The organism is Shewanella morhuae (assembly GCF_003028295.1).
Taxonomy (GTDB): Bacteria; Pseudomonadota; Gammaproteobacteria; order Enterobacterales; family Shewanellaceae; genus Shewanella; species Shewanella morhuae.
Genome location: NZ_PYSG01000002.1, coordinates 2,364,531 through 2,595,216, shown reverse-complemented (window position 1 = coordinate 2,595,216; position 230,686 = coordinate 2,364,531). Strand labels below are relative to the sequence as shown.

General features: G+C 44.2%; 190 protein-coding genes, 10 tRNA genes and 1 pseudogene (2 of these 201 only partly in view). 125 read left to right on the top strand and 76 right to left on the bottom strand.

Going from position 1 to position 230,686, the window contains the following annotated elements; translation table 11 throughout:
* From lysS to C9I43_RS11885, 4 genes are all read left to right on the top strand, one after another.
* A protein-coding gene (gene lysS, locus C9I43_RS11900; RefSeq protein ID WP_107883587.1) for a lysine--tRNA ligase crosses the window boundary here: on the top strand, window positions 1–1,262 show its 3' portion. The gene continues 241 nt to the left of window position 1, outside the view; the window shows 1,262 of its 1,503 coding nt (coding positions 242–1,503); the start codon falls outside the window, past its left edge; it ends in the stop codon at window positions 1,260–1,262.
* Window positions 1,263–1,700: 438 nt separating this feature from the next.
* Window positions 1,701–3,173 (top strand): carbon starvation CstA family protein, encoded by a 1,473-nt coding sequence (locus C9I43_RS11895; protein WP_076496714.1) that lies wholly within the window; start codon window positions 1,701–1,703, stop codon window positions 3,171–3,173.
* A gap of 466 nt (window positions 3,174–3,639) precedes the next feature.
* On the top strand, window positions 3,640–5,325 hold the full coding sequence (locus C9I43_RS11890; RefSeq protein WP_181317879.1) for an OpgD/OpgG family glucan biosynthesis protein: 1,686 nt from the start codon (window positions 3,640–3,642) through the stop codon (window positions 5,323–5,325).
* Between the two features lie 226 nt (window positions 5,326–5,551).
* Window positions 5,552–7,021 carry an inorganic phosphate transporter gene (locus tag C9I43_RS11885; protein WP_107883586.1) on the top strand — a complete coding sequence of 490 codons (1,470 nt, stop codon included), beginning with the start codon at window positions 5,552–5,554 and terminating at the stop codon, window positions 7,019–7,021.
* An 81-nt stretch (window positions 7,022–7,102) separates the two neighbouring features.
* Here C9I43_RS11885 and C9I43_RS11880 read toward each other — a convergent pair whose 3' ends face one another.
* Window positions 7,103–8,056 (bottom strand): DUF72 domain-containing protein, encoded by a 954-nt coding sequence (locus C9I43_RS11880; RefSeq protein ID WP_507028874.1) that lies wholly within the window; start codon window positions 8,054–8,056, stop codon window positions 7,103–7,105.
* 271 nt (window positions 8,057–8,327) lie between these two features.
* On the opposite strand from C9I43_RS11880, the gene C9I43_RS11875 reads away from it, so the two are divergent.
* Window positions 8,328–9,764, top strand: coding sequence for a sensor domain-containing protein (locus C9I43_RS11875; protein WP_107883585.1), 1,437 nt, complete (start codon window positions 8,328–8,330; stop codon window positions 9,762–9,764).
* A gap of 150 nt (window positions 9,765–9,914) precedes the next feature.
* On the opposite strand, the gene C9I43_RS11870 is transcribed toward C9I43_RS11875, so the two are convergent.
* Complete coding sequence (locus C9I43_RS11870; RefSeq protein WP_107883584.1) at window positions 9,915–11,807, bottom strand: methyl-accepting chemotaxis protein; 1,893 nt, start codon at window positions 11,805–11,807, stop codon at window positions 9,915–9,917.
* 312 nt (window positions 11,808–12,119) lie between these two features.
* Between C9I43_RS11870 and C9I43_RS11865 the strand changes: the two genes are divergently transcribed.
* Window positions 12,120–13,640: an EAL domain-containing protein gene (locus C9I43_RS11865; RefSeq protein ID WP_107883583.1), complete on the top strand. Its 1,521-nt coding sequence runs from the start codon at window positions 12,120–12,122 to the stop codon at window positions 13,638–13,640.
* Between the two features lie 46 nt (window positions 13,641–13,686).
* Here the strand turns inward: C9I43_RS11865 and pepN are convergent, their stop codons facing one another.
* The 6 genes from pepN to C9I43_RS11835 form a co-directional block, all read right to left on the bottom strand.
* Window positions 13,687–16,320, bottom strand: coding sequence for an aminopeptidase N (pepN, locus tag C9I43_RS11860; RefSeq protein WP_107883582.1), 2,634 nt, complete (start codon window positions 16,318–16,320; stop codon window positions 13,687–13,689).
* Window positions 16,321–16,570: 250 nt separating this feature from the next.
* Window positions 16,571–17,164, bottom strand: a complete 594-nt coding sequence (gene lpoB / locus C9I43_RS11855) for a penicillin-binding protein activator LpoB (RefSeq protein WP_181317878.1) — start codon at window positions 17,162–17,164, stop codon at window positions 16,571–16,573.
* Window positions 17,165–17,233: 69 nt separating this feature from the next.
* Window positions 17,234–18,637 (bottom strand): COG3014 family protein, encoded by a 1,404-nt coding sequence (locus C9I43_RS11850; protein ID WP_107883581.1) that lies wholly within the window; start codon window positions 18,635–18,637, stop codon window positions 17,234–17,236.
* Complete coding sequence (gene def, locus C9I43_RS11845) at window positions 18,637–19,194, bottom strand: peptide deformylase (RefSeq protein WP_107883580.1); 558 nt, start codon at window positions 19,192–19,194, stop codon at window positions 18,637–18,639. Before def ends, C9I43_RS11850 begins: the two co-directional genes overlap by 1 nt.
* 63 nt (window positions 19,195–19,257) lie before the next feature.
* On the bottom strand, window positions 19,258–19,470 hold the full coding sequence (locus tag C9I43_RS11840) for a SlyX family protein (protein ID WP_076496214.1): 213 nt from the start codon (window positions 19,468–19,470) through the stop codon (window positions 19,258–19,260).
* Between the two features lie 9 nt (window positions 19,471–19,479).
* Entirely contained in the window at window positions 19,480–20,430 is a 951-nt protein-coding gene (locus tag C9I43_RS11835) for a WD40 repeat domain-containing protein (protein ID WP_107883579.1), read from the bottom strand.
* A 154-nt stretch (window positions 20,431–20,584) separates the two neighbouring features.
* Between C9I43_RS11835 and fkpA the strand changes: the two genes are divergently transcribed.
* From fkpA to katB, 5 genes are all read left to right on the top strand, one after another.
* Complete coding sequence (fkpA, locus tag C9I43_RS11830; protein ID WP_076496217.1) at window positions 20,585–21,355, top strand: FKBP-type peptidyl-prolyl cis-trans isomerase; 771 nt, start codon at window positions 20,585–20,587, stop codon at window positions 21,353–21,355.
* 582 nt (window positions 21,356–21,937) lie between these two features.
* Complete coding sequence (gene exeM / locus C9I43_RS11825; RefSeq protein WP_107883578.1) at window positions 21,938–24,550, top strand: extracellular exonuclease ExeM; 2,613 nt, start codon at window positions 21,938–21,940, stop codon at window positions 24,548–24,550.
* Between the two features lie 345 nt (window positions 24,551–24,895).
* The gene (locus C9I43_RS11820) at window positions 24,896–25,333 is read left to right on the top strand and encodes a PaaI family thioesterase (protein ID WP_076496223.1); all 438 of its coding nucleotides are present in this window, start codon (window positions 24,896–24,898) and stop codon (window positions 25,331–25,333) included.
* Between the two features lie 82 nt (window positions 25,334–25,415).
* Entirely contained in the window at window positions 25,416–25,658 is a 243-nt protein-coding gene (locus C9I43_RS11815) for a YgjV family protein (protein ID WP_107883577.1), read from the top strand.
* A gap of 296 nt (window positions 25,659–25,954) precedes the next feature.
* The gene (gene katB / locus C9I43_RS11810) at window positions 25,955–27,430 is read left to right on the top strand and encodes a catalase KatB (protein ID WP_107883576.1); all 1,476 of its coding nucleotides are present in this window, start codon (window positions 25,955–25,957) and stop codon (window positions 27,428–27,430) included.
* Window positions 27,431–27,593: 163 nt separating this feature from the next.
* On the opposite strand, the gene norW is transcribed toward katB, so the two are convergent.
* Together norW and norV are read right to left on the bottom strand one after the other, a co-directional pair.
* A complete protein-coding gene (norW, locus tag C9I43_RS11805; RefSeq protein ID WP_107883575.1) occupies window positions 27,594–28,760 on the bottom strand; it encodes an NADH:flavorubredoxin reductase NorW in 1,167 nt (388 codons plus the stop codon).
* A complete protein-coding gene (gene norV / locus C9I43_RS11800) occupies window positions 28,753–30,261 on the bottom strand; it encodes an anaerobic nitric oxide reductase flavorubredoxin (protein ID WP_107883574.1) in 1,509 nt (502 codons plus the stop codon). Before norV ends, norW begins: the two co-directional genes overlap by 8 nt.
* Before the next feature lie 181 nt (window positions 30,262–30,442).
* On the opposite strand from norV, the gene norR reads away from it, so the two are divergent.
* The gene (gene norR, locus C9I43_RS11795) at window positions 30,443–32,092 is read left to right on the top strand and encodes a nitric oxide reductase transcriptional regulator NorR (RefSeq protein ID WP_258191894.1); all 1,650 of its coding nucleotides are present in this window, start codon (window positions 30,443–30,445) and stop codon (window positions 32,090–32,092) included.
* Window positions 32,093–32,141: 49 nt separating this feature from the next.
* On the opposite strand, the gene C9I43_RS11790 is transcribed toward norR, so the two are convergent.
* Window positions 32,142–32,696: a TMEM165/GDT1 family protein gene (locus tag C9I43_RS11790; RefSeq protein WP_107883573.1), complete on the bottom strand. Its 555-nt coding sequence runs from the start codon at window positions 32,694–32,696 to the stop codon at window positions 32,142–32,144.
* Between the two features lie 153 nt (window positions 32,697–32,849).
* Between C9I43_RS11790 and C9I43_RS18840 the strand changes: the two genes are divergently transcribed.
* The 3 genes from C9I43_RS18840 to C9I43_RS11780 all read left to right on the top strand — a co-directional run bounded on the left by C9I43_RS18840 (window position 32,850) and on the right by C9I43_RS11780 (window position 36,986).
* On the top strand, window positions 32,850–33,155 hold the full coding sequence (locus C9I43_RS18840) for a hypothetical protein (RefSeq protein ID WP_146157136.1): 306 nt from the start codon (window positions 32,850–32,852) through the stop codon (window positions 33,153–33,155).
* Window positions 33,156–33,370: 215 nt separating this feature from the next.
* A complete protein-coding gene (locus C9I43_RS11785) occupies window positions 33,371–34,546 on the top strand; it encodes an aromatic amino acid transport family protein (RefSeq protein WP_181317917.1) in 1,176 nt (391 codons plus the stop codon).
* A 283-nt stretch (window positions 34,547–34,829) separates the two neighbouring features.
* A complete protein-coding gene (locus C9I43_RS11780; RefSeq protein ID WP_107883571.1) occupies window positions 34,830–36,986 on the top strand; it encodes a S46 family peptidase in 2,157 nt (718 codons plus the stop codon).
* 438 nt (window positions 36,987–37,424) lie between these two features.
* Here the strand turns inward: C9I43_RS11780 and C9I43_RS11775 are convergent, their stop codons facing one another.
* The 5 genes from C9I43_RS11775 to C9I43_RS11755 all read right to left on the bottom strand — a co-directional run bounded on the left by C9I43_RS11775 (window position 37,425) and on the right by C9I43_RS11755 (window position 44,088).
* Window positions 37,425–38,039, bottom strand: coding sequence for an FMN-binding negative transcriptional regulator (locus tag C9I43_RS11775; protein ID WP_076496242.1), 615 nt, complete (start codon window positions 38,037–38,039; stop codon window positions 37,425–37,427).
* Window positions 38,040–38,660: 621 nt separating this feature from the next.
* A complete protein-coding gene (locus C9I43_RS11770) occupies window positions 38,661–39,389 on the bottom strand; it encodes a 23S rRNA pseudouridine(2604) synthase RluF (protein WP_107883570.1) in 729 nt (242 codons plus the stop codon).
* Between the two features lie 129 nt (window positions 39,390–39,518).
* The gene (locus C9I43_RS11765) at window positions 39,519–40,856 is read right to left on the bottom strand and encodes a Na+/H+ antiporter NhaC family protein (protein ID WP_107883569.1); all 1,338 of its coding nucleotides are present in this window, start codon (window positions 40,854–40,856) and stop codon (window positions 39,519–39,521) included.
* A 557-nt stretch (window positions 40,857–41,413) separates the two neighbouring features.
* Window positions 41,414–43,045 (bottom strand): methyl-accepting chemotaxis protein, encoded by a 1,632-nt coding sequence (locus tag C9I43_RS11760; protein ID WP_107883568.1) that lies wholly within the window; start codon window positions 43,043–43,045, stop codon window positions 41,414–41,416.
* Between the two features lie 152 nt (window positions 43,046–43,197).
* A complete protein-coding gene (locus C9I43_RS11755; RefSeq protein ID WP_107883567.1) occupies window positions 43,198–44,088 on the bottom strand; it encodes a DMT family transporter in 891 nt (296 codons plus the stop codon).
* A 502-nt stretch (window positions 44,089–44,590) separates the two neighbouring features.
* Between C9I43_RS11755 and C9I43_RS11750 the strand changes: the two genes are divergently transcribed.
* Window positions 44,591–45,376, top strand: a complete 786-nt coding sequence (locus C9I43_RS11750; protein ID WP_107883566.1) for an AraC family transcriptional regulator — start codon at window positions 44,591–44,593, stop codon at window positions 45,374–45,376.
* 741 nt (window positions 45,377–46,117) lie between these two features.
* On the opposite strand, the gene C9I43_RS11745 is transcribed toward C9I43_RS11750, so the two are convergent.
* Window positions 46,118–46,504 (bottom strand): GreA/GreB family elongation factor, encoded by a 387-nt coding sequence (locus C9I43_RS11745; RefSeq protein ID WP_076496258.1) that lies wholly within the window; start codon window positions 46,502–46,504, stop codon window positions 46,118–46,120.
* Window positions 46,505–47,456: 952 nt separating this feature from the next.
* Here C9I43_RS11745 and C9I43_RS11740 point away from each other — a divergent pair.
* Window positions 47,457–48,749, top strand: a complete 1,293-nt coding sequence (locus tag C9I43_RS11740) for an O-acetylhomoserine aminocarboxypropyltransferase/cysteine synthase family protein (RefSeq protein WP_107883565.1) — start codon at window positions 47,457–47,459, stop codon at window positions 48,747–48,749.
* Window positions 48,750–48,919: 170 nt separating this feature from the next.
* Here the strand turns inward: C9I43_RS11740 and C9I43_RS11735 are convergent, their stop codons facing one another.
* A complete protein-coding gene (locus C9I43_RS11735; RefSeq protein ID WP_107883564.1) occupies window positions 48,920–50,056 on the bottom strand; it encodes a methyltransferase in 1,137 nt (378 codons plus the stop codon).
* Between the two features lie 114 nt (window positions 50,057–50,170).
* Here C9I43_RS11735 and C9I43_RS11730 point away from each other — a divergent pair, with 114 nt between their 5' ends.
* The 15 genes from C9I43_RS11730 to dinB all read left to right on the top strand — a co-directional run bounded on the left by C9I43_RS11730 (window position 50,171) and on the right by dinB (window position 64,532).
* On the top strand, window positions 50,171–50,794 hold the full coding sequence (locus tag C9I43_RS11730; RefSeq protein WP_107883563.1) for an alpha-ketoglutarate-dependent dioxygenase AlkB family protein: 624 nt from the start codon (window positions 50,171–50,173) through the stop codon (window positions 50,792–50,794).
* A gap of 215 nt (window positions 50,795–51,009) precedes the next feature.
* Complete coding sequence (locus C9I43_RS11725; RefSeq protein WP_076496264.1) at window positions 51,010–51,330, top strand: BolA family protein; 321 nt, start codon at window positions 51,010–51,012, stop codon at window positions 51,328–51,330.
* Between the two features lie 223 nt (window positions 51,331–51,553).
* The gene (gene luxS, locus C9I43_RS11720) at window positions 51,554–52,063 is read left to right on the top strand and encodes an S-ribosylhomocysteine lyase (RefSeq protein WP_107883562.1); all 510 of its coding nucleotides are present in this window, start codon (window positions 51,554–51,556) and stop codon (window positions 52,061–52,063) included.
* 173 nt (window positions 52,064–52,236) lie between these two features.
* Window positions 52,237–54,285 carry a TonB-dependent receptor domain-containing protein gene (locus C9I43_RS11715; RefSeq protein WP_107883561.1) on the top strand — a complete coding sequence of 683 codons (2,049 nt, stop codon included), beginning with the start codon at window positions 52,237–52,239 and terminating at the stop codon, window positions 54,283–54,285.
* Between the two features lie 389 nt (window positions 54,286–54,674).
* Entirely contained in the window at window positions 54,675–56,009 is a 1,335-nt protein-coding gene (locus tag C9I43_RS11710) for a Na(+)-translocating NADH-quinone reductase subunit A (RefSeq protein ID WP_107884134.1), read from the top strand.
* A complete protein-coding gene (locus tag C9I43_RS11705) occupies window positions 56,009–57,208 on the top strand; it encodes an NADH:ubiquinone reductase (Na(+)-transporting) subunit B (protein ID WP_107883560.1) in 1,200 nt (399 codons plus the stop codon). The genes C9I43_RS11710 and C9I43_RS11705 overlap by 1 nt, the downstream gene beginning before the upstream one ends.
* Entirely contained in the window at window positions 57,201–57,989 is a 789-nt protein-coding gene (locus C9I43_RS11700; protein ID WP_076496274.1) for a Na(+)-translocating NADH-quinone reductase subunit C, read from the top strand. Before C9I43_RS11705 ends, C9I43_RS11700 begins: the two co-directional genes overlap by 8 nt.
* Complete coding sequence (locus C9I43_RS11695; protein ID WP_076496277.1) at window positions 57,989–58,621, top strand: NADH:ubiquinone reductase (Na(+)-transporting) subunit D; 633 nt, start codon at window positions 57,989–57,991, stop codon at window positions 58,619–58,621. Before C9I43_RS11700 ends, C9I43_RS11695 begins: the two co-directional genes overlap by 1 nt.
* A 5-nt stretch (window positions 58,622–58,626) precedes the next feature.
* Entirely contained in the window at window positions 58,627–59,235 is a 609-nt protein-coding gene (nqrE, locus tag C9I43_RS11690) for an NADH:ubiquinone reductase (Na(+)-transporting) subunit E (RefSeq protein WP_011071351.1), read from the top strand.
* A gap of 46 nt (window positions 59,236–59,281) precedes the next feature.
* Window positions 59,282–60,538 carry an NADH:ubiquinone reductase (Na(+)-transporting) subunit F gene (nqrF, locus tag C9I43_RS11685; protein ID WP_076496279.1) on the top strand — a complete coding sequence of 419 codons (1,257 nt, stop codon included), beginning with the start codon at window positions 59,282–59,284 and terminating at the stop codon, window positions 60,536–60,538.
* A gap of 98 nt (window positions 60,539–60,636) precedes the next feature.
* Window positions 60,637–61,683 carry an FAD:protein FMN transferase gene (locus tag C9I43_RS11680; RefSeq protein WP_107883559.1) on the top strand — a complete coding sequence of 349 codons (1,047 nt, stop codon included), beginning with the start codon at window positions 60,637–60,639 and terminating at the stop codon, window positions 61,681–61,683.
* A 15-nt stretch (window positions 61,684–61,698) separates the two neighbouring features.
* A complete protein-coding gene (gene nqrM, locus C9I43_RS11675; protein ID WP_006080474.1) occupies window positions 61,699–61,923 on the top strand; it encodes a (Na+)-NQR maturation NqrM in 225 nt (74 codons plus the stop codon).
* A 292-nt stretch (window positions 61,924–62,215) separates the two neighbouring features.
* Window positions 62,216–62,689, top strand: coding sequence for a bacterioferritin (gene bfr / locus C9I43_RS11670; protein ID WP_107883558.1), 474 nt, complete (start codon window positions 62,216–62,218; stop codon window positions 62,687–62,689).
* Between the two features lie 9 nt (window positions 62,690–62,698).
* Window positions 62,699–63,166 carry a bacterioferritin gene (gene bfr / locus C9I43_RS11665; RefSeq protein ID WP_076496286.1) on the top strand — a complete coding sequence of 156 codons (468 nt, stop codon included), beginning with the start codon at window positions 62,699–62,701 and terminating at the stop codon, window positions 63,164–63,166.
* Between the two features lie 289 nt (window positions 63,167–63,455).
* On the top strand, window positions 63,456–64,532 hold the full coding sequence (gene dinB / locus C9I43_RS11660) for a DNA polymerase IV (protein ID WP_107883557.1): 1,077 nt from the start codon (window positions 63,456–63,458) through the stop codon (window positions 64,530–64,532).
* Window positions 64,533–64,660: 128 nt separating this feature from the next.
* Here dinB and C9I43_RS11655 read toward each other — a convergent pair whose 3' ends face one another.
* On the bottom strand, window positions 64,661–66,121 hold the full coding sequence (locus C9I43_RS11655) for an aminoacyl-histidine dipeptidase (RefSeq protein ID WP_107883556.1): 1,461 nt from the start codon (window positions 66,119–66,121) through the stop codon (window positions 64,661–64,663).
* A 219-nt stretch (window positions 66,122–66,340) separates the two neighbouring features.
* Here C9I43_RS11655 and C9I43_RS11650 point away from each other — a divergent pair, with 219 nt between their 5' ends.
* From C9I43_RS11650 to C9I43_RS11630, 4 genes are all read left to right on the top strand, one after another.
* Window positions 66,341–67,879 carry a M17 family metallopeptidase gene (locus tag C9I43_RS11650; protein ID WP_107883555.1) on the top strand — a complete coding sequence of 513 codons (1,539 nt, stop codon included), beginning with the start codon at window positions 66,341–66,343 and terminating at the stop codon, window positions 67,877–67,879.
* Between the two features lie 1,236 nt (window positions 67,880–69,115).
* Window positions 69,116–70,405 carry an NCS2 family permease gene (locus tag C9I43_RS11640; protein ID WP_076496297.1) on the top strand — a complete coding sequence of 430 codons (1,290 nt, stop codon included), beginning with the start codon at window positions 69,116–69,118 and terminating at the stop codon, window positions 70,403–70,405.
* 246 nt (window positions 70,406–70,651) lie between these two features.
* Window positions 70,652–71,770: a glutamate 5-kinase gene (gene proB / locus C9I43_RS11635; RefSeq protein ID WP_076496299.1), complete on the top strand. Its 1,119-nt coding sequence runs from the start codon at window positions 70,652–70,654 to the stop codon at window positions 71,768–71,770.
* 12 nt (window positions 71,771–71,782) lie between these two features.
* Window positions 71,783–73,060 carry a glutamate-5-semialdehyde dehydrogenase gene (locus tag C9I43_RS11630; RefSeq protein ID WP_107883553.1) on the top strand — a complete coding sequence of 426 codons (1,278 nt, stop codon included), beginning with the start codon at window positions 71,783–71,785 and terminating at the stop codon, window positions 73,058–73,060.
* A 203-nt stretch (window positions 73,061–73,263) separates the two neighbouring features.
* On the opposite strand, the gene C9I43_RS11625 is transcribed toward C9I43_RS11630, so the two are convergent.
* The 3 genes from C9I43_RS11625 to C9I43_RS11615 all read right to left on the bottom strand — a co-directional run bounded on the left by C9I43_RS11625 (window position 73,264) and on the right by C9I43_RS11615 (window position 75,128).
* Complete coding sequence (locus C9I43_RS11625) at window positions 73,264–73,566, bottom strand: hypothetical protein (RefSeq protein ID WP_076496303.1); 303 nt, start codon at window positions 73,564–73,566, stop codon at window positions 73,264–73,266.
* Between the two features lie 138 nt (window positions 73,567–73,704).
* Window positions 73,705–74,181, bottom strand: coding sequence for a Cys-tRNA(Pro) deacylase (gene ybaK / locus C9I43_RS11620; protein WP_107883552.1), 477 nt, complete (start codon window positions 74,179–74,181; stop codon window positions 73,705–73,707).
* A gap of 26 nt (window positions 74,182–74,207) precedes the next feature.
* Complete coding sequence (locus tag C9I43_RS11615) at window positions 74,208–75,128, bottom strand: DMT family transporter (RefSeq protein WP_107883551.1); 921 nt, start codon at window positions 75,126–75,128, stop codon at window positions 74,208–74,210.
* Between the two features lie 289 nt (window positions 75,129–75,417).
* Between C9I43_RS11615 and dnaK the strand changes: the two genes are divergently transcribed.
* From dnaK to C9I43_RS11600, 3 genes are all read left to right on the top strand, one after another.
* Entirely contained in the window at window positions 75,418–77,337 is a 1,920-nt protein-coding gene (gene dnaK / locus C9I43_RS11610; RefSeq protein ID WP_076496311.1) for a molecular chaperone DnaK, read from the top strand.
* Window positions 77,338–77,446: 109 nt separating this feature from the next.
* On the top strand, window positions 77,447–78,583 hold the full coding sequence (gene dnaJ / locus C9I43_RS11605; RefSeq protein ID WP_076496313.1) for a molecular chaperone DnaJ: 1,137 nt from the start codon (window positions 77,447–77,449) through the stop codon (window positions 78,581–78,583).
* Window positions 78,584–79,083: 500 nt separating this feature from the next.
* Window positions 79,084–80,103 carry a hypothetical protein gene (locus tag C9I43_RS11600; protein WP_107883550.1) on the top strand — a complete coding sequence of 340 codons (1,020 nt, stop codon included), beginning with the start codon at window positions 79,084–79,086 and terminating at the stop codon, window positions 80,101–80,103.
* A 489-nt stretch (window positions 80,104–80,592) separates the two neighbouring features.
* Here C9I43_RS11600 and C9I43_RS11595 read toward each other — a convergent pair whose 3' ends face one another.
* On the bottom strand, window positions 80,593–80,871 hold the full coding sequence (locus C9I43_RS11595; protein ID WP_107883549.1) for a DNA polymerase III subunit epsilon: 279 nt from the start codon (window positions 80,869–80,871) through the stop codon (window positions 80,593–80,595).
* Between the two features lie 207 nt (window positions 80,872–81,078).
* Between C9I43_RS11595 and C9I43_RS11590 the strand changes: the two genes are divergently transcribed.
* The 8 genes from C9I43_RS11590 to C9I43_RS11555 all read left to right on the top strand — a co-directional run bounded on the left by C9I43_RS11590 (window position 81,079) and on the right by C9I43_RS11555 (window position 91,281).
* Window positions 81,079–82,479 carry a DEAD/DEAH box helicase gene (locus C9I43_RS11590; protein ID WP_107883548.1) on the top strand — a complete coding sequence of 467 codons (1,401 nt, stop codon included), beginning with the start codon at window positions 81,079–81,081 and terminating at the stop codon, window positions 82,477–82,479.
* A 27-nt stretch (window positions 82,480–82,506) separates the two neighbouring features.
* Complete coding sequence (locus C9I43_RS11585) at window positions 82,507–83,088, top strand: GNAT family N-acetyltransferase (protein WP_107883547.1); 582 nt, start codon at window positions 82,507–82,509, stop codon at window positions 83,086–83,088.
* 159 nt (window positions 83,089–83,247) lie between these two features.
* Window positions 83,248–84,057, top strand: a complete 810-nt coding sequence (locus C9I43_RS11580; protein ID WP_107883546.1) for a M48 family metallopeptidase — start codon at window positions 83,248–83,250, stop codon at window positions 84,055–84,057.
* Between the two features lie 216 nt (window positions 84,058–84,273).
* Entirely contained in the window at window positions 84,274–84,891 is a 618-nt protein-coding gene (gene bamJ, locus C9I43_RS11575; RefSeq protein ID WP_076496330.1) for a BamJ family beta-barrel-assembly machinery protein, read from the top strand.
* A gap of 69 nt (window positions 84,892–84,960) precedes the next feature.
* Window positions 84,961–85,773 (top strand): 4-hydroxy-tetrahydrodipicolinate reductase, encoded by an 813-nt coding sequence (gene dapB, locus C9I43_RS11570; protein WP_076496331.1) that lies wholly within the window; start codon window positions 84,961–84,963, stop codon window positions 85,771–85,773.
* Between the two features lie 172 nt (window positions 85,774–85,945).
* Complete coding sequence (carA, locus tag C9I43_RS11565) at window positions 85,946–87,106, top strand: glutamine-hydrolyzing carbamoyl-phosphate synthase small subunit (protein ID WP_107883545.1); 1,161 nt, start codon at window positions 85,946–85,948, stop codon at window positions 87,104–87,106.
* Window positions 87,107–87,128: 22 nt separating this feature from the next.
* Window positions 87,129–90,353 carry a carbamoyl-phosphate synthase large subunit gene (carB, locus tag C9I43_RS11560; protein WP_076496334.1) on the top strand — a complete coding sequence of 1,075 codons (3,225 nt, stop codon included), beginning with the start codon at window positions 87,129–87,131 and terminating at the stop codon, window positions 90,351–90,353.
* A 190-nt stretch (window positions 90,354–90,543) separates the two neighbouring features.
* Window positions 90,544–91,281 (top strand): RluA family pseudouridine synthase, encoded by a 738-nt coding sequence (locus tag C9I43_RS11555; protein ID WP_107883544.1) that lies wholly within the window; start codon window positions 90,544–90,546, stop codon window positions 91,279–91,281.
* Here the strand turns inward: C9I43_RS11555 and C9I43_RS19065 are convergent.
* On the bottom strand, window positions 91,219–91,404 hold the full coding sequence (locus tag C9I43_RS19065; RefSeq protein WP_258192000.1) for a hypothetical protein: 186 nt from the start codon (window positions 91,402–91,404) through the stop codon (window positions 91,219–91,221). The two genes, C9I43_RS11555 and C9I43_RS19065, sit on opposite strands and share 63 nt — an antisense overlap.
* Before the next feature lie 300 nt (window positions 91,405–91,704).
* Between C9I43_RS19065 and C9I43_RS11550 the strand changes: the two genes are divergently transcribed.
* Both C9I43_RS11550 and C9I43_RS11545 read left to right on the top strand, forming a co-directional pair.
* On the top strand, window positions 91,705–92,871 hold the full coding sequence (locus C9I43_RS11550) for an endonuclease/exonuclease/phosphatase family protein (RefSeq protein WP_107884132.1): 1,167 nt from the start codon (window positions 91,705–91,707) through the stop codon (window positions 92,869–92,871).
* Window positions 92,872–93,088: 217 nt separating this feature from the next.
* Complete coding sequence (locus tag C9I43_RS11545) at window positions 93,089–94,279, top strand: class I SAM-dependent rRNA methyltransferase (RefSeq protein ID WP_076496339.1); 1,191 nt, start codon at window positions 93,089–93,091, stop codon at window positions 94,277–94,279.
* Window positions 94,280–94,403: 124 nt separating this feature from the next.
* Here C9I43_RS11545 and rpiA read toward each other — a convergent pair whose 3' ends face one another.
* Entirely contained in the window at window positions 94,404–95,066 is a 663-nt protein-coding gene (gene rpiA, locus C9I43_RS11540; RefSeq protein WP_076496341.1) for a ribose-5-phosphate isomerase RpiA, read from the bottom strand.
* A 251-nt stretch (window positions 95,067–95,317) separates the two neighbouring features.
* Here rpiA and C9I43_RS11535 point away from each other — a divergent pair, with 251 nt between their 5' ends.
* The 3 genes from C9I43_RS11535 to C9I43_RS11525 all read left to right on the top strand — a co-directional run bounded on the left by C9I43_RS11535 (window position 95,318) and on the right by C9I43_RS11525 (window position 98,287).
* Complete coding sequence (locus C9I43_RS11535; RefSeq protein ID WP_107883543.1) at window positions 95,318–96,253, top strand: DUF808 domain-containing protein; 936 nt, start codon at window positions 95,318–95,320, stop codon at window positions 96,251–96,253.
* Window positions 96,254–96,301: 48 nt separating this feature from the next.
* Entirely contained in the window at window positions 96,302–97,246 is a 945-nt protein-coding gene (locus C9I43_RS11530) for a 3'-5' exonuclease (protein ID WP_107883542.1), read from the top strand.
* A 126-nt stretch (window positions 97,247–97,372) separates the two neighbouring features.
* Window positions 97,373–98,287, top strand: coding sequence for a hypothetical protein (locus C9I43_RS11525; RefSeq protein WP_107883541.1), 915 nt, complete (start codon window positions 97,373–97,375; stop codon window positions 98,285–98,287).
* A gap of 109 nt (window positions 98,288–98,396) precedes the next feature.
* On the opposite strand, the gene C9I43_RS11520 is transcribed toward C9I43_RS11525, so the two are convergent.
* Window positions 98,397–98,735 carry a PBPRA1643 family SWIM/SEC-C metal-binding motif protein gene (locus C9I43_RS11520; protein WP_107883540.1) on the bottom strand — a complete coding sequence of 113 codons (339 nt, stop codon included), beginning with the start codon at window positions 98,733–98,735 and terminating at the stop codon, window positions 98,397–98,399.
* Between the two features lie 337 nt (window positions 98,736–99,072).
* On the opposite strand from C9I43_RS11520, the gene C9I43_RS11515 reads away from it, so the two are divergent.
* From C9I43_RS11515 to C9I43_RS11500, 4 genes are all read left to right on the top strand, one after another.
* Window positions 99,073–99,149, top strand: a tRNA-Trp gene (locus C9I43_RS11515).
* A gap of 224 nt (window positions 99,150–99,373) precedes the next feature.
* Entirely contained in the window at window positions 99,374–99,664 is a 291-nt protein-coding gene (locus C9I43_RS11510) for a DUF2946 domain-containing protein (RefSeq protein ID WP_107883539.1), read from the top strand.
* A gap of 85 nt (window positions 99,665–99,749) precedes the next feature.
* A complete protein-coding gene (locus C9I43_RS11505; RefSeq protein ID WP_107884130.1) occupies window positions 99,750–101,909 on the top strand; it encodes a TonB-dependent siderophore receptor in 2,160 nt (719 codons plus the stop codon).
* Complete coding sequence (locus C9I43_RS11500) at window positions 101,899–103,170, top strand: acetyltransferase domain-containing protein (protein WP_107883538.1); 1,272 nt, start codon at window positions 101,899–101,901, stop codon at window positions 103,168–103,170. Before C9I43_RS11505 ends, C9I43_RS11500 begins: the two co-directional genes overlap by 11 nt.
* A gap of 87 nt (window positions 103,171–103,257) precedes the next feature.
* On the opposite strand, the gene dpsA is transcribed toward C9I43_RS11500, so the two are convergent.
* On the bottom strand, window positions 103,258–103,725 hold the full coding sequence (dpsA, locus tag C9I43_RS11495) for a DNA starvation/stationary phase protection protein DpsA (protein WP_076496359.1): 468 nt from the start codon (window positions 103,723–103,725) through the stop codon (window positions 103,258–103,260).
* Between the two features lie 253 nt (window positions 103,726–103,978).
* Here dpsA and C9I43_RS11490 point away from each other — a divergent pair, with 253 nt between their 5' ends.
* Together C9I43_RS11490 and rimI are read left to right on the top strand one after the other, a co-directional pair.
* A complete protein-coding gene (locus tag C9I43_RS11490) occupies window positions 103,979–104,344 on the top strand; it encodes a DNA polymerase III subunit psi (RefSeq protein WP_107883537.1) in 366 nt (121 codons plus the stop codon).
* Between the two features lie 112 nt (window positions 104,345–104,456).
* Window positions 104,457–104,945 carry a ribosomal protein S18-alanine N-acetyltransferase gene (gene rimI, locus C9I43_RS11485; RefSeq protein WP_107884128.1) on the top strand — a complete coding sequence of 163 codons (489 nt, stop codon included), beginning with the start codon at window positions 104,457–104,459 and terminating at the stop codon, window positions 104,943–104,945.
* 133 nt (window positions 104,946–105,078) lie between these two features.
* Here the strand turns inward: rimI and lipA are convergent, their stop codons facing one another.
* From lipA to leuS, 14 genes are all read right to left on the bottom strand, one after another.
* A complete protein-coding gene (gene lipA, locus C9I43_RS11480; RefSeq protein ID WP_076496365.1) occupies window positions 105,079–106,044 on the bottom strand; it encodes a lipoyl synthase in 966 nt (321 codons plus the stop codon).
* Entirely contained in the window at window positions 106,041–106,694 is a 654-nt protein-coding gene (lipB, locus tag C9I43_RS11475; protein WP_107884126.1) for a lipoyl(octanoyl) transferase LipB, read from the bottom strand. The genes lipA and lipB overlap by 4 nt, the downstream gene beginning before the upstream one ends.
* Before the next feature lie 93 nt (window positions 106,695–106,787).
* Window positions 106,788–107,054 (bottom strand): DUF493 family protein YbeD, encoded by a 267-nt coding sequence (gene ybeD / locus C9I43_RS11470; RefSeq protein ID WP_076496367.1) that lies wholly within the window; start codon window positions 107,052–107,054, stop codon window positions 106,788–106,790.
* 119 nt (window positions 107,055–107,173) lie between these two features.
* A complete protein-coding gene (locus C9I43_RS11465) occupies window positions 107,174–108,349 on the bottom strand; it encodes a serine hydrolase (protein ID WP_076496369.1) in 1,176 nt (391 codons plus the stop codon).
* Window positions 108,350–108,489: 140 nt separating this feature from the next.
* Window positions 108,490–109,350 (bottom strand): septal ring lytic transglycosylase RlpA family protein, encoded by an 861-nt coding sequence (locus tag C9I43_RS11460; RefSeq protein ID WP_107883536.1) that lies wholly within the window; start codon window positions 109,348–109,350, stop codon window positions 108,490–108,492.
* Entirely contained in the window at window positions 109,334–110,410 is a 1,077-nt protein-coding gene (gene mltB, locus C9I43_RS11455) for a lytic murein transglycosylase B (RefSeq protein ID WP_107883535.1), read from the bottom strand. The genes C9I43_RS11460 and mltB overlap by 17 nt, the downstream gene beginning before the upstream one ends.
* A 16-nt stretch (window positions 110,411–110,426) precedes the next feature.
* Complete coding sequence (rodA, locus tag C9I43_RS11450; RefSeq protein ID WP_107883534.1) at window positions 110,427–111,533, bottom strand: rod shape-determining protein RodA; 1,107 nt, start codon at window positions 111,531–111,533, stop codon at window positions 110,427–110,429.
* Window positions 111,530–113,386: a penicillin-binding protein 2 gene (gene mrdA / locus C9I43_RS11445; RefSeq protein WP_107883533.1), complete on the bottom strand. Its 1,857-nt coding sequence runs from the start codon at window positions 113,384–113,386 to the stop codon at window positions 111,530–111,532. The genes rodA and mrdA overlap by 4 nt, the downstream gene beginning before the upstream one ends.
* Before the next feature lie 61 nt (window positions 113,387–113,447).
* Window positions 113,448–113,918, bottom strand: coding sequence for a 23S rRNA (pseudouridine(1915)-N(3))-methyltransferase RlmH (gene rlmH, locus C9I43_RS11440; protein ID WP_076496382.1), 471 nt, complete (start codon window positions 113,916–113,918; stop codon window positions 113,448–113,450).
* Window positions 113,918–114,247, bottom strand: a complete 330-nt coding sequence (gene rsfS, locus C9I43_RS11435; RefSeq protein ID WP_076496385.1) for a ribosome silencing factor — start codon at window positions 114,245–114,247, stop codon at window positions 113,918–113,920. Before rsfS ends, rlmH begins: the two co-directional genes overlap by 1 nt.
* 107 nt (window positions 114,248–114,354) lie before the next feature.
* Window positions 114,355–114,996, bottom strand: a complete 642-nt coding sequence (gene nadD / locus C9I43_RS11430; protein ID WP_107883532.1) for a nicotinate-nucleotide adenylyltransferase — start codon at window positions 114,994–114,996, stop codon at window positions 114,355–114,357.
* 24 nt (window positions 114,997–115,020) lie between these two features.
* Entirely contained in the window at window positions 115,021–116,052 is a 1,032-nt protein-coding gene (holA, locus tag C9I43_RS11425; RefSeq protein WP_107883531.1) for a DNA polymerase III subunit delta, read from the bottom strand.
* 35 nt (window positions 116,053–116,087) lie between these two features.
* On the bottom strand, window positions 116,088–116,582 hold the full coding sequence (locus tag C9I43_RS11420) for an LPS-assembly lipoprotein LptE (protein WP_107883530.1): 495 nt from the start codon (window positions 116,580–116,582) through the stop codon (window positions 116,088–116,090).
* 19 nt (window positions 116,583–116,601) lie between these two features.
* Complete coding sequence (gene leuS, locus C9I43_RS11415; RefSeq protein WP_107883529.1) at window positions 116,602–119,196, bottom strand: leucine--tRNA ligase; 2,595 nt, start codon at window positions 119,194–119,196, stop codon at window positions 116,602–116,604.
* A gap of 121 nt (window positions 119,197–119,317) precedes the next feature.
* Between leuS and C9I43_RS11410 the strand changes: the two genes are divergently transcribed.
* A complete protein-coding gene (locus C9I43_RS11410) occupies window positions 119,318–119,818 on the top strand; it encodes a zinc ribbon-containing protein (RefSeq protein ID WP_076496391.1) in 501 nt (166 codons plus the stop codon).
* Between the two features lie 378 nt (window positions 119,819–120,196).
* Here the strand turns inward: C9I43_RS11410 and lnt are convergent, their stop codons facing one another.
* The 5 genes from lnt to miaB form a co-directional block, all read right to left on the bottom strand.
* Window positions 120,197–121,780, bottom strand: a complete 1,584-nt coding sequence (gene lnt / locus C9I43_RS11405) for an apolipoprotein N-acyltransferase (protein WP_107883528.1) — start codon at window positions 121,778–121,780, stop codon at window positions 120,197–120,199.
* A 6-nt stretch (window positions 121,781–121,786) separates the two neighbouring features.
* On the bottom strand, window positions 121,787–122,662 hold the full coding sequence (corC, locus tag C9I43_RS11400) for a CNNM family magnesium/cobalt transport protein CorC (RefSeq protein WP_076496393.1): 876 nt from the start codon (window positions 122,660–122,662) through the stop codon (window positions 121,787–121,789).
* Between the two features lie 39 nt (window positions 122,663–122,701).
* Window positions 122,702–123,163 (bottom strand): rRNA maturation RNase YbeY, encoded by a 462-nt coding sequence (ybeY, locus tag C9I43_RS11395; protein ID WP_076496394.1) that lies wholly within the window; start codon window positions 123,161–123,163, stop codon window positions 122,702–122,704.
* Window positions 123,153–124,202: a PhoH family protein gene (locus tag C9I43_RS11390; protein WP_076496395.1), complete on the bottom strand. Its 1,050-nt coding sequence runs from the start codon at window positions 124,200–124,202 to the stop codon at window positions 123,153–123,155. Before C9I43_RS11390 ends, ybeY begins: the two co-directional genes overlap by 11 nt.
* 254 nt (window positions 124,203–124,456) lie before the next feature.
* Window positions 124,457–125,881: a tRNA (N6-isopentenyl adenosine(37)-C2)-methylthiotransferase MiaB gene (gene miaB / locus C9I43_RS11385; protein WP_076496396.1), complete on the bottom strand. Its 1,425-nt coding sequence runs from the start codon at window positions 125,879–125,881 to the stop codon at window positions 124,457–124,459.
* 366 nt (window positions 125,882–126,247) lie between these two features.
* On the opposite strand from miaB, the gene C9I43_RS11380 reads away from it, so the two are divergent.
* The 10 genes from C9I43_RS11380 (at window position 126,248) to C9I43_RS11335 (ending at window position 130,488) form a co-directional block, all read left to right on the top strand.
* Window positions 126,248–127,480, top strand: a complete 1,233-nt coding sequence (locus tag C9I43_RS11380) for an FAD-dependent monooxygenase (protein WP_107883527.1) — start codon at window positions 126,248–126,250, stop codon at window positions 127,478–127,480.
* A 152-nt stretch (window positions 127,481–127,632) separates the two neighbouring features.
* On the top strand, window positions 127,633–128,220 hold the full coding sequence (gene pth / locus C9I43_RS11375) for an aminoacyl-tRNA hydrolase (protein ID WP_076496398.1): 588 nt from the start codon (window positions 127,633–127,635) through the stop codon (window positions 128,218–128,220).
* Window positions 128,221–128,348: 128 nt separating this feature from the next.
* Window positions 128,349–129,440 carry a redox-regulated ATPase YchF gene (ychF, locus tag C9I43_RS11370; protein ID WP_076496399.1) on the top strand — a complete coding sequence of 364 codons (1,092 nt, stop codon included), beginning with the start codon at window positions 128,349–128,351 and terminating at the stop codon, window positions 129,438–129,440.
* Between the two features lie 208 nt (window positions 129,441–129,648).
* Window positions 129,649–129,725: transfer RNA gene (locus C9I43_RS11365), tRNA-Met, on the top strand.
* Window positions 129,726–129,814: 89 nt separating this feature from the next.
* Window positions 129,815–129,899, top strand: a tRNA-Leu gene (locus C9I43_RS11360).
* A gap of 55 nt (window positions 129,900–129,954) precedes the next feature.
* A tRNA-Gln gene (locus tag C9I43_RS11355) sits at window positions 129,955–130,029 on the top strand.
* A gap of 30 nt (window positions 130,030–130,059) precedes the next feature.
* Window positions 130,060–130,134, top strand: a tRNA-Gln gene (locus C9I43_RS11350).
* A 2-nt stretch (window positions 130,135–130,136) separates the two neighbouring features.
* Window positions 130,137–130,213, top strand: a tRNA-Met gene (locus C9I43_RS11345).
* A gap of 75 nt (window positions 130,214–130,288) precedes the next feature.
* Window positions 130,289–130,373 (top strand) — tRNA-Leu (locus tag C9I43_RS11340).
* 40 nt (window positions 130,374–130,413) lie between these two features.
* Window positions 130,414–130,488 (top strand) — tRNA-Gln (locus C9I43_RS11335).
* 360 nt (window positions 130,489–130,848) lie between these two features.
* Here C9I43_RS11335 and C9I43_RS18955 read toward each other — a convergent pair.
* Window positions 130,849–131,655 carry a hypothetical protein gene (locus tag C9I43_RS18955; RefSeq protein WP_146157135.1) on the bottom strand — a complete coding sequence of 269 codons (807 nt, stop codon included), beginning with the start codon at window positions 131,653–131,655 and terminating at the stop codon, window positions 130,849–130,851.
* Window positions 131,656–132,087: 432 nt separating this feature from the next.
* Here C9I43_RS18955 and C9I43_RS11320 point away from each other — a divergent pair, with 432 nt between their 5' ends.
* From C9I43_RS11320 to secF, 7 genes are all read left to right on the top strand, one after another.
* Complete coding sequence (locus tag C9I43_RS11320; RefSeq protein ID WP_107884124.1) at window positions 132,088–132,684, top strand: PepSY-associated TM helix domain-containing protein; 597 nt, start codon at window positions 132,088–132,090, stop codon at window positions 132,682–132,684.
* Between the two features lie 16 nt (window positions 132,685–132,700).
* On the top strand, window positions 132,701–133,213 hold the full coding sequence (locus C9I43_RS11315) for a DUF2271 domain-containing protein (RefSeq protein WP_107883526.1): 513 nt from the start codon (window positions 132,701–132,703) through the stop codon (window positions 133,211–133,213).
* A gap of 45 nt (window positions 133,214–133,258) precedes the next feature.
* Window positions 133,259–134,077, top strand: coding sequence for a DUF4198 domain-containing protein (locus C9I43_RS11310; RefSeq protein WP_107883525.1), 819 nt, complete (start codon window positions 133,259–133,261; stop codon window positions 134,075–134,077).
* A gap of 320 nt (window positions 134,078–134,397) precedes the next feature.
* Window positions 134,398–134,874, top strand: a complete 477-nt coding sequence (greA, locus tag C9I43_RS11305) for a transcription elongation factor GreA (RefSeq protein WP_076496403.1) — start codon at window positions 134,398–134,400, stop codon at window positions 134,872–134,874.
* 377 nt (window positions 134,875–135,251) lie between these two features.
* On the top strand, window positions 135,252–135,833 hold the full coding sequence (locus C9I43_RS11300) for a hypothetical protein (RefSeq protein WP_373455342.1): 582 nt from the start codon (window positions 135,252–135,254) through the stop codon (window positions 135,831–135,833).
* A gap of 223 nt (window positions 135,834–136,056) precedes the next feature.
* A complete protein-coding gene (gene secD, locus C9I43_RS11295) occupies window positions 136,057–137,871 on the top strand; it encodes a protein translocase subunit SecD (RefSeq protein ID WP_107883523.1) in 1,815 nt (604 codons plus the stop codon).
* 2 nt (window positions 137,872–137,873) lie between these two features.
* A complete protein-coding gene (gene secF, locus C9I43_RS11290; RefSeq protein ID WP_107883522.1) occupies window positions 137,874–138,803 on the top strand; it encodes a protein translocase subunit SecF in 930 nt (309 codons plus the stop codon).
* Between the two features lie 103 nt (window positions 138,804–138,906).
* On the opposite strand, the gene yhbY is transcribed toward secF, so the two are convergent.
* Window positions 138,907–139,206 (bottom strand): ribosome assembly RNA-binding protein YhbY, encoded by a 300-nt coding sequence (yhbY, locus tag C9I43_RS11285; protein ID WP_076496407.1) that lies wholly within the window; start codon window positions 139,204–139,206, stop codon window positions 138,907–138,909.
* A 90-nt stretch (window positions 139,207–139,296) separates the two neighbouring features.
* Between yhbY and rlmE the strand changes: the two genes are divergently transcribed.
* From rlmE to rpsO, 14 genes are all read left to right on the top strand, one after another.
* Window positions 139,297–139,926, top strand: a complete 630-nt coding sequence (gene rlmE / locus C9I43_RS11280; RefSeq protein ID WP_076496408.1) for a 23S rRNA (uridine(2552)-2'-O)-methyltransferase RlmE — start codon at window positions 139,297–139,299, stop codon at window positions 139,924–139,926.
* Between the two features lie 29 nt (window positions 139,927–139,955).
* Complete coding sequence (gene ftsH, locus C9I43_RS11275; protein WP_181317877.1) at window positions 139,956–141,929, top strand: ATP-dependent zinc metalloprotease FtsH; 1,974 nt, start codon at window positions 139,956–139,958, stop codon at window positions 141,927–141,929.
* A gap of 193 nt (window positions 141,930–142,122) precedes the next feature.
* The gene (folP, locus tag C9I43_RS11270; RefSeq protein ID WP_107883520.1) at window positions 142,123–142,956 is read left to right on the top strand and encodes a dihydropteroate synthase; all 834 of its coding nucleotides are present in this window, start codon (window positions 142,123–142,125) and stop codon (window positions 142,954–142,956) included.
* Window positions 142,957–143,036: 80 nt separating this feature from the next.
* Window positions 143,037–144,374 carry a phosphoglucosamine mutase gene (gene glmM / locus C9I43_RS11265; RefSeq protein ID WP_107883519.1) on the top strand — a complete coding sequence of 446 codons (1,338 nt, stop codon included), beginning with the start codon at window positions 143,037–143,039 and terminating at the stop codon, window positions 144,372–144,374.
* Window positions 144,375–144,568: 194 nt separating this feature from the next.
* Window positions 144,569–145,351, top strand: coding sequence for a triose-phosphate isomerase (gene tpiA, locus C9I43_RS11260; protein WP_076496412.1), 783 nt, complete (start codon window positions 144,569–144,571; stop codon window positions 145,349–145,351).
* Between the two features lies 1 nt (window position 145,352).
* On the top strand, window positions 145,353–145,688 hold the full coding sequence (gene secG / locus C9I43_RS11255; RefSeq protein WP_076496413.1) for a preprotein translocase subunit SecG: 336 nt from the start codon (window positions 145,353–145,355) through the stop codon (window positions 145,686–145,688).
* 11 nt (window positions 145,689–145,699) lie between these two features.
* Window positions 145,700–145,786, top strand: a tRNA-Leu gene (locus C9I43_RS11250).
* A gap of 82 nt (window positions 145,787–145,868) precedes the next feature.
* Window positions 145,869–145,945: transfer RNA gene (locus tag C9I43_RS11245), tRNA-Met, on the top strand.
* A gap of 172 nt (window positions 145,946–146,117) precedes the next feature.
* A complete protein-coding gene (rimP, locus tag C9I43_RS11240) occupies window positions 146,118–146,573 on the top strand; it encodes a ribosome maturation factor RimP (RefSeq protein ID WP_076496414.1) in 456 nt (151 codons plus the stop codon).
* Window positions 146,574–146,597: 24 nt separating this feature from the next.
* Window positions 146,598–148,097 (top strand): transcription termination factor NusA, encoded by a 1,500-nt coding sequence (nusA, locus tag C9I43_RS11235; protein ID WP_076496415.1) that lies wholly within the window; start codon window positions 146,598–146,600, stop codon window positions 148,095–148,097.
* A gap of 27 nt (window positions 148,098–148,124) precedes the next feature.
* Window positions 148,125–150,767 carry a translation initiation factor IF-2 gene (gene infB, locus C9I43_RS11230; RefSeq protein WP_076496416.1) on the top strand — a complete coding sequence of 881 codons (2,643 nt, stop codon included), beginning with the start codon at window positions 148,125–148,127 and terminating at the stop codon, window positions 150,765–150,767.
* A 57-nt stretch (window positions 150,768–150,824) separates the two neighbouring features.
* Complete coding sequence (gene rbfA / locus C9I43_RS11225) at window positions 150,825–151,283, top strand: 30S ribosome-binding factor RbfA (protein ID WP_107883518.1); 459 nt, start codon at window positions 150,825–150,827, stop codon at window positions 151,281–151,283.
* On the top strand, window positions 151,283–152,248 hold the full coding sequence (gene truB / locus C9I43_RS11220; RefSeq protein WP_107883517.1) for a tRNA pseudouridine(55) synthase TruB: 966 nt from the start codon (window positions 151,283–151,285) through the stop codon (window positions 152,246–152,248). The genes rbfA and truB overlap by 1 nt, the downstream gene beginning before the upstream one ends.
* A gap of 144 nt (window positions 152,249–152,392) precedes the next feature.
* Window positions 152,393–152,662: a 30S ribosomal protein S15 gene (gene rpsO, locus C9I43_RS11215; protein WP_006082713.1), complete on the top strand. Its 270-nt coding sequence runs from the start codon at window positions 152,393–152,395 to the stop codon at window positions 152,660–152,662.
* Window positions 152,663–152,847: 185 nt separating this feature from the next.
* On the opposite strand, the gene C9I43_RS11210 is transcribed toward rpsO, so the two are convergent.
* Window positions 152,848–154,893 (bottom strand): putative bifunctional diguanylate cyclase/phosphodiesterase, encoded by a 2,046-nt coding sequence (locus tag C9I43_RS11210; protein WP_107883516.1) that lies wholly within the window; start codon window positions 154,891–154,893, stop codon window positions 152,848–152,850.
* 196 nt (window positions 154,894–155,089) lie between these two features.
* On the opposite strand from C9I43_RS11210, the gene pnp reads away from it, so the two are divergent.
* The 11 genes from pnp to deoD all read left to right on the top strand — a co-directional run bounded on the left by pnp (window position 155,090) and on the right by deoD (window position 168,410).
* The gene (pnp, locus tag C9I43_RS11205; RefSeq protein WP_076496420.1) at window positions 155,090–157,186 is read left to right on the top strand and encodes a polyribonucleotide nucleotidyltransferase; all 2,097 of its coding nucleotides are present in this window, start codon (window positions 155,090–155,092) and stop codon (window positions 157,184–157,186) included.
* Between the two features lie 192 nt (window positions 157,187–157,378).
* Window positions 157,379–158,281: a lipoprotein NlpI gene (gene nlpI / locus C9I43_RS11200; protein ID WP_107883515.1), complete on the top strand. Its 903-nt coding sequence runs from the start codon at window positions 157,379–157,381 to the stop codon at window positions 158,279–158,281.
* Between the two features lie 99 nt (window positions 158,282–158,380).
* Entirely contained in the window at window positions 158,381–159,961 is a 1,581-nt protein-coding gene (prfC, locus tag C9I43_RS11195) for a peptide chain release factor 3 (RefSeq protein WP_107883514.1), read from the top strand.
* Between the two features lie 81 nt (window positions 159,962–160,042).
* Entirely contained in the window at window positions 160,043–160,243 is a 201-nt protein-coding gene (locus C9I43_RS11190; RefSeq protein WP_107883513.1) for a DUF5363 family protein, read from the top strand.
* A 9-nt stretch (window positions 160,244–160,252) separates the two neighbouring features.
* Window positions 160,253–161,017, top strand: a complete 765-nt coding sequence (locus C9I43_RS11185) for a TatD family hydrolase (protein ID WP_107883512.1) — start codon at window positions 160,253–160,255, stop codon at window positions 161,015–161,017.
* 176 nt (window positions 161,018–161,193) lie between these two features.
* Window positions 161,194–162,492, top strand: a complete 1,299-nt coding sequence (locus C9I43_RS11180) for a NupC/NupG family nucleoside CNT transporter (RefSeq protein ID WP_107883511.1) — start codon at window positions 161,194–161,196, stop codon at window positions 162,490–162,492.
* Window positions 162,493–162,839: 347 nt separating this feature from the next.
* On the top strand, window positions 162,840–163,679 hold the full coding sequence (locus C9I43_RS11175) for a nucleoside-specific channel-forming Tsx family protein (RefSeq protein WP_107883510.1): 840 nt from the start codon (window positions 162,840–162,842) through the stop codon (window positions 163,677–163,679).
* Between the two features lie 417 nt (window positions 163,680–164,096).
* Complete coding sequence (deoC, locus tag C9I43_RS11170) at window positions 164,097–164,867, top strand: deoxyribose-phosphate aldolase (protein WP_076496426.1); 771 nt, start codon at window positions 164,097–164,099, stop codon at window positions 164,865–164,867.
* A 184-nt stretch (window positions 164,868–165,051) separates the two neighbouring features.
* Window positions 165,052–166,383, top strand: a complete 1,332-nt coding sequence (gene deoA / locus C9I43_RS11165; RefSeq protein WP_107883509.1) for a thymidine phosphorylase — start codon at window positions 165,052–165,054, stop codon at window positions 166,381–166,383.
* Window positions 166,384–166,392: 9 nt separating this feature from the next.
* A complete protein-coding gene (locus tag C9I43_RS11160) occupies window positions 166,393–167,607 on the top strand; it encodes a phosphopentomutase (protein ID WP_107883508.1) in 1,215 nt (404 codons plus the stop codon).
* Window positions 167,608–167,699: 92 nt separating this feature from the next.
* The gene (gene deoD, locus C9I43_RS11155; RefSeq protein ID WP_076496429.1) at window positions 167,700–168,410 is read left to right on the top strand and encodes a purine-nucleoside phosphorylase; all 711 of its coding nucleotides are present in this window, start codon (window positions 167,700–167,702) and stop codon (window positions 168,408–168,410) included.
* A 128-nt stretch (window positions 168,411–168,538) separates the two neighbouring features.
* Here deoD and C9I43_RS11150 read toward each other — a convergent pair whose 3' ends face one another.
* Window positions 168,539–169,537 carry an AhpA/YtjB family protein gene (locus C9I43_RS11150; RefSeq protein WP_107883507.1) on the bottom strand — a complete coding sequence of 333 codons (999 nt, stop codon included), beginning with the start codon at window positions 169,535–169,537 and terminating at the stop codon, window positions 168,539–168,541.
* Window positions 169,538–169,580: 43 nt separating this feature from the next.
* Between C9I43_RS11150 and serB the strand changes: the two genes are divergently transcribed.
* Both serB and C9I43_RS11140 read left to right on the top strand, forming a co-directional pair.
* On the top strand, window positions 169,581–170,564 hold the full coding sequence (gene serB, locus C9I43_RS11145; RefSeq protein WP_107883506.1) for a phosphoserine phosphatase SerB: 984 nt from the start codon (window positions 169,581–169,583) through the stop codon (window positions 170,562–170,564).
* 153 nt (window positions 170,565–170,717) lie between these two features.
* Window positions 170,718–171,713: an alpha/beta fold hydrolase gene (locus tag C9I43_RS11140; protein WP_107883505.1), complete on the top strand. Its 996-nt coding sequence runs from the start codon at window positions 170,718–170,720 to the stop codon at window positions 171,711–171,713.
* A 5-nt stretch (window positions 171,714–171,718) separates the two neighbouring features.
* Here the strand turns inward: C9I43_RS11140 and C9I43_RS11135 are convergent, their stop codons facing one another.
* Window positions 171,719–174,088, bottom strand: a complete 2,370-nt coding sequence (locus C9I43_RS11135; protein ID WP_107883504.1) for a PilZ domain-containing protein — start codon at window positions 174,086–174,088, stop codon at window positions 171,719–171,721.
* Between the two features lie 100 nt (window positions 174,089–174,188).
* Here C9I43_RS11135 and radA point away from each other — a divergent pair, with 100 nt between their 5' ends.
* Window positions 174,189–175,553 (top strand): DNA repair protein RadA, encoded by a 1,365-nt coding sequence (gene radA, locus C9I43_RS11130; protein WP_107883503.1) that lies wholly within the window; start codon window positions 174,189–174,191, stop codon window positions 175,551–175,553.
* A gap of 75 nt (window positions 175,554–175,628) precedes the next feature.
* Here the strand turns inward: radA and C9I43_RS11125 are convergent, their stop codons facing one another.
* Window positions 175,629–176,000, bottom strand: coding sequence for a PilZ domain-containing protein (locus C9I43_RS11125; RefSeq protein ID WP_076496435.1), 372 nt, complete (start codon window positions 175,998–176,000; stop codon window positions 175,629–175,631).
* 198 nt (window positions 176,001–176,198) lie between these two features.
* Here C9I43_RS11125 and torR point away from each other — a divergent pair, with 198 nt between their 5' ends.
* A complete protein-coding gene (gene torR, locus C9I43_RS11120) occupies window positions 176,199–176,909 on the top strand; it encodes a two-component system response regulator TorR (protein ID WP_076496436.1) in 711 nt (236 codons plus the stop codon).
* On the opposite strand, the gene torT is transcribed toward torR, so the two are convergent.
* Entirely contained in the window at window positions 176,906–177,997 is a 1,092-nt protein-coding gene (torT, locus tag C9I43_RS11115; RefSeq protein ID WP_373455341.1) for a TMAO reductase system periplasmic protein TorT, read from the bottom strand. The two genes, torR and torT, sit on opposite strands and share 4 nt — an antisense overlap.
* 58 nt (window positions 177,998–178,055) lie before the next feature.
* Between torT and torS the strand changes: the two genes are divergently transcribed.
* Complete coding sequence (torS, locus tag C9I43_RS11110; protein WP_107883502.1) at window positions 178,056–181,124, top strand: TMAO reductase system sensor histidine kinase/response regulator TorS; 3,069 nt, start codon at window positions 178,056–178,058, stop codon at window positions 181,122–181,124.
* A gap of 144 nt (window positions 181,125–181,268) precedes the next feature.
* On the opposite strand, the gene torD is transcribed toward torS, so the two are convergent.
* From torD to torE, 4 genes are all read right to left on the bottom strand, one after another.
* A complete protein-coding gene (gene torD / locus C9I43_RS11105; protein ID WP_107883501.1) occupies window positions 181,269–181,889 on the bottom strand; it encodes a molecular chaperone TorD in 621 nt (206 codons plus the stop codon).
* 122 nt (window positions 181,890–182,011) lie between these two features.
* On the bottom strand, window positions 182,012–184,501 hold the full coding sequence (gene torA / locus C9I43_RS11100; RefSeq protein ID WP_107883500.1) for a trimethylamine-N-oxide reductase TorA: 2,490 nt from the start codon (window positions 184,499–184,501) through the stop codon (window positions 182,012–182,014).
* 15 nt (window positions 184,502–184,516) lie between these two features.
* On the bottom strand, window positions 184,517–185,695 hold the full coding sequence (gene torC / locus C9I43_RS11095; protein WP_076496441.1) for a pentaheme c-type cytochrome TorC: 1,179 nt from the start codon (window positions 185,693–185,695) through the stop codon (window positions 184,517–184,519).
* 45 nt (window positions 185,696–185,740) lie between these two features.
* Window positions 185,741–185,917 (bottom strand): trimethylamine N-oxide reductase system protein TorE, encoded by a 177-nt coding sequence (gene torE / locus C9I43_RS11090; RefSeq protein ID WP_107883499.1) that lies wholly within the window; start codon window positions 185,915–185,917, stop codon window positions 185,741–185,743.
* Window positions 185,918–186,398: 481 nt separating this feature from the next.
* Here torE and C9I43_RS11085 point away from each other — a divergent pair, with 481 nt between their 5' ends.
* Window positions 186,399–187,751, top strand: coding sequence for an NCS2 family permease (locus C9I43_RS11085; RefSeq protein ID WP_076496443.1), 1,353 nt, complete (start codon window positions 186,399–186,401; stop codon window positions 187,749–187,751).
* Between the two features lie 39 nt (window positions 187,752–187,790).
* On the opposite strand, the gene C9I43_RS11080 is transcribed toward C9I43_RS11085, so the two are convergent.
* Both C9I43_RS11080 and C9I43_RS11075 read right to left on the bottom strand, forming a co-directional pair.
* Window positions 187,791–188,222, bottom strand: a complete 432-nt coding sequence (locus C9I43_RS11080) for a CBS domain-containing protein (RefSeq protein ID WP_107883498.1) — start codon at window positions 188,220–188,222, stop codon at window positions 187,791–187,793.
* A 412-nt stretch (window positions 188,223–188,634) separates the two neighbouring features.
* Entirely contained in the window at window positions 188,635–189,993 is a 1,359-nt protein-coding gene (locus C9I43_RS11075) for a YjiH family protein (RefSeq protein ID WP_076496445.1), read from the bottom strand.
* Between the two features lie 702 nt (window positions 189,994–190,695).
* Here C9I43_RS11075 and C9I43_RS11070 point away from each other — a divergent pair.
* Window positions 190,696–191,397: a DUF998 domain-containing protein gene (locus C9I43_RS11070; protein WP_107883497.1), complete on the top strand. Its 702-nt coding sequence runs from the start codon at window positions 190,696–190,698 to the stop codon at window positions 191,395–191,397.
* A 125-nt stretch (window positions 191,398–191,522) separates the two neighbouring features.
* Here C9I43_RS11070 and C9I43_RS11065 read toward each other — a convergent pair whose 3' ends face one another.
* Both C9I43_RS11065 and ubiU read right to left on the bottom strand, forming a co-directional pair.
* The gene (locus C9I43_RS11065; RefSeq protein ID WP_107883496.1) at window positions 191,523–192,404 is read right to left on the bottom strand and encodes a U32 family peptidase; all 882 of its coding nucleotides are present in this window, start codon (window positions 192,402–192,404) and stop codon (window positions 191,523–191,525) included.
* 24 nt (window positions 192,405–192,428) lie between these two features.
* Complete coding sequence (gene ubiU, locus C9I43_RS11060; protein ID WP_107883495.1) at window positions 192,429–193,430, bottom strand: ubiquinone anaerobic biosynthesis protein UbiU; 1,002 nt, start codon at window positions 193,428–193,430, stop codon at window positions 192,429–192,431.
* 137 nt (window positions 193,431–193,567) lie between these two features.
* On the opposite strand from ubiU, the gene ubiT reads away from it, so the two are divergent.
* A complete protein-coding gene (gene ubiT, locus C9I43_RS11055) occupies window positions 193,568–194,101 on the top strand; it encodes a ubiquinone anaerobic biosynthesis accessory factor UbiT (protein ID WP_107883494.1) in 534 nt (177 codons plus the stop codon).
* 71 nt (window positions 194,102–194,172) lie between these two features.
* Here ubiT and C9I43_RS11050 read toward each other — a convergent pair whose 3' ends face one another.
* Both C9I43_RS11050 and trhP read right to left on the bottom strand, forming a co-directional pair.
* Window positions 194,173–194,427, bottom strand: a complete 255-nt coding sequence (locus tag C9I43_RS11050; RefSeq protein WP_076496450.1) for a YfhL family 4Fe-4S dicluster ferredoxin — start codon at window positions 194,425–194,427, stop codon at window positions 194,173–194,175.
* Between the two features lie 4 nt (window positions 194,428–194,431).
* The gene (gene trhP, locus C9I43_RS11045) at window positions 194,432–195,799 is read right to left on the bottom strand and encodes a prephenate-dependent tRNA uridine(34) hydroxylase TrhP (RefSeq protein WP_107883493.1); all 1,368 of its coding nucleotides are present in this window, start codon (window positions 195,797–195,799) and stop codon (window positions 194,432–194,434) included.
* Between the two features lie 299 nt (window positions 195,800–196,098).
* Here trhP and C9I43_RS11040 point away from each other — a divergent pair, with 299 nt between their 5' ends.
* Both C9I43_RS11040 and C9I43_RS11035 read left to right on the top strand, forming a co-directional pair.
* Entirely contained in the window at window positions 196,099–196,941 is an 843-nt protein-coding gene (locus tag C9I43_RS11040; protein ID WP_107883492.1) for an HDOD domain-containing protein, read from the top strand.
* Between the two features lie 88 nt (window positions 196,942–197,029).
* Window positions 197,030–198,523 carry a putative bifunctional diguanylate cyclase/phosphodiesterase gene (locus C9I43_RS11035; protein ID WP_107883491.1) on the top strand — a complete coding sequence of 498 codons (1,494 nt, stop codon included), beginning with the start codon at window positions 197,030–197,032 and terminating at the stop codon, window positions 198,521–198,523.
* A gap of 91 nt (window positions 198,524–198,614) precedes the next feature.
* Here the strand turns inward: C9I43_RS11035 and C9I43_RS11030 are convergent, their stop codons facing one another.
* Window positions 198,615–199,046 (bottom strand): thioesterase family protein, encoded by a 432-nt coding sequence (locus C9I43_RS11030; protein WP_107883490.1) that lies wholly within the window; start codon window positions 199,044–199,046, stop codon window positions 198,615–198,617.
* Between the two features lie 180 nt (window positions 199,047–199,226).
* Between C9I43_RS11030 and C9I43_RS11025 the strand changes: the two are divergent.
* A pseudogene (locus C9I43_RS11025) lies at window positions 199,227–199,538 on the top strand (chemotaxis protein CheW); the annotation flags it as partial.
* A 181-nt stretch (window positions 199,539–199,719) separates the two neighbouring features.
* On the opposite strand, the gene C9I43_RS11020 reads toward C9I43_RS11025, so the two are convergent.
* The gene (locus tag C9I43_RS11020) at window positions 199,720–200,976 is read right to left on the bottom strand and encodes an adenylosuccinate synthase (RefSeq protein ID WP_107883489.1); all 1,257 of its coding nucleotides are present in this window, start codon (window positions 200,974–200,976) and stop codon (window positions 199,720–199,722) included.
* A 140-nt stretch (window positions 200,977–201,116) separates the two neighbouring features.
* Between C9I43_RS11020 and C9I43_RS11015 the strand changes: the two genes are divergently transcribed.
* Entirely contained in the window at window positions 201,117–202,007 is an 891-nt protein-coding gene (locus tag C9I43_RS11015; RefSeq protein WP_107883488.1) for a LysR family transcriptional regulator, read from the top strand.
* 3 nt (window positions 202,008–202,010) lie between these two features.
* Here the strand turns inward: C9I43_RS11015 and C9I43_RS11010 are convergent, their stop codons facing one another.
* Window positions 202,011–202,829, bottom strand: a complete 819-nt coding sequence (locus tag C9I43_RS11010; RefSeq protein WP_076496457.1) for a substrate-binding periplasmic protein — start codon at window positions 202,827–202,829, stop codon at window positions 202,011–202,013.
* Window positions 202,830–203,034: 205 nt separating this feature from the next.
* On the opposite strand from C9I43_RS11010, the gene C9I43_RS11005 reads away from it, so the two are divergent.
* Complete coding sequence (locus C9I43_RS11005; RefSeq protein WP_076496458.1) at window positions 203,035–203,463, top strand: OsmC family protein; 429 nt, start codon at window positions 203,035–203,037, stop codon at window positions 203,461–203,463.
* A gap of 112 nt (window positions 203,464–203,575) precedes the next feature.
* Here C9I43_RS11005 and C9I43_RS11000 read toward each other — a convergent pair whose 3' ends face one another.
* Window positions 203,576–204,202, bottom strand: a complete 627-nt coding sequence (locus C9I43_RS11000; RefSeq protein ID WP_076496459.1) for a TetR/AcrR family transcriptional regulator — start codon at window positions 204,200–204,202, stop codon at window positions 203,576–203,578.
* 393 nt (window positions 204,203–204,595) lie between these two features.
* Between C9I43_RS11000 and C9I43_RS10995 the strand changes: the two genes are divergently transcribed.
* The 6 genes from C9I43_RS10995 (at window position 204,596) to C9I43_RS10970 (ending at window position 213,724) form a co-directional block, all read left to right on the top strand.
* On the top strand, window positions 204,596–205,834 hold the full coding sequence (locus C9I43_RS10995) for an efflux RND transporter periplasmic adaptor subunit (RefSeq protein ID WP_107883487.1): 1,239 nt from the start codon (window positions 204,596–204,598) through the stop codon (window positions 205,832–205,834).
* A gap of 13 nt (window positions 205,835–205,847) precedes the next feature.
* The gene (locus C9I43_RS10990; protein ID WP_107883486.1) at window positions 205,848–209,006 is read left to right on the top strand and encodes an efflux RND transporter permease subunit; all 3,159 of its coding nucleotides are present in this window, start codon (window positions 205,848–205,850) and stop codon (window positions 209,004–209,006) included.
* Window positions 209,007–209,342: 336 nt separating this feature from the next.
* The gene (locus tag C9I43_RS10985; RefSeq protein ID WP_107883485.1) at window positions 209,343–210,020 is read left to right on the top strand and encodes a cupredoxin domain-containing protein; all 678 of its coding nucleotides are present in this window, start codon (window positions 209,343–209,345) and stop codon (window positions 210,018–210,020) included.
* Complete coding sequence (locus C9I43_RS10980; protein ID WP_107883484.1) at window positions 210,010–212,316, top strand: bifunctional diguanylate cyclase/phosphodiesterase; 2,307 nt, start codon at window positions 210,010–210,012, stop codon at window positions 212,314–212,316. Before C9I43_RS10985 ends, C9I43_RS10980 begins: the two co-directional genes overlap by 11 nt.
* An 89-nt stretch (window positions 212,317–212,405) precedes the next feature.
* Window positions 212,406–213,272, top strand: a complete 867-nt coding sequence (locus tag C9I43_RS10975; RefSeq protein WP_107883483.1) for a DUF3034 family protein — start codon at window positions 212,406–212,408, stop codon at window positions 213,270–213,272.
* Window positions 213,269–213,724 (top strand): group I truncated hemoglobin, encoded by a 456-nt coding sequence (locus tag C9I43_RS10970; protein ID WP_107883482.1) that lies wholly within the window; start codon window positions 213,269–213,271, stop codon window positions 213,722–213,724. The genes C9I43_RS10975 and C9I43_RS10970 overlap by 4 nt, the downstream gene beginning before the upstream one ends.
* 88 nt (window positions 213,725–213,812) lie before the next feature.
* On the opposite strand, the gene C9I43_RS10965 is transcribed toward C9I43_RS10970, so the two are convergent.
* The 8 genes from C9I43_RS10965 to C9I43_RS10930 form a co-directional block, all read right to left on the bottom strand.
* Window positions 213,813–214,286: a LabA-like NYN domain-containing protein gene (locus C9I43_RS10965; protein WP_107883481.1), complete on the bottom strand. Its 474-nt coding sequence runs from the start codon at window positions 214,284–214,286 to the stop codon at window positions 213,813–213,815.
* Window positions 214,287–214,500: 214 nt separating this feature from the next.
* Window positions 214,501–217,641, bottom strand: a complete 3,141-nt coding sequence (locus C9I43_RS10960) for a multidrug efflux RND transporter permease subunit (RefSeq protein WP_076496467.1) — start codon at window positions 217,639–217,641, stop codon at window positions 214,501–214,503.
* A complete protein-coding gene (locus C9I43_RS10955) occupies window positions 217,641–218,768 on the bottom strand; it encodes an efflux RND transporter periplasmic adaptor subunit (RefSeq protein WP_076496468.1) in 1,128 nt (375 codons plus the stop codon). Before C9I43_RS10955 ends, C9I43_RS10960 begins: the two co-directional genes overlap by 1 nt.
* 221 nt (window positions 218,769–218,989) lie before the next feature.
* Window positions 218,990–219,784, bottom strand: a complete 795-nt coding sequence (locus C9I43_RS10950; RefSeq protein ID WP_107883480.1) for a substrate-binding periplasmic protein — start codon at window positions 219,782–219,784, stop codon at window positions 218,990–218,992.
* 254 nt (window positions 219,785–220,038) lie between these two features.
* A complete protein-coding gene (locus tag C9I43_RS10945; protein WP_181317876.1) occupies window positions 220,039–221,241 on the bottom strand; it encodes a metallophosphoesterase in 1,203 nt (400 codons plus the stop codon).
* A gap of 302 nt (window positions 221,242–221,543) precedes the next feature.
* Window positions 221,544–222,035 carry a nuclear transport factor 2 family protein gene (locus C9I43_RS10940; RefSeq protein WP_107883479.1) on the bottom strand — a complete coding sequence of 164 codons (492 nt, stop codon included), beginning with the start codon at window positions 222,033–222,035 and terminating at the stop codon, window positions 221,544–221,546.
* A 2-nt stretch (window positions 222,036–222,037) separates the two neighbouring features.
* Window positions 222,038–222,730, bottom strand: coding sequence for a DsbA family protein (locus tag C9I43_RS10935; RefSeq protein WP_107883478.1), 693 nt, complete (start codon window positions 222,728–222,730; stop codon window positions 222,038–222,040).
* 217 nt (window positions 222,731–222,947) lie between these two features.
* On the bottom strand, window positions 222,948–223,871 hold the full coding sequence (locus tag C9I43_RS10930) for an MBL fold metallo-hydrolase (RefSeq protein WP_107883477.1): 924 nt from the start codon (window positions 223,869–223,871) through the stop codon (window positions 222,948–222,950).
* Between the two features lie 274 nt (window positions 223,872–224,145).
* Here C9I43_RS10930 and C9I43_RS10925 point away from each other — a divergent pair, with 274 nt between their 5' ends.
* Window positions 224,146–225,087: a LysR family transcriptional regulator gene (locus C9I43_RS10925; RefSeq protein ID WP_107883476.1), complete on the top strand. Its 942-nt coding sequence runs from the start codon at window positions 224,146–224,148 to the stop codon at window positions 225,085–225,087.
* 140 nt (window positions 225,088–225,227) lie between these two features.
* Here C9I43_RS10925 and ettA read toward each other — a convergent pair whose 3' ends face one another.
* Window positions 225,228–226,895, bottom strand: coding sequence for an energy-dependent translational throttle protein EttA (ettA, locus tag C9I43_RS10920; RefSeq protein ID WP_107883475.1), 1,668 nt, complete (start codon window positions 226,893–226,895; stop codon window positions 225,228–225,230).
* 189 nt (window positions 226,896–227,084) lie between these two features.
* On the opposite strand from ettA, the gene glyA reads away from it, so the two are divergent.
* From glyA to C9I43_RS10900, 4 genes are all read left to right on the top strand, one after another.
* On the top strand, window positions 227,085–228,338 hold the full coding sequence (glyA, locus tag C9I43_RS10915) for a serine hydroxymethyltransferase (RefSeq protein WP_107883474.1): 1,254 nt from the start codon (window positions 227,085–227,087) through the stop codon (window positions 228,336–228,338).
* 269 nt (window positions 228,339–228,607) lie between these two features.
* Window positions 228,608–229,057 (top strand): transcriptional regulator NrdR, encoded by a 450-nt coding sequence (nrdR, locus tag C9I43_RS10910; protein WP_076496475.1) that lies wholly within the window; start codon window positions 228,608–228,610, stop codon window positions 229,055–229,057.
* A 132-nt stretch (window positions 229,058–229,189) separates the two neighbouring features.
* On the top strand, window positions 229,190–230,344 hold the full coding sequence (ribD, locus tag C9I43_RS10905) for a bifunctional diaminohydroxyphosphoribosylaminopyrimidine deaminase/5-amino-6-(5-phosphoribosylamino)uracil reductase RibD (protein ID WP_181317875.1): 1,155 nt from the start codon (window positions 229,190–229,192) through the stop codon (window positions 230,342–230,344).
* A gap of 11 nt (window positions 230,345–230,355) precedes the next feature.
* Window positions 230,356–230,686, top strand: the 5' portion of a protein-coding gene (locus C9I43_RS10900; protein ID WP_107883473.1) for a riboflavin synthase. Its footprint extends 326 nt past the window's final position; only the first 331 of its 657 coding nucleotides appear in the window; its start codon is at window positions 230,356–230,358; its stop codon lies off the right edge, out of view.

Below are 230,686 nucleotides of genomic sequence, written 5' to 3'. Positions count from 1 at the left end.
ACGTATCTGGCCGTATTCAAGCTTATGCTGAAAAGAGTGTACAGGGCGATTTGAAAGAGCGTTACCAAGGTCTAGATATCGGCGATATTATCGGCGTGACGGGTCAGTTGCATTTATCTGGTAAAGGCGATTTATACGTCAACATGGAACAGTACGAGCTACTGACCAAGGCACTGCGTCCATTGCCTGCAGATTATTATGGTCTTGCCGATCAAGAAATGCGTTACCGTCAGCGTTACGTTGATTTGATTGTTAACGAAGATTCGCGCAATGCCTTTATTATGCGTTCTAAAGTGGTTTCTGCAATCCGTAACTTCATGATCAAAAAAGAGTTCATGGAAGTTGAAACCCCTATGATGCACGTGATCCCAGGTGGTGCTTCGGCCCGTCCTTTTGTCACTCATCATAATGCTTTAGATATGCCAATGTATTTGCGTATCGCGCCAGAATTGTATTTAAAGCGTTTAGTCGTTGGTGGTTTTGAGCGAGTGTTCGAAATCAATCGTAACTTCCGTAACGAAGGTCTATCGCCACGCCATAATCCTGAATTCACTATGATGGAATTCTATATGGCTTACGCTGATTACAATGATTTAATGGACTTAACCGAAGAAATGCTCAGCTCAATTGCGATTGAATTGCTCGGCAGTGCGCAAATGCCATATGGTGAGCACACGGTTGATTTTGGCGGTCCATACGCGCGTTTAAGCATGTTAGAAGCGATTCAGAAATACAATCCTGATAACGCTACTATCCAAGCTATGACCTATGAACAAGTTAAAGATGTTGAGTTCATGCGCGATTTGGCAAAAAGCTTAGGCATGAAAATTGAAAAATTCTGGACTTGTGGTCAGTTGCTTGAAGAAATCTTCGGTGAAACAGCTGAAGGGCAATTAATGCAGCCTACCTTTATCACTGGCTACCCAGCAGATATTTCACCACTGGCACGTCGTAACGATGACAACCATTTCATCACCGACCGTTTTGAGTTTTTCATCGGTGGCCGCGAAGTGGCTAACGGCTTTAGCGAGCTGAACGATGCTGAAGATCAAGATAAACGCTTTAAAGCGCAGGTTGATGCGAAAGATGCTGGCGACGATGAAGCTATGTTCTACGATGCAGATTACATCACTGCACTGGAACACGGTTTGCCACCAACGGCAGGTCAAGGTATTGGTATCGACCGTTTAGTGATGTTGTTCACTAACACTCATACTATCCGTGACGTGATCCTATTCCCTGCTATGCGCCCACAGGCGTAATACTGTCAATAGCCCATGATAGCGCTCGCTGTGTGGGTTTATTTACACTATAACGAATGGATTATTGCTCTCCACTATTACAGATATGAATACGATAAAAACCAGCCAACGGCTGGTTTTTGTTTTTTACACATTAATGCTGAGTGACCTCGGTGAGTATGGCGGAAGATATGTCACGATAAAGTATTGCGATTTAGCTACACCGATTAAAAATCGTTTGCGCCAATGCAGAATACTAACAGTTGAAGAGTTCACAATAATAGAAAATACCTAGATACAGTTCGATACATTTTTAAATATTTTTTAGAAAAATAGTACTGCTGTGGCGGTTTTAAATAATCTACTCGACCTTAGTCTAGTGCTCAGTCGCTTGACCTAGATAGCTAACTCAATGAAACTCTACGTCATATGACCTTCTAAAACATGGATAATAAAAAAATGTTGATTTTCTTTATTTGTATTGCACTTCTCGTGCTTGCATACAAGTTTTATAGCCCCTTTGTCGAGCGACAAGCGGGTATAGACCCTAAAGCTAAAACCCCACAAGAAAAATTTCAGGACGGCGTCGATTACGTGCCAGTTCATCCTGCAAAAGCGTTTTTAATCCAGTTTCTTAATATCGCGGGTATAGGTCCCATTTTTGGCCCTATTTTGGGAGCACTATATGGCCCCATCGCTTTAGTGTGGATTGTACTGGGTAATATTATCGGCGGTGCAGTACACGATTACTTTTCTGGTGTGCTGAGTATTAAAGAAGATGGTAAAAGCTTGCCTGAAATTGCAGGCCATTATTTTAATATCTACTTTAAAGGCGTAATGTTGTTATTCACCGCTATGCTGTTGTTTTTTGTGGGCGTTGTTTTCATCATGAGCCCAGCAGGATTACTCAGTAATCTCGACTTTTTTAAAGATACTATTTTTAGCAATAATACCTTTTGGGTGTTAGTCATTTTAGCTTATTACTTTTTTGCTACTATGCTGCCAATTGATAAAATTATCACTAAATTGTATCCCGCGTTCGGTTTACTGATGATCGTTATGACCACATCAATTGCGGTCGCATTATTAATGAATGCACCTCAGTTGCCAGAAATTGGCGATATATTTGCTTATTTTGATCACAGCCATTACAACAACGATTTACTCGCACCAAACCCTGATGGTCTGCCAGTATGGCCGCTACTATTTGTAACCATTACGTGTGGTGCAATTAGTGGTTTCCACTCAACTCAAGCGCCTATTATGGCCCGTTGTTTAACCAACGAGAAGTATGTTCGCCCTGTGTATTATGGCGCTATGGTCGCTGAAGGTGTGGTGGCGTGTGTATGGGCGATTGCTGGTATTGCTGCATTCCCTGGTGGCTACATTGAACTTAAAGCCGTACTTGCACAAGGTGGTCCAGGATTAGTCGTTAATCAGGTTGCAACCTCATACCTTGGCGTGTTTGGTGGTGTGATGGCAATTCTTGCGGTGGCAGTATTCCCTATAACTTCGGGTGATACCGCATTTAGATCGCTACGATTAACCATCATTGATGCGTTCCACATTCCACAGAGTATGCGAAATCGCTTATTCGTAGCAGTACCAATTCTGGTAATTGCGTACTTTATGACTAAAATCGATTTCACATTGATTTGGCGTTACTTTGCCTTCTCAAATATGTTGTTGTCGACCAGTGTGTTGTGGTTAGCGACTAAATATTTATTTGATCGCGGTACTTTCCATTGGATTGTTAGTTTACCAGCGATTGGTGGCACCAGTGTGACAGTGTCTTATATTATGACGGCAGGTATTGGCTTAGGTTTACCACAATCTTGGAGTCAGCCAGTTGGTATTATTGTTGGCGTTGTCTGTTTAGTCGCATTAATTATTGCGCACAATAAGCGTAAACCTGTCGCAGAGGCTAAGTAGGCCTCAAGCGAATAGGTGAATGAGCTTATTTAATAATTGAGCTAAGTATAAATAAAGGCTGCATTTTGCAGCCTTTATTTTTTCCCATTGCTAGACCCAACAGCTTTTTAGTGCACCAGTTTGGATTGGCTTATCGTCATGTTGCAGATTTCAGCTAAAGAAAAGTAATAGGCCTACTCTGGCTGTGACAAGCTTTTAATGACGAGTGATGATCTTTGCGTATGGTAAGTTTTTGTGCTGAAAAAACGTTAAGTTTGTTAATTCTCTTTTCATAAATAAGTATCAATATTGAAAATAGCTAACATCACATATTCCATTCAATAGAAAGTATGTTAGATTCTGGCGAATTGCTGCCGATAGCTGTATTGTTACTGCTGTCATCAACAGTTCTCCATAGGGCTATCGCTGCAAATTAGTTAAACTTGCAGAGAAGTGTCAGGAAGTTACACCAATTCAGAGTCTGCTTATGCAACCCAACTTATTTCTCGAACAAAAAAATGTTTATCCGCAATCGATGATGACAGCATCGTCGATTGAAGCTCAATCCTCTAGTCGTCGCGGCCGTTTGCAGCGTATGGTTGGCAGCGTATTGTTAACCTGTAGTGTATTACTAAGTCTTTCAGCTTGCGCTGCGGGCAAACAAGCATCGCCAGAAGGTGAAGAGTTTAGTTATGCTTGGCTTAAAGGTTATGCCCGAACTATGGCATCACAACCCTATGAGAGCCATAAAGGCGAATTGCCTAAAAGCCTGCAAGGCATGAGCTGGGATGATTACCAACAATTTCATTTCAAGAAAAAAGCCGCCTTATGGCGTGATCAAGAATCTCAGTTTCGTGCTGAGCTATTTCACCTTGGGCTGTATTTTGACACGCCAATTCATATTTATGAGTTAAATGAAGGCAAGGCGAAACCCATCGACTATTCGCCTTCGATGTTTGATTACGGTAAGTCAAAGGTCAAAGGCAGTCAGTTACCTAAAGATCTTGGATTTGCGGGTTTCCGTATGCAATTCAATACCGATTGGGAGCGTGATGTTGTGGCTTTCCTCGGTGCTAGTTATTTCCGCGCTGTGGGCCAAGAGATGCAATATGGTCTATCTGCTCGAGGTTTAGCGGTAGATACGGCGATGCCTAAGCCAGAAGAGTTCCCCATGTTCACTGACTTTTGGTTAGAAAAACCTAAACCAGGGTCGAATATTACTACAGTATATGCCTTGTTAGATTCGCCGAGTGTTACAGGAGCTTATCGCTTTGATATCGAGCCAGGCGAACGTTTAAAAATGAAAGTTGATGTTGCTGTGTATCCACGCAAAGCCATCGAACGTTTAGGTGTGGCGCCACTGACCAGTATGTTTATGGTGGGTGAGAATGATCGCCGCACTGGCTATGATTGGCGTCCAGAAATTCATGATACTGATGGCTTAGCGATGCACACAGGTAACGGTGAATGGATTTGGCGTCCGTTAGGTAATCCAGAAAATCTGCGATTTAATGCATACAGTGATGAAAACCCAAAAGGTTTTGGTTTACTACAACGTGATCGTAACTTTGATCACTACCAAGACGACGGTGTTTTTTATGATAAACGCCCCAGTTTATGGATTGAGCCGACCAGTAGTTGGGGTAAAGGTTCTGTGCAGTTAGTTGAAATCCCTACGCTGGATGAAACCTTCGATAACATAGTGGCTTTCTGGAATCCGGCAGAGCCGATTTTACCAGGACAAGAACTGCTGTATAGCTACAACATGTATTGGGGCGGCATTCCACCAGTACAATCGCCCCGCGCTCGTGTTGTCGATACTTTCACTGGCATTGGTGGTGTTGTTGGTCAGAAACGAAAATACTACAGTAAACGTTTTGTGGTAGATTTTGCCGGTGGTACTTTACCTATGATAGGTAAAGACACCCAAGTTAAAGCTATGATTAGTACCTCTGCTGGCAAAGTAGAAATTGAATCAGCGCGCCCGCTGGCGTCTATCAATGGTTACCGCGCGATGTTTGACATAGTGCCGCCAGATGACAGCGTTGAGCCGATCAATTTACGAGTGTATTTAGAAGTTGATGGTCAGCCGTTGTCTGAGACATGGATGTATCAATGGAGTCCACCTGCTCAAAATGACCGTGAACTACATAACGCAGGTCATCTGCAATAAATAATAGATAAGTGAATAACCTAAAACGTCAGCTAACTTAGCTGACGTTTTTATTTTAATAATACACTTGGTGTTTAACGGTGCAAAGAGACGCTGTTTTGTTGCAAGTTTAGCGCTGAATTATTGAGGGCTAATTCACTTTTTGACTATTTAAATCATTTTTCACTGTAACAGAAGCCAAACTTGGGCGTAATCTGTAGCCGTTACCATTTAGGGTCAGTATTTTATGTTTGAGATGTTCGCTACACTCGGTTTTGGCTGGTCAGTGGGATTAGTGCTTGCGGTCCTTTTTGTATTGGCATACGAATTTATTAATGGTTTTCACGACACAGCCAATGCCGTGGCAACGGTTATTTATACCAAAGCTATGCCTGCAAACCTCGCTGTTGTTTCCTCTGCATTATGTAACTTTGCTGGTGTGTTGTTAGGCGGCTTAGGCGTTGCTTATGCGATAGTGCATTTACTGCCGGTAGACTCTTTGCTGGGTATGGATTCTAGCCAAGGTTTATTGATGGTGTTTTCGTTGTTATTTTCGGCCATTATCTGGAACTTAGGTACTTGGTATTTTGGTATTCCGGCATCGAGCTCTCATACCTTGATTGGCTCGATTATGGGTGTGGGTGGGGCATTTGCATGGATGAACCATCTACCTATTCTACAAGGTATTAATCTTTCTAAAGCATCACAAATCATGTTGTCCTTAATCATTTCTCCTACGTTAGGGTTTGTGATGGCCGCAATATTTCTACTTGTGATGAAATTGATTTGGAAGAAACATAAAATTCATCGCACCCCAGATGAACAGATACAAATCAATGGCAAGAAACATCCGCCGTTTTGGGCAAGGGTAAGTTTGATTGTCTCTGCTATGGGCGTAAGTTTTGCCCATGGTTCTAACGATGGGCAGAAAGGCATTGGCTTAGTGATGCTGGTGCTTATTTGTGTTGCACCAGCTTATTTCGCTTTGGATATGGGTAGCCAAGCCTACGATTTGGAAAAAACGCAAGATGCGAATAGACGCATTATGGCGATTTACGATCGCAATCAAGCGGTTATCGCTGAGATGATTGATTTTAATGCTACTTTAAATGCCCCCGACAATATGTTAGCCCATTGCTCTTCAGCCAATGTTTTGCCTGCGATGTCACGACTCGACCATCACTTAACCAAAGTCTCGACTTATAAAGACATGAGCATAGAAGAACGACGAGAAGTGCGACGGTTATTACTCTGTATTGATGATACTGCTCGCCAAGTCGCAAAATTAGATCTGCCCGCTAAAGATTTACGTTCGTTAGCTAAGTGGCGTCAAGACCTTACTAAAACCACTGAATATGCGCCTCTTTGGGTCATTATTGCCATTGCGACAGCGCTGGGTTGTGGCACCTTAGTAGGCTGGCGACGCATCGTTTATACCGTTGGAGAAAAAATTGGCTCATCGAGTATGACTTATAGCCAAGGTATTGCTGCGCAGGTGACCGCAGCGGCCTCGATTGGCATTGCAAGCTTAACGGGGATGCCTGTATCGACAACGCATATTTTGTCCTCTGCTGTGGCAGGCACTATGGTTGCAAATCGTTCGGGTTTACAGAGTCAAACGATTAAGCAAATCATGCTCGCTTGGATACTCACGTTACCTATTACTATGCTGCTGGCTGCTGGAGTGTTTATTCTCGCCAATACACTTTTTGGCTAGTTCATTTATCCAGTCATCTCGTTCGATACTAAGTGCTAACACTATTTTCTGCGTTAGCGCTTAGCGTTTTGATTTAGAGGTTTACCAAGAGAGTCCCATCTGTGCGCTAGTCACTTCAGGTTTTTTCTCAAGCAGGTTTATCTCGGCGAGTTGAATTTGTGCTGCAATTTGGTTTCGCAGTTTTTGATATAAACGAATCGCGAGTTCGGGCGCGTGGTGATTATCGGGCGTATGGATAAATAGATAGGGCTCTCGTCCTTCTTTAAGCCACTGCGGCAGTTGGGCTAGCCAATTATCGAAAAAGACATCGTTATCTTTGGGTAAAGCACTAACACCTTGCTGTGATAGTTGCGCTACGGCATCGTCAGGTTGCCCAATAAAACGTACTACAGGATGATTAGCGGTCGCGATAGCATGCACCGGGACTCGCGGTTTTTTCTTATGGGCATCGATAATAGCTACGTTACTCGGTGATAAGGCGAAGAGTGGGCGGCTGTCCATGATGATACGATTGACCTTCTTTTTTATTAATAATCGATTCAGTTCTCGCTCTGCATCACCTTTGGCGAAAAAAGCTGGGTGCCGCACCTCAACACCATAGGTCAATCCCTGTGGGACTTGCTCTAAAAATTGGTTCAGCACAGAGAGTAACTCTGGGCCAAAATGTGCTGGAAGTTGAATTTTCCACATGCCGGTTTTGTCGATTAATGGCGCCATAATTTGAAAGAAGTCTTTTAATTCTTGGGCGCAATATTGTAATCGTTTTTGATGCGTAATCGTTTGCGGCAGCTTAAAGGTAAAGCGAAAATCATCGGGCGTGGCACTGTTCCAATTCAGCACGGTTTTCTGTGCTGGCGTAGCATAAAAACTGGTATTACCTTCTACAGTATTAAAAATAGTTGCATAGCGTGCGAGCCTTTCAGCCTGCTTAACCCCTTGGCCATAAATACTCTCTTGCCAATGAGGGTGTGACCACATAGCAAGTCCAAGGCGTAAATTTGTGGGATTATGTGAGGAAGAAAAGCGTTGTTCCAAAAATAAATTCCTTCAGTCTAACTAGCGTTTGTGGAATGTTGAGATTTAACCTAGTTGTTATCATCTGGTTTTATGCTGCTAACGTTATTTCATTTAAGCTTAAGTGGGCAGCTACACATTATCCGTCAGTACATTTGTTCAGATTATTGTGAATTTAGTTTAAGTTAAGCTGAACTATCATGGAATGATTTAAATAATTAACCTACTCTAATAGTATGATTTACGTTTATTATTAGACTTAGCTGGTTATCGATATTTATTGGAGCCTTGTGTGAATAATGATGGCTACACTTCCTTAAGTAATTTTATAGACCTTCTTTTAGATGCTATCTGTGTTGTTGATAAAACGGGACGATTTGAGTTTGTTAGTGCTGGAGCCGAGCGTATCTTTGGTTATACTCCTGACGAAATGGTCGGTATGCAAATGCTTGAGCTTGTCTTACCTGAGGATAGAGAGCGCACCCTTGCAACGGCTAATGAAATTATGGCAGGTCGATTTAAAGTCGATTTTGAAAACCGTTATGTGCGTAAAGATGGTGTTGTTATTGATATTCTATGGTCTGCCCGTTGGTCTGAGACTTACCAACAGCGGGTAGCCGTTGCCAGAGATGTCACTAAAAACAGAAATGCAGAGCGCAGACAAGCCGCCTTATACCAGATTTCTGAAGCCGTGCATGTTGCAGAAGATCTCCTTGCGCTATATCGCAGAATTCACGAAATTATTGCTAAACTCCTACCGGCTACAAATTTTGCTATCGCATTGTATGATCAAGATTTAAACGATCTCAGTTTCCCCTATAAAGTGACGGCCCAAGAGAATACACATCTTGATATTAGTCGTTTTTGTGTATTCACAGAGCAAGTTATCCACAGTGCAGAATCATTATTACTGTGTCCATCATGTTTAGCTGGCTATCCCGAGATGATGCAGGAGGAGCTCGATAGTCACAATTTAAGCTGGCTAGGCGTGCCGTTAAAACTACAAAAAGGCGTTATTGGTGCTTTGATGATGCATAGTGAGCCTGATTCTGCTTCTTATACCCATCAAGACCGTGAACTATTGGAATTTGTATCGACACAAATTGCCTTTGCTATTGAGCGCCGCCAGATGCTTGCCCGGCTAGAGCATATTGCACTTTATGATCAACTGACACAGTTACCCAATAGAGAGCTCTTCTATGATAGGTTTCAAAAGGCGTTATATCGCGCTCATAGAGAATCAAGTTACTTCTCCTTGCTTTACTTGGACTTAGATAAATTTAAATGGATTAATGACACCTTTGGACACAGCGTGGGGGATTTATTACTGCAAGAAACAGCCCAGCGGATAGTGAGTTGTGTGAGGGGCACTGATACGGTTGCACGTTTTGGCGGGGATGAGTTTGTTATTTTACTCGAACGTGTTGACTCTGCTCAGAATACTTTGATTGCTGCTCAAAAAATATTACAAGCATTGAATCAACCTTTTGAACTTGCTGAACAACAGCAATTCATACTGCCAAGTATTGGCATTGCCTTGTATCCAGAGCATGGCTTGGATGAAAAGCAGTTACTTTCCTGTGCAGATGCAGCTATGTATAAAGCAAAAAAGAATGGCGGAAATCGAATTGAAATGGGCTATCAAGGATTAAGAACCGTACATGTGATGTCTCAATCAGTTCGTTCTGACTTTGATGCTCCCGATGAAGTCGCGGCTAAAATGAATTAAGCCCAATTTATTTAGATGATTTATTGGGTTAGAACCATTTTATCGTTTAACAACTAAGAGTTAAAAAGCATAACGTCACTAATTAAATACCCGCGAATATCAGTGACATTCGCGGGTATTATTATACTAGCGGTCAGGTAGCGTCTTGCTTTAAAGCTTAAAGCTATTCACTTCCTGCTGTAGTGACGCAGCTAAATGTGCTAGTTCTTGAGCTTGGACCATAGAGGTTTGTGCTTCAATCGAAAGGTTTTCCGATACCTCACGAATCGACTCAGTATTGCGATTAATTTCGCTAGTGACCGAAGTTTGTTCTTCCGCTGCTGTTGCTATCTGGCTAGCCATATCTGAAATATCATTAATCGCTTTGCTGATGAGTATTAAACTTTCGCTGGCTGAATTGGCATCATTCACGCTAGTTTCTGCCATTTCATGGCTCTGAGTCATAGACTTAACGGCTTTGGCTGCAGTTTGTTGTAAGGTTTCGATCATCGCCTGAATTTCTTGTGTCGATGAATGAGTGCGCTGTGACAGTACACGAACCTCATCTGCAACTACTGCAAAGCCACGACCTTGTTCACCTGCTCGTGCGGCTTCAATGGCTGCATTAAGTGCGAGTAAGTTGGTTTGCTCGGCGATACCACTGATAGTCAGCAAGATACTGTTAATTTTTTGTGAGTGCTCATTCAGCTCACCAATAATACGCCCAGCAGTTTCAACTTCACTGGCTAAATTACGGATGGATAGTTGGCTTTGGGCGACTTGTTTATGACCATTATTTGACAGCCCAACCGCATTTTGTGCTGTCTGCGCTGTATGCTCTGCATTGCTGGCAATTTCTTCGGTTGCGCTGGCCATTTCGGTCACGGCGGTGGCTACCATTGTCACTTCATCCTGTTGTACTTCAATACGCTGGCTGTTATCGGTTGCCGATGCACTGCTGCCTTTGGCTTGATACTCGAGTTGACCTGCAATCTTATGCATGCGAGAGATCATGCCGTGAAGGCGTTCGACAAAGCGGTTAAAGCCCGATGCTAACATACCAATTTCATCGTGCTTGTTTGCTGTATGAATACGCACGGTCAAATCACCTTCACCTTCGGCTATGTCATTGAGGGCTTGAGCAACGCGTTCGAGGTCTTTAAATTGTACTTTGAATATAGCGAATAAAATTAAACCAAATAGTATTAAAAGAGCGATACCCACGGCAGACATCCACCAAGCTAATGTCGTGGCGTTTGTCATTATTTCTTTTTTATCCATCACGAATACTAGCGCCCAATCCGTTGATGGAATTGCTGCTACATAGACTAATTTAGTCGCCCCATCGAGGGTACGTTCTTCCATAGTATTGGCATTGGTACGCAGTGCTAACCAGCTGTTACTAAAATTATCATCAATTTTAGTCAGTTGTTGAGTATTTAGCTGACTATTAGGGTGGCTGATGATAAGTCCTTTATTATCAACCATCAATGCATAACCTTTACCTGGTACTTCTAAGCGTTGTACTGCATCTGTTAACTGATCTATGGTTAAGTTAGCCGCTGCAACACCTATTAGTTTCCCCGCAGTCATCACTGGCTCAGCAATAGTGACAACTTGTTTTTTTAATGTTGCGCTGATATATGGGGCAGTCATGATTGTCGCATTAGCAGCCTTTGCATCTGTGTACCAGCTCCGAACTCTAGGGTCATAATTTGCTACATATAGCGCTGGATCTTGGCGGTACATATTACCTTGCTCGTCACCATAGTAGGTGAGGGCAAAGCCCATAGCATTATGGGCTTGTAGTAAAAATGGTGTAACGTCAGTATTAGGATTTGCTTCGATAGTTTTCTTCAAGCTCGTTATGGCTGTCTTTCTATCTTGTACCCATAAACCAATCCCTTGCGCAAAAGTATTGGCTAATTGATCAATCTCGTTTTGAGTATTTATCAATGCATTATTTCTAATGAAATAACTGGATATGCTGACTAGCACTGCAATCGTGAGCAGTACTGCAAAAAGGCTGCTTAACAGCAGTCTTGCTTTGAGTGTTGTTTGCATAATTTATTACCTTTAACATTTAGTTATCATTTTGGCTTTGTTCTAGTATAGCGACTGTAATCGCAAAAACATTAGACATGAATGAGATAGTCCAGTACGAATAACCTTGATTTAACGATGTCGAATCTTCAGTACTTGTATACTGATAACCTGGATTAGAGAGGCAGAGATTAAGCCGACAGTAAAGCCAGTTATTTCCTCAAATACAATATAGTCTTAAATAACGTAAATGTTATGGAGAATGACACAGCACTGAAGGCTGTATTTCTATCATTCATCAAACATCAATTTATATTGAGTGGGTGTTGCAGTATGAAATGGATTTTACCGAGCTGGTGTTTAAATCGTTGGCTGCATACAGCCTTGTTATTTCTCTCTCCGCTGCTAATCGCAGCCTTAGTGCACTCTTGGTTAACTGCTGTAGTAATGGAAAGGAGAGTGATACGAGATCTTGATGAAATTCATCATACTTTTGCAAAAGGTTTACAAGCTTTTGAGCGGATTAATATAAAATCGCCCTTTGCTACGCTATCTTTTACCTGTTCAGAAGATGATGTTAGCCAACTCAATAGTCATTTATTAAGCCCTGTTACGGTGAGGTTTATTCAGCTTGAATTGGACAATGGAGTAAAGTGCTCCAATATTGGTCCAGCCCTGAACTATCAAATTGATCAACGTCGTACGCTGCAAGTCGCTGAACAGTCGATTATGATTGCGACGATAATCGCGGCCGATGATCGTGCTCGTAGTTTGATATTTATATTTCCTTTAGGCCCGCATCAATTAGTCGTATTAACCAACGGTTCTGTGACTAACAATCTACTATCAACGCTGTGCCATGATTGTTATCAGCTGCAAATTAATTATCGTGGTCTTAAATCGCTTGAGCGCGGTGTGGATGTCTTAAGTCAACGGCGAATATTAATAGAAAAATCATACTATGATGAAGTGCTTGATGCGAATTTTATCTTAAGGGCGGGTGATAAGCAGTACCAAAAAATTGGGCTAACAATAGCAATGTTTCTGTTGATTATGGCGTTACTGCTGTCCAGCATCGCGGTGATCTTTTATTGGAATTGGTTTTCTGCTCGAGTCTCGACAGATACTCTGATTCAAAATGGCTTGAAACGTAAAGAGTTCGTCCCATATTATCAAGTCGTTATTGATTGCCGCACTGGGCAAGTTGTCGGTCAAGAGATGTTAGTGCGTTGGCGTAGACTGGATGGGGTGTTAGTTCATCCCAATCAGTTTATTCCCTATGCCGAAGACTCAGGTTTGATTTTACCGATAACTGAACACTTACTTGAGCAGGTTTATCTGGATTTACCGCAACTTAAGGGGTGGGTAAGCGTCAATATTATTGCGCAACATTTAGAGGCTGGTCTACTCAGTAAATGGCTTTTATCCCATCAAGATGTGCGAGTAAAGCGGATTTCATTTGAGTTAACAGAGCGTAAACCGATCACCGAATTTGAGTTAGCATTAGCTGAAATTAGCGCTGCTTCCCCCTTATGCCATGGCTTTAAGCTTGACGATTTCGGTACGGGTTTTGGCGGTTTTAGTTATTTACATCAGCTGGGTATTAACAGTATTAAAATCGATAAGATGTTTATCGATACCATTGGCACCGAAGATTTAAAAGGCGCGGTATTGGATGCCATTATTGCTTTTGGCCACGAATCAAATATGGATATGGTGGCAGAAGGCGTTGAAACTCAAGTGCAAGTTGATTATCTCGCCGCTAAAGGTGTATACCTTCATCAAGGTTATTTTTACGCGGAGCCATTACCGTTAGATAAATTAATCCATTTTTATAATAATTCTCCCCATTAATAAAGAAGAGGCTCAGTAACGCCTCTTCTTTAGGGTATGGCTTAGTTTAGTGAGCCATAGTATTTTTTATGAGTACACAACGCTGCTCTTTTTGGCGGGTCTCGAGTAAAGTGCGGCGAGCGAGATTCGATAATCCAGTTTGACTATCGAGGACGTTATTTAATGCTGCAATACTTGTGTAATTACAATCTGTAGGGATCAGGTTGTAACCGTAGTTGCGCATAAATACCGGCCCTTTTTTGTCCATATCGTTTAAGCTCGACAGGCGTTCTTCAGCGGTTGCTGCACTTAATAGCTTTTGCTCTGCAGGATAAAGGTTGGCCATGACAATCCGTTGTTTAGCAAAGGGCAAGCTGTCTTGGTGGACTTTACTTAACCAACGACGTTTTGCGCTAGCCTCTGGGCGAATAACCTCTGCAGCAAGTGCCGCTTTTTCGCCTGCATCAGAATTATCTTTTGCAGCTTCAGTGTTTAAACGCTGCAATGCATTGGGGAAATCATAACGATTCAGTTGAATAATGATTGCCCAACGTAAATCTTGATCTAAGGTTAATCCTTTAATTTTGGTATCGCCGTCCAGTAGCTGCGCTAAATGACGCAGTGAATCCCTATCGCTCGCTAAACTGACATAGGCATTAAACCAGCGGCGCTGAAAGTCATTATCGTCTTTACTTTCCATCGTCTTTCTCAGGCTCATTTGGCTTAAGCCTTTGATGGCATTTTCAGCGTAATTTTGTTGAATCGGTGCAATTTGCGCTAAATATTCCTTTGAGCGCAACATGCTATCAATAATCTGACCGACGATAGTGTAATCAGACTCTGCTGGCGCGTTCACAAAAACAGTACTGAGATATTGTTCTAGGCTTAATTTCCCCTCGCGAACACTGTCCCACAGGCTTTGCCATAGCATAGAACGCAGCAGTGGATCTGATACATTACTCAGTTGTTGCTGAGCAGTTTTAAAGGATTTTTTATCGAGCTCTACTTTGACAAAACCCCAATCATCAAAGTTTGGATACACTAAATCAGGGCAGCGTTCGCCAACCAGTTGGCTGACTTCAGTACGGCTGCCCTTGTAAGTCACAGGCACGGTAATGTCATTTCTCAAGCCAGAACGTGATTGAGTAAACAGGGCCACTTGAACTTTTTGTTCGCGCAAGGTGGGCAGTTCAGCACTTGCTGGCAGCTGCACCAGACTAAACGCGCTAATGCGGTTACCATTACAACGGTATTCCGCTTTAATCGTATTGACACCAGCGCTATAGAGCCATTCTTGAGTCCACGCGGTTAAATCACGGCCTGCGGCTTTACTGAGGCTATTGATAAAATCGTCTAATTCAGCATTTTGATAGCTGTATTGCTTTAAATAATTACTTACGCCACGGCGAAACACCATATCGCCTAGCAAGTGGCGCAGTTGTTTTAGTGTTGATGCGCCTTTTTGATAAGTAATCGCATCGATATTATCAAAGGCATTTTGGGTTGTCGCGACAGGCACTTCAATGGGGTGAGTGGTGACTAGGCTATCTTGCTCGTAGGCTTTTTGTTTACCGGTGGCATAAAAATTACGCCACGCATTAGTAAACTCAGTTGCTTCTTGAGTCGCGAGTGTGCCCATGAAAGAAGCAAAGCTTTCATTAAGCCATAGACCATTCCACCATTTCATGGTGACGAGATCGCCAAACCATTGATGTGCCATTTCGTGCATGATAACGCCAGCAAGACTTTGCTTTTGATCGGCTGTCATCGCCGCTTTATGCAGGAAAATATCTTCAGAAAAAGTCACTGCGGCTGCGTTTTCCATGGCGCCATAGAGAAAGTCTGGCACTAGAATTTGATCGTATTTCTTAAACGGGTAAGCAATGCCAAAGTAGTTATCAAAGAAAGTTAACCCTTGTTTAGTGTAGGTAAACCAATCTTGTGGTGTCACTTGATTTGCCACTGATTCACGGGCAAATAAACGCATTGGATAACGACCTGAATTATCTTGCCACACATGGTAGGGGCCAGCGTGCATCGAGAAGTTATACGGACTCAGTTTAGGCGTGTCAGGAAAGCTCCAGCGGTTATAAGCACCTGCTGGAGTGACTTGTGTTTCACGCATTGAGCTAATCACTTGCCAGTCTTTAGGGGCGGTGACAGTAATTTGATAGTTAGCTTTGATATCGGGTTGATCAAACACCGCAAACATCTGTTGAGCTGCAGCGGGTTCAAAATGAGAATAAAGATAAACTTTGCCATCTACCGGATCTTGGAAACGATGTAAACCTTCACCGTTGGTACTGTGAGCGCGGGTAAATTGCACCTCAACAGTGTTTTCTCCCGAGGTTAGTAGACGCGTATTTAAACTGATGTAGGCGCCATTATAGTTGGGGTATATCGCTGTGCCATTGATTAAAAATCGTTTTATCTGTGCTTTATTTAAGTCTAGGCTTAACTGTTTTGGGACTTCACTTAACCTAAATGTGACCTTTGACGTGGCAGAAAACTCAGCCTCACCCGTGAGTTTAAAATCCAGTTCATAACGAACATCTGAAATGACCTGTGAGCGAAGTGCCGCCTGATATTGACTGATATAAGCACTGGTATCGCGCGGTGCGGTATTCAGCGTGCTATGGGTTGCGCACGACATTAATACACTACAGGTAAGGGCAACCAAACTGGCTTTAAACAAGTTCACAACTTAAATCCTTCAAAAATTGATTTTTAAGCTGCAGAGTGAGCGGTCGCTATCACACAAGCTTGCATGGCTAAGGTGAGCCCTTAGCTGGCAGCAGGGGTAATTTATAGCATCATCATTGCAGGGTATTTTGGCCGAGTACACTACCTTATTTACCTAGGATAACCAATGTTAAATATGTAAAAAAAGCCAGCATTTAAGCTGGCTTTGTGAAAACTCGATACGTGCAGTATTGAGTTCGATAAGATAATTATAAGCCCAAGAAAGACTTAGACTTTGTTTTACGGATTTCTTTTTCATCAGACCATTCAATTAAGCCTGTTTCTAAATCCATTAAACGCATTGTCATCTTGTAGTACACGTCTTTAGTGCTACCGTCTTGCTTAACGATGCTGGATAAATTGCCGTATAACATGTATTGAGCGCCGATTTGACGACCAAACTTAATAGCAGTTGAGGGATCAACCATGCCAGTGTTGTTTTGGTAATCTAGCTGCTTACGAACGGCATCTACTTTGGTCATATCGATAAAACGGAACTTACCTGAACGTAATAGTTTGTTACTGATAGTATCGGTCACTGATTCGGTATCGATATGCTCAGAGGTTTTATTTTTGATGCTATCGACGAACAGAATCGGGCGATTGTTGGCTGTCATTGCCACAATCGGTGGGAATGTCATCATGCTATCGACCATTTTGGCCGCAATAGCTTGAAGATCGGTTGAGCCAAAGTTTTCGTTGACGGTTTCAACTTCGGTGGCATCGCCATACTCAACTTTAGATTGACATGCAGCCAGCCCGATCACCGCAGCCAGCACAAAAATCAGTTTAAATTGTTTCATAGTCAGTTCCATTTTGTGATTGTATAAACCCAATAACACGCGTCTTATCCAAATTCATCTTGCGCTAGACTAGATGATTATTGAATAAATACGGGTGTAATTACCAGTATCAATTGCCCAGACTAGAGTGGTTTTGCCTGCTGCAACATCAATTTTTGCCGGTGGCGCTTTATCTATCTGCAAAGTGTATTCACCTGCGTTTAGATAACGCCGCCCGATTTGTGCTTGTTTTGGAAGCGTTAACCAACTACGGCGGTCAGCTTGCTCTGTTACTACGTTAAAAATCTGCATGGCAATACTTCCGATATTCGCGGCATTATTACCAGGGCTGCCACTTTTTTCAACTTGATAGGCCATTTCCGACTTAGCGTACACCCGAGCCACTTGGCGCACTAACGTGGCGGGCAGTTCTTCTTTCAGTGCAGTGATAGCTAACGCATCTATATTAGCAATTGGTTCTGTTTTCAGCACTGTACCTAAGCCTTGTACTTGCGTCTCTGGTACAAAAGTATTGTTTGGCATATAAGTCGCTAACGACACGGTCTGCCAGTTGCCGTGGATGGTAAAGGGTACTGTGAGAGATTGTTTTGCGGGCACAAAGCCACGCTCGACCATCAAAATAACTTGGCCATCCTGTGGATTAGGTAGCTTAGCATCACCCCAACGGCGTTTAAACTCATCATATTGTGGCATAGCAAGTTGCTTAGCTAGGCGCACAAGATCTTGTTGTAAATAAGTATTATCGGGAGTGATTTGTGCGGCTTTACGATAATCGATATAAGCATCATTAGGCTCGCCCAACACTTCATGCAGCAGACCAGTAGTGTAATAACTGTAGGCGTTTAAGAAGGAGCTGGTCACTGTCCCTGCCGCCTGACCTAGCTTGTTCACTTCGGCATCGATAGTGCCGTTTGCCATGGCTTGTACTGACTGTTGTGATTTTTGATAGCGCTCTTGCTCGCTACTTTGCAGCTCGTTACTGCGACGAACCTCAACTAAAGCGCCTTGATAATCGCCACTAAACAAATAGTTAAGTGCCTGATATTGATGCAACATAATACGTTCATATCCAGGCCCTCGATAGGGGATTGCATTATCGTTTAACACTAAACTACTTGCGGTGGCGCCAATGCCGCTAGCACTAATTTTGGCTTTATCATCAAAGGCGATATAGGCATCGACCGCTTGTTGGTAATATTGTTTACTGCGCGCAAAGTCACCTGCTACTTGGGTTATACGGCCAGCTTCTTGGGCGTAGAGTAGGGCATCTTTACCTGTGATATTACTTGTTAGTTTATCAATATCCGCCAAGGGAGTTGCACTATTAAGTTGCTGTTTAATCGGCTCAATTTGTGCAGGATAATTAATAAAAATACTGTTGTAAGCGCATCCTGATAAGCCTAATACTAAACCTAGCGTTAATACTGGCACTGTAAAAGGTCGGCATAAAGGGGTAACGAAGGACAGTTTCATTATTGTGCTTCACCTTTTACGGTAGTAGGTTGGGTTGACAAAGTGTGTGTTTGTTCTGGCATCCGCGAACGCTCAAGCAAGGTGATCCCTTGAAGGTGATCGAATTCATGTTGAAAAATACGTGCAATAAAGTCAGTTAATTTTGCCTGTTGCCACTCGCCTTGTAAATTCTGATAACGGACTTCAATGGTTTTATGTCTTTGTATGCTAAATCTTTGTCCAGGCACAGACAGGCAACCCTCTTCCCCGCCGACTAAGTCACTCGAAGCATAAACAATGCGCGGATTAACCACCACCACAGGCGCCATGTTCGGTGCATCGGGATAACGTTCGTTGGGGCGTGAAGCCATAATAAATAGGGCTAAAGGGCTGTGTACTTGCGGGGCTGCAATGCCAACACCTTGGGCCGCGGTCATACTGGCAGACATTTGCTCGGCAAACTCAGTAAGCGCCGCGTCAAAGTGTTGCACCGTGATGGCCCGTTGCGTGAGAATGTCTTCACCCACTAACGCTATGGGTAATAAAACGGGAGGTGTGGGTCTTAAAAATGTCAACATCGCATTCCCTGGATATTTTGCGTTGCCCGCCAGTTAATCAAAGTCTTCACTAACAGTATTAGGTTAATAATGTGGTGGCGGCGTTTCTTCAGCCTGAGTGGCCATATTACTCGGCTCCATGTCTTGCAACTTACCAATTAACATATGAATTTGGTGCTGCTGATGGGAGACGAGTCGATTTAACTTGATCACTTCTTGGTTTAATTCTTCGACGGTGAGCTCCTGAAAAGCCAATTTAGTTTCTAGCTCTTCAATCTGTGTTTGTACGCCTTGCATGACTAACCTCTATTGCTGCCAAGTTTCAACTAAGCCTTGGCTACTGATACTAACGATTTTATTGGTATCTCTAATTGCTACTGAGTATACAACGGCTCCTCGACTTTGGCTGTTTTTAGTAAGTGAAATCTGCCATTTGCCGATTTCCTTACCGGTATCTCGTTGCCAGAGTATCACTTCTCTGGCGGGGGTTCCTGTGAGTATTTGGCTATCTTGATTGACAAACCTTACCGCCGAAAAGTTCATTTGCCGGCGCTGAATATCCAGTTTATTTAATAAATTACCACTAGCGCTATCCCAAATTTTTGCTTCATTGGTACTGCCATTGGTAAAGCTTAAACTGCCACTATCGTTAAGTGCCACTTTGGTTATACGGCTGTCTAAGGTCCAGGTATGTAACGGTTGTCCGGTTTGTGCTTGCCAAAGGATTGCTTGCATATCATTTGAGCCCGTTAATGCTATACGGCCATCTGCGGAGAGTGCCACGCTATTAACGCGATCTTTATGACCAAGAAATTGGATTAAAGCACTTTGGGCTGCATTGAGCGACATCACCGAACCATCGCTTAAACCAATAAGCAGCGCACCATTGTCTGCTATTGCGACGCTTTCACCGGATGAAGGTAAAGACCACCAACCTAAAGATTTACCATCGGCAATTTTCCACATAGCGACAGAATCTCGGCTTAGGGACGCGGCAAATATCCCATTGGGAGAAATTGCTGTGCCAGTGACTCCGGTATTGATATTGCCATGTATCCATTGGTATTTAAGTGTATGAGTATTGAGATCCCAACATTGCACTCCGCTACTTTGGGTTGCAACTAGGGCAAATTGCCCATTACTTGACAAGCTAGCGCTATAGCTTGGTTCTGTGGTGAGCACGCTAATATCTTCTGCTTTGGGGTGACAAGCAGCAAGAAGAACCGTACAAATTACCAGCAGTAGGTTTTTCTTCATGAACTTGCTCCCTAAGTTGCTGTCTTTATAGTTGATCAAGTGAGATTAATCACTGTTAACCCGTAAAGAATCTAGTTGGTATAACCGAGATAATTAGGATAAAGTTGTCGCGCTTAGGTTATTGTAACCGCTTGAGGATGCTGAGGAAGCTTTAATGAAATCGATTTATAAATTATCGTTAGTAGCATTGGCCATTATTGGGCTATCTGCTTGTAATAAAGAAGAAAAAACAGAAAGTGCTGGTGCTAATGTTGAGTTAACGACAGAAGCGCAAAAAGAAGCTTACAGTGTCGGCGCTTCAATCGGTCGCTACATGTCAGGTCACATTAAAGAGCAAGAAGAGTTAGGTCTACCAGTAGATCGCACTTTAATTGTCACTGGTTTCACTAATGGCTTGAATGACCAGTTGAAATTAACTGAAGAAGATATGCAAACCATTCTTCAGAGTTTAGATAAAAAACTAAACGATAAGCGTCAGGAACAAGCTACTGCCATTTCTGCAAAAAATATTGAAGATGGTAAAAAATACCTAGAAGAAAATAAAGCGAAGCCTGGTGTTGTTACCACTGAGTCGGGCTTGCAATATGAAGTATTAACGCCAGCAACGGGCGAAAAGCCAGCAGCTGAAGACACTGTAGAAGTGGATTATGTGGGTACTTTACTCGATGGCACTGAGTTTGATAGCTCTTACAAGCGTGGCGAAACGGCTAAGTTCCCGCTAAATCGCGTGATTCCTGGTTGGACAGAAGGCGTTCAGTTAATGCCTGTTGGTGCTAAGTTTAAGTTTGTTATCCCATCAAGCCTAGCTTATGGTGATCGCGATACTGGTACTATTCCACCAAACTCAACACTGATTTTTGAAGTTGAATTAAAGTCAGTTGAAAAAGCAGCCGTTGAACCTGCTGTTGAGCCTGCGAAAAAATAATTGGCCATATAATATAGCCATTAATAATACCGCTCCTTAATGGGCGGTATTTTTTTGTCTTTTAAAAATAATTATCAGAATTCTGACTTAACTTAATACTTAGAATTAACGGGTTTACAGACTTTTATAATGTTTCATTTCTTATTTATTACCGTTGCAGTAAACATATCGCCATCAGTGTTAACTGCAATTACATTTCAAAATAATGAACACTAAATTAAGCTTTAATGATATTTTTATGTATCTAAAGCATCCTGTTTCTTATTTATTAATAAGTACCCCATACCGAATAATGTCTTAAAAATATCATATCAAAATGTTGTTCATAATTTGTTGTATTCAACGACAGATTTCATCTGACATGTATTTTGCTTACTGATTGTTTTTACATGGTTAATGTTTTTAATTTATTATGCTGTTCTGTTTTATGAACAAGCATTTACGCATAACAACTTACTCATCAATATGTTACGTTTGTAATGTGCGAGCTGCACCTCTGTTTTTTCACATCCAACTCTGGAATAATCCCTTTGCACGTTAACAGAACGTTAGCGGTAATATTATAATAATGGGGTTGGTAATATGGAAAATGTTAAAAAATTAACGGCTGTTTCTTTAGCTGTCGCGGCGGCTTTGCCTATGATGGCAAGCGCCGATGTGATGATTACCGAGTATGTTGAAGGTAGCTCAAATAACAAAGCAATTGAACTTTATAACAGCGGCGATACAGCAATTGATCTTGCGGGTTATAAACTGGTCCGTTATAAAGATGGTGCAACCACAGCATTAGATATGGTGGCACTCGATGGTCAATCGATCAAATCTAAATCCACTAAAGTCATTTTAAATACGGCTGGCGCAATTACGCTTCCTCAAGGCGTAGATAGTTACTCTGGTAGTTTAAGCTTTAATGGTGGTGATGCCGTTGCTCTGCTTAAAGATGATGCAATTGTTGATATTATTGGCGATGTGCCAACTCCTGTCGGTTGGGGATTAGACGTTACCCTAAAGCGTAAGTTAGATTCATTAATCGCCAATACAGTATTCAACGCGGCGCAGTGGGAACAATTACCTAAAGATACCTTCTCCGGTTTAGGTTCACTAGACACGCCGGCAGAGCCAGAAACTCCCGTCTTTAGCTGCACTGGCGCTAAAATTGTACCTATATATCAAGTGCAAGGTGCGGGTGAGTCTAGCCCGTATGTTTCTGAAGGAGCATTTGAATCTGAAGCTGAAGTGACCGTGCGCGGCGTAGTTACTGCCCGCGGCGAAAGTTTATTTAAAGGTTTTTATTTACAAGAAGTTAAAGGTGATAACTCACCGTATACCTCCGATGGCGTATTTGTATTCTTAGGTGAAGCCGTACCTGAATCGATTCAACCAGGAGTCGAAGTTTGCGTACAGGGTAAGGTAAAAGAATACTTTGGCTTAACTCAAATCGATATTAAGGCCGATAAAAAATTTGAAGTCGGCGCTAAAGGTGATGTTCCTGCCCCAGTACCATTTTATGTGGCCGATGGTGAAACGTTAGCCCAAGCGTTAGAGCGCTATGAAGGTATGAATGTTGTGTTAGATGCGGGTAGCGATCTTAAGATTAGCCGTACCTTTAGCTTTGACTATGCAGGTAGCCGCAACAACATGTTAGTGTCTTATCAAGCGCCTTTGATGAAACCAACACAGTTATACCCTGCACTTTCTGCTGAAGCGACAGCGTTAGTTAAGTCTAACCTAGAAAACCAACTTTTTATTGAGTCCGATTACAAACCTGCCGATGGCGAGATCCCATACTTCCCCGATTTCAACGTGGAAACGGGTTACATCCGTGTGGGCGATCAACTGACTAATCTGCAGGGTGTTATTGGTTATAGCTACGGCGCTTATCGTTTAGTGGCAACTAACAAAATTACAGCGGGTGATTTTATTCGTGGTGATGACAGAACCGATGCGCCCAGCGTTGCGACTAAAGGTGATATTCGCGTTGCCAGCTTTAACGTGTTGAACTTTTTTAACGATGTCGATGGTGGCAACACCAATCCATCTGGTAGCAATCGTGGCGCATTAACGCTTGAAGAAATGGTGTTGCAACGCACTAAAATTGTTAGCGCAATTACTGCCATGAACGCCGATATTGTTGGTTTGATGGAAATTGCTAACAACGGTTTTGGCGAAAAAAGCGCGATTAAGGATTTGGTTGATGCGCTGAATGACAAACAAACGCCTGAAAATGCTTATAGTTTTGTTGAAATTGCAGATGCCGATAAATATGACGGTCAATACTTTGGTACTGACGCGATTACCGTCGGCATGTTATATCGTGGCGGCAAAGTGGCCTTAGCGGGCGCAGCCCAAACGATTATAACCCCTGAACAATATGCTAGTGCTGGTTCTGTCACGCGCACTAAAGATGATAAAGCTGAGGTAAATCCGGGTAACGATGCTTACCAACGTCACAGCTTAGCGCAGGCATTTAAGATCCATAACGAATCCTTAACTGTTGTTGTTAACCATCTCAAATCTAAAGGTTCAGGATGCTTAGAAGATTGGATTAATTTCGAAGACTCAATTGATCCAGCCGATCAACAGGGCAAGTGTAATGCTTTCCGTGTATCCGCGGCTAAAGTGTTGGGTGAAACGCTAAAAGACGTTAAGGGCGATATACTGGTGATTGGTGATATGAACGCCTACGGTATGGAAGATCCAATCCGAGTGCTGACTGACTTTGATGCGAGCAAGTCAGATCGTGACATCATGACGGCTTCTTGGACGACGCTTGATGGCAAAGTGTTTGAACGCCAAGGTAGTAAGATTGAAAAAGGTTATGGCTTGATCAACCTCAACACTAAAGCTCATGGCGTAGGCACATATTCTTACAGCTATAACGGTGAGTTAGGTAACTTAGACCACGCTTTAGCTAATGCTAGCCTTGCTAATCGTTTAGTGGATATTGAGGATTGGCACATCAACTCAGTAGAATCTAACCTGTTTGAATATGGTAAAAAGTTCTCTGGTAAGTTGGCCAAATCTGAAAATGCTTTCTCGGCATCAGATCACGATCCTGTGATTGTTGCCTTAAGCTATCCTGCCCCTGTTGTGACCCCCACACCGACACCTAAACCTAAAAATGATGGCGGTGCTTTGGGCTACTTAGGCTTAGCCTTACTATCCCTGTTTGGTTTGCAGCGTCGTCGCCGTTAGGCTGGCTTGTGCTCACAAGGTAAATTTGTGAGCTAAACTGATAAAAAAGGATGGGAAACCATCCTTTTTTTATTGTTTTTAACGCCTTATTTTTAGATATTGGTGTATTAATGACACCGGACAAATATATTTTGAATAGGCTTGGCATATCAAATACCGTGGTGATTTAGGTCTCTTTTAGCTTGATTTAGCCACTGTAGGTAGTTGCAGCCCTAGTCAGTTTGAGTCGCTTTTATACTTAGGTTAATAACATGAAGGTTAATAACATGAGTATAAAGTAAATAAGTTGAACTTCATCCACTTCGCAGTAAACTGCAGATTGGTTTTATTGACTAGGAAGTTGCAATGAGTATTTGGTTTAGACCCATCACCTTAGAAGATTGTGTGCGTTTAGACGCTGGGATGAGTGGTAAAGGCACATTAATGCAGACCTTAGGGATAGAAATTAGTGAGATTGGTGACGATTATTTAAAGGCAACGATGCCAGCAAGCCCGGCGGTGCATAATCCTTTGGGCATAGTGCATGGCGGCGCGAATGTTGCTCTTGCTGAAACGGTTGCCAGTTATGCTGCAAATTTTGCGGTTGATTTTGAACAATATTATTGCGTTGGACAAGAGATTAACGCCAACCATCTACGCGCTTCTCGTAATGGCGTATTAACGGCTACAGCTAAGCCTATCCATTTGGGTAAACGTAGCTCAGTGTGGGAAATTTTAATCCACAACAGTGCGGGTGAATTGACGTGTATTTCTCGTATGACTGCAGCGGTTGTTAAACGCTAAACGCAATAGACTAGCCTACTGCCAGTAGTGTGAGTAGCGTATCAATCGTTTGATCTAAATAACATCTGATTAAGGATTCGCTATGGATAGTGCAACAATTTGGGAATGGATTGGTTATTTAGCTTCGGTGGTAGTAGCAATTTCGCTGATGATGTCAAACATCAAAAAGTTACGCTGGTGGAATCTCATCGGCGCAGCTTTATTTGTGGCGTATGGTATCGCAATTAGTGCTTATCCCGTTGCCTTAGTTAACTTTTTTATCGTATTAATTGATACGTATTATTTGATTAAGCTTTACCGTGAAACCGACTCACCCGCTCCTTAACCCCAATCTATACCTTCTGTTTGCTCGTATCTAACCAGCCCCTTTGATTTTCGATAGTCGCTTATCGCAGCTCTGGGGCAGCTTAGCTTACGCCATCGTTTAATTGTCTTATCGTAATAATGTTTAATCTTATTTGCAGATTGTTTGAATCTATTTTAATCGCTTTATTATTTTGCGGTGATTATCTATTCTTGTTCCATCGACAACACGTCGCCCGCCAAGGAGACAAGCCATGGCTACTGTTTATGATCTAATTGAAACGTGGTTAATTACCCATCAAGATTGAGGAACAAGATATGAGTCAACAGAATTTAACAAATCAGTACTTAACGAGCCAAAATGGTGCCCCCGTTGCAGACGATCAAAACTCTCTGTCAGCCGGTGAGCGCGGGCCTTTATTATTACAAGATTGGCATCTGATTGAAAAATTGGCCCATTTTAACCGTGAACGTATTCCTGAGCGTATCGTGCATGCTAAAGGTACCGGTGTATATGGCACATTTACGCTGACTAAAGATTTAAGTGATTTTACCATTGCCGACCATTTCAATGGTGTGGGCAAGCAAACTGAAACCTTTATACGTTTCTCTACCGTGGGCGGCGAAATGGGTTCTGCCGATGCAGAACGCGATCCACGCGGCTTTGGTCTACGTTTTTATACTACTCGCGGTAATCACGATATTGTGGGTAACAATACGCCAACGTTTTTCATCCGTGATGGCATAAAGTTTCCTGACTTTATTCACACGCAAAAACGTAATCCGCAGACCAACTTGAAAGATCCTCAGGCTATATGGGACTTTTGGTCGCTAAACCCTGAAGCCATGCATCAAGTTACGATTTTAATGTCGGATCGTGGTATTCCGGCCAACTACCGTCAGATGCATGGTTATGGTTCACACACGTTCTCGCTATGGAATGCCAAGGGCGAACGTTTTTGGGTGAAGTTTCACTTTAAATCTCAGCAAGGCGTGGTCAACTTAAGCAATGAGCAGGCAGATAAATTAAAAGGAATTGATCCTGATTCATCCCAGCGCGATATGGTAGCGGCGATTACTGATGGTAATTTCCCGCGCTGGAGTGTCAATGTACAGATTATGCCCGAGGCAGATGCGAATACTTACGCAATTAACCCATTCGATTTAACTAAGGTTTGGCCACATAGCGACTATCCATTGCTTGAGATTGGTGTGTTAGAACTGAATCGCATGCCACAAAACTACTTTGCTGAAGTTGAGCAAGTGGCATTGGCACCGAGCAATTTAGTGCCCGGCATAGGCGCCTCGCCAGATAAAATGTTACAAGCGCGTTTGTTTGCCTATGCTGATGCTCAGCGTTACCGTATAGGTGCTAACTACAACCAGTTACCGGTAAACTGCCCACACGCAGCTAAGGCAAATCATCATCAACGTGGCGGTGCTATGGCAGGTACACAATGCCCGTTTAGTCATAGTCAAACCGGTGGTGATGCTAGTCCCAACTATGGCCCAAACAGCACCCCATCGGCCTTAGTGGAACCGGTTAGCTTTACTGAGCCACCACTTCGATTAGAAGGTGAGGCTGCGCGTTATAGTCGTTATAACCAAGACGATTATACTCAGGCGGGTAATTTGTATCGCATCTTTAGTGAAGACGAAAAAGCACGTTTAGTAGCGACTATTTCAGGTTCCCTGTGCCAGGCGAGTTTAGATGTGCAGCAACGCATGGTAGGGCATTTCACCCAAGCCGATGCTGATTACGGCCAACGTATAAAGCAAGCGTTAGGTTTATAGAGTATTAGTCATACTTATATAATGGCTTAAATGAAAAAACCGAGGTGATATTCACTCTCGGTTTTTTACCTTTAAATAGCACCCATTAAATAGCGTTCATTCGTTGATTAATAGGCAAGTAATGTCTAAATCAATGTCAAATCAGGTAATGCCAACGCCGTCATTAAGCTGCAGCGAGCACAGTATTAGGGCTATTGAGTTGCTTTAATAATCCAAAAGCTTGTTTCATTTTATCTTCTGTTACGATAAATCCGAGTAACATTTCATCTGCATCTAATGCTTTAATACAGGTGCCTTGGGCATCAATATCGACTCGCCAGCGGTGAACGTTACTAACCGTAATACCGCCTAATTGCATCGGTAATAAGGGGGTTTTTACTTTAACGAGCATCGCAGGGAAATTCACCGCAGTGGCTTGATTTAACAAGGTGCTTGCCAGTGCGTTGGCACTCAGTAATGCTGGTTGCAAATAGGCCATGCTTTGACCATTGATGTGAGCACAGTCTCCTAGTGCATAAATATCGCTATCACTTGTTTGTAAGTACTCATTAACTATGATGCCTTTATTGACCTCAAGACCCGCATTTTGCGCAAGTTGGCTGTTAGGTATTAGGCCTGCTGCGCAGATCACCGCATCACAAGTAAAGTGCAGGTCGTTATCGAGACTTACAGCAATACTGCTATCTTGGTGTTGCAGTTGACTTACCCTAGTTTGTAATTGCACGGTTACCCCTTGCTTGGCTAACACCGCAGCAAGTTTTTGGCTTAGCATCTCAGGCAATAAGTTTGCCATTAGGCTTGCCTGCGGGTCGACTAAAAAGACCTGTTTACCCGCAGTCGCTAGATCCATTGCTAACTCAACTCCGACTAACCCCGCGCCGATAACGAGTACTTTTGCTGCACTACGTATATTGGCTTGGCAGGCTTGATACTCGCTTAAGCTGTTAAATGTATGAATAGCATTAATGGCATCGCCACTCATTTTAGGAATAAAAGGCCGTGCGCCTGTAGCGAGCACTAACTTCTCATAGGCGACTTCGCGGCCCTGAGTGCAAAAGACCACTTTGCGATCTTTGTCTATGTGAGTGACCTCACTGTGATTGAGCAAATCAATTTGTTGTTCTGTAGCAAACTCTGCGGCCGTTAATTTAATCAGATCTGCCGCCATTTGCTGGCGACTAAATACATGGCTTAAATCTGGTTTATGGTATTCATCACCCGAGTCAGCGGTAATCAAGGTAATAGCCTGCTCAGTGTTTAATCGGCGTAGCGTTTTCACTAATTGATACGCCGCAAAACCACTACCAATAATGACGATAGTTCTAGGCATGGTTCACCTCACTTTTCTTTACCGCAAAGACGCTTTTACCAAGGCCACATTCAGGGCAGAGGAAGTCATCAGCCACTTGTGCCCAAGGTGTACCAGCCGCGACATCTTGATTGGGCTCACCGTCTTTAGGATCGTAAACCCATTGGCAAACAGTACAAATCATAGATTGTGCATCATCCACTACAAGGCTTGCATTTTTTACTGGCGCTGGCGTAATGGCAGGTGCTGCGTTTTGATTAACGGCTTGACTAGGTTTAGACATAACCTGATTGATAATCGAACGACTATTTGCGCTGTCGAGTGGGCGCAATGCCCATTCTTTGGCAATACGTTGTCCGTGTTGACGGCATTCTTGCATCGCGTCACGATCAGGGCGCCATTTAACTTTTAAGCCGACAGAGGTTTCAAATCCAGCATCCATTAAACGGGTATGAATTCTATCGACAGCGCCACCATTCCAGCCATAACTACCGAAAGCTGCGGCTTTTTTATTACGAAAGCGTAAGCCAGTGATTTCTTCTAACATAGCGGCAATTTTAGGCATCATCACGTTATTCATAGTGGATGAGCCCACCAAAATACCTTTAGATCTAAATGCTTGTGCTAGGATTTCATTTTTGTCATGGCGGGCAACGTTATATACTTTTACTGCAACATTTGGGTCAACATCATGAATACCTTGGGCAATGCCATCTGCCATCATACGGGTGTTGTTTGACATAGAATCGTAGAAAATAGTGATGCGGTCTTCTTGATAAGCATCAGCCCAAGCCAAATACTGGTGAATAATTTGCGCAGGATTGTCGCGCCACACAATACCGTGGGCTGTCGCAATCATATCTACTGGTAAATTAAAGCTTAATACTTCGTGGATTTTAGCGGTTACTAGGCTGCTAAATGGCGTTAAAATATTGGCATAGTAACGTAGACATTGTTCCATCAATTCATTTTGGTCGACTTCATCGTTGAAAAGACGCTCATCACAATAATGTTGACCAAAGGCATCATTACTAAACAAAACCGCATCCTCAGTCAGATACGTCATCATGCTATCAGGCCAATGCAGCATTGGCGCTTCAATAAAAATCAGTTGCTTACCATTACCAACATCGAGACTGTCGCCAGTTTTAACGGTAATGAAATTCCATTCTGGATGGTGATGGTGACCTACGATAGAGTCGACAGCATTTTCAGTGCAATAAATCGGTGTATTAGGGATTTTGGCCATGAGAGCCGTTAGCGCGCCGGAGTGATCTTCTTCGGCATGATTCATCACAATATAATCGATATCGTTTAAATCAATTTCAGCTTCAAGGTTTTGTAAGAATTGCTGACTAAAGCGATGATCAACCGTATCAATTAGCACGGTTTTTTCTTCGCGGATCAGATAACTGTTATAGCTCGTGCCTTTGGTGATTTTATATTCAGTACCATGAAAATCTTGAACTTCCCAATCGCGTTGACCAACCCAGTGGATATTGTTTTTTACATGAATTGTCATAAATACACCTATTAGATAAGAAAGATACGTTAGAGGATCAGTATGTTATAGCCGCGGCTTAACTCTCTGCTTCCCTTAAGTTTGCACTTCTCATGCCAAATTCGTAACTAATTGAAATGTATCCGTTATATATTTAAATGCAAATGTCAGTGTCATTATGACTATTGAGTGCGGTATCATAATGACAGTGTTTGTTGTCATTATGATACCGCGAGTCTTTAATATGTATGTTCAAGCCGATCTCACCCAATTAGCATTAGATTTAACGATTGGTCTTTCAGCCGAGGATAGATTCGAGCGCTTGCTCGCTGTTGTAAGGCGCCGGGTTAATTGTGACGCAGCAGCCTTACTGGTTTTTAAGGATCAGCAATTTATTCCGTTGGCGATTGATGGCCTATTTACTGAGGTGTTAGGGCGGCGGTTTAAGATTAGTGAACACCCAAGATTAGAGGCCATTGCCCGTGCGGGTGATGTTGTACGCTTTCCTTCTGATAGCCAACTACCTGACCCATATGATGGGTTAATCCCTAATCATAGCGATAACTTACAGGTGCATGCGTGTATTGGCTTACCGTTAATCGCCCATGATCGCTTGATTGGTGCATTAACTATCGACGGTTTTAATCCACAGCAGTTTGATAGTTTTAGTGATAGCGAACTGCGAGTGATCAGTGCACTTGCCGCAGCCAGCTTAAATACGGCTTTGTTAATGCAAAAGTTAGAATCTCAAGTCGTGGAAGTATCAAGCGACACCGAAGTACTAAATCGTCATGCTAGCCAGCAGGAGATTATTGGGCAATCGACTGAGATCCAATCGTTAAAACAACAGATTAGTGCGGTAGCCAACACCGATTTATCGGTTTTAATCACTGGTGAAACCGGAGTAGGTAAAGAGTTAGTCGCAGCGGCGATACATAATCAATCGACGCGAGCCGATAAGCCCCTTATCTATTTAAATTGTGCAGCACTGCCAGAATCCGTTGCTGAAAGTGAACTCTTTGGGCATGTCAAAGGCGCGTTTACTGGCGCGATTAGTCACAGACAAGGCAAGTTTGAATTAGCCAATAATGGCACTTTATTTTTAGATGAAATTGGCGAGTTACCTTTAAGTTTACAGGCAAAATTATTGAGGGTTTTACAATTTGGTGAATTACAGCGGGTAGGCAGCGATAAGAGTCTAAAAGTAAATACTCGGATTATTACGGCAACTAACCGTATTTTACATCAAGAGGCGACAGAGGGCCGCTTTCGCTTTGATCTCTATCATCGTTTAAGTGTGTTTCCTATTCATGTTCCGCCATTGAGGGAGCGTGGCCGAGATATTGTGCTACTCACAGGTTTTTTTCTGGAACGCTGTAAGACGAAGTTGGGGCTTACCCATGTGAGTATCACGCCATCAGCACAGTTATTATTAGAACAATATGCCTGGCCGGGTAACGTGCGCGAATTAGAGCATGCGATACACAGGGCTGCAGTATTAGCTAAAGCCGAATTAAAAACCGCGTATATCAGCTTAAGTGATAAACATTTTCAGTTTGATCCTGTGGTTATTCAACCCCAAGTTAATGTGAGTAATGATCCAGCGGTGCAAGTCGTGCCCGTGGTGCAAGCCATTGAGGCCCCATCTGCAATAGCGGCCGAATTTCGCGAATCGTCATTATTAGATACCACAATACTAGGGCTTAAGGCATCAACTGAGGCTTATCAGCGTCAACTTATCCGTCAAGTTTTAGCTGCCAATCAACAAAATTGGGCGATGTGCGCCAGAGTCTTGCAAGTCGATACCGGTAATTTACATCGACTCGCAAAACGGTTAGGTCTGAAAACGTAAAAAATTAAATGGCGATGTTTTATCTCCACTTACTTGAATTATGCAGCTCTTAGACAAACAAGGTCGCTACCCCTAATAAAGCAAATAACATCGCGCAGGCACGGTGTATCCATAGCATGGGTAATTTATCGGCGCTGAAATGCCCCACAATCACTACCGGTACGTTAGCAAGCAACATACCTAAGGTTGTACCAGCAACCACCATAGTTAATGAATCGTATTTTGCGGCTAACACTATCGTGGCGATTTGTGTTTTATCGCCCATCTCGGCGATAAAAAATAGGATAAAGGTGGCTAAAAATGGGCCCATTTTATAAAAACGGCTCTCTTTTACATCGATTTTGTCGGGGATTAATACCCAAAGGGCGATGGCAAAAAACGATGCGGCAACTAAATAACGTGCGACATCTGGGCTGACCCAATTGATCGCCCATTGGCCAAGCCAAGCTGCGGCAAAATGGTTGATTAGAGTCGATAAAAACATGCCTAAAATAATCGCAGTTTTATTCTTAAATCTCGCAGCGAGTATAAGGGCGAGTAATTGAGTTTTATCACCAATTTCGGCAATGGCAACCGTAAAGGTTGAGGAGAGTAGGGCTTCCAAGTGTGATCCTTTAGGGGTGGTTAAGACATAAGCACAATAAACTGTCCACCCCTAGGTGCAGTTATCATGCTCAGGTCTTGCCGGGCAAATCATTGATTTGCTGTGAACACCATGGCGTATGGCCAAGTATGTTGATGTTCACCCTAGATGACGATGGCTCGAAATCCAGTTAGCTACTCCCCCGAAGCGAGGCGGGCATTATACCTAAGTGAAATGCGCTTTCAAGCGGAAGTGGATGAAAGTGGGTTAAATGATGGCAAGTTTGTGTTTTTTCGTTTATCGCCTCGCTATAAGCTTGTTACTGTATTTAATGCCATTCATCTTTGTTCACAACTGGCTTGCCCACTGGGTTTGGCTCTGTTAATGTCCCAAACAATTTATTTAATCGATATCATTATCGGTTTGTTAATTTGGATAATCACCATTGAAACTCATGCCATTTTTCAGCGCTCGATTTAGTTAGCCTCAATGGCGACTGGATTGAAACATTCAAAGCTATTGGGGCCAATTGATCCGTTATGCACAGATCCGCTTGGATGCTTTAGGTGATATGTCGCTTAGTTTGCTTTAAGGCATAGAGGTTATCGGTTCAAATCTTACTGAGATAACACTCAACTAAAATTTAAATAAAATAATAATTAATCATTGAACAGGACTATTGTGTGAATCCAAAAATGTTAGGTTCAGTCGCCATTGTTGCCGGGACGGCCATTGGCGCAGGTATGTTAGCTTTACCTCTTGCTACTGCAGCCTTAGGTATTATTCCGGCGTTAGTATTACTGGTGGTTATTTGGGGCGTATCTGCCTATACCTCATTGCTTATGCTTGAAATTAACTTACGCACTGGTGTAGGTGATAATTTACATGTTATTACCGGTAAATTACTGGGTAAAAAAGGCCAGATAATTCAAGGCGCTTCTTTTTTAAGTTTATTATTTGCTTTGACAGCGGCTTATCTCACGGGTGGGTCATCGCTATTAGTGCTTAAAGCGAAAAATATGTTTGATATCGCACTTGATAATCAAGCGGCAGTACTGATATTCACCTTAGTGCTTGGCGGGTTTGCGGCGCTCGGAGTGGCTTGGGTTGATAAAGTTTCACGTTTCTTATTTTCGTTAATGATTCTATTGCTGGTGGTCGTCGTATTATTTTTATTGCCTGAAGTCAGTATTGCCAGCATGGCAACAGGCGCTATTGCCGAGTCGATGACCAGCAGTTGGATGGCGGCGATTCCAGTGGTATTTACCTCTTTTGGTTTCCACGTTTGTATTGCGACGCTAGTGCGCTATCTCGATGGTGATGCGGTATCTCTGCGTAAAGTATTATTAATTGGTTCGACCATTCCGCTGGTGTGTTATGTGCTTTGGTTATTGGTGACGTTAGGCACAGTGGGAGGGTATGACATTAATGGATTTGAAGGTTCATTACCTATGCTTATCACCGCATTGCAAGAGATTGCTCATACGCCTTGGATCAGCAAATGTATCTCGTTATTTGCTGATTTAGCGCTAGTGACCTCATTTCTTGGGGTTACCTTAAGCTTGTATGATTTTGTCGCCGAGTTGACCCGCGCTAAAGAAACATTTGTAGGCCGGATTCAGACTTGGCTATTAACCTTTGTTCCGCCAGTATTGTGTGCCTTGTATCTACCAGAAGGTTTTGTGGCAGTACTCGGATTTGCTGCTGTGCCATTGGTGGTGATGATTATCTTTTTACCCATTGTGATGGCGCTGCGCCAACGTCAATTACAACTGGGTGGTTATCAAGTATCTGGTGGTGTAGGTGCGTTAGCCTTGGCAGGTTTATTGGGCGCCGTGATTATTGGTGCCCAGCTATTTGTTGCTATCTAACTGATTGTCATTAATTGGCGATTAGAAGAGGTAGCTTTAGCGAATGCCATCAGGTAACTTTGATGAGATGTATTTGCTTTGTAAGCGAATTTGTCTGAGTCTGTTGTAGCGTGTGCTCAATGTGATAAAGTCAGGCCCTGTGCCTGACTTTTTGCTTTTTAGGCTTTAAAGCGCGTTATCACAGGGTTTTACGCTAAATATTTAAAATTAAAACAACAAGATTAACACCATAAAATAGCCCAGCTTGCGCGTGGCTTCATTTATATAAAATGGACTTAACACAATGAAAAAATGGTTACTCACCGTTGCCGTAGCCGCCAGTTTTGGCGCTCAGGCTGACGAAGGTATGTGGCAGCCCCACCAATTGCCTGCTATGGCCGATGAGCTAAAAGCAAAGGGGCTAGAAATTGATGCAACATCAATTTCTAAACTGACGCAATTCCCGATGAACGCCGTAATAAGCCTTGGCGGCTGTACCGCTTCATTCGTATCACCAAAGGGATTGGTGGTCACTAACCACCACTGCGCCTATGGTGCGATTCAATACAATTCAACGCCGGAAAAAAACCTGCTTGAAGAAGGCTTTTTAGCCAAAACCTTCGCCGATGAATTACCTGCCACGCCAGGCTCTCGCGTGTATGTCACTGAAGATGTGACCAATGTAACTGAGCGCGTACAAAGCGGGCTTGAAGGTAAAGTGGGTAGCTACCTTTATCAAGGCGTTGAAAATCAAGAAAAAGCCTTAGTTGCCGAATGTGAAAAAGAAGAGGGCTACCGTTGCCAAGTGTATAGCTTCCACGGCGGGCTTGAGTACTATCTGGTAAAACAGTTAGAAATTCGCGACGTACGTTTGGTTTATAACCCCGCGGCGAGCGTGGGTAAATATGGTGGCGACGTTGATAACTGGATGTGGCCACGTCACACCGGCGATTTCTCTTTCTATCGTGCCTATGTGTCCAAAGCAGGCAAACCTGCCGATTTCAGCAGTGATAACGTGCCATACGAGCCAAAAAGCTTCTTAAAAGTCTCGGCTAAAGGCGTGAGTGATGGCGATTTTGTCATGGTGGCTGGCTACCCAGGTCGCACTAACCGTTATCGCACCGCCAATGAAGTACAAAATCAATTTGAGTGGGCTTATCCTGAAGGTAAGTTACTGCGCGAACGCTTTATTGAGATCATTAAAGATACCGCTCCAGAGGGCAGTGACGAGCGAATTAAGTACGAGAGCCAAATTGCTGGCCTTGCTAATTACGCAAAAAACTTCACCTCAATGATTGAGTTTTACGGCAAATCAACCATGTTGAATGACCGTAAAGCCCGTGAAGCAGAGCTTGCAGCGTGGATAGCTAAAGACAGTAAGCGTGAAGCGAAATACGGCAAAACCTTAGCGCAATTAGACGCGTTAATTGCTAAAGGCAAGGCGCATCAAGAGCGTGACATGCTGCTAAGTTACATCGGCAATACCACTCTATTACCGACAGCACGCGATTTATATCGTTTAGCGAATGAGAAACAACTACCTGATATACAACGTGAACCAGGTTTTCAAGAGCGAGATATGCCGCGTCTAATAGCCAGCATGGAACGTATTGACCGTCGTTATGCGCCAAGTGTTGATAAAGCCGTGCTGTTCGATATGTTAAAACGCTACGCCGCATTGCCAGAGGACAAACGTCTACCAGCATTGGATAAAGCTTTTGGTATCGATAAAAAGTTCAGCGAAGCTAAGCTTTCGAAAACGCTGGATAAAATGTATGCCAAAACTGAGTTAGGCAAAAAAGACGTGCGTCTGGCGTGGATGGATAAATCGGTTGCCGATTTTAAAGCCTCTAAAGATCCGTTTATTCAATTCGCTGTCGCTATGTACGACACTGATATGGCTGAAGAAAAGCAACAAAAAGAACTGGATGGCGAGCTGATGAAAGTGCGTCCGCAATATATGGATGCCATCATTGCCTATAATCTAGAGCAAGGTAAGCCTGTGTATGCCGATGCAAACTCAAGCTTGCGTGTTACGGTTGGTCATGTGAAAGGCTACTCGCCAAAAGATGGTCTACAAGCTTTGCCCTTCACTCGCCTTGAAGGCATAGTGCAAAAGGACATAGGGGTTGAGCCATTCGATGCACCGAAAAAAGAGTTAGCGCTGATTAAGCAAAAGCAATACGGTGATTTCTATGTGAAAGCCATCGATTCTGTACCGGTTAACTTCCTGTCGACGTTAGACACAACCGGCGGTAACTCAGGTTCACCCACTTTAAACGGCCGCGCTGAGTTAGTCGGTTTATTGTTTGATGGTGTGTATGAAAGCATAATCGGTGATTGGGCGTATGACGATAACATTAACCGTTCTATCCAAGTCGATAGCCGCTATATGTTGTGGGTAATGAAGTATTTAGATCATGCCGACAATTTATTAGCTGAGATGGAAATCGTTAAGTAAGCCATTGCCGCACCAGCAATGGTGCGGCCTAGCGTTATTCGGATTACTAGCATTTAAGCGCTCTTTGACAGCCATAACAGATAATAAAATAGCGATAAACACTTACTGGGTTTACCGCTATTTTTTGTGTAATCGCTTGTGGTAGCAGTTTTGATAGGCTTGCCATGGCATTAGCTCACCGACACGCAGCAAGTCCATCCGTGGATGCTCGACCGCCCCGTCCATGGGGCGGACGGTCGTCTCGCAAATCACCATGGCTCACCTTTTTAGTGTTAACGTAACCTGTGGATTGAAAAAGATTACGCAACATACTTTTGGACATAAACGTGATTGACACTTTGCTCTAACTCGTCAGTTTCGGATTAAAATTACTATGGATTAACGCTCCGCGTATACTCGCGAACTTGTGAGCGTCTAAGGGCCGAATAACACGGTTTGTTAACTGCCTGTACCAACATTTCTCTTTTCCATGTAAGCACATAAACTGGCAGCATTTAAATCCTTAGATTTTTGTAAACTCGCAAATACTCCCTTTTGATCTTCTGGTTTGCGATGTTGTCCTAATTTTTCTTTAGCTTGAATCTCGTCAATTGCAATTTTGAATCCGACAACACCGCTACGAAGCTTTAACTGATAATCAGCAGGCATAATATCAATGTTATTTAACAACTCAGGTTCATATTTAACAATAAGTTCAGCCATAACCTGCTGATTCTCATCGTCATCAAGAATACTGAGGTAACCATAACAATGAACCGCTGAATAATTCCAAGTTGGTACAGCTGGTTTAGTTACATACCAACTTGGTGAAATATAGGCATGTGGCCCTTGAAAAATAACTAAAACCCTCTGATTCTCAGCAATTTCCCAATGGGTATTTGATTTAGCAAAGTGACCAAATAGAAAACCAAGCCCTTTATCATCCGGTTCGTAAATGAGTGGTAAATGTGTAGCAGTTAGATCAGCACTGATTAGTGTTCCAAATCCATTTTCAGCTATTAGCTCACTGATTACTAATGGATCTTTTACTTCAAGATTCTTAGGTATGTACATGATTCTCTACTACGATAGCGGTTAACGGCTTAGTATTTATGCGCTTCGCTGTTTGCAGGGCATAAATCGTTTGTTGACTCAATCTTAAATATGGCCACTGCCGCATCCATGTCAATTGGTATAAATGATGCTATAGGAATTTGCTTTTTTGCGGTAGCTGTTTTTTATACAGTTTGGTGGGTAATTACTTGATATCGTTTTAGCTTTCTCATTTTTCGCGCTTATTTTTGCTGATGAATCGCTATCTAACGACTCAAAACTCCAAGGAATACACCTCCCCTCGGAGTTGCCGCAGGGCGAATAGAGCTCTTGATTTAATAAAGAGTGCGTGAGTTCGGTCATGGATGACCGACTAGCTTTCGCAGGTGCAGGGACGCATCCTTCGGAAGCGATAGCAAATTTGTCAATGAGCACAAGGGGCTTTCAACTCCGTTGGGGGCATCTTGGAGCATCCAAGGAGGATAGGACGAGCAGTCCTCCTTGGTCGGGTGTGGGGTGAAGCCCTACGACTTTGATTTTGATTAAAGCATTCAAACTAAACTTGGAAGGCTCTAAGATCTTGCTTTGGGGCAGAAGATTAACAACTACTTGCTTAATGTAATATCCCAACCAACCATCTATTTATTTTATCGCCAGTACTGCTTTTAGCTCTGCAACTTCCGATTCTGTTAATGGCCGCATTTGGCCTTCTTGTAACTCACCCAATGCTAATTCGCGTAAATTCAGTGTCATTATGGCAATACGCTCAAGATCGATAACGCGATACCCGAGCGCCTTGGACATACGCCGAATTTGTCGATTCAGTCCTTGAGTCAGTACGATTTCAAAGCTGTCCGAACTAAGTCGCTGGACGTGGCAGGGCAGGGTTTGCAGGTCTTTATAACGTACTCCACTGGCCATTTGTTCAACAAAATCATCAGTGAATGACCTGTCGAGGCGCACATGGTAGGTTTTGCTGTGGGAAAAACTGGGGTGCATCAGTTTATGGGTTAGCTCACCATCGTTAGTTAACAGCAACAGGCCGCGAGAATCTTTATCGAGCCTGCCGACGGGATAGAGTCTTGGTACTTTAGGAAGCAAGTGTATAAGGCTAGTTTGATCTTGCTCCAGCAGGCGGCAGTCTGTGCCCACAGCTTTGTTAAATATCCAATAGGCGAGTGTTTCAGCTTTAGTGATGGGCGCGCCATCAAGCTCAATGTTATCGAGGCAGTTTAATGACTCGTCTAAATGGATAGGATCTGTGTGGCGGGCGATGTGGCCATTGAGCGTGATGCGCCCTGCCTCAACCAAACGGCAGGTTTCACGGCGTGAGCCTATGCCACATTGGGCGAGGTATTTTGCGAGGCGCATAGTAATCCAATGTTGATGAATTTAAACATAAAAAAGGAGCCGAATCCGGCTCCTTTAGTGGTACTTATCGGTGTTTAAATGAGTTATTACAAGCTGCTTTTTAACACGCGATAAGTACAGTGCTACCTATCAATGACGTTTGCGTAAAATCACAATCGCAACGGCCACTACGGCTAAAATCATGCAATACCAAGCGTGTGATACCGCAGCCAGTGGTGTGATGCTAAAGGTCGAGGCGATAAGTAAAGCTTGGGCGCCGTAAGGGATTAACCCTTGGATAATACATGCGAATATATCCAATATACTGGCGGCACGTTTTGGACTAACGCCATGTTTTTCGGCTAAGTCCTTGGCAATATCGCCGGTTACAACGATAGAAACCGTGTTGTTGGCCACGCAAGTGTTAGTCACTGCGACTATGCCAGCCATACCGAGCTCTGCTGCGCGGCACGATGCTTCACCTTGCGCTTTTGAAAAGCGCGCAATCAGCTTTTCAATCTGTTTGCTAACGAAGGCGAGCCCACCTTGTTGTTGCATCAGTGCTGCTAAACCACCAACCAACATAGACAGAATAAAAATTTCCTGCATGTTACTAAAGCCGGCATAAATATCTTTACCAAATTGGATCACGCCGTAATCCATGGTCAATAAACCAGTTGCGCCCGCGAGCAAGATACCTAAGGTCAACACTACAAATACGTTCAGACCCGCCACGGCTAAGATCAAAATGGTCAGATAAGGAATGACCTTAATAAAATCAATATTCTGTGCGGCTAACTCCGCTTGGCCTTGGCCTGCGAATACAAACGCAATTAACGTTAGCAATGATGCTGGGATAGCGAAAATCAGGTTTTCACGGAATTTATCTCTCATATCACAACCTTGGGTACGAGTGGCTGCAATGGTGGTGTCGGAAATAATCGATAAATTGTCACCAAATAGGGCACCAGACATCACGGCGCCCGCCATCAGCGCATAGTCGATTTGGGCTTGGTCGGCGACGCCAAGGGCGATGGGTGCGACAGCGGCGATGGTGCCCATTGAGGTGCCCATAGCAGTTGCAATAAAAGCGGCAATGACAAAAAATCCGGGTAATAACAGATTCGATGGGATTAATGATAAACCTAGCGCAACCGTGGCATCGACGCCACCAGTAGCTTTAGCTACGGCAGCAAAGGCGCCAGCTAACAAATAAATCAAACACATCGCAATAATATTGCTGTGACCAATACCGCCAATAAAGGTATCAATTGATTGATTTAATTTTTGCTTCGATAAAATTATCGCCAGCATGATCGCGGGTAAAATAGCGATAACACTCGGTAATTGATAAAAAGCAAAGTCGACACCTTGGCTTTGAAAATATACGCCAGCGCCAATAAAAAGACCTAAGAAGACAAATAATGGCAACAGGGCAACGAAAGATGCCGGGCTGTGCTGTGATGTTACTGTTGATGAATCGCTCAATGTTATCTCTCTTTCGCTTGGCGTTTTTCCGCAATATCCTTAGCGGTAAAACTCGTTTAAATGGGTGTCGCTTTAGCATCGTATCCTAGCAACTTAAGGCGAAGCATATTTGATCCTCTGCATTGTGTCAATTTAGACGTCTAGACGTTCTTACTTCTAATGTGATCGTGAGGTTATTATTTGGTTGTGCAACATGATATTTGATGGGTATTTGATAATTTAATCAATACTTTATTATTTTAAACTAACGCTGAAATAGTTATTTTCATATGGTTTTCTATGATTATTTTGAGGCCATAAATCGAATATTAAATTGAATTTGCCCAAGAAAGGCATTTTTTGGCTGAAGGGTTATTGAATGATGCTGCGAGATTACTGCGATGATAAGAGTGTATGTTGCTAGGGATTAACATTTATCTTTAATCCATAGAGGCTCAAAAAGTAGTATTAGTTTTAGCTATAGTGGCAGCAACAGGCCCATAAAAGGCTTAAATAAAGAGTGCCAACACTGAGCACTCTTTATCGCGACAATCGTTTCCTGTTATAAACTAGCCAGACTATGCAACTTTAAAGCGTGCCACTTCTTTTTGAAGATTACTACAAATGGTTTTTGTGTTGATCACGATTTGCTGTGTTTCTTGAATCACTGAATTACAGTATCTTGTTTTATCAGATAATTCTGTCAAGTTACGGTTAATCTCCTCAGTCACGTGGGTTTGTTCTTCAGTCGCAGTTGCGGTTTGGGTGGACATGTCACTGACCTTAGCGGTGGAATTTAAGATTTCATCTAAGGCATCTTGAGTTTGGTTGGCGAGGCTGACTGTGGACGCGGTCAAGCTGGCGCCTGATTCAATACTTCTCACCGCATCGTTTACACCGCGTTGTAATTCTTCAATCATGCGCTGAATATCTTGGGTTGAAGAGCCTGTTCGGCTCGCTAAGGTACGTACCTCATCGGCGACAACAGCAAAGCCGCGGCCTTGTTCACCTGCGCGAGCGGCCTCAATAGCAGCATTAAGCGCTAAAAGATTTGTTTGCTCAGCAATGGAGCGGATCACATCGAGTACCGAGGCAATATTGGCTGAGTTAACGGCGAGTTTTTCGATCACGACCACCGCATTTTTTACCGATTCAGAAAGTTGCTGAATATGATCGACTGACTGCGATAATACTTTTTTACCTTCTATCGTTTGATCATTCACCTTAGTGATTTCGCTGGCTGTGTGCTGAGCATTTGTGGCAACTTCTCTCACCGCCGCACTCATTTGATTAACAGCGGTGACTATAGTATCGACAAACTGCTCTTGTTCATGGCTGATGCTAATTGTTGTCGCCGATTTTGTTGCTAAGTTTTCAACAGTGTGACTCACATCTTTGGTTTGACTAATAATTGCGATAACCATGTCTTGTAACTGCGCGACAAATAAGTTGAAAGCATGGGCAAGAGCACCTATTTCATCTTGGCGAACGATGGGAATGCGCTGGGTTAAATTGCCGTCACCATCAACAATATCATTGATTCTGCTGGTAATATCCTTAATAGCATCAACGATGATTTTAGGGCCAAAATAGGCAATTAGGAGGGCGACAATGGCCACTAAACTGGCAATAGTTAAGGATATTTGACTTTGAGTCGTAGCTTGTTCAGTTGCTTGTAAATCTAACTCTTTCACTCTGTTATCAGCAGCTTCCCCAGCGGCATTATAGATGCTTCTTAACGCATCAAACTCTTGTTTAGCTTTAGTTTCGTGCAGCCGTTTAGCGCTTTCAATATCATTACTTTTGACGGCATTAATGACTTCAGATGAAGCTTGATACCAAAGCGAAAATTGCGCATCAAACCCATTGGTGGATTGCAGAACTTGAGGATGGTCTTTTAGGATTTTTTTAAACTCACCCATTCTATCGCGGGCTTGATCGACGTTTTCTTGCCAATTATCAATTTCACTTTTGCGATTATCAGTGTTTAGCTCTGGTTTTAGTAACACTTCTTCGCTTAATTGCGCTTGGTAAAGATCGCGATCAGCATTGAGTATTGCTGAAATTGCCGGATTAAATAACTGACTAAACTCTTGCATTTGTTTCACAGTAGCACGGCTCTGCGTAGCGTCGGTTATTGCCATAATAATCAGTGCAGCAGCCATAATTGCAAACATCAGTGAAAACTTAACACGAATACTATTGAACATAGGGACATCTCCATTAATAACTTACTAAATAGCTTAGCCGTTATTTATGGAGTTGCCTTTATTTGCAGCCGATTGCGGCGCTATTTTGTGTTAATTACTCGCGTGTGAATCGCCTTCACAGTGTTGCCAAGGCTTTGATTATTTAACCTATATTAGTCAGGGCAAGCTAACGTAGGAGCTACTTTGGGTTTAAATTTAATCTGTACCAGCATGACACCCATAATAACCATAGAGCCGCCAATATAATGATAAATGGCTAAGGTTTCATCTAGAATAATTGCCGCCAGTACCGCTGCAACAATAGGCATCAGATTGAAAAATACACTGGCGCTATCTGCCCCGAGTCGATTGATACCATTGATCCACGCCCATGGTGCTACAAGTGATGCCGCTATGGCTGCATACATAACAAGCGGCGCGGATTGGGTGGTAATGGCCATACTTGAACCGCTAAATAATAGTGGTAACAGTAAAACCACAGCTATCACTCCTTGAATATACACGGATTCCCAAGTGGCTAACGGTAGTTGCCAGCGTTTGATTAAAACACCATAGAGGGCATACATAAAAGCACTGATCAGCAGCAGCATGTCGCCTTGGGTTACCCCAACCGAAAAGTTTACGATATCGCCATGACTCAACATAAAAATCAATCCAAACAGTGAAATAATCATTCCTATCAATGCAAGTGGTGATAACTTTTGTTTGAGTAATGGCACGGCTAAAAATAGGCTTATCATCGGTACTAATGAGGTGATGAGTGCCATATTCGTCGCCGTGGTCGTGGCCGCTGCAAAATAAGCCAGACTCTGATTTAACACCATACCAAGCAATGCGAGTGTGGCAAATTTGGGTAACAGTGGCTGAATGATATGGCGTTTTTTCCATACAGGCTTAATAACGAATGGCGTCAGTATTAGCATGGCGAAAAACCAGCGGTAAAAAGCGATCGCCTCAGGCTCAATCATTCCAAAGGACAGTTTATTCACAATCGAATTACCCGCCCAGATAAAGACAGCCAATAGGGGAAATAGGTACAACATAATTTTGCCTTAATCTAGCGTCGTTAAGTATCGACATCACTATAGAAGCCGCTATTATCTATGGTCGGCTACGATATAAATATCGCTTAACAGACAAGGTCAATTTCGCTTCGGACAGAGTACGATTAAATATTACACCTTGCATGAGCATTCTTGACTTATTGCATTAATACCAATCGTATTAACTATCTGTTCATTCAGCGGGAGTTCAACGCGCTTTAGATAAGGCGAAGGCTTGAAGGCATAGTGGTGCTCTGTCGAAAGCCTTAAACGCAGTATAAAGCGCGTTGAAACCCGCCCTTTGGGAGCCTCACAGGCATCCCACTCCCGTGTTGCATTAACTTAAAAGGGAATAACCATTTCTGCGTCAATGCGCCTCGGATTGAAATACCTGTGAGGCTCTGAACTGATTAGATAGTTAATGTGACTGGTATAATACCGTAGTGCGGGGCTGAGCCCGTTAGCATGAGTGACGAAAGTGATACCCGCTTGAGGTGAAAATATGAACACACAAATTGTTTACCATCCTTTATGGGCAGAGCAAAAGCCCCTAGCGGATATCTTTTTCAATTATGAAGCATTTCTGCCTAATACGGTTACGCCTAAACACCAACATCCTTGGGGACAGTTGCAGTTAATCAGTGGCGGTATTATGGAGTTACATGCCGCAGGACAGCGATTTCTATCACCATCACAATATGCTATTTGGGTGCCAGCAGGCATAGAGCATGAAAGCTATACTCGGCGCAGTATTCATTATTGTTCAATGAACATAGTCGTAGGACAGACATTAGGCTTTCCCCTTGAAACTTGTCTTTTAAGCGTAACGCCGATTGCCCAATCGATTGTTAATGATTTGCGAGAGCGAGGCGTGAAAGTGGCGGAAACACTAGCAGATAAACGTTTAGTGAAGGTTTTACTCGATCAATTAACCTTAGGACAAGCCTTGCCGCAGTTTTTACCTAACGCGACTGATAAACTATTATATCCGCTGCTGCAAGCCCTTGAGGCTGATCCTGCGAGCCCAAAAACCTTTAAGACTTGGGCGGGTGAGTTACATACGACTGAACGTACTTTGGCTCGCCGCTGCCAACAAGTATTAGGAATGAGTTTTACTGAGTTAAGGCAAAGACATAAATTTATTTATTCCCTGCAATTATTACGGCAAGGATTAGCGATAAAAGAAGTTGCATTGACGCTTGGCTATAACCAAACCTCACCTTATATCGTGATGTTTAAAAAATATGCTCAGTGTTCACCAGAGCAGTATCGACGCCGATTGGGATAGTTTATGGCGTTAGGATGTATGAGACGATAAATCACTCAATGATAATTGGATTGCAGAAATAGCATGGCTGAACAATAAATCGATAAAATAAAATAGGGTGCTAAAGAATTTAGCACCCTATTTTTGACTTAATTTAAGAGAGGATTGAAGAGATTTTTATAATATAGGATAAGTTTAGTCGGCTGCTTTTGGGCGATTCCGTTTATCCTGACGCTTCTCTTTTAAGGTTTTCATTGGCGGTTTTTTATTTTTTTCTTTACTCATAGATATTGTCTCCAAAACGAAGGTAACTAAAGTGAAGTTTACTACCCAATCCCGCGCCGCAATTCGGTTTTGATAGTGAGGCTCAATTCTTTAAACTTCAATTGAACCAGATTATTTATAGTGATGCATGACCATATACGATACGTGATGTATAAATTTAACAATCGAGGTGTAGTGCTTAAGCCTCGCAACATCATGTTGTATAGTTAATAAAGCGCTGCCTTGACTTTATATAAGCTAATTAACGAGTTAGTTTAAATGTTATGTTTTTACATTGTATCGCCTGGTCAATGCGCATCATTAATAAATAGTGCGGCCTGTTAATGACTTCAAAATAAAGTTTCCTCTTATTCCACAGTGTTAAAAGCCGCTATAAGCAGTTGCTAAAGCGAGTTGACAGTATGTTGCCACTGAATTGAACATACTGTTATTTAAACATTAGCATTAAAGTTTTATATAAATAGTTAGAGGTTATAATTATTTTTTAGCTAAAATAACGTCTTTAATCATAAACAAAACGGGTTTACCTAAAATATTAACCTCTGCCATCTCACCCTTCGAGCGTCCAAGCAGACTGACACCTAAATCAGATATCACAGAATAGCGTCCCGCACTGGGTTTATGTCTTTGTGGATACACAAGTTCAACTTGGTACTCCTGCTGGTCCTGCAAATTAACTAAACAGATTTGCCTTCCAACTGTGACATTATCGCTTGTTGTATTATTTTTTAATTGTTCAAGTTTACTGATCACCCCTGCTAACGCTGTTGGGCGTAGAGAGGTATTGAAACTATTCTGCAAATAATATGTTTCTGTTTTTAAAATAAGATTCTGAAAAAAATTAGTAAATAAAGAGAATGTCATTGCTACCTCTGAAATAACGAAGTTACAAAGATAAACAGGGAATAATATAATGTTATTATTAGTATTCTTAGTTTATTTTAAATAATTGTTTGATACCTGCCGAGCGTGAGTGACGCTCGGCTTAAACTGGGAATTTTAGAGAGAAGCGAATGGCGTTTGCTGAGTGAAGTCTGATAGCAAGCCCATTTAAATGTTGTGATGAAAATGCATTGTTAAACATAGTTTTACATCTCCAGTCAAAATGAATGTTTAGCGGTTTAACTTTTGCTTAACGCCATAAAAATCAAACTTATGATAACTGATTTTTAGCCTGTTTTTTTATTTAAAAGTTATTTAAAATTTTATTAAAACATTAGTCGTTATTGGCTAATTAAATACATCATAAGTGCTTGGTTGATACCATAGGACAAGTAAAAAAATAAAGCAAGCCTGACTCTGCGAATGTCGATAAATAGATTTGTTTACCGGTATAAGTGAGTTTTACGCTGAAATAACACTCGTAAGGCATGACTTACGCTAATCAAATAAACTGTGAGATTTTAGCGCATCGCTAAAATAACCCCATTATGTAGCAATAGTGTGGTTTAGCGTATTTAAATCAAGGTTAAAAAAAATATAACGAGGTGTTTAAATTAAGACCTTAAGCTTGTTAAATCAACGCTATAGAAGTAACCCGCAGGTAAATGCACCGCAGGTGGTCATATTTAGAGTGTCATATGGGGGCAGCCATATTCAGCAGTTAAAAATATTTAGACTTCCAGATGGCTATCTGTTAGCTTGTTGAACATGCATAAATCCAATGCTGTCCCAACATTGTTTGGCTGAAGGTTGGCATTGTGATTAGCGAAAATACAGATGCGTGAGGATGCTGAAAGCTAAGTGTTGTCACTCACCACGGCAAAGCGTTGAAACGTAGGCATCGTTAATAAGCGATATCAATAAGGAAGAGAACATGAAACTAGAGTCACTGGCATTGCATCATGGTTATGAGTCAGAAGCGACCACTAAGTCGGCCGCTGTACCTATTTATCAAACAACCTCTTATACCTTTGATGATACCCAACATGGTGCTGATTTATTTGATTTAAAAGTCGCAGGTAATATTTATACACGGATCATGAATCCCACGACTAGTGTGTTAGAGCAGCGTCTTGCAGCCATTGAAGGTGGTATCGGTGCGCTGGCTGTGGCATCGGGTATGGCGGCCATTACCTATGCGATTCAAGCATTGACTCAGGTGGGTGATAATATTGTCAGTACTAGCCAGCTTTATGGCGGTACTTATAATCTGTTTGCCCATACGCTGCCGCGCCAAGGTGTTGAAGTCCGTATGGCCGCCTTCGATGATTTTACAGGGCTCGATGAGTTAATCGATGATAAAACCAAGGCTTTGTTTTGCGAATCTATTGGTAATCCAGCAGGTAATATTGTTGATTTACAGCGTTTAGCTGAGATAGCCCATAAACATGGCGTACCTTTGATTGTCGATAATACAGTGGCGACACCTGTGTTATGTCGTCCGTTTGAATATGGTGCTGATATCATTATCCATTCTCTTACTAAATATATTGGCGGCCATGGTACAACGATTGGCGGCGCAATTATTGACTCAGGCAAGTTTGATTGGGTAGCGAATAAAGAGCGATTTGCGTTATTGAACCAAGCGGATCCTTCTTACCATGGCGTGGTGTATACCGAAGCCTTTGGACCTGCCGCGTTTATTGGTCGTTGCCGCGTTGTACCACTGCGTAATACTGGCGCTGCACTTTCACCACACAGTGCATTTTTACTGCTGCAAGGGCTAGAAACCTTAAGTCTAAGAATGGAGCGTCATTGTTCTAATGCTCTCGCTTTGGCTGAGTATCTTGTGCAGCATCCCGCGGTCAGTTGGGTGAACTACGGCGCCTTAGCCAACAGTCCTTATCAAGCAAATTGCCACAAAATCACCGGTGGAAAAGCCTCTGGCATTGTTAGCTTTGGTATTAAAGCGGCCACGCCTGAAGATGGTAAAATTGTAGGTGGACGTTTTATTGATGCACTGCAGATGATTTTACGCTTAGTTAATATTGGTGATGTAAAATCGTTAGCCTGTCATCCTGCGAGTACGACGCACAGACAATTGGATGCTAATGAATTAGCCAGGGCAGGGGTATCAGAGGATCTCGTGCGTATTTCGGTTGGGATTGAGCATATCGACGATATTATTGCCGATGTTGCACAAGCACTTGATAAAGCATTGCTTTAATACGATTAGTATAATTGCAGTGAGATTGAAATCTTTTAACGTTTTATTCTTAACTTTATGATTAATAATTAAAATCCGCCACCGACTGAGTCGATGGTGGCTTTTTGCCGATTAAGTTAACTGTGGGTTTTATTCACGTTAATGCAAGATAATCTACTTGATTTAATGTGCTATTTTTTCTGTGCTTGCAATATTACAAATTTACCGTTGGAGGCAACTGTGGTGCAGTTCTGAAATAAACGCTGTAATTTCACGTGATAATTTAAATGACGATTACCCACAATATGTAAGATACCGCCATCTTTTAAACGGCGGCGAGCGTCTAAAAACATTTGCCACGCGATATGATCGGTAATCGCTTCGCCTTGGTGAAAGGGCGGGTTACACAGCACCAAGTCGGGTTGCACTTCATCTGGCAGATGTGTCATGCAATCGTCCCAATAGAAGTGGCCTTTATCTGCGGGCAATGAGTTGCGCGCCCAGTTGGCTTTAGCGGATGCAACTGCCATATCAGAATCGTCGATAAAATGGATATCAGCAGCCGGGAATAGCTGCGCAGCTCGTAAACCCAGTACACCATTGCCACAACCCAGATCCACAATCGACGTAAAGTCTCCTTTAGGCAGATTGTCTAACATAATACGTGCGCCAATATCGAGTTTGTTCGCGGCAAATACATTGCTTAAATTACTGATCTCGAATTGATATTCAGGTATGGCCCAAGTGACTTCTTTAGCTAATGCTCTTGATTTACCATCGCTAATACAGGTGATCACCCGAGTGTTTTTCCAGGCTAAGCTGGCGCTTGCAGGGCCTACGTTTTTAGCAAAAATATCGAGTAAGGCACCATTGATTGATTTCGCTTTTGCTGCCACTAATATACGCGTCCCTGCGGGTAATACTTGCGATAGACGCGTTAACTGGTGGGCAAAGTAGCTTAAGTTTTTAGGTAACTTCATTAAAACTAAAGCTAAGTGATTTGGCAAGGTATCACGGCTGGTAAACCATTGGAGATTACTAGCTGATAGCTGGTTGCGGCCATGGTTTTGCTCAGTGCCTAAAAAGCTGGTTTTGGCATCGGTCTCAACAAACAGCGGCCAGCTAGAGTTTATTTTGGATAAACCACAACTTAATACGCCAAAATTATCGTTGATAATGGCGGTGGCAACGGTGGGTTGTGCAGCTTCAACCAGGCTTTTGAGTAAGTGTTCATCGGCGGCATCCCAAGCTTGAAGATGAGATTCTTGCTCTGCTGGATAGCGTAAAAGTTCGAGTTCAACACCCGCTACTGAAAATTGTGTTGTCATGTGCCACACTGCGCCAATAAATTAGGGCGCTGATTATCGCAGATTTAATGGCGTAGTGCGACGCCTTAGCGTGTTGGCTCAGAGCAGAGTGTAAGCCGCTCGACAGGAGAATGTGTGAGTAAGCATGATGACGACATAACGCCGCAAAAAGCTCTGCTAACATTAGAGCCAAAACCTCCCATCACCTTAATACGAGGTTATCTTAATAACGAGCAGCAAGTCGCGCTGATAAATGAAGCGCAGGCTTATCCCTTGAGTCGTCCTGAAATCCAAGTCTTTGGTAAATTTCATGCCATTCCCCGCCAGCAAGTTTGGTTTGGCGATCTAGGCTGCGACTATTTATATTCAGGTCTTTTTATTCGCGCCTTACCTTGGCCTAAATACGCTAATAAGCTTAGACATAAACTAGCTAAGGATTTTAGTTTGGGCAGTAATGGCGTATTAGTGAATCATTACGTCGACGGTAAAGACTGCATGGGCGCCCACAGCGATGATGAACCTGAAATTGCCAAGGGCAGTGATATTGCTTCGATTACCTTGGGTGCATCGCGGGATTTTGTGCTTAAGCATAAACACAGCCCTGCTCGATATAGCATTAATTTACAGAGTGGCGATTTATTGATTATGCATTGGCCGATGCAAAAGGATTGGCAGCATAGTTTACCTAAGCGTTTGAAAGTAAAAGATCCGCGTTGGAATTACACCTTCAGGCAGTTAATGGTTAATTTTCATGCTTAATGCCTGTGTTTAATGCCTGTGCTTAATATCGAATGTTTGATATCTATCTATGAACTCAATCCTTACGCCAATCATTTTGGATTCATGACGGTAAAAATATTTAGCCGCGTGATAAAGCATAATGAGGGAGCGTTGACCAACAGCGTCGCAATTTGATCTTTGCCACTCGAAGCATTAATCTTCGCCCACTGGATTTCCCATTCTGAGACTCAAATATGTCCAACACTCAAGCTCAGGGCACTGCGGCTAACACGATCACGCAAAAGTTAACGGCTGGTTTCTCACCAAGCCACTTAGAAGTGATCAACGAAAGTAATCGCCATAATGTACCGCCCAATTCAGAAACTCATTTTAAAGTGGTGTTAGTGAGTGGACAATTTGATGGTTTACGCCTACTGGCTCGCCATCGATTAGTGAACACGCAATTGGCCCATGAGTTAGAAAATGGCGTACATGCGTTATCTATTCATACTTTTACCCAAAGTGAATGGGATGCTGATGCGCAAGTGGCGAACACGCCAAATTGTCGCGGCTAAACCTATTTGTTCAATTTAAAGCCACTCCTAACACGAGTGGCTTTTTTGTATGGCGCTAATATAAAGTGCGGTTCTCGTTGGTTGATTTTTTGGGCGATTATAGATGAGATGATTTCATCTTTGATTATGTTGTTATCGGCATAATTTATTTAGTGTTATGCTTTCAAACCATAAACCCACTGTTATAGCGGCATTGTGTCGCCTTGAGAATTTGGAGATCTTTATGCCACTACTTGATAGCTTTACTGTCGATCACACTAGAATGAATGCACCTGCCGTACGCGTAGCTAAGCATATGAGTACACCTAAGGGTGATGCGATTACGGTATTTGATTTACGTTTTTGTGCACCGAATAAAGATATTCTCAGTGAGCGGGGTATTCATACGTTAGAGCATTTATTCGCCGGCTTTATGCGTGATCATCTAAATGGCAATAACGTTGAAATTATTGATATTTCGCCTATGGGTTGTCGTACTGGGTTTTATATGAGTTTGATTGGTGAGCCGACTGAGCGCCAAGTCGCCGATGCTTGGTTAGCTGCAATGGAAGATGTGCTTAAAGTGGTTGAACAATCTGAAATCCCAGAGCTGAACGAATACCAATGCGGTACGTATGAGATGCATTCATTAGAACAAGCGCAAGAGATTGCTCGTAATATTATTGCAGCTGGCGTAAGCGTCAATCGTAATGATGATTTGAAATTGAGCGATGAAATTTTAGGTAATTTGTAATTATTAGCGTACCGTTTTTTCGCTGGATAGCTTAACAAATTCAGTTTCCTGCAGTTAATAAAAAAAAGCGACCAAAGTCGCTTTTTTTTTCAAGTAAACTCAGTTACTTTACAATCCAATAACAAAAGTGTCACGCGAGTGCCGTGTGCTAATAAAGTTTTTGGGAGTTTGGTATGTCTACTCATTACTTCACTGTGTCGCTCTGTGCTATTTCGGTATCTTTGGCTTGTTCTAGCAATATCCTTGCCGATGACCTTCATAGTCAACTACTTGAGCTTAATGAACTTAATAGTGCATTCCATTCATCCGCTAGCAGCTTAGCTTTAGAGCAATTAACGCCATTGACGGTTTTACCGGCAGATCTCAGTGGTAACCCTGCGAATATCAGCATGCGTAGCGCGAGCCAAGGCGTAGCGATATTACAAGATAGAGTGTATTTTTCTCCTGCGCCTTATGCTGCACCGCAATTACAATTATTACCTAATTTACTTCAACAACAGAATGTTACAGCGACGCCGATGGCCAATATGGCAGTGGGTGGCCAAGGGGCATTTGGAGTAGTGAGTTATCAAACTTTAGCCGTAGCCGAAAAATCAGCGAATAAGGCGACTCTCGAGGGTAATACCGATTCGGATTACAGCGTTGATGTAAATTGGGGCGTGAAAACAAAAGACTATGGCATGATACTCGCCGTTAATTACAATGACGGTGGCAGCGATTACTTGCTTAATGGTCAGGATACCGAACGTCAAACCACAGATATTTTATTTAAAATCAATGCCTCCAGTTTACTTGGCGCCAGAAGCCCGCAGATAACTGAGTTTACCTATCAATTCCTTGATGATGATAGCTATCGCTCCTTACTTGGGTTAACGCAGGCCGATTGGCTGCAAGATCCAATGAGTGTATATTCGGTAACCGCAGCGGATAAACACCAAGGACGACATCATAAGTATCAGCTCTCGCATCAAGTTGCACTCGCCGGAGGCCATAAGGTCATCACCGATTTCTATTATCAATCCTACTCACAACAATTAAATCAACTTAATCAATTTGATGGTCAAAAGATAGATATTCAGAGTCTCACTGCGATTGCAGCATTTGAACGTCAACCAACCGCTAATGGCGTAGCGGTGGCTTCACTACAGCAAGATAATGATTACAACTCCTTTGGTATGCAAACAGAGTCGGTGAATCAATATGGTGCTCACCAAATTATCTACAGCGCCCGTTACCATACCGATAAAGCCGAAATGCACTTTGGTTCGCAGCAGAGCTTATGGCAGCAAGACCTAAGTTTAATCGGTGATGCCTCCAATGCGCTGTTAGCCTATACCGACGATGCGACCGCATTCACTTCAGCAATCGACTCGTTATTTAATTGGGAGGGATTGCAATTCAAGCTTGCGTTAGCTTATGAGCAAGTCGATGTTGCCCGTAAGGTCGACATTGCCTATGCCGGGCTTGATGCGGTCGATTTTTCCGATAGCGATTGGATGCCGCAACTGGGCGTTTTGTATGATGCAGGAAATTGGCTCCTCAGTACGGATATTCGCCGCTCATGGACAGCGGCGAGTGCGGGCAATCTTGATCAAGAAGCCCAAGTGTCGTTGCACTATCAAGTCAGTGCCCAATATACCAGCAATCGTTTTAATGCTGGCGTTAAAACTTATATTCAAGATTTTGATAACCTGCATGTTAGCTGTGATGCTTATGCAAGTTGTGCTGATAGTCGTTTGTGGGTTCAAGGCAATGTGACTGATGTATTAACTAAAGGCGTTGAGCTGGATCTTGGCTATCAATGGGATGTAGGTAGTGTGCAGTTACCTTTGGCGCTGAATTATCATTATTTGAACGCAGAGTATCAAACCGATAGTTGCAATGAAATACAGGGCTGCGTCGTGGCTGGCGATAGAGTGGCTTGGTTACCTGAGCAGCAACTGCAGTTGAGCGCAGGGATGAAGTATGGCGAATATGCATTGAATGCCAATGTCTTTTATCAATCAGAACGAGAAATGGGTCAGTTTGGTGCACAATTACAACCTGTAGCGGCGCAGTGGCGGGTTGATTTAGCAGCGAACTATCATTTTGACCGCCATAATGAGATTTATTTTCGCATAGAAAACCTCTTCGATGAGACATTAGTCACTACAGCAGCAAATAGCGGAATTCGATCTGAAAATGGGCGTATTAGCTATTTAGGCTATCAATTACGCTTTTGAGTTGAAGTTAATGTTGTTTAAATTTAAATCAATCGAAACAAATAAAATCGATTTCACCGTGTTTAACTTTTTACTAAATTAAATCTTTAAATATTAATGTTATAGTAGCCTGTGATCGTAATATTCTCTCTTTCCGACCTCTCACTAAGTCAGAAGGTGAACTCTGTAGTGCACGATTCTTTTAAAACCGAATTTTAGGTTTGAAATCACCTATAATTTTCATGGCGATGCCAAGTCAATTGGGGTAAACTGCGCGCGACCAGCGTGATTGCGATCGCATTTCTGTGATAAACCTGCGCTAGCTCAATGCAGTAGGTTTTTATTTAAAACCTACGTATTTAGCAGGAACGCGGCGCATTGTCTTTCCTTCAAACGTAGTGCTTGTGGATATGATTACAATTAAGAAAGGATTGGAACTGCCTATAGCAGGCGGACCAGAGCAAGTTATCCATAATGGCCCAGCCATTAGACATGTAGCGACTTTGGGTGAAGAGTATATTGGCTTACGTCCAACGATGAAGATCAAAGTGGGCGATAAAGTACAAAAAGGCCAGGTTCTTTTTGAAGATAAGAAGAATTTAGGCGTTAAATATACGGCTTTAGCCAGTGGTACTATATTAGACATTAACCGGGGCGCTCAGCGTGTTCTGCAGTCTGTTGTCATTGAAGTGGAAGGAAACGATAGCGTTGCCTTTGCTAAATATGATGCCACTGCGCTCGATACGCTTGACTCACAGTTAGTCCGTGACAATCTGATTGAATCAGGTTTATGGACTGCTTTGCGAACTCGTCCTTTTAGCAAAGTGCCCGCTGTAGACTCTTCTGCTGCTGGTATTTTTGTCACCGCAATTGATACTCAACCTCTTGCTGCTGATCCTGTTGTGGTGATCAGTGAGCATAAAGAAGATTTTGCTAACGGTCTTAAGATTTTAGCAAGACTTACTGACGGTAAAGTTTACCTTTGTAAAGCGCCTGGCGCTGATATTCCTGCCGCAAACGCCCAAGTTGAAGAATTTGCCGGTGTACACCCAGCAGGATTAGTGGGTACTCACATTCACTTCTTATTGTCTGCCTCTGCAAAACGTACCGTTTGGCATATTGGTTACCAAGATGTAATTGCTGTTGGTCAGCTATTTACAACGGGTGAACTCAATACCGAGCGTGTTGTTGCGATCGCAGGCCCTAAAGCGGCTAAACCAAGACTGCTACGCACTGTAATGGGCGCGAGCATGACGGAACTAACTGCCGGTGAAGCCTTAGATGGCAATGTTCGTCTGATTTCAGGCTCAGTTCTGAACGGCCGTACAGCTGTTGGTCCTCAAGGGTATTTAGGTCGTTACCATACTCAAGTCAGTGTGTTAGAAGAAGGCATAGAAAAAGAATTTTTAGGCTGGGTTTTACCAGGCTCAGACAAATATTCTATTACCCGTGCATTCTTAGGACATCTTGTTCCTTCTCGTCTATTCAGTATGACGACCAGTACAGGTGGTTCAGACCGCGCAATGGTACCCATTGGTAACTATGAGCGTGTAATGCCATTGGACATTCTTCCTACTATGCTGCTGCGCGATTTAATTTCGGGTGACTTTGACGGTGCTGTTACTTTAGGCGCATTAGAGTTAGATGAAGAAGATCTCGCACTGTGTACGTTCGTATGTCCAGGCAAGTATGACTATGGTTCATATCTGCGTGACTGTTTAAATACGATCGAGAGGGAAGGCTAATGAGCTTGAAAGATTTTTTCGAACGTATTGAGCCCGACTTTGAGAAAGGCGGTAAATACGAAAAGTTTTATGCCCTGTTTGAAGCGGCATATACGATTTTTTATACCCCAGGCAAAGTGAACAAGGGCAAAACCCACGTTCGCGATAACCTTGACCTAAAACGTATGATGATTACGGTTTGGGCTTGTGCTTTCCCTGCGATGTTTGTGGGCATGTACAACGTAGGTTTACAAGCTCAAGTTGCATTAATCGCGGGTTTTGCGACTCCTGATGTATGGCAAGTGAGCTTGTTCAGCCTATTTGGTACTGAACTGACCGCAAACTCTGGTTGGCCGGCACTAATGTGGTACGGTGCTTGTTTCTTCTTACCTATCTATGCGGTGACTTTTGCCGTAGGTGGTATTTGGGAGGTGCTATTTGCGTCTATCCGAGGCCATGAAATTAACGAAGGTTTCTTCGTTACTTCTATCCTGTTTGCTTTAACGCTACCAGCTACTATTCCATTATGGATGGTTGCGCTGGGTATCACCTTTGGTGTGGTCGTGGCGAAAGAAGTATTCGGTGGCACAGGGCGTAACTTCTTAAACCCTGCACTAGCGGGTCGCGCTTTCTTGTTCTTCGCTTATCCGTTGAACATGTCCGGTGATACCTCATGGGTTGTGGCTGACGGTTACTCTGGTGCGACTGCACTGAGCCAAGCCGCTGCGGGCACGTTAGATTACGCAATTAACCAAAACTGGTGGGATTCGTTCTTCGGTTTCATTCCTGGTTCTGTCGGTGAAGTGTCTACATTAGCGATTCTGTTAGGTGGTTTGGTCATCATCTACACTCGTATCGCGTCATGGCGTATCGTTGGCGGTGTAATGGTCGGTATGATTGCCGTTTCTATGCTGCTTAACTTTGTCGGTAGCGACACTAACCCAATGTTTGCAATGCCTTGGTACTGGCACTTAGTGTTAGGTGGTTTTGCTTTTGGCATGATGTTTATGGCGACAGACCCTGTGTCAGCGTCATTTACTAATCAAGCTAAATGGGCATACGGTATCTTGATTGGTGCAATGGCTGTGTTTATCCGCGTGATTAACCCTGCATTCCCTGAAGGCATGATGTTGGCAATTTTGTTTGCTAACTTGTTCGCGCCATTGTTCGACCACTTTGTGGTTCAGGCAAATATCAAGCGGAGGATTGCCCGTGGCTAATAATAAAGATTCGTTCGGCAGAACCTTATTTGTCGTCGTTGGCCTGTGTTTGATTTGTGCGATATTTGTATCTACCGCAGCCGTATTGCTAAGACCGACTCAGGCAGAAAATAAACTGCTTGATAAGCAAAAGTATATTCTGGAAGCAGCAGGTCTTATCGACACTAAAGCTGGCAAAGTTACTAAAGCGCAAATTCTGGATACATACGGTAAACACATCGAAGCTAAACTGGTCGATTTGAAAACGGGTGCTTGGGTTGAGGGTGTTGATGCTGACACATTTGATCAACGTAAAGCGTCTCGTGATGTGAAAACCTCATTTGTACCTGTGAATGACATCGCCTCTGTGAAACGCGTAGCGGATAACGCTGTGGTTTATCTCGTTCGTGATGAACAAGGTAAGTTAACAAGTATTATCCTGCCAATCCATGGTTATGGCCTGTGGTCAACTATGTACGCCTTCTTAGCTATGGATGCTGACCTAAATACAGTGCAGAGCTTGGTCTACTACGAGCAGGGTGAAACTCCTGGCTTAGGTGGCGAAGTACAAAATGCACAGTGGAAAGCGAAATGGCATGGCAAAAAGTTATTTGATGAGCAAGGTAAACTCGCAATCAGCGTAACTAAAAACCCAGCAGTTGCTAGCACTGAATATGGTGTTGATGCATTGTCTGGTGCAACCTTAACCAGTAACGGTGTGCAGCATTCACTGACATTCTGGTTAGGAAAAGAAGGTTTTGCGAGTTTCATTGAAAAAGCACGCAATGGAGGTCTCAGCTAATGTCTGACGCTAAAGAACTGAAACAGGTTCTGACAGGACCTATAGTCAACAATAACCCGATTGCTTTACAAGTACTGGGTGTATGTAGTGCATTAGCAGTAACGAGTAAACTCGAAACTGCACTGGTAATGGCGTTGGCGTTAACTGCGGTAACTGCGTTTTCGAACCTGTTTATCTCAATGATCCGTAATCATATTCCAAGCAGTGTGCGTATTATCGTGCAGATGACCATTATTGCCTCTTTGGTGATTGTGGTTGACCAATTGCTTCAGGCTTATGCTTATCAGATCTCTAAGCAGTTGTCGGTATTCGTGGGCTTAATCATTACGAACTGTATTGTAATGGGACGCGCCGAAGCCTACGCGATGAAAACACCGCCAATGTTGAGCTTTATGGATGGTATCGGTAACGGTTTAGGTTACGGTGTCATTCTGTTAGCGGTTGGCTTCGTACGTGAACTGTTTGGTAACGGTTCTCTGTTCGGTGTTGAAATCCTGCACAAGATCTCTGATGGTGGCTGGTATCAACCAAACGGTTTGCTATTACTGCCTCCGAGTGCGTTCTTCCTGATCGGTATTCTGATTTGGATTATTCGTACCTATAAGCCAGAGCAAGTTGAAGCAAAAGGGTAAGCGCGATGGAACATTATATTAGCCTGTTAATTCGCTCTGTTTTCATTGAAAACATGGCACTGGCCTTCTTCCTAGGTATGTGTACTTTCTTGGCTGTGTCTAAGAAAGTAACCACTGCTATGGGCCTAGGGATTGCGGTAGTTGTAGTGTTAACTATCTCTGTCCCAGCAAACCAAGTTATCTATCAAGGGCTACTAGCTCCTGGTGCACTTGCTTGGGCTGGCGCACCTGAAGCTGACTTAAGTTTCTTGAAATTCATTACCTTTATCGGTGTGATTGCGGCTTTGGTTCAAATTCTAGAAATGGCACTGGACAAGTACTTTCCACCTTTGTACAACGCATTGGGTATTTTCTTACCTTTGATCACAGTGAACTGCGCGATTTTCGGTGCGGTATCATTCATGGTTGAGCGTGACTACAAGTTAGGCGAAAGTTTGGTGTTTGGTTTCGGCTCAGGAGTGGGTTGGGCATTAGCTATCGTATTGATGGCCGGTATCCGTGAGAAGCTGAAGTATGCCGACGTGCCTAACGGTCTGCGTGGTTTAGGTATTACCTTTATTACTGCAGGTTTAATGGCCTTAGGTTTCATGTCGTTTTCTGGTGTGTCTCTGTAAGAGATGCATAACGGCTTCTTGAATTGGACCTTCTAAGGATAAGTTAATGGATATTCTTGGTATTTTTAAATCAACTCCGCTTGAGGTTTACCTCGGTGTGGGTATGTTTACTGCTATCGTCCTCGTCTTGGTGTTAGTGATTTTATTCGCTAAATCTAAGTTAGTGGCTAGTGGTGACATCAAGATCGGCATCAATGACGATCCTGAAAAAGTAATTACAACTGGTGCGGGTGGTAAGTTGTTAGGTGTTTTGGCTAACAGCGGCATCTTCGTATCGAGCGCGTGTGGCGGCGGTGGCTCATGTGGCCAATGTCGCGTAGTGATTAAGTCTGGCGGCGGCGATATTCTGCCAACTGAACTTGACCACATCAGCAAAGGTGATGCCCGTAAAGGTTGTCGTCTTTCTTGTCAGGTTAACGTTAAGAACGATATGGAAATCGAGCTTGACGAAGAAATCTTTGGTATCAAGAAATGGGAATGTGAAGTTATCTCTAACGATAATAAAGCCACTTTCATTAAAGAGCTGAAGCTACAAATTCCTGATGGCGAGTCTGTACCATTCCGTGCTGGCGGTTATATTCAAATCGAAGCACCTGCTCACCACATTAAATATGCAGATTTTGATGTACCTGCACAGTATCGTGGCGACTGGGAACACTTTGGTTTCTTCAATCTTGAGTCTAAGGTTGATGAAGAAACGATTCGTGCATACTCGATGGCTAACTACCCAGAAGAGTTCGGTATTATTATGCTGAACGTGCGTATTGCTACGCCTCCACCACGTAACTTGACCTTGCCTTGCGGCAAAATGTCATCTTACATTTGGAGCTTAAAAGCCGGTGATAAAGTCACCATATCAGGCCCATTTGGTGAATTCTTCGCGAAGGATACCGATGCTGAAATGGTATTTATTGGTGGTGGTGCAGGTATGGCGCCAATGCGTTCACATATCTTCGACCAACTGAAGCGTCTGCATTCTAAACGTAAGATTAGCTTCTGGTACGGCGCACGCTCTAAGCGTGAAATGTTCTACGTAGAAGACTTTGATGGCCTCGCTGCTGAGAATGATAACTTCGTATGGCATGTGGCACTTTCAGATCCTCAACCAGAGGATAACTGGGATGGTTACACAGGTTTTATTCATAATGTTTTGTATGAAAACTATTTGAAAAACCATGATGCACCAGAAGATTGTGAGTTCTACATGTGTGGACCTCCAATGATGAACGCTGCCGTAATTGGTATGTTGAAAAATCTTGGTGTCGAAGACGAAAACATCTTGTTGGATGACTTCGGCGGCTAATGTTCATTAGTCCTAGATAGAAGAGTTGCAGATGCTGAGGATATCCTTTCATCTGCAACTTTTGCGTTTAAGGGCACAAATAAGAGTGGTAGGTCATTATGTTTCAGACCTTAAAAATCAATAATTCAGCATTAAAGCATTCAGTAAATTGGCTGGTCCTTCTCGGGCTGGCCTTTTTTGTTTCAGCCTGTGCTAAACAGAACGAGATGATATCGTTGTCTGGTAGCACCATGGGCACCACATATCATATTAAAGTGGTACCGAACGAGCAGATGCCAACGGCGCAGTTACTCCAAGAGGAAATTGATTTAGCCCTTGAGCGCGTTAATGATCAGATGTCGACATACCGACCAGATTCAGAATTATCTCGTTTCAACCAATTGCCATTGGAGCAGAGCGTTGAAGTGTCGCCAGATACGATTAAAGTCGTCGAAGAAGGGATCCGTTTATATCAAGTGACGGACAAAGCGTTGGATATTACCTTAGGTCCTTTAGTTAATTTGTGGGGCTTTGGTCCAGATAAACGCCCGACAAAAGTGCCAACGCAAGCGGATATTGATGCCGCTAAAGCAAAAACGGGTATTAATGAACTTTCCATTGAGGGTAATCGTCTAACTAAACATAACGCGCATTTGTATGTGGATTTATCATCCATTGCGAAGGGCTTTGGGGTTGATAAGGTTGCTGCTATTCTTGAACAATACCATGCTACAGGCTATTTGGTTGAAATAGGTGGTGAGCTGAGTATCAAAGGCACTAAAGCCGATGGCAGTGCTTGGCGCGTTGCGATAGAGCAACCGACTGACGATGGTGCTGAAGCGATACAACAAGTTATCGCCCCGGGTACTATGGCAATGGCAACATCAGGCGACTATCGTAATTATTATGAGGAAGACGGTCAGCGCTTTACGCATATAATCGATCCGCGTACAGGCATGCCGATTAATCATAAGCTCGCATCCGTAACAATATTGCATCAAAATTGCATGACAGCTGACGGTTTTGCGACAGCGATGATGGTTTTAGGGACAGAAGCATCATTGGAGCTTGCCAAGCAGCAACACTTGGCGATAATGCTAATTGAAAAGCAAGGCGACGGATTTAAGGTCTATTACAGCGACGCCTTTAAGCCTTTCCTTATTTAGTTTTTGGAGTAAACCATGACCTCTTTTATCGCGGCATTTGTGATTTTGTTATTATTCTTTTTGCTCATGTCGATAGGTTATCTCATCAAGCGCAAGGCCGTTGAAGGAAGTTGTGGCGGTTTGGGTGTTCTAGGGATTGAGAAAGCGTGTGATTGTGATGACCCTTGTGACAAACGTAAACGTCGTATGGCCGCTGAAGAAGCGCGTCGTGAGAAGTTAACAAAAGATCGTATTATTTAATTGTATTCACTAAATAACCTGTCGAGACGCAAAGTTTATCTCGAGTCAGGTAAAAAAACAGCCTCCCGTTTTGGAGGCTTTTTTTTGCCTCAAATTTATCTATATGCCCTAACCGTTTGAGATTTATCCTTATGATATGAGTGATACGGCTTGTAAATCTAAGTGTGAATGAGAACGGTTTTTATCATTAAGTGGGTGAAATATAAAGATAATTTGAGTTATTGGCTAAATTGTACTAGGCTAGTCGTTTGATATAGATCAATCTTTTCTCGTTTACCAAGGATAGTAACTTATGAAAGGTCATCCTAAAGTGATTGGACAACTGAATCGGGTGCTTACCTGTGAGTTGACTGCCATCAATCAATATTTCCTCCATGCCCGTATGTTTAAACATTGGGGCTTTGAGAAGTTAAATCACGTTGAATACAAAAAATCCATTCAAGACATGAAACATGCCGATAAGCTCATTGAGCGAGTATTGTTTTTAGAAGGATTACCTAATCTACAGCAACTTGAAAAGCTGCGCATTGGTGAGCACAGCGAAGAAATACTCGGCTGTGATGCGGCCATGGTGCAAGAGCAACTCATCATACTGCGCAGTGCGATTAGCTTATGTGAGGCAGAGCAAGACTACGTGAGCCGCGATATGCTGGAAGAAATTCTTGAAGACGAAGAAGAGCACTTAGATTGGCTTGAATCGCAACAAGAGCTCATTAGCTTAACTGGTATTCAAAATTATCTACAATCGCAAATTAGCGACCAATAGGAGCAGGATATGAAAGGCGATAAAGACGTTATCGATGCGTTAAATCGACTCCTAACGGGAGAACTCTCGGCAATGGATCAATATTTTGTCCATGCCCATATGTACGAAGATTGGGGATTCAATGAGCTTTATGAGCGTATTGCCCATGAGTCAGATGATGAAAAAGCCCATGCTGCTAAGTTAGTGCAGCGTATTTTGTTCCTTGAAGGTACACCTGATGTTGCCGCCCGTGAGGCATTAAACATCGGTAAAGATGTGACAGAAATGCTGCGTAACGATCTCGCCTACGAGTACAAGGTTGCAGATGATTTACGCCAAGTGATTGCACTGTGTGAGCAAAAGCAAGATTACCAGACCCGCGAAATTCTCGAAGTGTTACTCGACGATACAGAAGCGGATCATATGTATTGGCTTGAAAAACAACTCGGGTTAATTGACCGTATCGGGTTGCAAAATTATTTACAAACTAAGATGTAATTTATAATCCCAGCGCCAAAAAACACTTAGCGCTGGGATTTATCTAGACTACCCTCCTACACGACAAGCCCGCGATTCACACCTTGCAACTTTTCTATCGCCCTTACACTACCAGCGCCAGACTAATAACACCCTAGTAGCCTTTCCTTAAACTCAAATCCAGCATTCCAAGTTTAATAGACCCAAATAGCTCTCTGGCGTGTTTATCCGCCATAAAAGTTGTGCGGTGTACATCACAATGCTTGATAACTGTTTTTATATACAGTATTTTGGCGTTGGAGGATTCAACGTGCAAAAAATTATTCACATCGATATGGACTGCTATTTTGCCGCAGTGGAAATGCGTGACTTTCCTGAGTATCTTGGCAAACCGTTAGCGGTGGGCGGTAGTAGCGATCGCCGCGGCGTTATCAGCACCTGTAGCTATGAGGCGCGTAAATTTGGTGTGCGTTCAGCGATGGCCACAGCTTATGCTTTTAAATTGTGCCCTGAACTTATTCTGGTACCTGGTCGTATGCAGGTTTACAAAGAAGTATCGTTGCAGATCCGTGAAATATTTTCCCGTTATACGCCGTTGATTGAACCGCTTTCACTCGATGAAGCCTATTTGGATGTGAGTGAGTGCCAGCAATATAAAGGTTCTGCTACCTTGATAGCCCAAGCTATTCGCCGTGATATTTTAATCGAAACGGGGTTAACGGCCTCTGCAGGTATAGCGCCGATTAAGTTTCTTGCAAAGATTGCATCGGATTTGAATAAACCCAATGGTCAATATGTGATCACGCCAGATACTGTGCCTGAGTTCGTTAAAACCTTATCCTTACGAAAAATTCCCGGTGTAGGTAAAGTTACCGCTGAAAAGTTAGCCTTGTTAGGGCTCCATACCTGCAGTGATGTACAAGCCTATTCTAAAACTGAGCTTGTGGCGCGATTTGGCAAATTTGGCAGTGTATTGATTGAGCGTTCTCACGGTATAGATGAGCGTGGTATTTCTGCAAATAGGGAGCGTAAATCAGTCGGTGTAGAAACCACTCTGGCAAAAGATATCTATCATTTAGAGCAATGCCAGCAAGTTATACCAGCATTAATCCAAGAGTTGCTGCAGCGCTTGAATCGCAGCGCTAAAAACAGACAAATATGTAAACAAGTGGTAAAACTCAAATTTAATGATTTTAAGCAGACTACCATTGAACATCGCAGTGATGAGGTCTCAATTGAGATGTTTTATGAGCTACTTGCACAGGCAATGGTAAGGCAGGAGGGACGGGGCATTCGGTTACTGGGTATTTCGGTTGGGCTCGCTGATTCTACCCTTGCTGTTCCCGCAACTATCTATGCCCAAACACAGCTAGATTTAGCGCTTTAGCGACTTTATTAGGTTTTTAAGCCAATAATTCCTCATTTTGAGTAGTGCTAAAAAATAAGCCGCATCGGCATTAAGCAGATGCGGCTTTATATTAAAAGCGCACAGAGTAAGCAAGCTTCGTTGAAGGCTTAAGCCTTAACGGGAATGCGCTCGAGTACAGCCAGTAACAAGGTCCAGTACTGGCCAACTGTGGTGATGTTCACCATCTCGTCTGGCCCGTGTGGATAACGGATCGTGGGGCCAATCGAGACCATATCCATCTCTGGGTAAGGTTTCTTGAATAGACCACACTCAAGACCTGCATGGATAACCATGATCACCGGTTCTTTGTGGTAAATATCTTGATAGGTTTCGCGCACTATCGCCATTACAGGCGAGCTGTTATCTGGCTTCCAACCAGGATAGGCACCGCTTAAATCAATATCGGCTCCGGCTAAGTTAGTCAACGCAGTCAACATGCCTTCAACTTGGCTGCGGCCAGAATCAATCAGTGAGCGAATAAGACACAAGATAGTGACTTGTTCATCGTCAGTGCTGATAACGCCAATGTTGAGTGAGGTTTCAGTGACTCCTTCGACTTCATCGCTCATGCGGATAACGCCATTTGGGCACACATGCAGCAAGTCAATTAACGTATTTTGGCTATTTTCGCTCATCACCCGTTTTGGCGTAGGGATAGTGTTTAGCACTAAACGTATATCTGGATCGGCAATGGCGAGTTCGGTGCGGATCAGGGCCTCAAACTCAGCGACTTTCTCATGTAAAGCACTGAGGTTTTCTTCAGGCAACATAAAGCTGATGTTAGCTTCGCGTGGGATGGCATTGCGTAGCGAACCACCGCTAAATTGGGTCAGCTCTAACGCTAAATCATCGGCGTTTTCAAAGAGGAAACGCGCCAATAACTTGTTGGCGTTGCCACGACCTAAGTGAATGTTTACCCCTGAGTGGCCACCTTTTAAGCCTGATATATGCAGGCTAAAGGCTGAGTAACTTTGCTCAGACGCTTGCCACACCATAGGCAGGGTGATTTGTGCATCAACGCCACCGGCGCAGCCCATGTAAATCTCACCTTCTTGCTCTGAGTCGGTATTGATCAAAATCTCAGCGTCTAACATACCCGCCTGTAAACCGAAGGCGCCAGTCATGCCCGCTTCTTCATCTATCGTCAGCAGCACTTCTAATGGACCATGCTTGATATCATCAGAGCCTAAAATGGCTAAAGCTGATGCCATGCCGATACCGTTATCAGAACCTAATGTAGTACCTTTGGCTTTAACCCAATCGCCATCGACATAAGCTTCGATAGGGTCTTTAGTAAAATCGTGTACTTTGTCGGCGTTTTTCTGCGGCACCATATCGATATGGGCTTGAATGACCACTATTTTACGATCTTCCATTCCGGGCGTAGCCGGTTTACGGATGATCAAATTACCAACGGCGTCTTCGACTACGGCAAGTTGTTTGCTTTTAGCCCAGGCTTGTATGTGCTGGCTTAAGGCTTGCTCATGCTTGGATGGGTGTGGAATGGCACAAATTTGTTCAAACCATTGCCATAATGGCTGTGGGTATAACTGACTTAATGCTGTCACTTGAGTGTCCCTCATAAGGTCTTGTGGGTATAGGGCAAATTTGCGGCCATTCTAACACATTCTGTGCAGCCAATTAATGTCAGTGCCATAGGCTTTTGCTGAGCTGGCAGCCAAAGTTTCCAGTTCGGTTTTTTCTGTGAGTGTAGACATCACTTTTAGATTGGTAATTAGGTGATAGAGCGGGAATAATGTAGGCACAATAATGAAAAAGGATGGGTCATGTTTCAAGTTAACTTCGTTGATGTAAAAGCAGAAAATGCTATTTTTGATGGTGAAGGCTGGGATGCTGTCGTGGTGATAACGCCAGATCTGGACTCCATCATTTTTGATGAGATAGGTTTATTGGCTCAGCACGGTGCCCATGTCGATAAGCGTGTCGGTAAGAGCCCAACATTACTGTTTGCGCCAGGGCTTGCGGGAGGTCGTTTGATCATCGCGCCTGTTACCCAAGTGAACGACGAGTATGTCGATGTGCGTGTGTATGCCGATGCCGCAAGGGCGGCGATTACCATTGCAAAAGAGGCGGGCGCCAAACGTCCGTTATTATATGTGGTGCCATCGAAGGACTCGCGTTTTGGTTTTGCCGCTGAAGTCGCGGCGTTAGCCTGCGGTCAAGAACTGTGGCAAACCTTAGAGCTGCGTGAAGCGACACGTTTAACACCTGCATTTGAGGCGATAGGATTATTATCCTTATCAACCCACAACAGCAATTTACTCAATGCGTTAGAAGCGGGCCGCGTATTAGCGCGGGATTTATGTGGTACTGAACCTGAGCGCATGTCGGCTAAAGCCTTTGCCGATTATTGTCTGCAATCCTTAGCGGGCAGCGTGATCAAAACTGCGGTAGTGGAAGACCGAGATATTTTAGAGCGTGACTATCCATTATTAAGTGCCGTGGCGCGTTCTTCTTTTGCTGTCGGTCGTCATCAACCCCGCGTAGTGAAATTAGAATACCTACCCGAGGGTGAAGTGACTCGTACTTTCCTGTTTGCGGGTAAGGGCGTTATTTACGATACTGGCGGCGCCGATCTCAAAGTTGGCGGTGCTATGGCGGGTATGAGCCGCGATAAGGGTGGCGCTTCAGCTGTGGCGGGGCTATTCAAAACTCTATCAATGCTCAAGCCTAAGGGCATTCGCGTGATTGCCGAGTTAGGTTTAGTGCGTAACAGTATCGGCAGCGAAGCCTTTGTGACTGACGAAATCATCACCAGTCATGCGGGTGTGCGAGTGCGGATTGGTAATACGGATGCCGAAGGGCGCTTAGTGCTGGCGGATTTACTGAGCCATTTACGCATCAAAGCCGTGTCGGCGGTGAAGCCTGAAATGTTTTCGGTGGCAACACTGACAGGGCACGTGGTGCGTTGTTATGGGAGTTATCCTGCGGCGGTGGAAAACTCAGTGGCGAGTTCACAGCAATGCGCTGTCACTTTACAACAGCAGGCCACTCAATGGGGCGAACCCTTTGAAGTGTCGACGCTGCGCCCCGAAGACTTCGCTAAAATCCGCGATGTATCTGGCGCTGCTGAAATGTTGTCGTCAAATAATGCGCCTTCATCGATTACTGCGCGTGGGCATCAATATCCGACCGCATTTTTACTGAAAGCGTCGGGGCTATTTGACCATGGTGTAACCGCACCTATTCCCTTATCTTATATTCACTTAGATATCGCAGGTAGTGCAACAGAAGGCGATCCACTCTATGGTAAACCTACGGCTAGCCCGCTAGTGGGCTTGTATCAATATTTGGTCAATCGCTAACGAGTAGGGCGTATTGACGTTTCAGGATTATTTTTTGTAGTGAGTTAATTCTTTGATGCAAGACAAACCCGTTGATGTCGTTTTTCTACATCAGCGGGCGATAACGCCAGCCAAATGCTGCCTTAAAGGGTCGTTTGGCAAGGTCTTGCTGTTACTTTCTCTTTATTACGAGACGCACGTCATTTGGGTAGAGTAACGATATTTCACTCTTCGTTTCGTGATTACAGGCTTGTCAGAGTGAACAAAATTCAACCTCTTAACATCACACATCCTAATAACAAACAGAAATAATCCTGTAATATCTTATTTATTAGTTGGTTACAGTCTTATTTGTGTTTTTATGTGAAGTAGGTCGCTATTAACCTCATTATAATTGTGTAATTTAATTACATTAAATGGCATTAATTAAAAAAAATACAAATAAAGGTTGTAATAAAACTACAAAACCATATAATTGTTCTCGTGGATTAGGCAGTAGCCTATTCCCTCTAGTCTATCCAGGATGGATAAATTTCTCCAAGGACCCGAGTGACAAGTCGTCTCAATGGATTTGAGAAAATCTAGTTCCAAGGAACCGAGCCAAGCTTTACTAGAGTACTTAATCACATTTACGAGGAGCATTGACTATGTCTTATACAGGCACAAAACATATTTATTGGCAGAACACTTGGTTTAACACTGATGTTTTGCGTGGCGGTTTGTTCGCCATGAGCTTTAAGGTTTAACCCTCCTTAAAGTTTGAGTTTCCATCATCCATCAACCCTTGTATCGCCTTTTTGGCGTGTTTAGACTCAAGTAGTATGTTTGTGTTTTTGCATGAATATACCAGGTTTTTCCCGTTAGCGCGGTAATGTACTTCCCCGAAAGGGACGCTTGAAATATGTCTTTGCCTGCTCATTGAGCAGGCTTTTTTTTGTCTTTTTTTTTACATTAATCAATTTTTATAAAAGTAGATCTAGCATTAGAAAGTTTGAAAAAAGAAAGGTTGGAAAAATGTTTCACTGTAAGTCAGAGAGCACCAGAATCATTCTATTTAGTCTTGGATTTAGCTTTCATCCTATCTAACTACTTATCCGTATTGATATTTGTGTTTAGATAGTTTTCCTTTGTTAGACTCTTGCCAATTTTCTGGCCTGACCAGCCTAAACTCCCTATACTTGCAACGAATATCGCTATATTAAAAAATGGTGATATGTAGTGACCCTACCTACTTAAAATAAAAAGGCATCCAGTTTCATGTTAGAAAAATTGTTCAAACTTAAACAAAATCAAACGAGCCTCAAGCAGGAAGCTATCGCAGGTTTGACCACCTTTATGACCATGGCTTACATCATTTTTGTGAATCCCATGATGTTAGCTGATGCGGGCATGGACCATGGGGCTGTGTTTGTTGCCACTTGTTTAGCTGCTGCTGTTGGCTGTTTAGTGATGGGCTTGATGGCGAATTATCCTATCGCGCTTGCACCTGGCATGGGGCTTAACGCCTTTTTTACTTATACCGTTGTCGGTGAGATGGGTTACAGCTGGGAAACTGCCTTAGGTGCAGTATTCCTGTCGGGAATTTGCTTTTTAATCTTATCTTTAGTGCGTATTCGAGAGTGGATTGTAAATAGCATCCCTATGTCGCTGCGTATTGGTATTGCCGCGGGTATTGGTTTGTTCCTTGCGCTGATCGGCCTTAAGAGTGCGGGTATTGTGGTGGCAAGCCCTGCAACACTGGTGACCTTAGGCGATATTACTGCCTTTCCGGCTGTGATGGCGGTGTTAGGTTTTTTCCTGATTATTGCGTTAGTGCAACGTGGGATGAAGTCGGCGGTGATGTTAAGCATCCTAATTATCACTGGCCTTGGGCTGATATTTGGCGATGTGCAGTATAACGGTATTGTGTCTATGCCACCGTCTATCATGCCAACATTTATGAAGATGGACTTATCTCAAGTATTTGAAGTTAGTATGTTATCAGTGGTGTTCGCCTTCTTGTTCGTCGATCTATTTGATACCTCTGGTACCTTAGTTGCCGTTGCGCAGCGCGGTGGTTTTCTTGACGATAAGGGTCGTTTACCACGTTTAAATCGTGCTTTAACTGCCGACAGTTTAGCAACGATTGTAGGTGCAGCGTTTGGAACGTCGACGACAACCAGTTATGTAGAAAGTACCGCGGGCGTCAGTGTAGGCGGTCGTACTGGTTTAACCGCTGTGGTGGTGGGATTACTGTTTATTGCTGCATTATTTGTATCGCCATTGGCAGGCATGATCCCTGCTTACGCCACGGCGGGTGCATTGTTTTATGTGGCTATTTTGATGATGTCAGGGCTTATGCATGTGGAATGGGAAGATTTAACCGAAGCCGCCCCTGTCGTTGTGGTGTGTATTTTAATGCCGCTGACCTTTTCTATCGCGACGGGCATTGCCTTCGGGATGATTTCCTATGCGGCGATTAAGTTAATGACCGGCCGCTTTAGCGACCTCAATGTGGGTATATTAGTGATTGCAGCACTGTTTTTAGCTAAATTCATTTATAGCTAACGGTATTTATAGTGAAGCGCCATAGGCCATATTCGAGTGTCCGATAAGTCAGCTTTGCTAGCGGAAATCAGTATGCATATTGTCTACAATAGACAATATTTTTTGAGGGTCATCCAACAGATGACCCCTTTTTTATGTGCAATTTCTAGCAAACTGCAAAATTTATCTCTCGTTAACCACTCCTTGCTACCAATTACCCAGCGGATTAGGTATAAGGATTGTTCGGTTATTTTTTACAAATTAATAATGAACTTAAGTGATATTGCGTACCGCCGTGTGGTAGTGAAATTAGGGACGAGTGTGCTGACCTCTGGCAGTAAACAGCTAGATAAAGCCCACATGGTTGAGCTTGCTCGTCAAATGGCCGCGCTGATGAAGTCAGGGGTCGAAGTCGTATTATGCACCTCAGGAGCCATTGCCGCAGGGCGTGAGCATCTCCAATACCCGATACTGCCCGACACTATGGCCAATAAGCAGTTATTAGCCGCTGTCGGGCAAAGTCAGTTAATCCTCGCTTGGTCACAACTCTTTAGTATTTATGGGCTGCATGTGGGCCAATTGCTGCTGACCCGTGCCGATTTACAGGATAGAGAACGTTACCTTAATGCCCGTGACACGCTTAATGCCTTGTTAGCCAATAATATTGTGCCAATCATCAATGAAAACGATGCGGTGGCTACTAATGAAATCAAAGTTGGTGATAACGACAATCTATCGGCCCGTGCCGCGCTGCTGTGTGATGCCGACTTATTGATTTTATTGACGGATCAGAAAGGCTTATTTGATGCCGATCCACGCACTAATCCCGATGCTAAATTGATTTCGCAGGTAGTCAAAATTGACGATAGCCTACGGATGCTGGCGGGCGGTTCTGTGTCGGGTTTAGGCACTGGCGGTATGTCGACGAAATTAGAGGCGGCCGATATTGCTCGCCGCGCGGGGATTGAAGTGGTGATCGCCTCTGGCCATCACCCTGATGTGATTAAAAAAGTGGTGAGCAAGGAATCGGTTGGCACGCATTTTAGTGCCATCGAAAATCCGCTCGAAAGCCGTAAACAGTGGATTTTAGCGGGCCCTGCAACCCAAGGCTCTTTAGTGCTCGATGCCGGCGCGGTCAAAGCCGTGACTGATAAGGGCCGCAGCTTATTGTCTAAAGGTATCGTAGGCGTTAAAGGCCAATTTGAGCGCGGCGCAACACTGCAATTAGTCGATCAACAGGGTAAGGTAATAGCCAAAGGGATGACACGCTATTGTGCTCAAGCCCTAGGTTTAATCGCAGGTAAACATTCCGACGAGATCGAGTCAGTACTCGGTTACGATTATGGTGATGCAATAGTGCACCGCAACGACATGGTAGTCCTATAAGTGAGGTCCGTTTTGAGTCAAATTCAGCAAGAGCAATACATACAGCAACTTGGTATTAATGCTAAACAGGCAAGTTATGCTTTAGCAAGCTTAACTGCAATCCAAAAAGCTGAGTTACTCAAAGCCATCGCCGATGCGTTAACTCAGAATACATTGGCGATTTTAGCCGCGAATGCTAAAGATGTGGCTGCGGCTAAAGCGGATGGGCTAACCTATGCGATGATTGACCGATTATTGTTAGACGAGGCGCGTTTAGCGAGCATCATTAGTGATATTGCTGATGTTGTTCGCCTTGCTGACCCCGTTGGCGAAGAGTTCGGCAGTCAATTACTCGATAACGGTTTAAGGCTCACTCGCCGCCGCGTACCGCTTGGGGTTATCGGGGTTATTTATGAAGCGCGGCCCAATGTAACCGTTGATATTGCAGTGCTGGCACTCAAAACTGGCAATGCCATCATTCTTCGTGGCGGCAAAGAAACCCTGCAATCTAATAAACTCATTAGCGATGTGATCCGCAGCGCTGTAGTCGCCCAAGGTTTACCTATTGATGCGGTGCAATTTATCGACTCGCCAGATAGAGCCTTAGTGACAGGTTTACTTAAGCTTGACCAATATGTCGATATGATAGTGCCTCGTGGTGGTCAAGCGTTGCAGCGTTTATGCGCCGAGCAGGCGACAATACCAGTCATTTTAGGGGGTATTGGTATTTGCCATTTATATGTCGATAAAAATGCCGACTTTGAACGCGCGCTCGCGGTGATAGCTAACGCTAAAGTGCAGCGTCCTACCGTGTGTAATGCGCTCGATACCTTGCTGGTGGATGAGCAGGTAGCGAGCACGTTTGTGCCGCAAATTGCCGAATATCTACATAGTTTAGGTGTGCGTTTTTCAGTCTGTGAGCAAACTTATACATTGCTTGATGGCTTAGGTTTTGATGTTTCCCTTGCCAAATCCGAAGATTTTGGTATCGAATGGTTGTCGTTAACCTTAGGTATTAAAGTGGTCAGTGACATTGACGCCGCTGTTAGCCATATTCGCCACTATTCTAGCGGCCATTCCGAAGCTATTTTGACTGATGACATTCACGCCGCGGCGCACTTTATGAACGAAGTGAACTCAGCTGCTGTGTATGTCAATGCTAGCACGCGCTTTACCGATGGCGGCCAGTTTGGTCTTGGCGCTGAGGTTGCGGTGAGCACACAAAAACTCCACGCCCGTGGCCCAATGGGACTTGAGGCATTAACCACTTATAAATGGTTAGCATGGGGCGATTACACCAGCCGCATGTAATGTTTTTCTGTTAGAAACAAACAGCCGTTAACGCCTTGCGTCGACGGCTTTTTTATGCGAATTAATCGATAGATGCCGCTTAATACGATTGCTATAACAGCATGTCGTGGTGTGAAAGATTTTGTGAAGGGTGGTGTAAAGGTTTGCAATGAAGGAGCTAAGAGTTAAAAGTATTAAAAATAAAACGATGATAAACAAGAAGCTTAATGGAATAGCTGCAGACTCGTGGCGATGATCCAAATACACAAAAATATTAATGACATTAGTGCCGTAAATTTACGAAATGGAACAATATATTCCAAGGTATAGATAAAGTATTTTTCTTGCACGCTGCGGGTGAGTAATACCGCTGGCAACATAAAACTGCAATACAACATCACCACCATAGTAGTGAAGTCGTTACCCCAAAAATATTCGAAAACAAATAAGCCAATACAGAGCAGCATCGCCACCCAGCTGAGGCGGCTTAAGCCATTTTCTGGCATCCATTGCGTTGACTTTTCCATATGACTATCCTTAGTCTCGTTGACTTCTGTACAATTTATAGCTTGATGTAAGCGGTTTTTCAAACGTTTTAAATATTACATGGCTATCGTGATGGCGGTAATTGTTATATTTAGATGCAGATTATAGCTAAGTGACGGTTATAGCGTCTTTATGTCGGCAAACGATCCCTTACACAGCTTGGCTAAATCTGTAGCCGCTAAGCTAATTTCTAAACCGCGGCGGCCGGCGCTCACATAAATCCTATCAAAGTTCTGCGCACTAGCATCAATCAAGGTGGGTAATGGTTTTTTTTGTGCCAGCGGGCTAATACCGCCCACAAGATAACCCGAGGATTTTTGCGCTAATTCTGCATCGGCCATTTGCAGCTTTTTTTGTCCTAAGCATTTAGCTACGGCTTTTAGATTGAGCAGATGATCAACCGGCACTAAAGCGACCGCAAGCGGAGCGTGCATTTTATCCGTGGCAACTAATAGGGTTTTAAATACCTGTGCCGGCTCTAGCCCTAATGTGTTGGCGGCTTCTTCGCCGTAGGCCGCACAATGTGGGTCGTGGCTGTACTCAAGGATATCAAATGGGATCTGGTTTTTTTTCACCAGACGAACAGCAGGGGTCATTTTCTACTCCTTTACAATATCGATACTTACTTGGCTAGCTTTGGGCCAAGCTTATTATTGCGGTCAATATAACGCGGTAAAAGTTGCTGTAACACCATACCCGACAGAATAAAAGCGAGCCCGAGATAGGTTGCCATGGTTATGGTTTCTTGCAAAATCCACGCGATAAATCCAATTGACATCACTGGCGATAAAAACACCATAGTGCTGATGTTAGCTGTGCGGGTAGCCGTTTTTAGTGCCATTAACCACAGCACAAAAGTAATGCCCATCTCAAACAATCCTACATACATACCTGCGAATATTGCCTTAACACTAAAACTCGGTATCACATCGGTTAGCATTAACGTGACTGCGATAAAAGGTAAACCGATGAGAAAACTGAGTAATAAACTCACTACGGGATCCCCTTGATCTTTGGTATTGACGATCCAATATAAGCACCAGAGCAAGGTACTTGTGAGGGCAAGACCAATGCCGAGCGGACTATCAAAACTAAAACCGCTGATATCGCCACCAGTGGCAATAATAAAAACCCCTGAGTAGGCAATCAATGCCGCGGCAATGTCACTTTTACGCAAATGTTGTTTTAACAAAGGCGCGGCGAGTAACGGCAGCAATACCGCCCAAGTGTAATTAAGTGACAAGGCTTGCTGTGCGGGCAATAAGGCATACGCCTTAAATAGCACCACATAGTAAAGAAAGGGATTGATAAGCCCTGTGACTAAATAAAAAGTGGGGCGGCGCAAAAACTGTTGTTGCAGCAAAGAGAGTTTACGTTGCCAGGCGAGAATACCACCAAGGGCAACAATGGAGGTGAGTACCGCCACAAAGACTAATTGCAGCGGGCTGTAATAGCTCAAGGCAATCTTAAATGCTGTGGCAACCGTAGACCATAGAAAGACCGCCGCCATACCATACACATACGCTAGATTTGAAGCCTTCACACTAATGACCTTACATGGATAAATACCCGCTCAATGGGGGCTGATTGAATAACAGCCTTGGCTGATAAGCAAGACTATTTTGTATTGATAAATGTTTTATCTTGATACTGCTACGGGAAAGAAAAATTAGAAAAATTTTTTGTTCACCCTTGTAATTAAATTCCCTGTCCCAATATAGGTATCAAGGCAGAGAAGGTGGCTAGTGATGGACTTGATATTTAAACCATCTAGCCTCATATCAACACCAACTAAACAAATTTAGATTGAATGAAATTTTCCGGAGGACCTCATGGGTAAAATTATTGGTATCGATTTAGGCACAACAAACTCTTGTGTTGCAGTCCTCGATGGCGGCAAAGCACGTGTTATTGAAAATGCTGAAGGCGAGCGCACAACACCGTCAATCATCGCTTATACAGACGATGAAATTATTGTTGGTTCGCCAGCAAAGCGTCAGGCTGTGACTAACCCAACTAACACATTCTTCGCGATTAAGCGTTTGATCGGTCGTCGTTTTAAAGATGATGAAGTTCAACGTGACGTGAACATCATGCCATTCAAAATCATTGCAGCCGACAACGGTGATGCATGGGTTGAATCGCGTGGTAATAAAATGGCACCACCACAAGTGTCTGCTGAAATCTTGAAAAAGATGAAGAAAACAGCAGAAGACTTTTTAGGTGAAGAAGTAACAGAAGCAGTTATTACTGTTCCTGCCTACTTTAACGATTCACAACGTCAAGCCACTAAAGATGCCGGTCGCATCGCAGGTCTTGATGTTAAGCGTATTATCAACGAACCAACGGCAGCTGCATTAGCCTACGGTATTGATAAGAAGCAAGGCGACAACATTGTTGCGGTATACGACTTAGGTGGTGGTACGTTTGATATCTCTATCATCGAAATCGATAGCAACGATGGTGACCAAACATTTGAAGTATTGGCAACTAACGGTGATACCCACTTAGGTGGTGAAGACTTTGACAACCGTTTGATCAACTACTTAGCTGATGAATTCAAGAAAGAACAAGGTCTTGATCTGCGTAAAGATGCCTTGGCAATGCAACGTCTGAAAGAAGCGGCTGAGAAAGCGAAAATTGAGCTTTCAAGCACAAATCACACAGAAGTTAACTTGCCATACATTACAGCAGACGCAACTGGTCCTAAGCATTTAGTGATTAAAATCACTCGTGCTAAGTTAGAAGCACTGGTTGAAGACATGATTATGCGCACATTAGAGCCATTAAAAGTTGCCTTGGCTGACGCTGATTTATCAGTATCAGACATCAACGAAGTGATTCTTGTGGGTGGTCAAACACGTATGCCTAAGGTTCAAGAAGTCGTAACAAACTTCTTCGGTAAAGAACCTCGTAAAGACGTGAACCCAGACGAAGCCGTTGCCGTAGGTGCTGCGATTCAAGCCGGTGTTCTGTCGGGCGAAGTGAAAGACGTATTACTGTTAGACGTAACACCACTGTCTTTGGGTATTGAAACCATGGGCAGCGTAATGACCAAGCTGATTGAGAAAAACACTACTATTCCTACTAAGGCGCAGCAAGTGTTCTCAACAGCCGATGACAACCAAAGTGCAGTGACAATTCACGTACTGCAAGGTGAGCGTAAGCAAGCGAGCGCGAACAAGTCATTAGGTCAGTTTAATTTAGATGGTATTGAGCCTGCACCACGCGGCCAGCCACAAATTGAAGTGATGTTCGACATCGACGCCGACGGTATTTTACATGTGTCTGCGACAGACAAGAAAACCGGCAAGAAACAAAACATCACCATCAAAGCCTCTTCTGGTTTAAGCGAAGAAGAAGTGGCACAAATGGTACGTGATGCTGAAGCTCACGCAGATGAAGACAAAAAGTTTGAAGAGTTAGTGCAAGCACGTAACCAAGCTGACGGCTTAGTCCACGGGACTAAGAAACAAGTAGAAGAAGCGGGCGATGCACTGCCAAGCGAAGATAAAGAGAAGATCGAAGCTGCTATGGCTGCTGTTGACACTGCCATCAAAGGCAATGACAAAGAAGCCATTGAAAAGGCAACTCAAAACTTAATCGAAGCGTCTGCTAAGCTGATGGAAATTGCTCAAGCTAAGTCTCAAGCTCAAGGCGGCGACAATGCCGACGCGGGCAAACAGGCTAACGCTGCTGCCGATGATGTTGTCGATGCTGAATTCGAAGAAGTGAAAGACGACAAGAAATAATGATTTGTTCTCAATCAAATCGATTGATTTCAAATAGTTAATTTCTAGGCGGGCGTTACGGGGCAACCCTAACGCCCGTTTGTTCAACTTAAGCCAGAAGCATGAGATTATGTCAAAGCGAGATTATTACGAAGTATTAGGTGTCAGTCGTGACACCAGCGAACGTGAAATTAAAAAGGCCTACAAACGTCTGGCCATGAAGTTTCACCCAGATCGCAACCCAGGCGACAAAACCGCAGAAGCTAGCTTTAAAGAAATTAAAGAAGCTTACGAGATCCTAACCGACGCAGACAAAAAAGCGGCTTATGACCAGTTTGGTCATGCAGGTGTCGATCCTAATCGCGGTGGCGGTGGTTACGGTGGTGGACAGGGCGATTTCGGTGATATCTTCGGTGATGTCTTTGGCGATATTTTCGGCGGTGGACGTCGTGGTGGCGGTCAACGTCAAGCGGCCCGAGGCTCAGATTTACGTTACAACCTCGAATTATCACTGGAAGAAGCGGTTAAAGGTTTCACCAAAGAATTACGTATACCCACACTGGCAAGTTGTGATCTGTGTGACGGCAGCGGCGCTAAAAAAGGCACCTCTGCAACCACTTGTGGCACCTGTCATGGTCAAGGCCAAGTACAAATGCGTCAAGGATTCTTTGCCGTACAACAAGCTTGTCCAACCTGTCATGGTCGCGGCAAGATCATCAAAGATCCTTGTACCAAGTGCCATGGCGATGGCCGTGTTGAAAAGAGCAAGACCTTATCAGTTAAAATTCCAGCTGGCGTCGATACGGGTGACCGTATTCGTTTAGCCGGTGAAGGCGAAGCAGGTGAGTTTGGCGCGCCTCCAGGGGATTTATACGTTCAGGTCAGTGTGCGTGAGCATGCGATTTTCGTCCGTGATGGTAACAACCTCTACTGCGAAGTGCCGATATCTTTCAGTAAAGCGGCCCTAGGCGGTGAGATTGAAGTACCAACACTGGATGGTAAAGTGAGCCTTAAAATCCCAGCCGAAACGCAAACGGGTCGTATGTTCCGTTTACGTGGCAAAGGGGTTAAATCGGTTCGTAGCCATGCTGTTGGCGACTTGCTCTGCAAAGTGGTCATGGAAACGCCGGTTAGCTTAAACGAACGTCAAAAAGAACTGTTACGCGAATTTGAAGCCACCCTAACGGGTGAGTCAAGAAAGCATAGCCCAAAGGCTGAAGGTTTTTTTGATGGCGTGAAGAAGTTTTTTCAAGACTTGAATAGCTAACTTGGCCTAGTGGCGCAGCGGCTAGCTGCGCACTAGAAGAAAAAAGCCCCGCAGTGTTTAACACCGCGGGGCTTTTTTATGTCACAAATCTAGTTTGAGATTTCGATTCTTTTTAAAAGAAAAGTCAAAGTCGTGGGGCTTCACCCCACACCCGACCAAGGAGGACTGCTCGTCCTATCCTCCTTGGATTCTCCAAGACGCCCCTAACGGAGTTGAAAGCCCCTTGTGCTCATAGCCAAATTTGCTATCGCTTCCGAAGGATGCGTCCCTGCACCTGCGAAAGCTAGTCGGTCATCCATGACCGAACTCACGCAATTTGTCTATTCGCCCTGCGGCAACTCCGAGGGGATGGTGTATTCCTTAGATTCTGGTGTTATTGGTAAATCATTAAGGCATAAAAGTTATGCCTGTCTGGTTTTTCCTATCTAAATTTACAACAATAAAAGTGTGTTATCATCCATAAAGTTGACGTGGTTTATATCAAGTTAAATGGATTTGAAATGAAATTTATCTGTTTTTATACAAAGAACTCTGTTTGTGCAGTTAAACCTATCACTGCTGAAGAAATATCAAATGCAGATACAGAATATAAGAAGTTAGAGTTATTTAATTCGGTTGTATTTACAAAGGAGTGTGATGAATTTTTATTGGAGGTTCAACGTGATGGGCAATTAAGGTTTCACTCAAAAGTAGTTGAGCTAAATCATCCAAAGGATGAAGACTTTTTATTTGATCGTTCAGTTAATTGGCATGAAAAGTGGTTTCGCTATTTAGAGTTAATTAACGCCTTTCATTTGACACTTTATTCCTCAGTTATACAGTTCAAATGGGGTAGTGGTTTCTCCATTGATTTTATGGGTTTTTATGATGTAACTAGAAATGATGCTTTTCTTGATGATACTTTATGGGCTGGTGTTGCATATTATTCAAATAACAATTCAGGTCAAAATAGAAGAATTCAACATCGGCAGTTTCAGATACCATTTTCACTTCGAGAACAATCAATTGGGTTAGATACCATTATTTTAAATAATGCAGCAAATGAATTCTCAAAAATATCAAAAAATCATAAGGTAATAAGCCTTCTTGCTGAAATGGCAAAGAGTTTTGCTGAGTATAAACAATTTAATAACACCGCATCTCTGATTTTTTCGTGGTTTGGTACTGAGAAAATACTTTTGAGTATGTGGAAAGAGCTACTATGCTCATCATCATTTAGTAAATACAAGTCTGCTATCGATGAACGGAATAAGCATGAAAAACATGGCGTAGTTGCTTTTAAAAACTATAATACATTTCACATTATCAATGGGTTATGTGTTGCTGGGGGAGTTAGTGTAGATGATTGTAATAATTTACACACAATTCGAAAATCTAGGAATAAAGTAGCACACTCTGAACATAATAAAATCTCTGAGTATGACGCTGAGTTATGTTTAAAGCTTTTTGTTAAATTGATGAATGGACTTTACAGTATGAATATCAGCCTTAATTTCGATTATACGACTGAGGTTATGTAGGGGCTCTAAGTAAATAAATGGCGTAAGCATTACGACTGTAAAATACGCCATTTAATATTGTGGAAGCATGGATACACCTTTCCCTGCGAAGTTGTCGAAATATGGAGATAGTTCTTAGTTGTTTGGGTGGGGCCGTGGCGACATCATGGATGATGGCGCAGGCTCTGGGGCAGATGGATTTGCCATCTGAGGCGTTAGGCGATTTTTGTTGGAGTATGAGACCTTGCTGTTATTAATGAATGAGCAATGCAGTTAACTTCGCTAGGGTGAGTGCTGCGTAGCAGCGTTTCGAACGAGAGCTAGGGATGGCGAACTGGCCGTTAGACATGGAGGTTGTTCGTCAAGGGAGCCTCCAAGGAGGATAGGGCGAGCGTCCTCCTTGGTCGATTCTCTAATAAAAATCAGGGGGCGAAGCGCCACGACCTTGATATGGATTTTGACTTTGATTTCGATTCGAAAATCCAAACGAAGTTTGGAAAGCTAAGTGTTTTACTCTTCTGGAACAGTAAATGCGGCTTCTGCTTTCTCTAACTCTTGCTCGGTTTTAAGCTCAAACGCTTGCTGCTTTTTAAGCTTGGCTTCTTCTTCGAGTGCGGCTTCTCTTTGTTTAAATTCGTGTCTCTCTGGTTTAGTCAGAAACTTAAACGCGAGCTTGTTGCCCAGCACGTAGGCGACCACGTCTTCGCCCTTTGTGCGGCGTTCATCGACGCGTTGTGAAAAACGGGCGTTATCGCGGGCTTTACGTTCTGCGGCATTTAACTTACTCATAATCTTGTCTCTTCATTTAGTTAATCACGGTAGTGTTCCACTACGTTCAGTTAAACAAATGAGTTGTGTTGCACATTCATAAAGCTGATTGGAGGGGATTCTACCATAAGCTAGCCCGAAATCAGTGGAGTAAAAGCCGAAACAATATTGGTATTCCCATTCGACACTGAGTAAACTTTCGCTCCCATGTGTTGATACGGTGCTGTGATGACCTTTCCCGAGCTTTCTTCTTCCCCTGAGTCGTTAACTTTTGCCAAGCTTGGCTTAAATTCGGCATTACTTAAGGCGTTGCCTGCAGAGTTGGTGCAACCCTCTCGGGTGCAGCAGTTGGCTATTCCTGTGGTGCTAGCGGGGCAAGATGTATTGGCTTTAGCGCAAACAGGCAGCGGTAAGACGTTGGCCTTTGGTTTGCCACTGCTACAAAAACTGCAGCAATCATTACCGCCGTTATCTCAATCACTGGTATCGCCAAAATCCATAAATACCGCTAAGCATAACGCCAAAGGTGGCGGTGTTTATCAGGCCGAAGCTTTTGCATCTGTGCTGATATTAGTACCAACCCGCGAGTTGGCAATGCAAGTAACCGAGGCGCTGCAAACCTTAGCGAGTAATCTATTCGCGCAATATGCGACGTTACAGCCGATTACTATTCAAACCCTTTGCGGCGGCGTTGAGCTTGAAACGCAATTGGCAGAGTTAGCCGCCAAGCCGCAGGTGTTGGTGGCAACGCCGGGGCGATTACTCGATTTATGCCAGCAATCGCATATCGGCCTTAGCGCAATAAAGTATTTAGTGTTCGATGAAGCCGACCGTTTACTTGAGATGGGCTTTTGGCCTGATATACAAAAGCTATTAGCGTTAATGCCTAAATCTCGCCAAACCTTGTTATTCTCAGCGACCTTTCCGCCAGCGTTAGAACAAGTCGCGAGCCAATTATTAAACCATAGCGCGCAGCGTATTGAAGCCCAACAACTTAACTCTGTGGTCGCTGAGATTGAAGAACAGCTGTATTTAGTCAACAAGGGCAGTAAGGCGCAGGTGTTAATTGCGTTATTAAAACAATATCAATGGCCGCAGGTGCTAGTGTTTATCAGTGCCCGTGATGATGCCGATGCGGTTGCCAAACGCCTTGCTAAAGCGGGGATGAAAGTTGCTGCGCTGCACGGTGAAAAAGATCAAACTGTACGCAGCCAAACCTTAGCCGACTTTAAAGCCAATAAGCTGCAAGTATTAGTGGCCACAGATTTAATGGCGCGTGGCATTCATGTCGATGCTTTGCCTGTGGTGATTAATTTGGATTTGCCCATGAGCGCGCCAGTGTATGTGCACCGAATTGGCCGCACTGCCAGAGCAGGTGCTAAAGGGCTGGCTATTTCCCTTGTGTGCCATAGCGAAATGCCAACCCTAGCGGCAATCCGCACCTTGACCACACGGGAGTTGCCACTGGCATTATTGGCCGATTTTCCGGTAACGGATAAGCCAAGTGAAAAAGCTAGTGATGTTGTAGAGGGTGACAAGGTTGAACGTAAACGAGCGCCGCGGGATAAACAGGCAAACCGCCGTAGCATTAATAAGCACAGCGCCAAAGAGTTTAAAGGTAAGCGTTGATTGCTTGAAGCTGAAAGGAGTTAAGTGATGGCATCAACCTTAGGGTTAAGTAAAGCACTGCATAACATGGTGAATAACGGTTTAACGACTCAGCACTTTATGCTTCGACCATTTCAGCGAGCGGATCTTAAGGCTTTTGCTGCCTATCGCGCCGACCCTCAGGTTGCTAAATATCAAAGCTGGAGTGATTACAGCGATAGCGATGCTATAACCCTTTATGAAGGCATGGATTATACGCAATTTGGCGCCGCAGGAAATTGGTTTCAGTTAGCGATTGTCTCTACGGCGGGGGCCACTTTGACCAAGCTCGTTGGCGATCTGGCGCTACATTTTATCGATGAACAACAGGTTGAAATTGGCTTTACGATTGCGCCTGAGTATCAAGGTCAACATATCGCTTTTGAAGCCGTCAGCGCATTGCTGGATTACCTCTTTATTGAACTCGATAAACATCGGGTGATTGCCGTCACCGATACACAAAATCTTGCCAGCTGTCGTTTACTGGAAAAACTCCATTTTAGGCGCGAAGCCCATTATGTAAAAAACACCTTTTTTAAGGGCGCATGGGGCGATGAGTATCTTTATGCCATGTTAAAAAATGAGTATTAATTCCATACGGGCGATATCGGCGAAAAAGTATTAATAGTATGCGATGCCGCTAAGGATGGTTAATTGGCTTATCTCATCCATAGCAGTAAAATCTTGCGATAAGTTGCATCAATATGTTGCTCTCGCTTTCAAGCTCATAATGGATTTAAGGAGTTTTAGATGAAATCTATGCGTTTAGGCTTAGTGGCAGTGTCTGTCGTGCTCGGATTAACCGCTTGCATGAGTACCCAATCGCCAACGGGACGTGGGCAAACATTGCTCTATTCATCAGCACAAATGCAGCAGATGGGTGATGCTTCTTTTGAAGAAATGAAAAAGCAGCAAAAGGTGAGCAGTGATAAAAAGCTCACACAATATGTAAATTGTGTGGCTAATCGCGTCACGGCAGTGCTGCCGGATCAAACTCAGCGCTGGGATGTGGTGTTGTTTGACTCAGAACAAGTTAACGCCTTTGCACTGCCTGGTGGGCATATCGGCGTGTACACAGGATTGCTCAAGGTCGCTAATGGGCCCGATCAGCTTGCCACGGTATTAGGTCATGAAGTGGCGCACGTGTTGGCGCAACATGGTAACGAGCAGGTTTCTCGCGGGCAGTTAACGGGTGTGGGTATGCAAATTGCCGATGCAGCGCTTGGCGTGAGTGGGGTGGCAAATCGTGACTTATATATGTCAGCCTTAGGTCTTGGTACTCAGGTCGGAGTGATTTTACCCTTTGGCCGTGCGCAAGAGAGCGAAGCTGATGTCATGGGCTTAGAGTTGATGGCGCGGGCAGGCTTTGATCCGGCTCAGAGTGTGCTGTTATGGCAAAATATGTCAAAGGTGGGCGGTAGCCAAGGGCCCGAATTATTATCGACTCATCCATCAAACAGCCATCGCATCGAGCAGTTGCAACAGTTACAAGCGCAAATGCAGCCGTTATATGCCACTGCTAAAGCGCAGGTAAAGAATCAGTGCGTTGCCCCCAAATAAATGGGTCGTACGCTAATAGCAGTAAAGCTCTAGTGTTTGCTATTCCTTTGGTCGCATTGAGATAAAGGGCGGATGAGTTAAGTTTTTGGATAAATACGCATTAAGGAGCTAAAAAAGCCTCTTTAATTAAATAAGCAGTCAGTTTAACGGCATAGACGGCAGAACTATGATAAACTGGCGCGCAAAATTCCACTGAGCAATTGAGAGTCGTTAATTATGTCTGATAAATTCAGTACTGTTGAACAACAAGCAAGTTACGGTGTAGGCCGTCAAATGGGTGAGCAACTGGCCGCCAATTCTTTTGATGGTGTCGATATTTCTGCCGTTCAAGCTGGTTTAGCCGATGCGTTTGCTGGTTTAGAAAGCGCAGTGTCTATGCAAGATCTGCAAGTGGCTTTCACTGAAATCAGTGGTCGTATTCAAGCGGCTCAAGAGCTATCTGCAGCTGCTGCCACTGAAGAAGGTGATGCGTTTTTAGCTGAGAATGCTAAGCGTGATGGCGTAACTGTAACTGACTCTGGTCTGCAGTTTGAAGTATTAGTCCAAGGCGATGGCGCTAAGCCTACTTACGAAGACACAGTACGTACTCATTACCATGGTTCTTTCATTAATGGTGATGTGTTCGACAGCTCTGTGGTTCGTGGCCAACCCGCTGAGTTTCCAGTATCTGGCGTTATCGCTGGCTGGACCGAAGCACTGCAACTGATGCCTGTCGGTACCAAGTTAAAATTATTTGTGCCACATCACTTAGCTTATGGTGAGCGCGGCGCGGGGGCATCGATTCCTCCTTATTCAACTTTGGTATTCGAAGTTGAATTATTAGATATCATCTAGTACTGATAAAACGCCTAAGCCTGTCTTAGGCGTTTTCTTATGTAAGTCAAAAAGATTGAGGAAGTTGAAATGAGTGGACAAGTGAGAGTGGCAATCGTCGGTGCCGGTGGGCGTATGGGACGCACTCTTATTGAAGCGGCTTACCATCACGACCATATTATGCTGGGCGCTGCCATTGCGCGCGCGGGCTCAAGTTTGGTGGGCGTGGATGCGGGTGAGTTTGCTGGTGTGGGCAAATTACAGGTCATGATCATGGATTCGCTCGATGATGCGACCGATGATTTTGATGTGTTGATTGATTTCACTGCGCCAGAAGCCAGTATTGTCCATTTAGATTGGTGTGTGCGTCATCATAAAGCGATGGTGATCGGTACGACCGGTTTCAATCATGCTCAAAAAGAACAGATCAATGCCTTTGCCGAGCAAACGCCGGTAGTGATGGCGCCTAATATGTCAGTGGGTGTCAACCTGATGTGGAAGTTGCTCGAATTGGCTGCAGAAGTCATGGGCGATTACACCGATATCGAAATTATCGAAGGTCACCACAGATATAAAAAAGATGCGCCGTCGGGCACCGCCCTAAAAATGGGTGAAGTGATTGCTAATACCTTAGGTCGCGATCTTGAAAAATGTGCCGTATATGGCCGCGAAGGGATTACCGGTGAACGTGATCGCAATACTATAGGTTTTGCGACCATTCGTGCCGGAGATCTAGTCGGTGAACATACGGCGATGTTTGCCGATATCGGTGAGCGTTTAGAGATCACTCATAAGGCCTCGAGCCGGATGACCTTTGCTAACGGCGCGATACGCGCCGCCCACTGGTTAGTGGAGCAAAAGCCGGGCTTGTATGATATGCAGCAGGTTTTAGGTTTGCATTAACAAATATTAAAAACGCCTATATGGCGTTTTTTTTTGCACCCAGTTACCAACGGGTAGACGATGAGATGTTTTTGCTGTAAACTCGTCTGAATTTGTCAAAATTTCGTAAAAACGCGGAAATTGGTATCTTAACATAACATAAAAACACTATATTTCAGTGGCTTGGCTCTTTATGGAGGTCGCGTTGACAAAGTCTGCCTTACTCGTACTCGAAGATGGAACTGTATTCTCTGGCACAGCAATTGGTGCCGATGGTCTCAGTGTTGGTGAAGTTGTTTTTAACACTTCAATGACAGGATACCAAGAAATTTTAACTGATCCCTCCTACTCACGCCAGATTGTAACCTTAACTTACCCACACATAGGCAACACTGGTACTAATAATGAAGATATTGAATCCGATGGGGTTCACGCTTGTGGCCTTATCATTCGCGATCTTCCGCTCATTGCAAGTAGTTTCCGTAATCAACAATCCCTCAGCGATTATCTCAAAGCGAACAATGTTGTTGGCATAGCAGATATCGATACCCGCAAGTTAACGCGTATCCTTCGTGTAAAAGGAGCTCAAGCCGGTTGTATTATGGCGGGTGCTGACTTAGACGAAGCAAAAGCATTGGCTGCGGCGAAAGCCTTCCCAGGTTTAAAAGGTATGGATCTCGCTAAAGAAGTCACCACTAAAGCTGCCTATCCATGGCGCAAAGGTAGCTGGCGTTTAGTGGGCGGTTTACCAGAAGATACCCCAGCAAATGAGCTTAAATACAAAGTAGTGGCCTACGACTACGGCGTTAAACAAAACATTCTGCGTATGCTGGTTGATCGTGGTTGCGACGTCACCGTTGTGCCCGCTAAAACCTCAGCCGCCGACGTGCTGGCGATGAATCCCGATGGCGTGTTCTTATCGAACGGCCCAGGCGATCCAGAGCCATGCGATTATGCGATTGAAGCGATTCAACAAATACTCAAAACCGACATGCCAATTTTTGGTATTTGTTTAGGCCATCAACTGTTGGCTCTGGCCAGTGGCGCAAAAACCTTAAAGATGAAGTTTGGTCACCACGGTGCCAACCATCCAGTGAGCAATATTGAGCAAGGAACTGTGATGATCACTAGCCAAAACCACGGTTTTGCTGCTGATGAAACCACATTGCCTGCCAACATTAAGGTGACGCATAAGTCGTTATTTGATGGTTCACTACAAGGTATCCATCTGACCGACAAACCCGCGTTTAGCTTCCAAGGTCACCCTGAAGCAAGTCCAGGCCCGAACGATGCCGCCCCGCTGTTTGATCACTTTATTGAGTTGATAGAGCACTATCGTCAGACCGCTAAGTAGTCCCTAGGAGAAGAGAAGAACAATGCCAAAACGTACCGATATAAAAAGTATTCTTATCCTAGGCGCCGGCCCAATTGTGATTGGTCAGGCATGTGAATTTGACTATTCTGGCGCGCAGGCGTGTAAAGCGCTGCGTGAAGAAGGTTACCGCGTTATTCTGGTGAACTCTAACCCAGCCACCATTATGACTGATCCTGAAATGGCTGATGCAACCTATATCGAGCCGATTCAATGGGAAGTGGTTCGTAATATTATTGCTAAAGAGCGCCCCGATGCGATTTTGCCAACCATGGGCGGCCAGACTGCACTGAACTGTGCATTAGAGCTTGAAGCTAAAGGCGTACTCAAAGAATTTAACGTCGAGATGATTGGCGCAACAGCCGATGCTATCGATAAAGCTGAAGACCGGAGCCGCTTTGATAAAGCGATGAAAAGTATCGGTCTTGACTGTCCACGTGCGGGCATTGCCCACAACATGGAAGAAGCTTACGGCGTGCTCGATCAAGTCGGTTTTCCTTGTATTATCCGTCCCTCATTCACTATGGGTGGCTCGGGCGGCGGTATTGCCTACAACAAGGAAGAATTCGAGGAAATTTGTTCACAGGGTTTAGATTTATCACCTACCAATGAACTCTTAATCGATGAAAGCTTAATCGGTTGGAAAGAGTATGAAATGGAAGTGGTACGTGACCGCAATGATAACTGCATTATCGTTTGCGCTATCGAAAACTTTGATCCTATGGGCGTGCACACCGGTGACTCAATTACTGTAGCGCCAGCGCAAACCCTGACGGATAAAGAATACCAAATCATGCGTAATGCCTCTATGGCCGTACTGCGTGAAATTGGAGTGGAAACGGGCGGTTCAAACGTACAGTTTGGTATCAATCCGCTAGATGGCCGTATGGTTATCATCGAGATGAATCCACGGGTATCGCGCTCATCTGCATTGGCATCAAAAGCAACCGGTTTCCCGATTGCGAAAATCGCGGCAAAATTAGCGATAGGTTACACCCTTGATGAGCTGATGAACGATATCACAGGTGGTCGCACACCAGCCTCATTCGAGCCTGCTATCGATTATGTTGTGACTAAAGTGCCACGTTTCAACTTTGAAAAGTTTGCTGGCGCTAATGATCGCTTAACCACACAGATGAAATCTGTCGGTGAAGTGATGGCAATTGGCCGTACTTTCCAAGAGTCACTGCAAAAAGCGCTGCGCGGCTTAGAAGTGAGCCGTAACGGTTTAGACCCTATTACGGATATGTCTAAGCCTGAAGCGATGCAACTAATTCGCCATGAGCTGAAAGAGCCTGGTTGTGACCGTATTTGGTACATTGCCGATGCGATGCGTGCAGGTTTGAGCCTAGATGAAATCTTTAAGCTGACCAATATCGACCCTTGGTTCCTTGTGCAAATTGAAGAACTTATCCAGCTTGAAGGCGTCGTTGCCGATGCGGGTCTAGCGGGTTTAGATTACGATTTACTGCGTAAGCTTAAGCGTAAAGGTTTTGCTGATGCGCGTTTAGCCGATGTATTAGGCGTGAACGAAGCCGAAATACGTAAGCTGCGTGACAAGTTTGACCTGCACCCAGTGTACAAACGTGTCGACACCTGCGCGGCTGAATTCGCCACCGATACCGCTTACATGTACTCCACGTACGAAGAAGAATGTGAAGCCAACCCATCGACCCGTGACAAAATCATGGTGTTAGGTGGCGGGCCAAACCGTATCGGGCAAGGTATTGAGTTCGATTACTGTTGTGTACACGCGGCATTAGCGTTACGTGAAGACGGTTACGAAACCATTATGGTGAACTGTAACCCTGAAACCGTTTCGACTGACTACGATACGTCAGACCGCTTGTACTTTGAGCCTGTGACACTGGAAGACGTGTTAGCCATTGTGCGTATCGAGAAGCCAAAGGGCGTTATCGTGCAGTACGGCGGCCAAACGCCACTGAAACTGGCGCGTGCCTTAGAAGCGGCTGGCGTACCCATTATTGGTACTAGCCCTGACGCGATTGATCGCGCTGAAGACCGTGAGCGTTTCCAGCAAGCTATCCAGCGTTTAGAAATGAAGCAACCAGAGAATCAAACGGTGACTACCGTTGAAGGCGCTGTGATTGCCGCTGAACGTATTGGTTATCCATTAGTGGTGCGTCCGTCCTATGTATTGGGTGGCCGTGCGATGGAAATCGTTTACGATAAGCAAGATTTACTGCGTTATTTTAACGAAGCGGTGAGCGTGTCTAACGCATCTCCGGTGCTACTTGACCGTTTCTTAGATGATGCGATTGAAGTAGATATCGATGCCATTTGCGACGGTGAAACCGTGGTGATTGGCGCGATTATGGAGCATATCGAGCAAGCAGGGGTGCACTCTGGTGACTCTGGTTGTTCTTTACCTGCATACACGTTAAGCCAAGAAATCCAAGATCGTATGCGTGTTCAGGTCAGCAAGCTGGCAATGGAACTCGGTGTTATTGGCTTGATGAACGTGCAGTTTGCCGTGAAAGATAACGAAATCTATATGATTGAAGTTAACCCACGTGCTGCCCGTACCGTACCCTTTGTGTCGAAAGCCACCGGTGTACCGTTAGCTAAGATTGCTGCGCGAGTCATGGCTGGCCAGAGCTTGAAATCGCAAAACTTCACCCAAGAAGTTATCCCACCTTTCTATTCAGTGAAAGAAGTGGTGTTGCCATTTAACAAGTTCCCCGGTGTTGACCCCCTATTAGGCCCAGAAATGCGCTCAACGGGTGAAGTGATGGGCGTGGGCGATACCTTTGCCGAAGCCTATGCTAAGGCGCAGTTAGGTGCGACGTCAGAGGTGCCGAAATCTGGCCGTGCATTATTATCTGTGCGTAATAGCGATAAGAAACGTGTTGCTGATTTAGCGGCTAAGTTAATTGAGCTCGGTTACCAAATCGATGCGACCCATGGTACTGCAATCATTCTAGGTGAAGCGGGTATTAATCCGCGCCTAGTGAACAAGGTACACGAAGGTCGCCCACACATTCTCGATCGCATCAAGAATGGTGAATATACTTATATCGTTAACACCACAGAAGGTCGCCAAGCGATTGAAGATTCTCGTCAATTGCGCCGCGGAGCACTGCGTTACAAAGTAAATTACACTACGACAATTAACGGCGCATTTGCCACCTGTATGGCCCATACAGCTGATGACCGTAGTAACGTTATTTCACTACAAGAATTACACCAGCGTATTTTGGCTAAATAAGCTAATGCTCTGATGTACAATGTTAAGGCCGCATAGCTTAGGTTATGCGGCCTTATTATTTAATCTGCAATCTGCAATCTGCAATCTGCAATCTGTAATCTGTAATCTGTAATCTGTAATCTGCAATCTGCAATCTGTTTTGTGTTTAGTCTATTCACTTATTTATCTTACTTATTTTTCGAGAGTTGTTATGCCTTCGCCAGCCGATAGCCTTGCCAAAGTTGATACCTTTATTGCACCGCCTTGCCTTGGTGAAATCCGTGTTCTCTATCAAGACAGCGATATTTTACTGATTGATAAGCCCAGTGGTCTATTAAGTTTGTCAGGTAAAAATCCGCTTAACATTGATTCAGTACATTATCGTTTAGTGCAGGATTTTCCGACGGCCACCTTGCTGCACAGACTCGATTTTGGCACTTCGGGCATCATGCTGGTGGCACTGAATAAAGCCGTAAATGGCATGCTAACAAAGCAATTTCAGGCACGTACCATTGAGAAGCGCTATACCGCCTTGCTCCACGGGCATTTAGTCGATGACAGCGGGGTGATTAACCTGCCGATAGCTAAAGATGTGGAACATTTTCCGCTACAAAAAATTTGCCATAGCACTGGCAAGCCTGCCATCAGTCAGTATCGGGTATTAGAGCGTCTTAGTGATCCCTTTGCGACGCGGGTAGAATTTACGCCTGTGTCGGGGCGCACCCATCAACTGCGTATTCATAGCCAGCAATTTGGACATTCGATTTTAGGTTGCGATCTGTATGGTGGCGTTGGCGCACTTGAAATCAATCGAGCCAATACATTGATATCTGACACACTTATACCAGATGCTCATGCTGAGCGTTTAATGTTGCATGCCACGCGTTTAGCTTTTTTGCATCCGGTTACGGGCGAAGCCATCGACTGGTTGTGTGATGCTCCTTTTTAAGCTTGTACGAGTAATACCAGTCGTATTAACTATCTGTTCATTCAGCGGGAGTTCAACGCGCTTTAGACAAGGCGAAGGATTGAAGACATAGTGGTGCTCTGTAAAAAGCCTTAAACGCAGTATAAAGCGCGTTGAAACCCGCCCTTTGGGAGCCTCACAGGCATCCCACTCCCGTGTTGCATTGACTTAAAAGGGAATAACCATTTCTGCGTCAATGCGCCTCGGATTGAAATACCTGTGAGGCTCTGAACTGATTAGATAGTTAATGTGACTGGTATAATGTAAACGATTGGGTTTTCGTTGCGATAGTTTACGATGGCAGTATTTTACTGATTGTTATTTGAGGAGCCGACTATGTCGACTAAAGTTACGGCAGAAGGCGTTACCGAGCGGCCGACTGAGCTCGCATCATCCCATGGCGCAATGCTCGAGGCTCAGGCAAGCAGCGTGCTAAGCCACAGCACCGCCATCAATAGCACTCCAATCAGTAACATTAAGATTGCCAGCATTAACTTGTTTAACTTTATTGAGCCGCCTTTGGCGTACTACGATTTTGAAAATATCTATAGTCACGGTCAGTGGCAAAAAAAGTGCCAATGGCTGAGTGAGTTTTTAGCGCACCGTCAACCCGATATCATAGGGTTTCAAGAAGTCTTTAGCCCTGAACCACTAAAGCGTATCGCCAGTGAGCAAGGCCTAGTGCATTTTGCCGTAATTGATGAGCCAACGCTGGTCAGTGATTACATTTATCGCAGCCCTGTGGTCGCGCTGGCATCACGTTATCCCATTATTGAGGTGAGCAGTGTTGAGCCAGACTCGCGCTTAGTGGCGGCGATGGGATTGTCGAGTGAATTTGCTTTTAGTCGTAAGGTGCTGCGCGCAACGGTTGAAATGCCGTATATCGGTAAGTGTGACTATTATGTGGTGCACTTTAAGTCTAAGCGCGCAGGGCTTGCGCTCGAATCGAAACCTCTAGGGCAAGATGAGGGGGTAGGCAGCGCCTCTTGTATAAAACTGCATGCTGAAACCCAATTACTCACCGAGCAAGCCTTAGGTCGCTGGGCGTCAACAATGCAGCGCGGCGCAGAAGCGGCATTACTATTTAATGGCATATTAGTACGTAGGCAAACGTCTAAGTATCCCGTCATCGTGATGGGCGATTTTAATGACAGTCTCTCGATGGGCGCCTTAGATGCATTAACAATACAGGGCGATAGTATCCACAGCGGCGATATTAAGGCCGCAGGATTAGGACATTTGTCTGACGCCGCACTGGCCGGCATATTCGCTCAATACCAGTTACAAGATGCTTACGAATTATTTGTTGAGGCGAATTTAAGGGATAATTTGCACAGTAATACGGCTTATTATAAAGAGCGCAGGCCAGCGACGCATTACTATGGTCCTAAAGGCTCGGTGCTGGATTACATTTTATTATCGAGTGAGTTTGATGCCAGCCATGGCCGCAGCTTAGCTCAAGTCGTGGATTATCAAACCTGTGATAGGCACTTAGTTAGGCCTGAGTATGAGCGTGATGCTTACAGTACGGATCATGCACCTGTAGTCGTCTCTCTCGCACTTCGTCGATAAATTATCCTAATGCTGGGCATTATTATGGCTATTTATTAAGTGGTTCACGCTTAGGTTGTGGCGCTAATTAGGCGCTAGCGCGCACAGTCGATGACATTGGCCAATTCTAGCGTTTAAATCGAAACAGGTAGAATAATCGCGCTGGGGCACGCTAGTTTCTCGCAATCAGGCCTTTTTGGGTATATTATCGCTGTCCTATTTTTTAGAAGGCGACATCATGGCTATCCGAATCAAACTTCACCCCGGGCGCGAAAAGTCGCTCGAACGCCGCCATCCTTGGGTATTTTCCAATGCTATTCATAATATTAAGGGAAAACCTCAAGCGGGTGAAACCGTCGATGTGGTTGCCCATGATGGTCATTGGTTAGGTCGTGGTGCTTGGTCGGGCGAATCACAAATTCAAGTACGGATTTGGACATTCGATCGCGAAGAAGAAATTGATCGCGATTTTTTTGCTAGACGTTTGCAACGTGCTCAAGCAGGACGTAATGATCTCATTCGTGAGCAAGGCTTAACCGGTTATCGTTTAGTGGCCGCTGAATCCGATGGTTTACCTGGAATTACCATTGATAGATATGACAATGTGTTCGTTTGCCAGCTATTAAGCACGGGTGCTGAGCTTTGGCGTGATACGTTAGTCGAGTTATTGGCCGAGCAATACCCAGGTTGTGCCATTTACGAGCGCTCAGACGTAGATTCTCGCAAAAAAGAAGGCCTGCTGCCCGTTACTGGTTTATTACACGGCACCCTACCTGAAATGCCGGTAATCATTGAAGAAAATGGCATTAAGATTGCGGTTGATGTGATTAAAGGTCATAAAACCGGTTTCTATCTTGATCAACGAGATAACCGCGCTATTGCTGCCCGTTTTGTTAAGGGCAAATCGGTATTGAACTGTTTTTGCTACACAGGCACCTTTGGTGTGTATGCGGCTAAAGCCGGTGCTGCGAGTATTGAAAACGTCGATGTGTCTTCTCTAGCGCTAGCAAATGCTCGCTATAATATGCAAATTAACGGCTTGAGCGATGACAATGTGCATTACAACGAAGCCGATGTGTTTAAGTTGCTGCGCCAATACCGTGATGAAGGCAAAACCTTTGATGTGATTGTGCTCGACCCACCTAAGTTTGCCGATAATAAAGCACAACTGAACGGAGCTTGCCGCGGTTATAAAGACATCAACATGATTGCATTGCAGTTGTTGAATCCGGGCGGGGTGTTATTGACCTTCTCTTGCTCAGGGTTAATGCCTGCGGATCTATTCCAAAAAATCGTGGCTGATGCCGCGTTGGATGCGAAACGTGAAATCCAGTTTATCGAACGCTTAAGTCAGGCAAGCGATCATCCTATTGGTAGCGCCTTCCCTGAAGGATTCTATTTAAAAGGTTTAGTCGCTAGAGCTTGGTAGCCTAAATTTTTATAGGCCTTAGATTTAAAAATTGAACCATAAAAAAATGCCAGCCTCTTGTATAAAGTGGCTGGCATTTTTACATCAATGCCTTATGGCTGTGATGCAATAATTAAAGCTGAACTTATTTGGCAGTAAAAGTTTTTACGCCATCAGGCGTACCCACTAACAACACATCGGCGCCACGATTGGCGAACAGACCGTTAGTTACTACACCAACTATCTGATTTATCTGCTTTTCTAATTCCTTAGGATTAAGAATTTTCATGTTGTAAACGTCGAGGATAATGTTGCCGTTATCAGTCACCACACCTTCACGATACACAGGATCACCACCAAGCTTAACAAGCTGGCGCGCCACGTAAGAGCGAGCCATAGGAATGACTTCAATCGGCAGTGGGAACTCACCTAAAATGTCGACTTGCTTAGTGTTATCAACAATACAGATAAACTTTTCAGCCACAGCAGAAACAATTTTCTCGCGTGTTAATGCAGCGCCGCCGCCTTTGATCATATCCATATGGTCGTTGATTTCATCAGCACCATCCACATAGACAGATAAACGATCAACGCTGTTTAAGTCGTAAACAGGAATACCCAGCGCTTTCATTTTCTGTGTTGATGCCTCAGAACTTGAGACAGCACCTTCGATATCGGCTTTCATGGTCGCTAATGCATCAATAAAGTGATTCACGGTCGAACCCGTACCAACACCAACAATACTGTCTTTTTCAACGTACTTGAGTGCGGCCCAAGCGGCTGCTTTTTTCATTTCATCTTGAGTCATGTTGACATCCTGTAACGGCAAATGAGTAAAAAATTCTACGCCTTAGTATACGCTTTTTCGACAACAATGCGCCGTAATTACATTGCTGATGTGATCTTGCTTACGCGCTTTTTGATAAGCGAAAGGAGTACCGATAATCTAAGTAACTTAGGCAGTTAAGTTAGAAAGCATTTCGCTATACGTCATTAATCTAACTAAGCTACTATGGCAAAAGTAGAATGATTTATCGATGATGCATAGAGGGATTTACTATGGCAGGCGCGAGTTTATTAACCTTACTTGACGATATCGCATCGATTTTAGATGACGTAGCATTAATGAGTAAAATGGCGGCAAAGAAAACTGCGGGAGTGCTTGGGGATGATTTAGCCCTTAATGCACAGCAAGTCACCGGCGTCAGCGCCGAGCGCGAATTGCCGGTAGTTTGGGCTGTGGCTAAGGGATCGTTTCGTAATAAATGTATTTTAGTACCCGCAGCCATGTTGATTAGTGCTTTTATTCCTTGGGCTGTCACGCCGCTATTAATGTTCGGCGGGCTGTTCTTGTGTTTCGAAGGATTCGAGAAACTGCATCACAGCTATAGCCACAAAAAAGGTCAGCAACACAGCGAAACACAACAAAGCAATGAACTACCCGACATCAAAGATTTAGCCGCCTACGAGGCTGAAAAAGTCAAAGGTGCGATTCGTACCGACTTTGTATTATCCGCTGAGATTATCGCCATTACTTTAGGCATAGTGGCGGACAAATCTCTATCAACGCAGTTTTTTACCTTAGCGGTGATTGGCATCATTATGACTATTGGCGTGTATGGTTTAGTGGCAGCAATTGTCAAAATGGACGATGCAGGCTTGTATCTGAGCCAACGTCAAGGCGACTCAGCATTAACGCAAATAAACCGTAAACTGGGCTTAGGCCTATTGAGTGCAGCGCCTTTATTGATGAAAAGTTTAACCGTTATTGGCACTGCGGCCATGTTTATGGTGGGTGGCGGTATTTTAACCCACGGTTTGCACTCGGTGGCTGAGCAAATTCAGCACGCTGAGCAAGTAGTCGCAACGATTGATATTGTAGGGCCAGTGCTTGCCCTGCTGACACCCACTGTGCTCAATGGCTTATTTGGTGTACTCGCTGGCGCTGTAGCACTCGCGGTGATGAGTGGCTTACAGAAACTCCGCAGCAAGTGAGGTGCGCGTATTGGTAATTAGGGATTAGCTGAACAAGGAAGGGCGACGATGAAGTTAATGAGGCACTGTATTTCTTCAAGTAAGCTGGCATGGTTACGTAAAGAATTTGGTAAAGATACTGACGGGCTGATTGCGGCAATGGATGCGGCAGGCACTGCTTATCTGGATAAGCTTAATACTTCGGCAGAATCAATAGAAGATGAAACGTTAGAAACTCAGAAGGGTATAGCAAAGACTACAAGCAGTGTTAACGTTAACCCACAGCTGCAAGCGCAGCGTAAGTTAGCCTATTTATGGTTGCAACAGCGTATTGCTTTAACCACTCGTATCGATGATGCAGAGCTTGTGGCATTAGCGGACTTTGAATTGCAACATATCCACATTGAAGTGGTGCAGCCATCGGGGTTCGATGCAGTTGTTGCGCGATTACAGGCTGAGCAAATCTTGGGTTTTGATACTGAAACCCGCGCTAGCTTTGAGCGTGGTGTGCAATATCCTTTAAGCCTTATCCAAATCGCCACAATGGATGCTTGTTATTTATTTCAACATGCCATTTTAGGTCAACAATTCACTCAGTTAAAAACCGTATTGGAAGATGAAAACATACTCAAAGTCGGAATTGGTTTACGCAGTGATTCGCAAGCATTCAAGCGGCAATGGGGTATCAGTGTTGCTTCAACGTTAGATTTAAACTGGGCATTGGCGCAACTTGGTGCGGAGAAAGAAATGGGAACGCGGCAGCTGGTGGCGACTCTGCTTGGGAGGCGTATCGATAAGCCGAAAAAAATGACCCTATCGAATTGGCAGCATGTACCTTTATCTGGCGCGCAAATCGATTATGCCGCCGCCGATGCCTTAGCGGCACTCCTGTGTTTCAATGCGTTAATCACTCAGCTGACACCCTTTTATCATGCCGCTAGCGGTACAAATACCGCGCCGTTAATTCCTTCAAACTTGATGATACTATTGGCGAAATATATTAAAAATGTGTAATCAGGTGCAGGCCAAAAGTACGATTAACGTTGAAATAACGCCGTAGCAATCAGATATTTGCACTTAGGTTTGTTTATCAGTTTGAACGCTGTGTTACTTGGTAAAATCGCTAAAAAGGAAAACGGGATGTTAGATGCTATTTGTGAGCTCGAAACTGAGGAACATTTAACAGCGAGAACCACTTACAGTGTTTTTAAGTTTCAACAATTGCCCGATGATGATATCGAACGTTTACGGCAATGGCTAATTTGCCCTGCGTGTGGTGGTAAAGCGTATTTTCGTAAAGCGTCAAAAGATGGCAAAGCCGCTTGTTTTGGCTCGCGCTATCACCAAGCCGACTGCATTGAATTTAAACCCTCGGCGCAAAAATCCCGCGAGGAGCAAGATGCCATCGAAGTGCATCAGCAGTTGGTGGACGCCGATGCTTTAATGATTGATTTTAGTCGCAAGCCCCGCCGTCATTCTGTGGCAAACAAAGCCGCACCAACGTCTAAGTCATCTTCTATATCTAAGTCATCACAAGTATCAGTTGCATTGCCAGCGGGCGCTCAAGTGCAAGAGTCGAGAACAGACTATCAAGTTAACACTGCGGCACACACAACCGAAAAACGTTTGGCAAGCCAAGGGCTTGAAAAGTTACTGCACAGTTTATTACGAGGCACTGACTTGGCGAAATCTAACCTTTGGGTATATACCGATAGCGAACGTAAATATCGTTGGCGGGCGAAGAATTTATTCGTGAATTTTGCCGATGCTGATCCGCTCGATAACAAACCTCACCTATATTGGGGCACAATATCCCATACAGACAAGGCCATGGACTGGCTTAATCCTGCTGACAGTAAAGATATCGGTATTCCTATCGATGGGATAAAACAGCCTTTATGGGCACAATTTGAAATAGAAGATAAACGCTGCCTTGAAGGTGCGGGTTTGATTTTATTTGGAAAATGTTTTTGGAATAAAGACAAGACCCGCAAAATTATTCAGCTATGGAATAATGACTTGCAGCGAATTTTTATCTCGAAACTGGAAGATTAGCTTTGGGCTGGAACTAAAATGCGGGCGAAAAAGGGGCTATTCCCGACGCACAAAACGTCACAGTAAAAGTCCCTATCTATTTTATTACTCATAACGCTGATTAAAGTGTTTACTTGCCGCAGCACTTCTTGAATTTTTGACCGCTACCACAAGCGCAAGGCTCGTTACGGTTTGGTTTTTTCTCAACCGTCATCGCTTTAGGCTTATTCAGTAATCCTTCTAACTCAAGGATATCTTCAGCAACGTCGGCATTGACTTCGATATTAGCAAACAGTTGGTGCTCGGCAACCAGAGCGGCGACTTCGAGTTTACGCGCTTCATCGGTAACGATTAATTGTAGAGGTAAGGCTTCAGTACCCGGTTTAGCGGCACGCTTAGTGTTGTAGCCAAAGCTCTCGTGTTTTGGTTTAGGTGTTTTACGACCTTTGAAGAAAAATTTATCAGACATGATGGTTCCGTCGAGCAGTGTATGAAATTGATGATGCTTATACTATAAAACGTCGATGTTATAAATCGAACTCAGCATTTTTTTCGATAAATACGCATCTTTAGCCACTAAATAGACGAAGAAGACCTTATTTGAACAATCGATTGAGATAAAACACGATCGTTAACTGTCGCTACCACTGAGATATTGCATACTTTAAATGACGGCTTTTTAATCTCAATGGCAGTAAAATCAACAGTCATGGCCGGACTTGTTTGAAAAACCTGCAGTTAATGAGTTTTGTCTTAAAAAGTACTTTACCTTTGGAAGTGATTTTTGCATAATGCGTCTCGTCAACAGGGGTGTAGCTCCAATTGGTAGAGCGGCGGTCTCCAAAACCGCATGTTGTGAGTTCGAGTCTCCCCACCCCTGCCAAATAAAACAACGGCTTGCATAGAAATATGCGAGCCGTTTTATTTTATCTGCTATTTAGCTTTAATATATTCTGCACTATTCCTATTAATCGTAGTTATCAGCTTATCTCACAACCCATTGATACCTCTTGTAACATTTAAGCCCTACGGCTTAGGTAAATCGGTTTGCAACTTTAGTTATGCTTAACATACAATCGTCAGCCAAATTATTTGAGGAAGTATGGTTTGAATAGTGTGATGCAAACAAGACGCACCCTAGCGATATGGCTTGCCGCCATGTTGGTGCTATTGTCTGTGGCCATTGCTGTTCACAGTATTTCCCATGTTCATGAAGACCCTAAGTCCCATTGTTCACTGTGCTTGCATCAGCACCAGTTGCAAGATGCGATAACCAGTACTTCCTTTTATTTTCCACTGGCTCAGCAGAGTTATATCTCGGTTGAGTTCCAAGCTATTTCCTTTAAGCGACCTTTTAGTCGTTTCTTCAATAGTCGCGCTCCGCCCATAACAGCATAAGTTACTGTTTATTCAATTTATGTTAATTAACTTTGAGCGCCTTGGCTTAGCTAAGGCGTCGATGCTGTTTATTTTCGGAGTGAAAATGACCTCTTTTTATATTCCCAAGCGCGCTGCGCTTTTGTTGGGCGCTTTGTTTGCGCTCAATCCTATCTTAATGCTGTTGGCCTCAGAGAGCAGTCAATCGAGTGATCTAGCTCTTAATGCAGCTAGTGATACAGACATTGAACGTCTAAGTATCCACTACCGCCAAGCGTACCATGGCAATGTATCCTCAACTGAGCTTCCCCAAGCGATAAGTGTGTTAGACGAGCAACTGATAAAAGATGCGGGGCTGACGCGGTTTCAGGATGTACTGGATTATTCCGCCAGTGTGGCGCGGCAAAACAATGGCGGCGGTTTATGGGATAGCTTTTCCCTGCGCGGTTTTCCGGGCAACGAAAACATGCCATCGGGCTATTTAATCAATGGCTTTAATGGTGGCCGAGGTTTTAGTGGACATAGGGATTTATCGAATGTGGCCTATGTTGAGATTTTAAAAGGCCCAGGTTCGGCGCTTTATGGCCGCTCTGAGCCCGGCGGTACAGTCAATATTGTGACTAAGAAACCTCAATATCAAACTAGCGGTTATTTAAAGGCATCGGCAGGAAGTTTCGATCAATATCGTTTAGAAGGGGATGTGACTTCAGGTTTGACCGATAACTTGGCATTTCGGATTAATGGCGCGTGGCAGGAATACGATAGTTTTCGCGATTATGTGTTCAGCGATAAAAAAATTATCACGCCGTCAGTGCGTTGGCAGATTTCCGATAAAGCTTCGTTACTTTATGAAATGGAATACCTCAAGCAAGAACAGTTATTCGATCGCGGCATTATTGTGCTCAACAACGATATCAATACTGTGCCACGCTCGCGTTATTTAGGTGAGCCCAATGATGGCGCAACTGTGGTCAATGCCACTGGGCACCAGTTGACCTATGACTATGCATTAAATGATGATTGGTCATTAACCGCGGGCTACAACTATCGCGATTCTAGCTTGAAGGGCTATTCGTCCGATGCTGAGTTGGCAAAGGTGCGGCAATCACTATTTGATGATGGTCGCACGCTTACCAGACAGCACAGATACCGAGATTATGCATCCGAGGATAATTCACTGCGTCTAGAGTTAAGTGGTCATGTGGATACTGGCTTTATTCGCCACAATTTGCTGCTCGGCGCCGATACCTATCACTACAGTTTAAAGACAGGCTTGTATCGCTATCGCGGCCAAAAGGGCGAATACGCTATCGATATTTATGCGCCGCAATATGGCGGACCTCAGCCTGAGGTGAGTTTACTTTATGAGAATAATGAAACCCAAAAGGCGTGGGGTACATACCTGCAAGATCAAATGGATCTCACTGAAAAGTGGAAATTGCACTTAGGGTTAAGGTTTGATCGCTATCAGCAAGATATTAGTGAAGTTGTAAAAAATACCCTATCAGAGCAAGCCGATAGTAGGGTTAGTCCTAAAGTCGGTCTGGTGTATTTATGGTCCGATGCCTTAAGTTTCTATAGTTCTTACTCTGAAGGTTTTTTGCCGCTTTCGGGAACCGATTTTGCGGGGCAGCCCTTCGAAGCCGAAGAGAGCAAGTCGGTTGAACTAGGCATGAAGTTTCATCGTACTTGGCTAAATGATCTGGCTGTGAATGGCAGCTTGGCGGTGTTCGATGCGCAAAAGAGCAATATTTTGACCTCAGATCCGCTTAATGTTGGTTTCTCTGCCACTTTGGGTAAAGCAAAAAGCAGCGGCGTTGAACTCGATTTAGCCGCCGAGCTGACGGAGGCTTTGCAAGCCAAATTATCCTACGCCTACCTTAATACTCGCACCGCTAATGACAGCTTGAATCCCGACTGGGGCGTGCTTATTCCTGCGGGAAGTCCACTGGTTAATGTGCCAAAACATACTGCGAGTGTAATCCTGAAGCAGGATTTGAATGCATTTTCTATTGATGGGAATGCAGGGTTTAGCTGGCGTTATGTGGATTCACGTCTTGGTGATTCTGCCGATCCGAGTTTCCAATTACCGTCCTATCAGTTGCTTGGGGTGTTTATGAATACGCACCTGAGCGATAACTTCATCCTTGGTGTCAATCTGGACAACTTATTGGATGAGCATTATATCGCCAGCAGTTACTCGGCGCTTTGGGCGGTGCCAGGTGAGCCACGTAACATCAGAGTGAGTATCAGCTATGAGTTCTAATATTAGTCGTTCTAAAAACCGTTCAAATATTAATACGGATCAAGCGTTGTCAGCCAATAAAATGGACAAAGAATCGACTCCAGCGATTAGCCATTCTCGTATTAAGAGTCGTATCAATAGTATCGATATGATGCGTGGCGCCGTAATGCTTATTATGTTGCTCGACCATGTGCGGGAACGATTTTTTCTGCATATGCAGGTGAGCGATCCTATGGATTTGACCACGACCTCTTGGGGACTTTTTCTAAGCCGTTTTGCTGCACACTTTTGTGCGCCAGTTTTTGTGTTTTTAACTGGGGTTTCTGCATGGCTTTATGCCAATAGGGGGCATGGACAGCCGCGTTCAGCGCGGGCGTTTTTAATTAAACGTGGCTTATTTTTAATCGCGCTAGAAATCTTAGTGATAAATATCTCTTGGATGGGCAACTACCACACGCTTTGGTTGCAGGTCATTTGGGTGATCGGCCTGAGCATGTTAACACTGGCGGCGCTGATAAATCTGCCTAGACCTTGGATGGCTGTTTTAGGGTTAGCGATTGTCTTTGGTCACAATCTATTGACGCCAATTGGTTTTCAGCCGAATGAGTGGGCTTACGGTCTGTGGACCATATTGCATGACCGCGGATATCTCGTTAGTGAAGGTGCGCTTAAGATCAAAGTGAGTTATCCGGCGCTGCCTTGGATGGGCGTGATTTTACTCGGCTATGTGGCAGGGCCCATTTTTAGTGACAAGCTTGATGCGTCGGCGCGTCAGCAAAAGCTGTTACTCTTGGGGGGTAGCTGTTTTGCACTTTTTGTATTGCTTAGGGGGTTTAATATTTATGGCGAAACCTTACCTTGGCAGGCTGGAGCTCACTTAGGTGAAACCTTAATGTCGATATTTAACTTAACGAAGTATCCGCCATCATTAAGCTTTTTACTGGTGACATTAGGTGGCATGTTCTTCTGCTTGGTGGCGTTTGAGCGGCACTTTACATCAGCGGGAGAAACAGATGGCAGATTGGCACGAGTTGGTCATGGATTGTCTGTGTTTGGTTCTGTCCCTATGTTCTTTTATATCTTACATTTGTACGTGCTGTTGCTGCTTTATACCTTAGCTAAGCTCACCTTTGGTGCTAACCATGGCGAGTTATTTGGGGTGAATAGTATGGGATGGATTGGGTTAATAGCCGGCGTGTTAATTATCGTACTGTATTACCCCGTTAAGCAGTTTAGTGAGTACAAAAAACACAGCACTCAGGCTTGGATTAAGTATTTGTAACAAAGCGTAGTGTGGTGCTTTAAACTAAAAAGTCGCCAAGCAGTTATGTTTGGCGACTTTTTTGTAAGTTAAATAACTCTTTCCAAATTATTCAGATAGCAAGCTTCGCAGCATCCAAGCATTCTTTTCATGCTGTTGAATACGCTGGGTAAGTAAATCTGCTGTCGCCTCATCATTTGCTTGATTAGCTAGCGGGTATAAGGCTCTGGCATTACGAATAACTAACTCTTGATCGTTCAGTAATTCGCGGATCATATCTTCAGCTTTTACTACGCCGTTATCTTCTTTAATCTCAGTCAGTGCCGCATAGGCTGAATATGAACCGAGTGCTCTGGCACCTAATGCTCTAATGCGTTCTGCAATAACGTCAACCGCAAGGGCCAGTTCAGTATATTGCTGTTCAAACAATAAATGCAGACTCGTGAACATTGGGCCTGTTACGTTCCAATGAAAACTGTGGGTCTTAAGATACAGGCTATAGCTGTCAGCCAATAGTTGGTTTAGTCCCGCAGCGATTTCTTCTCTGTTAGCTTGATTGATACCTATATTAATCATGGCGTTCTCCTTCTATTGTTTAACTTAGTATATATAGTCTAGCGATCTGAGATTCAATGTAAAACGAGTAAAATAGATTCTAAAAATCTATAAATGCGATTGAACTTTAACCAACAAAGTTTAGTTGGTTTTTTTGTGATGAATTGTTTAGAGACGCTTTCCATATCCTAGATACAGTAACAATACCGTGGTTAAAATGCTATTCTAGTTGCATATTATGAGACGATACTTGAGTTGAATAAAACTGACCCTAATGAATAAATCAGCCTATTTAGCCGCTATGAATGTGACAACTTGGCGAGTGCGCGACACTAAAGTGAAACCTTATTTAGTCATTTGGGACGAAAACGGTGAATTGGCTGAGGCTGAACCGCTGATCGATATGGTACTAAAGCTTATTGACGTCAAACGTGAAGAATGCGATTTCGATAGCGAGCCCCATACGGGTAAGCAGATAGTTTGGGATTTGCGCCGCCATAAAGTTAGACCCCGCACTGCATGGTTGGTGTCTGAACCGTTAGTGGATTTATTGACGGGTTTTGAGGCTAAAAGTGCACTGTGGCAACAAATTTATCAATGGCGTGAGCAGGTCAGCGGCCAAGCCTTTAATAAATCATAGCGCTTAACCGTAAATGTATTAATGATGAATATTGTGGGCACATGCTTTGAATACCTCAGTTAACGATAACTTATTTGTAGAACCTACGGCACAATTTACTGCCAATCCACCTGTGGAACTTGTGGCTCTTACTCTAGCCGATGTTCCTCAAATGGCGCTGCTTGAATCTATGGCCCATACGCATCCTATGAGCGAGGGTAATCTTGCCGACAGTTTTGGACATTTGTACCGTGTTCTGGGTTTAAAGCTAAGTACCGATTCTAATGCTAATGTTGACGCGGATACTGAGCTAGTCGAAGAGCTTTTAGGTTTTGCTATCGTTCAGCAGATTATCGATGAAGTGACGTTATTAGATATTTGCTTATTACCAAGCCTACAGGGTAAAGGTTACGGCAAGTTATTGCTTAATGCAGTGGTGACTTCGGCTAAAACATCTGGCGCTGTGGTATTGATGTTAGAAGTGCGAGAGTCCAATGTTGCGGCTCGCGGCTTGTATCAAAAATTTGGCTTTATTGAATCGGGTCGGCGCAAAGGTTACTACTTGATAGAGGGCGGTAAAGAAGATGCTATCTTGATGGATTTAGCGATAACGCCTGAATGAGTTTAGCCAAAACAGTCATAAATCTTGGTGAGGCTTGTTAATCATAGTAATAAAAAACAGCGCTTAAGCGCTGTTTTTTTTAGTTAAATAACCCTGATGTTATATCAAGGATTATTGGACTCTCTACTACAGGCTACTTAACTTCTTTACCTTGGGCCTGTAGATCCGCATGGTAACTTGAGCGCACTAACGGGCCACAGGCTGCATGGGTAAAGCCTAGCTCATCGGCTAAGGCTTTCAGCTCGTCAAACTCAGCTGGTGGCACATAACGTTCAACCGGTAAGTGGAATTTCGACGGTTGTAGATATTGGCCTAAGGTGAGCATTTCAACGTTGTGGGCGCGTAAGTCTCGTAATACCTGTGCGATTTCTTCATTGGTTTCACCTAAACCCATCATCAGGCCAGATTTAGTCGGCACATTTGGATGACGTTCTTTAAAGCGTTTGAGCAAATCGAGCGACCATTGGTAGTTAGCACCAGGGCGCGCTTTACGATAATGCATTGGCGCTGTTTCTAAGTTGTGGTTGAACACATCTGGTGGCTCAGTCGATAAGATATCTAACGCTGCATCGATACGACCACGGAAATCGGGCACTAAGGTTTCAATCTTGATCGTGGGATTGAGTTTACGAATTTCGCGGATACAATCGGCAAAATGTTGCGCGCCACCATCACGTAAGTCATCACGATCTACTGAGGTGATAACCACGTATTTCAGCTTCATATCGCGGATAGTTTGCGCCAATTTAACCGGCTCTTCAGCATCTGGTTTAAGTGGGCGGCCATGGGCAACGTCGCAAAATGGGCAACGACGAGTACAAATTGCGCCCAAAATCATAAAGGTAGCTGTGCCGTGGTTAAAGCATTCTGCTAGGTTAGGGCAAGAAGCCTCTTCACATACCGAGTGCAGACCATTGGAGCGCAGTGCTTGTTTGATTTCTAAAATACGTTGATTCGATGCTGGTAGTTTTACCCGTAACCAATCGGGTTTACGCAACATAGTATCGCGTTCAGAAGGAACGATTTTAATTGGAATACGAGATACTTTATCGGCATCTCTTAATTTTACACCGGGTTGTAAACGTTCAGGCCTATTCATGACGCGGCTAATCCTTGATGATGAACTAGATGTTGATAGCCCAGTAATTGGCTAAAAGTAAGGGTAAGTTGTTCGCCGGCTTCGGTCACCGTTTGGGGTCCATCAAGCTCTTTACATTGCACCATTTCAAGACCGGCATAACCACAAGGGTTGATACGGCGAAATGGCGCTAAATCCATGTCGACATTGAGGGCTAATCCATGGAATGAACAGCCTTTACGAATGCGCAATCCTAGGGAGGCGATTTTGCGTTCATTCACATACACGCCCGGCGCATCGGCCTTGGCATAAGCGTTAATATCATACTTGGCTAGCATGTTAACAATGCTTTGCTCTATGTGGGTGACGAGTTGACGTACGCCGACTTTACTACGTTTAATATCAATAAGAGGATATACCACTAGTTGGCCTGGGCCGTGATAGGTCACTTGCCCCCCGCGGTCTACTTGGATAACCGGAATATCACCAGCATTTAAAATATGCTCGCTTTTACCAGCTTGGCCTTGGGTAAATACGGGAGGATGCTCGACAATCCATAGTTCATCATGGCTTTCGCTGCCCCGCGTATCAGTGTAATGCTGCATTGCATGCCACACTGATTCATAATCTTGTTTTCCAAGATGTCGAATATGCAAAGTCGTGTCTTGCAAGGGCAACCTCTCCCCTTAGAAATGAGTGCTGCTATTATACGCCTCTTGACCATAAATGTAAGACAGATCACATTTCATGGCCTTGAGAAATAGCTATAGTACGCGGCGTACACCATCGATTGCGGCAAGTTCAGTGTACAAAACTTCGATATGATCTTTGCTGGTAACTGTCACGCGGATAGTGATGGAGTGATAGCTACCTTTGCTCGATATTCTGGTCGAGGGTGAGTAATCACCTGGAGCGTGTTTTTGAACTACTGCCACGACTCTGTCAGTTAACGTTTCATGGGCTTCACCGACAACCTTGAAAGGAAATGCACAGGGGAAATCCATCAGTTCATCAAATTTAGTGTCTAACATGCTCTGTACTCTTAGCGGCTATATTGGATATATATGGTGACGATTATAACTGATTCAAGGGTGATACACTCCCCAAAAAATAAAGCCACCTAAAGGTGGCTGTATTTATCGGATTAGACTTAGCTAAACCAACCTGAAAACAGTTGTTTGAAGTAATCAACTAACTTGCTAAACCAGCTACCTTCGTTGACTTCTTGTAATGTCACTAACGGGAATTGAGCGATATCTTTACCGTCAAGTTGGAAGAATAAACGGCCTACAGTCTCACCTTTCTTTAATGGCGCATCTAATGGCTTAGTGAGCTCAAAATTCGCTTTTAAGTCTTTACCGCGGCCACGGTTGATGGTGATCGGTGTGTCAGTTGCCACGCCTAAATCAACAGTGCTCTTGTCACCGTACCAAATTGGTTGAGTGATAAAGCTGTCGCCCGCTTTATAAGGTGTCACAGTTTCAAAAAAGCGGAAACCGTAGGTTAATAATTTCTTGCTTTCAGCTTTACGAGCTGACTCACTTTGAGTGCCCATCACCACAGACACTAAGCGCATACCGTCTTTAGTCGCAGAGGCGACTAAGTTGTAACCTGCTCCTGAAGTATGGCCAGTTTTGATACCGTCTACGTTCATGCTGTTATCCCACAACAAACCATTACGGTTATATTGTTTGATACCATTGAATGTATAAAATTTTTCGCTGTAGACGCGATATTCTTCTGGTACGTCACGAATTAACGCAGCGCCCAATAATGCCATATCATAGGCGGTCGATTTGTGGTTTTCAGCGTCCAAACCGTGGGAGTTCTCGAAGTAGCTATCACGCATACCAAGTTGCTTCGCCCATGAATTCATCATATCAACGAAAGCGCCCTCAGTACCGGCGATATGCTCTGCCATGGCTACACACGCATCGTTGCCTGACTGAATAATAATTCCACGGTTTAAATCACCCACTTTTACCGTTGTGCCGACTTCGATGAACATCTTAGATGAATCAGGGAAGTTTTTGGACCACGCATTTTTACTGATTGTTACATCATCTTCGGCAGACACATTGCCCGCTTTCATTTCTTGACCGATAACATAACTGGTCATCATCTTGGTTAAGCTGGCAGGATTTAGACTTTCGTATGCGTTACTTTCAGTAATTATCTGGCCCGAATTATAATCCATCAAGACGTAAGCCTTGGCGGCAACTGCAGGCGCATCAGGTGTAATAACAGGCTGCGCAGCATAAGCGGGGAGTGAAACACTGGAAATTAGCAGCAATGTTTTAATGGGACTTTTTACAAAATTCATCATTAACTGGGCACGTCTTTTGGTTATATTAAATGGAAAGGATTCGAGAAGATCTTCAACAGTGTACCACTTTCGGACAGTAGTTTTTAGTGAAGGTTCCTTCATCTCTATTTTAAATCTATTCTTGTCAGAGCAAATAATGATTACTCATGGACGATATAACTCTGAGGAAAACCATTTTGCTGAACTTTATTTAGCAACTTTTCGGCTAACTCAGGCTGCCCGATAGGGCCTAACTGTAGTCTAAACATATTGTTTACTGCCTGTACACGGGTCTTAACTTGATATTTTTGTTCAAGACTTTTTGCCATGGCATTCAGTTTTGGCTTATCTTTTGAGGCGACTAATTGAACGTAATGATGGCCAGTATCCTGTGCACTCGCCATACCTGAATAGGTTGCGGCTTCACTACCAATATAGATCACATCTAATTTTATCCGTGCGGTGCCAGTACCCAACATACCAAGCTTATAGGCCGCGGCGTAGGATACATCGAGTATACGATCCGAATGGAATGGTCCTCGATCGTTAATACGAATGATGACCTGCCGATTGTTATCTAAATTGGTAACCCTAGCGTAACTGGGTAATGGCAGGGTTTTATGGGCGCCGGACATAGAATACATGTCGTAGGGTTCACCATTAGAAGTCTCGTAGCCGTGGAATTTTTCTCCATACCAAGAGGCGCGGCCCGTATCACTATAGCCTAGGCCTGTATTCATCACCGTATATGATTCGTCATACACGGTATAAGGTTTATTACCGCGGCGACTATAGGATTCAAATTTAGGTACTGCGTTCTGCACATGATCCACATTCGGTGGATTAAGCGGCAATTTGTCGTTTTTCAGCGAATATCGACCCTTATTAGGATCCATATTTTTTTTGCTGGCTTTGGTACTGGTAGGGCTCGATTTATTCGTACTTGGGCTTGAAGAACACGCTGTAAGGGCAAAGCACATCATCACAGCCGCAAACGCGAAAAGACTATTTTTGAGTTGCATGCTGTTCCTTTAATTGTTGGCTAAATTGATAAACGGCCATTGAATACAAAGGACTACGATTATAGCGAGTAATTACATAAAAGTTATTTAAGCCAAGCCAATAGTCACTGTGATCCGCTTGCTCAAGTTCAATCAGTAAAGCCTTTTGTGAGATATCGATATCTCTTGAATCTGCTAAAGCTAAAGTTGGCGTTAAAATATTGGCCACTTTATAGTTTAGCTTTTCACCTGCCCATACTTTGGCTTTGGGCGCAGTTTTGCTGTTATTGACCAAAGGCAGGGCAACCGGAGCATTGGCTTGCCAACCATGTTGATGGAAATAATTAGCCACACTACCAATGGCATCCTCTGGACTTTGTAATAAATTACGGCTACCACTATTATCGAAATCGACGGCGTAATGGCGGTAGCTTGAGGGTATAAATTGCCCGTAGCCCATAGCACCCGCATAGGAACCTTTAAGGTTATTAATATCTAAGTGTTCTTCTTTGACTAAGGCCATTAACTCACCAAATTCTTTACGGAAAAAGGTGGCTCGAGGTGGGTAGTGGAACCCTAAAGTATAGAGAGCATCAATAACAGGGTAATTACCCATGTATTGGCCGTAGAAGGTTTCAATTCCGATAATGGCAACAATAATTTGCGGGTCAACCTGGTACTTAGCCGCGGCTTTAGCAATGGTTTCCTCGTGTTTTTTCCAAAACGCGAGCCCAGCATTAAGACGCTTTTCAGTTAAGAATATGGGGTAGTAGACATGCCAAGGCTTGGCTTCCCAAGGTCGAGTCATCGCATCGATAACACCTTGGTTATATTTTGCTTTGTTAAGGAAGGTGAGCACCTCTGTGCGCGTAAAACCTTGTTTAATTTGCGCTTGAACAAACTCTTCTTTTAGTAATTCAGGGATCATCGGAGCCGGAGTATTAACCGCCTCAATAACCGTTGGCGTACTTGTTAGTGCGGTTTTCGGCGGTGTTGGTTCATGTGCGGTTGTGCACGCGACTAGGCATGAACTGACACAAAAAAGACCTAGTGGAGCCAAATAAGCTCGAAGAATAGGCATAAAAAAGTCCCTAAAATTATCTATCTACAAAACGTCTATGGGTATGAATGCTCATAAGAATGCCAAACCCTGTCATCAATGTCAGCATGGAAGTTCCACCATAACTCACAAGGGGCAGTGGTACACCCACCACAGGCAGGATACCTGAAACCATGCCAATATTCACAAAAACATAAACGAAGAAGGTCAATGTGATACTACCAGCGAGTAGACGTGCGAAACTGGTTTGCGCCTGAGAGGCGATGACTAAACCGCGACCTATGATGTACAGATACATAATGAGCAGCAAGATACTTCCGACTAAACCAAACTCTTCACCTATCACCGCAAAGATAAAATCAGTATGGCGCTCAGGAATAAACTCGAGTTGTGACTGAGTTCCATCAAGCCAGCCTTTACCCCAGAGTCCACCGGAACCAATAGCAATTTTTGACTGAATAATGTGATAACCCGCACCGAGAGGATCTTGCTCGGGATCAAGCAGGGTTAATACCCGTGTTCTTTGGTAATCGTGCATCAAGAAATACCAAAGAATGGGCAGAAACGCTAAGACTGCTACAGTAAAACTGCCTAGAATAGCCCAACTCATTCCGGATAAAAACAGCACAAAAATACCAGATGCTGCGACCAAAATCGAGGTGCCTAAATCGGGTTGTTTAGCAATTAGCAGTGTAGGGACGAGTAAGATCACCGCGGCGCCTGCAAGGTAGCGTTTTTTGGGTGGCAGAGGAAACTTACTGATATACCAAGCCATAGTAATGGGGAAGGCGAGTTTTATCAGCTCTGAGGGTTGAAATTCCATAAAACCTAAGTTCAACCAACGCTGGGCACCTTTGTTTATTTCACCAAAGAAGTGCACCCCAAGGAGCAAAACGATCCCCGCTAGGTAAATAGGTAATGCCCAACGCTTCAGTGCTTCTGGGTTAATTTGCGCCATGGTAAACATGATGCCCAGCGACAACAGCATGCGAAGCAATTGTCGCTCCATCATCTCGAGATCTTCACCGCTGGCAGAATAAATAACGAACAAACCAAAGATCATTACGACGAGTAGACCAAGCAATAATGGCACATCGATATGCAGGCGTTGCCAGAGGGTTTGATGTTGACTGTGGCGACTCATGGTGTGGTTTTCCAAGTATCTCTAAGCATATATTCATCGAGTATGGCGCGGGCAACAGGGCCGGCATTTGCGCCGCCCCAACCTGCGTTTTCCATCACGACAGAAATAACAATTTTGGGGTCTTCGAAGGGCGCATAGGCCACAACTAAGGCATTATCGCGAAAGTGTTCAGCAATCTTGCTGGCATCGTATTTGGTATTTTCAGCCACGCCAATCACCTGCGCCGTACCGGTTTTCATCGCAGCCGTATAAGGCGCATCAGTAAAGCGTGATTTATGAGCTGTTTGACGCATGGCTTCGTTAATAATATTCCAGTTACGCGCATTTTTTAGCTCAATGGGCGGCAATTCATTAATTGGCGAATCCTCAGTCGTGGTATTGCTTTTAACCGCTCTTAGTAAATGGGGTGGAAAACGGCGGCCTTTGTTAGCCATAATACCTACCGCATTAGCCAGTTGTAATGGCGTTGCTGTCCAGTAACCTTGGCCAATACCCACAGATATGGTGTCACCAATATACCAAGCTTGGTTGTATTTCAATCGTTTCCATTCTTTAGACGGCATATTACCGGCCGACTCTTCAAAAATATCAATACCGGTATTTTGACCAAAGCCAAATTGCTCCATAAATCGGGCAATATGATCGACGCCAACCTTATAAGCGAGTTCGTAGAAAAAGGTATCGCAGGATTCTGTAATGGCATTATAAACATTGACCCAACCGTGACCCCAACGTTTCCAGTCTCGGTATTTACGCTCAACGCCAGGAATTTGCCAGAAACCGGGATCCCATACACGCGTATTTTCCGTAATGGCTTTCTCATCTAAGCCAAGCAGTGCGAGGTGAGGTTTGATAGTCGATGCTGGTGCATATTGGCCTTGAGTCGCCCGGTTGATTAAAGGGCGTGACTTATCATTGAGTAACGCGCTGTAATCTTTATTATTAATCCCTTGTACAAACTGGTTTGGATCGTAACTTGGGCTCGATACCATGGCTAAAATACCGCCATCACGGGGATCAATAGCCACAATAGAACCGCGCAAACCACTGAGTAACTCAACGGCTTTTTGTTGTAGTTTGAGATCTAAAGTGAGGTAAATATCTTGGCCAGGTTCCGGTGGAACAATTTTTAAGGTACGAATTGCGCGGCCACGGTTATTAACTTCTTCTTCTAAATGCCCGGGTTTACCGTGTAGTAATGCTTCATAAAATTTTTCAACGCCTTGTTTGCCCATATCCTTAGTCGCGGCATAGTTTTTCCATAAATCACTGCGCTCTAATTGGGCTCTGTCGCGGGTATTGATTTTGCCAACATAACCCAATACATGAGTGATCTGTGGACCGTAGGGATAATTCCGTTTCAGACCTGCTTCGACGGTAATGCCAGGAAATAAATGTTGGTTCACGCTAAAAATTGCGACTTGTTCTTCGGTGAGCTGATTTTTTAGTGTCAGTGGTTTGAAACGGCGATGAAATTTTAGCGCCTCGGTAAAGGTTTCGCGTTCATCCTCACTGATCGCTATTAATTTGCCTAATTCATCTAAGGTATTAGACATATTACTGATTTTTTCAGGCACGATATCGAGGGAGTAAAAAGGTAAATTCTCAGCTAAGAGCACACCGTTACGATCGTAAATAAGGCCACGACTTGGTGCAATCGGGACAACGCGGATACGGTTATCGTTAGAGCGAGTTGCATAATCTCTATAGGATTCAACCTGTAAGTGATAAAGGTTGGCCACTAATATGCTTAATAGAGCAAAAACGGAAAAAAAAGTGAATAGCGCTCGGCGCTTAAAAAGAGACGCCTCTGCGGCGTGATCATGCATTGTTATCCGCTTTTTTGGCGACACTTATGCTATCTCCGGCTGATCCCATGACGGGTGACTGACACTCGTTAACATCAAGATCCCGCTATTCTCTATGGTAGGGGTGATTCGTGTTCACGCTCCACGCGCGATACAAACTTTCGGCGACCACAACCCGCACAAGTGGATGGGGTAAGGTTAATGCAGACAGGCACCAACTTTGATTTGCCGCTTCTTTGCAGGCTGGCGCTAATCCTTCTGGTCCGCCAATGAGTAAACTAACGTCGCGACCATCGAGTTGCCATTTAGTCATTGCGGTTGCCAGCTCGGGAGTCGTCCAGTTTTTACCCGGAAGATCTAAACTAACAATATGATTACCTTTGGGAATAGTTGCCAACATTTGTTCGCCTTCCTTTTGCAGGATCCGGACAATGTCGGCATTTTTCCCCCGCTTTCCAGCGGGTATTTCGATGAGCTCCAGCGCCATATCACGGGGAAAGCGGCGCTGGTATTCTTCGAAACCACGGGTAACCCAATCGGGCATCCGTGTTCCTACTGCGATGAGCTGCAACTTCATCAGTCTTGCTTTTCTGACCAGAGTTTTTCAAGCTGGTAGTATTCACGGGTTTGATCTTGCATAACGTGCAGGATCACATCACCCATGTCCACAAGAACCCATTCACTGCTTTCACGGCCTTCAACACCTAAAGGTGGAATTCCAGCTTTTTTTGCTTCAACCACAAGGTTTTCGGCGATAGCTTTGACGTGAGTCTTTGATGTACCTGAACATATGACCATGTAGTCAGTGATGTTAGATTGCTTGCTGACATCCAGAACAATAACGTCTCTGGCTTTCAAGTCGTCGATCTTGTCGACAACAAATTGTTTTAATTCCGCGCTTTGCACGCTGGCGTACCTCATTAATTTTAAATAGCGCGGTAGTATACCAGTGTTGTGCCTCGGAATACATTGCCATTGATAGTTGAGTGAGCGATATCTACTTAAGGTTGGGGTTAAGGTAAGTAAAGTCGTTGATTTTGGATGTAATCTAGTGTGATGGGCATCAGTAAATTGGTAGGGATTACACCTTGTGCCAGTTGTTCACGTATTTGCGTCGAGGAAATATCCTGTGGCGTAACTGTGACGGGGAAAATTAGCCCACAATTTTTTTGTTTATAACTGGCAGGCCTTTCTAGCGAGCCTTGGCTGCGAGCTGTCAATATCTGCTGCATGGGGTGACTTACATCAAGCTGCCAACCGGGCCGCTGGCAAACCACAATATGCGCAAAGTCAAACAGGCGTTGCCACTGATACCAGCTTTGCAATTGGATAAACGAATCCATTCCCATGATAAAAAATAGCTCATCTGTAGGGTATAGGTTGTTGAGCTTTTCAAGCGTGATAACGGTATAGGAAGGAGTATTGCGTTTGGCTTCGATATCGCATAGCTCAAAGCCATCGAGCTGTTGACAAACATCATCAACCATTTTAAGGCGCTGCGCTGTAGTGATATTAGGTTGTTGTTTGTGGGGCGGAATATGGTTAGGCATCAGTAAAACTTTATCTAACGCTAATGCCTGCTTAACCTCCATTGCAGGGCGAATATGTCCATAATGGATAGGGTCGAAAGTGCCACCTAAAATACCAATACGCATACAAACCCTCTGGTTAGCAGATGATTAGTCAATAGTTATATGTGCCAGATGCCGGTGGGCTCTAGGATCAAATAATAGACACAGATGGCTTAGGCCTGTCCAATCCTCTTTACCCTGTTGTTTTAAATTGAGCTCAAGTTTTGAGGCGAGGGCGAGCATATGCTCGAGCTGTTCAAGGCTAAGACGTTGTAACGCCGCTTGATACAGAGGTTTGCGCTTATCCCAAATCCGATGTTTGCCCCAAAGTGCGCTCAGCGCCGCGCCTTGAGCTTGTTCGCATTTTAAATTGAATAACAAACCAAGTTCTTTAAACAAGGCCCACAGCAGGATGGGTAAGGCAGTGCCTTCGCCATTGAGTTGGGTCAGCATATGCTGGGCGCTATTTTGTTTATTATTTAGTAGTGCATCGGTGAGCTGGAATACAGTGAAGCGTGACTGGTCTTCAAAATAGTGGCTTAGTTCATCGGCACTGATAGATTGCGTCGGGCTTAGGAGTTGCAGTAACTGCATGGCTTGGTCGGCCGCCAGTAAATTACCTTCATACAAGGCATGCAGCATAGCGCGGGCATCAGCTTGTAGATTGAGCTTAAAGTGCTTAATACGGCCATCAAGCCAGCGCATAAACTGCTCGCCCTCGGGCGTAGCACAGGGCAGATACATGCCATGGGCATCTAATGTTTTAAACCATTTACTATTAGTTTGCTCAGTCGCAAGCTTTGGCCCTTCGATAATCAACAGCATATCGGGATTAGGCGTCTGCAATAGTGCTTGCAGTGTGCTAGAGCCTTCGGCGCCGGGTTTAGCTTGGGGAAGCGTCAGTTCAATCAGGCGTTTACTGGAAAACAGGCTCATAGCCTGCCATTCCTGAGTCAAATCGTGCCAATTAAACCCAGTCTCTTGGATGAGCTGGACTTTTTCATCAAAACCTTGGCGCTTGGCTAATTGGCGAATTTGATCTTTGCTAGTTTCTATCAACCAAGGATCATCACCAAAAATCATATAGCAAGGCAATAGCTGGTTAAGATGACGGGAGAGTTGATCGGGATAGACTCTCATTTAATCGTAGTCCCGCATTTAATGATTGCCCTGCATTAATTCACCTCAGTGCCGGCCATTGCTTGCAGAATTTGATCAGCAGCTTGGATACGCATTTCCTTGGTCAGCAATTCCATTTCGCGGCTCTTTGCTAATGCGGTACGTGGATCGTCTAAATAGTCGCGGCGGATTTCAACCTTAAAAGGCTGTGCCTCTTTGCCCGGTAGTGCCACAGCAAACTCGACTAAATAAATTAACTCATACTCGGCAACGTTACCCGTGGGATACAAAGATAAGGTCGAGCGTGCTAAAGAATCGGTGATTAGCCTTAATACCGGGACGTCATTGGCCTCCTCAACAACTTTAATATTGTTCAAGCGTAGGCGTTCACGCACTAAGCGGGTGAGTTCACTGTATTCATCCGCGCTACTCAAACTTAGCTGATTGAGGGCATCAGGGATCTGATAGCTACGTTGAAGCTTAAAACCGCAACCGGCACTGGTCATGATGACCAGTGCCATGATTGCGAAGCATATGCGTTTGATTAGCATAAGTTTTCGCGGTTTCCTATTAATTTGCCACTATGCTGAGCAGTTTGCCCGGCACATAGATAACTTTACGCACAGTCAGGCCGTCTAGGTATTTGATCACGTGTTCATCACTCATGCCTAAGGCTTCTACTGATTCTTTATCAGCATCGGCGGCTACGGTGATTTTTGCGCGAACTTTACCATTGACTTGCACAACGATAAGCTTGCTGTCTTCAACTAGCGCAGCTTCATCAACGATTGGCCATTGGCTATCTTCAATGTTGCTTGCATTGCCTAACTCGTTCCACAGGTTAAAGCTAACATGCGGAATGATAGGGTACAGCAAACGCACTATGGCCGATAAAGCTTCGCCGATAATGGCGTTGTCTTGACCTGTGGTTTGTGGCGCTTTTTGCAGATGGTTCATCAGTTCCATCACGGCGGCAACCGCAGTGTTGAACATCTGACGGCGACCGATATCGTCGGTCACTTTCGCAATCGTCTTGTGGACTTCACGGCGCAGCGCTTTTTGTTCAGTATTTAACTTGCTGACATCTAAGGCTTCGCTGTTGTCTTGGTTTACATGCTCGTTCGCCAATTTCCACAGACGTTTAATGAAGCGGTGTGCGCCTTCAACGCCTGATTCTTGCCATTCCAGAGTTAATTCTGGAGGCGAGGCAAACATCATAAATAGGCGAACCGTATCGGCGCCGTATTTTTCGACCATCACTTGCGGATCGATACCGTTATTTTTCGACTTAGACATCTTGCTCATGCCAGTATAAACCAGCTCGTTGCCGTCTTTGTCGATAGCTTTAGTAATACGGCCCTTGTCGTCTTTCTCTGTGGTTGCTACATCTAAAGGTGATACCCATACGCGGGCGCCTTTTGGATTGATGTAGTAAAACGCATCAGCCAACACCATACCTTGGGTTAGCAATTGCTTGGCTGGCTCGTTAGAGTTAACCAGACCCGCATCACGTAGCAACTTATGGAAGAAGCGGAAATACAACAAATGCATACAAGCGTGTTCGATGCCGCCAATGTACTGATCGACTGGTAGCCAGTAGTTAGCTTTAGCAGGATCGAGCATTTCGTCTGCATGCGGGCTGCAGTAACGGGCGTAATACCAAGAGGATTCCATAAAGGTATCAAAGGTATCGGTTTCGCGCAGCGCATCTTGACCGTTAACCTGGGTTTTTGCCCATTCTTTATTGGCTTTGATTGGGCTTTGAATACCGTCCATCACCACATCTTCTGGCAGTAATACTGGCAGTTGATCAGCAGGCGTTGGGATCACAGTGCCGTCGGCTAAGGTCACCATAGGAATAGGTGCACCCCAGTAACGCTGACGTGAAACACCCCAATCGCGCAGGCGATAGTTAACTTGGCGCTTGCCTTTACCTTCAGCGACTAACTTATTCGCGATGGCATTAAAGCCCGCTTCAAAGTCTAAACCGTCGAATTCACCCGAGTTAACTAGGATGCCTTTTTCGGTGTATGCGGCTTCGTCAATGGCGACTTCACCATCAACTGGCTTGATCACGGCTTCAATCGCTAGATCATATTTTTTCGCAAACTCGAAATCACGTTGATCGTGGCCAGGAACCGACATCACAGCACCAGTGCCATAGTTCATCAACACAAAGTTAGCTGCCCAAATAGGTACTTGCTTACCGGTTAATGGATGAATGGCGAAAAGACCTGTAGCGACACCGCGTTTTTCCATAGTCGCAAGTTCGGCTTCTGATGTTGTGCTGTTTTTGCACTCGTCAATGAAGGCTGCAAGCTCGGGATTGGTTTGCGCGGCAAGCTCAGCTAATGAGTGACCGGCAGCAATGGCTACATAGGTTACGCCCATTAAGGTATCTGGACGGGTGGTATAAATATCGAAAGTGTTGGCTGTGGCAGAGCCGTTGCTATCAGCCACGCCAAAGGTGACCTCAACTCCTTCACTACGACCAATCCAGTTACGTTGCATGGTCTTAACCTGTTCAGGCCAGCCATCTAAGGTATCCAGATCGTTTAATAATTCTTCGGCGTAATCAGTGATCTTAATAAACCACTGTGGAATTTCTTTCTGTTCGACAGGTGTATCACAGCGCCAGCAGCAGCCATCTTGTACTTGCTCGTTTGCCAGTACGGTTTCATCGTTTGGACACCAGTTGACCGAAGCCGTTTTTTTGTAGACTAGACCTTTCTCGTACAACTTAGTGAAGAACCATTGTTCCCAGCGATAATATTCTGGGGTACAAGTGGCGATTTCACGGCTCCAATCGTAACCAAAACCTAATAGTTTCAGCTGATTCTTCATGTACTCTATGTTTTCATAGGTCCATGGCGCAGGCGCAGTCTTGTTGTTGATTGCGGCATTTTCTGCAGGCAAACCAAATGAGTCCCAACCAATAGGTTGGAGCACGTTTTTGCCTTGAAGACGTTGAAAGCGTGCAACTACGTCACCTATGGTATAGTTGCGTACGTGTCCCATGTGGAGTCTGCCAGAAGGGTACGGAAACATTGAAAGGCAATAAAACTTTTCTTTGCTTGCGTCTTCAGTGACTTCGAAGGTTTTGTTGTCATGCCAGTGCTTTTGCACTAAGGCTTCAATTTCTGAGGGATTATATTGCTCTTGCATCACTCTATTTCCGGCAGTGCCGCCTATTATTTGATCTAACGCCATATCAGCGCGAGTAAGATCTGCATAGAATAAACTAGAAGCGATGTATTAAAAAGGTTCGTATGAAGGAGTATTGGTTATGAATGATAGAAGTAACGTGTTATTAGGACTGTATCAATCCTTAATTGCCGAAGTGAAATCTCAGTTTGCAGAAGATAACACTATGACTGTAAAGAATTTATTTAATTCTGTCACTCAAGGGAAAGAATTTTTACGCCTTAAAGAACAGGCTGGGGAAGATGAGCTAGCTTTAGTGGAACAATTTTTAAAGCGTGATATAGCGAGCTTTCTGCGTGAACAAAACGCTGATAGCTTTAGTCATAGCCCAACAGTTATCACTTTAGAGAATACGCTTTGGCATTGGCTCAGCGAAATAACCGACCGCAGTCAAGTAGAATGGCATGAGTTAACGCAAGACTTTAAGCATCATGGTTATTACCAGAGTGGCGATATTGTGAACCAAGGCATCATGGTATGCACTAACTGTGGCAATGAAATGAGTATTGAATTCCCAAGTACGATTTCTGATTGCCCTGAATGTGATAATGGAGAATTTACCCGCGAACCCCTCACGCCTTAATGAGCTTATTGTGTAGCAATAAAAAACGACGCATTTGCGTCGTTTTTTATATAAGAACTCGACGCTAGGACTTATTAACTACGTTACCTATCATCAACGAGTCAACCTTAGCGATTGATAACATATTGTGCCGCAGACTTACATCGCTGGCTTTGCTGGCTAGGTAATTGGGCGCTGTATAGGTTAGCGTGGTGGCTGTTTTAATGCTGGCTTGTAATTGGTTTAGAGTTTGTACCCAAACCTATTAACTTCAATCGATAAATTTAGACGCGGCAATCCCCGCCAAAATCCCAAGTACAATAATCATCATGACGAACTCAATTAAGCTAAAGCCTGCCGTTTATTTTTATTGACTTGGTCATATTGGTTTAAATCCTATTACCCTTTAAAACGTCGACCAAGGCCTAGTAAAACCAGTAAGCCGCAGACTATGAGTAATGGCGTTTGGCCTATTTTTGCAAACCAAGTTTGTCCTGTGACTAATGGAATCGTTGCGCTGAGTACGCCGGTTTCAAACTGGGGTAATGATGCGGTGATATTGCCATGTTCATCAACCACAGCCGTTACGCCATTATTGGTTGCCCGCAATAAAGGTCGTCCCAATTCAACAGCGCGCATTTGGGCGATTTCCATATGCTGTAATGGGCCGTTTGAGCTACCAAACCAAGCATCATTAGAGACAGTTAATAGGATATCGGTTCCTAGATTGACGCTGTCGCGTAATTGCTCAGGGAAGGCAATTTCATAACAAATGGCTGGCGCAATTTTATGGCCTAAGGCACTTAGATTTGGCTGTTGATATTCGCCTCTGGCAAAGGAGGACATAGGCAAATTAAAGAAAGGCGCAATCGGGCGCAACAGTGCTTCAAAAGGCACAAACTCGCCGATAGGCAATAGGTGATGTTTCTTAAATTGATTACTGCCATCGCCCTCATAATCTGGGCCTGTTTGTTGTTTTTGATTGTGATTACCAAGCACAATCAATGAATTATAAAACTTATTGTTTTGATGGCTAATAATGCCAGTAATGATTGATGTATGATTTAGATTGGCGACTTTATTGGCGTTATCTAAAAATTCTTGCACCATAGACTCGGGCGCAGGGATAGCGGCTTCTGGCCAAATAATGATATCGGCATCCAGATGTTCGCGGGATAAATCCATATATTTTAACAGTGTTGGCCATAGCGCGTCGGGTTCCCACTTCATGCTTTGGGGGATATTACCTTGCACCAGTGCCACTTTGACATTTTCACCCGTAGGATGAATGTTAGACTGTGTCGGTGTTATCCAAACGGCTAAAACACAGGCTAGCAGTACAAACAGTAAACTTTTATAACGCTTAACAAAGCACAAAGCCAATGCGCCAGCGAGCATTGCCAGCACAAAACTTAAGCCTAGTGCACCTATAATACTCGCAAGGGGTTTTAGCGGCCCTTGAGTTTGCGAGTAACCGGCCCATAACCAGGGGAAACCGGTCATCACCCAGCCGCGAGCCCACTCGGTTAAGGTCCACAGCGCGGGGAAGAGGGCTAGATTACGCCAAAGACTTAACTTGGTTGCACTATCATCACTATCATCGTTGTTGCACGTTTTGGTTAACCACGACAGTACTAAACCGGTTAGCGCGGGATATAAGGCTAAATACAAGGCTAGCAAGGCCATCAAGCCAACAGAGGCGATGAGCGGCATGCCACCAAAGACATCCATGCTTACATGTACCCAGCTGATTCCTATAGCAAAACAGCCAAATCCAAAGCTTAGCCAATAGTAAAAGCTCGCCTTCGTGCTAAGCATTCGGCTATGCCAGAGGGCAATGGCCATAGCAAACGGATAGATAATCCAAATGGAATAGGGCGCAAATGAAAGCGCCGTACTGGCGCCAAGGGCAAATGCCAGTATGAGTCTCAAAGCACAAGGTCGGGACTTTTGTTGGGCAAAAGCCCGAATTTGTTTAAGCACGAGTGATTAGTCTATGTCTTGGTTAGTATTAGTATCGGGGAGTTTAATTCTGAGTTGGATCAAACGTCTGGTATCAGCACTAATAACTTTAAATTCAATGCCTTCAATGTTGATGCTCTCGTTACGTTCAGGCAAATGGCCAAAGGCATGTGAGACTAAACCACCGACGGTATCAAACTCTTCATCACTAAATTCAGTATTGAATTCTTCATTGAAATCTTCGATTGGCGTTAAGGCTTTGACCATATAAACCGTGTTGCTTATTTTACGGATCTCGGTTTCTTCGGTGCTATCGTGGTCAAACTCATCTTCAATCTCGCCGACAATTTCTTCTAAAATATCTTCGATAGTCACCAGTCCCGATACGCCGCCATATTCATCGACCACGATCGCCATATGGTAACGTTGCGAGCGGAATTCTTTGAGTAGCACATCAACACGTTTGCTTTCTGGCACCACAACGGCAGGACGGATAACGCGTGAGAGAGAGAAAGGCTCGTCACTGTTAGAAAAACCATAAGGGATTAAATCTTTGGCCAGTAAAATACCTTCGATGTGGTCTTTATCTTCGTTGACGACAGGGAAGCGCGAATGGCCAGAACCTATTACAGTAGCCAGTAACTCTTCGACCGAGTTATCTATCTGGAGGGCGACAATTTGAGCTCTTGGGATCATAATATCCCGAACACGCATATCAGAAACATCTAATACACCTTTTATCATTTCGCGGGTGTCTTGGGTGATCAAATCGCGCATTTCTGCACCATCAATCACATCGACTAGATCTTCGCGATTTTGAGGTTCGCCCTGAAATAGCTGACTTACTCTATCAAACCAACTTTTTTTGTGGGCGTTTGTACTAGGGGGGGTGTCGTCGCTCATAGTTTTCTCATTAGCGTTGATAGGATTATCTTAGCTAATTTACTGTTCCTTATATGGGTTTGTAAAACCTAACGTTTCAACGAGCTGGATCTCTAAAGACTCCATCTCTTCAGCTTCTTCATCTTCAATGTGATCATAACCTAATAGATGCAAGCAGCCATGTATAACCATGTGTGCCCAGTGTGCCTCTAAGGTCTTTTGCTGTTCACGGGCTTCATTTTCAACGACAGCCGCACAAATAACAAGATCTCCGAGTAAAGGAAGATCAATTTCTGGCGGAGCCTCAAAGGGAAACGATAATACATTAGTCGGTTTATCTTTGCCGCGATAGGTATTATTGAGCATTTGGCTCTCGCGGTTATCAACGATTCGTATGGTGAGTTCAGCTTCATCCATACAATTGCCAATCGCAGTGCGAGCCCACAGCGTAAACTGCTCATCGGTGGGCAACCAGTCACTTGTGGCAGCATGTTGGATATCCAGTGCTAACTTAAGACTCATGTGCTGCGGTTTCCTGCTGTTGTTTTTGATACTGACTTTCTTTATGCGCTTTTAAGGTTTGTTCTTTTAAATCAAAGGCCTCATATGCCTCAACAATGCGCGCAACGATAGGGTGGCGTACCACATCTTGCGCGACAAAAAAGTTAAAGCTGATTTCTTCTACTTGGCTTAATACTTCAATAGCGTGGCGTAAGCCTGACTTTTGATGCTTAGGTAAGTCGGTTTGAGTAATGTCACCGGTGATCACTGCACGGGAATTAAAGCCTATGCGAGTTAAGAACATCTTCATTTGCTCTATGGTAGTGTTTTGACTTTCATCAAGAATAATAAAAGCATCATTTAAAGTACGACCACGCATGTAAGCCAGTGGTGCCACTTCGATGACATTTTTCTCGATTAAACGTTCTACTTTTTCAAAACCCAACATTTCAAATAACGCATCATAGAGTGGACGTAAATAAGGATCGACCTTTTGACTTAAATCACCGGGTAAGAAACCGAGTTTTTCACCGGCTTCGACCGCTGGACGGGTCAGTAAAATTCGGCGTACTTCTTGGCGCTCTAAGGCATCGACTGCCGCGGCTACCGCAAGGAAAGTTTTACCGGTTCCCGCAGGGCCTATACCAAAGGTAATGTCGTGGCGAGTGATATTAGCCACATATAAGCTTTGATTGGGGTTGCGTGGCTTAATGACACCTCGGCGGGTTTTGATATTGATACTGCTATCATCACTGTCGTCAGCTTGCTCTAAGGCGATAGCTTCTTGAATGGCGATATGTACTTGCTCAGGTTCAATATCGGGCGTACTGCCTTTAACCGTTTGGGTTTCAATATAGAGTTCTTTGAGCAAGTTATTAGCGCTTAAACAATTACGTGGCAGGCCAGTGATCTGAAAATGATTATTCTTGCGGACAATCTCAACACCGACACGACGTTCTATTTGTTTAATATTGTCATCTAATGGGCCACATAAAGAAGCTAAACGGCGAGTTTCTGCGGGTTCGAGATACAAGTTCATGGTGGTTAATTTACTGGACAAATAAGACTCCCAATCGCAAATAATAAAATGTAGGCACGATATTATTTCAGTATCGTTATATATCCTCAAACCAGCTTAACATACTGAAACCGCTATCTTGAGGACTTGAGTTATGCTGTCAGTTTACGAGCCGTAATTGATAATTGCTAACGGAAAATCGCAATCGATAGCGTTAATAATATAAAGTACAACAAAACAGAAGGGCGACAATGTCGCCCTTTTAGATATAGGTACGGTTTACGCTAATTTAAAGCCTATGGCTTAAATTGTGTCACACCTAGCTCATCATCTTGCTTATGCTTAGCTAAAATATCTGATGGGCGTAAGCTACGGCGTAGATCCATTTCATCTTCACCACGAACAAAAATACCGCGCAATGAGTTAGTGTAAACGTCAACAATTTCCACATCTACAAACGTGCCAATGTGCTTTGGTAGACCTTCAAAGTTCACTACTCGGCTATTTTCGGTACGGCCGCGCAGTTCCATTGGATTTTTTACCGACGGACCTTCAACCAGAATACGCTGTACTGTGCCCATCATATGGCGGCTGTAGCGCATAGCTTGCTGAGTAATACGGTCTTGCAAAATGGCGAGGCGCTGCTTTTTCTCTTCCATATCAACATTATCGGGTAAATCTGCTGCTGGTGTACCCGGACGTGCACTGTAGATAAAGCTAAAGCTGTGGTCGAAACCTATGTCTTCAATCAACTTCATGGTGTCGGCAAAGTCTTCTTTGGTTTCGCCAGGAAAACCAATGATGAAATCAGAGCTGATTTGAATGCCTTCGCGGGCTTTACGCAGACGGCGAATAATTGATTTATATTCAATCGCCATATGACCACGTTTCATTGCCGTTAGAATACGGTCAGAGCCCGATTGCACGGGTAAGTGTAAAAAGCTCACTAGCTCAGGGGTATCTTCGTAAACGTCGATAATATCCTGCGTAAATTCAATTGGGTGGCTAGTGGTAAAACGCAGTCGGTCAATGCCGTCAATTGCCGCGACATAACGCAGTAATTCTGCAAATGTACAGATAGCCCCATCATGGGTAGCGCCGCGATAAGCGTTCACGTTTTGGCCAAGCAGGTTCACTTCGCGCACACCTTGTTCCGCCAATTGGGCGATTTCAAGAATGATGTCGTCCGATGGACGGCTGACTTCTTCACCGCGCGTATAAGGTACGACGCAGAATGAACAATATTTACTGCATCCTTCCATGATCGATACAAACGCAGTTGGGCCTTCGGCGCGAGGCTCTGGCAGGCGATCGAATTTTTCGATTTCAGGGAAGCTGATATCAATAACAACTTTGTCACCACGACGAACTTGATCGATCATCTCTGGTAAACGGTGCAAAGTCTGTGGGCCAAAAATAATGTCAACACACTGGGCTCTGTCTTTAATCGCTTTACCTTCTTGCGAGGCAACGCAGCCGCCCACACCAATAATCAAATTGGGATTTTTATCTTTAAGCGTTTTCCAGCGCCCTAGCTGATGAAACACTTTTTCCTGCGCTTTTTCGCGGATAGAACAAGTGTTAAGCAAAAGGATATCTGCTTCAGACGCTTCGTCCGTCAAGGTGTAACCTTGATATTCGTTTAATAGATCAGCCATCTTGGATGAGTCATACTCATTCATTTGACAGCCCCAAGTCTTGATATGGAGTTTCTTACTCATCAGTTGTGTCGCCTAAGATGACCAATAAAAATAGCGCGACATTTTACCTGCAGTTACGGCTGCTGACTAGCTTTGTCCGCAATATTAGCCGTTGGCTTTTATAGTGCGTAATCCCCCTATAAATACTAGGTTTGATATGCTGACTGCGACACTGTTGTTCTAACTTGCTGAGCATTAAGGCTTTCCGCTTAAATCGAGGCAAGAATAGCGATTGTCTCACGGATTTTTATACTCAAACCACTCAATATTTCCGTGAAATCTTGAACTAAGGCATAATCGAACGGGTGCGATCGAACATGGGTTTAGGCAGTGTGGGATAAATCGCTTGAGTACATATAAAGGAAGGGCATTAGAGTGGTAACTAAGATGAGCCAGATTAAAGAGACCCGTGCAGCGTTGGCATCCGATGCGCTGCATTCTGACATTATCCGTTTCGATGTGATTTTAGTCGGTGGCGGTATGGTCGGCGCAGCGACGGCAATTGGTTTAGCCCAGCAGGGCTTGCAAGTGGCAGTAATCGAATCTTTCGCGCCAGAGACTTACGATGCGGAGCAGCCGTTAGATGTGCGCGTATCGGCGATTAGTGTCGCCTCTGAAGCATTACTTGAACGTCTTGGCGCCTTAGAATCACTACTTAACATGCGTAATGTGCCTTATCTTGGCTTAGAAACCTGGGAACTTGATGGCTGTATTACCCAATTTCACAGCGCACAAATTGGCGCCAGTCACTTAGGCCATATAGTAGAAAACCGTTTAGTCCAACTTGCACTTTGGCAACAGATGGCGCAACTGGATGGCATCGCCTTATATTGTCCAGATAAAGTAACGGCGTTTAGTCGCGATAGTGACGGCATCACTGTGCAGTTACAATCTGGGATCAAACTCGCGGCTAAGCTCCTAGTGGGCGCCGATGGTGCTAACTCGCAGGTGCGTCAATGGGCAGGAATTGGTATTTCAGGTTGGGACTATGCCCAGTCGGCCATGCTTATCAATATCAGCACAGCGCAAGGCCAGCAGGATGTGACTTGGCAACAGTTTACACCCCAAGGGCCACGGTCCTTACTACCGTTGCCCGGCAATAATGCTTCGCTGGTGTGGTACGACGATGCCAATCGAATAAAACAGTTAATGCAGCTTAATCACAAACAGCTTGCTGAGCAGATAAGAGTGCATTTTCCCGCGCGTTTGGACGCTGACTTTACCGTTGACAATAAAGGCAGTTTTAGCCTCACTCGTCGCCATGCTCAGCGTTACTACAGTGATAATATCGTCATTTTAGGCGATGCGGCTCACACCATCAATCCGTTAGCTGGCCAAGGAGTTAACCTAGGTTTTAAGGATGTAGAAGCATTTGTAGCGGTCATAAAAGACGCGTTAGCTCAAGACAAAATGTGGTGGTCAAACGAAGTGCTTGCCCAATATCAGCGCCAGCGTTATCGCGATAACCAACTGATGATGACAGCGATGGACTTGTTCTACGCAGGGTTTAGCAACGATATTCTGCCACTTAAGCTACTACGTAATGGCGCGTTAAAGCTGGCAAATATCAATTCACCGATCAAAAAGACTGTGCTCAAGTATGCAATGGGGCTTAATTAATTCTGAGTTGTGCGGTGTTCTTACCCTGTGGGTTGACGTGACATTTGTTGACTGGGGCTTTGAGTGCTAAAATGCCGCGTTTTTAGTAGCTATAGTCAGTTCAGTCGATACTTTGCGCGACGGGCTTTGACGAAATAACGATATTGAGTGCCATGAGCGAAATAAAATTAATCGTGGGTCTGGCGAACCCAGGCGCCGAATATGCACAGACTCGTCATAATGCCGGTGCTTGGTACGTACTTGAGTTGGCTCGAATTTGCGGCGCGACTTTGGTGGCCGACAGTAAGTACTTTGGGTTAACAGCTAGAGTCGTGTTGCACGGTAAAGATGTCCGTTTATTGATCCCTACCACTTATATGAATCTAAGTGGTAAAGCGGTTGGCGCATTAGCGAATTTTTTTCGCATTTTGCCAGAAGAAATTCTAGTCGCACATGATGAGCTCGATTTACCGCCTGGCGTGGCTAAATTCAAACTCGGTGGTGGCCATGGCGGCCATAATGGTTTGAAAGATATTATTGCTAAATTGGCTAATGATAAAAACTTCTACCGTTTACGTTTGGGTATCGGCCATCCCGGTGATAAAAACCAAGTGAGTGGTTACGTACTAGGTAAAGCGCCTGCCAAAGAGCAAGAGCTTATCGAGGCGGCGATAGATGAAGCTGTGCGCGCCACTGAAATATTGTTCAAGCAAGACATGGTTAAAGCCATGAACAGATTACACGCTTTTAAAGCGGAATAGGTTTTGCGTTAAGTGAAACTTGCGTTAAGCAAATTAATCATTCAGTAATGTGCTGCCACAGGGCAGCACAACTAAAACTCGCTGATGAGTGTGACTTGTCAGCCAATAATTGAGAGAAAGGTAAGCATATGGGTTTTAAATGCGGCATTGTTGGTCTTCCTAACGTAGGCAAATCGACGCTTTTTAATGCGTTAACTCAGGCAGGTATCGAAGCGGCAAACTTCCCGTTTTGTACTATCGAACCTAACACGGGTGTTGTGCCTGTGCCAGATCCACGTCTAGATGCGTTAGCGGCGATTGTGAACCCACAACGAGTGCTGCCAACAACCATGGAGTTTGTCGATATTGCAGGTTTAGTGGCGGGCGCATCTAAAGGCGAAGGCTTAGGTAACAAATTCCTCGCTAACATCCGCGAAACTGACGCGATTGGTCATGTTGTACGTTGTTTTGATGATGACAATATAGTGCACGTTGCTAACAAGGTTGATCCCGCTGGTGATATCGAAGTGATTAACACTGAATTAGCTTTAGCAGACTTAGATAGCTTAGAGCGCGCGGTACAACGTCAGCAAAAGCGTGCTAAAGGTGGCGATAAAGACGCTAAATTTGAAGTAGACGTATTAGAAAAAATGCGCCCGATTTTAGATGAAGCGAAAATGCTGCGTTCAATGGATTTATCCAAAGAAGAACTAGATGCTGTAGCTTATCTGAACTTCTTAACCTTAAAACCAACTATGTATATCGCAAACGTGGCAGAAGACGGTTTTGAAAATAACCCACATCTTGATGCCGTGCGTGCGATTGCGGCGACTGAGAACGCGATTGTCGTTCCAGTATGCGCCGCGATTGAATCTGAACTTGCCGAAATGGAAAGTGAAGAACGCGAAGAGTTTATGGCGGATTTAGGTTTAGAAGAACCCGGTCTTGATCGCGTTATTCGTGCTGGTTATGAATTACTTAATCTGCAAACCTATTTTACCGCGGGCGTAAAAGAAGTACGTGCTTGGACTGTGCCCGTTGGTGCGAGTGCTCCGCAGGCCGCAGGTGTGATCCATACCGATTTCGAACGTGGTTTTATTCGTGCCCAAGTGATGTCATTTGATGACTTCATTGCCCATAAAGGCGAAGCAGGTGCGAAAGAAGCGGGTAAATTACGTGTAGAAGGTAAAACCTATATTGTTAAAGATGGCGATGTAATGCATTTCCTCTTTAACGTATAACGACGACTGTATAAGCTATTAGTATTGAAAAGTTAAGCTAAGTACGAGTAATAGTGCGTTATTTAGCACATCTGTTGCTCAGTTTGGTGAAGTAATAGCCGAACAGCTTAGCCTAAGGGAAATAGCGGAAAAAAGCTGTTGACCTAGATACCTCGAATAAGCATAATACGCCCCGTTCCTCGCTGAGAGGGGCGCGTAATATTAAAGTGGCAATGTAGCTCAGTTGGTTAGAGCACAGCACTCATAATGCTGGGGTCGCAGGTTCAAATCCCGCCATTGCTACCATTATATGAATAGTGTTGTACAACATTCACTTAATGAAATACTACACATTGACGGTAACGTTCATCTTTCTAGATGTTAAACAGAGCAGTGCGGGAATGGTGAAATTGGTAGACACGCCAGATTTAGGTTCTGGTGCCGCAAGGTGTGAGAGTTCAAGTCTCTCTTCCCGTACCATTTAAAATGTAATTTAGAAATATCGGCAATAGCGGATGTTTGTAACAGAGTTAGTTGGGGTATCGCCAAGCGGTAAGGCACTGGGTTTTGATCTCAGCATACCTAGGTTCGAATCCTAGTACCCCAGCCATTTTTCTGAGTTTTAAGCGTTAAGTAGTTTTGGGGTATCGCCAAGCGGTAAGGCACTGGGTTTTGATCTCAGCATACCTAGGTTCGAATCCTAGTACCCCAGCCATTGGCAATGTAGCTCAGTTGGTTAGAGCACAGCACTCATAATGCTGGGGTCGCAGGTTCAAATCCCGCCATTGCTACCATATTTAGCTCTATTAAAGTCATTTAACAGAGAAAAATCCAAAGTTGTTGAGTAAACAATTTTGGTACATTTTGATGCGGGAATGGTGAAATTGGTAGACACGCCAGATTTAGGTTCTGGTGCCGCGAGGTGTGAGAGTTCAAGTCTCTCTTCCCGTACCATCAAAATGCAATCTTCGATAGAAGATTAAAAACAGTTTATTGGGGTATCGCCAAGTGGTAAGGCACTGGGTTTTGATCTCAGCATTCCAAGGTTCGAATCCTTGTACCCCAGCCAAAGTTAAAAAGCCTGTCTTCGGACAGGCTTTTTGCTTTCTGGCTTTTCACTATTTACTATTTACTACCATTTTATTCTACTATTTTGTTTTTGCGTTTTCATTTGTTTAATTGCCTCCTTTACCAACATTTATTAATAGATTATTCCTCTCTGTTGTTATGTTTATGCCACCTTTATCGGGTTGATAGATGCTTAGCTTAATAGAGAATATATTGAGTATGGCTGGAATTTCAATACAGGTTAGTGCTGAGGTAACCAGGGTTTGATGATCAAATAAGGATATTGAGCAGTGGAGTCGATGCATAGATAAAACAACAAACACCACAGTACCTTTTCTATTCGGTACTGTGGTTATTCGTTTTATGGCTTTTTAACTTCAACAACAGGTAGTGATTTTATTTCTGCTGGAACCGCTGGAACCGCTGGAACCGCTGGAACCGCTGGAACCGCTGGAACCGCTGGAACCGCTGGAACCGCTGGAACCGCTGGAACCGCTGGAACCGCTGGCATTGCAGGTGCTGTGGGTTTTGCCGCTGATTCAGTGATATTGGTTGGCATTGCTGCTTCCTCCATTACTGTCTCTTTTACATCAGCAACACCTTGAGCGGCGTTAACACCGTCCGCGTCAGGTATTGCTAACTGTTGCTGCACTTGGCTGGTGCCTGCCTCCAATGCTTTTTGTTGTAACTTCTGTGGATCGGTATAGTCGGCTAATTCTTTTGGCCAACTCGGAACCAATTTTTCTGTTTGATTACTCAATTGTTCTGAGATGATTAAAGGCGCACCGCCTTTCATTAGCATTACGGCCATTTGATTAGTATCAGAGTTCCATACGAGGCCTGCTTTTTCTGCCATCTCGGGGATCGGAGTATAAGTCGATACTAAATAGATAAGCGGACCTTCTTGCTGAATTTTGTCGGCGGTTTTGAGTAAAGACAATGTAGTGTCGTAATTTTTACCCAGTAATTCTCGCATACGGTTTTTGATCAACGGTTGTTCAAATAAGCCGACATCATTGGGGTCTAAACCAACCAGCGGTTTGAGTAAGGCCCACATTAGTTGACCTTGGGGTGACATTAATAATAACGGAGCAACACAGGCGTTGAGCATTAACGCTAACCACACAATGTGTAAGCAACGTATTTTTTTGAGCAAAGATGTACTCAAGATAATAATTCCTTGGGGGCACCAGCAAGTCGCCGGCGGCGGATTGTAGCCGATTGGCATGAGGTAAACGATAGGGGGTTAAAAGTAAATATTAAACCCGAAATGCTTCTTCAATGTTAATTTTTATCTCTATGAATTTAATCAATATTTATAAATGTTACCTTAGATGATTTACGACTAATTTAATCAACTATGATAGATTTTGAATGCTAAATGTTGTTTTGCCTGTAAGCGCTTTATTTTTAATAATTATTTCTTAGCGGCTTTAGAAGTGTAAAGTTTGTAAAGATTGTTCTGTTTGATAATCGATCTCATTTAATCTCACCGTATTAAATTAGTTTAATGCGACTTATCTAAACCAGTAAGCAGCATAGATAAAAGCAATCAAGTCGGTATTATGCATGCCTTGTGGTTGCCTTTGAGATTGTGTCATTGAAATTAAGAGTTAGTAAGTCGTCTTTATCTTTTGCCCGCATTATCCATGTGTACGTGTCTATGGCCTTGCTGTTGCTGATGCTGTTTTTCGCAGTAACCGGTATCACACTGAATCATCCTAATTGGTTTTCCCAATCTGATCAGGAACCTGTGCGTGAGCAAGCCGTTATTCCTAGCTATTTACAACCCTATGCTACCGAAGATCCACAGTGGCGATTGGCTGCTGGGCATTGGTTAAAAAGCGAGTGGGCGATGGATATTAGCACTGCCGATATTGCTGAGGATGAAATTAGCTTAGTCAGTAAAGGACCCGGTACCTACCGCAGCGTGACACTGGACTTACTCGATGGTAAAGCTTATATCGAAACCTTAGATTACGGTGCTGTAGCCGTGCTTAATGATTTGCACAAAGGCCGTAATACTGGCATTGCCTGGGCTTGGATACTGGATCTCAGCGCTGTACTGATTATTCTATTTTCACTTACAGGCGCATATTTGTTGTTACCTCAAACTAAGCGCCTTAAAAAGTCATTGCTATACATGGTGTTGGTAAGCAGTGGCTGTGGGCTGGTATATATTTATTTTGTTCCATAAGGAGTTTCAATCGAACATGCGTCATCTTATTCGTATCATTGCAGTGAGTGCTTTATTTGCCAGTTCTGCTGTATTGGCAGCCCCTAAACTGACCGTCGATTTGACGTTACCTGAGATTACTGAAGGCCAATATCATAGACCTTATGTGGCCGTTTGGGTTGAGGACGCTAAAGGACAACCAGTTAAAACCTTGAGTCTTTGGGTGTGGGATGAAGGCCATAAATGGTTAAAGGATATCCGCCGTTGGTGGCGTAAAGCGGGTCGCGAAGATATGAGTTTTGTCGATGGCATAGCATCGGCTACCCGTCCTGCTGGTCACTACAAAATTGATTGGGATCTAAAAGATGAGTCAGGGAAATCAGTCACACTTGGCACTTACACAGTATTTATTGAAGTGGTGCGTGAGCATGGTGGCCGTGACTTAGTGCGTCAAAACATAGATTTAGCTGCGGGAGACTTTACTTCACAGTTACCCGCAACCACAGAAACGGGCGTTATCGACATACGCTTAAGCGGTATGGCTCACTGAGCCACTACAGTTGGTTGTTTAACTTCTTTAATTTAAGGGAAAAAGATGAAATTACGTCTTGTGGCATTATTAGGTACGCTGTGTGTTAGTCCATTGGCTAGCAGCCATGATCGATGGATTTTACCTAGTCATTTTAACGTTTCTGCAGAAAGCCAAGAAACAGTGTGGATCACCTCTGATGTATCGGCCAGTAATCAAGTGTTTATGATGGATAAGCCTGTTACTGCCAGTGATGTGCGTATATCACTACCAAGTGGCGATTCAATTTCCCCTAGTTCAAGTTACACCGGTGGACGTAAATCGGTATTTGATGTGCAGCTGACTCAAGATGGGACTTATAAGTTTGAAAAAGAAGTCACACCGCGCTACTTCTCTCGCTATAAAGTGAAAGGAAAAGAAGGTTTTGTGCGTAGTCGTTTAGATAAAAAAGCAACGGCAGCCATAATGCCTAAAGATGCCTATGAGTTAGAAGGATCTTTAAACGTGTCACGAGTGGAAACCTACGTCACTCGAAATAAACCAACTGACAAAGTATTAGCTGCAAAGGGCGAATTTTTAGAATTAGTCCCAGTGACTCATCCAGCTGATATCGTCGAGAATGAACCCGCTACTTTGCAGTTTGTGTATGATGGTAAGCCAGTTGCTGGCGTCAGTGTTGCTATTATTAAAGACGATAGTGTGTATCGTAACAAACCTGAAGAGATGGAATTAACATCTGATAAAGATGGTAAAGTGGCAATGACCTTGCCTACTGCTGGGCGTTATCTTTTACATGCTTCAATTGAACGCCCAAGTTCAGATAAAATCCTTGCCGATAAAACGGTCAGTGAAATATTTTTAACGTTTGAAGCTGGTTTAGAATAGTTATGTATTTGTTGCTATAACCAGACTCTGCTTTATATTTAATGCCCACGGAGCTTTGTAGCGAGTGGGCATTTTTGCATTTAATAGCACACATATCAGTGATGATTAATTGACGAGCCATTTTTTATTTTATCTGGTTCGCGGATTTAGATTTCATTACTGGTAACTGGGTTTAAGGTTGGGTAAGCTGCTTAACTGCATTGTTGTTGATGCATCAAAAGCGCATAACGATTAGAATAGCGCAATTCCACCCCCATTTGACTGTGTTGACCTTAGCGTCGACACGGGTTGCTTTTGTTTTAAAGGAGACGAAAGAAGCTATGACTAAGGTTCCTATGACAGTTGTCGGTGCAGAGCAGCTGCGTAAAGAGTTAGATATTCTCAAGTTTGAGCGCCGCCCAAAAATCACAGAAGCGATTGCCTCAGCGCGAGAGCTTGGCGATTTAAAAGAAAATGCGGAATATCATGCTGCTCGCGAAGACCAAGGGATTTGTGAAGCTCGTATCCGTGATATTGAGGGTAAGTTATCTAACGCACAAATTATCGATGTCGCTAAAATGGTGAATAACGGCCGAGTGATTTTTGGTGCAACTGTGACGATTTTAAACCTTGATACTGATGTTGAAGTCACCTATCGCATAGTCGGTGATGACGAAGCGAATATTAAAGAAAATCTGATTTCGGTCAATTCACCGATTGCCCGTGGCTTAGTGGGCAAAAATGAGGGTGACGAAGTGTCTATTACTACCCCTGGTGGCGTGACAGATTACGAAATTATCTCAGTACAGTATTTATAATTTGCTGATGATATCGTGAGTGTGAGTCACGAATTATCCAAAACCGCCCTAGGGCGGTTTTTTTGTTATTGGCAAGCCTAACTTATCTTGTTGCTTAATACTTGAGTTGAAGGCTTACGCTTAGTGCTTTAATTTAAGTTTTTTAATGATGGCGATCGCGTTTAGATAAGATGGACAAAGATTAATTTGTCTCTAGATGGACTTTTATCTAAGCTGCAATTCTAGCAAAATCAGCATAATTATTGTGTGTTGCTTGTACCTTAGTTGCGAATTGTTGATTTTACGTCAATTTAGCAGAGCCATTTATCTAGACCGGCGGTTGAGTACCAAACAGTTAAGTTTTAACGAGTATTGTTCGTTTTATTAAGAGGCACGTTTTGGTTAAACATTGGCGTACGGGATTAATGTTAGTTTGCGTGGCGATCATGTTGATTGCACACTCGGCTAGCTATTCGCCAAAAATCTATAGTCAAAAAACATATGTACAGCAAAGTGATTCTGCTAGCCATAGTGTTCAGCTGGATTCGGTTAGGCTTGATAACAAGACCAAAGCGCTAAACTCAGCTAATACAAGCGCGATAACCCAATCGGATGCACAGGTTGTTAAAAGCTGCGGTGCATTGAACAACAATGTTACTGATGCCAGCAGTGTCGATTCAGCAACCACCTTGCCAATACCCTGCTCAAACTCCGATTATGTGAGCCACTCAGATGACTTAAATTTTGCTCCTATAAATTCGTCACGATTTATTAGCCTTGCACAGCATGATATGCGCGAGGTTAAACCTACTTATTTACTTGCAGTAGATTTTACTGTTGAGTCTACGCCTAATTTGATTGAGCCAATTAATGTGGATATCACATCTGATTGGACGCTTGCTGCTGCATCTTCCCCCGCCCGTATATCGGGTTGGAAAGTCTCAAACCTTCAATATCGATTTAGCCAACAAGCCGCTTAACTCGCCTATTTAGGTGTGCTGTCGACTGGAGTTTGCTCCCGTTGAGCTTGCATGCCATTGCATTTTTGTTCTTACCGAAACGCTTTACGGCTTAATTCGCCGTAATGATTTGAGTTTATCAAGCTTAGTTTGCTGGTACTCAATGGCTTGTTTCGTAATGATATCAATATGTTCGCCTAAAACTTTGATGAAAGTACTAGGCGATAAATAACGAGTTAATCCCATGGAAATAAAATCCAATAAACGACTGCTAAATCATTATTCAGCTTGGAAATACCTAGTCCTCATTGTCAGCCTTATAGTGATGTTATTCAGTGCCTTGCCTACATTGTATGGTGAGGATGCAGCGGTGCAAGTGGGGGCTAAGGCAGGGTTAACACTCGCGCCGGTAGCACTTCGAGATAAGCTGCAAGCGGAAGGCGTGACGGTGAAACGTATCGACCAGAAGGATGGCGAAACCCTGATTGTCCTTGATGAGGATAATCAACAAACCTTAGTCAAAACCTTGCTTTCGTCTATGGTTACAGAGCCAAAAGAGTTGACCTTATCCCTTGCCAGTGCTGCGCCAAGTTGGTTGCAAAACTTAGGTTTTCAGCCAATTAAACTCGGACTCGACTTACGCGGTGGCGTGCAGTTTTTACTTGATGTGGATATTGAGCCTGTATACCAAACACAGGCTGAGGCACTGGTCGATTCGCTACGCCAATTTATTCGTGAGCAAAAAATTCGTGGCACGAGTGTCCATTTAGATCAAGACAACCAGTTAAACCTCACTTTGCCTGATAACGATGCCCGTGCCGCTGTGCGGCAGATGATGAAAGAATCATATCCTAATTGGCTATTATCTAACCTTGATGGCGCAAGTTTACAGATTAAGTTGAGCCAAGAAGAACAAATAAAACTGCGTAATTTAACCGTACAACAAAACTTGCAGGTGATGCGCAGCCGTATTGAAGAACTCGGTATTACTGAAGCATTAGTGCAGCGCCAGGGCGATCATAGAATTCGGATTGAGTTACCCGGCATACAAGATCCCGCAGCTGCAAAAAATGTGATTGGTGCAACGGCGAGTTTGGCCTTTTTCGAGGTGAAAGAGTCGGGCTCGGTAAATGCAATGGTGCTCAATGACCAGTCGGGTAAGCCTATTTATGTGAGCCGCACGCCCGTGCTTGGCGGCGATCATATTATTGATGCGAGGGCGAGTTTAGGTGAGATGGGCATGGCCGAGGTGAATATTAATCTTGACCGCGTCGGTGGGCAGAAAATGTCTGAGTTTTCCCGAACTAATATCGGCAAACCTATGGCGACGTCTTACAGCGAATACAGCCGTGATGAGCAAGGTAAGGCCAAGCAAATTCAAGAAATCATTAGTGTTGCGACCATTCAATCGCAGCTGGGCGATCGTTTCCGCATCACTGGCGCTGGCACCTATCAAGAAGCGCAGCAATTAGCCTTACTGCTGAGGGCGGGCTCAATGACAGCACCAGTAACGATTGTTGAAGAGCGCACTATTGGCCCAACACTGGGGGCTGAAAACATTGCAAATGGCTTTGCCGCGCTCGGTTTAGGAATGGGCATTACCTTGTTATTTATGGCGCTTTGGTATCGCCGTCTGGGTTGGGTGGCAAACATAGCGCTGATCTCTAACATGGTGATCCTGTTTGGCCTGTTGGCGCTAATTCCTGGTGCAGTATTAACGTTACCCGGTATTGCCGGCTTGGTACTAACGGTTGGTATGGCGGTCGATACCAATGTACTAATTTTCGAGCGGATAAAAGATAAGTTAAAGGAAGGCCGCAGTTTTGCACTGGCAATTGATACGGGCTTTGATAGTGCGTTTTCTACTATTTTTGATGCTAATTTCACCACGATGATCACCGCCGTGGTGCTGTATTCCATCGGTAATGGCCCAATCCAAGGTTTTGCCTTGACCCTAGGTCTAGGCCTATTAACCAGCATGTTTACCGGTATCTTTGCCTCAAGAGCGTTGATCAACTTAGTTTATGGACGTGATGCTAGTCGTCATGTGAGGGTATAAGTATGAAGAATATCAATTTAATGGGTCATTTAACTCTGTGGCGCTATGGCTGTAGCGCTATCTCGATTTTGCTGATGATAATGTCATTAACCATTATCGGTGTGAAAGGGTTTAACTGGGGGCTAGATTTTACCGGCGGCGTAGTCACTGAAATTCAGCTCGATAAAAAAATTACCAGTAGTGAGTTACAGCCTTTGCTTAACGCCGCCTATCAGCAAGATGTTACAGTGATTTCGGCCAGTGAGCCGGGGCGTTGGGTACTGCGTTACGCTGATATCATTAGTACAGATATGAACACAGCCGATGCTGAGCAAAGTCATGTCGATATTCAGCAAGTGTTAGCGCCGCTTCACTCTGAAGTACAAGTACTTAATAGCAGCATTGTGGGGCCGCAGATTGGCCAAGAGTTGGCGGAGCAGGGTGGCTTGGCACTGTTAGTCGCAATGCTGTGTATTTTAGGTTACCTAAGTTATCGCTTTGAATGGCGGCTTGCATCTGGCGCTTTGTTTGCGCTATTGCATGACGTGGTCTTTGTATTGGCATTTTTTGCACTGACTCAAATGGAGTTTAATCTAACGATATTGGCAGCAGTGCTAGCTATTTTAGGTTATTCCTTAAATGATTCGATCATCATTGCTGACCGCATTCGTGAATTATTGATTGCTAAGCCAAAGCTTTCGATCCAAGAGATTAATAATCAAGCGATTATGGCGACATTTTCCCGCACTATGGTGACATCAGGGACAACTTTAATGACAGTGGGTGCGCTGTGGATTATGGGTGGTGGGCCATTGGAAGGTTTTTCAATTGCGATGTTTATTGGCATCTTAACCGGTACGTTTTCTTCTATTTCTGTTGGCACCTCATTACCTGAATTTTTAGGTTTAACGCCTGAGCATTATAAAGCACAAATTATCTCTGACGCGCCTTAGCCATTATTGTTGGACGAAAGCCAAAAACGTAAATTAACCGCAAATACAAAGAAGCCACTCAAATGAGTGGCTTCTTTGTTGACACAATAAAAATCAAGAAAAATTACTTTGCCTTTGGCAAAGCAACTTTCATTTCTGGTGATTGACGATAAATCACCAGAATATGACCAATAAGTTGCACTTTTGCAGATTGAGTTTCACGTACTATGGCATCAACGATGGCATTTTTTAGCTCTCTGTCAGCAGAGGCTACTTTCACTTTAATCAATTCATGATAAGCGAGTGCGCTTTCAATTTCAGCGAGTACACCTTCAGTCAATCCATTGGCACCAAGCAGCACCACTGGCTTTAGCATGTGTGCTAAGCCTTTTAAATGCTGTTTTTGTTTGGTTGTTAAGTTCATTTCTACCAACTTTTGCTGAGTTACTGTTGAAAAGCGGCTATTCTACCCTTATATAACCCTTGTGTAACTCTCAATTGTTGCGGATTTTAAATGTCAGGTAAAAAACGTACGGCCAGTTCCAATCGCTGGATGCTAGAACACTTTGATGATCATTATGTTAAACTCGCACAGAAAATGGGGTTACGATCTCGCGCTGCGTTTAAGCTTGAGGAAATCCAACAAAAGGATCAACTTATTCGTCAAGGTATGACAGTCGTTGACCTCGGGGCCGCGCCAGGAGGCTGGTCTCAGGTGGCGGTTAAGTTAGCGGGAGATAAAGGTAAGGTCATCGCCTGTGACATTTTGCCAATGGATCCCATCGTTGGGGTAGACTTTTTGCAAGGGGATTTTCGTGAAGATAAAGTCCTTCAAGCATTGCTTACCCGTGTCGGTGACGCTAAGGTTGACGTTGTGTTATCTGACATGGCGCCTAATATGAGCGGTTCAGATGGCGTCGATCAGCCGCGCGCCATGTATTTGGTGGAATTAGCGTTAGATATGTGTCATCAAGTTTTGGCACCCAACGGCTGTTTTGCGGTGAAAGTCTTTCAGGGGGAGGGCTTTGACGAATACATGAAAGCGGTAAAAGAAGCGTTTAAAGTAGTTAAAACACGTAAACCGGACTCTTCGCGGGCGCGTTCCCGTGAAGTCTATCTTGTGGCGACTGGATACAAGTTGTAGTAATCTAGCGTTAGTAATCGCAAGACTTAATGAGGTCTAGTAATTTGAGTGACATGGCAAAAAATCTAATACTCTGGGTTGTCATCGCCGTTGTGCTGATGTCAGTGTTTCAGGGTTACTCCCCCTCTTCTTCGTCATCGCAGAAGATGGATTATTCTACCTTCTTAGATAATGTTCGTGATGGGCAGGTAGCATCGGTTGAAGTTAAAAGCGACCTACGCACTATTGAAGGTGCTAAACGCACTGGTGAAAAGTTCACTACTATCATGCCGTTATATGACCAAGATTTAATTAATGATCTTGATCGTAAGGGCATCACTATGAAGGGCCAAGAAGCCGAAGAATCTGGGTTCCTAACTCAAATTTTTATCTCTTGGTTCCCGATGTTATTGCTTATCGGGGTATGGATTTTCTTCATGCGCCAGATGCAAGGTGGTGGCGGCAAAGGGGCTATGTCCTTTGGTAAGAGCAAAGCCAAGCTGATGAGCGAAGATCAGATTAAAACCACTTTTGCTGATGTTGCTGGTTGTGATGAAGCAAAAGAAGAAGTGAAAGAACTGGTTGATTATCTGCGTGACCCAACTAAATTTCAAAAATTGGGTGGCCGGATTCCAACGGGCGTACTGATGGTGGGACCACCAGGTACCGGTAAAACCTTACTGGCAAAAGCCATTGCGGGTGAATCTAAGGTACCTTTCTTCACTATTTCGGGTTCTGATTTCGTTGAAATGTTCGTTGGTGTCGGTGCATCCCGTGTGCGTGACATGTTCGAGCAAGCGAAAAAGTCTGCACCTTGTATCATCTTTATCGATGAAATCGATGCGGTCGGTCGTCAACGTGGCGCTGGTTTAGGTGGTGGTCATGATGAACGTGAGCAAACACTGAACCAAATGCTGGTTGAGATGGATGGCTTCGAAGGTAATGAAGGCGTTATCGTTATTGCAGCAACTAACCGTCCAGACGTACTCGATTCTGCGTTATTGCGTCCAGGCCGTTTTGACCGCCAAGTGGTGGTTGGTTTACCTGATGTACGTGGTCGCGAGCAAATTTTGAAAGTACATATGCGTAAAGTACCACTTTCAGACGATGTGAAGGCGAGCGTGATTGCCCGTGGTACACCCGGTTTTTCTGGTGCTGACTTAGCTAACTTAGTCAACGAAGCGGCGCTGTTTGCGGCTCGTGGCAATCGCCGAGTTGTCGGTATGGAAGAATTTGAGCGTGCTAAAGATAAAATCATGATGGGTGCAGAGCGCCGTTCTATGGTGATGTCTGAAGCTGAAAAAGAAATGACGGCGTACCACGAAGCCGGCCATGCAATCGTAGGATGTTTAGTACCAGAGCACGATCCTGTGCATAAGGTCACTATTATTCCTCGCGGCCGTGCGCTGGGTGTGACTTTCTTCTTACCGGAAGCTGACTCAGTGAGCCAGAGCCGTCGTAAATTAGAAAGCCAAATTTCGGTCGCTTACGGCGGTCGTTTAGCGGAAGAACTGATTTACGGTAGTGATAAAGTGTCGACTGGCGCATCACAGGACATCAAATACGCGACATCAATTGCGCGTAACATGGTGACTCAGTGGGGCTTCTCGGACAAATTAGGTCCATTATTGTATGCCGAAGAAGACGGTGAAGTCTTTTTAGGTCGCAGTATGGGTAAAGCCAAAGCCATGTCCGATGAAACCGCAACCCTAATTGATGCGGAAGTAAAAGTCTTTATCGACAAAAACTACGCAAGAGCTAGGCAGATATTGACAGATAACATTGATATTCTGCACTCAATGAAAGAAGCTTTGATGAAGTATGAAACCATTGATTCACTTCAAATTGACGATTTAATGAAACGTCAAGAAGTACGTCAACCTGCCGATTGGCAAGTCGATGACAATGGTTCTAACGATAAAGGCAGCGGCCATGGTGAACCTACAGCGAAAGCTGAAGATAGTGTTACTGCAGCGCCCGTTGAGCCAGAACTGAAAGATGTTGATGAATCACCTGCTAAGTAATTGTTAGTGATACTAAAGAAAACCCCGAAAGGGGTTTTCTTGTTTTATCTTGTTCGGTATTTGACTACGCTGTCATTGAATGTATGCACCAATAGTGTTTAGTTTTTTGTCACTTTCATCTTGTCTTAAAATAGATGACGACAGCTCTGCCCATGGATAAAATCATCGATAGTGGTATTACTGGAGTACAAGTGTGTTTGAACTGATTGTTGGCACTAAACGCCTCGCGTTATCTTCGCCCATTGTAATGGGGATTCTTAATGTTACTCCCGATTCCTTTTCCGATGGAGGTCAATATTCCTCCTTTGAACTTGCCTGCCAGCATGCCGATGACATGGTGACTCAAGGCGCGGGAATGATAGATATTGGCGGCGAATCGACTAGGCCTGGCGCCGCTGAGGTGAGTCTTACTGAAGAACTTGCTCGGGTGATCCCATTAGTGAAATATGTGGCTACTCACCATGATGTGTGGATATCAATCGACACCAGCAAAGCTGAGGTGATGCGTCAAGCTGTTGCTGCAGGCGCGCACCTGATTAACGATGTGCGTGCTTTGATGGAACCTGGTGCGCTCGACGCTGCCGCAGAGTTGCAAGTCCCTATTTGTTTGATGCACATGCAGGGCGAGCCCAAAAATATGCAATCTTCACCGACTTATTATGATGTAATTGAAGAAGTTTCTAATTTTTTAAGCGGGCGGATTGAGGCTTGTTTGCAAGCAGGGATCCCTCGGGAGTTAATATTACTCGATCCAGGGTTTGGCTTTGGCAAAAGCGTAAAACATAACTATGAACTACTGGCGAAGTTAGATCGTTTTGCCAAGTTTGACTTACCCGTATTGATAGGATTATCTCGTAAGAGCATGATAGGCGACCTCTTAGCAAAACCGACCTCAGAACGTCTTGCTGGGAGTCTTGCGGGTGCGATGATTGCGGCGCAAAAGGGAGCTCATATCATTCGCGTGCATGACGTTGCTGAAACTGTGGATATGCTCAAAGTGTTACAAGCCACACAAGTGTATTTTTAAGCACCGTTATGCTCTGGTTAAGCATTTAATTAATATTATGATCCCAAATAATTGGGACACATTTCAGTTTATGGGGCGATATGAAAGAACGTAAATTTTTTGGAACCGACGGTATTCGTGGCAAGGTCGGTTCAGGTCAAATGACACCCGAACTTACGCTGAAGTTAGGTTGGGCTGCGGGGCGCGTGTTATCCCGTAATGGCACTAAAAAAGTAATAATAGGTAAAGATACTCGCATCTCTGGCTATATGTTTGAATCGGCATTGGAAGCGGGTTTTTCAGCAGCAGGTCTTAATGTTTTATTAATGGGACCGATGCCAACACCAGCTGTAGCTTATTTAACACGAACCTTTCGTGCTGAAGCAGGGGTGGTGATTAGCGCATCACATAATCCTTATTATGATAATGGTATTAAATTTTTCTCCACTGATGGTAGTAAGTTAGATGATAACTTAGAGCTAGAAATCGAAGCAGAACTTGAAAAGCCCCTCGTGTGTGTTGAGTCGCATCTATTGGGCAAGGTATCTCGTATTGAAGATGCGCGTGGCCGTTATATCGAATATTGCAAAGGCAATTTTCCTGCTGAACACACGTTAATGGGTCTGAAAATTGTGGTTGATTGTGCCCATGGTGCCACTTACCACATTGCGCCGGCAGTATTTCGTGAATTAGGTGCAGAGGTCATTGCTATTGGTGATCAACCAAACGGCATGAACATTAACGATAAAGTGGGCGCTACGTCCATGGCCAAGATTTGTGAGACTGTTCTTTCAGAAAATGCCGATCTTGGCATCGCACTCGATGGTGATGGCGACCGCATTATGATGGTCAACAGTAAAGGCGAAGTGATCGACGGTGACCAAATTCTATATATTTTAGCCTGTGATGCTAAATTACGCGGTGTATTACGCGGAGGTGTCGTTGGCACACTCATGTCAAATCTTGGCCTCGATTTAGCCTTACAAGCACTTGATGTTCCCTTTGCACGTTCAAAAGTGGGCGATCGTTATGTAATGGAACTGCTAAAAGAACTCGACTGGCGTATCGGTGGTGAGAACTCGGGGCATATTTTAAACCTCGATCACGGTACAACGGGTGATGGTATTGTTGCTGGGATTCTAGTATTAGCTGCTATGCGCCGACAGAATGCGACTTTAGATAAGCTTACCTCGGCGATGACAATGTTACCGCAGGTGCTTGTTAATGTGCGCTTTGAAGGTAGCCATAATCCACTTAATTCAGATGCGGTGAAACTTGCTCAAAAGCAAGTTGAGTCACAACTGGGTGCCCGTGGCCGTGTATTATTGCGTAAGTCTGGTACAGAACCTTTGATCCGAGTCATGGTAGAAGGGGACGATCATAGTGCAGTATTAGCCCATGCCAATTTGATTGCAGATGCCGTCAGATCCGCAAGCTAGTGCTGAAGTTTTTTGTAATGAGTGCAGTGGATACCGATTTAAAATGAAGGTGTTAGCTGCACAAATGTACAGATATCATTTTTTGAGTGTAAAAAGTAAGCACTCCAACCTGATATCTGAAAATATTCGACTTTAGCTATTGTAACTTAATAAGTGGTTCGCTATTATTCACGCCGCTTTCAAAGGAGACAGTGATGGCACTCAGACGTCCTATGGTTGCTGGCAATTGGAAAATGAACGGCAGTTCGGCACTCGCCGAAGAGTTATTCAAAAAATTTGCCTCTAAGCTCCAAAATGATTCAGCTGAAGTGGTTTTATGCCCGCCTTCTATCTATCTAGAGAGCGTTAGGCAACTGCTAGAAGCAAACAAGGAAGCGTTAGACGGTTCACTTGTTAGGATGGGCGCGCAAAATTTAAGTCAACATGACTTTGGCGCTTATACCGGAGAAGTTTCAGGTCAGATGCTAAAAGATTCAGGATGTCGATATGTGATTATCGGGCATTCAGAACGTCGCCGTATGTACGGAGAGACGAGTAATATCGTAGCGGAGAAGTTCGCCGCTGCACAAAAGCATGGCTTAACTCCGATTTTATGTGTGGGTGAATCCGGTCCAGCACGTGAAGCAAGGCGCACCTTTGAGGTGATTGCGGAAGAGTTGGATATAGTGATCCAGAAAAATGGCACTATGGCTTTTGATAACGCTATTATCGCCTATGAGCCACTTTGGGCTGTAGGAACAGGTAAAAGTGCTACACCAGAGCAGGCACAAGAAGTACATGCGTTTATTCGCAAACGCCTCTCTGAAGTATCTCCGTTTATTGGAGAAAATATCAGGATTCTCTACGGTGGTAGTGTAACACCTAGTAATGCTGCAGATTTATTTGCCCAGCCTGATGTTGATGGTGGACTGATTGGCGGTGCTAGCTTAAACTCTAGCGAGTTTTTAAGCTTATGTACCATAGCGATGAGCGCATAATATGTATGAAGTTCTAGTAGTTGTATACTTGTTGGTTGCATTAGGTCTAATCGGTCTAATATTAATTCAGCAAGGTAAGGGAGCTGATATGGGAGCCTCTTTTGGCGCCGGTGCATCAGGTACTCTGTTTGGTTCTAGCGGTTCAGGTAATTTCCTGACTCGTACTACGGCTGTTTTAGCCATTGGTTTTTTTACCTTGAGTTTGCTGATTGGCAATTTAAGTGCAAATCACACCAAAAGTGAAGATTCATGGAAAAATTTAGGTTCAGATACTGAACAGGTAACACAACCTGTTGAGCAAGCAACCGAAAAGTCAGAAACAAAAATTCCTGACTAGTAAAAGGTGTCGCCGAGGTGGCGAAATTGGTAGACGCGCAGCCTTGAGGTGGCTGTGACCTAACGGTCGTGCGGGTTCAAGTCCCGCTCTCGGCACCAAATATAACTAAGATAAAGTGATAAGTTTTTCTCTTAGTTATTGCAAGAAATGACGATAGTCAATATACTTGCACATAGTTGACGCGGGGTGGAGCAGCATGGTAGCTCGTCGGGCTCATAACCCGAAGGTCGTCGGTTCAAATCCGGCCCCCGCAACCAGCTCCTAGTAACGAATAGCATTTTGATTCGTTATGGTTTACAGGTTCTTGAAATTAATAACCTCGTCCTCACGGGGTTTTTTGTTATCTGGGACTTTTAAATTTGTCGCATACTCCGTATGTGGCGTTGTACTAGGGCTTTTAGCCCTTTTTTGTTTTTTCGGGGGTCAATCTTGGCAACATTAGAATTCAGACTGGCAGAAATGCTCAAAGTACCTGTGGAAGCATTAGGCTTTCAGCTATGGGGCATTGAATATGTTCAAGCGGGTAAGCATTCCACACTGCGAGTGTTCATTGATGGTGAAAATGGTATCAATATCGAAGATTGTGCCAGTGCAAGTCGCCAAGTCAGTGCTGTACTTGATGTTGAAGATCCTATTTCTACAGAATATACCCTAGAGGTTTCTTCGCCAGGCGTTGATAGACCCTTATTTACTGCTGAGCAGTATGCGGGTTATGTAGGCGAGGATGTAAAGCTTCAATTGACTATGCCGGTTGACGGCAGTCGTAATCTAAAAGGCGCCATCACTAAGGTTGACGGGCAAATGCTGTCACTGAAAGCGAATGGTAAAGAGTTGGTTGTCGCCCTGGATAATATCCGTAAAGGCAACTTAATCGCTAAGTTTTGAGTTTCAAGGTGAACGAGGCAAGAGATGAATAAAGAGATTCTGCTAGTCGCTGAGGCGGTTTCAAACGAAAAGGCCGTTCCTCGCGAGAAAATTTTTGAAGCGCTAGAGACTGCTCTGGCCACAGCAACCAAAAAAAAATACGAAGGTGATATTGACGTTCGTGTTGCTATCGATCGTAAGACGGGTGGCTATGAAACCTTCCGTCGTTGGATGGTGATTGATGATCATGGTGAAGCGTTGGAAAACCCTTACCGCGAAATCACATTAGAAGCGGCACGTTACGAAAACCCGGATATTCAGCCGGGTGAATTTATCGAAGACGATATTGAATCAGTGGTATTTGACCGTATTACTACTCAAACGGCTAAGCAAGTTATCGTACAAAAGGTACGTGAAGCTGAGCGCGCTCAGGTAGTGGAACAATTCCAAGACCAAGAAGGTGAGTTAATCACCGGTATCGTAAAAAAGGCGACACGTGAAAGCGTTGTAGTTGATTTAGGTAATAACGCTGATGGCGTATTATTCCGTGAAGATTTAATTTCGCGTGAATCTTTCCGTCCAGGCGATCGTGTGCGGGCATTATTGTACTCAGTACGCCCAGAAGCTCGCGGCGCACAGTTATTCTTAAGCCGTACTAAGCCTGAAATGCTGATTGAGCTTTTCCGTGTAGAAGTACCTGAAATAGCTGACGAACTGATTGAGATTATGGGCGCAGCCCGTGATCCAGGTGCTCGCGCTAAAATTGCCGTTAAGTCAAATGATCGCCGTATCGATCCTATCGGTGCATGTGTGGGTATGCGCGGTGCGCGTGTTCAAGCGGTATCAAATGAACTGGGTGGCGAGCGTGTTGATATCGTATTGTGGGATGATAATCCAGCGCAATATGTCATCAATGCTATGGCGCCAGCCGATGTGGCTTCTATCATTGTCGACGAAGATAACCATTCTATGGATATCGCCGTTGAACCAGATAGTTTGGCACAAGCCATTGGACGTAATGGCCAGAACGTACGTTTAGCGACACAACTGACAGGTTGGGTGCTGAACGTAATGACAGTGGAAGATATGAATAAGAAACACCAGGCAGAAAGCGCCAAGGTAGTTAATTTATTTGTTAATTCACTGGATGTCGATGAAGATTTTGCACAAGTGCTAGCAGATGAGGGCTTTACGTCGCTCGAAGAAGTTGCTTATGTACCTGTGTCTGAATTATTGGCGATTGATGGTTTTGACGAAGATCTCGTTGAAGCCTTACGTGAACGTGCAAAAGCGGCGATCTCAACCCGAGCTCTCGCTACTGAAGAAGCACTGGATGGTGTGGAGCCGAGTGCTGAGTTACTTGCACTTGAAGGTATTGATAGACACTTAGCCTATGTTTTTGCTAGCAAAGGTATTGTGACTCTAGAAGACTTGGCTGAACAAGGCATTGATGATTTGATCGAAATTGAAGAATTGACAGAAGCAAAAGCAGGTGAGCTCATCATGGCAGCCCGCAATATCTGTTGGTTTGGCGAAGAAGCATAAGTCGATCAACAGAGGGGGATTTAACTGATGGCAGATACGACCGTAGAGAAATTGGCCACGGAAGTGGGTAAAAGTGTTGAACGTCTGATAGAGCAATTCTCTCAGGCTGGAATCAAGAAAGACCAAGCTGATAACGTAACTGAAACTGAAAAGCAGCAGTTATTGGATTATCTGAAAAAGCAGCACGGTGGCGAAAATGCGCCAACGAAAATGACGCTGCAGCGTAAAACCGTATCGACCCTAAGTGTGGCTGGTAGTGGTGGTCAATCTAAAGATGTTAAAGTTGAAGTTCGTAAAACACGAACTTTCGTTAAGCGTGATGCTAGTGAGGCTACTCTGAAGGCTGAAGAAGAAGCGAAAGTCGAAGCAGAAGCTTTGGCAAAAGCAAAGGTTGAAGCGGAAGCTGCTGCGGCAGTAAAAGCTAAAGCTGAAGCAGATGCAAAGGCAAAAGCCGACGCAGAAGCTAAGGCGAAAGCCAAAGCGGCAGCTGAAGTGAAAGTGGCTAAAGATATGTCACCAGAAGCAGAAGCAGCTCGTCTAGAAGCTGAACGTTTAAAAGCCGCTCAAGAAGCTGCAACTAAACGTAAGCAAGATGAAGATGCAGCAAAAGCGGCTGAAACAGCTCGTCTATTGGCTGAAGAACACTCTAAGCGTTGGGCCGAAGAAGAGCGCCAACGTCTAGAAGCTGAAAAGAACGGTGATCATCATATCACGACATCTAAAGTGGCTCGTGCCGCTGAGGATACTTCTGATTTAGATGAAGAAAAGCGCGGACGTCGTGCTCGTAACAAGACGAATGCCAAGAAGCGTGGCGGCAAAGATGCTCGTGACGGCCGTGAAAAGCACATGCGTAACCGCAGTACAGCACCTGAATCTATGGCGCACGGCTTTAATAAGCCTGTGGCAGCGGTAAGTCGTGATGTGCGTATCGGTGAGACTGTGACTGTAGCTGAACTGGCACATTTAATGGCAGTAAAAGCGACTGAAATCATCAAACAAATGATGAAAATGGGTACCATGGTCACGATCAACCAAGTGTTAGATCAAGAGACTGCCCAGATGGTTGCTGAAGAAATGGGTCATAAAGTTGTACTTATTCGCGAAAACGAACTAGAGCATCAAGTGATGCAAGATCGTGACGATGAAGACGGTATCAAATTAGAGTCTCGTGCACCGGTTGTCACTATCATGGGTCACGTTGACCATGGTAAAACGTCGTTACTTGATTATATTCGCCGCGCGAAAGTGGCTGCTGGCGAAGCCGGTGGTATCACACAGCATATCGGTGCATACCATGTTGAAACTGAAAACGGCATGATCACTTTCCTTGATACTCCTGGTCACGCCGCGTTTACCGCAATGCGTGCCCGTGGTGCCAAGGCAACGGATATCGTGGTGTTAGTTGTTGCTGCCGATGACGGTGTAATGCCGCAAACTATCGAAGCAATTCAACATGCTAAAGCCGGTAACGTGCCACTAATCGTGGCTGTGAACAAGATGGATAAGCCGGAAGCGGATATCGATCGCGTTAAGAGCGAATTGTCACAACACGGTGTTATGTCTGAAGATTGGGGTGGAGACAACATGTTTGCCTTCGTTTCAGCTAAGACAGGTGAAGGCGTTGACGAACTGTTAGAAGGTATCTTACTGCAAGCTGAAGTTCTCGAACTGAAAGCGGTACGTGATGGTATGGCTGCTGGTGTGGTCATTGAATCACAATTGGATAAAGGTCGTGGCCCAGTTGCTACGATTCTGGTTCAAGAAGGTACTCTGCGCCAAGGTGATATCGTTCTTTGTGGTCTTGAGTACGGTAAAATCCGTGCAATGAAAGATGAGAACGGTCGCTCAATTACTGAAGCGGGTCCATCTATTCCGGTTGAAATTCTGGGTCTGTCAGGCGTACCGTCTGCTGGTGATGAAGCAACAGTGGTCCGTGATGAGCGTAAAGCTCGTGAAGTTGCCCTGTATCGTCAAGGCAAGTTCCGTGATGTGAAATTAGCGCGTCAGCAAAAATCTAAGCTAGAAAACATGTTTGCGAACATGACTGAAGGCGAAGTGAAAGAACTCAATATCGTTCTTAAAGCAGACGTACAAGGTTCATTAGAAGCGATTACTGACTCGTTAACAGGTTTGTCTACTGACGAAGTGAAAGTCAACATCATCGCTCGCGGTGTGGGTGCTCTTACTGAAACTGATGCAACCTTAGCGGCAGCGTCTAACGCAATTCTGGTTGGCTTTAACGTGCGTGCTGATGCACAGGCCCGTAAGACAATCGACAGCGAAAGTGTAGATTTACGCTACTACAGCGTTATTTATCACTTGATTGATGAAGTTCGTGCTGCGATGACGGGCATGTTATCACCAGAGTTCAAGCAACAGATTATTGGTCTGGCTGAAGTACGTGATGTATTTAAGTCGCCTAAACTGGGTGCTATTGCTGGTTGTATGGTTACCGAAGGCCTTATCAAGCGTAGCGCACCAATTCGCGTACTACGTGATAACGTGGTGATCTACGAAGGTGAACTTGAATCGCTGCGTCGCTTTAAAGATGATGTTGCAGAAGTTCGCAATGGTATGGAATGTGGTATTGGCGTTAAGAACTACAACGATGTTCGCGTAGGCGACCAAATCGAAGTGTTCGAAACTGTCGAGATTGCTCGTACTCTGTAATGATAAAAAGGGCGGCATTAGCCGCCCTTATCAATTTAAGCTATGGTAAGAAATATTATGGCAAAAGAATTCAGTCGTACTCGTCGAATCGCTCAACAGCTTCAGCAAGAACTTGCTCAAGTGGTACAGCGTGACATGAAAGATCCGCGTGTTGGCTTTGTTACAGTCAATGATGTCGATGTTTCACGGGACTTAAGCTACGCCAAAGTTTTTGTCACTTTCTTTGAAGAAGACAAAGACGTTGTGCAAGAAAAACTTAACGCATTAATCAGTGCAGCCCCATATATCCGTACATTAGTCGCGGGTCGTATGAAGTTGCGTGTGATGCCTGAGCTACGTTTTATCTACGATAGCTCGCTGGTTGAAGGTATGCGCATGTCTAACTTAGTTAGCCAAGTGATTAACCAAGACAAAGCGAAGCAGCAGCAATTTGGCAGCGAAGACGCATCAGTTGAAGATGAAGTCCAAGCTGACGATATTGCCGATGATGCAGATGAAACTAAAGGTAAAGATTAATGGCTCGTCGTCCAAAAGGTCGTTTTATTGATGGGATCGTACTGTTGGATAAATCCACAGGCATGAGTTCTAACTTTGCATTGCAAAGGGTAAAGCGCTTTTTTAATGCGAACAAAGCAGGGCATACGGGCGCACTCGATCCGTTAGCAACAGGCATGTTACCCGTGTGCTTAGGCGAAGGGACTAAGTTTTCTCAACATCTGTTAGATGCTGATAAACGCTATTTAGTTACTGCTAAGCTGGGTGAGCGTACTGATACCAGTGATTCCGATGGTGAAGTGGTGCAAAGCCGCGCTATTGATTTTACGCAGGAGCAGTTACTTACTGCGCTTGATTTCTTCCGTGGTGAGACTCAGCAAATCCCTTCTATGTATTCCGCGCTTAAATATCAGGGCCAGCCCCTGTATAAATATGCCCGTGAAGGCATTGAAGTGCCGCGTGAATCTCGTCCGATTACGGTATTTGAACTAAATTTTATCGGTCTTGAAGGCGATGAGCTAACCTTAGATATTCATTGTTCTAAGGGCACTTATATTCGCACTATCGTTGACGATTTAGGTGAAATGCTCGGCTGTGGTGCCCATGTCATCATGTTGCGCCGTACTCAAGTTGCACAATATCCGTATGCTAGAATGGTTACTTTAGATCAGCTTGAAGCACTTGTTGCTAAAGCACAAGAACAACAGATAGATCCGAGTGTATTACTCGATCCACTGTTATTACCCATGGATACGGCAGTGGCCGATTTCCCTGAGGTGAATGTGCCTGATGCGATTGCTCCTTACTTAATGCAAGGCCAAGCTGTGAGAGTACCAGTTAATGCAGACTTGAAAATCGATGAGCTGGTGCGTATCACCTTAGGGGATATTCGTCGTTTTGTCGGTATTGGCACTTTGAACGAAGACGGGCTACTTGCGCCGAAACGACTCATAGTGATCCATAACGAGCCTGCAGAAACGAATTAACCCGTTATCCATGAATAAATTTATTAGTTCATGGATTAGTATCCACCTTTTATTGCGCTAACGTGGGTTTCTGGGTAGAATAGCGCGCCCTCTGGCTGAGTTAGTGATCGGCTAGAGATTCATATTATTTATTTGGAGATATACATGTCACTAAGTACTGAAGTAAAAGCAAAAATTCTGGCTGATTTTGGCCGTTGCGAAAATGACACTGGTTCAACTGAAGTTCAAGTTGCCTTGTTAACTGCACAAATCAACCATTTACAAGCTCACTTCAAAGAGCACATCCATGATCATCACTCACGTCGTGGTCTGTTACGTATGGTTAGCTCACGCCGTAAGTTAACTGCTTACCTGAAGCGTACTGATGTAGCACGTTACACTGCTCTGATCCAAAAATTAGGTCTACGTCGTTAATAGCGCGTCGATTAATATAGAAAAGGAGGCTTAGCCTCCTTTTTTATTGCCTAAAACTAACGTGCAATCTACGTAAGGTTGTCACACATAATTGCATAATCGATTTTATATTTAATGTTCACGCTGCTGTCCCTGAAATCATTATACCCGTAAGGTATTTAAAAAAGAGTGCGTTAGAACTCTAACTAGCTACGGTATAAGCCGCTGACGGTTACTGTTTGGGTTGCAATGTACAAAGCTTCAAATTCCGCTTGTGGCAATGGTTGGCTAAAATAGAATCCTTGACCAATTTGACACTGATTTTCCTTTAACCAATCCAACTGTTGCTCATTTTCAATCCCTTCAGCCACAATTTTTAAATTAAGCTGTTTACCTAACATTAAAATTGTTGAAGCAATTGCGCTATCTTCTGGCAAATCGGACACGAAACAGCGGTCGATTTTCATCGTCGTAATAGGCAAATGGCGTAGGTAAGATAGTGATGAATAACCGGTGCCAAAATCATCAACAGCGATGCCAAAGCCGGCGGATTTAAGCTGTTCAAGCTTAACAATGGCTAACTCAATATCATTCATTAACGATGTTTCAGTAATCTCAATTTCTAGTAACTCAGGTTGAATTTGGTAACGCAGCGCCATCTGTTTAATATCCGGTACTAGGCTGGCATCAGCAAACTGTTGCGAGGCAACATTAATCGCAATTGGTATGGCATAGTTATATTTCTTTTGCCATTCTCGTAATACCTTACAGGTTTGTTCTATCACCCAGCGACCAATCGGAATAATGATCCCTGTTTCTTCGGCTACTGGAATAAAAGAAATTGGACTGATGAGCCGGCCGTCTTTTTGCCAGCGAATTAACGCTTCACAGCTGACAACTTTGCCAGTTTGCAAGTCAAGTTTAGGTTGGAAATATAGCAAAAACTCATTGTTTTTTAAGCCATCGTGTAATGAAGCCTCAGTGCGTAAACGTACCGCTGCACGTTCAGTCATTTGTTCTTTAAAGAAAGCCCATTGGTTGGAACCCGCGGCTTTAGCGCTATACATGGCAATATCAGCATGCCGAATAAGATCCTCTGCGGTGCTGCCATCTTCGGGGTAAATAGAGATACCAATAGAGGCTGCTGGATGAATTGCGTGTTCATTGAGTTGTATCGGAATATTAAGTTGTATCAGTAGCTTCCTAACAAAATCAGCAGCGTCATCTGGGCTATGGATCGTGTCAGCTAAAATTACAAATTCATCTCCACCTAAACGTGAAACAGTACCTTTATCGCCCACAAAACGCTCCAGCATCCGAGCAATGCGCGCGAGAAACTGATCGCCTAAGGTATGTCCCAGTGAATCGTTGATATTTTTAAAACGATCTAAATCGATAAACATCAGTGCAAAACTGCGTTTTTGTAGGCGCGAGCGTTGAATCGTGACGGCGATAGTTTCGAGTAATAATGTGCGGTTAGGCAATCCGGTGAGAGGATCTCGAGTCGCCATTTTTCGAAGTTTAGATTGGGTTTGGCTAAATTGAATCAAAATTTGGTTAAATTTTTTGGTCACTAAACCTAGCTCATCGTCTTCATGGGCATCAGATATGGGCAATAGGTTTTCGTCTGGCGAGTCAGGATCAATTTTATCAATGGCTTCACTTATACGGGCAATCGGCTGGGTCAAGAAGCGATGGAATACTACAGAAAGAACTAAAGTGAGTAATAGTGCCCGGATGAGAGTGGCAAAAAAGCTAAATTGTAACTGAGAAAAAAGACTATTAGTGAGCTCTTGGGTATCGTAAAAAACCGTTAGAGTGCCTATTAATTGCTGTTTTTGAGTCCCTTCAAAATAAAAAGGGCGGTAAAGAGGACGAGAAATCTCTTTCAGGTTATTAAATAGTTTATTGCCGATACTGGTGAAGGTGAGAGAGTCATTTTTTTTGTTATTACTGACGGAAACAAACATCGACCCGTCATCAAGCTCAATTACTGCTGAGCTTACATGCTCAACTTTTATGGCTCCTTCTAGGGTTTGGCGCGCTAAATTATCATCCAAAGCCCAAACGGCATTCGCAGCGGGTTGTTCTACTGAATTTAAAAGCTCTTGCTGAGTCGTCGTGAGTTGTTGTTTAGTCGAAACGACGACGAGGGCTATTTCAATAATAAAAATGACAATAGCAAAAAATAAGGCTGTAAAAACAACTAGATTAGTTTGTTTCCAGGTCAACGATTTAAAACGACTTGTCATTAAGCTAGCCCTTTATTATTTTCGCCGTAGGAGATAATTATTTTTTTATTTCAGCTTTAAACACAATTCTTTGTTGATTTATCCACTTTAGTTAAAAGATAAGCCTTTGTCACCATTATCTACTCTTTCTCTATTGCGGCGAATTGCAGTATACTTACGCGCGTAATTCAAGGTCATTAATTAAGGAATGGGTCACGTGAATCCTATTGTAAAGAGTTTTGAGTATGGTCAACATACAGTCACCCTGGAAACAGGTGTTATAGCGCGTCAAGCTGATGCAGCCGTTTTAGCAAGTATGGGTGACACGACAGTGTTAGTCACTGTTGTCGGTAAAAAAGAAGCAGATCTTGGTCGTGACTTTTTCCCTCTGACTGTTAACTATCAAGAAAAAACCTACGCAGCCGGTAAAATTCCTGGTGGTTTCTTTAAGCGTGAAGGCCGTCCTTCAGAAGATGAGACATTAATCGCTCGTCTGATTGACCGTCCAATTCGCCCTCTTTTCCCTAATGGTTTCAAAAACGAAGTCCAAGTCATCATTACCGTAGTATCTGTCGATCCACAAATCGAACCAGATATTATCTCTATGATTGGTACTTCTGCGGCACTGGCGATTTCTGGTATTCCATTTAGCGGACCTTTGGGTGCTGCACGTGTGGGTTACATTGATGGCGAATACGTGTTGAACCCAAGTGTTGAGCAACTTGCCACTAGCCAACTAAATTTAGTGGTTGCTGGTACTGCTGGCGCAGTATTAATGGTGGAATCAGAAGCCCAAGCATTACCAGAAGAAGTGATGTTAGGTTCTGTTGTTTACGGTCACGATCAACAACAAGTGGTTATCAAAGCGATTGCTGAATTTAAAGCAGAAGCTGGTAAACCAACTTGGGATTGGACTGCACCAGTACAAGATGCCGATTTAGTTGCCCAAATTAAAGCGCTTGCTGAAGCTGGTTTAGGTGATGCGTATAAAATCCAAGTTAAACAAGATCGTTATGCTCAAGTTTCTGTGGTTAAAGCCGCAGCAAAAGAAGCCTTGTTAGCGAGCAATCCTAATGTTGATTTACGTGAAGTAGACAACTTACTGGGTAGCCTAGAGAAGAAAGTTGTTCGTGGTCGCATCATCCGTGGCGAACCACGTATCGATGGTCGTGAACCTGATATGATCCGTGCTTTAAGTGTATTAGCTGGCGTATTGCCACGTACTCACGGTAGTGCATTGTTCACCCGTGGTGAAACTCAAGCGCTAGTGACTTGTACTTTAGGTACTGAGCGTGATGCACAGAAGATTGACAGCATCATGGGCGAGCGTACTAACCGTTTCATGCTGCACTATAACTTCCCTCCATACTCTGTCGGTGAAACTGGCATGGTGGGTTCGCCTAAGCGCCGTGAAATCGGTCATGGTAAGTTAGCTTGGCGCGGTATGAAAGCCGTTATGCCTTCAGCTGCAGAATTCCCATACAGCGTGCGCGTTGTATCTGAAATCACTGAATCTAACGGTTCAAGCTCTATGGCATCAGTTTGCGGTACTTCACTTGCACTGATGGATGCGGGCGTACCAATCAAGACGTCTGTAGCCGGTATTGCTATGGGTCTAGTAAAAGAGGGCGATGATTTTGTTGTTCTTTCTGACATTTTAGGTGATGAAGATCATTTAGGTGACATGGACTTTAAAGTAGCCGGTACTCGTGGTGGTATTACTGCACTGCAGATGGATATCAAGATTGAAGGTATCACTAAAGAAATCATGGAAATCGCACTGCAACAAGCCTATGGCGCACGTGTGCATATCCTGAATGTGATGGATCAAGCGATTGGCTCACACCGTGATGATATTTCTGATCATGCTCCACGTATTACTATTATCAAAATCAACCCAGAAAAAATCCGTGACGTTATCGGTAAAGGCGGCGCAGTTATCCGTGCTTTAACTGAAGAAACGGGTACTACGATTGAATTGGAAGATGATGGTACAGTGAAGATCGCATCTTCAAATGGCGAAGCAACGAAAGAAGCGATTCGTCGTATCGAAGAAATCACTTCAGAAGTTGAAGTCGGTCGTATCTACGCGGGTAAGGTTATCCGTATCGTTGATTTCGGTGCTTTCATTAACATTCTGCCAGGCAAAGACGGTTTAGTGCACATTTCACAAATCAGTGATGAGCGTGTAGCTAACGTGTCTGATCATCTTGTATTGAACCAAGATGTAGCTGTTAAGGTTATGGAAGTGGATCGTCAAGGTCGCGTACGTCTATCAATCAAAGAAGCACAAACTAAAGAAGCCGCTGAATAGTCATTCTTTGACTTATTATCAGCAGATACTTTTTAAGTGATTGCATAAAAAGGAGATCGAATGATCTCCTTTTTTGTTTTTGATATTCAGAAACTCAATATTAATCTCAATTCCCCAATAGCAGTCCTGTGATGGGATTGCTATCATGAACATTCTTCTGCGTATGTTGGGAATCTAAAAAGGTAGAAATGGATGAGTCTTAAAATTAGAACCGCTGTCGTTGCTGTGCTGGCGGGCGCCAGTCTGTTGTTAGCCGGATGCGCTACCACCCAGTCTCCTTTAGATAACCAAAATGATGTTGAAGGTAAATTGGTTATAGCCCCCGTGATGCCAGATTATAAAGTAGAGGTCACGTTAGCTAAGCTAAATGAGATTTTGTCTGCGGTCGAATTAAGTAATGAACAAAGATCAAGGTTTCACTACGATCGCGGAGTGATCTACGACAGTGTGGGTTTAAGACTGCTTGCACGTATTGATTTTATTCAAGCGTTGAAATTACAACCGGATCTCGCAGATGCCTATAATTTTCTTGGAATTTATTACACTCAAGAAGGCGAGTTCGACAGTGCCTATGAAGCCTTTGATGGCGTATTAGAGCTCGCGCCTAATTATGATTATGCTTATTTAAATCGTGGTATTGCCTTGTACTATGGTGGGCGTAATGATTTAGCCACTAAAGATATGCAAGCATTTTACGCAGGCGATAATACCGACGGCTATCGCGCATTATGGTTGTATTTAGTTGAATCAAAAGACGATGTAGTTACAGCTAAAAAACAGCTCATGGAGAATCGTCAGCATTTAGATAACGATGCTTGGTCTAGCGTAATTGTTGATTATTATTTAGGTCAAAAAAGCCGTCAACAGGTGTTTACTGCGGCTAAAGAAGGGCTAACCCATCCTAAAGAATATGCTGAACGTTTATGTGAGGCTTATTTTTATCTCGCTAAAATGTCGATAGAGATAGAGCAGTATCAAGATGCTGCCAACTATTTCCGCCTGGCGTTGGCAACCAATATCCATGATTTTGTTGAACACCGATATGCACGAATTGAACTGGCTAAGGTAAAAGATTTACTCGAAGCTACAAAATAACCTCCTTTCGCCCGAGCTCATCTCGGGCTTTGCCTAGCCAAGCTTGAACTGAGGCGCTATAATTTGCGCCTTTTTAGCGATACTAGTGCATAGGTTAACATGTCAGGCAATAAAGTAGAGGTCGATAAACGTCGCACCTTCGCGATCATATCGCACCCCGACGCGGGTAAAACAACCATTACCGAGAAAGTGCTGTTATTCGGCAACGCTTTGCAAAAGGCGGGTACCGTTAAAGGTAAAAAATCGGGTCAGCATGCTAAGTCTGACTGGATGGAAATGGAGAAGGATCGTGGTATCTCTATCACTACATCCGTCATGCAATTTCCCTATGCTGGCGCCCTCGTTAACCTACTCGACACACCTGGCCACGAAGACTTCTCTGAAGACACTTATCGTACACTAACGGCTGTTGACTCCTGCCTTATGGTGATAGATTCGGCAAAAGGTGTTGAAGCTCGTACCATTAAGTTAATGGAAGTGACGCGTCTGCGTGATACGCCGATTGTGACTTTTATGAACAAACTCGACCGTGATATTCGTGATCCTATCGATTTGATGGATGAAGTCGAAGATGTGCTTAATATCGCCTGTGCACCTATTACCTGGCCTATTGGCAGCGGTAAAGAATTCAAAGGCATTTACCACATACTGCGTGATGAAGTGGTGTTGTATCAAGGCGGTATGGGTCATACCATTCAAGAGCGCCGAGCGATTGTAGGGATTAATAACCCTGAGCTAGATAAGGTTCTGGGGAGTTACGCTGTTGATCTGCGTAATGAAATGGAATTAGTGCGCGGCGCATCACATGCATTTGATCATGATGCCTTTCTTCAAGGCAAGCTGACACCGGTGTTTTTTGGTACCGCTTTGGGCAATTTTGGTGTGGATCATATCCTCGATGGAATTGTTGAGTGGGCGCCTAAACCATTACCGCGTGACAGTGATGTGCGTAAAGTAATGCCAGATGAAGATAAATTCACCGGTTTCGTTTTCAAAATACAAGCAAACATGGATCCTAAGCACCGTGACCGAGTCGCATTTATGCGTGTGTGTTCTGGTCGTTATGAGCAGGGCATGAAAATGCACCATGTACGTATTGGTAAGGATGTCAGTATTAGTGACGCTTTAACCTTTATGGCGGGCGACCGTGAGCGTGCTGAAGAAGCTTATCCTGGTGATATCATTGGCCTGCATAACCATGGCACGATTCGTATTGGTGATACTTTTACTCAAGGCGAAAAGTTTCGCTTTACTGGTGTGCCTAACTTCGCCCCTGAAATGTTCCGCCGCATTCGTCTGAGCGATCCGCTTAAGCAAAAACAGTTGCTTAAAGGGTTAATGCAGTTATCAGAAGAAGGTGCAGTGCAGGTATTCCGTCCGCTCGATACCAACGATTTAATTGTAGGTGCCGTGGGTGTGCTGCAATTTGAAGTGGTCGTTGGACGTTTAAAAAGTGAATATAATGTTGAAGCGATTTACGAAGGAATTAGCGTGTCAACGGCACGTTGGGTTTACTGCAAAGATGAACGTAAACTTGAAGATTTCCGCCGTAAGTGTAGCCAAAACCTTGCACTCGATGGTGGCGATAACTTGACGTACATTGCGCCAACGATGGTGAATTTGAACCTCTCTATGGAGCGTTATCCAGATATAGAGTTCACTAAAACCCGCGAGCATTAATCGATTATATTTATTGTGATTAGCTAAATGGCGGTAATTTACCGCCATTTTTGTATCTCATTGACTGTACTGAGCACTCTTATGACCAATTGGGTAATTAAAGCATGGCGAGCTTATATTCAGTGGTGTGATCATATGGGACTCACGCCTGAAAATCGTCGTTGTTGTATGCCGCGTCTTGAAGATCCACCACTAATGATTAAATCTTCTAAAATTACTACACAAGCTCAAAGCACTCCGCTCAGCAAAGCGCATTCGAGCGACACTACGCCATCCGAGTGAGATAGTTTTATGATAGATACCCACGCGCATATCGATTTTGCTGAGTTTGATGCTGACCGCAGCGATGTAGTGCTACGAATGCACAGTGTCGGTATTGATAATTTAATCATCCCTGGTGTCTCCCCTAAACATTGGCAAAAACAACTCGCAGTCGCAGAACAATACCAATTTTATTATGCTCTGGGCATACATCCTTGGTTCTGCCCTGAAGATGTTGATGCGAGTATCTTTGCATTAACATCTCAAGTGTCAGCGTTACTCGAATGTCCTCGTTTTGTTGCTATTGGTGAATGTGGCTTAGATAAGCTTTATGCGTCAACTTGGCCAAGACAGTTGGCGGTTTTTGAGGCGCAGCTCAAGCTTGCTCAGTCGGTAAATTTGCCAATTATTATTCACAGCGTAAAAGCTCATCCAGAGATTTTAGCCTGTCTAAAAAAGCATCCATTACCTAGAGGTGGCGTGATACATGCTTTTTCTGGCAGTACAGAAATTGCGCTTGAGTATCTTAAGCGAGGCTTTAAATTAGGTATCGGCGGTTTGATCATGAATCCTAATGCCAAAAAATTACTCAAAACCGTATGTGACCTACCTCTCGATAGCTTCATACTTGAGACTGATTCTCCCGCAATGGCACCTATAAATGTAATTGAAAAACGTAATCAACCCGCTAACCTTGTACTATTTATAGACAAAATTGCAACTTTGCAAAAAAAAACAAGTGTTCTAGTATCAGAACACTTGATGTCAAATTCGGTGCAACTGTTTGACCTTTAATTGTTTTTAAATAAACAGGTGTAGGTCGCACTAGTGGGTAACACTAAACAGTTGAAATTAAACTCCAAAAATATGATCAAAACGACGATTTTCGACTTTGCCTCGGGTATAATCTGACTCGGAAATAGGTTGATTAACAACATAATTAAAAAGTGTTAACAATAGGGTGATGGTTAATGAATATATTGATGAGTTTAGTAGGGGTGGTCACCCTGCTTGCGATAGGTTTCCTCCTATCGAATAACAAAAAAGCAATTAGCGTGCGTACAGTGGGTGGCGCGTTAGCCATTCAAGCTGCCTTTGGTGGTTTTGTTTTGTACGTTCCCATTGGTAAAGACATTCTGAAAGGTATGTCTGATGCTGTATCTAGCGTTATTGGTTATGCACAAAACGGTATTGGCTTCCTGTTCGGCGATTTAGCTAATTTCAAACTTGGCTTTATTTTCGCTGTTAACGTATTGCCTGTAATCGTGTTCTTCTCTTCTTTGATCGCGGTTTTATATTACCTAGGCATTATGCAGTGGATCATCCGTATTATTGGTGGTGGTTTACAAAAAGCATTAGGTACAAGCCGTACTGAATCAATGTCAGCAACAGCTAACATCTTCGTTGGTCAAACTGAAGCGCCATTAGTGGTTCGTCCATTCATTCCAACTATGACGCAGTCTGAACTGTTTGCGATCATGGTCGGTGGTTTGGCATCAATCGCGGGTTCAGTATTGGCTGGTTACGCGCAGATGGGTGTACCTATCGAATACTTAGTTGCCGCTTCATTCATGGCAGCACCAGGTGGCCTGTTAATGGCGAAACTGATGCACCCTGAAACTGAAGTTGCTAAAAATGACATGAGCGATTTGCCAGAAGATCCTGACAAACCAGCCAACGTGTTAGACGCAGCAGCAGCAGGTGCTTCATCAGGTATGTACTTAGCACTTAACGTTGGTGCTATGTTGTTAGCCTTCGTTGGTTTAATTGCAATGGCAAACGGTATCATTGGTGGTATCGGTGGCTGGGTAGGTTACCCACAATTGACACTCGAATTGATCCTTGGTTATGTGTTTATGCCTTTAGCATTCCTTATTGGTGTGCCATGGAATGAAGCATTTGTAGCAGGTTCTTTCATTGGTCAAAAAATCGTTATTAACGAATTTGTTGCCTACTTAAACTTTGCTCCTTACATTTCTGATGCTGCAACCGCTTGTACTGCTGTCGCTGCAGAAGTAACTAAAGGTTTGCCATTATGTGTTGCTGAAACACAAGCTGTGATGTCACACAGAACTCAAGCGATTATTTCGTTTGCACTGTGCGGCTTTGCTAACTTGTCTTCAATTGCAATTTTGCTTGGTGGTTTAGGTTCAATGGCACCAACTCGTCGTCATGATTTAGCAAGAATGGGTATCCGTGCAGTTATCGCCGGCTCTCTAGCTAACTTAATGAGTGCAACAATTGCTGGTCTGTTCTTAAGCTTAGTTTAAGGCTGACCTGGGGTAACACACCCCACTAACTAGGTCCTGACCATGCAGGGCAGGGCCTAAGTTAATTCAACCATTTTCCAGTAGTGATTCCTGTAGTGAATAGTTTCTCCAATTGAAAAACACAGAATGCAACTGAAATGTCGCTGTCGTTCTGTCTTAAATGTCGTGTAACTACGGTTGAGTTAATTAATCGTAATGCCGAAGTCGCGACTTTGTTCACAATTAAGAATTTTGTGTTTGTGATTTTGCACTAGATTATTGAGGTTTTCTTTAATTTAGGTAAAATGCAAACGCCACAAAAAGAACGCTACCCTCGATGGTAGTAAATAAGATAAATGGGGTTGATGATGAAAAACGTTAAAACTTTAGCTTTAGCCGCTACTGCCGTAGCAGCAATCTCTGGTAACGCATTTGCCGCTGATCGTACTGATCTTCATGGTACTGATTACAAATGGATGCAGTTCAACGCTATGTACTCTATTGGTGAAAAACCAGAGAACCCAGCGTCTGGCGATCAACATAACTATTTAGAAATGGAATTTGGCGGCCGTTCTGGTGTATTCGATTTATATGGCTATGTTGATATATTTAACCTTGCTAATGAAACATCAAGCCATGGTGATAAGAACCCTGGCTCTGGTTCAAGCAAAATTTTCATGAAGTTTGCACCACGTGTATCTATCGATGCGCTGACTGGCAAAGATTTATCTTTTGGTCCAATCCAAGAAGTATATTTCTCTACTCTGTTTAACTGGGATGGCCTTGTCGGTGAAGGTGTTAACTCTACATTCTGGGGTGTGGGTGCTGACGTAAACGTGCCTTGGTTAGGCAAAACAGGTATGAACCTGTACGGCTACTACGACATGAACGCAAAAGAATGGAATGGTTACCAGTTCTCTGCTAACTGGTTCAAGCCTTTCTACTTCTTCGATAATAAGAGCTTCATAGCATTCCAAGGTTACGTTGATTATCAATTCGGTGCAGATGCAACTGATGACATATATGTTCCTAAAACCACTAACGGTGGAAACGTATTCTTTGGCCTATACTGGCACTCAGATCGCTATGCTGTCGGTTATGGTCTAAAAGGTTATAAGGATGTATATCTAATTGAAGATGAAGGCGGTCTAGTAGGTTTAGAATCAACAGGTTGGGCACACTACCTGTCAGCAACTTACAAGTTCTAATCTCTTGTAATCCTTGCTTGTTGGAGCCGCATTATGCGGCTCCATTTTTGTTTTACTCTTGAGTCTTTATCTAAGCTTATTACGCGAAACAATGTGTTTATATAAAGGTTTACGTTTTTCTCGCGCTAAAATGGATTTTTCGCGGAAAAGTAGGAACAAGATTTTATTCGTCTCCTCTCTTCCGGTCTTCAAGGATTCAAGTCGTGGTCACTTATGCGTTATTTAAGTGTCAGGATGCCTATTGCGCTTTAGGGCTAGGCAAGATTGAATACCTACTACAAGATAGTTTGTAACAGCAAATTACTCGGCACCGCCTGAAGGCCCGGCCATATAACAATAATCAAATAATGCCACCTCTTAAGCGTTGCTTTTGTGCAACTCATTTCTATTCATTTCATTTTATTTTGGAGAGCAATTATGACTGATTTAAAAAAAACGGCACAACGCGCCATTGAGTTAATGGATTTAACCACGTTGAATGACGATGATACCGATCAAAAAGTCATCGATTTATGCCACAAAGCGAAAACACCTGCGGGCAATACTGCTGCTATTTGTATTTATCCTCGCTTCATCCCTATTGCACGTAAAACCTTAGATGAGCTCGGTGCTGAAGATATCCAAATCGCCACGGTAACTAATTTCCCCCATGGTAACGATGATATTGCTATTGCAGTGTTAGAAACCCGCGCGGCCGTTGCTTATGGCGCTGACGAGGTTGACGTGGTATTCCCTTATCGCGCGCTGATGGAAGGCAATGAAACCGTTGGATTTGAACTCGTTAAAGCCTGTAAAGAAGCCTGTGGTGAAGTGTTACTAAAAGTCATTATCGAATCTGGTGTATTAGCCGATGCCGCGCTTATCCGTCGTGCGTCTGAATTATCAATCGATGCGGGTGCTGACTTTATTAAAACCTCTACCGGCAAAGTGCCTGTCAATGCCACGCTTGAAGCGGCTGAAATCATGCTGACCGTGATCAGCGAGAAGAATACCCAAGTAGGCTTCAAGCCTGCCGGTGGCGTTCGTGATGCGGCGCAAGCTGCAGAGTTTTTGGGTGTTGCGGAACGTATTTTAGGTGCTGATTGGATTACTCCACGTACCTTCAGATTCGGCGCGTCAAGCTTACTTAATAGCTTGTTAAATACCTTAGAATTAGCCGATGCACCTAAGCCAACTCAAGGCTATTAATCGTTATATCGCGCTGATTAATACGATCAGCGTATAGCGAACCTAATTAAGTGTGACCTAAATCTATTTGGCGAACTCAAAACTTCGATAGTATGAATTTGTAATATTGCTACAGTTTTGATTTTTCATTGCAAAGGTAAGCACTAGTAATTCTATTGCTGGTGCCTATCTTGGAGGCAGTATCATGTTTCTAGCTCAAGAGATTATTCGTAAAAAGCGTAACGGTTTAGCGCTAAGTTCTGAAGAAATACAGTTTTTTGTTCAAGGTATCACCGCCAATACCGTGTCAGAAGGTCAGATTGCTGCATTGGGCATGGCCGTGTACTTTAATGACATGAATATGGATGAAAGAATCGCATTAACAACCGCAATGCGTGATTCTGGCACTGTGCTCAATTGGCAATCATTGGGACTCAACGGCCCAGTTATCGATAAGCACAGCACTGGCGGTGTGGGTGATGTGATTAGCCTCATGCTTGGCCCTATGGCTGCGGCTTGTGGTGGTTATGTACCAATGATTTCGGGGCGCGGCCTTGGCCACACTGGTGGAACTCTGGATAAGTTTGATGCTATTCCAGGCTATCAAACCGAGCCTTCAAGTGAGTTGTTCCGCAAAGTGGTTAAAGAGGTCGGTGTGGCCATTATTGGTCAAACGGGCGATCTGGTTCCTGCTGATAAACGTTTCTATTCTATCCGCGATAATACCGCGACTGTTGAATCTATCTCCCTTATCACGGCATCGATTCTGTCTAAGAAATTAGCTTGTAATTTAGACGCACTGGCGATGGATGTAAAAGTCGGCAGCGGAGCTTTCATGCCGACCTATGAGGCATCTGAAGAATTAGCTCGCAGTATCGCCGCCGTTGCTAATGGCGCGGGTACTAAAACGACAGCTTTGCTTACTGATATGAATCAAGTGCTTGCATCTTGTGCTGGTAATGCCGTTGAGGTGAAAGAAGCCATCGACTTTTTAACGGGGGGTTACCGTAATCCACGCTTATACGAAGTCACTATGGGTCTTTGCGCTGAAATGTTGCTGCTTGGCGGTCTTGCAAGTAATGAAGCTGACGCTCGCGCTAAATTAAATCGTGTACTCGATAATGGCCGCGCAGCTGAAATTTTTGGCAAGATGATATCGGGTCTGGGTGGTCCGGTTGATTTTGTTGAAAACTACAGCAAATACCTATCTCAGTCACAAATCATTCGTCCTGTTTTTGCTGATATGCAAGGTTATGCCTATAGCATGGATACTCGCGAGCTTGGTTTAGCTGTGGTGACTCTAGGTGGTGGCCGCCGTAAGCCTGGTGATGCACTCGATTATAGTGTTGGGTTAACCCAAGTGTGCGCCTTAGGCGATAAAGTGGATTCTTCGACTCCGATTGCCGTTATCCACGCACAGTCTGAAGCCGCCTTCGCTGAAGCAGAAGCCGCGGTAAAAAAAGCGATTCACATTGGTGAAACTGCTCCAGAAAAAACACCTGAGATCTATGCCTATATTCGTGCATCGGATCTTTAAGGAAAGATTATGAAACGTACCATTATTATGATGTTGGACTCCTTTGGAGTCGGTGCTTCTGCAGATGCAGCAAGCTTTGGTGATGTCGGTTCCGATACTTTTGGTCATATTGCCAAGGCCTGTGCTGAAGGCAAAGCTGATATTGGCCGCGAAGGTCCACTTAAATTACCTAATTTATCGCGCTTAGGCTTAGGCCATGCCGCGATGGAAAGTACGGGTGCCTTTGCTCCTGGGTTTAGCGATAATGTTGAACTGATTGGTGCTTATGGTCATGCACAGGAGTTAAGTTCAGGTAAAGATACTCCGAGCGGTCACTGGGAAATGGCGGGTGTACCCGTACTATTCGAATGGGGCTACTTTAGCGAGCACCAAAATTCTTTCCCTAAAGAACTGACGGATAAGATTTTAGCCCGTGCGGGTCTGGATGGTTTTTTAGGTAATTGTCATGCTTCTGGCACAACTATTTTAGAAGAGTTAGGCGAAGAGCATATGCGCTCTGGCATGCCTATTTTCTACACCTCAGCCGATTCAGTATTCCAAATTGCCTGTCATGAAGAAACCTTCGGTTTAGAAAACCTCTACCGTTTATGCGAAATTACCCGTGAAGAGTTAGAACCTTACAACATAGGTCGCGTCATTGCCCGCCCATTTGATGGTACTGGCCCAAGTGACTTTGCTCGTACTGGTAACCGTAAAGATTATTCGCTTGAGCCACCAGCAAAAACCGTCTTAGATAAGCTAAAAGACGCGGGTGGTGAAGTGGTGAGTGTGGGCAAGATTGCCGATATCTATGCATATTGCGGTATCACTAAAAAAGTGAAGGCAAATGGCCTTGAAGCTCTTTTCGATGCGACGTTAGCCGAAGTTAAATCTGCTGGCGATAACACTATCGTGTTTACTAACTTTGTCGATTTTGACTCTCATTATGGCCATCGCCGCGATGTAGCAGGATATGCTAAGGGGCTGGAATATTTCGATGCCCGTTTACCTGAAATGCTGGCATTATTAGGTGAAGATGATTTACTGATTTTAACTGCGGATCACGGTTGCGATCCAACATGGCCGGGTAGCGACCACACCCGTGAATATGTGCCAGTATTAGCTTTTGGCGCTGGATTGAAAGCAGGCTCTTTGGGTCGTCGTAACAGTTTTGCCGATATTGGCCAATCTATTGCGAGCCACTTTAAGCTTGAGCCTATGGCCTACGGCGAATCGTTTTTATAGGCTAGATTAGTATTCAGTTCGATTTGGCGGCTAACATTTGCCGCCAGTAAACAAAGACTTAAGTCTTAATAATATAAACAGGGGTTATTTCGATGGCAACACCACACATTAATGCTGTAGAGGGCGCATTCGCTGAAACTATGTTGTTTCCAGGCGATCCATTACGTGCAAAATATATTGCTGAAACATTCTTAGAAAATGTTGAGCAAGTGACTGATGTTCGAAACATGCTTGGTTTTACAGGTACCTATAAAGGTAAACGTATTTCAGTAATGGGTTCAGGCATGGGCATTCCTTCATGCTCAATTTATGCAACTGAATTGATTCGTGATTATGGCGTTAAAAACCTGATCCGTGTAGGTACTTGTGGTGCCATTAGCACAGACGTTAAAGTACGTGACGTGATCATCGGTATGGGCGCTTGTACTGACTCAGCGGTTAACCGTTTACGTTTTAAAGGCCAAGACTTTGCTGCCATTGCTGATTATGAGCTGATGAATGCAGTTATCGAGTCTGCTAAAGCCAGAGGCACTAAAATTCGCGTAGGTAACATTTTCTCTGCGGATTTATTCTACACGCCTGATCCACAAATGTTCGACGTGATGGAAAAGATGGGCGTACTCGGCGTCGAAATGGAAGCGGCTGGTTTATACGGCGTAGCCCATGAATTTGGTGCTCGTGCTCTGTGTGTTGTGACTGTATCTGATCACATCCGCACTGGTGAAAAAACCTCTGCTGAAGAGCGTCAAACCACATTCAATGATATGATTATCATGACATTAGAAGCCGCTATTACGCTGTAATTATGCCGTAGTTAGTGACTATTAAAAAAAGGGTTCGCATTGCGAACCCTTTTTTATGTCAATTCTAGCGTGTTATCTATTTATCTGCGGTGACTTAGGTTTAGTGACTTAGGTTTAGTGATTTCCCGCTAGCCCGTTGGGTCGGTATCGCTGGGCTTTATTGAGGCTTGAGCTTCTGCGCTACCTTTCGCTACATGGCTTACGCGGCGGACTGTTTTCACTTTAGGTTTCACCTTAATGGGTGCTGTTTTCCTCGCGTCATCAGTGGTGCTTTCTACTTGGTCATTCGTTTGTGCCTTTACTGATGCTTTAGCCGCCTTTGTTTGCACGTTTGCTTGATTGGACATATCAGCGGCCTCTTTTACTATTTTTTGTGTCTCAGTGTGCGCTGCCACTTTTTCCGCTGCGGGCAAGCTCTCGATTGGCTGCACTATTTTATCAGGCTCTTTAATGGTGGATTCTTTCTTAGGGTGCTTAGGCGTTTGACGTAATTTAACGCGAGTACGACGGCGATCGAAGTCAGCACGTTTAAAAGATAAAGAGCGTGAAAGCAACATACCAATCAAGCCTGCAATGAGCAGCATAATTTGCTGCTGTTCCATATTTAAATTATGAACCTCTTTGATTTCGTTAAAAAATAATTTGGTGTCCAGCCTAACTTCGACATAGCCTAAGTTTTTACCCTCTTGCAGCACAGGCTCCACATAAGGAGGGTATTTGCTGAGCAGCAAATTCATTTCTTCGGAGTCAGGATCGATCACCTCGTTGGTAATGCTTTGGGCGAAGGATAACCGTATGCCTTGGTCGCTGAAGATAGCGGCGGACATCACCTTAGGATCTTCCACTAAAGCACTGGCAAGCCATTGGAGCTGCTCATCATTTTGCAACTGTAGCGCGGGGGCTGCACCGTAAGCGGCTTGTTGCACCAGTAATCTTGCCATCTTTTGAGTTTGGCTCTTTAGAAGCAGCTGACCTTGTAGTAGGCTTGTTTGCCACAGTTGCACTAGGCCGATGATGAGGGCGAATGCCACAGCTATTTGGATAAGCCTACTGATTTTATGGCTTTTCTTTAGCCCTTTAAGATATAACACTTTGACCCTTAACATGTAGAGCGCTTGCCTAATCATAATTGATTCTGAGTAAGCCCGATAGTTGGAGAATTTAAGTCAGATGGAAAGCTTGAATCAAGATACGCTTTTTTTGTGGTTAGCTGCTGATCATTCCCTAAGGTTTGAACGCCAAGGGCAAGTGTTTGAACGTTATCAGGAGTCAGCGATACCTACTGATACCTCACGTTTACGGATTATCTACCAAGATACATCAGCACAGGTGAGTTTATCGGCGTGGATAGCCCTGTTGGCTCAGTCCTCCCAAATTATCGGCATTAGCGATATTGAGCGCCAAGTTGGTTTACATTGTATCGAGTTGGCACTGGTTAGCCCTTTATCACAGGCGCAACTCGAGGCATTTCCCCTGTCTGTCGCTGAGCTTCATGTGATCACGTTGGCTTTACCCCGTTTGAATCATCCCGGCCTTCTGGTCATGGACATGGATTCAACGGCAATTCAAGTAGAGTGTATTGATGAATTAGCGGCAATGGCGGGCGTAGGTGAGCGCGTAGCGGCGATAACGGAGCGCGCCATGCAAGGCGAGCTGGATTTTGAACAGAGCCTGCGTCAACGTGTGGCGCAGCTTAAAGGAGCCGATGCCAATATTATATCGACCTTGTGCGATAACTTGCCTTTGATGCCAGGGCTTGAGCCTATGTTAGTGGAACTCAAATCCCATGGTTGGCGTTTAGTTGTTGCATCTGGTGGCTTTACACCGTTTGTTGGTCATTTAAAGCAGCTGCTAAACCTAGATGCCGCCTTTGCGAATGAGTTAGTGATTACTAACGGAAAACTTGCTGGGGAAGTGACGGGCAAAGTGGTGGACGCGCAGTTTAAAGCAGACGTGGTTGAGCGTTGCAGCGAGCAGTGGAACATAGCCAGAGGCCAGAGAGTTGCTATTGGCGATGGCGCTAATGATATTCCTATGGTGATGGCCGCTGATTTTGGTATTGCTTTTCATGCCAAACCTAAGCTTGCAGCGGCCGCGGATGCGAATATTCGTCAGTTAGATTTGCGGGTTTTGCCATACCTTTTACAAATGTAAACCGTTAGATATCAGTTGGAGTAAGACTTTGGCTATAAGGCTTTGGGCATAGACTTTGAATATAAGACTAAGGCAATAGTTAGAGTAATGGCTCTTGTCTTTTATTAATGAGCTGGTAGTTTAGATAAATTGATAAACTACCTGTGACTTATTTTGACTCCGCTGACTTCAAACGCTATTTCGACCATTTCACAATCCTCAATTTATCTGCCGTACCGCGATGGTCAGCTGCATTTACGCCAGTTATTACCGGCAGCGGCTGATTTTTCTAAAACCCCTATCTTAATGCTCCATGGCGCTATGTCTAATGGCCGAGTTTTCTATAGCCAGAGTGGCCGCGGTCTTGGCTGTTTTCTCGCTAAAGCGGGATTTGTAGTATATGTACTCGACACCGCGGGAAGAGGGCTTAGCTTACCTAAAATTAATCGAGATTTTACCCTTGGGCAAGGAGAGGTTATTCGCGAACAATTGCCTTTAGTACAGCAAGCCATTCTCGATTTGCATCAAACAGCCTGCCAGCAACAAACAATGATTCAAGCGAAAAAAATCGTCGCGCCCTCACAAGTGCATTGGTGCGCTCATTCTTGGGGCGGCGTGCTAATGGCGAGTAGTCTGGCGCGTTATCCTAGCTTGCAGCAAAGCGTTCGCTCGCTGCTGACATTTGGTAGCAAGCGTACGATTCGAGTGAAGTCATTTAAAAAATGGTTGATGGTCGATGTTTTTTGGAATCGCCTAGCACCAGGCCTAGCGATGGGGCAAGGTTATCTCGCTGCCGATAAGTTGCGTATCGGTATGGACAACGAGAGCCGAGCCTCGTTAGTGCAGAGCATTGATTGGGTGCGAGGTGATTGGCAAGATCACGATGATGGTTTTGATTATGCTAACGCTGCCAAGCACGCGGATTGGCCCACTGCTTGGTTCATCTCAGGGCAAAATGATACAGTCCTTGGTCACCCAGAAGATGTCGCAGATATGGTTAGTGAGTGTGGCTTTAAGCGGATAAAATCGACTTTGTTATCTAAGGCGAATGGCTTTAAACATGATTATGGCCATGCGGATATGTTAACGCATTTAGATGCCACTACGGATCATTTTCCTAAAATCCGCGATTGGTATTTAAGCTTTGATCTTGCAGTATTAAACCGTTAATACCGTTATTGATATAGCGTTGGATATCTTAATTCAACTGCTTGGGTGATATCGAGCAGTTCTCCGACACCTATAATTCGCCATAGCTGATCTTCTAATTGTTTTGCTTTGTGGTTTGCATGAATATTAATGTATTCAATCTCATGGCGTAGATAATTCATATCTGGTTTTTCTGTTGCACCGCGGAAAATACGTAGTGCAATGAAACGACCAGTAGCTTTACTTTGTTTAATAAAAGCAATTTGACTTTGCGTATCGCCGACGCTGGTTGCTAACACACACTTTAGGTGTATTTTTCCGCGTGACTGACGCGTGATTTGGATAAATACCTCAATAAAATCCATATCTTGCTGCGGTTTCATTTTACGAATGGGATCGAGTATATCTCGCTTGAATAGGCCATCCTTTAACAGCGGTGTTAAATCATATTGCAGCGTATCTGAAGTACCTGCTGCAAAAATATCGCATATATCATCTTGTTGAGTGCTGACGCCTAAGCAAGCAATTTGTGCAGACTTTGTCGTTCTCTCAATAAAATAGGGCACCGAATTTAAGGTGCGCATCAAAATATTTTTTAAGCCCTCGGCGAGTTCCTTACTTTCGCCATTACTCTCCGTGAGTTGCTCTAATTTCGCTTTATTATGGCTAATGAGTTTATTTAAAAACTCAACCCCAACATGGGGGGTATGGCTCATTACGGCCGTTAAATGCAATGTTACACCATTTTTTCGGGTACGAACTAAACGATAGGGCAGGTGCTCTAGTTGAGTTTTACCTGCAATCGTTTGTAGCTTGGGAAAGCTGAGCATCAAGGGTTTATTGGATGAGAAATCAGTAGCATTATCTAATGTCAGCTGCATGCCTCGACTAGAAATATCTAACGTGATCCCTGTGCTGGTTAGCCCGCCTTGGGAAACATTGACTAAGGTTTTAAAAGCAAAGCGAGCCTCTTGGCGTCGCTCACTAAATTGCATTGCTATTGATTTAATTTGATGAGTCGTCGAACGTTGCTGGCCAAAGGTTTTTAGGGCGTTGGCATTGCTGTCATCTTGCCATGCTTTGTAATGGCCTCTGGTGTCTTCGTTACTGATATCAATAAGCTGAAGTAGGTGACTAAATTGCGATAGTTGCTGTTCAACCAGTGGGCTAAATTTTGCTTCAGCCCCTGGTAATGTCGCGTGGCGATACCCTTTGCCGTGATAAATTTTATCGGCGGTTAATTTAAAAATTCGCCAGCTGGGCTTGGTGGAAGCAAAGCCTAAGAATAACGGCATCATGCCCTTAGCTTTTAACTCTGCTAAGGTGGCAGAATAGAAATACAGATTACCTTGGGCGTTATAGGTAAAGCTAAAAAATAACCCATGGTCGGGGTTTTGCGGATGATTAAATAATGCCGATAACCGCTCTGAAGTTAGCATTGACGGTATTTGGCTTATATCATTTTCATCTTGAAAGTAATGCATTATTTGCTGGTTATCTCGACTGAGCAGCATATGACTCAAAGCTTGGGTTTGAGTATTAAAATATAAGGGTAAGTGCGGTAGGTGTGGTAAAAAATGGCGTTCAAACCCGAGTCCCGATGCTGTGACTACCACATCATTGACATCGATTTTGTATCTTAACTTATAGCCACGAATAAGATTTCCTAACATCTCAGCTAACGCTTCAGATCCACTGATGCGCTGGAGTCTTAACCAAATATATTCACCATTGGTTTGGCTATCGACTATCCCATAGTCAACGCCGAGTTGCAGATCGGGAAAGTAAAATTCTTCACTGAGTTCTAGTAATTTTATTTTAAGCGGCAGGTCGAGATTAAAGGGATGATTTGCCGCAATACGAATTCGTGCCCCTCCAATGGATAAATCAGTGGTGATGCCGATAATTTCACTGCGACCTTGTGATGCGCTAATCCGAATGCTGTAGTTCATGCGTTCTTCTGCGCGGTTAAAATAGCTGCCTAATACTACGCCCGGTACTATAAAAGGTTCTGGCTCAACGATTTCAATCTGTGGTGCGCTTTGGCGTAACTTTTGCCGACGCTGTTGATGAGCCGCAAGGACATGCTCATACACTCCCAAGGTATACTGATTTCGAAACAAGGAGATAGCTTGATGCAGACTGTGTTTAGCGGGTTCATCTAAAAAGTGCCTTTGTTGACCTAGTTGTACTTCTGTACAAGGTAACTCAGATTTATCCCTAAAATCGATAATCCGCGTGCAAGGTGAAGCCAACCGATTTAGCTCCATTTTCAATAGAAAACGAGTCGAATTGGATTCATCAATCGTCAGCTGCTGAAAAATCTCTAGGAAGTTAGGTTCCATCACTAGAGGTTTGAGCTGTTCGATTATCGCGTTGTGGTTATCTAAACTCATTTAGGGTTCTTTTTAATGCTTATTTTGTATTGGACTGTTAGTCTTATGTCTGCAGTATTCGCAGTTACTTAAATTGATTTTATACAGATTTTAATGAGTTATGGCAAAGAATAAAACAGCATACGTGTGTAATGAGTGTGGGCAAGATTTCCCCCGCTGGCAGGGGCAATGTAGCGCGTGTCAAGAATGGAATACGATTACTGAGGTTAGACTTGGTGCGGCTTCACCTGGACAGAGCACTAAGTTTGTCGGTTATGCCGGTGCCGGTAGTAATGAAGTAAAGACATTAGATCAAATTGATCTCAATGCTTTGCCACGAATATTAAGCCATTTCGGCGAACTCGACCGTGTGCTTGGCGGCGGTATTGTGCCTGGCTCAGCCATTTTAATCGGTGGCCATCCTGGGGCGGGTAAAAGTACGCTGTTACTGCAAACGCTCTGTCATTTAGCCGAGCAAATGCCGGCGTTGTATGTCACCGGTGAAGAGTCTTTGCAACAGGTGGCCATGCGTGCCCATCGTCTTGGACTGCCGACTAATAAACTGCGGATGCTATCTGAAACCAGTGTCGAGCAAATTTGCCAAGTTGCCCTTAAAGAATTACCCAAAGTCATCGTTGTTGATTCGATTCAGGTTATGCACATGAGCGACGTGGCATCAAGCCCTGGCAGTGTGTCGCAGGTACGTGAGTCAGCCTCCTATTTAACGCGTTTCGCCAAAGAAAACGGCATTGCCGTGATCATGGTGGGTCACGTCACTAAAGATGGTAGCTTGGCTGGCCCTAAAGTATTGGAGCACTGCATCGATTGTTCGGTGATGTTTGAAGGCGATAGTGATAGTCGCTACCGTACTTTGCGCTCCCATAAAAACCGTTTTGGCGCTATTAATGAGTTAGGTGTATTTGCCATGACCGAGCGCGGCCTAAAGGAAGTTGCTAACCCATCGGCAATCTTTTTATCTCGCGGTGAAGAAGAGTCTTCGGGCTCTTTAGTTATGGTGGTGTGGGAAGGTACTCGGCCACTACTGGTGGAGTTGCAAGTGCTGGTGGATAGCTCGGCCATGTCTAACCCGCGGCGCGTGGCGGTGGGGATGGACGCGAACCGTTTAGCTATGTTACTTGCGGTAATGCATCGCCATGGCGGGTTACAAATGTCGGATCAAGATGTATTTGTTAACGTGGTGGGCGGCGTTAAAGTTACCGAAACCAGTGCCGATTTAACGCTATTGCTGGCGATGGTATCGAGTTTTCGTGGTGATGTTTTACCGAGCGACTTAGTTGCTTTTGGTGAGGTGGGTTTATCTGGTGAAATTCGTCCAGTGCCTAATGGACAAGAGCGATTAATTGAAGCTGCTAAACATGGCTTTAAACGGGCGATTGTGCCTAAGGCTAATGTGCCTAAAAAACCGTTAGTTGGGATGGAAGTAGTGGGTGTTTCTAAGTTGTCTGAAGCCCTAGAGGCCATTTAAATTGTATTAACGGCTATGTATGCCTTAAATCAAAACAGCGCCATTGGGCGCTGTTTGTGTTTATGAGTTTATGTGTTAATCAGTCGTATTATGTTTTTCGATAAATAACATCAGTTCACGATTAAGCAAGGAAGCATCACCAAGATTAAGTTCAACCATGCGCTTTAGATGGCTAATGCTGTCAACGTCGATAAAATTGCACTTAAGCCCGAGTTGGGTATTTTTTTGATGCACTAACTCAGTATCTATACTGATTTCAATATCAGATTCTGGCAGAGTGAAACTGAGTGTAATGGCCTCTCCCGAGTTGCTAAAGTGTGCTGGTTCTTCGACCAAAGCACCATTGAGGCTCAGATCAAGAATAGTTGTCTCCCATTTCGTTTCGCCTTGCGCCAGATGAGCATCAGTGGCAAATAGAATCCGCGAAAACATACGTCTTTCGTCCATACCCAATCCTTTTTCTTTCATAGTCAGCTAAAGAGTAGCCCCATCAGTATGCCTAAGCATAAGTCATATTGATGTGACTGTAAAAGCACCGTTATTTTTGGGCGATAAGGTTAGCTAGATCGCATATTTCACCTATCACTGATATGCAAATGTGAAAAAGTATGAATAATTCACTAAAGCAAATAGGGGAAGTTGAAAATGACTTATAGCGTGTTGGTTGTCGACGATGAAGCGGTTATTCGTGCGAGATTAAAAGGATACTTTGAAAAAGAAGGTTATCGCGTTATTGAGGCCGCGGATGGCGAGCAAATGTGGTACGAGTTTAATCGTCAACATATCGATTTAATTATGCTGGATATTAACTTACCCGGTGTTGATGGTTTGAGTTTGACCCGTGAACTGCGCAGCCGCTCCCATGTAGGTATTATTTTGGTGTCGGGGCGAGATGAATCTATCGACAAAATTATTGGCCTTGAAATGGGCGCCGATGATTACGTAACAAAACCATTCGAACTGAGGGAGTTACTGGTTCGGGTGAAAAATCTCCTCTGGCGAATCTCATTGGTAAAACAAGCTGAACAAGCAGTCGTCGAGGCGTTATCTCAGCCAGATGATGTGATCAGTTTTGATGGTTTTCAATTAGAGTTAAATAGTCGTAAGTTACGCTACGGTGAGGTGTTAATTAAACTCACGAAGGCGGAGTTTGAGTTATTGGTCGCCTTTGCCTTACATCCACAACAGGTGTTATCCCGTGAGCGTTTGATGCAGCAAACCAGTCATCGCAATCAAGATGTCAATGACAGAACTATCGATGTGATTATTCGCCGCCTGCGTAATAAACTCAATGCAGACTTGTTTGTTACCATTCATGGTGAAGGTTATCTTTTTGCCGCTAAAGTGGATGATTAATGGACTGTCGGCCTAACTTGATACAAGGGGTAAAAGTCGGCCGCTGCTAGGCTGAAGGTTAATGTTGATAAAGCGTTAGACGGCGTTCGCGCTATAATCGCAGGGCCAATATCACCAAACTCCTTAGCGCCTTCAAGTTGTTTTACGGCAATGTCGATAGCCAGTTTTCCCTGTAATACGACTAAATCATCATTACTGTAGAGGACTTTTTGCCGCTTGATTCCGCGTAAAATAGCAGGAGATAAGTAACTGCTCACTAGCTTAACTTGTTGGCTTAATCCTTTTTGCTTTAAAGTGCTGATGGCAGACTCAATCGCTACCGCGCTACCGAGAATATAATCTGGCTGCTGGGCTTTAAGCAGCATTTGCAGCTGGTCGCGATAAAGATTGCGATTATTATCAGCATGCTGGATGGCGCTAATCGAGACTTGGCTGCCTTCAAGTGCTTGACGAATACCTTGTTCAACCCAATCAGTGCCACCTAAGTTTTCTGGCCCCGCAAGGAGCGCTAAGCTTGCTGTTTTATTGGGATGTGTTGCTTTGGCATCGGCTTTAATGAATTGACCTGCAGTTAGCCCCATTTGATACCAATTTACCCCAATATGGGTTTGCACTTGGTTGCTATTGAGCCGATTAACTAAGGCTATGACGGGTTTGCTGAGCGGTAGTGTAAATTGGGCTAATAAATCTGGGCTCACGGCGCCAAGCAGTATGGCGTCATAATTGCCTTGCATACAGGTTTTGAGCTGTTCGAGTTGTTTTTCTTGGTGGTAATAACTGCCCGCTTCGAAAAGATCAAGGGAGATACCGAGCGTTTTAGCGTGGTGAATTAATCCATAATCGATGCCAATCCAGTAGGCATCTTTAAGGTGCGGTACTAGGGCGCAAAGATGCCAAGGCTTTTGTGCTGTTGTCAGGGGTAAGTAAGCTAACGCTTGAGCTTGCTGGGTTTTTACATTGAATGGCGTACGCTGCTCTAATGGCCAAGTGATTGTTTGACTAGCCGTAATGCTTGAAAATATCAGGCTAAAGGTGGCGAGTGTGAGCGTGGCAAATAGGTGTAATCGCCGCCAATATTTTTGCATCATCCCGTAGTATCCATTTAGCGTTATTTGGGGTGATATTGTAACAGTTTAAGGAAGATGTGTGGCTCCTTTATCTTTATCGCGCACCAGTTTAACCGGTCGATTAATGCTCGCCTTTAGTGTGTTAGGCGTATTGTTATTACTGCTTGTGAGCCTAGGTAGCTTGAGTTTGCATTGGCTAAAACAGGCCGATAGTTATTTATATGAAGAATCCTTGCCAGCATCCCAAGCCGCACGCCAACTCGTACAAGCCTCTAATGCGTTATCCGATGGTGTACAACAACTTGGGCGGGTTGAGAATGAACGACAACGTGAGTTTATTGGCCGTAAACTGAGTATTGAAAGTGCCAATATGCTAAGTGGAATTAACTCGTTAACGACTTTAGGCGTGAACGACGCACAACACTTATCGCAATTAGCTAAACAGATCATCAGTCAATTAACTTCGTTAGGGAACAGTGTTGGCCACCGTTTGGGCATGGGCAGTGAGCTACAACTGGCCGCGGGGAAATTGTCTGTTGCGGCTGGGCATACCTCTGAGTTACTTCAGTCTGAACTTGCAGTTGTCGACTCTGCTATCTTGGCTAAGTTAAGTCAGGCATATCCTGACATCGCTGGCACGAGTCGTAGTGGCCAGTTGCTCGACGATGTTATTGACCGCGAGTTAGACATTCAAGAGCAACTTAATCGCGCTCTGACGTTAGTTCATCAAATTGCTCTGTTAGGCCAATTATTTGAATCCTCCGAGTTACAGTCGCAATTGCAGTTAAGTGTGCCAAGTTTACTGGCGACCTTTGCAAGCACTAATTCTGTCTATCGTCCTAACATTGCTGAGCCCACATTGGCGAGCGCAATGGACAGAGCGTTAGTCCATAAAGTAGAGGGCACCGCGCCAAGTGACACGAGTATCGATTTAATGGGGCTTGATAATGTGCCTGAGATTATTCGCGATCCGGGTCGTCTACAGGCCTTAAACACCGAATTGGCGGTACTGGCAGAAACCCCGAAAATCATTAAACAGCAAAGAAAATTGAGCTTAACGCTACAACAGCAACAGCGACAACAACAAGAGTTAGCTGAAAAACTCTTTAGGCTTAATACCTTGGTAGATAGCGCACTTAATCAACAGCAACAGCAGGCTGAAGTGGCACGCAGCGATTATTTACAGCAGATGTCGCTTGCTCGGCTTGGGCTTTGGGGCACGGGTGCCTTGATGTTTATTGTAATGGGATTGGTGATTTATCGGGTGATTTATCGTGGTATCGCATTAAGGTTAAATCAGGCAACTAAAGCGATGTCGCGTTTGAGCTTAGGCGACACCGATGTGAGCTTAGATGCCCATGGCGATGATGAGCTGACTGTAATGGCGAATGCTATCGAAGCCTTCAAGCGGAAAACAGCCCATAATCTTAAATTACAGGCAGATTTACGTCAGGTTGCCGATGAATTGATTGAACACAAAAAGGCGTTAGAGCAAACCGTTGTCACTCGTACACAGCAACTTGCTGAGACGAATATCCGCCTTGACGCCGAAGCTAAAGGCCATGCTAAGGCACGGCAGATAGCCGAAGATGCAAGTCAGGCAAAATCTCAGTTTCTTGCGACTATGAGCCATGAAATTCGTACACCGCTAAATGGTTTACTTGGCACCTTAACCTTACTCGGCCACAGTCACTTGCCTCCCGCGCAGCAGCAAATGTTAGCGTTATCGCAATATAGCGGTACGTTACTGCAAACTGTGTTGAATGATATTTTGGATTTTTCGCGTTTAGAGCAAGGAAAATTAACCCACGAGCCAAGGCCTACCGATATTAATAACTTACTTGATGAAGTGCTGGCGATCATGGTGGCGGGCGCCAATTTGGCAGGGCTTAGCCTAACAGTGAACAAGCCTAAATTACCCCGCTGTATCAATATTGATGGTCCTAAATTGCGTCAAGTGCTGTTTAACCTAATTGGTAATGGCATTAAATTTACTCAGAAAGGCGGCGTGACGCTTAATGTCAGCCTGCAAGGGGCTAAATTGTCTTTTGTCGTGCAGGACACTGGCGTAGGTATTACGCCTGCTGCACTAGATACTCTGTTTGTGCCTTATGCCACCACACCTAACCCCGGGCGCAGCCGCGGTACAGGGTTAGGGCTCGCGATTTGTAAGCAATTGGTTGAGTTGATGGATAGCAGTGACCGTGGGGTTTGGGTTACAAGTCAGCCTGGAAAGGGCAGTGAGTTTGGCTTTGAACTGACCTTTAATGAATGCGATATAACGGATGCCCTAGAAGTAAAGAGTCATGCGTCTGTGCCTGCTCGTCAAGTGCTGGTGGTAGAGGATAATAACGTTAATGCTATGGTAGCGCAGGGGTTTTTAGCACATCTAGGCCATGAGTCAGTGCTTGCTATGAGCTGCCAACAAGCGCTTGAGTTTGCAAGTTCAAGTGGTTGGCGCTTTGATACTGTAATGCTCGATATTCAGCTCAGTGATGGGTCTGGTATCGATTTATTGCCGCAATTAAAAAAATTGATAACCACTCCTAATGTGAAGTTTGCTGCCTTCACTGCCCAGATACAAAGTGAGGACTTGCAGCTTTATCACAAAGTGGGATTTGATACCGTACTCGCTAAACCACTGAGTCTACCAACTTTAACGCAATGGTTAGGTGTTGCCGTTGCTGCATCACCCATAGCCACACCGCCCATTATCGCATCAGCAGCCAATGGCGCTGAGCCAGTGGTATTGGCTCCAGTTGCATTTGCCTCTAAAACGCCAGCGACCATGCTTGTGATTGATGATGAACCATTATTAGATGTAACACAGTTAGAGCAAGATAAAGAGGTGCTTGGTGTCAATGCGCTGATTTCTATGCTTGAGTTATTTAGTGAGTCCAGTAGTGAGCAAATTGCCAGTCTGTCATCCACAGCAACTAATTGTGATGCGGCAAAACTGCTACACGGACTTAAGGGCAGTAGCGCCAGCATGGGGTTGATAGCGTTAGCGCAATTAGCTAAGAGATTAGAAGTAGTGCAAAAAAACAGTGCTAGTAACCTGTTAGGATTTGCTCAGTATCAGCAACTTGAGTCTTGCCGGCAGGCATCGATCGCCGCTTTACAGCAATGGCTAGAACGGCAAAGTTAGTTCACTTATCGGTTTACTGGCTATTTATGGTCGATAGCCTGAATCGGAGTGGGTTGATATAGGCAATCAAGCGAATGTCATCGGCATGATATTCGCTTGATTGATTAACTCAACACTAACCGATTAATGCAAGCTTGAGCCAATTTATGCCATCTGTGGTTCAAACTGTAAGGTATCTTGCTTCACCCACTCGAGAGTCAGTACTGCCACCGCGCTATAAAAACCATTTTTGTCGCATTTGATCAGTTGTGCTGTAAACGTGGCTAACCAAGAATTGATGCAGGTTTCCAAAAAGCGCAATTGGGTGCTGTCATCACTGTGACAACATAAGTGCGCCATATAGGCGAGCATAACGGCCAAGTGGTCTGCAGGCTCTGGAAAATGGCTTTGTACCTGTAATTTACTTTGGTGCAAAAACTCACTCATTTGTTGATGTTGCTGGCCAAACAAGAGTGGCTCATCTTCGGTATTTAAATACAGGCTCGCATAGGGTGAAGCGCTGTACTTCGTGCCGACAAGGAAGATACCGCAGTAATCGGCTGCGAGTTCGAGCAGTGCCTCATTGTCTTGTATTTCATTGAGTCTACTGCGTATTTTATCTACAGATGGCGATAGCTGAGTGTCGCTACCAAGCTGGTTCCAGAATTGCTGCGCCGCTTCGCTAGTAAGCTCTTTAAGTCTTTTCTCATCAATTTCGCGGGCAAACAGTGACGATAATAGTTGATAAACCAAGGCTCTGGCATGGTTGATATCGACTTGACTCATTGTATATTCCTCAATGTTGATGCTTAAGTTTGGCGCTAAGATTGAATACTTAGATTTTGTGGATTAGATTTTTACACGCAGGATACGCCATATTCGGCGCACCCAACGTGATGGTTTTAAGCTTATATTTCAACTTCCAGTGGGCCATCGAAGGAGCTGACCTTAGGCACTTTACCTTGGTATTTCTCAAACTCAACTAAGCAAGTATAAGCAGAGCAAGCTTGGGCAAGCTTTGATGTGCCTATGTCCAAGGTGAGGGTGTTAGGATCGCCATAGCTACATAACGCGCCCACTTCAGCGCCGCCCTCAACACTGCCATCTTTACCCACAGGGCCATACCAGGCGCCTTCGTGAATACGCACAACGCCTTTAGGGAAATTGTTTGATATCACAGCGCCTGCCAGTAATTGGCCACGGTCGTTGAACACTCGCACGATATCACCCTCTTTGATACTCCGCGTTTTAGCGTCAATTGGGCTGATATATACAGGTTCGCGGCCATTAACTGTGTAGGTTTCGCGGTACTCTTGCGATTCACACATCTGTGAGTGCAAACGTTTATCAGGATGGCAAGATTGTAACCACACTGGGTGTTTGTCTGAGCCAGGCCCGCCATGGCTACGCTCGGCTTTTTCCATCCAGGTAGGGTGGCCTTTACAATCATCGTAACCAAACTGGTCTATTTTACGGCTAAATATTTCAATTAAGCCTGATGGCGTGCCTAGTGGATTGATTTCAGGATCGTCTCTAAAGTCGGCATGGCGCGTCCATACTTCTCCATCGCCAAAATGTACATAACCTTGTTTCCAGAAGGTGGCAAAGTCTGGCATAGCAAATTTGCCTGCATTAGCGGCTTTGCAATCGTTATAGAGGTTTTGGATCCATTCCATTTCGCTTAAGTTACGAGTGTATTCTTTTTCCTTGCCAAGCACGGCGGCAAAACGAGTAAAAATTTCAAAGTCAGACAAACTATCAAATAGCGGCTCAACCATTTTTTGCATAGCCAAAATACCGCGGTTGGCGTAAGCACCATAAACATCAAGATCGTTGCGCTCATAGGTCGTACAAGCGGGTAGCACAATATCCGAGAAACGGCAGGTGGCGGTCCAGTTCACATCGATGCTGACCACACACTCTAACTTATGGAAAGCCTGCTTCATGCGGTTTCTATCTTGATGGTGGTTCCATGGATTATTACCGGAGAACACCATCATTTTAATATCGGGATAGACCACTTTTGAACCGTTGGCGTCAATAGTTTTGCCAGGTTCGAGAATCGCATCAATCCAGCGGGCAACCGGAATAGTACTGCTGGCACCTTTAAAGTCAGTGCTATCGAAAAGCGGTTTTTGATTTTCGTCTAAGTTACGTGGAAAAGCCCCCGGTGCTGCGGCGCCCGATGCAGGAACACCAATACTCGAGTAGTGGTGACCATAGCTAATACCACCACCTGGCAAACCAATTTGACCCATCATGGTCGCTAACACCGCTGCCATCCAATAGGGTTGTTCGCCATGCTGTTGGCGCTGAATACACCAACCCATCATAAATTGGGTACGGCCTTTGACTAAGGTTTTGGTGAGGTCGCGAATAACATGGGCCTCAATACCGCAGATGGGCGCGGCCCATTCAGGGGTTTTAGCTATGCCATCTTTAGTGCCCATCACATAGGGAACAAACTCTTCAAAGCCTAGGCTGTAAGCTTGGATAAATTTATCATCATAGAGTTTTTGGCTGATCATCTCGTGGGCGATAGCCAACATTAACGTCACGTCGGTTTGTGGGTTGACGTAAAGTTGCTCGCAATCTAAATAGGTTTGGGTTTTTGATACCACGGGATCGATACTGATCACCCGAATCTTGCCTTGTTTGACCTTTTCTTTTAGTTGCGCAAGGTAGGCAAATGATTCGTGAGTTTCAGCATTCCAACCCACTTGTAGGTTTTTATACGGATCGTTTGACCACAGGATAATAGTATCGCTGTGCTCTAAAATCAGTGGCCAAGAAGTACCTTGGGCATAAACCTCAGTTGAGCCTAATACGTAAGGCATGATGGTTTGGCCTGCGCCAGTTGAATAATCGCCAATTTTCTTCACATAATTGCCGTGCATACCCACAGCGCGCTGCATATGGCTGGTGCAAGAGTGCAGTTGACCCGTGGCGCGCCAACCCGTTTGTCCCGCATGTAGGCCCGATGGGCCATATTTGGTTTGCACTTCATCGAGTGAATGCTTAAACAGTTTTAATGCCTTGTCCCATGTGACCCGAACGAAGCGAAAATCACCCCGTTGCAAAGTATTGCTTTTATGGCCTTTGAGTAAAAAATCTAAACGTACCATAGGGTAACGCACGCGAGATGGGTTATAGACCATGCCGCGGATACCGTTAATCATGTCCGTTGGGTACTTGTCGAGGTCAAAGGGTTTTACCTCGGAAATTACGCCATTTTTGCGCTTAATTTTAAAGGCGCCAAAGTGTGAGCCTGTAGTTAACCATTCGTCTTCATTAATGCCTGTTTTGGCTAAGGCATTTAAGGGCGCTAACACTGAGCTGCCACCTAAGGCGACGAAAGAGGATGAGGCGATGCCCTTTAAAAAATCTCGTCTGTTCATAGTATTACTCCCGAATTAGTGCTCTTTTTTCACAAAAGTGGATGAATGTTCCTGCAGATACTTCTGCACTAACGCTTGGGTGTCTTGATCCATATTCACAAAGGCCAACATGCCTTGGAACATCCCCGGCCAAGTATTGGCATCAAAGTGCGCTTCATCTGGTTGGGTATGGCATACACTACAGCTTGAGCGGAAGGTCGTTTTGGCGTAACCCCAAAGCGGTTGCAGATCGGTCAGCAGGTAATCTTTTTCAGTCCAAATCTGCGCTTCAATCCGCTGCCATTTTAGGCCAGTCATAGGGTCTTCTTTTTCTTCAAAAGTTTGGATTACGCCTTCGGTTTCAGCGGCATCTTTGCTCAGCTGCGCGGACAAAATATTCACGCCAAAGTCCATGTAGATCACGCGGCCAGCACCAATCTTTTTACGCCAACCTTCGATAGCTATTTTGATGCGTTTACCTTGGGTATCAAGCACTTTTACTTTAGTCGCTACGTTGAGTGTGCCTGCTTCCACATCGCCTTTGTCTGTGAAGAATAAAGGTTTAGTTAGAGCGCTGTAATAGCTTTGATTGGTTTCTACTGAGCTAACACCTGAGCCAACTTCGGCAATCAGTTCTGGCGCCCGAGCAGTGCCCATTTCTGGTAAATGGTGAGCAATACCTTTGTGGCAATCGATACAGCTTTGGTCGATTTCGGCGGCACGTTTCATCTGTTTTTGGGCCAGTGTTGACATGGTTTCCCATTTCATCGAGTTGTAGTTGTGGCAGTTTTTACAGGCTAAGGAGTTATCTCTGTCAAAACGTTTCCATTCACGGCTCGCCATTTCTAAACGTTTAGCTTCGAATTTCTCAGGAGTATTAACCGTGTTAAATAACCAGCCCCAGACATCGTGCGAAGCTTCCATTTTTCGGGCGATTTTACGGCTCCAGTTATGCGGTACGTGACAATCGGGGCAAGTGGCGCGCACGCCAGAATGATTCGACCAATGCACGGTTTCTTGTAATTCTTGGTACGGCTTACTTTCCATACTATGACAGCTGATACAAAAAGCTTCGGTATTGGTGGCTTCAAGTGCGGTGTTAAATCCGCCCCAGAAAATGATGCCCATGATAAAAGCGCTGATACTTACCGCGCCTAAGGTGAGCGCTTTAGTAGGTTGGTTCAGTGTGCGCCAGAGGTTGGTTAACCACTTCATAATCGCGTCCTCAAAAAAGTAACTGCATGTTAAATAACGGTAGATTTAGTGGCCGGCAACGCCGCCGAAAGCTTGGATCATCCAGATGACGAGCCCATAAAAACCGATCCCGGCGATGGTGAGTGCGGGGAAGAGTAGAAATATGATGAATCCAAGCGCTTTAAATTCACGACTGCGCGTGGATGATTCTGGTGTTTGTGCTTGCATATTGGACTTTGTCATTGGAATAGACTCCGATCGAAAGCGATGTTTGATAGGGTTACTATAAAGTGTAGGTGTGAATAGACTTGCGTGTAGGCATGAACGAGATTTGATAAAATATGAAAGATTATGAAAATTTGTAATGACGATTTATTGTTGGTGATGACTTTAATCTAGGTTATTTTTTTTCAAACAACAGAGTTCTATTTTTACTGCTAATTATTTGCCAAAGTCTTTGCTGTGCCTTAGCTTTTTTCGGTTTTTTCCCGTATTATCCGCGGCCAACAATGGCTGTGTTTATTGGGTTAACTACGGTTAACTCTCGAAAAGCATACAGCTTGCAGATCATGGATTTTCCCCATAGTAGGAAAATGATATGGATCTCTCACCTAAGTCTTACTGAGATTTAGGGCTCTAATCTGCCGCAGCCCGTGTCGCTAATTGCATTTTAAGCCAATTGGTATCGACCCTATTTTAAGAGATCACAAGGTATAACCCTATTATGTCTGAGCAATTGAGTTCAACAGCCGTACCCTCAGGTTCGTTTCTGGACCGTTATTTTTCTATCCAACAACGTGGCAGTACTGTTCGCCAAGAAGTGATTGCGGGATTGACAACTTTCCTCGCGATGGTTTACTCAGTAATTGTTGTACCAAACATGCTAGGCCAAGCGGGGTTTGATCCTGGCGCTGTATTTATTGCCACCTGTTTAATCGCCGCCTTTGGTTCTTTATTGATGGGGTTATGGGCTAATTTACCTATGGCCATTGGTTGCGCTATTTCGCTGACGGCCTTTACTGCTTTTAGCTTAGTGCTCGGCCAAGGCATGTCGATTCCGGTCACATTAGGCGCTATCTTCTTGATGGGGGTGACCTTCACATTCGTGAGTGTGACGGGAATTCGCCAATGGGTGCTAGCTAATTTGCCCAAGGGGATAGCCCATGGTACGGGTATCGGTATTGGCTTGTTTTTACTCTTGATTGCTACCAATAGCGTGCAGTTGATTGTGGCCAATAGCGCGGGTCTACCGGTGAAATTAGGTGATATTAATAGCTTGCCAGTTATCGCCACCGTTTTAGGTTTAGCGGCGACTATTGGCTTAGAGCGTCGCGGCGTGCCTGGCGGGATTTTGTTGGTGATTATCGTCTTATCGGTATTTGGCTTAGTGTTTGACCCGAGCGTTAAATACCAAGGTTTATTTGCCTTACCTGATTTAGCTTCTGAACATTCACTGATTGGTCGGCTTGATATTATGGGGGCTTTTAATCCTGTGGTATTGCCTATCGTACTCGCATTAGTCATGACGGCGATTTTTGATGCGACCGGGACTATCCGCGCTGTAGCAGGGCAAGCAAATCTACTTGATAAAGATGACAATATTGTTGGTGGTGGCAGAGCTTTAACTTCAGATTCTGTTAGCAGCATGGTGGCAGGCTTGGTTGGCGGCGCACCTGCAGCGGTATACATCGAGTCTGCAGCAGGTACTGCTGCTGGCGGTAAAACAGGGTTAACGGCGACGATTGTTGGCGTACTGTTTTTATTGATGATGTTTTTAGCGCCGTTAAGCTATTTAGTCCCTGCGTATGCGACAGCGCCAGCGTTGATGTATGTTGGACTATTAATGCTGAGCAATGTGGCAAAACTCGACTTTAACGATAAAGTGGATGCCATGGCGGGCTTAACCTGCGCGGTGTTTATTATTTTAAGTTGTAATATCGTCACCGGCATTATGCTGGGTTTCGTCACGCTGGTGGTAGGTCGTATTTGTAGCGGTGAGTGGCGCAAACTAAAAGTAGGCGTGTTAGCAATTACCCTCGGTTTAGTCGTATTTTATATGGGCGGCTGGGCGATTTAAATACTCAAACGTGACACTAAAAAGCGAGTGCTAACTGACTTAGCACTCGCTTTCTGCCAATGAAAGATGTTCTGAATAAGCTCGAAGTAAGTCTTTCCAAGTTACGATACCCACTAAGCGGCCATTATCGAGTACCGGTAAGCACCCAACATGATGGTCTAAAATAAGATGGGCGGCGGTGTCTAAGCACACATTTGGGGCAACGGTGATGGGGTTTCGAGCCATGACCTGATGCACGCGTTTTTGTAAGGTTTCTAAGTCCTTAACTGTCTCGCCGATACTGCCAATGTGTGGGCTAATGGCACGTAATAGATCTCGCTCTGAAAGTACGCCTTCTAGTTTGTTATTATCAACCACTAATAAATGATGGAAATTTGCCTGTTCGAATATCTCTTTTACCACATTGAGACGATCGTCCATTTCAATTGTGACGATGCGGGTGCTCATAATATCGGCGACAACAATCGACATAATATTCCCCTTCATGCTTACCTGCCCTGAGGCTGGTTGATTTAACACGCTTCATTACAGCTACTTATAACAGAGTGCCAATTAATTAGCTAACCTGATTACAAATTGTTAACGCAAATATTTGTTCTACCAAATTATGCATCTATTCAGCATCAGTGCGGCTTTCTGCACTTAGCTCAATAAGGTCATGATAGTTTTTGTTAGAAATAATGGTGACGTAATGTGGTGGTGTCGGTTGATAGAAAAGTACGTGATGTATTTTTAAAACGATAGGCATTGGGCATGATAGTGATAGTAATAGTGTTGAAATATAAACAAAAAAAGGAGCCCAGTAGCATGGACTCCTTTTTTAATAGTTTTATTGCTGTTTACTAACCTTGATTAAATGTATCGAGCTTCTATTCAAAGAGCATTAAAAGAGTAAATGCGCCACACCCGCGATAACAGGCAGTGTGACTAACGTCCGTAGAATAAACACCACAAATAGCTCAACAAAGTTCACTGGAATTTTACTGCCAATAAGCAGGGCGCCGACTTCACTCATGTAAATCAATTGGGTTACCGACAACGCTGCAATCACGAAGCGGGTCATATCCGATTCAATCGAGCTGGCAAGAATCGATGGAATAAACATATCTGCAAAACCGACGACGATGGTTTTAGAGGCTTCAGTGGCTTCTGGAATATGCAGCAATTCAAGTAAGGGAATAAACGGCATACCGAGATAGTTAAAAATAGGAGTGTACTCGGCAATAATCAGTGCGGTAGTACCAATGGCCATGACCACGGGAAGAATACCAAACACCATATCGAGAACGTTTTTAATCCCTTCATTTAAAACAGCTTTGATGCCACCAGCGTTGGCTGCTTTCTCTAAGGCTTTATCAAAACCCCAAGATAACGCGCTGTGTCCTGCGGGGATTAGCTCGTCATCAGGCGTACGTGGGGTATCGTCGATGTAGTGGTCTTTCTTCCACGATAATGGTGGCAATTTCGGCACAATCACTGCTGCGGCAAAACCGGCTAAACATACGGTTAAATAGAAGGGCACAAACATGTGCTCTAACTTAACCTGCGAGATCACCACTAAGCTGAAGGTAATCGATACCGCCGAGAACGTGGTGCCAATAACGGCGGCTTCTCTTTGGGTATAAAAGCGTGCTTCATACTGTTTGCTGGTCAGTAAAATCCCGACACTGCCATCACCTAGCCACGATGCCATACAGTCGATTGCGCTACGACCCGGTAGATTAAATACTGGACGCATGATTTTAGTTAGCAGTGTGCCAAATAGTTCAAGTAGACCAAAATTAAGTAGGAGTGGCAGTAACATGCCGGCAAAGATAAAGACTGAGAATAATACCGGCAGTAAATCGTTTAGGACTAAAGCTCCAGTACTAGATGAGTTAATGGCTTCAGGGCCTAAGCCTAAGTAAGTCAGTACGATAAACACTGCACCTACGATACGGGCCGTTAACCATAAAGGGCTGATATTTAATAAACCATTTAAAAAGTGGTTTTGAGTCACAAACTTAGGTTTAAGCACTTTTGATAGTAAAGATGCTAGCGCCATTGCTACCACAATAATGGTCACAATCAGAGTTAACACACCGCTTAATGCACTTTGTAATGCTTTAGAAATGATCGCGATAGGAATGGTAATCGCATCGTTATAGCTAATAGGTGTCATAAATAGCAACAGACCGATCAGCGAAGGGACGATAAAGGTGAGTATCGTCTTTATATTGCGGTTTTTATTTTTAGTAGCCAATTTTGTACACCTTAAAGTACGAGTCGTACATGATAAATTTGAAATTTTTAGGCGGATCTAACGAATTTTTACTGCCCATTTAGATGCATTTAAATTCAACTCAAAAATGAGAAGGGGGAAGGTTACTCGCTTAGCCTTGCTATGTAAACGATTCGCTAGTTAGTTTGGTATTAAGCAGCAAAACAGCATAGTTATTTTGCTTGAGTGATTGATGATATTTCTACCGCGCGATTAATATTTTAGGTCTTTAATTTTTATAAACAATCAGTTACTACCATTTGTTAAGGGTTAGTTTTGGTAGTGTTTTATTTTGTGAGTAAGTTCACTCGCGGACCTTTTTTGAATGAAAAACCCCAAAAATGCGAGGCGTAAGCGGTATTTGTTCAGTTACCGTTCGATTAATGCTCGTTAAGCCCATGTCGAGTTGACTAAAGCTTACATTAGTAATTGTTAATGGGTGTCGTCGTGTCATTAAATATATAGGTGTGCAGGAATACATGTTTATGCGTAAAATTTTTGAGTTTTAGTTTCTATCACAGTGTTTTAGCAAGTTATGTTGCCATTTAATAAAGCCAAGTCAACTGACTAAAAAGTCGTTAATAACGATAAAAATAAAGTTTTACTCATAAACAGGACGTCGGCCGCTTTAAATGTTCTTATTTACATGTAAATTAGTCACATGGTTATCTCACTTCTGTATTCATGATTGTTAACGTAGAGCAGATTACGACAAAAGGCGCCTCAACATTAGCCGTTAAATTTGGTTTTTTGGGGATTTACGGGCTGTTAGTCGGAATTATTACTGCAGTTTTGGGCTTTGATGGTCCTGGAGTGCGAGGCTTCAATTTTTTAAATCATACCTTAAGCGAATTAGGCACCTATGGTGATTCCTCGTTGGCTGTTGTCCTTAACGGTGGATTATTTTTTGGTAGTTTAAGTGTGGTTTTATACTGCTTATCTTCGTTAGCGCATTTGCGCTCTCCATGGGAATCTTGTTTCTTTATTTGTTTGGCATTAACGTTTTTAGCACTAGCAAGCATGGGATTATTTCCGCTAAACGTGTATCACTTACACGTTTTTGGCCTGAAATGTTTTTTTTACTTAGGGAGTTTAAGTGCGATTTTGCACTTATGTTTAATTGGTTTTGGTCAATCTCAATTTAGCCGTTGGACAGGATTACTGGCGTTAATTGTTTTGTGCAGCATGATGACATTTTTATACGCGCCGCAATTACAGTTAGGCTTAACCGAGGGTGATAGACCATTTTATCAAGAGATGGTGATGCAGTTACCTCGTCCACGGTTGTGGTGGCCAGCCCTATTAGAATGGATAGGGCTGGGGAGTTTATTAACTTGGACAAGCGTATTGTTGTTCAGTCAGTTAAGGACCAAGCTTAGATCGTAACCCTGCCTCTCTCTTCTATTTATACTCTATACGATCAGCAACTTTGTGCTAATAGCCTGTTTAGCGTATCCATTACTTCAATATTGTCCTTTGATAGCGGCATGATTTTTTACTGGATACATGGTTTATTCACCGAGTTGCATCGTTAATCCCGCCTCTCCAAACCAATAGCCATTACATTGTTCTGCACTTAACGGCACTGTATTAGACTGAAGCGCTGATGGCGTGTTAATGCTATCGACTAAGGCGCTGGCGTTGGCAATACACTCCATGCTACTGGGCGATACTCGAAATACATCAACTCCCATTTGTTCCATGTCGGCGAGTTCACTGCGTAAATCTAAGCAGGCCGCCGATTGAGTTTGAATGCCATTTAAGCGTAATAGTGGCTGCTGTTCTTGGGTTTGCGCGAGTAGCCCTTTACTGTATTGACGGCAAATAGTCTCGCAACTGTCTTTGGTGAGTTGTTTATGACGCGCAGTAAAACAGCGCGCCGAATGGGCTAAGGGCAGATAGCCGTGTCCGAGGACTTCAACTTCAAACGCAGGTTTATCTTGAATCACTTGGCCAAGCCATGCCTTGGATAATTCAATCGGCATCACAAATCGTTGCATACCAAAACGCGCTAAAATATCTAAACTGGCGCGATTATAATTGTTGATACTTGCACCACACACAAAAGGTAGCTTATGTTCTTTGGCCAGATAAACCGCCGCCATGTCGTTGGCTTCAATAATAAACTCGCCATTATCGACTTGGCGTTTAAGCTCGGTATATTCCGATGGTGCTTCAATGAGTGCCAGCGTTGAAATAACCACATCTTTACCCGCTTGTTTAAGCATCTGCGCGAGCTCAAGATAATCGCCCCATTTGAGTTCACGTCTACGGCTACAAACCGCTTCACCCAGATAAACTAACGGAATGTTACTGGCTGCAACTTGCTGATAAAAATCTGATACCTGTTGCTTTTGCCAGCAATATAACAATGGGCCTAGGGAAATATTCATAGGTGTCCTTTTTTGTCTTAGGTGTTATTGCCAGTTGCGTTCGTACGCACCGAGTGTGGTGATTTGGCCTTCAGAGACCTTAGCGAGGGCTTGTTCCCAGTGCGATTGAGTTTGAAATTTATCGGGATGCTGCAAATAGGTATCTATTGCTTGGCGCCACACTTTAGTGACTTGCTCAACATAGGCTGGACTGCGTTGGCGACCTTCAATTTTAAGCGACACAATGCCAGCTTTGGCGAGCTCAGGGATCAAACTGAGTGTATTTAAGCTGGTGGGTGATTCAAGTAAATAGCTGGGAGAATCTTGCTCATCGGTCAAGTATCGTCCTTTGCAAACAACGGGATAGCCCATTTGCTCATCAAGGGTCGATTTGTCAATTAACACATCATTGAGGCGGGTTAATCTGTCTTGACCTTCCTCTTGCCAGCGTACATGTTTAGCGGGTGAGCATGAGCCGCCTGTATTGGGGGATTGCCCTGTTACATAGGAAGAAAGATGACAGCGACCCTCGGCCATAATGCACAGACTACCAAAGGCAAATACCTCAAGATCAACAGGGCTCACCTTAGCAAGATCGCGCACCTGCTTCATTGATAACACCCGTGGTAATACAACGCGGGCAATATTGAACGCTTCTTTATAAAAATTCAGTGCGCCAAGATTGGTGGCACTGGCCTGCACTGAAAGATGTAGCGGCAGTTGCGGATAATGTTTATGGGCATAATCGAGTAAGGATATATCGGCGACAATTAGGGCATCCATACCGAGTTTTGCTGCTAAATCAATGGCCTGGTACCAGCGGTGTTCTTCTGTCGGCTTAGGAAAAGTATTGAGGGTTAAAAATATTTTCTTACCACGGGCCTGAGTAAACTCAGCGGCCTCTTGTAATTTGTCAGGGGTGAAGTTTAATCCTGCAAATGAACGCGCATTAGTATCGTCTTTTAATCCTAAATACACCGCGTCGGCTCCGGCTTGTATAGCCGATTTTAGCGAGGCGAGATTTCCTGCTGGACACAACAGTTCCATAATGATGCTCCCGATAAAAAGATAGTCGCAGAGTTTAGGGAAGATTGAATGACGGTGAATTGATTTAAAACAGGTTTAAGATCATAAAATCTCGTTAAACTGCGATATATGTATTTATTTTTACTAGGTAAGCGCACATGTCTGCTGTTTTTTCTGCAAATTTAGCCAAGCAACTTCTTGAATTTACACCTAAGGTTATAGGCTTTCCTCTTGCTAAGGTGCCTTTTAGCCTTAAGGCAAAAGTCATTAGCCAATTACTTAGAGTATTATTAGCGCCGCAAACTCATCTCGATGAGCTCAATTTTTTGGAAGATAAGTGGGTGGCCATTTGCGTTGAAGACTTACAACTGGCATTTGAGGTCAGTTTTGATGGCCAGTGGCAAGTCAGACCGTTAACTGATGCGCAGGTCACTTTTAGTGCTAATTCGGCAGAGTTGATTTTAGTGGCAGCAGCGAAGGAAGATCCCGATAGTTTATTTTTTCAACGTAAACTGAGTATTCAAGGTGATACAGAATTAGGGCTCGAAGTCAAAAACCTATTATTAAGTATAGAGTTTGCCACTATGCCAGCGCCTATTCGCCTTAGTGTGGCAAAATTAGCCGCAGCCATTGAGCGGTTACAAATCGAAGCTAAACCAACGAGCATTCTGGCTAAATTAGCGAGTTTTTAATGTAAGTTATTGGTATTCACCATTGCGCTCAGCCACAGCCTTATCACTGATAGGGCTGTTTGTTTATGCTGTTATTCGGTTTTTTGCGTTAATACAGCAAATTTGACTAATAGCTCATCGTTGGATTCGACGTGGTTAGGATCAGGATCGATACAATCAATCGGGCAGACTGAAACACAAGTGGGCTTATCGTAGTGGCCAACGCATTCAGTACAGCGGTCAGGATCGATTTCATAAATCTCCTCACCGAGCGCGATGGCCTGATTCGGGCATTCAGGCTCACACATATCGCAGTTAATACAGCTGTCGTCGATCAATAGTGCCATCTGGTTAACCTAGTTCATGTGGGTTACGGGTATCTTGGCCCTGTGGCAAGTTACGCAGTAAAATTCCGTGACTGACATCCACCTCTTTAGGTACAGGTAAATAAACGGTATGTCCAGAGCCGAGCCCAGCTTCAACTGATTCAGCCTTTCGGTTTTCAAGCTGTTTAATTGTCAAGCTGATATTACCTTGTGGTGTCATCAACTCGACGCTATCACCCACTAAAAATTTATTTTTGACTTCAATTTCAGCCAAGCCTGCAAGATTACGTTTACCCGTAAGTTCACCGACAAATTGTTGGGTGTCGCTGATAGAGTAGCCATAATCGTAATTTTGATATTCATCATGCACATGGCGACGCAAAAAGCCTTCGGTATAACCGCGATGGGCTAAGCCCTCTAATTGGTTCATCAGGCTGCGATCAAAATCTTTGCCCAATGAGGCATCTTCAATCGCTCGGCGATACAGTTGCGCGGTACGTGCAACATAATAGAAAGATTTTGTTCGGCCTTCAATTTTGAGCGAGTCTATACCCATCTTAGTTAGGCGTTCTACGTGCTGAATCGCTCTTAAATCTTTGGAGTTCATAATATAAGTGCCATGCTCATCTTCAAAGGCGGGCATATATTCGCCCGGACGATTGGCTTCTTGTAGTAGGAATATTTGGTCCGTTGGTGCCCCAGCGCCCAAGGTTGTTGGGGTTTCAATTTGCACTGCACTAGGCATAGCTATGATGTCGCCACTGTCGTTTTGCTGTGCCTCGTGCACATCGTATTTCCAGCGGCAGGCATTAGTACAAGTGCCTTGATTTGGATCGCGTTTATTCATATAGCCCGAGAGTAAACAGCGGCCAGAATAAGCCATGCATAAGGCGCCGTGAACAAATACCTCAAGCTCGATATCTGGGCAACGTTGGCGAATCTCTTCAATTTCATCTAAAGATAATTCACGGGATAAAATCACCCGTTTAATCCCTTGGGTTTGCCAAAACTTGACCGAGGCCCAGTTAATGGCATTCGCCTGTACGGATAAATGCACCACTTGATCGGGAAAGGCTTCACGCACCATCATAATAAGACCGGGATCTGACATGATCAGCGCATCAGGCTTCATCGCCACTACGGGCTCCATGTCTTTGATGTAGGTTTTAAGTTTGGCATTGTGCGGCGCAATATTACTCACCACATAGAGTTTTTTACCAAGCGCATGGGCTTCTTCAATCCCTGTGGCAAGGTTTTCCATTTTAAAGTCATTGTTACGTACCCTTAAACTATATCTCGGCTGACCGGCATACACTGCATCTGCACCATAGGCAAAGGCGTAGCGCATGTTTTTTAAGGTTCCAGCTGGAGACAACAGCTCAGGTTTAAACATAATAACTCTCAAATTGATTAATATTGACGCAGTGCGCGGGGGCAGAATTTTACATAATAGCGGTCAGCTTGTGCAAATTGCCTTAGTTAACTTTAGCGGTACTTCACACTTTATGAATATAGCCTGTTTGACTTTAGCTTAGGGGGGGGCAGTATTTGATGGGCTTAGTGTTTGAGGCAAAATAATTAACGTCATCATACAAATTATTAATATCTGCTAGTTTTGTACGCATCTAATTACAAGCAACTGATATACTGCCATTATACTGTGTTCATGTTTACATATTGATGGGAGCCAAGATGTCTACCGAACATCTATTATTAGTCAGTTTATTAAAAAAACTAAAAGATGATGTCTTAGTTTTACCTACCTTGCCTGAAGTGGCAATGCGGGTACAAGAGGTTGTTGGGCGCTCCGATGCAAGCCTTAAGCAAGTTGCTGAAGTGATTGGTCAAGATGCGGCTATTTCAGCGCGTATCATTAAGGTCGCCAATAGTGCCTTGTATAGCCGTGGTATCCCGGCTGAAAGTATTAACAGTGCCGTTTCACGTATTGGTTTATTCCAAATTAAAAGCATTGCGACTTCTGTCGCGATGGAACAATTATTTATATCTACCAATGAAATGGTATGGGAAGTGATGGATGAAGTTTGGCGTACTTCAATTGATGTTACCGCAGCAGCCTGTGCGATGTTACAGATATATAACCAATGCCATTCAAGCAGTAAATTAAATATTGATACTTTGACTCTTGCAGGGTTGGTACACAATATTGGTGCCTTGCCAGTGTTGACTGAGGCCGAGGCGCAGCCGCACTTATTTACCAGTATTGATCAATTACGGGCACTGGTTAGAAAAATGCAGGGACCTTTGGGGCGTGCAGTGTTAAAAAGTTGGGATTTTTCTAGTGAAGTGATGGAAGTGGTTGAGCGTTGGGCTGATTTACCTTATTTACCCGATGAAGTTACTTATCTTGATTTTATTCGCGCAGCAGCATTTTACACGGGTGAGTTACGTGCAGGCTCTGAATTAGAGCAACGTCTTGGTGTATTTGTTGCTCGTGGATTGCCAGTGACAACAGATAATTTGGCAAGTGATGAATTTATAAAACAATTCCATTCGATTAGAGAAAGTTACCAATAATTAGTTGGCTTTTGTGGCATACAAGTGAGCTTGATATCACGACACAAAAAAGGCCATGTTAAAACGTTACAGATAAGGTGAGGTTGAAATGCTTATAATAGGATTAGTTGTCGCCACCCTCACTTTATTGATTGTTTTACTGTACCTCCTACAAGAAAAATTCCGCACTTTACGATCACAACAACAATTCTTAGCCCAGCTCTGTTTCCAGTTAGAGCAACAAAATCTTGAACGCAAAGCGTTAAATATCACCATTGTCCCACAGGAGTTTGCCGCGCTTTATCATACCCTTAATGAATTATTAAAGGCGTTACCAGCCAATGTCGGTAAAGACAAACTGACAGGTTTAGCCAACCGCGTGGGGCTGAAACGTGCACTCACTGCAATGATGCCGCTGACTCAAGGCACCATAGTGTTGATTGATATTTATCGATTTCGTTATGTGAGTGATCTGTTCGGGTTTGTGTTTGGAGATATGTTACTAAAGCAATTTGCTGAGCGTGTAAACACCTTAAATTTAGCGCCAAGATTAGTGGCAAGGCTTAATGGTGATGAGTTTTTTCTATATTACGAACAAACATTAACAGAAGAGCAACTTGTGCAGTTACGCGGGCGTTTACAAGTACCGTTCAATATTAAAGGCAGGCCATTGAGCGTAAAACTTCAAATCGGCTGTGTGCATTTACAACAACATTATGCTGATACGAGCCAAATGTTACGTCGAGCCGATTTAGCACTCAAGAAAGCGCGAAACACCCGCAGTGCCATTGCATTCTATGCCAAGAATGATGATATTCGTCAGCTCAGAGAGTTAAAAATTGTTGATAGTTTGCCTAAATGCCTACTGCGTAATCAGCTTTATATGGTGTATCAAGCTAAACAAGATATTGCTACGGGACGATGTTTTCAGGTGGAAGCATTAATGCGCTGGGAGCATGATGAACTGGGCTTTATCTCCCCAAGCGAGTTTATTCCTTTGGCCGAATACGCAGGCATGATTGATTTAGTCAGCCAATGGGCACTCGAACAGGTGTTAGCGCAGCAAGCCAAATGGCGCGCCGCAGGAATGCATCTTTGTGTTGCGGTCAATCTATCGACGCGTGATCTTGATAGCGACACACTCCCGCAAGACATAGCAGCAAGGCTGGCTCATTATCAGTTACCGCCTGAGTCCTTGATGATTGAGATCACTGAAAGTACCTTGATGACCGACTTAACCAAAGCGGTTAAAACTTTAACGCAGCTCCGAGCTATAGGCGTTAAGCTTGCGATTGATGATTTTGGCACAGGTCATTCATCTTTAGCTTATTTAAAGCATTTACCGGTTAATGAAGTCAAAATCGATAAGGCGTTTTTACAGGATCTTGGACAGGATAAGCCATCGGAATATATTCTTGAGGCCAGCATTAATATTGCCAAAAAACTGGGTTATGAGGTGACAGTAGAGGGAATTGAAACGCTTGATATTAGAGATATGCTCGTAGCGATGGGGGTCGATACCTTACAAGGCATGTATTATGCCAAACCAATGCGTGCTGCAGAGCTAGAAACCAATTGGGAGCAGTTGCATAACCTCGCTTAAACCTTAAACCTTAAACAGGGCATAAATTTAGTTTAAAGCCTGCTGTTGAGCCTTTTATTCTTTTATTCACTTCATGCAGGTCGTCACAAGGTTACTCCTGTGCATTGATAACAAATCCACGACTTAATACCGTAATCAACTCTGCCGGCATAGGTGCTAATTGACGAGCTTGGTTCATGCATACCATTTCAATTGTCGCGGTGACTGCAGGTTTTTTACCTTGAGGTCGCCAAATCTCCTGTTGCCATACCGTGCGGTACTTACTCTCGAAATAAAACTGAGTCCGGACATCGATAATATCGGCAAACTCCACCCCTTCATGGCACAGCATATCACTGCGATATACGGCAAAGCCGAGCTGGTTTTGTTGCCATAAAGCACTTAATCGTTCAGCGCCAATGACATGCTCACGGGCACGCTCGAAATATTTTAAAAAATTTGGGTGGTATACCACACCCGAGAAATCGGTATCTTCGTAGTAAATTTGAACCGGAAAAGAGAAGGTCGGGCTAAATTGTGGCATCGAATTTACATCAGTTTAGGTGATTAGCGTAGCGCGTCAGTTTAGCGGTTTATGGACTTAAACAAAACCTCTAATACTGATATACAAAGTGCACTTTTTTAAAATATCTCAGTAATCAGATAGTAGATTTATACTCTCGTGTCTAATTCATTAATCCCTTTTTTGTGTTGATTTGCGAGGTTGAGGGCTTTATATAAAATAAAGAAATCAGAAATATTGACAGAAAGTGGTACCAGTGAACTCGAAATTATTGAGTTTCATCTGCATAAGATACTGCCTAACGGTGACCATAAAGTATGTCATTACGGGATTAATGTCGCTAAGGTTAGAGAGGTGATTAGGGTGCCTGAGACTTCAGATTATCCTAATGCTCAACGGCACATGGTTGGGGTATTCTCCTTACGGGAGAAGCTGATCCCTTTAGTCGATCTTGCTGGTTGGCTAGGAATATCGACTCCAGATGATTTAACGCATAAAGTCGTTATAGTCACTCGAAGATGATGTTCTTTTTAGTTAATTATCGCCATGTTTAGCCGCGACATTAGTGCACCAGTCGTAAGAGTATTGATTCGCTATTCGTGTATTAGAGACACTTATGTGACAAATGATGTAAAAGCAAAAAAGCCATATTCACTTCCGCAAATATGGCTTTAATCGAATCGTTGACGCTATGTTAGCGAATGATCATTTGATCGCGCTCAGGTCCAACAGATACCATGCTAACACGCACACCCATTAGGGCTTCAATACGTTCAACATATTGTTGGGCACCGATAGGCAGGCTTTCAAAGGTGCGACAACCGGTAATGTCTTCGCTCCAACCCTGCATTTGTTCATACACAGGCGTTAGTGCAGCAGTTTGCGGCCAAATCGGGTTCTCAGTGTGCTCGCCTGCATAGGCAACACAGATTTTGAGATCTTTCATGCCAGATAAGCAATCAATCTTGGTTAAGGCGATTTCGGTAGCCGCTTGTAATTCAACACCGTTACGAGTTGCCACAGCATCAAAATAACCCATATCACGTGGACGACCAGTAGTTGCACCAAACTCGTTAGCACTTTCACGGAATGCGTCTTGCTCTTCCATTGCGGTTACTAAAGTGCCTGTACCTACAGATGAGCTAAAGGCTTTTGCTACAGCAATTATGCGCTCAGGACGCAGTGCAGGTAAACCACTGCCGATACCAGCATAAGCTGCAGTGACGTTTGATGATGTGGTGTAAGGATATTCACCATAGACTAAATCGCGGCCAGCACCCAATTGCGCTTCAAACAGTAAGTGAGCATCTTGTTTTTGCAATGCTTTTAACGGTTCAGTGACGTTGCAAATAAATGGACGCCAAGGAGCGGTCACTTCTAATAACCATGCGGTCATTTCAGCGGCCGTTTGCTCAAAATCGCAGCTTGGATAAAGTGCCTTTAATTGTGGCATTTTCCAATCAAGCATAAATTGAATGCGCTCTTGTAGCACTTCAGGTTGGTTTAACCAGCCGACTAGAATGCCTTTTTTCATCACGCGGTCGCCATAGGCTGGTGCAATCCCTTGACGGGTTGAACCATAGGCTAAATCGCCTAGACGCTGTTCTTCTAAGGTGTCTTCTAATGCATGCAAAGGTAAGCACAGTGTTGCACGGTCTGAAACGCATAATTTAACGTCAACACCCGTTGCTTGTACTTCAGCAATTTCTTGGCTCAGTGCCGCAGGGCTTATCACCATGCCAGGGCCTAATACTGCAATGCAGTTAGGATTGAATATGCCACTGGGTAATTGGTGTAATTTAAAGGTACCATAATCATTGACTACAGTATGACCTGCGTTGTTACCGCCTTGGAAGCGGATACTCGCTGCAGCATTAGCGGCTAAATAATCTACGATGCGGCCTTTGCCTTCATCACCCCAATTTGCACCCACAACCACGATCGACGGCATAACAACATCTCCTCATTGGATTAAGAGGCTATGCTAGACCTGTCATTTGAATAAGAGAAATTAATTATAGTTATCATCTCAATAAGGATTTCATATATCATTGGTTATTATTAACTCTAGTTCTACTTTGGTGGTGAAAAATGCTCGATATTCATTGGTTAAAAACCTTTGTCACCTTAGCGCAGCACAAACACTTTGGTAAGGCTGCCATTGCGCTGCATATGACACAACCTAATGTCAGCTTGCATATTAAGCAGTTGGAGCAAACGACCCGGGTAAAGTTGATTGAGCGTAACCCTTTCAAGTTAACCCAGGCGGGATTTCGTTTATTGGAAAGTAGCGAAAGGACGTTAATGGAGCTACAAATCTGTCAAGCGGATCTCAATGCGATTAATAATCTTAGCCAAGGTACATTAACGATTGCCGCAAGTGATATTATCTCGCGGTTATTATTGATCCAGCCATTTCAGCTTTTTAAAGCGGAGTTCCCGGGGATTGATTTTTCATTGCTCAATACTACTTCATCGCAGGCTTCTGAATTAGTGACTAATGCCGAAGCTGATCTTGGTTTTGTGATTGCGCAAAAAGAGAGTCAACCACTGCACTTTACTGAGTTACAACAAATTAAATGGTGTGCATTAGGGGATAACTTGCAACAATGGCAGCAGGCAAAACGGTCTATCGATACCTGTTTAAGCGAGCAACCCACCTTAATTTTACTTGGCCATGATACCCGTACTCGTGAGCTGTTAGATCCCGCATTACCCTCACTTAATTTATCGAATTATAGGATTATGGAAGTCGGCAGTGTCGATGCTCAAATCGATTGGGCTGAAGCCGGATTTGGCGTTGCAATAGTGCCTGAGTTTTCTGTTTATACTAAGTCGAGTCTCACCACAAAAATTACTCCTCTCCCACAATTTCCGACAACGAGCTTAGGCTATATTGTGCGGCAGAATCAGGTCCTGTCTAAAGCTATCAAACAATTGTTATATTGGGTAAATCAAGAGATTATACGCTCACAACGCTAGCTATTAGTGAGCTGCTGAGAGTAGCGTGTCATACTGTCCGGTTGTTTTTAGCAGCGATAAGCCTTCATCGAGCTGTTTGGCTAAGTTCTGTGCTTGCGGATTTTGCTTAGAAAATGCGAGATAAATATCGCTACTATGATTTGTAAATACGGGGGTAATATCATGGTCTACTCCCATTTTTTGCAGATTTTCCTTTGCGACTAAATCGAACATCAATGCTGTATCAATGCGGCCTATCAATAGTAGATTAATCAACTGATGTTGGGTGGCAACTGTGACAATATTAAGCTGTTGCTGCTGCACTAACTGAGAAAATTCATCCCCGTATTCATAGCTTTTAATTACGCCAATCACAGTCCCTTTTGGCAATGCCCACTTATTAATCGCATTCAGTGGTTTTTGATTTTTTTGATAAAAAGAGGCTGTCGCAACAAAAAGTGGAATTTTACCGAAGATGAAGCGTTGTTCAGTACTCGCTTCGCGAGTGACATTAAATACCCCGTCAACACTGCCTTTTTCAGCCATCATCAAAGCTCGTGTATAGGGTAAAACTAAGCTTTTTACTTCAATTCCTGAGGGTAAAAATGCAGCCTTAATGATCCGATGGGATATTCCTTGACCTAATTGATCGGCAAAAGGCGGCCAGCTGTCTTCAGCTGCGAGGGTAATACTGCTCAGATGCTGTGCTACTTGTATAGGTTTATCGTCTTGCGCAATGCTATAAGATGTCGACAGCAATAATAAAATAGCGCCAAGCAAAAACGAGATCAATATATTCAATTGCTGTCGTCTTTTACCTATGGATCGTATTTCGTGGTGCATTTTATTGCCATTCAGTTACGCGGTGTAAGGCTTTTATAACACAGGTTTTATGTGCTAGACCAATGGTTTTATGGGGCTTGAGTCATTTCTGAAAGCATTACCGATTATAAAGCGTCTTCTTAATATTGTGATCTTAGGCGATGATTTTTATATAACCAACCATTAGAATAATCTGATTGAATAAAATCTAATGGAGTATTTATCAATGGCTGAAAAAGTAATTGAAGTAACAACACACATGGCTGGTGATTGGAAAGTCACGGCTCAGATCCGTGAGCATCTTTTAGTGATTGATCAGCCTACAGCAACAAATGAGGGTGCTAACCCTTTAGAGACGTTCTTATTTTCTTTGGGCGGTTGTATTTCTGCGATTGCTAGGATGGTTGCTCGCGAACAGAAGATTGAGTTGCGTCAGTTTGACGTACATGTTCGCGCTGTGATGAATAGTGCTGGTTTGCTTGGTCAGCCTTCGGATGACCCTGTGGGTTTTAAAGATATTGCCATTAACGCGAGTATAGATGCCGATCTTACTGAGGAGCAGAAGCGTATATTTTTAGATGCTGTGTGCCACCGTTGTCCAGTGCATGACAACTTATTGCATCCCACACTCGTGACCCATGCCGTTAAAAATTAAGTCATTAGCGTTAATATTTAGCGTTTGCATATCCCCCTGTTAGATAATTGTCTTATCGGGGGATATGATTAGGATTATATTCTTCTTAGCACCTATATAGGGAAATATAGGGTTAGTTTTTAGAAAAAGCGTCCCGAAAATGTGTCAGAACCAGCTCAGCCACACTGCGCAGTTCTTTTGGACAAATGCCATTGGTTGCTTGAACGGCCATACCTTGCAACATAGTGCCTATGTAGCGTGCCAGCAGTAAAGGATCGGCATGTGCGGGTAAATCCCCTTCATCTTTAGCGCGTTGTAAGCGCTCACAAAGTGCTATTTCACCGTCGCGGCGACGATTGATCAAGGTTTGTTTGATGGCTTGTCCCGCTTCACTGCAGGTCAAGGCACCTTGAACAATCAAGCAGCCTTGCGGGTGGCTTTCATCAACTAAGGAGCTGGCAGCACCTAATAACATCGCTTCAACAACTTGATAGGCGGTTTCTTGTTCTAATGAAGGGTAGAAAAATGCACAGGGACGTTGTTCATATAATTCTATTGCTTTGATAAATAACTGCTCTTTATTACCAAACGCGGCATAAAGGCTAGGTTTATTAATGCCCATTGCTTGGGTTAAGTCCGTTAATGACGTACCTTCAAAACCTTTGCGCCAGAAAACTTCTAAAGCTTTTGCTAATGCATCCTCAGTGTCGAAAGCGCGTGGGCGACCTACACAGGGCGTCTGGGTGACGGTTGACATCATTAGGCTCCTCAATTCTCAATTGCCCCTAGGATAGACATGGGTTTAGCTGGTGTAAAGCCACTCTTGCTGACTAATCACAGATACAAGTGAATATGCCTACTTAGTCATCCTAGGTGGCAGTTAAGTTCATCGTTCAGTGTATAACAGCCATTAAACCCCTTCAAATTCACTAATCAGCTATAAAAATCAATTGTTCTTCCTAAGACCTGCTCATGCAATACCTTGTAATAATCCGTTCGCTAATTAAATTTGTACCGATTGGTACATAATTTTATTGACAACGTCATTTTACGCTATATATTACCGCTCAGTACAGAATATTCTTTACCAATCGGTATGTATTTTTTTTGAGTTCGAATAGCGTGAAATGCCCGCCACTTTAAGGATTGCAATATGATAACGAATAACTTTTTACGAATGATGACGTTAACGGCTATAGCCGCTTTCGTTCTTTCTGCTTGTGGTGAGCAAACCGCACCGCAGGCGCAAGCGCCCAGTGCACCTATGGTTGATGTAGCCCAAGTCTTACATGAGCGAGTTACCGAATGGGATGAGTTTACCGGCCGTTTACAAGCGCCAGAAAGCGTCACACTGATTCCGCGCGTGTCGGGTTATATCGACTCTGTCAATTTTAAAGAAGGCGCCTTAGTGAAAAAGGGCGAGGTGTTATTTCGCATTGACCCAAGCGTGTTTGAGGTTGAAGTGGCCCGGTTAAAAGCAGATCTTGCTAGCGCTATCTCTGCTGAGCAACTGGCCACAAATGACTTTGAACGGGCACATAAATTGTTTGATCAAAAGGCGGTGTCGGCCGAGTTGCTCGATACCCGTAATTCCAATAAGCGCCAAACGGCCGCCGCTGTTGCCTCAGTAAAAGCCGCGTTGATGCGCGCCGAGCTTGATTTAGCTTATACCCAAGTACAAGCACCGATTGATGGCCGCGTGTCCTACGCCAATGTGACCGCGGGTAACTATGTGACCGCAGGGCAGAGCGTGCTGACCAGCTTAGTGTCTACCGCCAGCATGTATGCCTATTTCGATGTGGATGAACAAACTTACCTTAAATACGTCAAGTTAACCGCGCAGAATAAACGTAATGATCCGCGCGCGGGTGATAATCCTGTGTATATGGCTTTAGCAAATGAGCGCGATTACCAACATATCGGCATGGTCGACTTTGTTGATAATGCGATGGATAAGCAAACCGGTACCATTCGAGTTAGAGCTATCTTTGATAATGAAGACAATAACTTGCTGCCTGGCTTGTTTGCTCGCCTTCGCACTGCAGGTAGCGGCGCCTACGAAGGTATTTTGATTGATGATAAAGCCATTGGTACAGATCTTAATAATAAGTTTGTATTAGTGGTTGGCACCGATGGCACGCTTGAATATCGCGGCGTGACCTTGGGCGAAAAAGTACAAGGGCTACGCATAGTCACTCAAGGTTTAGTGGCGGAAGATCATATTGTTGTTAATGGCATGCAGCGCGTGCGACCTAAAATGCAAATTACTCCGCACATGGTTGAAATGGTCGACAGCGATAAGCTGGATGCAATACGTCAAGCTCAGTTAATGCTCGATAAAAATCAACATCATTTAACGGCGCAAGCGGTTGAAACGGCTAGTCGCGGTTAAGGAATAACATACCATGTTGTCGCAGTTTTTCATTAAAAGACCGATATTTGCAGCCGTATTGTCATTGCTGTTTTTTATCACAGGGGCGATTGCCGTTTGGCAGTTACCGATAACAGAATACCCAGAAGTCGTGCCGCCCACAGTCGTGGTGACCGCTAACTACCCTGGCGCGAACCCTAAAGTGATTGCCGAAACCGTGGCTTCGCCGCTGGAGCAGGAAATCAACGGCGTTGAAGACATGTTGTATATGTCATCGCAGGCAACGTCTGATGGACGCATGACGCTAACGGTTACCTTTGCCATTGGTACAGATGTCGACAGGGCACAAACCCAAGTGCAGAGCCGTGTTGATCGCGCTATGCCGCGTTTGCCGCAGGAAGTACAACGCTTAGGCATAGTGACTGAAAAGTCTTCACCCGATTTGACCATGGTGGTGCATATACTGTCACCGGATAACCGTTATGACATGTTGTATTTGTCTAACTACGCCGCACTAAACGTCAAAGATGAGTTAGCCCGCATTAAAGGCGTGGGCGGAGTGCGTTTATTTGGCGCTGGCGAATATAGTCTACGAATTTGGCTCGACCCGAATAAAGTCTCGGCGCTGGGTTTATCGCCCGCTGATATTATTGCCGCCGTACGTGAGCAAAATCAACAAGCGGCCGCAGGTAGCTTAGGTGCTCAGCCCAGTGGTAGTGCTGATTTTCAGTTATTGATCAACGTGAAGGGCCGTTTAACTGAGCTGTCTGAGTTTGAAGATATCATCATCAAAGTCGGCCAAAACGGTGAAGTAAATCGTCTGAAAGATGTGGCTCGGGTTGAGCTTGGCGCGACGAGCTATGCACTACGTTCACTGCTAGACAACAAAGATGCGGTGGCGATTCCGGTATTCCAAGCATCGGGTTCAAATGCGATTCAGATTTCCGACGATGTGCGCGCCAAAATGGCAGAATTATCTCAGTCTTTCCCTGAAGGTTTAGAGTACGACATCGTTTATGACCCTACAGTGTTCGTGCGTGGCTCGATTGAGGCCGTGATCAAAACCTTGCTTGAAGCCGTGCTGTTAGTGGTATTAGTGGTAGTGCTATTTTTACAAACGTGGCGCGCCTCGATTATTCCGCTGGTGGCTGTGCCTGTGTCGTTAGTTGGTACCTTTGCCTTTATGCATCTGCTGGGTTTTTCACTCAACGCGCTGTCGCTGTTTGGACTGGTGCTCGCTATCGGTATTGTGGTCGATGATGCGATTGTGGTGGTCGAAAACGTTGAGCGTAATATCGCCGCTGGTTTAAGCCCAATTGCCGCAACGCAAAAGGCGATGAAGGAAGTCACAGGCCCTATTGTGGCAACCACCTTAGTGTTGGCTGCGGTATTTATTCCAACGGCGTTTATGAGTGGTTTAACCGGGCAATTCTATAAACAGTTTGCCTTAACGATTACTATCTCAACCTTTATTTCGGCGATTAACTCACTCACATTGAGCCCAGCATTGTCCGCATTATTGCTCAAGAGCCATGATGCACCAAAGGATGGTTTAACTCGCTTGATGGATAAGTTACTCGGTGGCTGGTTGTTTGCGCCTTTTAACCGCTTATTTAGCCGTGCATCTGATGGTTATGGTTGGTTAGTGCGTAAAGTGATCCGTTTTGGTGGCATTATCGGCCTAGTGTATTTAGGTATGGTAGCGCTAACAGGCGTACAATTTGCTCACACTCCAACGGGTTATGTACCAGGGCAAGATAAACAATATTTAGTCGCGTTTGCTCAGTTGCCGGATGCCGCATCCCTTGAGCGTACTGATACAGTGATCAAAAAGATGTCTGAGATAGCCCTTAATCATCCTGGTGTGGCGCACTCGATTGCTTTTCCTGGTCTTAGCATCAACGGTTTTACCAATAGTCCTAACTCAGGCGTGGTGTTTGTTGCGCTTGATGATTTTGACGCGCGCAAGAGTCCACAGCTGTCGGCTAACGCCATCGCTGGGCAATTGAATCAAGAGTTTGCCGGTATTCAAGACGCGTTTATTGCCATCTTCCCGCCGCCACCTGTGCAAGGCCTTGGCACCATAGGAGGGTTCCGTCTGCAAATTCAAGACAGGGCCAACCTCGGTTATGAGGCCTTGTATCAGGTGACCCAACAAGTGATGTACAAGGCGTGGGCCGACCCTCAATTAGCCGGAGTGTTCTCTAGCTATCAGGTGAACGTACCACAACTTGAACTGGATATTGACAGAACTAAAGCGAAGCAGCAGGCCGTATCGCTTGATCAAATTTTCCAGACATTACAAACCTATATGGGCTCGACCTATGTCAACGATTTCAATCGTTTTGGTCGAACCTATCAGGTGAATATGCAAGCTGATGAGGCGTTCCGCCAAAGTCCGCAGCAAATCAGTCAGCTAAAGGTGCCCAATCTGAATGGCGATATGATTCCACTAGGGTCATTTATCAACGTCAGCCAAAGCTCAGGTCCTGACAGAGTAATGCACTATAACGGTTTTACTACCGCAGAAATTAATGCAGGTCCAGCAGCAGGTGTCAGTACCGGCCAAGCACAAGCCGCAATTGAGAAAATTCTCGCTGAGACGCTGCCAAACGGTATGAGTTATGAGTGGACTGAGTTGACCTACCAGCAGATATTAGCGGGTGATACGGGCTTGTTAGTATTCCCTCTGGTGATCTTGCTGGTGTTTATGGTGCTCGCAGCCCAGTACGAGAGTTTAAGCTTGCCATTGGCGATTATCTTAATCATTCCAATGACCTTGCTCTCAGCCCTCAGTGGAGTGTTAATTTACGGAGGTGATAATAATATCTTCACTCAAATTGGCCTCATAGTGCTGGTGGGGCTGGCAACTAAGAATGCTATTTTGATTGTCGAGTTCGCAAAAGAGAAACAAGATCACGGTATGGCACCGATGGAGGCGATATTAGAGGCGGCAAGATTACGTTTACGTCCTATCTTGATGACATCTATCGCCTTTATTATGGGTGTGGTGCCTATGGTGTTCTCTACTGGCGCGGGTGCTGAGATGCGCCAAGCCATGGGCGTGGCGGTATTTGCCGGTATGATTGGGGTGACAGTGTTTGGCCTTATCTTAACGCCGCTGTTTTACTACACATTGGCAAAGCGTGGCAGCAAAAAAGTCGATAACGATAATGAGGCTAAAGCAACTTAGGTTGCGCCTCCTTATTGAATGATGAATTACATCAGGGCTTACATAACGTAAGCCCTTTTTATTTGTGGTACAACAGGATGAGATGCAGCGTTAAACTCTTTAGATTAGGATCGCGCCATTAACGCCTCTAGAATAGATTTTTTTGTTACTATTACTGGCAGTACATAATACGAAACGACTGTTATGATGTGCTGCTGCATGATTGGATTGAGTATCGCTCTTGCGCTCAATATAAGTGGCGAATGTTAAAACGAGATTAAAGTGAAACGGTTTACTTTACATGGCGTTTTTAATTAATACTGGTAGGCATAGTATTGTTAATCTTTGAGGTAACTGATGATTCTATTTCGTATTGTATTTTCTCTCGTGCTTGGCGCTTGGGTGACGTTTACTTATCCAGTTATGGCATCTGAGCTTAATATCAAGGTGGTTGATTTGCAGCAGTTGTCGATTACCGACGCTGTGGTAGAACTTATTCCTGCGGTAACGCCAACTCAAGTCGCCGATGTTCAGCATTATCAAATGTCGCAAAAAGATCGAACCTTTGTGCCCTTTGTATTAGCAGTGCCTAAAGGCGCTAAAGTGGATTTTCCTAACTTAGATCGCACTCGCCACCATGTATATTCCTTTTCAGAAACAAAGCCATTTGAGCTTAAACTCTATGTTGGACAGGCTGAAGCCCCGATCTTATTCGATAAATCGGGTTTAGTCGCGCTGGGCTGTAATATTCACGATTATATGCAAGCTTTTATCTATGTTGCCGATAGCCCATTAGTGGCGGTTGCAAACGACAATGGTGAGATCCAATTTAATGGCCTAGCAGTGGGTCAATATAAAGTTAAGTTGTGGCACCCATGGCAAAAAATGGCCACGGAACCAACTGATTTATTCATTACGCAAGGACATAATTCATTGAGTTTATCTTTAGATATTGTGCGTCAGGCTAAGCCGTCGGCGCCGCCAGCGGGATTTGGCCATTTTGATGCTGAGGGCAATTCATTACATGTTGAATAGTTTTCGCGCGCGGCTCATTTTAGTCTTTTTTATTGTGTTGACCTTAGTGCAGTTTGCTACTGCATTTTCTGTGTTGACGGCGACGCAAAGAGACAACTTTTTACAGCAACAGAAAAGCCTCGATATTGGCGCTAACGTATTCCTCGAGGTGTTATCTAATCGCGGTATACAACTAAGCCAGAGTCTCTCAGTGCTCAGTGCGGATTTTGGTTTTAAACGGGCGATTGCAACGGGTGAGCAAGAGACAATTGAGTCGGTATTATCTAATCATGGCTCGCGTATTGGCGCCGATGCCGTGGTGTTGTTATCACCTAAAGGGGAATTATTAACCTCGAGTATTCCTGGGCTTGACCAAGAGGATATTCAGTCTTTATTTGATATGACTACTAGCAGTAATAATGCCTTGGCGATATTAAACTTTGACCATGTAAGTTATCAGTTTGTACTGCAACCGGTTAAAGCCCCTACCTTAATTGCGTGGGTTGGCATGGGCTTTGTGTTAGATGAAAAAGTTGCCCAGCAAGCTAAAGCGATTACGGGTATTGATGTCAGTTTTGTCAATCAAGATACTGGCCGCACCGAAATAGCTTCCACTTTATCTGATGATGAAAAATTGAGTGTATTAACGCAGGCGAGCTTGTTACCTAATTTACTTACCATACCCAGTGAAACGATTCCGGTAGATCATCTGACCATGGCTCTCAAGTTGTACGACCGCAATGGTAGCCAGTTAGCGTTATTGCACCAATCGAACCTTAAATGGCAACAAAGTTACCAGCAGTTACGTAATAACATGCTGTTTATTTTTGCCTTAACCTTAGCGTTAGCCATCGCGATAGCCATCTGGTTATCGGGTAGCTTAATGGCACCCGTGCACCAATTGGTGACCTATGCGCGTAAAATAGGCCAAGGCGTAGTACCTAATAAAATCCAAGGTGCTCCCGCTGAGTTAGAAGTGTTAGCCAGCAGTTTATCGTTAATGCGTGAAGATATAGAGGCGCGTGAAAAGGATTTAGTGTATCAATCTCGCCACGATAGCTTAACGGGTTTACTTAATCGTTTTGCCGCGAAGCAGTGTTTGGCTGAGCTTGGGCAAGGTTTATCCGGTGCTATGGTATTACTGGATATTAAACATTTTCGTCATATTAACGACATTATTGGGTTTGCCAATGCGGATAACTTATTAATCTTATTTGCGCGCCGTTTAGAGCAATTAGCACCGACGCCCGATTTACTTGCGCGTTTAGATGGCGATTCGTTTTTACTGCTTTATAACCAAGGAATACGTCCCGAACACTTACTTAAATCACTGGATATGCTCGAAGCACCATTTCCTGTTCAAGGTTCGAATATATCTTTGACGGTAAGGACTGGGTTACTAGTAATCGATGGCAATGGTACCGATGTTGATGTGTTAGTGCGCCGCGCCGAAATTGCCCTTAATCAAGCCTGTCTCGAAGAGCTGCGGGTGGTGAGCTATCGTCAGGGCGATGATGAGAAATACCAGCGCGAACTCACGCTTATTCGTGATTTACCGATAGGCTTGGCACAAAATCAACTCTATCTCGTGTTTCAACCAAAAGTAGATTTGCATTTAAATCTATGCACTGGCGCTGAAGCATTAATCCGCTGGCAACACCCAACATTAGGGTTTATTCCTCCCGATGAATTTATCCAACTCGCTGAAAACTCAGGCAACATTGATATCGTCAGTCAATGGGTGCTCACGCAGGCTATTAAACAATTAGTTATATGGCAACAACAGGGCCTAGTGCTTAAACTGGCCATTAACCTGTCGGCCCACGACTTAGTTGATACCCGCTTACCGAATCAAATCGCCAGTTTATTAAAGGATAATAATCTGCCGAGCGGGGCGCTATGCATTGAAGTCACCGAAGGCGCTGTGATGAAAGATGCACAAACAGTCGTGGGTGTATTGCAGCGTTTTCGTGACATTGGTGTATCGGTTGCCATTGATGACTTTGGTACAGGTCAATCATCGCTAGCCTATTTGAAAATTTTACCCGTCAACGAAGTGAAAATTGATCGTAGCTTTATTAAAGATATGCTAACCGACAGCCAAGATGTGATGATCGTCAATACCAGTATTCAATTGATCCACGGCTTAGGATTTACGGTTGTGGCTGAAGGTGTTGAGGAGGCTGAGGGTGTGGATATTTTACGTCATTTAGGTTGCGATATGGTTCAAGGCTATGTGTTTTCAAAACCGTTAAAAGTGGCTGATTTTGATCTGTGGTTTGAAGCGTTTAATCATCAAAAAACCACTGAAGCATAAGCATAAGCATAAGTTAGTTCGTTCAAATTAACCTTAAAAAAACATTAAACGAAGCTTTGTCTTCGCTCAACATAATCGCGGAGTATCTAGTGAACATTGCCATCAATTCATTCGTTTTGAATTATGTAAAGGCTTTACCTTGGCTATGTTTGCTACTGGGCTCAACGACTGCTTTAGCCGAAGGTAGCCGTGTAGTGGCAACGGGCGGCGCGACAACTATTGAGGGCAGTGCAGGCGGAGGCATAGTGCCGTGGGCGGTGATCAATGGTTATGGTAGTAGCGGCGAATGGTCAGCAACAGCGATGGCAACGGGTGTTTATGTCGATGATTTTACGCTTAAGGTTATTGGCGCATCTTTGAGTTTTGATAATCGATTTGAGCTGAGTGTGGCTCGACAAACCTTTGATTTAGATACAATGGGCGGCGAGTTAGGCCAAGATATTGTTGGCGTTAAATACAAGGTGGTAGGAGAGCTACTTTATACTGCAATGCCACAAATCACCTTAGGCGCACAGTATAAAAAAGTCGATGACTTTACTCTCCCTCAGGCAGTTGGCGCACGGGATGACAGTGGAATTGATTGGTATGTTGCGGCCAGTAAAATATTTTTTGATGCGCTGGCGGGACGCAACTTATTACTCAATGGCACAGTGCGCGCGACTAAGGCGAATCAAACTGGACTATTGGGTTTCGGCACTCAAGCCAGTAATGATTACCTGTTTGTGCTCGAAGCGTCTGCAGCGGTGTTGTTAACGGATAATTTAGCGCTGGGTATTGAGTATCGGCAGAAACCCAATGAACTCGGCTTTGCCCGTGAGGACGATTGGCAGGATGTGTTTTTAGCGTGGTTTATCAATAAACATCTTTCCGTCGTTACCGCTTATAGCAAATTAGGCAGTATTGCAGGTTTTGATGATCAGCAAGGCTGGTATGTCTCGATTGAGGGCAGTTTATGAGCCGTTTATGGATAACAATGATGGCGTTAACCTTTGTGCTACTCAGTAGCGGATGCGCCGACAAATCGGTTCAACCCGCCCCTTTGCAAGCGGATACTACAAGCCTATATCAAGCTTTAGGGAATGATGCGGGCGTCAGTGCGATCATTGATGGATTATTAAAACGTATCTCAACAGACACGCGTATCGTACATCACTTTGATGCAACCGATATTGCGTTATTTCGTGAGCGATTAATTGAGCATATTTGTTGGGTTGCCGATGGTGATTGTGCATATCACGGTGAAAGCATGGAAAAAACACACCAAGGTTTAAATATTACCCAAGCGGATTTTGATGCCTTAGTTGGGCATTTGATAGCATCGATGAAAGAGCAACACATACCATTAGCGACCCGTAATGCACTACTAAAAAGGCTTGCACCTATGTATTCAGACATTACCTATCATTAGGCATGTTGTAACGCACAAAAATCGCCGCTCAAAATAGTGAACTTCATATGCTGCTGTCACGATTGATAGCAGCATTTTTTTATGGGCACTAGAGCAAGAGTGCTGCATCAATAGGATGAAATTGAGATGCGGAATCCCTTAAGGATTTAGCCGTTAGGGCAGGTACGCCATAGACTTGGGTTTCAACGCCATATTTTTGATGAATTTTTTGCAGTAATAAATCGAAATCACCATCACCAGACAGCAAGATCACTGAATCCACTTCACCCGCGGCTTCCATTATATCTATGGTGATCCCTACATCCCAGTCGCCTTTGGCCGAACCATCGCTGCGCTGAATAAACGGTTTTAGCTTTACCTCAAAACCGATGTGCTTTAATGCGTCTTGAAATTTTAATTGACCATCGTCGCCCTTGTGGATGGCATAAGCCACGGCCAATACAATATCGCCCTCATAACCTAAGTGTTGCCACAATTTACGATAGTTAAACTGGCGGCCATAGGCTTCACGGCAGGTGTAATAGATGTTCTGCACATCGACAAATAAAGCTATTCTTTTCAATACAGTGTCCCACCTTGGTTGAGAAAATCACTATAACATACAAACATAATTACAAAGGCTAAGGGAGCACTTATCACTTGGATCCGTCTGCAGATATAAACTAAGCATATGCACTTGGCATTGTTTACTCAAAAATTTGCAGGGTGTTAGGATTTGAAGGTCAAAAATAAAAAGCCAAGGCATCAACACCTTGGCTTTATGACATCATAGCGGTTTACACTTTAGGCATGAGTTCCTGCTGTTTCGCTGCTTCTTGCGCCGCTAATTCTTGGGCTTTAATTGCCGCTTCTAGCTTAGCTTCAACATAGCCTGGGGAATGGGTCGCTGCTGAAATTAATCGATACATAGCTGGGATAACGAGTAGGGTTACAAAGGTGGCAAATGCCATACCAAAGAACACCACAGTACCCACGGCAATACGGCTTTCTGAACCTGCACCGGTTGAAAATATTAACGGTACCGCGCCAATTAATGTCGTAAAGGCGGTCATCAGAATAGGTCGTAATCGGCGTGATGAGGCGTCGATAATGGCTTTATCGAGTTCAAAGCCGCGGTCACGCAATTGGTTAGCAAACTCGACAATTAAAATACCGTTTTTGGTCACCATGCCAATTAACATGATCATGCCTATCTGGCTATAGATGTTAATCCCTTGACTGGTAATTAGCAGACCTAAAAAACCACCGAATATGCCCATTGGTACAGTAAACATCACTACTAGTGGGTTGATAAAACTCTCAAATTGCGCGGCTAAGACTAAATAAGCCACCAACAAAGCTAAACCAAATACAATAAAGATACTGCTCTGGTTTTCTTTAAAGTCTTTAGACTCACCGGTATAACCAATCGAAATGTCTTTAGGTAACAACTCGATAGATTTATTTTCGAGAAACGTTAAGGATTCCCCTAAGGTGTAGCCTTCACTGATATTGGCTTTAAGGGTAATGGATTTTTGTTTATTGGTGTGGCTTAGCCTTTGCGCCGAGGCGATTTCTTCAATATGGGTGACGGTATCAAGGGTGATAAGTTCGCCTTTGCCTGAGCGCATATAGATCTGGCTCAAGTCGCCGACGTTATTGAAACTGTTTTCATCACCGCGCAAATACACATCATACTCTTCACCGCGATCGACATAGGTGGTTTCTGTACGACCGCCCAGCATGACTTCTAAGGTTTGTGATACATCATCAACACTGATCCCAAGCTCTGCTGCGCGCTCCTTATCGACAGTCACAATCAATTCAGGTGTGGTCTCGGCGTAGTCTAGGTCAGCGCCTTCCATCATGGGGCTGGCGTTGGCTTCTTCTTTTAATACCTGTGCCCACTTAAACAGCTCGGCGTAATCAGAGCCGCCGAGTACAAACTGTACCGGTTCACTCGATTGGCCTCTAAAGCCCGGCATCATAGGGCGAACCATCACATCGGGAATATCTTTTAAGGCATTACTCACAATGCCGAGGGCTTGCGGAGCCGTAACATCACGATTCTCCCAATCTTCTAACTGCATGATGACGAAACCAGTTTGATCGCCAGCACGGCCACCAAACGCGGGGGCTTGTACGCTAAAAGAGCGTAGTACGCCTTGGCCTAATAATGGCATGAGTCTGTCTTCGACAATGTCCATATTGGCGGTCATACGATTATAACTGGTGCCTTCAGCGCCTTTAACAAAAGCATACAATACGCCGCGATCTTCCTGCGGTGCGAGTTGCGCCGGTACTTGTTGCATTAACCAAGCACTACCACCGATACAGGCGAGGATCACTAAAGGGGCGAGTAAACGCAGTTTAATCGCCCGAGTCACCGCGACGCGATAGACTCTTTCCATGCGGGCGAAACCACTATCAACCCAGCGGTTAAAACGATTAGGTTTGACGTTGGCCTTGAGTAACTTGCTACTCAACACAGGTGTAAGCGTTAGAGCAACGAGGGATGAAAACAGCACTGAGACGGCCAACATCACCGAAAACTCGGTAAATAGCAGACCGACCATGCCATCCATAAAAGAAATCGGTAGAAACACCATGACCAATACGGCCGTGGTTGCAACAACGGCAAAGCCAACTTCACGGGTACCTTTGTAGGCGGCGAGTAACGGTTCTTCGCCTTTTTCGATATGGTGGAAAATGTTCTCAACTACCACAATCGCATCATCGACCACCAGTCCGATAGAGAGGATTAATGCCATTAATGTGAGTAAGTTAATCGAATAACCTAACATGTTAGCAGCGATAAACGCCGAAATTAATGAGACGGGTACTGTTACCGCAGGGATTAAGGTCGCCCGTGCTTGCCCGATAAAGATATACAGCACCAGTACAACCAAAGCCCCTGTCACATAGAGCGTGTTATAAACCTCATTAATAGAACGGTCGATGAATACGGTTGAATCAAAGTCGACAATCAGGCTGGTGCCTTCAGGTAAAAAGTCTTGCACCCGATCGACTTCTTTATGTACTTCTTGGGCGACAAGTAGCGGGTTAGCATCGGATTGGGAAATAATCCCTAAGCTGATATTAACGATACCGTCACTTTTAAAAGTAGAGTTTTCGTTTTGTGCGCCTACGGCAACATCAGCGACATCTTTTAAATAAATCGGGGTGCCGTCACTTGCCGTGCGAACAACCAGATAGTCAAAATCCTTTGCTGTGTAATATAAGCGTTTAGTGCGAACCGACATCACCGTGGTGTCGTTACGTACTTGCCCGCCTGGCGTCTCGATATTTTCTTTACGCAGAGCGTTGGTGATATCTGTGACGGTAACATTGCGTCCAGCCATTTGTTCAGGCCTGAGCTTGACGTACATCACCTTATACAAACCGCCAGAAATACTAATAGAACTTACGCCACTGATAAGGCTAAATCTGTCTTCTAATACACGCTGGGCGTAGTCGGTTAACTGCGTGCGATCCATCACGCTGGAGCTTAAGTTTACATAAACCGAGGGTTCTCCAGAGCCGTTGTCCTTAGAAACAATAGGATCTTTCGCATCCTCAGGTAGTCGGCGCTGGGCACGGGCTACCGCATCACGTACGTCACTGACCCCTTCGGTTAAGTTCCAACCGAGGAGGAATTGAACTGTGATACGTGAGCTACCATTACGGGTGGTTGAAGTGATTTCGTCGATACCACTGATCCCTGTCAATTCATCTTCTAGGGTTTTAGTGATCTGGCTTTCCATAATGGCAGCCGATGCACCGGAATAACTGGTGCTGATAGTGACCACAGGGCTTTCAACATCGGGCATTTCCCGTATCGACAGTTTAGTGAATGATACAATACCAAATACACACAGTAGTAAGCTTAAAACGATAGCAACGACAGGGCGTTTAACTGAAACATCGGACAGCCACATTATTTAGTCTCCGCGGCTTTAGTGCCTGAAAGTTCAGTAGTATTTGAGACTTCAGCGGTATTAGCCGATGCTTTCTTATCAAGCGCCACTTCATTAATAAGCAAGCCATCGCGCATATTCACAAGACCTTGTACCACCACCTTGTCGCCTACGTTTAAGCCGTGCTCAATCAAAACTTGGTTATCGATACGTGCGCCGAGTGTCACTTCGGTGCGGTGAGCAATATGGTCGGCAGTCACTACGTATACATAGCGTTTAGTTCCTGAGTATTCAAGCGCTTGTACTGGCACCATTGGAGCTGAAATAGCAGGGAAAGTAATCGTTGAGGACATCATCATGCCTGGCTTTAAACGACCTTTTTGATTATTGAATTGCACCCGTACTTTAAGGTTTAAGGTTTCTTCATTGACGCGCGGATCGATTGCAACCACTTTGCCGTTAAAGGTTTCGCCAGGCCAAGCACGGCTGGTCGCCGATACTTGCATACCAATACTTAACTGCGACAAAAAATGTTCGGGCACGTGTAGGTCAAGGCGCATGCTGGATAAGTCATCTAATGACATTAGCTCAGTCCCCACACTAACCATTTTGCCTTCGCTGAAATTGATAAGCCCCGTATTGCCTGCAAACGGGGCAGTAAGATAGTGATAATGTAAATCAGCTTGCGTTGAGGCTAAACGAGCTTGCGCCACATCAACACTGGCTTTTTGGGCATCAATCTCGGTTTGAGTTATGGCATTGCGGCTAATGAGTTTTTGAAATTCTTTGAGTTTACGTTTTTCATCATTAAGAAAGGCATTGGCTTCAGCGACTGCAGCTTGGGCTTTCATATCATCGAGTTCGATGAGTATCTGACCTTTTTTTACTGCTTGGTTTGAGGTCACAGCGATTTGTTTAATTTTACCTGTGACCTGCGGCGCGATGATCACTGCGCGCTCGGCTGCAAGTTTGGCTATTAATGCAACGGATTGTGCTAGCGGATATTCAACCACTTCCCCAGTCACTACAGGAACCGTTCGCATCAAGTGGGGAGCGCTTTCTGGTTTAGCCGCTTGCAGGACATCACTGAAACTTACCGCAGTGGCGATAACTGCAAGCAGGGCAATGGCAATAATGGTTTTTTTCATTGTAATTATTATCTCGTGCAAAGGCAGTTAAAAAAGACGATCGCTCTAATGCGGCTATTCTAGTGAATAACGTCTGCGAGTTGGGTAAAAGTTTGTAAATTTTAGCGAACGAAAATGAAAGAAATTGTGTTTTTTGGCATAGATTGCCATTAGATGCCCATTTTTGTCGCTTTTGGACTGTGGATTGTCAGTGTCATGATAGGCGATGTTAAGGATGTATTTTAATCGTGGGCGGATATAGACCTTTTTTCGATAGGAGTTTGGGTTGTCTCAACTTGAGAATATTGATTTAATATTTCAGCCAAACGGCCATCGCTACGCATACTTTCTAGACCTTTATTGAAAGCATCGACTAATTGCGCGTGGTCGTTTACCGCTAAAGAAATACCTAAGTGGAACACTTCATTTGCAATAGGTTGACCCACTTGTTCAAAGACATTGGTGTATTCAGTTGGGCCTTCTTCGATTAAATATCTGGCAATGTTATGTGCTATCAAGACTAAATCAATGCGTTTTGATAAGAGTCTTTTAAAATTCATCTCATCTGAGTTGGCTGCTTCAGTCATCAATCCCGCGGCAAAAATCTCGGGCGGATTAGCATAACCGCGACCAATCCCAATCGTATAAGGTTTGAGATCGGCAAGTTTACTGAAGCTTAACGCGTTATCTTTACGTTTATAAAATACAATCTGCACGGGTTGAATTGGTGCTGAAAAATCGACCCATTGTTCACGCTCTTTGCGATACCACAGCCCAATCATTCCATCAGCTTTACCATTTTTAACTAGCAATGTACCCCGAGCAAAAGGGTAAAACTTGATGGTGGCATGATAACCTTGGCGCTTAAATGCCTCTTTCACTACCTGAGACACTCCACCCTGTTCAGGCAAGCCTTCGGCATAAAATGGCGGATAATTGGTGGCGACTAAATTGATTTCTCTGCCCGCAAATGCGGGTTGGTAAAAACCAACCATCAACAAACATAAGCTTGATAAGATGAATAACCTTTTTCCCATTTCTACTCCAACCGGTTTCACATCAATATTCAACTCAAAAAACTTAACCGGAACCTAGGATGGTTTCTGTAGTAACTGATTTATTTTATTACCTTTTTAATAAAAACAATCAGTAATAGCTGCAGAGCTTGTTCCGAATTTAGGTGACTGAGCTTTAGGAGAGTAAATGCCTATTAATATTGACATTTACTCTTAACCGACATGTTTAATTCAAGCTTAGCATACCATTATATGAGAGCGAGTCTTTTGGCGTGTTACAAAGTAACCAACTCACCATGGTAAAGACCGCGGCTGAGCTTATTCGGCTTAATGAGTAATAACTCACCGGATTTTCCTTCTTTAATACTGCTATCTATCGCAATGATTTTATTGTGGTATAACCCAAGCACTTGTTCCTGTGATGTGTGTCCAACGACGATATGTTCGACCTTGAAATAGTCCAGTATATTATCGATATCCGACTCTTTTAGCTCATTTTTAAAATAACCGCGATACCAAGTTGGACCATTGGTGAAAAATAGGAAATTGAGTAAATCATCTTTCTTTAAATCGGCTTTTTTATCATCTAAATGCTGACGAAATAGTTGGTTAGCATCGCTGATATGTAATTTACGCTCGACCCATTCAGGGCTGATGCCGCCATGCATAAACAAGATATTATTGATTTTGACTAAGGTGTGTTTGCTGCGTAGCCACTGGCCTATTTCAGTGTCTTTATTGTAGAGCGCATCGTAGCTACGAGTGAGTAAGTCAGCCGAAACTTGATAACGTTCATTGACGTAACGTAAATCACCGCGAAACACCATTTGCTCATGGTTGCCCATGAGTAGATGTAAGCGTCCACCTGCAGCTTGAGCTTCTTGATCTAAGGCATATAAAAACCACAATACTTCATTGACCTGATGGCCACGGTCAAACATGTCTCCCGTCATCACCATATGACCGTCACTAAAGGTCCAGTGGTTATTTGTGTCGATAATCTTATGGGCTTTTAGCAAGTTAATCATCACATCAAATTGGCCATGCACATCGCTAAGGGCGACAATTTTGCTGACATGAGTAAAGGTATCGGGCTCAACGGTGGCTACTTGTGTGTGAAGATGGGGCTCTGGTAATTCACCGCAACTGGCAGGGCGAGTTAACTGCGCCTTTGTAATCGGCGTTTGTTTTAGTTCACTCTGGCAAATCCAATAGGCAGTATCTTTTTGAGTTTTGTCTAAAAACACATAAGGGCCATCGGTGACGCTGTTTTCTTGGGTTTTGAGTGCTGGCTCGGCTTCGCTTGCATTGGCCGCCAGTGAAGTAAAAGAGAGTGAGGCCAAAGGGAGTACGGTGATAAGCCATAACAGGGGCGTGATTTTTTTCTGTTGCGTCAGCACCCATTGGCTGGCTCGGCTCAGTCGCGTGATAGAGAGCATGATTGGGTGAAACCCGACTGGCATCGAATTGATTAGCATTAGACTGCATCCTTGTTCTTATTTTAGTTATTCATTCTGTCATTTTAGACACTTGCTCTGATGAGCCATCGAATATGTAACTTTGCGAAGTTAATCTCAGGTGTTTAATTTCAAACGCTCAGACTCAAACGCTTAATCTTAAGTACTTAATATCAAGTGCTCAACATATTGCAAACACTAAATCATACGGGTAAGGCTTAGGGTCGACAAGTCACAAGGCGGGCCAAATTAAACTTGCCACCTATTTAATCAGTTATTTCATGCTTGTATGTCTATAGCTAATGATTGTAGTTGCGTAGCATTCACCGTTGTACGTATTGCACTTGCATGGCATTGACTACGGTATGGCTATCGACAAACTGCTCGAAACTGACGATTTCTCCGCTGTGTATCTTCCATAAATGGGCGACTCGGGCGCTAAAATACTTGTCTGTCTTGACATAGGTTCCTGAATAAGTGCCAAAGGCAAAAACCTTATCGTCTTGGGCTACATAGTCTTCGATATCGACGCGATAGTTATCCCATTTAGTTTCGAGGCGGGCGAACATGTTGGCGGCTATTGCGCTAAAACCTACATAAGTGCCCGCATAAGGAAACCCCGCCGCTTCCGACCAGCGCGCGTCACTCGCTAAGGCATGCTGAAAACTTTTGGCGTTCTCGGCTGAGCTACTTCCCTCATAGGTGCTTTTAACCAGTACAAGATTCGCATCAGTCTGCCTTGCTGTTTCTATAAGACTTAACTGAGCAAGCTCATTCACTAATGAGCCTTCTGAAATACCATTAAGCATTGGCATAATTATGACTCAAATTGCGCTTCAAGATGGCTTAACCACTGGGCGGGTTGGCCGTAGAAGCGATTGATATTAATGGCAGTGATATTGCCGTCATCATCCTCTATAGCCATCGAAGGGAAACCTTGGGTACCTATCAGATTCAACAATGCTCTGGACTCAACGATATGCTCATACAGCTTGTCTTCATCTTGGGCATAATGCTTTGCAAAACTTATAGAGTCGAGCCCAAGTTCAGCGGCTAACCTTGCGAGATTACCTTCATCACTGGCGCAGTGACCATCGCGGTAATGGGCCAGTTGTACTGAGTGTAGATAAGCCAAACTATCGCCGCCCATCGCATCGACTGCGAGCATGGCTTTAATGGGGGGCGCCGAGTCGAGTACGACTGTGGTATTGCGCAGCAGACCATCGAAATAGTTCTCACCAAAAGGCTGTCCGGTTAGCTCGGCAATGCGCAGATCATGTGGCATAACATAGTCGCACCAGTTGGCATCGATTTGTTTGCGTCTTGGGCCTGTGAGCATACCGCCGCCGTGGAGCTTAATGGTAAAGCCAGCTTTGGCTGCAGCATCGAGCAGTGGCGCTGCGGCATAACACCAACCACATAAAGGGTCGATAATCGCGTGCAGAGTACGCACTTTGGCCGTTGGTGTGCTGTTGGCTATGCTAGCAGAATGAGTTGTTGGGTGAGTCATAGTATTAAACCTTTTGGCTTAAGTTCGTCGCGACATTAGCGACTTAAGTCCTTTGAGATCATTGATTAAAATAGTTAGGTTGGTACGGTTATTGGGGGACAGTTATTTAGGTAAAGACAGGCATACAATCGCTTATGTGCTTGTCTTTAATTGTTTGCACTTAAATGCCTATATTTCATCGCCAGTATATTAAGTGTCGAGATAGGTATAGCAGGGCTTACATAGGCCAGATTATTTCGCCCATGTAAACTTTGGCGCTGATCTCAAGTCCTGCATCGACTGGCATTTGTGGATATAGCGCCCGCATCTTTTGGATTAATTCGGCTGAATTTTTCGAAGCTTTTGCCGCGACGTCAAAGGCTTTTACATAGTCACGGGTAAAATTGATAGCGCGGATATCAAATCGCGCTTTGCCTAAGTAGTGCCCTGGGATCACTGTGGTCGGCAGCAGTTTTTCCATTGCATCTAAATGAATTAACCATTCTTGACGCTCAGAGGTAGTTTGGGTGTCTGCCATCCAAACATGGGTGTTATCAAATACTTCTACGCCACCTACAATAGTTTTTATCGATGGTACCCACAGGAAAGTGTGTTTAGGGTGTTTATCATTAAAACCTTCGATAATCACTTGCTCACCGTCGATAGTAAACGTATCACTATGAACCGCTTTGGGTAGCACTAATTCGCTTGGCGCATTGTCTTTTAAAATCGGACCCCAGTAGGCGAGCTTGCCTTCCATTGAGGCTTTAATGGCATCGACAGTGGTTTGAGTGGCGACGATTTGTGCATCGGGGAAATTCTTTTTAATCACGGCTAAGCCGAAATAAAAGTCAGGATCGCTATGGCTGATATACACCTGAGTCAGTTTTTTACCGCTGGCCTTGATGGTATCGACCAAGGTTTGGGCATCGTTATTTTGAAATTGTGCATCGACTAACATCATCTCATGTTCGCCGCTGATAAAACTCGATGACACGGCAAAGATACTGTTTTCGCCCGGATTAAAATGGCTCACTTGTAATGGCGCTGCATTGACCGTGCCGAGTCCCGCTAGCAGTAAGGTAGCGGCTAAGCTGATTTTAGATGAGGCTTTGAATGTGGCGTTAACTATGTTGCGTATTGCATAGGTCGATGTGTTCATTTTGGGCTCACTTATAGTCACAGGATGAAAGAGTAAAAGCTTCGTTTAGCATTTGTTTATTTGCAGCTGCTGCAAAAGTGAGCTCAGTATAGGTTGCATAAATTAATAGATAAATGCCATTATCTGCCCATGATTGTTGCATCAATCGGACTAATGACTGGGTGTAATCTTGCTCTCTTAGTCATGTTAGGACGCAAATCTGTAAGCGAGCCGTTGGTTGAAAGTGATCATTGATTGAAAGTGATTATTGGTTGAACGTGAGTGGAGATAAGTAATGGATAGACTCGAAGCGGCTAAAGTGTTTGTGACTATTGTCGAGCGCGGCAGCATGATTAGCGCCGCCAATGCCTTAGATATGTCGCGGTCTATGGTGACCCGTTACTTGAGCGAAATGGAGGAATGGTCCGGTGCTAGGTTACTACATCGTTCGACACGTAGCCTGAGCTTAACGCCAGCGGGTGAGCAAGTGCTGGATTATTGTCATCGCTTACTTGAACTGGCGAACGAAGTGCCAGCGGTTAATCATGCTGCTGTGGCGATTCCGCGCGGATTGTTGCGTATTAGCTGCTCCCAGTTTTTAGCGCATCAGATTTTAATGCCCGTGGTGCGCCAATACTTAGCCAGTTATCCGCAGGCGAGTGTGAACCTTCACGTGAGTAGCCAAACCGTCGATCTGGTCGCTGAGCGGATTGATCTGGCGATTCGCATCACCAATGAACTCGACCCCAATCTTATCGCAAGGCGCTTGGGGGAATGTGAATCTGTGGTGTGCGCCGCACCGAGTTATCTTGCCGCGCGCGCCGCCGTGCTGCATCCCGAAGATTTGACTCAACATAACTGCTTAACCTATTCCTACTTTGGCGATGTGATGTGGCGCTTTTATCAAACTGCTGTGGCTGTAAAACAGCATCAGGCGCTGAAATCCGATCCTAAGTTAAACCAAGGTCAGGCGTTTAACGTGCCTGTGAATGGGAATTTTAGCGCCAATGATTCTATGGTGGTGCTCAATGCTACGCTGGCAGGTGAGGGGATTGCTATGCAACCGCTGTGGGCAGCGAAACCCTATTTAGATTCGGGTCAGTTAGTGCCTTTATTAACGAAGTTTACGCCGCAATCCCTTGGTGTGTATGGTGTGTATCAATCCCGCAAACACATGCAGCCTGCACTCAGGGTGATGATGGACATGCTGGTGGCCTATTTTGCCAGTTTGAAATAGCATTAAGTCTTTTGAGTAATCAATGCCGTTAGACTTGAAACATAAAAGCCATGGCCAATGTGTATAGAGTAAAGTACGCGAATAAAAAAGGCTCAGTTCTATTGAACGGAGCCCTTTTTTCACGCATTTTGAGATAAAACCTATTTAACCATGCGCTTGTATTTTAAGCGGTGCGGCTCAACGACATCGGCGCCATAGGTATTTTTCAACCATGCCGAGTATTCGGTGTAGTTACCTTCATAGAAGTTCACTTGGCCTTCATCGCGGTAATCTAAAATGTGGGTCGCAATACGATCTAAGAACCAACGGTCATGCGAAATCACCATAGCGCAACCTGGGAATTCTAGAATTGCTTCTTCCAATGCGCGCAGAGTTTCAATGTCTAAGTCGTTGGTCGGTTCATCGAGCAGCAATACGTTACCACCGGCTTGCAGCAGTTTAGCTAAATGTACGCGGTTACGTTCACCACCAGACAGCGTGCCGATAATTTTTTGCTGATCGCCACCACGGAAGTTAAAACGGCCAACATAGGCACGGCTTGGGATTTCCATGTTATTGATGCGCATGATGTCTTGACCACCGGAGATCTCTTCCCAAATGGTGTTCTTATCATTCATCGAATCGCGGAACTGCTCAACGGATGCCAGTTGCACGGTTTCGCCCAGTTCAATGCTGCCGCTATCTGGCGTTTCTGCGCCGGATAACATGCGGAATAGGGTCGATTTACCTGCGCCGTTAGCACCGATAATGCCGACGATAGCGCCTTTAGGTACTGAGAATGACAGGTTGTCAATCAATATACGGTCACCGTAAGACTTAGTCAGGTTATTCACTTCAATAACCTTGTCGCCTAAACGTGGTCCGGGTGGAATAAACAGCTCGTTGGTTTCGTTACGCTTTTGGTAATCGTTAGTGTTCAGCTCTTCAAAGCGCGCCATACGGGCTTTGCCTTTTGACTGACGGCCTTTGGCACCTTGACGCACCCATTCTAATTCTTTGGCAATGGTTTTTTGACGGGCGCTTTCGGTAGCAGATTCTTGCTTTAAACGGGCATCTTTCTGCTCAAGCCATGAAGAATAGTTACCTTCCCACGGAATACCTTCACCGCGGTCGAGCTCTAAAATCCAGCCAGCGGCATTGTCGAGGAAGTAACGGTCGTGGGTAATCGCCACCACAGTACCGGCGTATTCCTGCAAGAAATGCTCAAGCCAAGCTACAGATTCGGCATCCAAATGGTTGGTCGGTTCGTCCAGTAATAGCATTTCTGGCTTTTCAAGTAGCAAACGACAAATCGCCACACGGCGACGCTCACCACCCGATAACACTGCAATTTTTTCATCCCAATCTGGCAGACGCAGGGCGTTAGCGGCGCGCTCAAGGATATGCTCTAAGTTATGCGCATCTTGGGCTTGGATAATCGCTTCAAGCTCGCCTTGCTCTTTTGCTAAGGCGTCGAAATCCGCATCTGGCTCAGCATAGGCGGCATAAACAGCATCAAGGCGAGTCAGGGCATTTTTTGCCTCCGATACGGCTTCTTCAATCGCTTCACGCACGGTCTGAGTCGGATCGAGTTTAGGTTCCTGCGGTAGATAACCTATTTTCAATCCCGGCATTGGGCGCGCTTCGCCTTCAATCTCGGTATCGATACCCGCCATAATGCGCAGTAGCGTCGATTTACCTGAACCGTTAAGGCCTAATACACCAATTTTGGCACCGGGGAAAAAGCTTAAAGAAATGTCTTTAAGGATCTGCTTCTTAGGCGGAACAATCTTACCCACCCGTAGCATGCTATAAACAAACTGAGCCATTTTTCTCTATCTTAAGTGACTAATGATGCGGCTGATTCTACTTGATTGTGCGCCGAACTCAACTCGACAATGAGCTAAGTTCAAGCTAAAACGCTAGGAATTTCATGTTTCAAATACTGGGATTGTGGCCGTGTTCCGAGTAGAATACCGCGCAACCCTACCTATAAGAATGAGCCGTTGGAGTAAGCAATGCTGAAAAAAGATATGAATATCGCAGATTATGATCCAGAACTGTTTAAGGCAATTCAGAACGAAACCCTGCGCCAAGAAGAGCATATTGAACTAATTGCTTCTGAAAACTACACCAGCCCACGCGTGATGGAAGCGCAAGGTTCACAACTCACCAACAAGTACGCTGAAGGCTATCCAGGCAAGCGTTACTACGGTGGTTGTGAGTATGTGGACGTGGTTGAAACCTTAGCGATTGAACGTGCAAAAGAGCTTTTTGGCGCAACTTACGCTAACGTACAACCTCATTCAGGTTCTCAGGCAAACAGCGCTGTTTACATGGCATTGTTAAAACCTGGCGATACCGTACTGGGCATGAACTTAGCCCATGGTGGTCACTTGACCCACGGTTCACCAGTTAACTTTTCTGGCAAACTGTACAATATTATTCCTTACGGTATCGATGAGTCGGGTCAAATTGACTATGACGAAATGGAACGTATTGCGATTGAACATAAGCCTAAAATGATGATCGGCGGTTTCTCTGCTTATTCTGGTATCGTTGATTGGGCAAGAATGCGTGAAATCGCCGACAAAATCGGTGCTTATTTATTTGTGGATATGGCACACGTTGCAGGCCTTATTGCTGCGGGTGTTTATCCAAACCCAGTACCGCACGCACACGTAGTGACCTCAACGACCCACAAAACCTTAGCCGGTCCCCGTGGTGGCGTGATTTTGTCAGCAGCTGATGATGAAGACTTATACAAGAAGTTGAACTCTGCAGTATTCCCTGGTGGTCAAGGTGGCCCATTAATGCACGTTATCGCTGGTAAAGCGGTAGCGTTCAAAGAAGCGCTAGAGCCAGAATTTAAAGTTTACCAGCAGCAAGTGGTTAATAACGCTAAAGCGATGGTTGAAGTGTTCCTTGAGCGCGGTTACAAAATCGTCTCTGGCGGAACTGAAAATCACCTAATGCTAGTTGACCTGATTGGTCGCGACTTAACCGGCAAAGAAGCTGATGCCGCTTTAGGTAGTGCTAACATTACGGTGAACAAAAACTCAGTGCCAAACGATCCACGTTCACCTTTTGTTACATCAGGTGTGCGTATCGGTACGCCAGCGATTACACGTCGCGGCTTTAAAGAAGCGGAATCAAAAGAACTGACGGGCTGGATTTGTGACATCCTCGATGATGCCCATAATCCTGCTGTGATTGAGCGTGTGAAAGGCCAAGTGTTGGCACTGTGCGCACGTTTCCCTGTTTACGGCTAATTTGCTTGTCATCTACGCTTAATTAGATGACAGGCTGAGATCGACTACTGAGACTTATATTTAGCATCAGGTACTTAACATTAGGTACTTAGCGCTAGGTACTTACATCAGGTAGTTAACCTCAGCCCATAAATAGGATAAAATCCCATGGCCGCATCTAGCGGCCATTTTTATTGGTAAAATCTTAGGCCTAAATCAATTGAGTTTGGCAGAGACTTAGCAAACAAGGCTATTTACGGCTTTATCTTTATCTACAGGCAGGAGGTTCAATGTATTGTCCATTTTGCAGCGCGACAGATACTAAAGTTATCGATTCCCGTTTAGTGGCAGAAGGCCATCAAGTGCGCCGTCGCCGAGAATGCACCGAATGCCATGAGAGATTTACCACTTTTGAAGGCGCTGAGTTAGTGATGCCGCGGGTGATTAAGCGCGATGGTTCACGCCAACCCTTCGATGAAGAAAAACTCCAAGGTGGCATGCTGCGCGCCGTTGAAAAACGCCCCGTGTCTATGGATGAAATTGAACAAGCGCTCAGTAAAATCAAATCGACCCTGCGCGCGACAGGTGAGCGAGAAGTGCCGTCAGAAATGGTTGGTAACTTGATGATGGAGCAATTAATGACGCTCGATAAAGTAGCATATATACGCTTTGCTTCTGTGTATCGCGCCTTTGAAGATGTATCCGAATTTGGCGAAGCGATAGCCAAACTGCAAAAGTAGTTATTCAGCTTTGCAGCCTTTAGGTTAGGCGTTTGGTCACATAGATTTGAAAGATGGCTTTTATTAAATAGCTTTAACAGACTGATTTTATTAGCAAGGTGAAAGACGAAACCTTTAACAATAGGGTTAAACATGAGCTTGAACATAAGTTGGTCGGTGCTGGATATTCAAATGATGAGCCGCGCGATTCAATTGGCGCGTAAAGGCTTTTACACCACAAGGCCTAATCCTAGTGTTGGCTGCGTTATTGTTAAAGATAACCACATTGTCGGCGAAGGTTATCATCAAAAGGCGGGAGAGCCCCACGCTGAAGTCCATGCGCTGCGTATGGCGGGTGAAGAAGCTCGCGGCGCAACGGCTTATGTGACTTTAGAGCCCTGTAGCCATTATGGCCGCACGCCGCCCTGCGCCTTAGCGCTGATCAATATTGGCGTTAAGCGTGTGGTGGTAGCGGTGGAAGATGCTAATCCACAAGTCGGTGGGCGCGGTATTCAAATGCTACGCGACGCTGGCATCGAGGTTGATGTCGGCTTACATCGCCATGAAGCTTATGCCTTAAATGCGGGCTTTATGAAACGTATGGAATTAGGACTGCCAAGAGTTACAGTCAAATTAGCGGCAAGTCTTGATGGTAAAACAGCACTGTCTAACGGTGTATCTAAATGGATCACTGGCCCTGAATCACGCCGCGACGTGCAGCGCTTACGCTTACGTGCTTGCGCACTGGTAACGGGGATTGAAACCATACTGGCGGACGACCCTTCGCTCAATGTGCGTTATCAAGAGCTGGGCAGTTTAAAAGACAGGGTAACTGAGGCGCAATTACTACAGCCATTAAGAGTGATACTCGACAGTCGTGCCCGTTTGCCGTCAACAGCCGCTTTTTTGTCTATCGCATCGCCAATATTGTTGGTGTCGACCGTGGCATATCCCGCAGCGTTTCAAACACAATTGCCCTCCCATGTGAGTTGCCTTGTGTTACCCGCAATGGCAGGTCGCGTGTCATTACCTGATCTATTACGCTATTTAGGCCAAAGTTGTAATCAAGTGCTGGTGGAAGCGGGCGCAACCTTAGCGGGCGCGTTTTTAGCGCAGGGGCTGGTCGATGAGTTAGTGCTATACCAAGCGATGAAAATCCTCGGTGGGCAAGGGTGTAATTTATTACAATTGCCCGATTATCAAACCATGGCGCAAATTCCGGCATTAACCGTGGTCGATGAGCGTAAACTAGGGCCAGATACCCGTTTGACCTTGAGCCTTATGCCAGATCCCTCTTTATCTAACTAAGTGAGTTAACCATGTTTACTGGGATTATTGAAGCCGTGGGCACCCTGCGCAAACTGGAGCGTAAAGGCGATGATATTCGTCTTACCGTGGCGAGCGGCAAATTGGATTTAAACGATGTACGCTTAGGCGACAGTATTGCTACTAATGGCGTGTGCCTAACAGTGGTGCAGCAATTAGCTGACGGTTATGTGGCTGATGTCTCAGCCGAAACTGTAAGCCTAACGGGTTTTGCGAACTATAAAGTAGGCACTAAGGTTAATCTAGAAAAAGCCGTCACCCCAACTACGCGTTTAGGGGGACACATGGTCAGTGGCCATGTGGACGGTATTGCTACGGTTGAGC

What these genes read in the sequence shown, in the direction of transcription:
- norW (WP_107883575.1), bottom strand. Translation starts at nt 28,760, where the DNA reads ATGCCTAGAACTATCGTCATTATTGGTAGTGGTTTTGCGGCGTATCAA.
- C9I43_RS11035 (WP_107883491.1), top strand. Translation starts at nt 197,030, where the DNA reads ATGCTTATAATAGGATTAGTTGTCGCCACCCTCACTTTATTGATTGTT.
- radA (WP_107883503.1), top strand. Translation starts at nt 174,189, where the DNA reads ATGGCAAAGAATAAAACAGCATACGTGTGTAATGAGTGTGGGCAAGAT.
- secF (WP_107883522.1), top strand. Translation starts at nt 137,874, where the DNA reads ATGAAGAATATCAATTTAATGGGTCATTTAACTCTGTGGCGCTATGGC.
- tpiA (WP_076496412.1), top strand. Translation starts at nt 144,569, where the DNA reads ATGGCACTCAGACGTCCTATGGTTGCTGGCAATTGGAAAATGAACGGC.
- C9I43_RS11190 (WP_107883513.1), top strand. Translation starts at nt 160,043, where the DNA reads ATGACCAATTGGGTAATTAAAGCATGGCGAGCTTATATTCAGTGGTGT.
- C9I43_RS11175 (WP_107883510.1), top strand. Translation starts at nt 162,840, where the DNA reads ATGAAAAACGTTAAAACTTTAGCTTTAGCCGCTACTGCCGTAGCAGCA.
- dapB (WP_076496331.1), top strand. Translation starts at nt 84,961, where the DNA reads ATGAGTGGACAAGTGAGAGTGGCAATCGTCGGTGCCGGTGGGCGTATG.
- C9I43_RS10935 (WP_107883478.1), bottom strand. Translation starts at nt 222,730, where the DNA reads ATGACTCACCCAACAACTCATTCTGCTAGCATAGCCAACAGCACACCA.
- C9I43_RS11740 (WP_107883565.1), top strand. Translation starts at nt 47,457, where the DNA reads ATGAAACTAGAGTCACTGGCATTGCATCATGGTTATGAGTCAGAAGCG.
- ybeD (WP_076496367.1), bottom strand. Translation starts at nt 107,054, where the DNA reads ATGTTAGACACTAAATTTGATGAACTGATGGATTTCCCCTGTGCATTT.
- bfr (WP_076496286.1), top strand. Translation starts at nt 62,699, where the DNA reads ATGAAAGGCGATAAAGACGTTATCGATGCGTTAAATCGACTCCTAACG.
- C9I43_RS10945 (WP_181317876.1), bottom strand. Translation starts at nt 221,241, where the DNA reads ATGCTAATCAATTCGATGCCAGTCGGGTTTCACCCAATCATGCTCTCT.
- holA (WP_107883531.1), bottom strand. Translation starts at nt 116,052, where the DNA reads ATGAGAGTCTATCCCGATCAACTCTCCCGTCATCTTAACCAGCTATTG.
- C9I43_RS11865 (WP_107883583.1), top strand. Translation starts at nt 12,120, where the DNA reads ATGAAATGGATTTTACCGAGCTGGTGTTTAAATCGTTGGCTGCATACA.
- bfr (WP_107883558.1), top strand. Translation starts at nt 62,216, where the DNA reads ATGAAAGGTCATCCTAAAGTGATTGGACAACTGAATCGGGTGCTTACC.
- C9I43_RS11500 (WP_107883538.1), top strand. Translation starts at nt 101,899, where the DNA reads ATGAGTTCTAATATTAGTCGTTCTAAAAACCGTTCAAATATTAATACG.
- C9I43_RS11715 (WP_107883561.1), top strand. Translation starts at nt 52,237, where the DNA reads ATGTCTACTCATTACTTCACTGTGTCGCTCTGTGCTATTTCGGTATCT.
- C9I43_RS11135 (WP_107883504.1), bottom strand. Translation starts at nt 174,088, where the DNA reads ATGAGTTTAGATAACCACAACGCGATAATCGAACAGCTCAAACCTCTA.
- C9I43_RS11050 (WP_076496450.1), bottom strand. Translation starts at nt 194,427, where the DNA reads ATGGCACTATTGATCGACGACAGCTGTATTAACTGCGATATGTGTGAG.
- ftsH (WP_181317877.1), top strand. Translation starts at nt 139,956, where the DNA reads ATGAGGTCTAGTAATTTGAGTGACATGGCAAAAAATCTAATACTCTGG.
- C9I43_RS18840 (WP_146157136.1), top strand. Translation starts at nt 32,850, where the DNA reads ATGGCTCGAAATCCAGTTAGCTACTCCCCCGAAGCGAGGCGGGCATTA.
- C9I43_RS11550 (WP_107884132.1), top strand. Translation starts at nt 91,705, where the DNA reads ATGCTCGAGGCTCAGGCAAGCAGCGTGCTAAGCCACAGCACCGCCATC.
- C9I43_RS11760 (WP_107883568.1), bottom strand. Translation starts at nt 43,045, where the DNA reads ATGTTCAATAGTATTCGTGTTAAGTTTTCACTGATGTTTGCAATTATG.
- torE (WP_107883499.1), bottom strand. Translation starts at nt 185,917, where the DNA reads ATGACAAAGTCCAATATGCAAGCACAAACACCAGAATCATCCACGCGC.
- C9I43_RS11530 (WP_107883542.1), top strand. Translation starts at nt 96,302, where the DNA reads ATGAAGTTAATGAGGCACTGTATTTCTTCAAGTAAGCTGGCATGGTTA.
- dnaK (WP_076496311.1), top strand. Translation starts at nt 75,418, where the DNA reads ATGGGTAAAATTATTGGTATCGATTTAGGCACAACAAACTCTTGTGTT.
- nqrE (WP_011071351.1), top strand. Translation starts at nt 58,627, where the DNA reads ATGGAACATTATATTAGCCTGTTAATTCGCTCTGTTTTCATTGAAAAC.
- C9I43_RS11600 (WP_107883550.1), top strand. Translation starts at nt 79,084, where the DNA reads ATGAAATTTATCTGTTTTTATACAAAGAACTCTGTTTGTGCAGTTAAA.
- ubiU (WP_107883495.1), bottom strand. Translation starts at nt 193,430, where the DNA reads ATGGAACTGTTGTGTCCAGCAGGAAATCTCGCCTCGCTAAAATCGGCT.
- C9I43_RS11160 (WP_107883508.1), top strand. Translation starts at nt 166,393, where the DNA reads ATGAAACGTACCATTATTATGATGTTGGACTCCTTTGGAGTCGGTGCT.
- C9I43_RS11490 (WP_107883537.1), top strand. Translation starts at nt 103,979, where the DNA reads ATGAATAAATCAGCCTATTTAGCCGCTATGAATGTGACAACTTGGCGA.
- C9I43_RS11070 (WP_107883497.1), top strand. Translation starts at nt 190,696, where the DNA reads ATGATTGTTAACGTAGAGCAGATTACGACAAAAGGCGCCTCAACATTA.
- C9I43_RS11040 (WP_107883492.1), top strand. Translation starts at nt 196,099, where the DNA reads ATGTCTACCGAACATCTATTATTAGTCAGTTTATTAAAAAAACTAAAA.
- nrdR (WP_076496475.1), top strand. Translation starts at nt 228,608, where the DNA reads ATGTATTGTCCATTTTGCAGCGCGACAGATACTAAAGTTATCGATTCC.
- norV (WP_107883574.1), bottom strand. Translation starts at nt 30,261, where the DNA reads ATGACAATTCATGTAAAAAACAATATCCACTGGGTTGGTCAACGCGAT.
- glmM (WP_107883519.1), top strand. Translation starts at nt 143,037, where the DNA reads ATGAAAGAACGTAAATTTTTTGGAACCGACGGTATTCGTGGCAAGGTC.
- C9I43_RS10970 (WP_107883482.1), top strand. Translation starts at nt 213,269, where the DNA reads ATGAGCCGTTTATGGATAACAATGATGGCGTTAACCTTTGTGCTACTC.
- C9I43_RS11625 (WP_076496303.1), bottom strand. Translation starts at nt 73,566, where the DNA reads ATGGAAAAGTCAACGCAATGGATGCCAGAAAATGGCTTAAGCCGCCTC.
- C9I43_RS11185 (WP_107883512.1), top strand. Translation starts at nt 160,253, where the DNA reads ATGATAGATACCCACGCGCATATCGATTTTGCTGAGTTTGATGCTGAC.
- rlmE (WP_076496408.1), top strand. Translation starts at nt 139,297, where the DNA reads ATGTCAGGTAAAAAACGTACGGCCAGTTCCAATCGCTGGATGCTAGAA.
- rpiA (WP_076496341.1), bottom strand. Translation starts at nt 95,066, where the DNA reads ATGACTCAAGATGAAATGAAAAAAGCAGCCGCTTGGGCCGCACTCAAG.
- C9I43_RS11745 (WP_076496258.1), bottom strand. Translation starts at nt 46,504, where the DNA reads ATGACATTCTCTTTATTTACTAATTTTTTTCAGAATCTTATTTTAAAA.
- dnaJ (WP_076496313.1), top strand. Translation starts at nt 77,447, where the DNA reads ATGTCAAAGCGAGATTATTACGAAGTATTAGGTGTCAGTCGTGACACC.
- C9I43_RS11020 (WP_107883489.1), bottom strand. Translation starts at nt 200,976, where the DNA reads ATGCCGTCGATCGTGGTTGTGGGTGCAAATTGGGGTGATGAAGGCAAA.
- serB (WP_107883506.1), top strand. Translation starts at nt 169,581, where the DNA reads ATGGAAAGCTTGAATCAAGATACGCTTTTTTTGTGGTTAGCTGCTGAT.
- proB (WP_076496299.1), top strand. Translation starts at nt 70,652, where the DNA reads ATGAACTTAAGTGATATTGCGTACCGCCGTGTGGTAGTGAAATTAGGG.
- nadD (WP_107883532.1), bottom strand. Translation starts at nt 114,996, where the DNA reads ATGCGTATTGGTATTTTAGGTGGCACTTTCGACCCTATCCATTATGGA.
- C9I43_RS11555 (WP_107883544.1), top strand. Translation starts at nt 90,544, where the DNA reads ATGCCTTCGCCAGCCGATAGCCTTGCCAAAGTTGATACCTTTATTGCA.
- yhbY (WP_076496407.1), bottom strand. Translation starts at nt 139,206, where the DNA reads ATGAACTTAACAACCAAACAAAAACAGCATTTAAAAGGCTTAGCACAC.
- C9I43_RS11725 (WP_076496264.1), top strand. Translation starts at nt 51,010, where the DNA reads ATGTCCAACACTCAAGCTCAGGGCACTGCGGCTAACACGATCACGCAA.
- C9I43_RS11895 (WP_076496714.1), top strand. Translation starts at nt 1,701, where the DNA reads ATGTTGATTTTCTTTATTTGTATTGCACTTCTCGTGCTTGCATACAAG.
- C9I43_RS10940 (WP_107883479.1), bottom strand. Translation starts at nt 222,035, where the DNA reads ATGCCAATGCTTAATGGTATTTCAGAAGGCTCATTAGTGAATGAGCTT.
- C9I43_RS10925 (WP_107883476.1), top strand. Translation starts at nt 224,146, where the DNA reads ATGGATAGACTCGAAGCGGCTAAAGTGTTTGTGACTATTGTCGAGCGC.
- C9I43_RS10985 (WP_107883485.1), top strand. Translation starts at nt 209,343, where the DNA reads ATGATTCTATTTCGTATTGTATTTTCTCTCGTGCTTGGCGCTTGGGTG.
- C9I43_RS11505 (WP_107884130.1), top strand. Translation starts at nt 99,750, where the DNA reads ATGACCTCTTTTTATATTCCCAAGCGCGCTGCGCTTTTGTTGGGCGCT.
- torR (WP_076496436.1), top strand. Translation starts at nt 176,199, where the DNA reads ATGACTTATAGCGTGTTGGTTGTCGACGATGAAGCGGTTATTCGTGCG.
- dpsA (WP_076496359.1), bottom strand. Translation starts at nt 103,725, where the DNA reads ATGATTAATATAGGTATCAATCAAGCTAACAGAGAAGAAATCGCTGCG.
- C9I43_RS11420 (WP_107883530.1), bottom strand. Translation starts at nt 116,582, where the DNA reads ATGCTAATCAAACGCATATGCTTCGCAATCATGGCACTGGTCATCATG.
- C9I43_RS11785 (WP_181317917.1), top strand. Translation starts at nt 33,371, where the DNA reads ATGTTAGGTTCAGTCGCCATTGTTGCCGGGACGGCCATTGGCGCAGGT.
- torT (WP_373455341.1), bottom strand. Translation starts at nt 177,997, where the DNA reads ATGATGCAAAAATATTGGCGGCGATTACACCTATTTGCCACGCTCACA.
- C9I43_RS11640 (WP_076496297.1), top strand. Translation starts at nt 69,116, where the DNA reads ATGTTAGAAAAATTGTTCAAACTTAAACAAAATCAAACGAGCCTCAAG.
- C9I43_RS11010 (WP_076496457.1), bottom strand. Translation starts at nt 202,829, where the DNA reads ATGCACCACGAAATACGATCCATAGGTAAAAGACGACAGCAATTGAAT.
- C9I43_RS11770 (WP_107883570.1), bottom strand. Translation starts at nt 39,389, where the DNA reads ATGCGCCTCGCAAAATACCTCGCCCAATGTGGCATAGGCTCACGCCGT.
- C9I43_RS11850 (WP_107883581.1), bottom strand. Translation starts at nt 18,637, where the DNA reads ATGAAACTGTCCTTCGTTACCCCTTTATGCCGACCTTTTACAGTGCCA.
- lpoB (WP_181317878.1), bottom strand. Translation starts at nt 17,164, where the DNA reads ATGAAACAATTTAAACTGATTTTTGTGCTGGCTGCGGTGATCGGGCTG.
- katB (WP_107883576.1), top strand. Translation starts at nt 25,955, where the DNA reads ATGAGTCAACAGAATTTAACAAATCAGTACTTAACGAGCCAAAATGGT.
- ychF (WP_076496399.1), top strand. Translation starts at nt 128,349, where the DNA reads ATGGGTTTTAAATGCGGCATTGTTGGTCTTCCTAACGTAGGCAAATCG.
- C9I43_RS11465 (WP_076496369.1), bottom strand. Translation starts at nt 108,349, where the DNA reads ATGATGAATTTTGTAAAAAGTCCCATTAAAACATTGCTGCTAATTTCC.
- corC (WP_076496393.1), bottom strand. Translation starts at nt 122,662, where the DNA reads ATGAGCGACGACACCCCCCCTAGTACAAACGCCCACAAAAAAAGTTGG.
- fkpA (WP_076496217.1), top strand. Translation starts at nt 20,585, where the DNA reads ATGAAATCGATTTATAAATTATCGTTAGTAGCATTGGCCATTATTGGG.
- luxS (WP_107883562.1), top strand. Translation starts at nt 51,554, where the DNA reads ATGCCACTACTTGATAGCTTTACTGTCGATCACACTAGAATGAATGCA.
- mltB (WP_107883535.1), bottom strand. Translation starts at nt 110,410, where the DNA reads ATGCCTATTCTTCGAGCTTATTTGGCTCCACTAGGTCTTTTTTGTGTC.
- ubiT (WP_107883494.1), top strand. Translation starts at nt 193,568, where the DNA reads ATGTCTGCTGTTTTTTCTGCAAATTTAGCCAAGCAACTTCTTGAATTT.
- C9I43_RS11015 (WP_107883488.1), top strand. Translation starts at nt 201,117, where the DNA reads ATGCTCGATATTCATTGGTTAAAAACCTTTGTCACCTTAGCGCAGCAC.
- torD (WP_107883501.1), bottom strand. Translation starts at nt 181,889, where the DNA reads ATGAGTCAAGTCGATATCAACCATGCCAGAGCCTTGGTTTATCAACTA.
- C9I43_RS11590 (WP_107883548.1), top strand. Translation starts at nt 81,079, where the DNA reads ATGACCTTTCCCGAGCTTTCTTCTTCCCCTGAGTCGTTAACTTTTGCC.
- C9I43_RS11750 (WP_107883566.1), top strand. Translation starts at nt 44,591, where the DNA reads ATGAACACACAAATTGTTTACCATCCTTTATGGGCAGAGCAAAAGCCC.
- C9I43_RS11210 (WP_107883516.1), bottom strand. Translation starts at nt 154,893, where the DNA reads ATGACAAGTCGTTTTAAATCGTTGACCTGGAAACAAACTAATCTAGTT.
- C9I43_RS11885 (WP_107883586.1), top strand. Translation starts at nt 5,552, where the DNA reads ATGTTTGAGATGTTCGCTACACTCGGTTTTGGCTGGTCAGTGGGATTA.
- C9I43_RS10980 (WP_107883484.1), top strand. Translation starts at nt 210,010, where the DNA reads ATGTTGAATAGTTTTCGCGCGCGGCTCATTTTAGTCTTTTTTATTGTG.
- rbfA (WP_107883518.1), top strand. Translation starts at nt 150,825, where the DNA reads ATGGCAAAAGAATTCAGTCGTACTCGTCGAATCGCTCAACAGCTTCAG.
- C9I43_RS11310 (WP_107883525.1), top strand. Translation starts at nt 133,259, where the DNA reads ATGAAATTACGTCTTGTGGCATTATTAGGTACGCTGTGTGTTAGTCCA.
- deoD (WP_076496429.1), top strand. Translation starts at nt 167,700, where the DNA reads ATGGCAACACCACACATTAATGCTGTAGAGGGCGCATTCGCTGAAACT.
- secD (WP_107883523.1), top strand. Translation starts at nt 136,057, where the DNA reads ATGGAAATAAAATCCAATAAACGACTGCTAAATCATTATTCAGCTTGG.
- C9I43_RS11595 (WP_107883549.1), bottom strand. Translation starts at nt 80,871, where the DNA reads ATGAGTAAGTTAAATGCCGCAGAACGTAAAGCCCGCGATAACGCCCGT.
- C9I43_RS11525 (WP_107883541.1), top strand. Translation starts at nt 97,373, where the DNA reads ATGTTAGATGCTATTTGTGAGCTCGAAACTGAGGAACATTTAACAGCG.
- greA (WP_076496403.1), top strand. Translation starts at nt 134,398, where the DNA reads ATGACTAAGGTTCCTATGACAGTTGTCGGTGCAGAGCAGCTGCGTAAA.
- secG (WP_076496413.1), top strand. Translation starts at nt 145,353, where the DNA reads ATGTATGAAGTTCTAGTAGTTGTATACTTGTTGGTTGCATTAGGTCTA.
- C9I43_RS11315 (WP_107883526.1), top strand. Translation starts at nt 132,701, where the DNA reads ATGCGTCATCTTATTCGTATCATTGCAGTGAGTGCTTTATTTGCCAGT.
- C9I43_RS11125 (WP_076496435.1), bottom strand. Translation starts at nt 176,000, where the DNA reads ATGGACGAAAGACGTATGTTTTCGCGGATTCTATTTGCCACTGATGCT.
- C9I43_RS11180 (WP_107883511.1), top strand. Translation starts at nt 161,194, where the DNA reads ATGAATATATTGATGAGTTTAGTAGGGGTGGTCACCCTGCTTGCGATA.
- glyA (WP_107883474.1), top strand. Translation starts at nt 227,085, where the DNA reads ATGCTGAAAAAAGATATGAATATCGCAGATTATGATCCAGAACTGTTT.
- rodA (WP_107883534.1), bottom strand. Translation starts at nt 111,533, where the DNA reads ATGAGTCGCCACAGTCAACATCAAACCCTCTGGCAACGCCTGCATATC.
- torC (WP_076496441.1), bottom strand. Translation starts at nt 185,695, where the DNA reads ATGAAGTGGTTAACCAACCTCTGGCGCACACTGAACCAACCTACTAAA.
- C9I43_RS11840 (WP_076496214.1), bottom strand. Translation starts at nt 19,470, where the DNA reads ATGCAAGGCGTACAAACACAGATTGAAGAGCTAGAAACTAAATTGGCT.
- exeM (WP_107883578.1), top strand. Translation starts at nt 21,938, where the DNA reads ATGGAAAATGTTAAAAAATTAACGGCTGTTTCTTTAGCTGTCGCGGCG.
- truB (WP_107883517.1), top strand. Translation starts at nt 151,283, where the DNA reads ATGGCTCGTCGTCCAAAAGGTCGTTTTATTGATGGGATCGTACTGTTG.
- pth (WP_076496398.1), top strand. Translation starts at nt 127,633, where the DNA reads ATGAGCGAAATAAAATTAATCGTGGGTCTGGCGAACCCAGGCGCCGAA.
- norR (WP_258191894.1), top strand. Translation starts at nt 30,443, where the DNA reads ATGACAGTGTTTGTTGTCATTATGATACCGCGAGTCTTTAATATGTAT.
- C9I43_RS11535 (WP_107883543.1), top strand. Translation starts at nt 95,318, where the DNA reads ATGGCAGGCGCGAGTTTATTAACCTTACTTGACGATATCGCATCGATT.
- C9I43_RS11085 (WP_076496443.1), top strand. Translation starts at nt 186,399, where the DNA reads ATGTCTGAGCAATTGAGTTCAACAGCCGTACCCTCAGGTTCGTTTCTG.
- C9I43_RS11585 (WP_107883547.1), top strand. Translation starts at nt 82,507, where the DNA reads ATGGCATCAACCTTAGGGTTAAGTAAAGCACTGCATAACATGGTGAAT.
- C9I43_RS11755 (WP_107883567.1), bottom strand. Translation starts at nt 44,088, where the DNA reads ATGTTGTACCTATTTCCCCTATTGGCTGTCTTTATCTGGGCGGGTAAT.
- def (WP_107883580.1), bottom strand. Translation starts at nt 19,194, where the DNA reads ATGTTGACATTTTTAAGACCCACACCTCCCGTTTTATTACCCATAGCG.
- C9I43_RS11870 (WP_107883584.1), bottom strand. Translation starts at nt 11,807, where the DNA reads ATGCAAACAACACTCAAAGCAAGACTGCTGTTAAGCAGCCTTTTTGCA.
- C9I43_RS11710 (WP_107884134.1), top strand. Translation starts at nt 54,675, where the DNA reads ATGATTACAATTAAGAAAGGATTGGAACTGCCTATAGCAGGCGGACCA.
- C9I43_RS11680 (WP_107883559.1), top strand. Translation starts at nt 60,637, where the DNA reads ATGTTTCAGACCTTAAAAATCAATAATTCAGCATTAAAGCATTCAGTA.
- C9I43_RS11005 (WP_076496458.1), top strand. Translation starts at nt 203,035, where the DNA reads ATGGCTGAAAAAGTAATTGAAGTAACAACACACATGGCTGGTGATTGG.
- infB (WP_076496416.1), top strand. Translation starts at nt 148,125, where the DNA reads ATGGCAGATACGACCGTAGAGAAATTGGCCACGGAAGTGGGTAAAAGT.
- ettA (WP_107883475.1), bottom strand. Translation starts at nt 226,895, where the DNA reads ATGGCTCAGTTTGTTTATAGCATGCTACGGGTGGGTAAGATTGTTCCG.
- C9I43_RS11735 (WP_107883564.1), bottom strand. Translation starts at nt 50,056, where the DNA reads ATGACAACACAATTTTCAGTAGCGGGTGTTGAACTCGAACTTTTACGC.
- bamJ (WP_076496330.1), top strand. Translation starts at nt 84,274, where the DNA reads ATGTCTGATAAATTCAGTACTGTTGAACAACAAGCAAGTTACGGTGTA.
- C9I43_RS11775 (WP_076496242.1), bottom strand. Translation starts at nt 38,039, where the DNA reads ATGTACATACCTAAGAATCTTGAAGTAAAAGATCCATTAGTAATCAGT.
- nlpI (WP_107883515.1), top strand. Translation starts at nt 157,379, where the DNA reads ATGAGTCTTAAAATTAGAACCGCTGTCGTTGCTGTGCTGGCGGGCGCC.
- rpsO (WP_006082713.1), top strand. Translation starts at nt 152,393, where the DNA reads ATGTCACTAAGTACTGAAGTAAAAGCAAAAATTCTGGCTGATTTTGGC.
- C9I43_RS11705 (WP_107883560.1), top strand. Translation starts at nt 56,009, where the DNA reads ATGAGCTTGAAAGATTTTTTCGAACGTATTGAGCCCGACTTTGAGAAA.
- nqrF (WP_076496279.1), top strand. Translation starts at nt 59,282, where the DNA reads ATGGATATTCTTGGTATTTTTAAATCAACTCCGCTTGAGGTTTACCTC.
- C9I43_RS10995 (WP_107883487.1), top strand. Translation starts at nt 204,596, where the DNA reads ATGATAACGAATAACTTTTTACGAATGATGACGTTAACGGCTATAGCC.
- C9I43_RS10960 (WP_076496467.1), bottom strand. Translation starts at nt 217,641, where the DNA reads ATGTGGCTGTCCGATGTTTCAGTTAAACGCCCTGTCGTTGCTATCGTT.
- C9I43_RS11065 (WP_107883496.1), bottom strand. Translation starts at nt 192,404, where the DNA reads ATGAATATTTCCCTAGGCCCATTGTTATATTGCTGGCAAAAGCAACAG.
- nusA (WP_076496415.1), top strand. Translation starts at nt 146,598, where the DNA reads ATGAATAAAGAGATTCTGCTAGTCGCTGAGGCGGTTTCAAACGAAAAG.
- carB (WP_076496334.1), top strand. Translation starts at nt 87,129, where the DNA reads ATGCCAAAACGTACCGATATAAAAAGTATTCTTATCCTAGGCGCCGGC.
- C9I43_RS11000 (WP_076496459.1), bottom strand. Translation starts at nt 204,202, where the DNA reads ATGATGTCAACCGTCACCCAGACGCCCTGTGTAGGTCGCCCACGCGCT.
- deoC (WP_076496426.1), top strand. Translation starts at nt 164,097, where the DNA reads ATGACTGATTTAAAAAAAACGGCACAACGCGCCATTGAGTTAATGGAT.
- C9I43_RS11080 (WP_107883498.1), bottom strand. Translation starts at nt 188,222, where the DNA reads ATGTCGATTGTTGTCGCCGATATTATGAGCACCCGCATCGTCACAATT.
- C9I43_RS11820 (WP_076496223.1), top strand. Translation starts at nt 24,896, where the DNA reads ATGAGTATTTGGTTTAGACCCATCACCTTAGAAGATTGTGTGCGTTTA.
- C9I43_RS11650 (WP_107883555.1), top strand. Translation starts at nt 66,341, where the DNA reads ATGTTTCAAGTTAACTTCGTTGATGTAAAAGCAGAAAATGCTATTTTT.
- deoA (WP_107883509.1), top strand. Translation starts at nt 165,052, where the DNA reads ATGTTTCTAGCTCAAGAGATTATTCGTAAAAAGCGTAACGGTTTAGCG.
- C9I43_RS11695 (WP_076496277.1), top strand. Translation starts at nt 57,989, where the DNA reads ATGTCTGACGCTAAAGAACTGAAACAGGTTCTGACAGGACCTATAGTC.
- nqrM (WP_006080474.1), top strand. Translation starts at nt 61,699, where the DNA reads ATGACCTCTTTTATCGCGGCATTTGTGATTTTGTTATTATTCTTTTTG.
- C9I43_RS11460 (WP_107883536.1), bottom strand. Translation starts at nt 109,350, where the DNA reads ATGCAACTCAAAAATAGTCTTTTCGCGTTTGCGGCTGTGATGATGTGC.
- C9I43_RS11380 (WP_107883527.1), top strand. Translation starts at nt 126,248, where the DNA reads ATGAGCCAGATTAAAGAGACCCGTGCAGCGTTGGCATCCGATGCGCTG.
- C9I43_RS11520 (WP_107883540.1), bottom strand. Translation starts at nt 98,735, where the DNA reads ATGTCTGATAAATTTTTCTTCAAAGGTCGTAAAACACCTAAACCAAAA.
- C9I43_RS10955 (WP_076496468.1), bottom strand. Translation starts at nt 218,768, where the DNA reads ATGAAAAAAACCATTATTGCCATTGCCCTGCTTGCAGTTATCGCCACT.
- C9I43_RS11835 (WP_107883579.1), bottom strand. Translation starts at nt 20,430, where the DNA reads ATGAAGAAAAACCTACTGCTGGTAATTTGTACGGTTCTTCTTGCTGCT.
- lipA (WP_076496365.1), bottom strand. Translation starts at nt 106,044, where the DNA reads ATGAATAGGCCTGAACGTTTACAACCCGGTGTAAAATTAAGAGATGCC.
- prfC (WP_107883514.1), top strand. Translation starts at nt 158,381, where the DNA reads ATGTCAGGCAATAAAGTAGAGGTCGATAAACGTCGCACCTTCGCGATC.
- C9I43_RS11780 (WP_107883571.1), top strand. Translation starts at nt 34,830, where the DNA reads ATGAAAAAATGGTTACTCACCGTTGCCGTAGCCGCCAGTTTTGGCGCT.
- C9I43_RS10930 (WP_107883477.1), bottom strand. Translation starts at nt 223,871, where the DNA reads ATGAACACATCGACCTATGCAATACGCAACATAGTTAACGCCACATTC.
- miaB (WP_076496396.1), bottom strand. Translation starts at nt 125,881, where the DNA reads ATGAGTAAGAAACTCCATATCAAGACTTGGGGCTGTCAAATGAATGAG.
- C9I43_RS11545 (WP_076496339.1), top strand. Translation starts at nt 93,089, where the DNA reads ATGGCTATCCGAATCAAACTTCACCCCGGGCGCGAAAAGTCGCTCGAA.
- ybaK (WP_107883552.1), bottom strand. Translation starts at nt 74,181, where the DNA reads ATGACCCCTGCTGTTCGTCTGGTGAAAAAAAACCAGATCCCATTTGAT.
- trhP (WP_107883493.1), bottom strand. Translation starts at nt 195,799, where the DNA reads ATGTTTAAACCTGAGCTGTTGTCTCCAGCTGGAACCTTAAAAAACATG.
- ybeY (WP_076496394.1), bottom strand. Translation starts at nt 123,163, where the DNA reads ATGAGTCTTAAGTTAGCACTGGATATCCAACATGCTGCCACAAGTGAC.
- C9I43_RS10990 (WP_107883486.1), top strand. Translation starts at nt 205,848, where the DNA reads ATGTTGTCGCAGTTTTTCATTAAAAGACCGATATTTGCAGCCGTATTG.
- carA (WP_107883545.1), top strand. Translation starts at nt 85,946, where the DNA reads ATGGAGGTCGCGTTGACAAAGTCTGCCTTACTCGTACTCGAAGATGGA.
- torA (WP_107883500.1), bottom strand. Translation starts at nt 184,501, where the DNA reads ATGAACAGACGAGATTTTTTAAAGGGCATCGCCTCATCCTCTTTCGTC.
- C9I43_RS11815 (WP_107883577.1), top strand. Translation starts at nt 25,416, where the DNA reads ATGGATAGTGCAACAATTTGGGAATGGATTGGTTATTTAGCTTCGGTG.
- C9I43_RS11150 (WP_107883507.1), bottom strand. Translation starts at nt 169,537, where the DNA reads ATGATTAGGCAAGCGCTCTACATGTTAAGGGTCAAAGTGTTATATCTT.
- C9I43_RS11410 (WP_076496391.1), top strand. Translation starts at nt 119,318, where the DNA reads ATGAATGATAGAAGTAACGTGTTATTAGGACTGTATCAATCCTTAATT.
- C9I43_RS11030 (WP_107883490.1), bottom strand. Translation starts at nt 199,046, where the DNA reads ATGCCACAATTTAGCCCGACCTTCTCTTTTCCGGTTCAAATTTACTAC.
- C9I43_RS11890 (WP_181317879.1), top strand. Translation starts at nt 3,640, where the DNA reads ATGCAACCCAACTTATTTCTCGAACAAAAAAATGTTTATCCGCAATCG.
- C9I43_RS11580 (WP_107883546.1), top strand. Translation starts at nt 83,248, where the DNA reads ATGAAATCTATGCGTTTAGGCTTAGTGGCAGTGTCTGTCGTGCTCGGA.
- rlmH (WP_076496382.1), bottom strand. Translation starts at nt 113,918, where the DNA reads ATGAAGTTGCAGCTCATCGCAGTAGGAACACGGATGCCCGATTGGGTT.
- leuS (WP_107883529.1), bottom strand. Translation starts at nt 119,196, where the DNA reads ATGCAAGAGCAATATAATCCCTCAGAAATTGAAGCCTTAGTGCAAAAG.
- C9I43_RS10950 (WP_107883480.1), bottom strand. Translation starts at nt 219,784, where the DNA reads ATGGGAAAAAGGTTATTCATCTTATCAAGCTTATGTTTGTTGATGGTT.
- ribD (WP_181317875.1), top strand. Translation starts at nt 229,190, where the DNA reads ATGAGCTTGAACATAAGTTGGTCGGTGCTGGATATTCAAATGATGAGC.